At 65.2% G+C, this 230,686-nt stretch carries 176 protein-coding genes and 6 pseudogenes (2 of these 182 only partly in view); 71 read left to right on the forward strand and 111 right to left on the reverse strand.

The window, feature by feature from the left end; all coding sequences use genetic code 11:
* The 3 genes from L5014_RS03605 to L5014_RS03615 all read left to right on the forward strand — a co-directional run.
* Positions 1-714 carry the 3' portion of an aminotransferase-like domain-containing protein gene (locus L5014_RS03605; RefSeq protein ID WP_238462211.1) on the forward strand. Its footprint begins 750 nt before the window's first position, so 714 of the gene's 1,464 nt are visible here — the last part of the coding sequence; its start codon lies beyond the left edge, outside the window; it ends in the stop codon at positions 712-714.
* A gap of 242 nt (positions 715-956) precedes the next feature.
* The gene (locus L5014_RS03610) at positions 957-1,853 is read left to right on the forward strand and encodes a fructose bisphosphate aldolase (RefSeq protein ID WP_238462212.1); all 897 of its coding nucleotides are present in this window, start codon (positions 957-959) and stop codon (positions 1,851-1,853) included.
* A 149-nt stretch (positions 1,854-2,002) separates the two neighbouring features.
* Positions 2,003-2,770: a transglycosylase SLT domain-containing protein gene (locus tag L5014_RS03615; RefSeq protein WP_238462213.1), complete on the forward strand. Its 768-nt coding sequence runs from the start codon at positions 2,003-2,005 to the stop codon at positions 2,768-2,770.
* A gap of 301 nt (positions 2,771-3,071) precedes the next feature.
* On the opposite strand, the gene L5014_RS38760 is transcribed toward L5014_RS03615, so the two are convergent.
* The gene (locus tag L5014_RS38760) at positions 3,072-4,142 is read right to left on the reverse strand and encodes a ProQ/FINO family protein (protein ID WP_238462214.1); all 1,071 of its coding nucleotides are present in this window, start codon (positions 4,140-4,142) and stop codon (positions 3,072-3,074) included.
* Between the two features lie 181 nt (positions 4,143-4,323).
* On the opposite strand from L5014_RS38760, the gene L5014_RS03625 reads away from it, so the two are divergent.
* Positions 4,324-5,088 (forward strand): SDR family oxidoreductase, encoded by a 765-nt coding sequence (locus L5014_RS03625; RefSeq protein WP_420800007.1) that lies wholly within the window; start codon positions 4,324-4,326, stop codon positions 5,086-5,088.
* 179 nt (positions 5,089-5,267) lie between these two features.
* Here the strand turns inward: L5014_RS03625 and opgC are convergent, their stop codons facing one another.
* Positions 5,268-6,356 carry an OpgC domain-containing protein gene (gene opgC / locus L5014_RS03630; RefSeq protein ID WP_238462216.1) on the reverse strand — a complete coding sequence of 363 codons (1,089 nt, stop codon included), beginning with the start codon at positions 6,354-6,356 and terminating at the stop codon, positions 5,268-5,270.
* A 261-nt stretch (positions 6,357-6,617) separates the two neighbouring features.
* Here opgC and L5014_RS03635 point away from each other — a divergent pair, with 261 nt between their 5' ends.
* The 7 genes from L5014_RS03635 (at position 6,618) to L5014_RS03665 (ending at position 14,680) form a co-directional block, all read left to right on the forward strand.
* On the forward strand, positions 6,618-9,002 hold the full coding sequence (locus L5014_RS03635; RefSeq protein ID WP_238462217.1) for a bifunctional salicylyl-CoA 5-hydroxylase/oxidoreductase: 2,385 nt from the start codon (positions 6,618-6,620) through the stop codon (positions 9,000-9,002).
* A gap of 2 nt (positions 9,003-9,004) precedes the next feature.
* The gene (locus L5014_RS03640; protein ID WP_274389230.1) at positions 9,005-9,796 is read left to right on the forward strand and encodes an SDR family NAD(P)-dependent oxidoreductase; all 792 of its coding nucleotides are present in this window, start codon (positions 9,005-9,007) and stop codon (positions 9,794-9,796) included.
* On the forward strand, positions 9,793-10,353 hold the full coding sequence (locus tag L5014_RS03645; RefSeq protein ID WP_238462219.1) for a MarR family winged helix-turn-helix transcriptional regulator: 561 nt from the start codon (positions 9,793-9,795) through the stop codon (positions 10,351-10,353). Before L5014_RS03640 ends, L5014_RS03645 begins: the two co-directional genes overlap by 4 nt.
* A gap of 56 nt (positions 10,354-10,409) precedes the next feature.
* Positions 10,410-11,267, forward strand: coding sequence for an enoyl-CoA hydratase family protein (locus L5014_RS03650; RefSeq protein ID WP_238462220.1), 858 nt, complete (start codon positions 10,410-10,412; stop codon positions 11,265-11,267).
* A 4-nt stretch (positions 11,268-11,271) separates the two neighbouring features.
* A complete protein-coding gene (locus L5014_RS03655; RefSeq protein WP_238462221.1) occupies positions 11,272-12,483 on the forward strand; it encodes an acyl-CoA dehydrogenase family protein in 1,212 nt (403 codons plus the stop codon).
* A 52-nt stretch (positions 12,484-12,535) separates the two neighbouring features.
* Positions 12,536-12,952, forward strand: coding sequence for a RidA family protein (locus L5014_RS03660; RefSeq protein WP_238462222.1), 417 nt, complete (start codon positions 12,536-12,538; stop codon positions 12,950-12,952).
* Between the two features lie 90 nt (positions 12,953-13,042).
* Positions 13,043-14,680: an AMP-binding protein gene (locus tag L5014_RS03665; protein ID WP_238462223.1), complete on the forward strand. Its 1,638-nt coding sequence runs from the start codon at positions 13,043-13,045 to the stop codon at positions 14,678-14,680.
* 207 nt (positions 14,681-14,887) lie between these two features.
* On the opposite strand, the gene L5014_RS03670 is transcribed toward L5014_RS03665, so the two are convergent.
* From L5014_RS03670 to L5014_RS39200, 3 genes and pseudogenes are all read right to left on the reverse strand, one after another.
* Positions 14,888-15,652, reverse strand: a complete 765-nt coding sequence (locus L5014_RS03670) for a ParA family protein (protein ID WP_238462495.1) — start codon at positions 15,650-15,652, stop codon at positions 14,888-14,890.
* Positions 15,653-15,836: 184 nt separating this feature from the next.
* Positions 15,837-22,484, reverse strand: a complete 6,648-nt coding sequence (locus tag L5014_RS39195; RefSeq protein ID WP_476638956.1) for a YadA-like family protein — start codon at positions 22,482-22,484, stop codon at positions 15,837-15,839.
* A gap of 477 nt (positions 22,485-22,961) precedes the next feature.
* A pseudogene (locus tag L5014_RS39200) lies at positions 22,962-23,096 on the reverse strand (ESPR domain-containing protein); the annotation flags it as partial.
* A 478-nt stretch (positions 23,097-23,574) separates the two neighbouring features.
* Here L5014_RS39200 and L5014_RS03690 point away from each other — a divergent pair.
* Genes L5014_RS03690 through L5014_RS03700 form a run of 3 tightly spaced genes read left to right on the forward strand, consistent with a single transcriptional unit; the run spans position 23,575 to position 27,109 of the window.
* Positions 23,575-24,732 carry a DUF2827 domain-containing protein gene (locus tag L5014_RS03690; RefSeq protein WP_238462224.1) on the forward strand — a complete coding sequence of 386 codons (1,158 nt, stop codon included), beginning with the start codon at positions 23,575-23,577 and terminating at the stop codon, positions 24,730-24,732.
* Positions 24,729-25,943 (forward strand): DUF2827 domain-containing protein, encoded by a 1,215-nt coding sequence (locus tag L5014_RS03695; protein ID WP_238462225.1) that lies wholly within the window; start codon positions 24,729-24,731, stop codon positions 25,941-25,943. Before L5014_RS03690 ends, L5014_RS03695 begins: the two co-directional genes overlap by 4 nt.
* On the forward strand, positions 25,940-27,109 hold the full coding sequence (locus L5014_RS03700) for a DUF2827 domain-containing protein (RefSeq protein WP_238462226.1): 1,170 nt from the start codon (positions 25,940-25,942) through the stop codon (positions 27,107-27,109). Before L5014_RS03695 ends, L5014_RS03700 begins: the two co-directional genes overlap by 4 nt.
* Before the next feature lie 66 nt (positions 27,110-27,175).
* Here L5014_RS03700 and ydiK read toward each other — a convergent pair whose 3' ends face one another.
* The gene (ydiK, locus tag L5014_RS03705) at positions 27,176-28,240 is read right to left on the reverse strand and encodes an AI-2E family transporter YdiK (protein ID WP_238462227.1); all 1,065 of its coding nucleotides are present in this window, start codon (positions 28,238-28,240) and stop codon (positions 27,176-27,178) included.
* Between the two features lie 266 nt (positions 28,241-28,506).
* Between ydiK and surE the strand changes: the two genes are divergently transcribed.
* Entirely contained in the window at positions 28,507-29,295 is a 789-nt protein-coding gene (gene surE / locus L5014_RS03710; protein WP_238462228.1) for a 5'/3'-nucleotidase SurE, read from the forward strand.
* Between the two features lies 1 nt (position 29,296).
* Here the strand turns inward: surE and L5014_RS03715 are convergent, their stop codons facing one another.
* On the reverse strand, positions 29,297-30,076 hold the full coding sequence (locus L5014_RS03715) for a cyclase family protein (RefSeq protein ID WP_238462229.1): 780 nt from the start codon (positions 30,074-30,076) through the stop codon (positions 29,297-29,299).
* Positions 30,077-30,354: 278 nt separating this feature from the next.
* On the opposite strand from L5014_RS03715, the gene L5014_RS03720 reads away from it, so the two are divergent.
* On the forward strand, positions 30,355-30,804 hold the full coding sequence (locus tag L5014_RS03720; RefSeq protein ID WP_238462230.1) for a MarR family winged helix-turn-helix transcriptional regulator: 450 nt from the start codon (positions 30,355-30,357) through the stop codon (positions 30,802-30,804).
* Between the two features lie 67 nt (positions 30,805-30,871).
* Here the strand turns inward: L5014_RS03720 and L5014_RS03725 are convergent, their stop codons facing one another.
* The 4 genes from L5014_RS03725 to L5014_RS03740 form a co-directional block, all read right to left on the reverse strand.
* The gene (locus L5014_RS03725; protein ID WP_238462231.1) at positions 30,872-31,318 is read right to left on the reverse strand and encodes an acyl-CoA thioesterase; all 447 of its coding nucleotides are present in this window, start codon (positions 31,316-31,318) and stop codon (positions 30,872-30,874) included.
* 41 nt (positions 31,319-31,359) lie between these two features.
* Positions 31,360-32,898 carry an indolepyruvate oxidoreductase subunit beta family protein gene (locus tag L5014_RS03730; RefSeq protein WP_238462232.1) on the reverse strand — a complete coding sequence of 513 codons (1,539 nt, stop codon included), beginning with the start codon at positions 32,896-32,898 and terminating at the stop codon, positions 31,360-31,362.
* Positions 32,899-32,926: 28 nt separating this feature from the next.
* Positions 32,927-35,065, reverse strand: a complete 2,139-nt coding sequence (locus tag L5014_RS03735; RefSeq protein WP_238462233.1) for a thiamine pyrophosphate-dependent enzyme — start codon at positions 35,063-35,065, stop codon at positions 32,927-32,929.
* Positions 35,066-35,251: 186 nt separating this feature from the next.
* A complete protein-coding gene (locus L5014_RS03740; RefSeq protein ID WP_238462234.1) occupies positions 35,252-35,842 on the reverse strand; it encodes a BPSL1445 family SYLF domain-containing lipoprotein in 591 nt (196 codons plus the stop codon).
* 428 nt (positions 35,843-36,270) lie between these two features.
* Between L5014_RS03740 and L5014_RS03745 the strand changes: the two genes are divergently transcribed.
* The 3 genes from L5014_RS03745 to L5014_RS03755 all read left to right on the forward strand — a co-directional run bounded on the left by L5014_RS03745 (position 36,271) and on the right by L5014_RS03755 (position 41,061).
* Positions 36,271-36,747 carry a hypothetical protein gene (locus L5014_RS03745; protein WP_238462235.1) on the forward strand — a complete coding sequence of 159 codons (477 nt, stop codon included), beginning with the start codon at positions 36,271-36,273 and terminating at the stop codon, positions 36,745-36,747.
* A gap of 208 nt (positions 36,748-36,955) precedes the next feature.
* The gene (locus L5014_RS03750; RefSeq protein WP_238462236.1) at positions 36,956-37,618 is read left to right on the forward strand and encodes a response regulator; all 663 of its coding nucleotides are present in this window, start codon (positions 36,956-36,958) and stop codon (positions 37,616-37,618) included.
* Entirely contained in the window at positions 37,618-41,061 is a 3,444-nt protein-coding gene (locus tag L5014_RS03755; protein WP_238462237.1) for an ATP-binding protein, read from the forward strand. Before L5014_RS03750 ends, L5014_RS03755 begins: the two co-directional genes overlap by 1 nt.
* 59 nt (positions 41,062-41,120) lie before the next feature.
* Here L5014_RS03755 and L5014_RS03760 read toward each other — a convergent pair whose 3' ends face one another.
* Positions 41,121-41,420: a hypothetical protein gene (locus L5014_RS03760; RefSeq protein WP_238462238.1), complete on the reverse strand. Its 300-nt coding sequence runs from the start codon at positions 41,418-41,420 to the stop codon at positions 41,121-41,123.
* A 287-nt stretch (positions 41,421-41,707) separates the two neighbouring features.
* On the opposite strand from L5014_RS03760, the gene L5014_RS03765 reads away from it, so the two are divergent.
* The 4 genes from L5014_RS03765 (at position 41,708) to L5014_RS03780 (ending at position 47,266) form a co-directional block, all read left to right on the forward strand.
* A complete protein-coding gene (locus L5014_RS03765; RefSeq protein ID WP_238462239.1) occupies positions 41,708-42,073 on the forward strand; it encodes a DUF2946 domain-containing protein in 366 nt (121 codons plus the stop codon).
* A gap of 409 nt (positions 42,074-42,482) precedes the next feature.
* Positions 42,483-44,879, forward strand: coding sequence for a TonB-dependent receptor (locus tag L5014_RS03770; RefSeq protein ID WP_420800013.1), 2,397 nt, complete (start codon positions 42,483-42,485; stop codon positions 44,877-44,879).
* A gap of 134 nt (positions 44,880-45,013) precedes the next feature.
* Positions 45,014-46,699, forward strand: a complete 1,686-nt coding sequence (locus L5014_RS03775) for a PepSY-associated TM helix domain-containing protein (RefSeq protein WP_238462497.1) — start codon at positions 45,014-45,016, stop codon at positions 46,697-46,699.
* Between the two features lie 222 nt (positions 46,700-46,921).
* Complete coding sequence (locus L5014_RS03780; RefSeq protein WP_238462241.1) at positions 46,922-47,266, forward strand: hypothetical protein; 345 nt, start codon at positions 46,922-46,924, stop codon at positions 47,264-47,266.
* 711 nt (positions 47,267-47,977) lie between these two features.
* Here the strand turns inward: L5014_RS03780 and L5014_RS03785 are convergent.
* Both L5014_RS03785 and L5014_RS03790 read right to left on the reverse strand, forming a co-directional pair.
* The gene (locus tag L5014_RS03785; protein ID WP_238462242.1) at positions 47,978-48,688 is read right to left on the reverse strand and encodes an SDR family NAD(P)-dependent oxidoreductase; all 711 of its coding nucleotides are present in this window, start codon (positions 48,686-48,688) and stop codon (positions 47,978-47,980) included.
* A gap of 141 nt (positions 48,689-48,829) precedes the next feature.
* Positions 48,830-49,750, reverse strand: coding sequence for a sterol desaturase family protein (locus tag L5014_RS03790; RefSeq protein ID WP_238462243.1), 921 nt, complete (start codon positions 49,748-49,750; stop codon positions 48,830-48,832).
* Positions 49,751-50,042: 292 nt separating this feature from the next.
* On the opposite strand from L5014_RS03790, the gene L5014_RS03795 reads away from it, so the two are divergent.
* The 4 genes from L5014_RS03795 to L5014_RS03810 all read left to right on the forward strand — a co-directional run bounded on the left by L5014_RS03795 (position 50,043) and on the right by L5014_RS03810 (position 54,416).
* Positions 50,043-51,077 carry a hypothetical protein gene (locus L5014_RS03795; RefSeq protein ID WP_238462244.1) on the forward strand — a complete coding sequence of 345 codons (1,035 nt, stop codon included), beginning with the start codon at positions 50,043-50,045 and terminating at the stop codon, positions 51,075-51,077.
* A 275-nt stretch (positions 51,078-51,352) separates the two neighbouring features.
* Entirely contained in the window at positions 51,353-52,066 is a 714-nt protein-coding gene (locus tag L5014_RS03800; RefSeq protein WP_238462245.1) for a response regulator, read from the forward strand.
* Positions 52,067-52,108: 42 nt separating this feature from the next.
* Entirely contained in the window at positions 52,109-53,443 is a 1,335-nt protein-coding gene (locus L5014_RS03805; RefSeq protein ID WP_238462246.1) for an ATP-binding protein, read from the forward strand.
* Positions 53,444-53,654: 211 nt separating this feature from the next.
* Positions 53,655-54,416 (forward strand): DUF4410 domain-containing protein, encoded by a 762-nt coding sequence (locus L5014_RS03810; protein ID WP_238462247.1) that lies wholly within the window; start codon positions 53,655-53,657, stop codon positions 54,414-54,416.
* A gap of 70 nt (positions 54,417-54,486) precedes the next feature.
* Here the strand turns inward: L5014_RS03810 and L5014_RS03815 are convergent.
* Positions 54,487-55,101: pseudogene (locus L5014_RS03815) on the reverse strand (D-lactate dehydrogenase); the annotation flags it as partial.
* Positions 55,102-55,177: 76 nt separating this feature from the next.
* Positions 55,178-56,722: a hopanoid C-3 methylase HpnR gene (hpnR, locus tag L5014_RS03820; protein WP_238462248.1), complete on the reverse strand. Its 1,545-nt coding sequence runs from the start codon at positions 56,720-56,722 to the stop codon at positions 55,178-55,180.
* A 502-nt stretch (positions 56,723-57,224) separates the two neighbouring features.
* Here hpnR and L5014_RS03825 point away from each other — a divergent pair.
* Positions 57,225-57,800: pseudogene (locus L5014_RS03825) on the forward strand (uracil-DNA glycosylase family protein); the annotation flags it as partial.
* 60 nt (positions 57,801-57,860) lie between these two features.
* The gene (locus L5014_RS03830; protein ID WP_238462498.1) at positions 57,861-58,226 is read left to right on the forward strand and encodes a DUF488 domain-containing protein; all 366 of its coding nucleotides are present in this window, start codon (positions 57,861-57,863) and stop codon (positions 58,224-58,226) included.
* 22 nt (positions 58,227-58,248) lie between these two features.
* Here L5014_RS03830 and L5014_RS03835 read toward each other — a convergent pair whose 3' ends face one another.
* From L5014_RS03835 to L5014_RS38980, 5 genes are all read right to left on the reverse strand, one after another.
* Entirely contained in the window at positions 58,249-58,473 is a 225-nt protein-coding gene (locus tag L5014_RS03835) for a hypothetical protein (RefSeq protein ID WP_238462249.1), read from the reverse strand.
* A 131-nt stretch (positions 58,474-58,604) separates the two neighbouring features.
* The gene (locus L5014_RS03840) at positions 58,605-59,006 is read right to left on the reverse strand and encodes a hypothetical protein (protein WP_238462250.1); all 402 of its coding nucleotides are present in this window, start codon (positions 59,004-59,006) and stop codon (positions 58,605-58,607) included.
* Between the two features lie 329 nt (positions 59,007-59,335).
* Positions 59,336-59,821 (reverse strand): universal stress protein, encoded by a 486-nt coding sequence (locus L5014_RS03845; protein WP_238462251.1) that lies wholly within the window; start codon positions 59,819-59,821, stop codon positions 59,336-59,338.
* Positions 59,822-60,225: 404 nt separating this feature from the next.
* Entirely contained in the window at positions 60,226-61,197 is a 972-nt protein-coding gene (locus tag L5014_RS03850; RefSeq protein WP_238462252.1) for an acetyltransferase, read from the reverse strand.
* A 264-nt stretch (positions 61,198-61,461) separates the two neighbouring features.
* Positions 61,462-61,857 (reverse strand): transposase, encoded by a 396-nt coding sequence (locus L5014_RS38980; protein ID WP_420800008.1) that lies wholly within the window; start codon positions 61,855-61,857, stop codon positions 61,462-61,464.
* A 249-nt stretch (positions 61,858-62,106) separates the two neighbouring features.
* Here L5014_RS38980 and L5014_RS03860 point away from each other — a divergent pair, with 249 nt between their 5' ends.
* The gene (locus L5014_RS03860; protein WP_238462253.1) at positions 62,107-62,943 is read left to right on the forward strand and encodes a DUF72 domain-containing protein; all 837 of its coding nucleotides are present in this window, start codon (positions 62,107-62,109) and stop codon (positions 62,941-62,943) included.
* A 24-nt stretch (positions 62,944-62,967) separates the two neighbouring features.
* Here L5014_RS03860 and L5014_RS03865 read toward each other — a convergent pair whose 3' ends face one another.
* Positions 62,968-64,536, reverse strand: coding sequence for an RNA polymerase factor sigma-54 (locus L5014_RS03865; protein WP_238462254.1), 1,569 nt, complete (start codon positions 64,534-64,536; stop codon positions 62,968-62,970).
* Between the two features lie 348 nt (positions 64,537-64,884).
* Between L5014_RS03865 and L5014_RS03870 the strand changes: the two genes are divergently transcribed.
* Positions 64,885-65,235, forward strand: a complete 351-nt coding sequence (locus tag L5014_RS03870; RefSeq protein WP_238462255.1) for a BON domain-containing protein — start codon at positions 64,885-64,887, stop codon at positions 65,233-65,235.
* An 84-nt stretch (positions 65,236-65,319) separates the two neighbouring features.
* On the opposite strand, the gene L5014_RS03875 is transcribed toward L5014_RS03870, so the two are convergent.
* Positions 65,320-66,360 (reverse strand): aldo/keto reductase, encoded by a 1,041-nt coding sequence (locus L5014_RS03875; protein ID WP_238462256.1) that lies wholly within the window; start codon positions 66,358-66,360, stop codon positions 65,320-65,322.
* 366 nt (positions 66,361-66,726) lie between these two features.
* Between L5014_RS03875 and L5014_RS03880 the strand changes: the two genes are divergently transcribed.
* Positions 66,727-71,388, forward strand: coding sequence for a DEAD/DEAH box helicase (locus tag L5014_RS03880; protein ID WP_238462257.1), 4,662 nt, complete (start codon positions 66,727-66,729; stop codon positions 71,386-71,388).
* 170 nt (positions 71,389-71,558) lie between these two features.
* On the opposite strand, the gene L5014_RS03885 is transcribed toward L5014_RS03880, so the two are convergent.
* Positions 71,559-74,306: a heavy metal translocating P-type ATPase gene (locus L5014_RS03885; protein ID WP_238462258.1), complete on the reverse strand. Its 2,748-nt coding sequence runs from the start codon at positions 74,304-74,306 to the stop codon at positions 71,559-71,561.
* A gap of 82 nt (positions 74,307-74,388) precedes the next feature.
* Between L5014_RS03885 and L5014_RS03890 the strand changes: the two genes are divergently transcribed.
* Entirely contained in the window at positions 74,389-74,850 is a 462-nt protein-coding gene (locus L5014_RS03890; protein ID WP_238462259.1) for a Cd(II)/Pb(II)-responsive transcriptional regulator, read from the forward strand.
* A gap of 177 nt (positions 74,851-75,027) precedes the next feature.
* On the opposite strand, the gene L5014_RS03895 is transcribed toward L5014_RS03890, so the two are convergent.
* Complete coding sequence (locus L5014_RS03895; protein ID WP_238462260.1) at positions 75,028-76,488, reverse strand: M20 family metallopeptidase; 1,461 nt, start codon at positions 76,486-76,488, stop codon at positions 75,028-75,030.
* Positions 76,489-76,665: 177 nt separating this feature from the next.
* Here L5014_RS03895 and L5014_RS03900 point away from each other — a divergent pair, with 177 nt between their 5' ends.
* Positions 76,666-77,016 (forward strand): superinfection immunity protein, encoded by a 351-nt coding sequence (locus tag L5014_RS03900; RefSeq protein ID WP_238462261.1) that lies wholly within the window; start codon positions 76,666-76,668, stop codon positions 77,014-77,016.
* Positions 77,017-77,172: 156 nt separating this feature from the next.
* Positions 77,173-77,805: a LysE family translocator gene (locus L5014_RS03905; protein ID WP_238462262.1), complete on the forward strand. Its 633-nt coding sequence runs from the start codon at positions 77,173-77,175 to the stop codon at positions 77,803-77,805.
* Positions 77,806-77,889: 84 nt separating this feature from the next.
* On the opposite strand, the gene L5014_RS03910 is transcribed toward L5014_RS03905, so the two are convergent.
* From L5014_RS03910 to L5014_RS03975, 14 genes and pseudogenes are all read right to left on the reverse strand, one after another.
* Entirely contained in the window at positions 77,890-78,138 is a 249-nt protein-coding gene (locus L5014_RS03910) for a YodC family protein (protein WP_238462499.1), read from the reverse strand.
* A 765-nt stretch (positions 78,139-78,903) separates the two neighbouring features.
* Positions 78,904-79,470: a carboxymuconolactone decarboxylase family protein gene (locus L5014_RS03915; RefSeq protein ID WP_238462263.1), complete on the reverse strand. Its 567-nt coding sequence runs from the start codon at positions 79,468-79,470 to the stop codon at positions 78,904-78,906.
* Between the two features lie 19 nt (positions 79,471-79,489).
* Positions 79,490-80,839, reverse strand: coding sequence for an aspartate aminotransferase family protein (locus tag L5014_RS03920; protein ID WP_238462264.1), 1,350 nt, complete (start codon positions 80,837-80,839; stop codon positions 79,490-79,492).
* Positions 80,840-80,908: 69 nt separating this feature from the next.
* Positions 80,909-81,979: a C45 family autoproteolytic acyltransferase/hydrolase gene (locus L5014_RS03925; protein ID WP_238462265.1), complete on the reverse strand. Its 1,071-nt coding sequence runs from the start codon at positions 81,977-81,979 to the stop codon at positions 80,909-80,911.
* Positions 81,980-82,182: 203 nt separating this feature from the next.
* Entirely contained in the window at positions 82,183-83,043 is an 861-nt protein-coding gene (locus L5014_RS03930; protein ID WP_238462266.1) for a MurR/RpiR family transcriptional regulator, read from the reverse strand.
* A gap of 156 nt (positions 83,044-83,199) precedes the next feature.
* Complete coding sequence (locus tag L5014_RS03935; RefSeq protein ID WP_274389240.1) at positions 83,200-84,654, reverse strand: NAD-dependent succinate-semialdehyde dehydrogenase; 1,455 nt, start codon at positions 84,652-84,654, stop codon at positions 83,200-83,202.
* Positions 84,655-85,340: 686 nt separating this feature from the next.
* Positions 85,341-86,048, reverse strand: coding sequence for a GntR family transcriptional regulator (locus tag L5014_RS03940; protein WP_238462268.1), 708 nt, complete (start codon positions 86,046-86,048; stop codon positions 85,341-85,343).
* Positions 86,049-86,059: 11 nt separating this feature from the next.
* The gene (locus L5014_RS03945) at positions 86,060-87,166 is read right to left on the reverse strand and encodes an ABC transporter ATP-binding protein (RefSeq protein ID WP_238462269.1); all 1,107 of its coding nucleotides are present in this window, start codon (positions 87,164-87,166) and stop codon (positions 86,060-86,062) included.
* Between the two features lie 12 nt (positions 87,167-87,178).
* Complete coding sequence (locus L5014_RS03950) at positions 87,179-87,979, reverse strand: ABC transporter permease (protein WP_238462270.1); 801 nt, start codon at positions 87,977-87,979, stop codon at positions 87,179-87,181.
* A 1-nt stretch (position 87,980) separates the two neighbouring features.
* Positions 87,981-88,865 (reverse strand): ABC transporter permease, encoded by an 885-nt coding sequence (locus tag L5014_RS03955; protein WP_238462271.1) that lies wholly within the window; start codon positions 88,863-88,865, stop codon positions 87,981-87,983.
* A 103-nt stretch (positions 88,866-88,968) separates the two neighbouring features.
* Positions 88,969-90,000: an ABC transporter substrate-binding protein gene (locus tag L5014_RS03960; RefSeq protein WP_238462272.1), complete on the reverse strand. Its 1,032-nt coding sequence runs from the start codon at positions 89,998-90,000 to the stop codon at positions 88,969-88,971.
* Between the two features lie 37 nt (positions 90,001-90,037).
* Positions 90,038-90,502, reverse strand: a pseudogene (locus L5014_RS03965) (NUDIX hydrolase); the annotation flags it as partial.
* A gap of 265 nt (positions 90,503-90,767) precedes the next feature.
* A complete protein-coding gene (locus tag L5014_RS03970) occupies positions 90,768-91,454 on the reverse strand; it encodes a GntR family transcriptional regulator (RefSeq protein ID WP_238462273.1) in 687 nt (228 codons plus the stop codon).
* An 80-nt stretch (positions 91,455-91,534) separates the two neighbouring features.
* A complete protein-coding gene (locus L5014_RS03975; protein ID WP_238462274.1) occupies positions 91,535-91,825 on the reverse strand; it encodes a DUF1330 domain-containing protein in 291 nt (96 codons plus the stop codon).
* Between the two features lie 110 nt (positions 91,826-91,935).
* On the opposite strand from L5014_RS03975, the gene L5014_RS03980 reads away from it, so the two are divergent.
* From L5014_RS03980 to L5014_RS04015, 8 genes are all read left to right on the forward strand, one after another.
* Positions 91,936-92,538 carry an amino acid synthesis family protein gene (locus L5014_RS03980; RefSeq protein WP_238462275.1) on the forward strand — a complete coding sequence of 201 codons (603 nt, stop codon included), beginning with the start codon at positions 91,936-91,938 and terminating at the stop codon, positions 92,536-92,538.
* Positions 92,507-93,331, forward strand: coding sequence for an alpha/beta fold hydrolase (locus L5014_RS03985; RefSeq protein WP_238462276.1), 825 nt, complete (start codon positions 92,507-92,509; stop codon positions 93,329-93,331). The genes L5014_RS03980 and L5014_RS03985 overlap by 32 nt, the downstream gene beginning before the upstream one ends.
* Complete coding sequence (locus L5014_RS03990) at positions 93,328-94,260, forward strand: flavin reductase (protein WP_238462277.1); 933 nt, start codon at positions 93,328-93,330, stop codon at positions 94,258-94,260. Before L5014_RS03985 ends, L5014_RS03990 begins: the two co-directional genes overlap by 4 nt.
* Positions 94,261-94,271: 11 nt before the next feature.
* Entirely contained in the window at positions 94,272-95,309 is a 1,038-nt protein-coding gene (locus tag L5014_RS03995; protein WP_238462278.1) for an LLM class flavin-dependent oxidoreductase, read from the forward strand.
* A gap of 12 nt (positions 95,310-95,321) precedes the next feature.
* Positions 95,322-96,791 (forward strand): aldehyde dehydrogenase, encoded by a 1,470-nt coding sequence (locus tag L5014_RS04000; RefSeq protein WP_238462279.1) that lies wholly within the window; start codon positions 95,322-95,324, stop codon positions 96,789-96,791.
* A gap of 137 nt (positions 96,792-96,928) precedes the next feature.
* A complete protein-coding gene (locus tag L5014_RS04005; protein ID WP_238462280.1) occupies positions 96,929-98,371 on the forward strand; it encodes a purine-cytosine permease family protein in 1,443 nt (480 codons plus the stop codon).
* Positions 98,372-98,404: 33 nt separating this feature from the next.
* Positions 98,405-98,794 (forward strand): carboxymuconolactone decarboxylase family protein, encoded by a 390-nt coding sequence (locus L5014_RS04010; protein WP_238462281.1) that lies wholly within the window; start codon positions 98,405-98,407, stop codon positions 98,792-98,794.
* 283 nt (positions 98,795-99,077) lie between these two features.
* Positions 99,078-99,419, forward strand: a complete 342-nt coding sequence (locus L5014_RS04015) for an H-NS family nucleoid-associated regulatory protein (RefSeq protein ID WP_238462282.1) — start codon at positions 99,078-99,080, stop codon at positions 99,417-99,419.
* A 282-nt stretch (positions 99,420-99,701) separates the two neighbouring features.
* Here L5014_RS04015 and L5014_RS04020 read toward each other — a convergent pair whose 3' ends face one another.
* Complete coding sequence (locus L5014_RS04020; RefSeq protein ID WP_238462283.1) at positions 99,702-101,972, reverse strand: amylo-alpha-1,6-glucosidase; 2,271 nt, start codon at positions 101,970-101,972, stop codon at positions 99,702-99,704.
* A gap of 178 nt (positions 101,973-102,150) precedes the next feature.
* Positions 102,151-103,452: a citrate synthase gene (gene gltA, locus L5014_RS04025; protein ID WP_238462284.1), complete on the reverse strand. Its 1,302-nt coding sequence runs from the start codon at positions 103,450-103,452 to the stop codon at positions 102,151-102,153.
* Positions 103,453-103,826: 374 nt separating this feature from the next.
* Here gltA and L5014_RS04030 point away from each other — a divergent pair, with 374 nt between their 5' ends.
* The gene (locus L5014_RS04030) at positions 103,827-104,228 is read left to right on the forward strand and encodes a hypothetical protein (RefSeq protein WP_238462285.1); all 402 of its coding nucleotides are present in this window, start codon (positions 103,827-103,829) and stop codon (positions 104,226-104,228) included.
* A gap of 138 nt (positions 104,229-104,366) precedes the next feature.
* On the opposite strand, the gene mreB is transcribed toward L5014_RS04030, so the two are convergent.
* The 4 genes and pseudogenes from mreB to L5014_RS04050 all read right to left on the reverse strand — a co-directional run.
* On the reverse strand, positions 104,367-105,473 hold the full coding sequence (mreB, locus tag L5014_RS04035) for a rod shape-determining protein (RefSeq protein ID WP_238462286.1): 1,107 nt from the start codon (positions 105,471-105,473) through the stop codon (positions 104,367-104,369).
* A 269-nt stretch (positions 105,474-105,742) separates the two neighbouring features.
* Complete coding sequence (locus L5014_RS04040; protein ID WP_238462287.1) at positions 105,743-106,387, reverse strand: alpha/beta hydrolase; 645 nt, start codon at positions 106,385-106,387, stop codon at positions 105,743-105,745.
* A 162-nt stretch (positions 106,388-106,549) separates the two neighbouring features.
* The gene (locus L5014_RS04045) at positions 106,550-108,895 is read right to left on the reverse strand and encodes a tetratricopeptide repeat protein (protein WP_238462288.1); all 2,346 of its coding nucleotides are present in this window, start codon (positions 108,893-108,895) and stop codon (positions 106,550-106,552) included.
* 32 nt (positions 108,896-108,927) lie between these two features.
* Positions 108,928-109,110, reverse strand: a pseudogene (locus L5014_RS04050) (hypothetical protein); the annotation flags it as partial.
* A 226-nt stretch (positions 109,111-109,336) separates the two neighbouring features.
* Here L5014_RS04050 and L5014_RS04055 point away from each other — a divergent pair.
* Complete coding sequence (locus L5014_RS04055; protein ID WP_338019260.1) at positions 109,337-110,887, forward strand: DHA2 family efflux MFS transporter permease subunit; 1,551 nt, start codon at positions 109,337-109,339, stop codon at positions 110,885-110,887.
* A 165-nt stretch (positions 110,888-111,052) separates the two neighbouring features.
* On the opposite strand, the gene L5014_RS04060 is transcribed toward L5014_RS04055, so the two are convergent.
* Both L5014_RS04060 and L5014_RS04065 read right to left on the reverse strand, forming a co-directional pair.
* The gene (locus L5014_RS04060) at positions 111,053-112,345 is read right to left on the reverse strand and encodes an NAD(P)/FAD-dependent oxidoreductase (protein ID WP_238462289.1); all 1,293 of its coding nucleotides are present in this window, start codon (positions 112,343-112,345) and stop codon (positions 111,053-111,055) included.
* Positions 112,346-112,385: 40 nt separating this feature from the next.
* Positions 112,386-113,126, reverse strand: a complete 741-nt coding sequence (locus tag L5014_RS04065; protein ID WP_238462501.1) for an ABC transporter substrate-binding protein — start codon at positions 113,124-113,126, stop codon at positions 112,386-112,388.
* 317 nt (positions 113,127-113,443) lie between these two features.
* Between L5014_RS04065 and L5014_RS04070 the strand changes: the two genes are divergently transcribed.
* The 4 genes from L5014_RS04070 to L5014_RS04085 all read left to right on the forward strand — a co-directional run bounded on the left by L5014_RS04070 (position 113,444) and on the right by L5014_RS04085 (position 116,951).
* Positions 113,444-114,526, forward strand: coding sequence for an ornithine cyclodeaminase family protein (locus L5014_RS04070; protein WP_238462290.1), 1,083 nt, complete (start codon positions 113,444-113,446; stop codon positions 114,524-114,526).
* Between the two features lie 105 nt (positions 114,527-114,631).
* On the forward strand, positions 114,632-115,342 hold the full coding sequence (locus tag L5014_RS04075; protein WP_238462291.1) for a helix-turn-helix transcriptional regulator: 711 nt from the start codon (positions 114,632-114,634) through the stop codon (positions 115,340-115,342).
* A gap of 123 nt (positions 115,343-115,465) precedes the next feature.
* Positions 115,466-116,389 (forward strand): glutaminase, encoded by a 924-nt coding sequence (locus tag L5014_RS04080; protein ID WP_238462292.1) that lies wholly within the window; start codon positions 115,466-115,468, stop codon positions 116,387-116,389.
* A 304-nt stretch (positions 116,390-116,693) separates the two neighbouring features.
* Positions 116,694-116,951: a hypothetical protein gene (locus L5014_RS04085; RefSeq protein ID WP_238462293.1), complete on the forward strand. Its 258-nt coding sequence runs from the start codon at positions 116,694-116,696 to the stop codon at positions 116,949-116,951.
* A 57-nt stretch (positions 116,952-117,008) separates the two neighbouring features.
* On the opposite strand, the gene L5014_RS04090 is transcribed toward L5014_RS04085, so the two are convergent.
* The 9 genes and pseudogenes from L5014_RS04090 to L5014_RS04130 all read right to left on the reverse strand — a co-directional run bounded on the left by L5014_RS04090 (position 117,009) and on the right by L5014_RS04130 (position 125,783).
* On the reverse strand, positions 117,009-117,341 hold the full coding sequence (locus L5014_RS04090) for a non-heme iron oxygenase ferredoxin subunit (protein WP_238462294.1): 333 nt from the start codon (positions 117,339-117,341) through the stop codon (positions 117,009-117,011).
* A 1-nt stretch (position 117,342) separates the two neighbouring features.
* The gene (locus L5014_RS04095; RefSeq protein WP_238462295.1) at positions 117,343-117,696 is read right to left on the reverse strand and encodes an SUF system Fe-S cluster assembly protein; all 354 of its coding nucleotides are present in this window, start codon (positions 117,694-117,696) and stop codon (positions 117,343-117,345) included.
* A gap of 83 nt (positions 117,697-117,779) precedes the next feature.
* A complete protein-coding gene (gene sufU / locus L5014_RS04100) occupies positions 117,780-118,235 on the reverse strand; it encodes a Fe-S cluster assembly sulfur transfer protein SufU (protein ID WP_238462296.1) in 456 nt (151 codons plus the stop codon).
* A complete protein-coding gene (locus L5014_RS04105; RefSeq protein WP_238462297.1) occupies positions 118,232-119,485 on the reverse strand; it encodes a cysteine desulfurase in 1,254 nt (417 codons plus the stop codon). Before L5014_RS04105 ends, sufU begins: the two co-directional genes overlap by 4 nt.
* On the reverse strand, positions 119,482-120,816 hold the full coding sequence (gene sufD, locus L5014_RS04110) for a Fe-S cluster assembly protein SufD (protein ID WP_238462298.1): 1,335 nt from the start codon (positions 120,814-120,816) through the stop codon (positions 119,482-119,484). The genes L5014_RS04105 and sufD overlap by 4 nt, the downstream gene beginning before the upstream one ends.
* A gap of 41 nt (positions 120,817-120,857) precedes the next feature.
* A complete protein-coding gene (sufC, locus tag L5014_RS04115) occupies positions 120,858-121,661 on the reverse strand; it encodes a Fe-S cluster assembly ATPase SufC (protein ID WP_238462299.1) in 804 nt (267 codons plus the stop codon).
* Positions 121,662-121,689: 28 nt separating this feature from the next.
* Positions 121,690-123,225 (reverse strand): annotated as a pseudogene (gene sufB, locus L5014_RS04120) (Fe-S cluster assembly protein SufB); the annotation flags it as partial.
* A gap of 175 nt (positions 123,226-123,400) precedes the next feature.
* On the reverse strand, positions 123,401-124,657 hold the full coding sequence (locus L5014_RS04125; RefSeq protein WP_238462301.1) for an MFS transporter: 1,257 nt from the start codon (positions 124,655-124,657) through the stop codon (positions 123,401-123,403).
* 43 nt (positions 124,658-124,700) lie between these two features.
* A complete protein-coding gene (locus L5014_RS04130) occupies positions 124,701-125,783 on the reverse strand; it encodes a porin (RefSeq protein WP_420800014.1) in 1,083 nt (360 codons plus the stop codon).
* Between the two features lie 312 nt (positions 125,784-126,095).
* On the opposite strand from L5014_RS04130, the gene L5014_RS04135 reads away from it, so the two are divergent.
* On the forward strand, positions 126,096-126,755 hold the full coding sequence (locus tag L5014_RS04135) for a PadR family transcriptional regulator (protein WP_420800009.1): 660 nt from the start codon (positions 126,096-126,098) through the stop codon (positions 126,753-126,755).
* The gene (locus L5014_RS04140) at positions 126,733-127,542 is read left to right on the forward strand and encodes a siderophore-interacting protein (RefSeq protein ID WP_238462303.1); all 810 of its coding nucleotides are present in this window, start codon (positions 126,733-126,735) and stop codon (positions 127,540-127,542) included. The genes L5014_RS04135 and L5014_RS04140 overlap by 23 nt, the downstream gene beginning before the upstream one ends.
* 96 nt (positions 127,543-127,638) lie before the next feature.
* On the opposite strand, the gene L5014_RS04145 is transcribed toward L5014_RS04140, so the two are convergent.
* The 3 genes from L5014_RS04145 to L5014_RS04155 all read right to left on the reverse strand — a co-directional run bounded on the left by L5014_RS04145 (position 127,639) and on the right by L5014_RS04155 (position 131,483).
* On the reverse strand, positions 127,639-128,766 hold the full coding sequence (locus L5014_RS04145) for a 3-deoxy-7-phosphoheptulonate synthase (protein WP_274389231.1): 1,128 nt from the start codon (positions 128,764-128,766) through the stop codon (positions 127,639-127,641).
* A 655-nt stretch (positions 128,767-129,421) separates the two neighbouring features.
* Positions 129,422-130,429: a sterol desaturase family protein gene (locus L5014_RS04150; RefSeq protein WP_238462304.1), complete on the reverse strand. Its 1,008-nt coding sequence runs from the start codon at positions 130,427-130,429 to the stop codon at positions 129,422-129,424.
* Positions 130,430-130,445: 16 nt separating this feature from the next.
* On the reverse strand, positions 130,446-131,483 hold the full coding sequence (locus L5014_RS04155) for a YncE family protein (protein ID WP_238462305.1): 1,038 nt from the start codon (positions 131,481-131,483) through the stop codon (positions 130,446-130,448).
* 395 nt (positions 131,484-131,878) lie between these two features.
* On the opposite strand from L5014_RS04155, the gene L5014_RS04160 reads away from it, so the two are divergent.
* Positions 131,879-133,195, forward strand: coding sequence for an Nramp family divalent metal transporter (locus tag L5014_RS04160; protein ID WP_238462306.1), 1,317 nt, complete (start codon positions 131,879-131,881; stop codon positions 133,193-133,195).
* 223 nt (positions 133,196-133,418) lie between these two features.
* Positions 133,419-134,894 carry a glucose-6-phosphate dehydrogenase gene (gene zwf, locus L5014_RS04165; protein WP_238462307.1) on the forward strand — a complete coding sequence of 492 codons (1,476 nt, stop codon included), beginning with the start codon at positions 133,419-133,421 and terminating at the stop codon, positions 134,892-134,894.
* A gap of 73 nt (positions 134,895-134,967) precedes the next feature.
* Here the strand turns inward: zwf and L5014_RS04170 are convergent, their stop codons facing one another.
* Both L5014_RS04170 and L5014_RS04175 read right to left on the reverse strand, forming a co-directional pair.
* Positions 134,968-135,162: a hypothetical protein gene (locus L5014_RS04170; RefSeq protein WP_238462519.1), complete on the reverse strand. Its 195-nt coding sequence runs from the start codon at positions 135,160-135,162 to the stop codon at positions 134,968-134,970.
* Between the two features lie 198 nt (positions 135,163-135,360).
* On the reverse strand, positions 135,361-135,777 hold the full coding sequence (locus L5014_RS04175; protein WP_238462504.1) for a MarR family winged helix-turn-helix transcriptional regulator: 417 nt from the start codon (positions 135,775-135,777) through the stop codon (positions 135,361-135,363).
* A 259-nt stretch (positions 135,778-136,036) separates the two neighbouring features.
* On the opposite strand from L5014_RS04175, the gene L5014_RS04180 reads away from it, so the two are divergent.
* Entirely contained in the window at positions 136,037-137,101 is a 1,065-nt protein-coding gene (locus L5014_RS04180) for an alcohol dehydrogenase (protein WP_238462505.1), read from the forward strand.
* Positions 137,102-137,210: 109 nt separating this feature from the next.
* Here the strand turns inward: L5014_RS04180 and L5014_RS04185 are convergent, their stop codons facing one another.
* On the reverse strand, positions 137,211-138,206 hold the full coding sequence (locus L5014_RS04185; protein ID WP_238462308.1) for an aldo/keto reductase: 996 nt from the start codon (positions 138,204-138,206) through the stop codon (positions 137,211-137,213).
* 277 nt (positions 138,207-138,483) lie between these two features.
* Here L5014_RS04185 and L5014_RS04190 point away from each other — a divergent pair, with 277 nt between their 5' ends.
* Positions 138,484-140,679, forward strand: a complete 2,196-nt coding sequence (locus L5014_RS04190) for a tetratricopeptide repeat protein (protein ID WP_238462309.1) — start codon at positions 138,484-138,486, stop codon at positions 140,677-140,679.
* Positions 140,680-140,739: 60 nt separating this feature from the next.
* Here the strand turns inward: L5014_RS04190 and L5014_RS04195 are convergent, their stop codons facing one another.
* Together L5014_RS04195 and L5014_RS04200 are read right to left on the reverse strand one after the other, a co-directional pair.
* Positions 140,740-140,973, reverse strand: coding sequence for a hypothetical protein (locus L5014_RS04195; RefSeq protein WP_238462310.1), 234 nt, complete (start codon positions 140,971-140,973; stop codon positions 140,740-140,742).
* A 326-nt stretch (positions 140,974-141,299) separates the two neighbouring features.
* Positions 141,300-142,799 (reverse strand): SulP family inorganic anion transporter, encoded by a 1,500-nt coding sequence (locus tag L5014_RS04200; RefSeq protein ID WP_238462311.1) that lies wholly within the window; start codon positions 142,797-142,799, stop codon positions 141,300-141,302.
* 526 nt (positions 142,800-143,325) lie between these two features.
* Between L5014_RS04200 and L5014_RS04205 the strand changes: the two genes are divergently transcribed.
* From L5014_RS04205 to L5014_RS04215, 3 genes are all read left to right on the forward strand, one after another.
* Complete coding sequence (locus L5014_RS04205) at positions 143,326-144,768, forward strand: NAD-dependent succinate-semialdehyde dehydrogenase (RefSeq protein ID WP_238462312.1); 1,443 nt, start codon at positions 143,326-143,328, stop codon at positions 144,766-144,768.
* A 399-nt stretch (positions 144,769-145,167) separates the two neighbouring features.
* Positions 145,168-146,256 (forward strand): catalase family peroxidase, encoded by a 1,089-nt coding sequence (locus tag L5014_RS04210; RefSeq protein ID WP_238462313.1) that lies wholly within the window; start codon positions 145,168-145,170, stop codon positions 146,254-146,256.
* On the forward strand, positions 146,253-146,786 hold the full coding sequence (locus L5014_RS04215) for a cytochrome b (RefSeq protein ID WP_238462314.1): 534 nt from the start codon (positions 146,253-146,255) through the stop codon (positions 146,784-146,786). The genes L5014_RS04210 and L5014_RS04215 overlap by 4 nt, the downstream gene beginning before the upstream one ends.
* Positions 146,787-146,816: 30 nt before the next feature.
* On the opposite strand, the gene L5014_RS04220 is transcribed toward L5014_RS04215, so the two are convergent.
* Genes L5014_RS04220 through L5014_RS04230 form a run of 3 tightly spaced genes read right to left on the reverse strand, consistent with a single transcriptional unit; the run spans position 146,817 to position 151,035 of the window.
* Complete coding sequence (locus L5014_RS04220) at positions 146,817-148,292, reverse strand: efflux transporter outer membrane subunit (RefSeq protein ID WP_238462315.1); 1,476 nt, start codon at positions 148,290-148,292, stop codon at positions 146,817-146,819.
* A gap of 18 nt (positions 148,293-148,310) precedes the next feature.
* Positions 148,311-149,906, reverse strand: a complete 1,596-nt coding sequence (locus tag L5014_RS04225) for an MDR family MFS transporter (protein ID WP_238462316.1) — start codon at positions 149,904-149,906, stop codon at positions 148,311-148,313.
* Positions 149,899-151,035, reverse strand: coding sequence for an HlyD family secretion protein (locus L5014_RS04230; protein WP_238462317.1), 1,137 nt, complete (start codon positions 151,033-151,035; stop codon positions 149,899-149,901). Before L5014_RS04230 ends, L5014_RS04225 begins: the two co-directional genes overlap by 8 nt.
* A 111-nt stretch (positions 151,036-151,146) precedes the next feature.
* On the opposite strand from L5014_RS04230, the gene L5014_RS04235 reads away from it, so the two are divergent.
* From L5014_RS04235 to L5014_RS04250, 4 genes are all read left to right on the forward strand, one after another.
* Positions 151,147-151,881 carry a CerR family C-terminal domain-containing protein gene (locus tag L5014_RS04235; protein ID WP_238462318.1) on the forward strand — a complete coding sequence of 245 codons (735 nt, stop codon included), beginning with the start codon at positions 151,147-151,149 and terminating at the stop codon, positions 151,879-151,881.
* Between the two features lie 223 nt (positions 151,882-152,104).
* Positions 152,105-152,740: a LysE family translocator gene (locus L5014_RS04240; RefSeq protein WP_238462319.1), complete on the forward strand. Its 636-nt coding sequence runs from the start codon at positions 152,105-152,107 to the stop codon at positions 152,738-152,740.
* A gap of 160 nt (positions 152,741-152,900) precedes the next feature.
* Positions 152,901-153,467 carry a TetR/AcrR family transcriptional regulator gene (locus L5014_RS04245; protein ID WP_238462320.1) on the forward strand — a complete coding sequence of 189 codons (567 nt, stop codon included), beginning with the start codon at positions 152,901-152,903 and terminating at the stop codon, positions 153,465-153,467.
* 153 nt (positions 153,468-153,620) lie between these two features.
* A complete protein-coding gene (locus L5014_RS04250) occupies positions 153,621-154,046 on the forward strand; it encodes an organic hydroperoxide resistance protein (protein ID WP_238462321.1) in 426 nt (141 codons plus the stop codon).
* 122 nt (positions 154,047-154,168) lie between these two features.
* Here the strand turns inward: L5014_RS04250 and recD are convergent, their stop codons facing one another.
* The 8 genes from recD to L5014_RS04290 all read right to left on the reverse strand — a co-directional run bounded on the left by recD (position 154,169) and on the right by L5014_RS04290 (position 169,536).
* Positions 154,169-156,469 carry an exodeoxyribonuclease V subunit alpha gene (gene recD / locus L5014_RS04255; protein WP_238462322.1) on the reverse strand — a complete coding sequence of 767 codons (2,301 nt, stop codon included), beginning with the start codon at positions 156,467-156,469 and terminating at the stop codon, positions 154,169-154,171.
* On the reverse strand, positions 156,466-160,329 hold the full coding sequence (gene recB / locus L5014_RS04260; protein WP_238462323.1) for an exodeoxyribonuclease V subunit beta: 3,864 nt from the start codon (positions 160,327-160,329) through the stop codon (positions 156,466-156,468). The genes recD and recB overlap by 4 nt, the downstream gene beginning before the upstream one ends.
* Complete coding sequence (recC, locus tag L5014_RS04265) at positions 160,326-163,928, reverse strand: exodeoxyribonuclease V subunit gamma (RefSeq protein WP_238462324.1); 3,603 nt, start codon at positions 163,926-163,928, stop codon at positions 160,326-160,328. Before recC ends, recB begins: the two co-directional genes overlap by 4 nt.
* Before the next feature lie 238 nt (positions 163,929-164,166).
* Positions 164,167-165,276, reverse strand: a complete 1,110-nt coding sequence (locus L5014_RS04270) for a sn-glycerol-3-phosphate import ATP-binding protein UgpC (protein WP_238462325.1) — start codon at positions 165,274-165,276, stop codon at positions 164,167-164,169.
* 97 nt (positions 165,277-165,373) lie between these two features.
* On the reverse strand, positions 165,374-166,219 hold the full coding sequence (ugpE, locus tag L5014_RS04275; RefSeq protein WP_238462326.1) for a sn-glycerol-3-phosphate ABC transporter permease UgpE: 846 nt from the start codon (positions 166,217-166,219) through the stop codon (positions 165,374-165,376).
* A gap of 13 nt (positions 166,220-166,232) precedes the next feature.
* On the reverse strand, positions 166,233-167,114 hold the full coding sequence (gene ugpA / locus L5014_RS04280) for a sn-glycerol-3-phosphate ABC transporter permease UgpA (protein WP_238462327.1): 882 nt from the start codon (positions 167,112-167,114) through the stop codon (positions 166,233-166,235).
* 114 nt (positions 167,115-167,228) lie between these two features.
* Positions 167,229-168,470, reverse strand: coding sequence for an NAD(P)/FAD-dependent oxidoreductase (locus tag L5014_RS04285; RefSeq protein WP_238462328.1), 1,242 nt, complete (start codon positions 168,468-168,470; stop codon positions 167,229-167,231).
* 193 nt (positions 168,471-168,663) lie between these two features.
* The gene (locus tag L5014_RS04290; protein WP_238462506.1) at positions 168,664-169,536 is read right to left on the reverse strand and encodes a transporter substrate-binding domain-containing protein; all 873 of its coding nucleotides are present in this window, start codon (positions 169,534-169,536) and stop codon (positions 168,664-168,666) included.
* 500 nt (positions 169,537-170,036) lie between these two features.
* Here L5014_RS04290 and L5014_RS04295 point away from each other — a divergent pair, with 500 nt between their 5' ends.
* Complete coding sequence (locus L5014_RS04295) at positions 170,037-170,561, forward strand: nucleoside 2-deoxyribosyltransferase (protein ID WP_238462329.1); 525 nt, start codon at positions 170,037-170,039, stop codon at positions 170,559-170,561.
* 92 nt (positions 170,562-170,653) lie between these two features.
* Here the strand turns inward: L5014_RS04295 and L5014_RS04300 are convergent, their stop codons facing one another.
* From L5014_RS04300 to L5014_RS04320, 5 genes are all read right to left on the reverse strand, one after another.
* Positions 170,654-172,312 carry a S10 family peptidase gene (locus L5014_RS04300; RefSeq protein WP_238462330.1) on the reverse strand — a complete coding sequence of 553 codons (1,659 nt, stop codon included), beginning with the start codon at positions 172,310-172,312 and terminating at the stop codon, positions 170,654-170,656.
* Between the two features lie 41 nt (positions 172,313-172,353).
* Complete coding sequence (locus L5014_RS04305) at positions 172,354-174,072, reverse strand: S53 family peptidase (RefSeq protein WP_238462331.1); 1,719 nt, start codon at positions 174,070-174,072, stop codon at positions 172,354-172,356.
* A gap of 239 nt (positions 174,073-174,311) precedes the next feature.
* Complete coding sequence (locus L5014_RS04310) at positions 174,312-175,508, reverse strand: NnrS family protein (RefSeq protein WP_238462332.1); 1,197 nt, start codon at positions 175,506-175,508, stop codon at positions 174,312-174,314.
* 222 nt (positions 175,509-175,730) lie between these two features.
* Complete coding sequence (galU, locus tag L5014_RS04315) at positions 175,731-176,621, reverse strand: UTP--glucose-1-phosphate uridylyltransferase GalU (protein ID WP_238462333.1); 891 nt, start codon at positions 176,619-176,621, stop codon at positions 175,731-175,733.
* Positions 176,622-176,932: 311 nt separating this feature from the next.
* Complete coding sequence (locus L5014_RS04320) at positions 176,933-177,076, reverse strand: hypothetical protein (protein WP_238462334.1); 144 nt, start codon at positions 177,074-177,076, stop codon at positions 176,933-176,935.
* Between the two features lie 241 nt (positions 177,077-177,317).
* Here L5014_RS04320 and L5014_RS04325 point away from each other — a divergent pair, with 241 nt between their 5' ends.
* Positions 177,318-178,478 carry an acyltransferase family protein gene (locus tag L5014_RS04325; RefSeq protein WP_420800010.1) on the forward strand — a complete coding sequence of 387 codons (1,161 nt, stop codon included), beginning with the start codon at positions 177,318-177,320 and terminating at the stop codon, positions 178,476-178,478.
* 144 nt (positions 178,479-178,622) lie between these two features.
* Here the strand turns inward: L5014_RS04325 and L5014_RS04330 are convergent, their stop codons facing one another.
* The 3 genes from L5014_RS04330 to L5014_RS04340 all read right to left on the reverse strand — a co-directional run bounded on the left by L5014_RS04330 (position 178,623) and on the right by L5014_RS04340 (position 184,973).
* Positions 178,623-181,229 (reverse strand): glycosyltransferase family 4 protein, encoded by a 2,607-nt coding sequence (locus L5014_RS04330; RefSeq protein WP_238462335.1) that lies wholly within the window; start codon positions 181,227-181,229, stop codon positions 178,623-178,625.
* Complete coding sequence (locus L5014_RS04335) at positions 181,226-182,692, reverse strand: flippase (RefSeq protein WP_238462336.1); 1,467 nt, start codon at positions 182,690-182,692, stop codon at positions 181,226-181,228. Before L5014_RS04335 ends, L5014_RS04330 begins: the two co-directional genes overlap by 4 nt.
* Before the next feature lie 70 nt (positions 182,693-182,762).
* Positions 182,763-184,973 carry an NHL repeat-containing protein gene (locus L5014_RS04340; protein ID WP_238462508.1) on the reverse strand — a complete coding sequence of 737 codons (2,211 nt, stop codon included), beginning with the start codon at positions 184,971-184,973 and terminating at the stop codon, positions 182,763-182,765.
* Between the two features lie 407 nt (positions 184,974-185,380).
* On the opposite strand from L5014_RS04340, the gene L5014_RS04345 reads away from it, so the two are divergent.
* The 3 genes from L5014_RS04345 (at position 185,381) to L5014_RS04355 (ending at position 188,546) form a co-directional block, all read left to right on the forward strand.
* Positions 185,381-186,466, forward strand: coding sequence for an acyltransferase family protein (locus tag L5014_RS04345; protein ID WP_238462337.1), 1,086 nt, complete (start codon positions 185,381-185,383; stop codon positions 186,464-186,466).
* 87 nt (positions 186,467-186,553) lie between these two features.
* Positions 186,554-187,597 carry a GDP-mannose 4,6-dehydratase gene (gmd, locus tag L5014_RS04350; protein WP_238462338.1) on the forward strand — a complete coding sequence of 348 codons (1,044 nt, stop codon included), beginning with the start codon at positions 186,554-186,556 and terminating at the stop codon, positions 187,595-187,597.
* A complete protein-coding gene (locus L5014_RS04355) occupies positions 187,584-188,546 on the forward strand; it encodes an NAD-dependent epimerase/dehydratase family protein (protein WP_238462339.1) in 963 nt (320 codons plus the stop codon). Before gmd ends, L5014_RS04355 begins: the two co-directional genes overlap by 14 nt.
* A gap of 150 nt (positions 188,547-188,696) precedes the next feature.
* On the opposite strand, the gene L5014_RS04360 is transcribed toward L5014_RS04355, so the two are convergent.
* The 10 genes from L5014_RS04360 to L5014_RS04405 all read right to left on the reverse strand — a co-directional run bounded on the left by L5014_RS04360 (position 188,697) and on the right by L5014_RS04405 (position 201,776).
* Positions 188,697-189,866, reverse strand: coding sequence for a glycosyltransferase family 4 protein (locus tag L5014_RS04360; protein ID WP_238462340.1), 1,170 nt, complete (start codon positions 189,864-189,866; stop codon positions 188,697-188,699).
* Positions 189,867-189,878: 12 nt separating this feature from the next.
* Positions 189,879-191,087: a glycosyltransferase family 4 protein gene (locus tag L5014_RS04365; protein ID WP_238462341.1), complete on the reverse strand. Its 1,209-nt coding sequence runs from the start codon at positions 191,085-191,087 to the stop codon at positions 189,879-189,881.
* The gene (locus tag L5014_RS04370) at positions 191,084-192,619 is read right to left on the reverse strand and encodes a glucose-6-phosphate isomerase (RefSeq protein ID WP_420800015.1); all 1,536 of its coding nucleotides are present in this window, start codon (positions 192,617-192,619) and stop codon (positions 191,084-191,086) included. The genes L5014_RS04365 and L5014_RS04370 overlap by 4 nt, the downstream gene beginning before the upstream one ends.
* On the reverse strand, positions 192,619-193,806 hold the full coding sequence (locus tag L5014_RS04375) for a glycosyltransferase (protein WP_238462343.1): 1,188 nt from the start codon (positions 193,804-193,806) through the stop codon (positions 192,619-192,621). The genes L5014_RS04370 and L5014_RS04375 overlap by 1 nt, the downstream gene beginning before the upstream one ends.
* Positions 193,807-193,851: 45 nt before the next feature.
* The gene (locus tag L5014_RS04380; RefSeq protein ID WP_238462344.1) at positions 193,852-194,778 is read right to left on the reverse strand and encodes a glycosyltransferase family 2 protein; all 927 of its coding nucleotides are present in this window, start codon (positions 194,776-194,778) and stop codon (positions 193,852-193,854) included.
* 87 nt (positions 194,779-194,865) lie between these two features.
* Positions 194,866-197,100, reverse strand: coding sequence for a polysaccharide biosynthesis tyrosine autokinase (locus tag L5014_RS04385; RefSeq protein ID WP_420800016.1), 2,235 nt, complete (start codon positions 197,098-197,100; stop codon positions 194,866-194,868).
* Positions 197,101-197,150: 50 nt separating this feature from the next.
* The gene (locus L5014_RS04390) at positions 197,151-198,332 is read right to left on the reverse strand and encodes a polysaccharide biosynthesis/export family protein (protein ID WP_420800011.1); all 1,182 of its coding nucleotides are present in this window, start codon (positions 198,330-198,332) and stop codon (positions 197,151-197,153) included.
* Positions 198,323-198,784 carry an arsenate reductase/protein-tyrosine-phosphatase family protein gene (locus L5014_RS04395; protein WP_238462347.1) on the reverse strand — a complete coding sequence of 154 codons (462 nt, stop codon included), beginning with the start codon at positions 198,782-198,784 and terminating at the stop codon, positions 198,323-198,325. The genes L5014_RS04390 and L5014_RS04395 overlap by 10 nt, the downstream gene beginning before the upstream one ends.
* 73 nt (positions 198,785-198,857) lie before the next feature.
* Positions 198,858-200,294, reverse strand: coding sequence for a UDP-glucose dehydrogenase family protein (locus L5014_RS04400; RefSeq protein WP_238462348.1), 1,437 nt, complete (start codon positions 200,292-200,294; stop codon positions 198,858-198,860).
* A gap of 102 nt (positions 200,295-200,396) precedes the next feature.
* Entirely contained in the window at positions 200,397-201,776 is a 1,380-nt protein-coding gene (locus L5014_RS04405) for an undecaprenyl-phosphate glucose phosphotransferase (RefSeq protein ID WP_238462349.1), read from the reverse strand.
* 513 nt (positions 201,777-202,289) lie between these two features.
* Between L5014_RS04405 and L5014_RS04410 the strand changes: the two genes are divergently transcribed.
* Entirely contained in the window at positions 202,290-203,822 is a 1,533-nt protein-coding gene (locus L5014_RS04410) for a mannose-1-phosphate guanylyltransferase/mannose-6-phosphate isomerase (RefSeq protein ID WP_238462350.1), read from the forward strand.
* 282 nt (positions 203,823-204,104) lie between these two features.
* On the opposite strand, the gene L5014_RS04415 is transcribed toward L5014_RS04410, so the two are convergent.
* Both L5014_RS04415 and L5014_RS04420 read right to left on the reverse strand, forming a co-directional pair.
* Positions 204,105-205,382, reverse strand: a complete 1,278-nt coding sequence (locus tag L5014_RS04415; protein ID WP_238462351.1) for a transposase — start codon at positions 205,380-205,382, stop codon at positions 204,105-204,107.
* A gap of 147 nt (positions 205,383-205,529) precedes the next feature.
* Positions 205,530-206,039, reverse strand: coding sequence for a hypothetical protein (locus L5014_RS04420; protein WP_238462352.1), 510 nt, complete (start codon positions 206,037-206,039; stop codon positions 205,530-205,532).
* A 113-nt stretch (positions 206,040-206,152) separates the two neighbouring features.
* Here L5014_RS04420 and L5014_RS04425 point away from each other — a divergent pair, with 113 nt between their 5' ends.
* Both L5014_RS04425 and L5014_RS04430 read left to right on the forward strand, forming a co-directional pair.
* Positions 206,153-206,632, forward strand: coding sequence for a DUF2501 domain-containing protein (locus tag L5014_RS04425; RefSeq protein ID WP_238462353.1), 480 nt, complete (start codon positions 206,153-206,155; stop codon positions 206,630-206,632).
* A 205-nt stretch (positions 206,633-206,837) separates the two neighbouring features.
* On the forward strand, positions 206,838-207,281 hold the full coding sequence (locus tag L5014_RS04430) for a hypothetical protein (protein WP_238462354.1): 444 nt from the start codon (positions 206,838-206,840) through the stop codon (positions 207,279-207,281).
* A gap of 63 nt (positions 207,282-207,344) precedes the next feature.
* Here L5014_RS04430 and L5014_RS04435 read toward each other — a convergent pair whose 3' ends face one another.
* The 7 genes from L5014_RS04435 to L5014_RS04465 all read right to left on the reverse strand — a co-directional run bounded on the left by L5014_RS04435 (position 207,345) and on the right by L5014_RS04465 (position 214,908).
* Positions 207,345-207,950: a DUF4337 domain-containing protein gene (locus L5014_RS04435; protein WP_238462355.1), complete on the reverse strand. Its 606-nt coding sequence runs from the start codon at positions 207,948-207,950 to the stop codon at positions 207,345-207,347.
* A gap of 400 nt (positions 207,951-208,350) precedes the next feature.
* Entirely contained in the window at positions 208,351-209,052 is a 702-nt protein-coding gene (locus L5014_RS04440; RefSeq protein WP_238462356.1) for an ABC transporter ATP-binding protein, read from the reverse strand.
* Positions 209,052-209,822 carry a high-affinity branched-chain amino acid ABC transporter ATP-binding protein LivG gene (gene livG, locus L5014_RS04445; protein WP_238462357.1) on the reverse strand — a complete coding sequence of 257 codons (771 nt, stop codon included), beginning with the start codon at positions 209,820-209,822 and terminating at the stop codon, positions 209,052-209,054. The genes L5014_RS04440 and livG overlap by 1 nt, the downstream gene beginning before the upstream one ends.
* A complete protein-coding gene (locus L5014_RS04450; RefSeq protein ID WP_238462358.1) occupies positions 209,819-211,099 on the reverse strand; it encodes a high-affinity branched-chain amino acid ABC transporter permease LivM in 1,281 nt (426 codons plus the stop codon). The genes livG and L5014_RS04450 overlap by 4 nt, the downstream gene beginning before the upstream one ends.
* A gap of 11 nt (positions 211,100-211,110) precedes the next feature.
* Complete coding sequence (gene livH / locus L5014_RS04455; RefSeq protein WP_238462359.1) at positions 211,111-212,037, reverse strand: high-affinity branched-chain amino acid ABC transporter permease LivH; 927 nt, start codon at positions 212,035-212,037, stop codon at positions 211,111-211,113.
* Between the two features lie 200 nt (positions 212,038-212,237).
* Positions 212,238-213,365 carry a branched-chain amino acid ABC transporter substrate-binding protein gene (locus L5014_RS04460; RefSeq protein ID WP_238462360.1) on the reverse strand — a complete coding sequence of 376 codons (1,128 nt, stop codon included), beginning with the start codon at positions 213,363-213,365 and terminating at the stop codon, positions 212,238-212,240.
* Positions 213,366-214,512: 1,147 nt separating this feature from the next.
* Complete coding sequence (locus tag L5014_RS04465; RefSeq protein WP_238462361.1) at positions 214,513-214,908, reverse strand: PaaI family thioesterase; 396 nt, start codon at positions 214,906-214,908, stop codon at positions 214,513-214,515.
* Between the two features lie 313 nt (positions 214,909-215,221).
* Between L5014_RS04465 and L5014_RS04470 the strand changes: the two genes are divergently transcribed.
* Positions 215,222-216,481, forward strand: coding sequence for a pyridoxal-phosphate-dependent aminotransferase family protein (locus L5014_RS04470; protein ID WP_338019261.1), 1,260 nt, complete (start codon positions 215,222-215,224; stop codon positions 216,479-216,481).
* Between the two features lie 611 nt (positions 216,482-217,092).
* Here the strand turns inward: L5014_RS04470 and L5014_RS04475 are convergent.
* The 9 genes from L5014_RS04475 to L5014_RS04515 form a co-directional block, all read right to left on the reverse strand.
* Positions 217,093-217,896, reverse strand: coding sequence for a class I SAM-dependent methyltransferase (locus tag L5014_RS04475; RefSeq protein WP_238462362.1), 804 nt, complete (start codon positions 217,894-217,896; stop codon positions 217,093-217,095).
* 72 nt (positions 217,897-217,968) lie between these two features.
* Complete coding sequence (locus L5014_RS04480) at positions 217,969-218,838, reverse strand: hypothetical protein (protein WP_238462363.1); 870 nt, start codon at positions 218,836-218,838, stop codon at positions 217,969-217,971.
* A gap of 206 nt (positions 218,839-219,044) precedes the next feature.
* Complete coding sequence (locus L5014_RS04485) at positions 219,045-219,647, reverse strand: OmpA family protein (protein ID WP_238462364.1); 603 nt, start codon at positions 219,645-219,647, stop codon at positions 219,045-219,047.
* 123 nt (positions 219,648-219,770) lie between these two features.
* Positions 219,771-220,451, reverse strand: coding sequence for a type VI secretion system-associated protein TagF (gene tagF, locus L5014_RS04490; RefSeq protein ID WP_238462365.1), 681 nt, complete (start codon positions 220,449-220,451; stop codon positions 219,771-219,773).
* Positions 220,448-224,053: a type VI secretion system membrane subunit TssM gene (gene tssM / locus L5014_RS04495; RefSeq protein WP_238462366.1), complete on the reverse strand. Its 3,606-nt coding sequence runs from the start codon at positions 224,051-224,053 to the stop codon at positions 220,448-220,450. The genes tagF and tssM overlap by 4 nt, the downstream gene beginning before the upstream one ends.
* Positions 224,050-225,315, reverse strand: coding sequence for a DotU family type VI secretion system protein (locus tag L5014_RS04500; protein WP_238462367.1), 1,266 nt, complete (start codon positions 225,313-225,315; stop codon positions 224,050-224,052). The genes tssM and L5014_RS04500 overlap by 4 nt, the downstream gene beginning before the upstream one ends.
* Positions 225,316-225,388: 73 nt before the next feature.
* On the reverse strand, positions 225,389-226,723 hold the full coding sequence (gene tssK / locus L5014_RS04505; RefSeq protein ID WP_238462368.1) for a type VI secretion system baseplate subunit TssK: 1,335 nt from the start codon (positions 226,721-226,723) through the stop codon (positions 225,389-225,391).
* Positions 226,724-226,791: 68 nt separating this feature from the next.
* Positions 226,792-228,819, reverse strand: coding sequence for a type VI secretion system-associated FHA domain protein TagH (gene tagH, locus L5014_RS04510; RefSeq protein ID WP_238462369.1), 2,028 nt, complete (start codon positions 228,817-228,819; stop codon positions 226,792-226,794).
* 57 nt (positions 228,820-228,876) lie between these two features.
* Positions 228,877-230,686, reverse strand: the 3' portion of a protein-coding gene (locus L5014_RS04515) for a type VI secretion system Vgr family protein (RefSeq protein WP_238462370.1). It continues 200 nt past the right edge of the window; the window shows 1,810 of its 2,010 coding nt (coding positions 201-2,010); the start codon falls outside the window, past its right edge — the gene reads right to left on this strand; its stop codon occupies positions 228,877-228,879.

Here is a 230,686-nt window from a genome sequence, read left to right on the forward strand (position 1 = left end):
CGCCTCCTGTACCTGAACCCCACGCTGCAGAACCCCACCGCCACGACCATGCCGGAGGCGCGCCGCCGCGCGATCCTGAAGGTGGCGGCGCGCTGCGGCCTGCGCATTGTCGAAGACGATCCCTACTGGCGCTTCGCGCCCGAGGCGCCGCCGCCGCTCGCGCGTCTTGCGCCGGCGCAGGTCTGCTATCTCTCCACGCTTTCGAAAACGCTCTCGCCCGGCCTGCGCACGGCGTTTCTGGCGCTCCCCGACGCGGCATCGCACGCGCGCGTGCTGGCCGCGCTGCGCACGTTTTCGCTCATGGCCGCGCCGCTCACGAACGCGCTGGCGCTGCAATGGATCGAGGACGGCACGGCCGCGCACATCTTCGAAGGCGTGCGCGCCGAGGCGCAGGCACGTCAGCGCATGGCGGCGCAGACGCTCGGTCCGGCGACGGGTGAGAACGCGGGCATTCATCTCTGGTACGCGCTGCCGAGCTACTGGCAGGCGCGCGAACTGGCGGCGGCCGCGAGTACCGAAGGCCTGGCCGTGGCGCCGTCCACGGCCTTCGAGCCAGGCGCGACCGGTAACACGGCCAACGCGGCCCGCGCGGCCAACGCAATCCGCATCTCGCTGGGCGCCACCGCCGAGCGCACGCGCTTGCAGGCCGCGCTGCGGCGGCTATCGACGCTGCTCGCGAGCGACCGGTCGGCGCCCGCGCAGGTGCTGGTCTAATGCTGGCATTGCGCTTGCTCCTCTAGCAGCCGGACGCGCTGGCCGCACGACCGGCGGTTGCCGCACATATCGGCCGAGACGTTGCCGCGTTGCCCCAGTACACTCACCGGATCGCATGCGCCCGAATCTGGCTCCAGCAACGGGGTCCACCGGTTGGTCCCAGCAGCCGGCCCTGGCCGTTGGTCCAGCAGCGGGCCCACATCACCGCGCCGCGCGCCGGCGCTTTTTTCGAGAGGTTTGACATGGCCAACGACACGATGCTGCGGCAGATGCGCGACAAGCCTGGATTCATTGCCGCGCTCGATCAGAGCGGCGGCTCGACGCCTGGCGCGCTGCGGCAATACGGGATCCCCGAGAGCGAATACAGCGGCGAGGCCGAGATGTTCCGGCTCATGCACGAGATGCGCGTGCGCATCGTCAGCGCGCCGGCTTTCACGGGCGCGAAGGTGATCGGCGCGATTCTCTTCGAGCAGACCATGGACGGCCAGGCGAACGGCAAGCCGGTGCCCGCGTTTCTTTGGGAGGAGCGCGGCGTGGTGCCCTTCCTCAAGGTCGACAAGGGCCTCGAGGCTGAAGCCGACGGCGTGCGCCTCATGAAGCCGATGCCGGCCCTCGACGCGCTGCTGGAGCGGGCACTGAAAGCGGGCATCTTCGGCACCAAGATGCGCTCGGTGATCGAGCACGCGTCGCCTTCGGGCATCGCGGCCATCGCGAAACAGCAGTTCGAGGTGGGCGAGCAGATTGGCGCGCGCGGCCTCGTGCCGATTCTCGAACCCGAGGTGTCGATCAAGTCGCCGGACAAGGCGCAGGCCGAAGCGCTGCTGCGCGACGAACTGCTCAAGGGGCTCGACGCCCTGCCCGCTTCGCGCAACGTCATGATCAAGCTGACGATTCCCGACACGCCCGACTTCTACAAGCCGCTCATCGACCACCCGCGCGTCGTGCGCGTGGTCGCGCTCTCGGGCGGCTATACGCGCAGCGACGCATGCCGGCGGCTGGCGGCCAATCACGGCATGATCGCGAGCTTCTCGCGCGCGCTCATCAACGACCTCACCCGGCAAATGAGCGATGCCGAATTCGACGCCGCGCTCGCCGCGAGCATCGACGAAATCTACAAGGCTTCCGTCGAGAAAGTCTGAGCGCAATCAGGCGAAGGGTATTGAGATCGGCAGCCGGGGCACGCCCCGGCTGCCTTTTTTCGTGGTTGGTTATACTGTGCGCCTTTCATCCGCTCAACCGTTGTTTGCTCACTTGTTTGCTCACGAAAGTGCTCAAGAAAGGACCGGCCATGAGGCGGTTACTCTGCCTGATCGTCATGCTGCCGGGCCTCGTCCAATACGCGGCGGCCCAGCAGCCTCCGGGAGACGACAAGAAGCTCCCCAGCTACCTGAGCCAGAAGTTCGGCCTGGCAAAGGAAAAAGCGGTCAAGATTTCGCAGGCCGTGACCACGGCCGCCGAGAAATACTCGCTGCCGCCCGCCGTGCTCCTCGCCATCATCTCGATCGAATCGCGCTTTCGCGAGAAGGCGCACGGCTCGAATAACGCGACCGGGCTCATGCAGGTCGTGCCCTCGGCACACCGTAATTTGTTGCGCAACGGAAAGGATCTCACGAACCCCGAAGTGAATATCGATGTGGGGTCATCGATTCTCTATGGCTACAAGCGCGCTGCCGGCGGCGATCTCGACGCGGCGATGAAGAATTACGGCGGGTCGAAGGCCTACGCGGAAAAAATCCGCACGCGCGCCGCGGAATTCAGCCGCGTGCTGGACGCGGCGAGCGCGCCGCAAGCCGGGGGTGCTTCAACGGATGCGCCGGGCGCTTTTAGTGGGGCTTTCTCGGCCAACGTCGACGGCGCCGCCGCGGACGACGGTGCAGCAAGCGGCTCGTCCACGGGTGCCGCGGCGGCGTTGCCAGCCAGCGCGGCGCCGGCGGCGCAAACTTCCGCGTCATCCCTTCGGTCTGCGCAGTCCCTTTCGCCCGCTCAGGGCGCCGAGGCGTCGGCCATGCGCGGCGTGCTCGAGGCCCGCAGCAACATCCGCTCGCGCGAACGCTGAAGCCGCGCTCCAGATTCGACCGCGCTGCAACTCCATATTCCCAGGTGGTAATGCAATCAGGCGATCGGGCGATCAGGCGTCCAGCGGCGGCAAAGCCGGGGGCTGGACGCTGGACCGGCTCGGCGCTGTCTCGATCTGGCTCGTCCACTTGCTGGCCAAGGTGCAAGCGCCACGCTAGATGGACCGTGGTGCCGCATTGCCGCTGCGGCAGCGAGCGCGCCGGTAGCCGGTTAAGAGCGCGCCCCGCAGCGCAGCCCGCCGCCGGGTTGGCGGCCAGGCCGGCCACATGCCGATGCGCCGCTCAGCCGTTTGCGGCGGGTGCTGCGTCGTCGTTGCTGGCCTTGACGGAGGCTTCGGGGGCCTGCCCCTGTGCCGGCTCGGCCGTTTGCTGCGGCGCGGCTGCGGCGTGCTCCGTCGCTTGTGCAGCCGCAGCCGGATCGTGCGCTGCCGGTGCCGAATCAGCAGCAACGGCAGGCGCACCAGCCGAATCGGCAGCCTGCTCGGCCGGCACCGCAGCCTTACCCGTTTCCTGCTCCTTGGCGCGCGCCTCGGCCTTTGCCTTCTGGTGCGCGAGCGCCGCTTTGGCACGGCCGACGTGCGACGGGTCGATGCCCGGGCCTTCCGAGACGCCGCCGTCCAGCTCGTAGCGCGAGCCGCCTTCGGCAACGCGCTCGTGATAGCGCGGATGATTCACGTGGCGCTTGAGCACGGCGACGATCAGCGTGCGCTCGTAATCGGGATGGCGCGCGACGAGGTCCTCGACCACGCCGATCTTCAGCGGCAGGCGATCGCGGAATGCCGGATAGTGCTTGGCGAAAACATTCCAGACCGTATTGAGCTGGCGATTGCGCTCGATGCGCGCCTTTTCGGCCTCGCTCAGATTGGCCATCGACTGCTGCTGGCGTGCCGGACGCTGGCGCTGGCCGCCGCGCTCGCCATCGTGCGGACCGCGCGGGCCGCGCGCCGGGCGAGACTGCTGGCCCCTGGCGTCCTGGCGCGCGCCGGCCGCTTTGCCGGTCTCGCCAGCCTCGCCGGCATCGCCAGCGGGCTTGCCTTGTGCCTGACTGCGCTGCCGGGACCGCGCGCGCGCGTCGTCCGCACCGCCGCCGGGACGGGGACCTTTGGGCCCCTTGTGGCTGGGCGCACCCTGCGCGCGCCGCTGACCCTGCCCCGCCTTCTGCTGCCCGGTCTTTGCGCCCGCGCCGGGGCCCGCCTTGGAGCCCGTCCTGGGGCTGTTCGGCGCGTGCCGGCCTTGCGGCGACTGTGTCTGTTCTTCGGGAGGCTGCTCGGTACCCAGGCCCATGCTCTTCTTGATTTCCCGAAGGCCTTCCTTGAAGCTCAGGGTACGGCGTTGTTGCGATGCGGCTTTCACGTCCAGATCTCTTCCTTATTGGATCGGACGCTATGATACAGAATTCGCGCAGCGTGTTTTGTTCCGGCACGCGAAGCCCTTGCTTCGGGGCGGGTCGTGCGAGCGTCGAGCTTCATCCGCCGATGCCTGCGCCACCCCATGCGCAGCGCGCTTTTTCCTGCAAATCATGATAGTTTCCACCATGAATCCTCCTTCGATCCGCGCCATCGTGACCGGCCATTCCCGTGGACTCGGCGCCGCCCTCGCAGAATTGCTGATCGAGCGCCAAATCGACGTTCTCGGCCTCGGCCGCAGCGCGCACCCCACGCTGGCTGCGCGCGAGCGGGCGCCCTCTGCCGCGCAATTCCAGCAAGTCACGCTCGATCTCGCCGATCCCGCCGCGCTTGAGCACTGGCTCGCGAGCGGCGCGCTGCGCCAGTTCGCGCAGGGTGCGCAGTGCGTGCTGCTGTTCAACAATGCCGGCACCGTCGACCCGATCGCGCTGCTCGGCGCTCAGGATGCCAGCACGATCGCTCGCGCGATCACGCTCAATGTCGCGGCGCCGCTGATGCTCGCCAACGCCTTTGCTTCGGGCGATGCGGCGGGCCAGGCGCAGGATCGCCGCATCGTGCACCTATCGAGCGGCGCCGCGCGCAACGCCTACGCGGGCTGGAGCGTCTATTGCGCGACCAAGGCCGCGCTCGATCATCACGCCCGCGCCGTGGCGCTCGACGCGCCGCCTGCGGTGCGCATCTGCAGCGTTGCGCCGGGCGTCGTGGACACCGGCATGCAAGCGACCATACGCGCCACCGGCGCCGACAAGTTCCCTTTGCGCGAACGCTTCGAACAACTAAAGGAAGCCGGCCAACTCGCTTCGCCGGAGCACGCGGCACGGCAACTGATCGACTACGCGTTGAGCGACGCGTTTGGCACAACGCCGACGGCCGACGTGCGCGAACTCGCCTAAGAGCTAACGGTAATTGCCGTAGCCTCCCGCAAATGCTCACCTTCGAGGGTGAGCGTCCTGCCGGGGTACTGACGTCAAGTCGTTGTTTCCCTTGTATTTCAGGTGTATCTGGCGTGCCCCGTGCCGCCAGATTCGTCGGCGCTCCCGCAAATCCTCACCTGTGCAAGCACACTGGCCCTTCACGTGAGGGCGACGTGCGGCCGTATCTCTTTCAATCGCTTCGCACCGCCGGCGAGCATCAGCAACGCGCCGATAGCGAGCAGATCACCCGCGAGCCGCGCGGGCAAGAAGGCGCTCACATGCGTTGCGCGCAGCAGCGTATCGATCGTATTCGATGCGAGCGCGCCGCCCACGAAACACACGAGCCCCTGCTGCCCCACCGTGACGACGCCCGGCAGGCGCCGTGCCAGCCAGCCGATCCAGCCCAGCCGCACCGCCTGCACGGCGAGCCAGGCCACCGCGCCAAAGCTCACGATGCGCAGGCTCGCGAGGTTCTGCTTCATATAGCCCGGCTGCGGCTCGATCTCCACGAAAAGACGCATGAATGCGAACATGATGACGAGCGCGCACGCGAGCAGCGTCAGCGTGCGGCCGAGCCGCGAAACCTGGAATGCCTCCGACACGGGGTAGAGCCGGCACAGCAGGCCGAGCATGAACATCGCCTGCCACGCAAACGGATTGAACGGCCAGTTCGATCCCGGCACGGCGGGCAGATAGCGCACGAGCCAGCAGCCCCCGAGCCAGATGCCGAAGCTGCCCAGCAACGCGACGTCGGGCGCGCGCCACGCGAGCGGCATGACGACGGGTAGCGCGAGCACGAGAATCACATAGAGCGGCAGGACGCCGGCCAGATACGGCTGATCGCGAAAGACGGCGATATTGCCGAGCATCGCGAACGGATGCGTCATGAAGCGCAGAAAGCCCGAATTCGCGACGAGCGGCGAATCCACGCGCAGCGCCACGGCGGCTGCACCGGAAAGCAGCATCAGCGCCGCCGCGCACAGATAGGCCGCATAGATTTCGCGCCCGCGCCGCCAGAAGCGCCGGTTGGCGGCATCGGCGCCCTTCTTCGCGGCGATCGCAAGCCAACTCGCCGCCGCCACGTAGCCGCTCACGAACACGAATACCTCAGCCGAATCGCAATACGCGAAGGTGTGCAGCATGCCGTGAGAAAGCACACTGGAAGGAATGTGATCGAGAGCGATCGCAATCAGCGCGAAACCGCGAAAGAAGTCGATTTCGATCGATCGCTTCGGTATCTGATTCATCAATCGATACTCCCGTTGCACCCGCGCCATTGGCATCGCTCGCAGCATCGCACATGTCGCTGCACGCGCGCAGTTTTCACACGAGGCGGAAAGATGCACGTAAGGATTGCGTGCTCGACCGCGCTGGGTCGACGCTCCCTCGACGCCAGGTTCTTTTCTTCTGCCGCGCGCGCCAGGGCTTTCCCGGCTCCTCGGGAATTTACTTGACACCTAAAGTAAATCGACCTACTCTGCCCTTGCAGATTGATCAAGGGAGCGAGCATGCGCATTGTTTGCATCGGTGGCGGGCCAGCCGGGCTGTACTTCGGCCTGTTGATGAAGCGGCGTCACCCGGACTACGAAATCACGGTGATCGAACGAAACCGCCCATACGACACGTTCGGCTGGGGCGTGGTGTTCTCGGACCAGACGCTCGGCAATCTGCGCGCGGCCGATCCGGAAAGCGCGTCGGAGATCCTCGACGCGTTCAATCACTGGGACGACATCGAGATCCATTTCCGCGGGCGCTCGGTGCGCTCGTCGGGCCACGGCTTTTGCGGCATCGGCCGCAAGCGTCTGTTGAATATCCTGCAGGCGCGCTGCGAGCAGCTCGGCGTGAAGCTCGTGTTCGAGACCCAGATGAGCGACGAAGATGTGCAGAACGCCGACCTCATCATCGCCAGCGACGGCCTGAACAGCGCGATACGCCAGAAGTATGCGGCGACTTATCAGCCGGACATCGACATGCGCGATTGCCGCTTCGTGTGGCTCGGCACCTCGAAGCTGTTCGACGCCTTCACGTTCGCGTTCGAAGAAACCGAATTCGGCTGGTTCCAGGCGCACGCCTACCGCTTCGACGACAACACTTCGACGTTCATCGTCGAAACGCCCGAGCACGTCTGGCGTGCCGCAGGCCTCGAAGACATGAGCAAGGAAGACAGCATCGCGTTCTGCGAGAAGCTGTTCGCACGCTATCTCGACGGCCACGCGCTGCGCTCGAACGCGTCGCATCTGCGCGGCTCGTCGCAGTGGATCCGCTTCCCGCGCGTCGTGAACCGCGAGTGGGTGCACTGGAAAACCAGCGCGGACGGCAAGCAGACGCCGGTCGTGCTGATGGGCGACGCGGCGCATACCGCGCACTTCTCGATCGGCTCGGGCACGAAGCTCGCGCTCGAAGATGCCATCGAGCTTGCCAACAGCATGGACACGCATCCGGGCGATCTGCGCGCCGCGCTCCATCACTACACGAGCGTGCGCAGCGTGGACGTGCTGCGCATCCAGAATGCCGCGCGCAATTCCACGGAATGGTTCGAGCACGTGGACCGCTATGCACAGTTCGAGCCCGAGCAGTTCGCCTACTCGCTGCTCACGCGCTCGCAGCGCATCTCGCACGAGAACCTGCGCGAGCGCGACGCGCACTACCTGGGCGGCTTCGAGTCGTGGCTCGCCGAACGTGCGGGTGCAGGTGCGCATGCGGCCACGGATGCCGGCAAGCGCGCTGCGCCGCCGATGTTCACCCCGTACACGGTGCGCGGCGTCACGCTCAAGAACCGCGTGGTGGTCTCGCCGATGGCGCAGTATTCCGCTCATGACGGCGTGGCCGGCGACTACCATCTGATGCATCTGGGCGCGCGTGCGATGGGCGGCGCGGCGCTCGTGATGACCGAGATGACCTGCGTGTCGCCCGAAGCGCGCATCACGCCCGCCTGCCCCGGCATGTACGCGCCCGAGCATTTGCAGGCGTGGAAGCGCATCGTCGATTTCGTGCATACGGGCTCGGACGCGAAGATCGGCATCCAGCTCGGTCACTCGGGTGCGAAGGGTTCGACGCGCGTGGCATGGGAAGGCATCGACCAGCCGCTCGACGACGGCAACTGGCCGCTCGTTTCCGCTTCGCCGCAGCAATATCTGCGCGGCGTGAGCCAGTGGTCGCACGCGGCGAGCGCCGACGAGCTGCGCGAAATCGAAGCGCAATTCGTGCGCTCCACGCAGATGGCTAACGAAGCCGGCTTCGACTGGCTCGAACTGCACTGCGCGCACGGCTATCTGCTTTCGAGCTTCCTCTCGCCGCTCACGAACCAGCGCACCGACGAATATGGCGGCTCGCTCGACAATCGCCTGCGCTTTCCGTTGCAGGTATTCAATGCGATCCGCGCCGTGTGGCCCGAGCACAAGCCCATTTCGGTGCGTATTTCCGCACACGACTGGGTCGAAGGCGGCATCACCCCCGACGACGCCGTGGCGATCGCTCGCGCCTTCAAGGCGGCGGGCGCTGACATGATCGACGTTTCGTCGGGCCAGGTGAGCAAGGACGAAAAGCCCGTGTATGGCCGCATGTTCCAGACGCCGTTCGCGGACCGCATCCGCAACGAAGCCGGCATCGCGACGATTGCGGTGGGCGCGATCTCCGAGGCCGATCACGTGAACGGCATTATCGCGGCGGGCCGCGCCGACCTCTGCGCCGTGGCGCGTCCGCACCTCGCGAATCCGGCGTGGACGCTCAACGAAGCCGCGAAGATCGGTTACTTCGACGTGAAGTGGCCGAACCAGTACACGGCCGCGAAGACCCAACTCGAACGCAACATCGAGCGCGAACGCGCGGCGGCCGCGGCTGCTGCGGGCCTCTCCCCGCTCGAACGCGCACAGCGCGCCGAAGGAACGGTGTGAGCATGAGCAACGATACGCTGAAGGATCGCCATGCTGTCGTCACGGGCGGCGGCAGCGGCATCGGCGCGGCGACGGCTGCCGCGCTGCTGCGCGCCGGCGCACGCGTCACGCTGATGGGCCGCGACGCGGCGAAGCTCGACGCGCAGCGTGACGCACTAAGCGCGGCGCTCGGCGGCGGCGCGCAGATCGCCTGCGTGAGCGTCGACGTAACCGACGAAGACGCCGTGAGCGCCGCGTTTGCCCGCGCCGCCGATGGTCTTGGCGCCATCGACATCCTCGTGAACAACGCGGGTCAGGCCACCGCGTCGCCGTTCGCGCAGACCGATCTCGCGCTCTGGAAGCGCATGCTCGACGTGAATCTCACCGGCGTGTTCCTCTGCACGCGCGCCGTGCTGCCGGCCATGCTCGCACGCAAGAGCGGACGCATCGTCAACGTGGCGAGCACGGCGGGCCAGGTGGGCTATCCCTATGTGGCCGCGTATTGCGCCTCGAAACATGGCGTGATCGGCATGACGCGCGCGCTTGCGCTCGAAGTGGCCACGCAGGGCATCACGGTGAACGCGGTGTGCCCCGGTTATACGGAAACGGAGCTGTTGCAGGCCTCGCTCGACCAGATCACGCGCAAGACCTCGCGCAGCGAAGCCGAGGCGCGTAGCATCCTCGTGCGCCACAACCCGCAGCAGCGCTTCGTGCAGCCGGACGAAGTCGCCAACGCGGTGCTGTGGCTGTGCGCGCCCGGCTCGTCCTCGATCACCGGGCAATCGATATCCGTTTCTGGTGGAGAAATCACATGACCTCGCCCGTGCTGAAAGACAAGGCGCGCAAGGCGCCTGCGGCAAAGACGACGCGCAAGGGCGTCGCCCAGCCCGCGGAAAATGTCGTCGACATGGAGATGAGCACCGGCGCCGATAGCCATATGGGCCTGCGCCTCTGGCTACGCCTGCTCACCACGACGAACCTCGTGCAAGCCGAACTGCGCCGGCGCCTGCGCACCGAGTTCGACACCACGCTGCCGCGCTTCGACTTGATGGCGCAGCTCGAACGTCATCCCGAAGGACTCCGGATGACCGAGCTTTCGCGTCGCCTGATGGTCACGGGCGGCAACGTCACCGGCATCACCGATCAGCTCGAAAAAGAAGGCCTCGTCGTGCGCGATGCCGACCCCGAGGACCGCCGCTCGATCGCCGTGCGCCTCACGCCCGAAGGCCGCGCCGCGTTCGACCGCATGGCGGCCGCGCACGAGCAATGGGTGGTGGAGATGTTCGGCGGCCTCTCGCTCGACGAGAAGTCGAAGATGCACGAGCGCCTCGGCAAGCTCAAGCAACATCTGCGCGACAGCCTGGAAGGCTGAAGCGCGCGGCCCTGAAGACAAGCAGTACGAAGCAGATACCAGGAAGGAGAGATACCTTGACGACAGAACGCTCCAGCGCAGATGCGCTCTTCGCGGGCAACCGCGTGACGCTGGCCGGTTACGAGGCAAAGCACTTCGGCTGGTCGGTCGAGGGCCGCGTGGCCACGATCACGCTCAATCGCCCCGAGCGCAAGAATCCGCTCACGTTCGAATCGTATGCGGAGTTGCGCGACCTGTTCCGTCAACTCGCCTACGCGACCGACGTGAAGACCGTTGTGCTGCATGGCGCGGGCGAGAACTTCTGCTCGGGCGGCGACGTGCACGACATCATCGCGCCGCTCATCGACCTGCCGATGCCCGAGCTGCTGATGTTCACGCGCATGACCGGCGACCTCGTGAAAGCAATGCGCCATTGTCCGCAGCCGATCATCGCGGCCGTGGACGGCGTTTGCGCGGGCGCGGGCGCGATTCTCGCCATGGCGTCCGACATGCGCTACGCCACCGCGCGCAGCAAGCTCGCGTTTCTCTTCACGCGAGTGGGCCTCGCGGGCTGCGATATGGGCGCTTGCGCGATCCTGCCGCGCATCATCGGCCAGGGCCGCGCGGCCGAGCTGCTCTACACGGGCCGCTCCGCAAGCGGCGAGGAAGGCCATGCATGGGGCTTCTATAACCGTCTGTGCGAACCGCAAGCGCTGCTGCCCGAGGCACGGAAGCTCGCGGCCGAACTCGCGGCGGGCCCGACCTTCGCGCATGGCATCACGAAGACGATGCTGCATCAGGAATGGACCATGAGCATCGACGAAGCGATCGAATCGGAAGCGCAGGCCCAGGCGATCTGCATGGCGACGCGCGACTTTGGCCGCGCCTACGAAGCGTTCGCGGCGAAGACGCGTCCGGTTTTCAAGGGAGATTAAGCAAGTGAATACGCAATCGAGCGCAACGGCTGACAACACGCTGCACGGCGCACTCGCGTGGCCGTTCTTCGAAGACCGGCACCGCACGCTTGCCACGGACGTGCAAGCGTGGGCGTGCGAGCATCTCGCGCACGTGTCGCACGATGACGTCGACGAAACTTGCCGTGCGCTCGTGCGCAAGCTGGGCGCGGCGGGCTGGCTGCGCTACGGCGTGGGCGGCACTGCTTACGGCGGCCATGGCGACACCATCGACACGCGCGCCGTGTGCCTGCTGCGCGAGACGCTCGCGAAGCACTCCGGTCTCGCCGACTTCGCACTCGCGATGCAGGGCTTGGGCTCGGGCGCGATCTCGCTTGCCGGCGACGACGCGCAGAAGTCGCGCTACCTGCCGCGCGTCGCGAAGGGCGAGGCGATTGCCGCGTTCGCGCTCTCCGAGCCGAACGCGGGCTCCGACGTCGCCGCGATGGTGCTGGCCGCGCGCGCCGAGGGCGACGACTACGTGCTCGACGGCGAGAAGACGTGGATCTCGAACGGCGGCATCGCCGACTTCTATGTGGTCTTCGCACGCACCGGCGAAGCGCCGGGCGCGCGCGGCATCAGCGCGTTCATCGTGGATGCCGACACGCCGGGGCTCGAAATTGCCGAGCGCATCGACGTGATCGCGCCGCATCCGCTCGCGCGCCTGCGCTTCAGCGGCGCGCGCGTGAAGAAGAGCCAGATGCTGGGCACGCCGGGCGAAGGCTTCAAGATCGCCATGCGCACGCTCGACATCTTCCGCACCTCGGTGGCCGCCGCGTCGCTGGGCTTTGCGCGCCGCGCCATGGCCGAAGGCCTCGCGCGTGCCGCGTCGCGCACGATGTTCAACCAGACGCTCGGCGATTTTCAACTGACGCAGGCGAAGCTCGCGCAGATGGCGCTCACCATCGACAGCAGCGCCCTGCTCGTCTATCGCGCGGCCTGGCTGCGCGACCAGGGCGTGAGCGTCACGCGCGAAGCCGCCATGGCGAAGTGGCATGCGAGCGAAGGCGCGCAACAGGTGATCGACGCGGCCGTGCAGCTCTGGGGCGGCATGGGCGTGCAAAGCGGCAACATCGTGGAATCGCTTTATCGCGAGATTCGCTCGCTGCGTATTTACGAAGGCGCGACCGAAGTCCAGCAGTTGATCGTCGGACGCGACCTGCTCAAGGAATATCACGCGGAACATCCCGCGGCATAACCCGCGGCATATCCCCCTCGTTTGCCGCTCACTCAACGAACGCGAAACATCCATGAAAAAAGCCATTCTTCCCGCAGGCTGGATCAAGCCGCGCGGTTATGCCAACGGCGTCGCCGCCGTGGGCACCCAGGTCTACATCGCCGGCCAGATCGGCTGGGACGAGAACGCGCGCTTCACGAGCCGCGAGTTCGGCGCGCAGGCCGTGCAGGCGCTGCGCAATATCGTGGCCGTGCTCGAAGCGGCGGGCGGCAAGCCCGAGCATCTGGTGCGCCTCACCTGGTACGTCGTCGACAAAAAGGAGTACCTGGCATCGCTCAAGGAGATCGGCGCGGCGTTTCGCGAGTTGATCGGCGATTACGACATCGCCATGAGCGCCGTTCAGGTGGTCGCGCTCGTGGAGGACGACGCGAAAGTGGAAATCGAGGCAACGGCCGTGATTCCCGACGACGTGCGCTTGTCGAGCCAGTAATCCACGCCAGGCTGCACACGAGGCTGCACACCAGGCCGTAGCACTCACGAGAGCACTGTTCGAAAACAGCAAGCTGGAGACGGAGACACCATGCAACCGACCGCTCACGTCGATACATTCGCACGCGATCATCTGCCGCCCGAAGCGCAGTGGCCCGTGCTGCTTCTCGACAATCCCGATGTCGCCTACCCGGCGCGTCTGAACTGCGCGGCCGAATTGCTGGACCGCGCCATCGAGGCCGGGCATGGCGAACGCCCGGCCATCTGGTCCGAGGTCGACGACAAGCCGCAGGCGACCACGTATGCGCAGTTGCGCGAGCTCGTGGACCGCAGCGCCCATGTGCTGGTGGAGGACATGGGCCTGAAGCCGGGCAATCGCGTGCTGCTGCGCGGCCCCAATACGCTGCAGATGGCCGTCGCGCTGCTCGCCTCGCTGAAGGCCGGCCTCGTGGTCGTGCCGACCATGCCGCTCCTGCGCGCGAAGGAACTCAAGCAGATCATCGACAAGGCGTGCGTGAGCGCGGCGCTCTGCGACGTGCGGCTTGCCGACGAACTCGCGCGCTGCATGAATCCCGCAGACGAATTCTTCTGCGCGGATCTCAAACAGGTACGCCATTTTCACGACGACGCGCCCGAGAGCCTCGAAGGTCTCGCCGCGAAGAAGCCCGCCACGTTCGCCGCGTGCGACACGGCGAGCGACGACGTCTGCCTGATCGCGTTCACGAGCGGCACGACCGGCACGCCGAAGGGCTGCATGCAGTTCCATCGCGACGTGATCGCGATGTGCGACCTGTTCCCACGCTACGTGCTCAAACCCACAGCCGACGACGTGTTTTGCGGCACGCCGCCGCTGGCCTTCACGTTCGGGCTGGGTGGCCTGCTTTGCTTCCCGTTGCGCGTGGGCGCCTCGACGGTGTTGATCGAAAAGCTCACGCCCGCGCTGCTCTTGCAGACCATCGAGCGTTTTCGCGCGACGACCGTATTCACGGCGCCCACCTTCTACCGGCAGATGGCGCCGCTCGTGAAGGACGTCGACATTTCCAGCCTGCGCAGCACGGTATCGGCCGGCGAAGCGCTGCCGCAGACCACGCGCGACGTGTGGCGCGAGGCAACGGGCATCGAGATGATCGACGGCATCGGCGGCACGGAGATGATCCACATTTTCATTTCCTCGGCTGGCAGCGACGTGCGCGCCGGGTCGATCGGCCGTGCGGTGCCGGGCTATGTCGTGCAGGCGCTCGACGACGCGATGCAACCGGTGCCGCACGGCGTTACCGGCAATCTCGCCGTGCGCGGGCCAACGGGCTGCCGCTATCTGGCCGACGAGCGGCAGATGAAGTTCGTGCGCGACGGCTGGAACCTGCCCGGCGACGCCGTCACCATCGACGCCGACGGCTACGTGTTCTATCAGGCGCGCTCCGACGACATGATCGTCTCGTCCGGCTACAACATCGCGGGCCCGGAGATCGAGACCGTGCTGATGCAGCACCCTGCCGTGGCGGAATGCGGCGTGACGGGCGTGCCCGACGAATTGCGCGGACAGGTGGTGAAGGCATTTGTCGTGTTGCGCCCGGGTTTCGAGGGCAACGACGCCATGGTGGCCGAGCTACAGGGTTTCGTGAAGAACGCGGTGGCGGCGTACAAGTATCCGCGCCTGATCGCGTTCATCGATGCGCTGCCGAGAACCGAGACCGGCAAGCTCAAACGCTCGGCACTGAAGACGATGTGACCCAGGCTGGAATGAGACAAAGGGCGATGCGCTTACCTGGCGCATCGCCCTTTTTGTTTTGCTGGTTTCCGATCGTCAACGCCAACTAATTCAAGTAATACAACGTAAAACGTTAAATTTATAACGGATCAGGCCTTAGTGTTTGACATTATTAATATAATGTTGATTGTTTCGGCGCCGGCACACGCCGGATCTCTAGCTGCGCAGTTACTGCGTCAGTTCTCGATGCAAGGCGCGATACTCAAGCGAGAGCTTGTGTCCTGGATCGAGGTGAATAACGGGCTTCGCCTGCTGATGCGATTCGCGGATCTTCACAGACGACGACAGCCGCGAAGCCAGCACCGGCAAGCCCTCGCCAATGAGTTCATCGACCAGCTTTTGAGGCAGGCTCGCACGAGGCTGAAACTGGTTGATGACGATACCCTCCACTTCTAGCGCGGCGTTGTGATCCTGGTGGATCTCCTTCACGTTCTCGAGCAAGGTGTAAAGCGCGCGCCGGGAAAAGTCGTCGCAATCGAACGGAATGAGGCAACGCTCGACCGCGATCAGCGCGGCCCGGGTGTAGAAGTTCAATGCCGGCGGTGTATCGATATAAACCGCGTCATACATGTCGAGTTCATTGAGCGCGTCGCGCAGCTTGTAGATCTTGTAGCGAGATTCCAGTTTGCTGTGCAGCGTATCCAGGTCGGGATGACCGGGCATGATGTCCAGATTCTCAAACGGTGTCGGATGAATAAAGGACGTCGCTTCCACGGGTTTGAAGCTGAACGTCAACGCGGTTTCAAAAAAGCTCGCGGCGGTGGGGTGCGCCTCGCTTGCGCGCGTGCCGAGCAGGTATTGCGTTGAATTCGCCTGCGCATCCAGATCGATAACCAGCGTCCGCAACCCTTCGCTGGCGCTAATGGCCGCGAGGTTGCAAACAATCGTCGATTTCCCTACGCCACCTTTCTGATTGAATACGACGCGCCGCATGCTCTCCCCTCGAATGGAAGCTTTAAAAGAGCTGCCAGCATACCCGAACGTTACTGCATTGCAGCACACCAACAATAATATCGGGACCTGGCGGCCCCATGGATTCGATTTGTGCAATGCGGTCGTGGAAATGACGACGGGCGGCCATTGCAGGCCGCCCGTCGTTCCCTCCTCTACTGCTTGATTACCACTTCCAGCCCACCCCGGCGTTCACGCCAACGTCATGGCCCGTGGTCGAGACACCGGCGCCGTAGCCCCAGCGGCCGTTGCCCGACAAGCCCTTGAAGTTCACCGCGACCGCGCTGTAGCCCTGGTACGAGCCGAAGCCCACACCCACGGTCTTCTCGCCCGCGTTGAGCGACGGCAGATACGTGCCGCTCATGGCCATCGCGAGTGCAGTGCCGGCGTATGCCGTGCGTGCCACGTTGTTCACGTTGGACTGCACGCTGCCGAGTTGCGAGACCGTTGCCGCATCGGTCGGCGCAATGCCCGCCGCGATGTTGGTGAGGCGTCGCTCGGCGCGGGCCGTGCCGAACGAGACGGTGTTGTCTTCCGTCGCAACCGAGCCTTGGCCGATGGCCACCGAGTTGGCGCCCGGCGCCGACGCGCCATAGCCCACGGCGACCGAGCCCTGACCGGAAGCGCGCGAGTTCACGCCGACTGCCGTTCCGTTCGAACCTGCGGCGATCGAGCCTGCGCCGACCGCGACCGTGTTCGCGTTCTGCGTCGTTGCACGGTAGCCCATGGCCGTCGAGTTGTTGCCGGTTGCGTTCGCGTTCGAACCATACGCCGTTGCACCCTCGCCATTGGCCGTCGCGCACAGACCCGAGCCTGTGGCGTCGACACCGTTCACCGAGGCGCAATCTTGTGCGCTGACGTTGTGGATCGCGCCGCCCGTCGCACCGCGCGTCTGCACGGAGCCGTCGTTGTTCATACCGCCGGCCAGCGTGCCCATGAAGGCATTACCCGCTGCATTCGCGGCGTCGATCATCTGCACCACCGGCGCAACCGTGGTCGACAGCGAGCTGACTTCCGAAGAGACCGTCGAGAGACCGGTCGACAGCGAGGAAATGCCTGTCGAGGTCGACGCGGACAGATCGGTCACCATCGTCGACAGCGAGTTGACGCCGCCGGTGCTGCTTGCGGCCGCAGTCGAGAGGCTTTGCAAGCTGCTGTTGGTCGTGTCGATGCTCGTGGACAGCGCATCCATGCCCGTCGACAGCGAAACGAAGCCGGCCGAGGTGGTCGTCGACAGCGAATTCAGATTGCTGTTGGTCGTGTCGATGCCGGTCGAGAGCGAGGCGACGCTAGACGACGTCGACGTCGACAGCGAGTTCAGATTGCTGTTGGTCGTGTCGATGCCGGTCGAGAGCGAGGCGACGCTCGACGAGGTGGACGACGAGAGCGAATTCAGATTGCTGTTCGTGGTATCGAGGCCGGTCGAGAGCGATGCAACGCTCGACGAAGTCGACGTCGAGAGTGAATTCAGATTGCTGTTCGTCGTGTCGAGTCCGGTCGAGAGCGACGCGACGCTCGACGAAGTCGATGCCGACAGCGATTGCACGCCGGTCGACACCGAGGCGATGCCTGTCGAAGTCGACGTCGACAGCGAATTCAGATTGCTGTTCGTGGTGTCGAGACCGGTCGAGAGCGAGGCAACGCTAGACGAAGTCGACGACGACAGCGAATTCAGATTGCTGTTGGTCGTGTCGAGGCCGGTCGAGAGCGACGCGATGCCCGTGGAGGCCGAAGTCGACAGCGAGACCACCACGGTCGACAGCGAAACCATACCGGTCGAGAGCGACACGACGCCCGTGGACAGCGAGCTCACGCTGGTCGAGGTTAGCGTGGACAGTGACGAGAGGCCCGTGGACAGTTCCAGGTAGCCCGTGGACGTTGAAGTCGAGAGCGAGTCGAGCATGCTGTCGGTGGTCGACAGTCCGGTCGAGAGCGAGCTGAGGCCGGTCGAGGCGGAAGTCGACAGCGAATCGACGCCGGTCGAGAGGCTCGAGAGGTTGCTGTCGGTGGTCGACAGACCGGTCGAGAGCGACGAGAGACCCGTGGACGTCACCGTCGAAAGCGAGCTGAGGCCGGTCGAGGCGGAAGTGGACAGCGAATCGAGGCTCGTCGAGAGCGAGCTTGCGCTCGTCGAAGCCGAAGTGGACAGCGAATCGACGCCGGTCGAAAGGCTCGAGAGGTTGCTGTCGGTGGTCGACAGACCGGTCGAAAGCGACGAGAGACCCGTGGACGTGACCGTCGAGAGCGAGCTCAAGCCCGTCGAAGCCGAAGTGGACAGCGAATCGACGCCGGTCGAAAGGCTCGAGAGGTTGCTGTCGGTGGTCGACAGACCGGTCGAGAGCGATGAGAGACCCGTGGACGTGACCGTCGAGAGCGAGCTGAGGCCGGTCGAGGCGGAAGTCGACAGCGTGTCGAGGCTCGTCGAGAGCGAGCTTGCGCTCGTGGAGGCCGAAGTGGACAGCGAATCGACGCCGGTCGAGAGGCTCGAGAGGTTGCTGTCCGTGGTCGACAGACCGGTCGAGAGCGACGAGAGACCCGTGGACGTGACCGTCGAGAGCGAGCTCAGGCCGGTCGAGGCCGACGTCGACAGCGTATCGAGGCTCGTCGAGAGCGAGCTGGCGCTCGTGGAAGCCGAAGTCGACAGCGAATCAACGCCGGTCGAGAGGCTCGAGAGGTTGCTGTCGGTGGTCGACAGACCGGTCGAGAGCGACGAGAGACCCGTGGACGTGACCGTCGAGAGCGAGCTCAGGCCGGTCGAGGCCGACGTCGACAGCGTATCGAGGCTCGTCGAGAGCGAGCTGGCGCTCGTGGAAGCCGAAGTCGACAGCGAATCAACGCCGGTCGAGAGGCTCGAGAGGTTGCTGTCGGTGGTCGACAGACCGGTCGAGAGCGACGAGAGACCCGTAGACGTCACCGTCGAAAGCGAGCTCAGGCCGGTCGAGGTCGAGGTCGAGAGCGTATCGAGGCTCGTCGACAGCGAGCTTGCGCTCGTCGAAGCCGAAGTGGAGAGCGAATCGACGCCGGTCGAGAGGCTCGAGAGGTTGCTGTCCGTGGTCGACAGACCGGTCGAAAGCGAGGACAGGCCCGTGGACGTGACCGTCGAAAGCGAGCTGAGGCCGGTCGAGGCGGAAGTCGACAGCGTATCGAGGCTCGTCGACAGCGAGCTGGCGCTCGTGGAAGCCGAAGTGGACAGCGAATCGACGCCGGTCGAGAGGCTCGAGAGGTTGCTGTCGGTGGTCGACAGACCGGTCGAGAGCGACGAGAGACCCGTGGACGTCACCGTCGAAAGCGAGCTCAGGCCGGTCGAGGTCGACGTCGAGAGCGTATCGAGGCTCGTCGAGAGCGAGCTTGCGCTCGTGGAGGCCGAAGTGGACAGCGAATCGACGCCGGTCGAGAGGCTAGAGAGGTTGCTGTCGGTGGTCGACAGACCCGTCGACAGCGACGAGAGACCCGTGGACGTCACCGTCGAAAGCGAGCTCAGGCCGGTCGAGGTCGAGGTCGAGAGCGTATCGAGGCTCGTCGACAGCGAGCTTGCGCTCGTGGAAGCCGAAGTGGACAGCGAATCGACGCCGGTCGAGAGGCTCGAGAGGTTGCTGTCCGTGGTCGACAGACCGGTCGAGAGCGACGAGAGACCCGTGGACGTGACCGTCGAGAGCGAGCTCAGGCCGGTCGAGGCCGACGTCGACAGCGTATCGAGGCTCGTCGAGAGCGAGCTGGCGCTCGTGGAAGCCGAAGTCGACAGCGAATCGACGCCGGTCGAGAGGCTCGAGAGGTTGCTGTCGGTGGTCGACAGACCGGTCGAGAGCGACGAGAGACCCGTGGACGTCACCGTCGAAAGCGAGCTCAGGCCGGTCGAGGTCGACGTCGAGAGCGTATCGAGGCTCGTCGAGAGCGAGGACAGACCCGTGGACGTAACCGTCGAGAGCGAGCTCAGGCCGGTCGAGGCCGACGTCGAGAGCGTATCGAGGCTCGTCGACAGGGAGCTTGCGCTTGTGGAAGCTGAAGTGGACAGCGAATCGACGCCAGTCGAGAGGCTCGAGAGGTTGCTGTCGGTGGTCGACAGACCGGTCGAGAGCGAGGACAGGCCCGTGGACGTGACCGTCGAGAGCGAGCTGAGGCCGGTCGAGGCGGAAGTCGAGAGCGTATCGAGGCTTGTCGACAGGGAGCTGGCGCTCGTGGAAGCCGAAGTGGACAGCGAATCGACGCCAGTCGAGAGGCTCGAGAGGTTGCTGTCGGTGGTCGACAGACCGGTCGAGAGCGAAGACAAGCCCGTGGACGTGACCGTCGAGAGCGAGCTGAGGCCGGTCGAGGCCGAAGTCGAGAGCGTATCGATGCTTGTCGACAGGGAGCTGGCGCTCGTGGAAGCCGAAGTGGACAGCGAATCGACGCCGGTTGAGAGGCTCGAGAGGTTGCTGTCCGTGGTCGACAGACCGGTCGAGAGCGAGGACAGGCCCGTGGACGTGACCGTCGAGAGCGAGCTGAGGCCGGTCGAGGCGGAAGTCGAGAGCGTATCGATGCTCGTCGACAGCGAGCTTGCGCTCGTGGAGGCCGAAGTGGACAGCGAATCAACGCCGGTTGAGAGGCTCGAGAGGTTGCTGTCCGTGGTCGACAGACCGGTCGAGAGCGAGGACAGGCCCGTGGACGTGACCGTCGAGAGCGAGCTGAGGCCGGTCGAAGCTGAGGTCGAGAGATTGTCGATGGCGGTCGACAGCGAGCTGACGCCCGTCGAGGTCGAGGTCGACAACGTGTCGATGCTCGTCGACAGGGAGCTGGCGCTCGTGGAAGCCGAAGTGGAGAGCGAATCGACGCCGGTCGAAAGGCTCGAGAGGTTGCTGTCGGTGGTCGACAGGCCAGTCGAAAGCGAGCTTAGACCCGTCGAGGCCGAAATCGAGAGCGTGTCGATGCTCGTCGACAGGGAGCTGGCGCTCGTGGAAGCCGAAGTGGACAGCGAATCGACGCCGGTCGAAAGGCTCGAGAGGTTGCTGTCGGTGGTCGACAGACCAGTCGAAAGCGAGCTCAGACCCGTCGAGGCCGAAGTCGACAGCGTATCGATGCTCGTCGAGAGCGAGCTGACGCTCGTCGAAGCCGAAGTGGACAGCGTATCGACGCCGGTCGAAAGGCTCGAGAGGTTGCTGTCGGTGGTCGACAGACCAGTCGAAAGCGAGCTCAGACCCGTCGAGGCCGAAGTCGACAGCGTATCGATGCTCGTCGACAGGGAACTGGCGCTCGTGGAAGCCGAGGTGGACAGCGAATCAACGCCGGTCGAGAGGCTCGAGAGGTTGCTGTCGGTGGTCGACAGACCGGTCGAGAGCGATGAGAGACCCGTGGACGTCACCGTCGAAAGCGAGCTCAGACCCGTCGAGGCGGAAGTCGACAGCGTATCGATGCTCGTCGACAACGAGCTTGCGCTCGTGGAAGCCGAAGTGGACAGCGAATCAACGCCGGTCGAAAGGCTCAAGAGCTTGCTGTCGGTGGTCGACAGACCAGTCGAAAGCGAGCTCAGACCCGTCGAGGCCGAAGTCGACAGCGTATCGATGCTCGTCGAGAGCGAGCTCGCGCTCGTGGAAGCCGAGGTGGACAGCGAATCAACGCCAGTCGAGAGGCTCGAGAGGTTGCTGTCGGTGGTCGACAGACCAGTCGACAGCGAGCTCAGACCCGTGGACGTCACCGTCGAAAGCGAACTCAAGCCGGTCGAAGCGGAAGTCGACAGCGTATCGATGCTCGTCGAGGTCGACGTCGAGAGCGCGTTCAGACCCGTCGCTGTCGACGTGGACAGCGAGCTGATGCTGGTCGAAGACGACGAGGACAAATCCGCCAGTGCCGTCGACAGCGAATTGACGTTACCGCCGCTGTTGGCGGTCGCCGTCGAAAGGCTTTCGAGGCTGCTGTTGGTCGTCGAAAGGCCCGTGGACAGCGAATCGATGCCGGTCGAGAGCGATGACAAGCCCGTGGACGTCACTGTCGAAAGCGAGGAGAGCCCCGTCGAAGACGAAATCGACAGGCTGTCGAGGTTGCTGTTGGTCGTCGAGAGACCGGTCGAGAGCGAAGACAGGCCCGTGGAGGCCGAGGTCGAGAGCGAACTGACGCTCGTCGACAGGCTCGAGTCGCTCGTGCTCAACTGGGCGACCGTCACGGCGTCCTGCGGTGCCGAACCGTCCGCGACGTTGGTGATGCGGCGCAGCTCGGTCGCGTTGCCGACCGAGACTTCGGCCACAGGCGCTGCCGTGCCGGTGGCATAGCCGGTACCCGTCGGGGCGGCCGCGCCGGTCGTGCTGTTGGCGCCGATCGCCACGCTGTCCGCGTAGGCGGCGGTCGCGTTGGGGCCGATCGCCACAGCATTGGTCGCGCTGGCCGTCGTGGTGCTGCCAAGCGCCACCGCGCCGACGCCGCTGGCGGTCGTCGTGAGACCGAGCGAGATAGCGCCGCTGCCCAAGGCCTTGTTGGCGCTGCCGAGCGCAACCGCGCCGTCGCCGGTCGCGGTCTGCGCACGGCCAATAGCCACGGCGCCGCCCGCATCGGTCGTGCTGTTCGCATTCGTGGCGGCCGAACCGATCGCGACGTTCTGGCCGATCGCGCCTGCTACCGAGCTGTCACCCTGAGCGATGCCATAGTTGCCTTGCGCAACGGCAAGATGGCCGAGCGCCACGCCCGAAGCGCCGGTTGCCGTCGACTGCGCGCCAAGCGCGATCGAGCTCGTGCCGTTTGCTTTTGAAAGCGAGCCGATGGCGATCGTGTCGGTGTTCGACGCAGTCGCGCCGATACCCGATGCGAACGAGCCTTGTCCGCTCGCCACGGAATAGATGCCGAATGCCACCGCGCCCGCGCCGTTCGCTTGTGCGCCGTAACCGCCTGCATAGGCTCCAAAGCCGTTTGCCTGCGTATCGCAACCCATTGCGATGGTGTTCAAGCCCCACGACTGGGTCTGCGTGATCCCGTTGCCGGTTTCCGTGACGTAGCCGCGAGTGACGCTCGTATAGCCCGGTATGCCGGCGGTCTGGCCCGGCCCCACGTTGTAGGCGTCGTCGTAATTCAACACACTCTTCTGTACGCCGAAGCCATAGATGCCGCCGGTGAATTTGGAGTCGCCGCTACCATAGATGCCGGCGTAGCTGATATTCGTCAGGCGGTTGCAGTCGCCGTCGCCTACCATCGCTATCGAGTTCGCCGAGGCGCTCGCGCCCAGACCGCCGGAGCTAGCAGCTCTTACACTGGTGCCGGCACCGTTACTGGTCATGCCGGTATCGGTAATGGCGAATGACGCGAACGCGGGAGCTGGCGCGAGCATGGCCGCCAAGGAAGCGCCCGCCGCAACCGCGGCAAGCACCAATTTCGACTTGCAACGCTTGCCACGCGCCTTGTCCAGTTCGGATACAGCAACCCAGGCGCCTAGCGCCTCGTTCCATACACAACGATATGCCTTGTTCATACCACCCTCGGGATCAGACTCATGAGCCTTAACCAGCTCTTTGAATTCGGTTTTTAACCGGCCAGACGCGTTTCCGCTTTTTCATTTGGAAATCGAATACGCCAAGCATTCCATCCGGCACTGCCCCGCTCTATAGAATTCCTTCTATTCCCGCTGGCTAAACCCCCGATCTCGGATTTTTCCTAGCCGCATGCGGCGTCGTCGAGCCGGAAAGCGCGCGTTTCCACGGCCCGATCCACCGAACCTTTAAATTCGTATAAATCGTCGTTTCAGTTCTTTACGCCGATAACGAATTGCCCGGCCTTTCGAATTTTTACTGTGTTCATTCCGGCGAATAAACCCCGGTGCACCCGCCACGCGGATTAATTCGAGATATTCGAATTAATCCGATATCGCCACTTCCGTCGCGCGCGCACACTGCTTCACATAGCAGGTCCCAGCAATCAACAGCGCCGGTACACGGCACGGAAAACACATCATGAGAATCGGCATTTCGGTGCTCAGCCATGAAGGCCAGAACATCTGGCAAAACGGGCTCGGCCAAAACGTCATCTTCATCGCACAGGCTTTCCAGCGGCTCCCGTTCGTGGAGTCCGTCGTACTCATCGACGTCGGCAGCGAACAGCGTTTGCCGCAACAGGTCGACGCAATCGCACCGGGTCTGGCCGTTCTCACGCAGCGCGAAGCCACGGACGCCGTCGACGTGGTCATCGAGATGGCCGGCGCGCTCGACAACGCGTGGCTCGATCTGATGCGTGCGCGCGGCCGCAAGGTGGTCTATTACTGCTGCGGACAACCCTATGTGGGGCTCGTGGAGCCGGCAGTGTTCAACAAGCCCGTGCACACCTCGCGCCCCGACCGCTGCGACGAGATCTGGGTCGTATCGAAAGACCGTCTGCACGTTCCGATGCTGCGCACGCTGCACCGCTGCCCCGCGCACGTGGTGCCTTATGTCTGGCATGCGGGCTTTCTGCAGGCGCGCATCGCCGAGGTCGCCCGCCACGGCCTGGAGTATGGCTACGCAACGGAGCGCAACCGCAGCATCCGCGCAGCCGCCGGCGGCGCGCTGCGCGTGGCGATCTTCGAGCCGAATATCTCGGTGGTGAAATGCTCGAGCATCCCGATGCTCGCCTGCGACGAGGCATATCGGGCCGACCGCGCGAGCGTGGCCGCCCTGCACGTGCTCAACACGCTGCACATGAAAGATCATCTGACGATGCTGCATCTCGCCAACTCGCTCGATCTCGTGCGCGAGCATCGCGCCACCTTCCATGGCCGGCACGACATCGTCGGCTTCATGGGGCAGCACGCAGACGCCGTCGTCGCGCACCAATGGGACAACGACCAGAACTACAGCTATCTCGACGCGCTGTACGGCGACTACCCGCTGGTTCACAACTCGCCGTGGCTCGCCGGCTTTGGCGCGGGCTACTACTACACGGGTTTCGACGCTCACGAAGGCGGCCAGCAACTGATTGCCGCCGCACGGACTCACGACGCGGGGCTCGATGCATATCGCATCCGCACGCGCGCCGTTTTCGACGCGGTCGATCCTTATAACGAAGACAATCTGCAAGCCTATGCCGAGCGCCTGCAGGCGCTCGCTGAAAGCACCCCGATCCGGAGGTCTGTATGAACACGCCCGAAACCGCCCAGCCGCCCGTGCAACGCCGCGTGCCCCGGACCTCCGCCAAGCGCAGCCGTGCTGCGTCGAAGCCGCAAGGCCTCAAGGTCGGCGTCTCGCTCTACGTGCGCAAGGGCGAGCAATCGCTCTGGGAAAACGGCATCTTCCAGAACTGCCTGTTTCTCGTGATGCTCCTGCGCAAGGTGCCATCGGTAGCGGAGGTCTATCTCGTGATCGGTGGCGGCGATGGCGACATCGACGACGCGCAGCGCTTCGTCAAGGACGCGCCCGCGCCGCTCATCGACATGGCCGACGCGGCCACACGGCTCGATTTGATGATCGAGATGAGTGCGCAGCTCGATCGCGCATGGATCGCAAACTTTCGCGAGCGCGGCGGCAAGGTCGTCTCGATGCGCGTGGGCAACGACTATGTAATCGACATCGAGCGCATGACCTTCAACCTGCCGCACGCGCTGCTCATCAGCGGCGCGCGCTACGACGAGATCTGGACGCTCCCCGAGTACGAGACCACCTGCATGCCGTACTACCGCAGCGCCATGCGCGCACCGGTGCGCATCATGCCCCACCTCTGGAGCCCGCTCGTGCTCGAAAAGGCCGCCGCCGCGCTGCCCGAAGGCCAGCGCTTCGGCTATGAGCCGGGACGCCGCCGCTGGCGCGCGGGCATCTTCGAGCCGAACATCTGCATGGTCAAGACCAGCCAGATTCCCATGCTGTGCTGCGAGAGCGCACACCGCGCGAATCCCGATGCGCTGGAGCATGTCTGGGTCTACAACACGTTCAAGTCGAAAGAGCACGCGGGCTTTCGCAGCTTCGCCAATAGTCTCGACATTGCGCGCCACGGGCTTGCATCGTTCGAAGGGCGCTTCCCGTTCTACCAGGTCATGGCCCAGCACGTGGATGCGATCGTTACGCATCAATGGGAGAACCCGCAGAATTACCTGTACTACGAAGCATTGCACGGTGGCTATCCACTCGTGCACAACTCGCACCTGATTGGCAACTGCGGCTATCGCTACCACGATTTCGACTGCGAGGAAGGCGGGCGTGCCCTGCTGCACGCGCTCGCCACACATGACACGGATCTGGCCTCGTACCGGCGCGATGCGCAAGCGTTCCTCGCGACGCTGCACCCCGAGTACGCCGACAACGTCTACGCCTACGGCGCAGCCATCGCTGCGCTGTTCGAAAAGGAAACAGTATGAGCACCGCCACGCAAAACGGCTCGAGCAAAGCCAGGGGCCTCAGGATCGGCATCACGATCGGGCTTCACCAGCCCAACGAGACACTCTGGAACAACGGCATCAAGCAGAACGCCGTGTTCCTCGCCGACACGCTGCGGCACTGTCCGGGCGTCGCAAGCGTCATGCTCGTCAACACGACGGCCGTGCCGGTGACGCGCGAGCTGCCATGGAATCTCGACCGATGGCCCACGCGTGGGTTCGACGAGGCGAAGGACAAGATCGACGTCATGATCGAACTGGGCGGCCAGTTGGACGGCGAGCGCACCGCGTGGCTGAAGGCTCGCGGCGTGCGGCTGGTCTCGTACTGCTGCGGGTTCGAGTACATCCACGCCACGGAAGGGATCCTCTTCAACAAGCCGATGTGGAACGGCAATCTGTTCGTCAATCAGCGCTACGACGACATCTGGGTCATTCCTCAGGTGGCCGGCAACAGCCAGTCCTATCTAGAGGTGCTGCGTCGCACGACGGGGCGCGTCGTGCCGTTCGTATGGAGTCCGACGTTTCTCGAGGAGCGCACCCGCGCACTGCCGGGAGGCGGCGTATACGCGCCGCGCGACGAAGGCCGCGCGCCGGCACGGCTCACGGTGATGGAGCCCAACATCAACATCGTGAAGTTCTGCCTCTACCCCGCGCTGATCGCGGAGCTCGCCTACCGCGCCCGTCCCGAAGCCATCGAACTGCTTCAGGTGACCAATGCACTGAAGCTCGCGCAGGAGAATCGCGATTTCATCGCGCTGATGAACCAGCTGGATATCGTGCGCGAGCACAAGGCGCTGTTTCTCGGCCGCTACGACACGCCGACCTTCCTGGCGCAGAACACCGACGTCGTGGTCTCACACCAGCTGGAAAACCCGCTGAACTACTTCTATCTGGAGGTGTGCTGGCAAGGCTACCCGCTCGTGCACAACGCCACGCTGTGCCGCGGGCTCGGCTACTACTACGAGGCCAACGATGCCCATGACGGCGCGCGGCGGCTCATCGAGGCAATCGATGCGCGCGGGCACGATGCCGCCGCCTGGCGCATGAGCCAGCGCCGGGCGATCGCGCGCTTCCTGCCGTTCAACGAGCAGGTCGTGAAAACGTATCAGGCACTGCTCGACGATTTGATGGCGCGGCCGCTGCGCTAGGGCTTATTAGCGTGAACAGGCCCTGGGCACTCGAGCCGCGCTTGAGGGGGAAGTTCCGGCGCGGCTTCAGGCGGGGGTGGTCGGCGCCTTGCTCATCCAGGCAGTGAGCAGCGCCGACGACACCGCCAGGATCACCGGGCCGATGAAGAGGCCCACGATGCCGAACGCGAACATGCCGCCCAGCACGCCGGAGAGGATCAGCAGCATCGAGAGGTTCACGCCGCGCCGGATCAGCGCCGGCCGCACCACGTTGTCGAGCATGACGACCATCACCGACCAGACCGCGAGCAGGATTGCCGCGACGCGCGCGTCGTGCATGAACAGCCAGGCAATGCCGCCGATCAACGGCAGGCCCGGACCGATTTGCGCGAGGCAGAGCAAGAGCATCAAGGCGGTGAGCACGCCCGCGCCCGGCACCCCGGCCACCGCGAGGCCAATGCCGCCCAGCGCCGATTGCAGCACCGCCGTGACGACGATGCCGAGCGCGACCGCGCGAATCGAGGCCCCTGCGAGCTGCACGGCCTCCGGGCCGTGGTTCGGGGAAACGCGCGCGGAGAAGCGCGTGATGAAGGACGCCGCTTGCTCGCCCTGCATATACAGCACGCCCGTGATAACCACGGTGACGAACATGTGCATCACGAACACGCCCACCGATGCCGCGTGGCCGATGAGCCAGTGCGCCGCGATCGACACGTAGGGTTCGAGCTGCGCGAGCAGCCCGCCGGGGCCCGCATCCGAGAGCGACTGCCATTCGTTGGCCACGCGCGAGCCCACCACGGGCACATCGTGAATCCAGCCGGGCGGCGGCGGCAAGGTGTACTGGGGCAACTGGCGGATCAGATCCATGATCTCGCCGCCGTGCGCCGCGAGCGTCGAGATCGCTTCATAGAGCGGCAGGACGATCACGACCAGCAGGATCAGCAGCATGACGAGGGTGGCGAGCCCGCGCCGCTTGCCCACGCGCCGCTCGACGGCGAGCATCGCGGGCCAGGTTGCGACCACGATGGTCGTTGCCCAGATCAGCCCTGGAAGGAACGGGCGCATGACGTACAGGGAGCCGACCGTCAATGCGCAGAGAATCGCAACGACAAACAGTACGCGAGCAATATCTGGCAGGTCTTGCGACTTCACGGGCTCTCCTCGCGGCAGGCAGGCCGCCGCATTAATCACATTAACCACATTAATCAATAACGCATCGGACTCGAACCTGAGCGGCGGCAGCGTGCTCCAGAGCCCGGCCGCGCGGCCCGCAAGCACGACGCCGCCGACCCGCTAGTCTATCCCGGATAGGCTCTGATCCGTCGCGAAATAGCGCTGATTCGGCCCGATCGACGATAATGGCCGCTCCCCCCTTCCGCCCGCGCGCCCACCTTCCCCACCTCCGAAAGAGACCCGCCATGTCCGCTTCCGACTCCACACTGCCCTGCGTGCTCCTCACCAACGACGACGGCATCGACGCGCCCGGCCTCGCCGTGCTAGAAGCCGTTGCGGCCGAGCTTGCGCACGAAGTGTGGGTCGTCGCTCCCGAGCACGACCAGAGCGGCACGTCCCATTCGATCAGCCTGCACTCGCCGTTGCGCGTGAGCCGCCGCGGCGAGCGCCGCTTCGGCGTGCTCGGCACGCCTGGCGACTGCGTGGTGATGGCCGTGCGCCACCTGATGGGCGACGTGACGCCCACGCTGGTGCTCTCGGGCATCAACCGTGGCGCCAATCTGGGTGTGGAGACGATGTTTTCCGGCACGGTGGGCGCAGCCATGACTGGCCTGCTGCTCGGCCTGCCGTCGATCGCGCTCAGCCAGACCTTCCGCGACCGCGAGCACGTGCGCTGGGATACGGCCCGCGCGCTCGCGCCGGACGTGATCCGGCGCCTCGCGGCGATTTCGCACGAGGCGCCGGTGTGTTTGAACGTGAATTTCCCGGATGTGGATGCGAGCGCGGCAGGACCGCTCACCGTCACGCGCCAGGGCGTGGGACTCGTGCAGGGCATCGACGTGGTCCCGCAGATCGATCCGCGCGGCATCGAGTATCACTGGCTGCGCTTCACGCGTGGCCCGCGCGAGAACGGGCCGGATTCGGAAACGGCCGTGGTCAACTCGGGGCGGGTTGCGGTCACGCCGCTTTATTTCGACCGCACCGACGAGCGCACTTTCTCGGTGCTCGCGCAGGCGTTGAGCACGGGCCGCTGACTCAGTCCTGCACCAGCGCGAGCACGCGCAAGGGGCTGCCCGACCCCGCCTGGATCTTCAGCGGTGCCGACATGATCACCGCGCCGGTGGGCGGCAACTGATCGAGGTTCTTCAGGCACTGGAGGCCATAGCGGTTCGATCCGTGCATGAGCGTGTGGCACGGATACGGCACGGGCCAGGCGTAGGCCTGCCCCGCGTCGGTGTTGATGGTCTCGACGCCGAAGCCGTGAACCTTGCGCTCGTGAATGAGCCATTCGACGGCCTCCTGCGTCGGCCCCGGCGTATGCGCACCGTCTTCGCGCAGGTTCAGGAACTCGGCCGGATCCGTGCGCCTGGACCAGTCCGAGCGCAGCAAGACCCACGCACCTGCGGGAATGCGGCCATGCCGGGCCTCCCACGCCTGCAGAAAATCCACCGTCAAAAGCCAGTCGGGATTCGCGGCGACTTCGGCGCTTGCGTCCACCACCACGGCCGGCGCGATGAAGTTTTTCACGTCGATGGTGTCCACGGCGTTCTGCGCATGGTCCTTGCCCGAAATCCAGTGCACCGGAGCATCGAAGTGCGTGCCGGTATGCTCGCCGCACGAGAAGTTGTTCCAGTACCAGCCGGGGCCTTGCTCGTCGTACTGGCTGATCTTCTCCATCTTGAACGCCCATACCTGGCCGAACTGCGGCGGCAATTGCAAAGCCGGAAACTCGGGCGAAAGCGTTTGGGTGAGATCCACCACGCGCACACGGCCGCTCGCCAGATCGGTGGTCAGTTGCTGCAGACTGCTCGTCATCTTGCACTCCTCTCCTCGTTCAACCGCGTACTTGCCCTTGCCCGGCGCCATCGCCACGCGTGCCCATGTGGCGCGCCAAACACGCTAAAATTATCTTTAGGTGTAAATCAATTCAAAATCATGGTTAACCCCTTTTTTTCCTTTCGGCAACAGGGGCGGGATTCATGTCTGCGACCTGCGTTCGCGCCAGAGGAGCTAGAGGGTCGTGGTATGTTTGCATTCCGGCGGAAGCAGCTCACGCTCCGCAGCCAGTGGCCGTATTTACGCAATTTCCCCGTATGAGCTCGTCTTCCTCCAACAGCTTTGTCGACAGTTACACTCCGGCGCTTCTTGCCCAGGTCAGCCAGTTGATCTCCGGTGAATTCCACGTGATCGTGCAGGCCGCTGGCTTCGAGATCTCGGACTGGCGCGTGCTCTCCACACTTTCCGATGGGAAAGCCATGAGCATCGGCCGCCTCGCGCAGATTTCCGTTACGAAACAGCCGACCGTGACGCGTCTGCTCGACCGCATGGAAGCGCAAGGCTATGTCAAGCGCATTCCCAGCGAGACGGACCGGCGCGTCACGTTCGTGCGCATCACGCCGCAAGGTCAGAAGCTCGTTTCCGAATTGATCGTGCAGGCGAAGCGACACGAAGATCAGGTGCTCGCGCCGCTCGGCGCGCAAAAGGCCGAGGAACTGAAGGCCACGCTGCGCATGCTGATCGATCTGCACCTCCCGCCTGCCTGACGCCGCTGACACCGCCGACGCCCCTGACACTCGATACGCGCCGTCCGCCACGGCGCGCACCTGCGGCTCAGCCTTGGCGTGCCTCGGCTTCTTTTACAGCGCCTTCGATTGCGCGGCGCAAATCGTCTGGAATGGGAATGGCCTTGTGCGTGTCGAGCGAGGTCGTCACGATGGTTTGCTGGGCGCTCATGCGCACGACGCCGTCCGTACCCGTGCACGCCCACGCCAGCGTGAGCGACGCCTGGCCGATGCGCTCCACGGCGAGCGAGAGCCACACCTCGTCGCCCATCTTGCTGACCGCCTTGAAATCGACCTCCAGATGCACCGTGGGCATGCCCACGCGACGCGCGCCGATCACGCCGTGATAGCCCTCGGGCAAGAGCGCGTCGGTCCATGACTCGACGAGGTCGTTGAACAGCACGAAGTACTGCGGATAGAACACGATGCCGGCCGGATCGCATTCGGAAAAGTGAATCTTGTGCCGCTGGCTGAAGGTGGGCGCGTTCGTTTTCATGACAATGTCTCCCTGGGTCTCCCTCTGGTTACGCGCCGCGATTATGCCAGCGCGTGCCGCGCAAGCGCGGCACGCAGCTTGTGGCCGTGCTCGTCGGCGAGCGCCGCGTCGCGCAGCTCGCACAGGGTCGCGGGCGCGAGGCGTGCGCCCGCGCGCCCGACCACGCCCATGAGCGTCTGGTAGTTCGCGAGTCCACGGGCATGGGTGTCGCTGTAGCCCTTCACGAGACGCTGGCATTGCGCGACTTCGACGCCCAGTGCCGGATTGTGCTGCGCGGACTGCACGATCTGCTGCAGCCAGGCTTCGATGCGCGCGCTCTCCAGTTCGTAGCGCAGTGTGCGGCGGCGCATGCCGCGCAGGCGCGCGAGCGCGTAGAGCATCAGGTAGCCGCGCAGCGAGCTCGTCCTGACCACGCGCCCCGCTTTCGTATGGCGCTTGACGAGTCGATGAATGGCATGCGGCTTCGCGAGCCAGCGGCCGATTCCGGCGGGCAGCGTCTCGCAGATTTCCTCGATGCGCGGGTGCATGAACTCGTTGATCGCGAGCACCTGATCCGGCTGCGCGCGCACCTCGCCGCGCACGCGCTCGAAACGCGAGGCGCGCGTCTTGAGGTCGGCCACGCGAATCGTGTCTTCATACGACATCCACAGCGCGAGATGGCGCGCCGTCTCGCGTAGCAAAGCGCCCTGGGCATCGGGCAGCATACGGCGCAGGTTCGCGAGCCGGTCGAGATAGAGCCCCGCATATTCGGGGTCCTGATAATCGATCAGCCTGCGCACGCCCTCGATGGCGAACGAGTGCGCCTCGGCGGGCAGTTCGGCGCGCACGCGCTGGAGCAACCGTGCCACGGCCGGATCGCGAGGCGCGGGCACAGCTTGCTGGCCTGAAGGCTGGGCGCCGCCTTGTGGGGCCGCGTCAGCGTCAGAGTCAGCGTCAAAGTCGGCTGCGGCGTTGTCGGCGCCCGCGCGCGCATGGCCCAGATCGAACGCACGCAGGCTGGGCTTCACGCCCACGCCGCCGCGCTCGATGGTTTCCTCGAACTGGCGGCGGCTGAACGGCAACACGCCGGTGCCGGCAAGCGCGCCGAACAGCACCGCGCTGATCACGCTGCCGCTCGCTTCGGCCGCCTGCGCCATGTCGAAACGCACGAAGCGCTTCGCGGCCTGGCCCGCATGAGCGATGAGCGCGCCGTCGTCCACGCGACCGTCGCCCATCGCGGTCTTTTCGGCGATCGAATAGACCCGATGCGTCGAAGCCACGAGTGTCGTGCGCTCCGGCGTCACGAGCCCGCGCTGCACGGCGCGGCCCGCCTCCATCAACTCGGACGCCAGCACCACGTCGACGTCGCCGGGCAGCGGCATCAAGGCGAGAATCGGCGTGCGCGGCTCGGTCTCGTCGCGTGCGAAAAGCTCGACGTAATAGATCGTCGCGCCGGTGCGCTGCGCGACACCCGGCACCGAGGTGGTCTGCGCGTAATAGCCGTTGTGCTCGCCCAGGTCGACGACCCAGTCGGCCAGCACGCCGCCGCCTTCGCCGCCCATGGCGAGAATCGCAATCTTGATCGGTTGTGCTTTGTTCATGGTCTTGCCCAGAAGTCGGAAGGCGCGCTCAAAAAGCGTAACGTTCGCGGCGGCGCGCTTCGCGGCGCTGCAGCCAGCCGATTGCCGCATTGCGCACGCGCTGGCGCAGCTTGTCCATTTTCGAAGGATTACTGATGATCTGCGCGCGATAGAACGACGGGCACAGCACCGCCGCATGCGAAACTTCGCCGCACAGGCCGCAACCCACGCAACTGTCGAGCACGCTTGCCACCGGGTCGGTGCGCAGCGGATCGGGATTGGGCTTGATCGAGAGCGACGGACATCCCGAGAGGCGAATGCACGAATGGTCGCCCGTGCAGGTGTCCGGGTCCACGCCGAAGCGCTCGCGCACCACGCGCTCGCCCGCGGCGATCGCCTTGCGCTGCTTCGGCTTCTCGCGACGCTGCTTGTTCAGCATGCACTCGCTCTGCGCGATCAGCACCTTCGGGCCCTCCTCGCCAGTGGTGAGCGCTTCCCTGAGCGTCGCCATCATCGTCTTGAGGTCGTAAGTGCGGCGTACCGCTTTCACCCACTTCACGCCCACGCCGCGCACCGCCTGCTCGATTTCGTGGCCCGTGCTGCGCGTGGGATTGAGCGCCGTCGACGAAAGAATGTCCTGGCCGCCCGTGGCCGACGTATAGCTGTTGTCGACGACGATGGTGAGGTTGTCGCTCTTGTTGAAGACTGCGTTGGCAATGCCGCTCGTGAGGCCGTTGTGCCAGAAGCCGCCGTCGCCCATCACCGAAATGGCGCGCTTGTCCGCGCCCGCATTGAGCGCCGATGCGCTCGCGCTGCCAAGACCGTAGCCCATGGTCGTCGCGCCCAGATTGAACGGCGGCAGGATCGAAAACAGGTGGCAGCCGATGTCGGCGCTCACGTGGTGCGGGCCCAGTTCGCGTTCGACGAGCTTCATCGCCGTGAAGATCGGGCGCTCCGGGCACCCCGTGCAAAAGCCGGGGGGGCGCGCGTGCACGCTGTCGTCGAGCGCGGGCAGCGCCTCCACCGGAATCACCTTGCGCGGCGCCGGTTGCGGTTCGAGCACGCCATAGCGCTCGAAAAACGTGCGCAGCCCCTTCATCACCGTGGCGGCGTTGTATTCGCCGGCGAGCGGCAACACGTCCTTGCCGTGCAGCGCGGCACCCACGCCGCGTTGGCGCAGGATCGCGCTCGCGTTCTGCTCGACGAAGTTCGGCTGCCCTTCTTCGATCACGAGCACAGCGCGCTTGCCCGCGCAGAATCGTTCCCACTCCGAATCAATGAGCGGATACGCCACGTTCATCACATACAGCGGAATATCCGATTCGCCGTAGACATCGGCGAGACCGAGCCGCTCCAATGCGCGCAGCACGGTGTTGTAGCTGCCGCCCTGCACCGCGATACCGATATCGCGCGCGTCGGCCGAAAAAAACTCGTTGAGCTGGCGCTCTTCGATGAATTTCACTGCGGCCGGCCAGCGCTCGTGAATCTTCTCGCGCTCGTGCAGGAAGCTCGCGGGCGGCAGCACGATGCGCCCGACGTCGCGTGACGGATGCTCGAGCGCGTCCTTGATGGTGAAAGCGGAGCGGCGATTGTCGGACGCCACGAACTGGCCATGCACGTGGCACGCGCGAATGCGCAGTTGCAGCATGACGGGCGTGTTGCTCGCCTCGGAAAGGTCGAAGCCGTCCTTCACTGCCTGCACGATCGCGGGCAGATTGGGGCGCGGGTCGAGCAGCCAGATCTGCGACTTCATGGCGAACGCGTGGCTGCGCTCCTGCATGATCGAGGAGCCTTCGCCGTAGTCCTCGCCGACGATGATCAGCGCGCCGCCCATCACGCCGCCCGAAGCGAGATTCGCGAGCGCGTCGGACGCGACGTTGGTGCCCACCGTGGCCTTGAACGTGACCGCGCCGCGCAACGGATAGTTGACCGAGGCGGCCAGCGACGCCGCGGCGGTGGCCTCGCTCGCGCTGTTCTCGAAACGGATGCCGTGGTCGCCGAGGATGTCCTGCGCGTCCGCTAGCACGTCCATCAGATGCGAGATCGGCGCCCCCTGGTAGCCGGCCACATAGGCCACCCCGGATTCGAGTAGCGCCTTCGTCACGGCGAGAATGCCTTCGCCGCTGAATACCTCGCCCGCGCCAAGACGCAGCTTCTTGACTTCCTCGACAAACGACCGCTCTGCCATGACCGTCCCCTTCGATGATCTTCCTCTGGCGCCGGCCCATTCATGCCGTGCGCCGGGTCAGTATAATTTAGATATAAATATTTCCAAAATCATAGTTAACCCGGCAAAACGGCACCCTGCGGAGGGTGCCGGAACGAATGCGGCTGCGCGACGAGGGACTAAAAGGGGTAAGACCGCAGCCGGCGCTCAGATCACCAGCCGCGAAACTTTCACGCCTTCGAGCGAGACGCCGGCCATCAGACCGGCGTTGGTCATCACGAACGCCTCGACGGGGCTGGTCGCCGTCGAGGTGTCGACATTGCCGTTCGCCCCCACGGTGACGAGCGCAACCGTTGCATCGGCGCCCGCGGACCACCCCTGGCTGTTCGTGAAATCGTTGAGCGCGCCCTGGTTCATGAACGCGAAGATGATGGCCTTGGACTGCGCGCCGATCTGCAGGCCGAACGAGCCCCCCAGCGTGCTGTAGTAGCCGTCGGTGCGCCCGTTCACGCGCAGCGCGCCGGTGCCGTATTGCGCGCCGATCCAGAATCCCGCCGCAATCACTCGCGGGAAGACGAGCACGCCGCTCGCCTTCGAGATCAGCTCGCGCGACCCGGTCACGGTGCTGTAGAGACGCGTGAGCGTGGCGTCCACGCTCGCATCGATGGCGTTGCGCCTGGCCGCGTTATCGGCGGCGCTGTTTCCCGAACCCAGCGGGGTCGTCGTGCAGCCGGCGAGCGCAAGGCCGCTTGCCGCAACTGCGGCGCTGGAGCTGAGGAGAAATTGACGTCGGCGCATTGAGTTGTTCCTGTCTAGACGAGTCAGCGAAGAAGAAGCCCGCGCGCAGATGCTGCGCGAAGCGCCACAGGATAGCGTGGGCGGTCGCCGGCCGCTGCCCGGACGCGCCTTGCATGCCCCTTGCACGCCCCAGCGCGGGCTGGCCGCACCATGCCCTCCCATGCCGGTATAGGACAATGCGCCGCAGATCGAGTTCGCGGCACCCCGTCGAATCAAGACGCCTGCGCCCGTCGCCGCGCCATATCGCAGCGCAGCATATCCATCCCCCGCCCCCTTCCCCGCGCCCATCCAGGGCGTTCGGCTCCGCCCACGTCCATCGGATGGTTTCTCGAAATCGTCCGATTTTGTCTGTCAGCCCGAATCGATAAAGTCAGGACATGACGCGAACAACGCTCGCGGCTCCCAGCCATCTTGAATCAGGTGCCATCATGTCCCTAGCCACTCCTCTTTGTCGGAACCGATCCGCTGCGTCGTGGATCCTGAGCGCTTGCGAATGGGCGAGCAGCATCGGCATCTACCTCCTGCCGGTCTTTTACGTTGCCTTCTTCGCCACGCTGTTCCTGCTCTGGCGCGAGCCCCGCGCCACGTTCTGGCTGATCGCGGCAGGCGGCGCCCTCGGTTGGGCCATGACGGCGTGGGCGATCGTGTTCTGCCTCGCCAGCACGAGGCCGGTCCGCGCCACCGTGCATGGCCGCGTGGAATCCGCCCACCCAGGCCAGCCGCGCGTGCGCCCCGTGCCGCTGCGTTTCGCGCAAATGCCCACGCGCTCGTGCCGTCAGGCCTGCTCCACGCCGTCGGGCAGCGAAGCTCGCTTCTCGGTGGCCTGCTTCCACGCGCGTTGTGCCGCCGCGAATAACGTCGACGCATCTGGCATCGACGGTGATTACACGCAAGCCAGCCACTAACAAACCAATCGCTAACGCGTTCACGCACCGCCCCATTCAAACGCGCTGCGAGACCGCCCTCCTGCGTGAAAACGTTGTGGCACCCTACAACAAACCAAACAGGGCGCTGGCCTATAATGAGATAGCCATTATGGGTCGCTGTGGAGCATACGGCCCGGCTCCACACGTCCTCCTACAGACTGCGAATCCAGGCAATAGGCTCACGCTCATGACGAACGCAACCCAAGACCTGCGGATCGTGGTGGCCGACGACCATCCGGTCGTGCTCACCGCCGTCACCGACTACCTGGACCAGATACCCGGACACAAGGTCGTGGCGACCGCCGGGTCAGGCGCCGATCTTCTCGATACATTGCGCAGTACCCCTTGCGATCTCATCGTCACGGACTTCTCGATGCAGGGCGAGCTCGAGGACGAAGACGGGTTGCGCCTCATCAGCCGCCTGCGCCGGCTCTATCCGGACATCCCGCTCGTGGTGTTCACGATGCTCACCAACGGCGGCATCCTGCACGAGCTTGCCGAACTGGGCGTGGCCGGCCTCGTCGGCAAGGACGAGCCCATCCCGACGCTCGCGCAAGTCTGTCAGCGCGCGCTCGTCGAGCCGGGCACGACGCTGTCCGCGCGCATTGCCGAGCGGCTTGCCACGGAAGGCTCGACCGCTGACGAATTCCGCCGCACCAACCCGCTCTCGCCGCGCGAACTCGAAGTCGTGCGTCTGTTCGCGCTCGGCCTGAGCGTCACGGAAATCTCGAAGCGTCTGAGCCGCTCGGTGACGACCGTCGCCACCCAGAAGCGGGCGGCCATGCGCAAGCTCCACCTCGAATCCAATGCCGATTTGATCCGCTACGCGAGCGAACACGGATTCGCATAATGGAACGGCGCATCGCTTCGCCAGCTTCGCCGCTCGGCGCGCTCCAGGCGCTCGAGCGCAATCTGAAACGCGAACGCCGTGTCTTCGCCATGCTGATCGCGCTGCTCGCTTTCGCGGGGCTCGTTGCGGCGTGCGTTGCGGCGTTCAGCATCGGCGCGGCGTCGCTCTCGAGCCAGGCCGCGAAAATGCGCACGGTCACGGCGCAAACGAACGAGTTGCTGTCGCGACGCTATACCCTCCTCTCGAGCTTGCGCCTGCTGTTCTCGCTCTCGGAGGCGGGCATGTTCACGCCGCAGCCCGTTGCCGCGACGACGCAACGCTGTGCGCCAGCCTTCACGGGCCTTGCCGACTCGCCCGCGCTGCATGCGCTTTGTGAGCGCTCGGCGCAGATGGCTTCGAGCATCGGCCCGGACTCGCCCATGCTCTTCGTGCTGCTCGATGGCAGCGCCGCATGGGCATACCAGCTCGTGCCCGACCCGCACGGCGCAAACCACGAACCGCTGCGCGAAGGCGCCGATGACGCCCGCATGCTCGCGGACGCCGCGCTCCTGCGCATGAGTGCGCGCGGTATCGACCCGCTGGGCTCGGGCCGCTGGCGCGACGTGACCTGGTTCCGCCCGCCGCCCGGGCTCGGCTTTTCTCCCGGGCTCGTGCTGGGCGCGGCGACGGTTCTTAAGGATGGCAAACCTTATGCGCTGGCGATCACGAGCATCGATCTGGCCACGCTGCCGCAAGCCCCGGACGCATCGGACGTCGAGCCGACGCTGTTCGACAGCGACGGCTCGATGCTGGCCGGCACGTTGTCCGCGCCCGCCGCGCAGTATGTCGACCGTGCGGTCGCCGCCCTGCCCGTCGAGCGCTTTCACCTGCTGCCGCGCTTCGGCTGGGCGCTGCGCGAGCAGCCGCTCGAATACCAGTTCGGTTATTACACGCTCGCGCTGCCCTGGGACGCCGAACTCGCGCTGATCCGCGCGCCGCTCGCCCTCATCCTGCTGATGACGGCGGCGCTCGTCGCGCTGCTCGTGGCGCTGGCGCGCTACTGGAACCGGCACGTGCTCGCGCGCACTTATGCCGAAGCCACGCGCGCGCTCGAAGGCGAGCTGCTCAACCATCTGCTCGTGCATGCGACGCCGGTCGGCCTGTGCATCGTGCGGCAGCGCGACTTCGAAATCGTGATCGCCAACCAGATCGTGCGCAACGTGCTCGGCCTCGACGCACACGCCACCCGGCTGCCCGGCGCGCTGTGCGTCGAGTTCGAGAAGCATATGCCCTATGCGCCATCGACGGACGGCGACACACCGATCTACGCCCTGCCGTTCTCGCTCGTGCGCGAAGACGGCGAAAGCGTGCATCTGGAGATCACTTACGCACCCGCGTCCATGAACCGCGAGGACGTCATGTTCTGCGCCTTCGCCGACATGTCGAAGCACCACGAAGCCGAGCGCCTGTTGCGCGAAGCGAAGCGCACGAGCGACGAAGCCGCGCGCAGCAAGGTGAGCTTCTTCGCGGCGATGAGCCACGAAATCCGCACGCCGCTCGCCTCGCTCGTCGGCAACATCGAGCTGGTGGCGCGCGGGCCGCTCGCGCCCGAGCAGGAAGCGCGCGTGCAGGCCATGCAGGTTTCTTCCTCGGAACTGCTGCAGATCGTGAGCGACGTGCTCGACTTCTCGAAGATCGACGTTGGCGCCATGACGCTTTCTGAGGAACCCGAATCGATTGCCGCGCTGCTTGTGCGCATCGCGCTTTCGCATGCGCCGCTCGCCGCGCGTGCGCAACTGCCGTTCTATCTCGTGGTGGACCGCGCGATTCCCGCACGGCTCTATTTCGATTCCGTGCGGCTCGCGCAAATCATCAATAACCTCTTGAGCAACGCGTTCAAGTTCACGCATTCGGGCAAGGTCGTGCTGCGGGCGAACTGGCTCGGCGAGGCCGAGGCGCTCGAAATCAGCGTGGCCGACTCGGGCGTGGGCATGCCCGACTCCCTCAAGGCGCGCCTGTTCCAGCCGTTCACGCAAGGCGACGAACACCGGCTCACCGAGGCGCGCGGCACCGGCCTCGGCCTGTCGATCTGCGGGCGCCTCGCGAAACTCATGCATGGCCGCTGCGAAGTGGAAAGCACGCTTGGCGTGGGCACGCGCGTGATCGTCACGCTGCCGCTGCGCGTGGACGGCCAGTCCACTTCAGGTGAGGAATGGACGCTGCCCGAGGTGCATCCGGTCATGCTGTGCCGTGCGCCCGAAAACCACGAATGGCTCACGAATCTCTTCGACCCCAAGGTCAGCACGCCGACCTGGCTGAGCGCGAACGAGGCGCCGCCGCGCGAAGGGACATGGGACTATCTGCTGGTCACGGGCGAATATTCGGTCGAGGACGTGATGCGCCTGTGGGGCGGCACAGCCAACGTCGTCTGGCTGCGCCAGGACGGGCCGCTCGTGCCGCTTGCGCGCGAAGACGGCAGCGTGGAAGTGAGCCTCTACAGTCTCGCGGGCATTCGCGCCGCCACGCACATGCTGCGCGCCCGGCCCGATGCGGCGGCGAACGCGCCCGAGGCCGCCGTTCTGCCCGGCGTCGGGTCTCGCGTTGCATCTGCTGCCGGATCTGCTGGACCTGCTGGGGCGGACCCGTTGCAAGAGCGCGATTTCCGGCGGCTGAACGTGCTGATTGCGGAAGATAACCTGCTCAACCGCAGCCTCCTGCGCGATCAGTTGCGCACGCTGGGCGCGAACGTGATCGAAGCCAAGGATGGCGAAGAAGCGCTCGCGCGGCTCGACGACGGACACGTCGACGTCGTGCTCACCGACCTCAACATGCCGAAGATGAACGGCTACGAGTTGCTGCAAGCCGCACGCGCGACGCGCGCGGCGCTGCCCGTCTACGCGGTGAGCGGCAATGCACTGCCCGAACAGATCGCACAGGGCCGCTTGTCCGGCTTCACCGACTATCTGAGCAAGCCGGTGCCGCTCGCGGCGCTCGCGCGCGCCCTCGCCGACGTGGCGGAGAATCTGCGCAGCGCGGCGCAGAACACCATCGCTCAGCCCGCGTCTGGCCCGACTGAACCAGGCCAGCTCGAAGTGAGCGAGAATCCTGCTGCTCGCGCCGGCGACGAGTCCAACGAAGGGGAAGATGACACCGACTTGCCGCGCTTTCCCCCATTGTCGCCGGCACTCGCACCGCTCTTCGTCGAGCAGGCCGACCACGATATCGCCGACTATGCGCGGATTGCGGCCGTGCGCGACTTCCAGCGCCTGCGCGACTGGGCGCATCGCGTCTCGGGCGGTCTCGCCGTGCTGGGTCCTTCGATGCTGAACGAGGCCTGCCTGGAGTTGCGTGCGACGCTGCGCGAAGCCGGCGAGTGGACCGATGAAGTGGGTGCGCTCTCGGAGGCGGTGGTGGCGGAACTGGAGACGCTGCGCGAGCAGGCCGCGATGCGCGATTCGGCGTGACCAGGTCCGGGCGAGGCGCGGCACGGCACGGCACGGCGCAAACCCGCCGCGCTCCAGGCTCAAGTGTGTTTCTGAAGAAACGCGGGGGTGACAGGCTGTGCCTGCTCGGGGCACATGCCGGCTTGGTTGCGTACGCACCACTGGCGCAGCACGCTTTCGGCGAGCGGGCAGCCGACTGGATTGCGCGGTGTCGCATGGGTACGCGCTTCGAGCCGCAGCGCATACGCGTCGGGCAACTCGATGCCACAGCGGGTCGCTCGCACGCCACCTTCGCGCGCGGCCGGCGCCGGGTTCAGCGCAGCGGCTTCGCCGTCACGACGCAGCGCTCGCACGCCGCAAGGCTCGGCAGTGCGGGCCATCCATTTCAGACTGGGTGCTTGACGTACTGAAAACACGGGCATGATCGTTCGCCGCGCAAAAGGCGGCGCCATAATCGTTGCAGACATCGACAATGGTGGCCCACCGCACAAGTGCAAGCCATAGAACGCCTTCGAAAACGTCGGCGCAGTTCGATTGCCGGGCCGTGCCGCAAAGCCCATTGCGCACCTGATACGCCACGGCTTATGACCGTATTCAGCATGCGGGCTCGCAGCCGCAAGCCGCGCGCTGCATGGTAGACTGCGCCGCGCAATCGCTCATTTCCCTCATGAACTTACGCAAGCACACTCTGTTGACCGCATGGCTTGGCCTCGTCGCCATGTGGCTCGTCGTGCTTGCGCCGCTCGTGAGTCAACTGGTGGCCGCGCACTACGCGCACGTGCCCACTGCCGCGCTCTGCTCGTCGATTCAGCCGGACTCCACCGCGACGCATCTTTCGCACGACAATGCATTCGGCGCGTGCGGTTACTGCGATCTGCTCGAACATCATGTCGCGATGCCGGGCGTTCCCATGCCCGAACCCACGCGCGCCCTCGTGGCGACGCTCGATCGCGTCGCGCCGCTCTCCACCCGCCACACGCCGTTCGGCGCCTTCCCATCGGGCAGGCCACGCGCACCACCGCTCGTTTCCTGACCGCAGCCGTCATCGGCCGCACGTTCGCGTTTTTCCTGCACCCACGCCCGAGATTCAGGCTGCCCGCGCTCACGCATGAGCGTGCGGGGGCTACTGCGTCGTCGCCCGCTTCGGCGATGACCGTCGCCGTGTGTGCTTCGAAACGCGCGCCATAGCACCCGCAAATTCGCCTGGAGCGATTGCGTGGCGCTCACGTCCGGCCGCACGTTCATCGCTTTCGGGAAACTTCATCATGTCCACGCCCGCCCCGCGCGGTGCGCGCATTCGCTCGCACCTGCATGCGAGCCTTGGCGCGCCATTCAACGCGTCCTTCAACGCGTCTTTTAAAGCACCGCTTAAAGCGTCCCTTAAAGCACCATCCAAAGCGCGCTTCAAGCCGGGCCTCGTGTCGTGCTTCGTATCCTGCTGCATGCCGCATTTCGGCCCGCACAAAAGTGCACGATCCGGCCTCGTGCCGCTGTCCTTGCTCGCCTCGTTTGCCACGCTCACCCCTGCTGCCGCCTTTGCGGCCAGCGCGGCGCTCACCGCGGCCACCCCTGCGTCCACCCCCACGGCGCCCTCCGTCCACGCAGCGGACGCCGCAGCCGAAGCCACGCTGCCCACCGTCACCGTGAGCGCCGCGAGCGGCGGCACAGGCGGGGCCGCGATGCCCGCCGTCGATCCGAATCTGCCCGCCACCGTCGAGACCGTCACGCCGGAGCAGTTCGAAAACTGGAACGTCGTCAACACCGAGGACGTGCTCAAGTACATGCCGAATCTGGCGGTGCGCAAGCGCTTCGTCGGCGACCTCAATTCGATCATCGCCGTGCGCGGCACGAGCAATACGCAAAGCGCGCGCGGCCTCGTCTACGCCGATGGCCTGCTGGTTTCGAATCTGCTCGGCAACGGCTACGCGTTTCCGCCGCGCTGGTCGATGGTGTTTCCCGACCAGATCCAGCAAGTGGACGTGATCTACGGGCCGTATTCGGCGCTCTATCCGGGCAATTCGCTTGGCGCCACCGTGCTGATCACGACGCGCATGCCAAAGAAGTTCGAAGCCAACGCCGACGTGAAGGCATTCACGCAGCACTTCAGCCTCTACGGCGTGAACCAGAATTTCAACGGCAGCGAGATGAGCGCCTCGATAGGCGATTCGATCGGCAAGTTCTCGTACCTGCTCGGTGTCAATCACCTCGAGAACACGAGCCAGCCACTGCAGTTCGCGACGCTCGCGCAGTCGAACACGCCCGCCAAGCCCGGCGACGTTCCCGTGCACGGCGCGTACTTCTACAACAATCAGACCAACGCGCCCACGGCCGTGCTGGGCGTGAACGCGGAAGGCATCGAGCATACGGTTCAGGACCAGTTCAAGCTGCGCATGCAATACGACTTCACGCCCACGGTGCAAGGCGGCGTGACGCTCGGCTACTGGCATCGCACTTACGACAGCCAGACCTCGACCTTCCTCTACGACGCCAACGGCAACCCTGTGTATAGCGGCAAGGTGTCGATGGGGGGCTACGAGTACAACATTCCGGCGGCGGCGCTCGCGCCCAGCCGCGGCTGGAGCGAGAACTGGCTCTATGGCGTCTCGCTGCGCACGCATCAGGCAAGCGGCTGGAACGCCGAGGCCATTGCTTCGTACTACGACGTGAGCAACAGCGTCGCACGCAACGCCAATGCGGGCGGCCCAGGCAACGGCCCCGGCACGATGACGCTCGGCGACGGCACTGGCTGGAAGACACTCGACCTCAAGGCGACGTGGACCCCCGAGCGGCCCGACGCAGGCCTCGGCGCGCACTGGCTCACCTTCGGCTACCACTACGACAACTATTTCGTCGACAACCAGACCTGGAACACGCTGGCCTGGCGCGACGGCGGCGCGGGCAGCTTTGCCAACGCCTTCGCCGGCAAGACCGAGACGCAGGCGTTCTACGCGCAGGATGCGTGGCGCTTCCTGCCGCGCTGGAAGCTCGTCTACGGCGTGCGTTACGAAGACTGGCGCGCTTACGACGGCTATCAGGCACTCGGCGCTTCGAGCGTGCCCTATGCGAACGCGGGCGACCACCATTTCTCGCCGAAGGCCTCGCTCTCGTTCGATGTCACCGACGACCTCACGCTGCGCGCTTCCGTGGCGCGCGCGTATCGCTTCCCCACGGTGGGCGAATTGTTTCAGGGGCAGGTGAACGGCTCGTCGATCGTGAACAACAATCCGAATCTTCGCCCCGAAGACGATCTCTCGAAAGAGCTCAGCGCCGAATGGGCGCACTGGAACGGGTTGTTTCGCTTCACACTCTTTCAGGACGACGTAAAGAATACGATCTTCAGCCAGACCGACACCACGGTCATCCCGAACGTGACGAACTTCCAGAACATCGGCAAAGTGCGCTCGCGCGGCGTGGAGACGAGCTACCAGGGACAAGACGTGATGCTGCGCGGCCTCGATCTTGCGGCGAACGTGGCTTATACGCAGTCGAAGATTCTCGCCAATGCGCAAAACCCGGCGAGCGTCGGCAAGTACTTCTACCGGATTCCGCTGTGGCGCGCGAATCTCGTCGCGACGTATCGCTTCGACGCGCGCAGCGCGCTCACACTCGCGGCGCGCTATTCGGGGCGCCAGTACAACACGCTCACCAACACCGACACCAACCCGAACGTGTTCGGCGGCACGAGTACGTACACGGTCGCCGACATCAAATACACGTTCCGGCCCACGAAGAAGAGCGAGATTGGCGTGGGGATCGATAACCTGTTCGACGCACGCTACTTCGTCTATCACCCGTATCCGGGCCGCACGTATTACGTCGAGGCGAAGCTCGGGCTATGAACGACCGCCTGCCTTCGTCGCTGCCGCAAACGCAGCAGCACCCGCAGCAGCACCCGTACCCCCAACCTCATCAGCCACCACTACCGGTCCGGCGCGCAGCTTATGGCGACGCGCCGGCCCACGAGGAGCATCCGATGTCCGCTACGCTGCCCGCCTCCGCCGCGCGCGCCTCGCGCACTGCCGGCGCCGTCCATCCCGGCTACCGCACGCTTTGGCGCTGGCACTTCTACGCCGGCCTGTTCGTCATGCCGTTTCTGATCGTGCTCGCGATCACCGGCACGATCTATTGCTTCCAGCCGCAGATCGAGCCGCTGCTGTATCCGCACCGGCTCGTGGTCGCGCCCGCCGCCACGCCACGCTTGCCGGCCGACGCCCTGCTCGCGCGAGCGCGGGCCGCGCTGCCGCCAGGCGCGCGGCCCGTGCGGGCGCATATCGAAGCGAATCCCGCACGCAGCGCGGAATTCGTGTTCGCGCTCGAAGGCGGCGCCAAAGAGAGCGTCTACGTGAACCCGTACAGCGGCGAAGTGCTTGGCACGCTCGATGTCGAGCGCCGCTTCATGCAGGTGGACCGCATGCTGCACCGCAAGCTGCTGCTCGGCAAGCCTGGCGAGTTGCTGATGGAGCTGGCCGCGTGCTGGACGCTCGTGATGATCGCGACCGGCGTCGCGCTATGGTGGCCGCGCCAGGCCGGCGAGCGGGGTTTGGCGGGCGGTTCGTCGCGGGGCCCGGCAATACGCGCGGCGCTGTGGCCGCGCTTCGGCGCCGGGGGCCGGTCGTTCTGGAAGAGCCTGCATAGCGCGGTCGGCATCTGGCTTGCGGTGGGCGCGCTCGCGTTCGTCGTGAGCGGCTTGCCGTGGACGGGCTCGTGGGGCAAACAGTTCAAGGCGCTCGCGACGCGTGCGAGTCTTGGCGCGCCGCGCGGCGCATGGGGCGGCGGCTTGCCGTTGCGTTCGACGCTGCCTGGTATGCAAAACACGGCACAAAACGTGGCACAGAACGTGGCACAGAACGCCGCGCAAAACACGCCGCATGCGGCTTCCGGCGGCCACGCCGATCACGCCAATCGCAGCGACCACGGCAACCACGACAACCACAGCGATCACGCAGATCAGTCGGAGCACACGGGCCACGACATGGCGTCGATGCCCGGCATGGTGATGGACGATCTTCCGCTGCCCAGCGTGCCGTGGGCCGTGGGGGCGGTGCCAGTGCCGCAGTCGCCCGAAGCGCACACGCAGCCCGTCTCGCGCTGGACGCTCGATCAGGTGGTCGCGCAAATGCGCACGCTCGGCGTGCAAAGCGGCTACGACGTCGCGCTGCCCGCTACGGCGACGGGCATCTATGTCGTTTCGTACTTTCCGGCGGACCCGAAAGCGGAGCGCACGGTCTATATCGACCAGTACAGCGGCAAAGTGCTCAAGGACATCCGCTACGGCGATTACGGCGCAGTCTCGCAGGCCATTGCGTATGGCACGTCGCTGCATATGGGCCGCTACTTCGGCCTCGCGAACCAGTTGATCTGCGCGGCGATCTCGCTCGGCCTCGCGGCGCTTGCCGTCACCGGCTTCGTCATGTGGTGGCTGCGCCGCCCCGCTCGCACCAACCGTGCTGATCGCGCCGACCGCGTTGACCGCGCCGGCCCCGTAGCGGGCGGACTCGGCGCACCTTCGCGCGAGCGCGCCGCGCCGCCCATGCGCGCCTGGAAGGCAGGACTCGCCGTGCTCGGTGTGATCTTCCCCCTGATGGGCGCGACGATCCTGGCCGTGTGGGTGCTCGACCGCCTCGTTTTTGGCCGCTCACGCAATCTTTCGTCTTCCTGACAATTCGACGGCCGCGCCCTCGCGCGGCACTCAAAATCGTGCTTGAGCAGTGTGAGGCGCGCTGCGGTAATCTGAGGACACAATTGCTCTTGAACCCCACCCCGCAATCCGGCTTCAAAGCAATATCGAGGTTTTGCATGGGATCAGGGCACGGAGCATCGCTTCATCCCCGATCATCAGGAGACCACTGTGTTCCGGCTCATTTCAGCATTGGCGATGGCCATGGCGCTTGCAGGCTGCGCCGTCGCGCCTTACCCCGGCTATCCAGGCTATTACGACGCCACGTACGGCTATGGGTACCCCTATTCCTATGCTTACGATTATCCGTATGGGTACGGCTACCCCGCCTACTATTACGGACCGAGCGTCGGCTTCTCGTACTGGGGCGGTGGCGGATGCTGCTACCACTATCGCGGCTGGCGTGGTGGTGGTTGGCATGGTGGAGGGGGCTGGCGTGGGGGTGGTTGGCACGGCGGCGGTTGGCACGGCGGCGGGGGTGGTTGGCGCGGCGGTGGCGGCAGCACCTGGCAAGGCGGTGGCGGCTGGCACGGCGGTGGGCGACACTAGGGTCCGTTCGCGGTAGAAGCACGTTTGTGCTGTGGTTTTTTTTGTATTTCGTGGGGACTGGGTTGTCGCGTTTCCTTGTTTTCATGTCGGTATGCCAGCGTTGCCCCTGTGCGGGGCGGCACCTACTTTTCTTTGCAGCGGCAAAGAAAAGTAGGCAAAAGAAAGCCGCTCAAACCGCCAGTGTGACGCCGTACACCACTTGCCGTTAATCGGAGCGGTTCCGGAGCGTCTGTCACCACGCGCCGTACAACGGAGTGACTAAGGACTCATACCTCCGGCGGCGCTACGCGCGCCGTGGGGCATAACCCAAAACCAGTGGGGCGCGTGTGCATTCGCTTACCCAAGGAGTACTCATGGTTTCCCATGCATACCCGACCGCTGCACGCGTAGCGAGCTGCGGGATGAATGACTCCTTTGTCACTAACGTTGAATGTGCGAGGTGACGGATGCCCCGGAACCACTTCGATATAAGGCAAGAGGTGTACGGCGTCACACTGGCGGTTTGAGCCGCTTTCTTTTGCCTACTTTTCTTTGCGGCTGCAAAGAAAAGTAGGTGCCGCCCCGCACAGGGGCAACGCTGGCATACCGACACGAGAGCAAGGAAACGCGAAAAAACCAGGCTCCGCAACCCAGCAAATGCGCCAGAAAATATAGGGCTCCGAAAGCGCCGCCTCACGAAGCAACCCGCACCAACCGTCAGAACCCAACACTTTACACGCGCCCGTTCACTGCAATCTCAGCGCCCGTGACCGCGCGCGCGTCCGAGGAAATCAGAAACGCGATCACCGCGGCGATTTCATCGGGCTGCACCCAGCGCGTGAAATCGGCGTCGGGCATGTCGGCGCGGTTCTGCGGCGTGTCGATAATGCTCGGCAAGATCGCGTTGACGCTCACCTGCTTGTCCTTGAGCTCCTCGGCCAGCGCCTCGGTAAGCCGCGCCACGCCCGCCTTGGAAGCCGCATAGGCGCCCATGCCGAGCCCGGCCTTCTGCCCCGCGCCCGCCCCAATGTTCACGATGCGGCCAGCGCCTCGCGCGAGCAGATGCGGCAGCGCCGCCCTCGACGCATTGAGCGCCGTTTTCACGTTCAGATCGAACATCAGGTCCCATGTGCGCGCGTCGCCGTCGGCAATCGTTTCCCAGCGGAACGCGCCCGCGATATTGACGAGCGCGTCGAGGCCGCCGAGCGCCTGGCTCGCCGTCTCCAGCGCTTGGTGCGCCGCGCTGGCGTCGACGAGGTCGATGCCGCCGATGCGCACCGCCTGGGCGAGCGTCGCAGGCCATGCTTCGTCGCCAGGCGCGGCGCCCCGGCCGATCAGCGCCACGCGCGCGCCGCGCGCCGCGAGAAACTGCGCGCTCGCCATACCGAGACTGCCGAAGCCGCCGGTGATCGCCACCGCTTTGCCATTCACTGAGTTATCCATCTTGAGCGCCTGCGCGTTGTTCGTTTGGTGATTCGTTCGGGTCGTTTCGAACGATGGGTTGAAAAATGCCGCGGCGGCTCGTGGCCGCCGCGTACTGCAACTGCGTGCTGCAACTGCGTGCTGCAACTGCGTGTCGCAACGTTAACCGAGAGCGCCTGGTCCATCAACTGCTGCATCCATCGTGCGCCGGCGCAGTGCCTCCGTGGTCTTGCCCTTGCCGTCCGCGGTCCAGCCCGGCGGCAGGATCACGTGGCGCACGGCGGTCCACAGGTCGGGCGCGGCGGCGATATCGCGTGCAAGCGTCGCCCAGTGCTCGAACTCGATCACAAGCGGATTGCGCGAAAGTGTGGGCGTGACGAGTCCGTAGCGGCACGGCTCGTCGGCGCGCTCTTCCACATAGGTGCCGAACAAGCGGTCGAACACGATCAGCACGCCGCCATAGTTCGCGTCGAGGTAATCGACATTGGACGCATGATGCACGCGATGCGCCGAAGGCGTATTGAACACGTATTCGAGCCAGCCGAGCTTCGGCATCCAGGTGTTGTGCAGCCAGAACTGATAGAGCAGGTTGAACGAAAGAATCCCAATCGCGATTTCCGGGCGCACGCCGAGCCAGACCAGCGGCGCGAAGAAGACGACCGGGCCGGCGAGCTTGCTGGTCCACCCCAGACGATACGCGGAAGACAGCGTGAGCTGGTTGGGCGAATGGTGCACTGCGTGCGAGGCCCAGAAAAGGCGCATGCGGTGCGAGGCGCGGTGATAGCAGTAGTAGCAGAACTCCTGGCCGATAAAGACCAGCAGCACGAGCACGACGTTATCTATCGTGAACGTGAAAAGCCGATGCGCCCAGGCGAAGTGAAAAACCGGCGTGGCGAGCGAAATGGGCAGGATAGCGAACAGTTTTCGTCCGACGAGATCGGCCAGCGAAAGCCAGACCTCGGACCAGTCGAATGGCACTTGTCCGTCGCAATGTTTGCGAAGCGAGAGTACTGCGGCCTCGATCAGCGAGGCCGCAACGATGAACAGTGTGACGTAAGACGCGAGTTTTCCAGTGGAGAGCATGGTAAGCGGTGTGCGAATAGAAGCGCCTGGCGCTTTGTTGAAAGGGACGCGTCGTGCGCTGCTGAATCAATCGTGGCGTCGCGTCGGATGAACCGCACTGTAGTGGCGCGGGACGCGCAGAGCCACTCACAAAGTATGTCGCCGCATGTCGTGCGCGCACGGTGTAACACCGCGACATGGTTTTGCACGAGACTCGCGCCGGGAAGCTCCCTATAGTTCGTTCCGCTGACACGCCGAATGCGTGCCCCGAAATGAACCACAGAACCGAACCGCAGAACCGCAAGGATCCCCGATGAAATCGATTACCCGCTCCGCCCTCGCCGCCGCCATCGTCGCGCCCCTTTTCGCATTCGCCAGCGCGCCCGCTTTCGCAGGCTGGTCCGGCCACGGTACCGCCTACACGCCGCACGGCACCTATAACGGCGCGCACTACGGCTCGTGCGGCGGCGGCAGCTGCTCGCATGCAGGCGGCGTGGTCGGCCCGTGGGGCGGCGTCGCGACCAACACCGGCAGCGTCACGCGCACGGCACCGGGACAGTTCTCGAATAGCGGCACGGCGGTCGGCCCGAACGGGCGCTCGGTCCAGCACGCCGGCGACACGAGCTGCGCCGGCGGCACCTGCTCGCACACCGGCACGATGACGGGCGAAGACGGCCGCAGTGCGTCGAGCTCGGGCAGCGTGACGCGCACGGCGCCGGGCCAGTATGCGTCGACGGGCACGGTCACGGCCGCGAACGGCAATAGCGTGAGCCACAACGCCTCGACGAATTGCGCGGGCTCGACCTGCTATCGCTCGGGCACGGACACAGGCAGCAATGGCGGAACCGTCACGCACTCGGGCAGCGCCACGCAAGTCGCGCCGGGCGTGGTGACGACGTCGGGCGGTTCGACCGTCGTGCGTGGCGGCACGGTTGCGACGGGCGGCACCACGGTGGTCCAGGGCGGATCCACGGTGGCCGTGGGCGCGACGGTTGCAGTCGCTCCGGCAGCCGCTCCGGTGGTCGTCACGCCGCCGCCTGCTGCGCCCGCGACCAGCACGGTCTATGTGGCCCCGCCGCCCGCCCCGAACACCGTGGTCGTCGCCCAGGCGCCCAAGACGGTGTACGTTGCGCCCCCGCAGCCGAAGCCCGTTTATGTCGCGCCGCCGGCACCGAAGGTTGTGTATGTCGCGCCGCCCGCGCCCAAGGTCGTGTATGCGGCACGCCCGCTGCCGCGCGCCGTCTATGTCGCACCACGTCCTGTCTACGTTGCGCCCGCGCCGCATGCAGCGGTCTGGGTGCCGGCTCACTGGGTTGGCCGCGTCTGGGTGCCCGCGCATTGGGCGTGATTGGCACGCCGTGATTTGCAGCCCGATCGAATCCGCGAAAAAGCCCGAGAAACACGCGCAACGTGCGCCACGTGACGTTCGGGCCGCTCTATCTCACCTAATATTCGTAGGATCAGTCGCAAGCCTGTAGCATCCCTGAACAATACAATGCGTCTCCGCCTCGGCCGCGCACCGGTTCGACGGCGCCTGGCATGTCGACCCCATCGACACAGCAGCACATCGACATAGCGATACAGCGGCAAGCGACCCGTAGCGACCATCGCCGGAGGCGGCCCATGGAGCAGGCAAACCGGATCATCGTGCTCGACGACGAAGCCGAGCTGCGCAACTTGCTGCAGCGCTTCCTGAGCGGGCACGGCTTCGAAGTCCGCGCCGTCGCCGATGGCAAGCGCCTCGAGCGCATGCTGCAACGCGAGCCCTACGATCTGTTGGTGCTCGATCTCATGATGGAGCCCGAAGATGGCCTGAGCGTATGCCGCCGCCTGCGCGCGGAAGGCCACACGCTGCCGATCCTCATGCTCACGGCCAAGGGCGATGCCGCCGACAAGGTGATCGGTCTCGAAACCGGCGCCGACGACTATCTCGCCAAGCCCTTCCTGCCAGACGAACTCGTCGCGCGCGTGAAGGCGCTGCTGCGTCGCCAGAAGATGGCCGCGGGCGACCCCACCGTTACGACGCAGCGGCTGCGCTTCGGCGACTTCGTCTTCGACGTCGGCCAGCAAACGCTCCTGCGCGACGGCGCGCCCATCGACATTCATTCGGCGCAGATGCTTCTGCTGCACGCGCTCGGCTCCTCGCCGAACCGCGCCGTGAGCCGCGAGAACCTGCTCGCGCGCGCCCGTGGGCGCGATCACGCCGCCCTCGACCGCAGCGTCGACGTGCAGATCCTGCGGCTGCGCCAGATCGTCGAAGAAGATCCCGCCAAGCCGCGCTTCATCAAGACCGTCTGGGGCGTCGGCTACATGCTGGTGGCCGGAGTCGAGTCTTGAGCCGTTCCTGAACGCTTCCCGAACCTCGAAACGTCCTCGCTCATGCGTACGCTCTCGCGCTGGCTGCCGCGCTCGCTTCTCTCGCGCAATATCGCGCTGCTGGTGGCGCTCGTCGCGCTGACCCAGGTGTGCTCGTTTGGCGCGCTGCTGCATTTCGTCCAGCGCCCGCGCATCGAGCGCGCGTCGATCATTTTCGCGGACTACGTCAAGATGCTCGACGGCACGCTCGCCGCGATGCCGCCCGACGAAGGCCGCGCTGCCGCCGCGCGCCTGAATGGCACTCGCGCCACACCCACCGCGAGCGTCGCGAGTGCCGGCTCCCCCGGCACGAATCCGCTGCATGTTTTCCAGACCTGGCAGCGCGACGTTTTCATCGAAGCGCTCCAACGCCATCTGCCCGCCGACATGCCCGTGCGCTGGGAATCGTCAGACGAAGAGCGCCTGTGGATACGCATGCACGCAGCGGGCGAGCCGCTCTGGGTGGCGCTGCCGATGACCGCCGACGTGCACGCGAGCGGCATCGCCACCGCCATCGTGTTGTCGATCGGTCTCGCGCTGCTTGCGGCATTCACGGGCTGGCTGATTCAATTGCACCTGAACCGTCCCCTCGACGACCTCGCTCATGCGGCGCGCCGCGTGAGCGCCGGTGAGGCGCCGCCGCCGCTGCCCACCGACGGCCCGACCGAAATTGCACAAGTGAGCCAGGCCTTCAATCAGATGACCGCCGCGCTGCAACAAGCCGAAGCCACGCGCGCGCTGATGCTCGCGGGCGTTTCCCACGATATCCGCACGCCGCTCACGAAGCTGCGTCTTGCCATTGCGATGGCGCTGCCGCGCGGCACCAACGACAAGCTGGTCGATTCAGCGGAGGGTTATCTAGACCACATCGACACTATCCTTCAGCAGTTCATGGATTACGCGGGCAGCGGCGAGCGCGAAGCGCCGCAGCCGGGCGACCTCAACGCGCTCGCGGCCCAGCTCGTGGCCGACTTCGCGGGGCTGGGGCACGAATTCGATTTCGAAGAAGGCGAGTTGCCCCACTTCGCGTTCCGGCCCGTGGCCGTCATGCGGCTCCTGATGAACCTGATGCAGAACGCCGTCGTCTATGGCCGAGCGGGCCTGTGCGTGCGCACATGGCAGGCGGACGGCCACGCTTGCGTGGCCATTGGCGACCGCGGCAACGGCATGCGCGCCGAAGAGCTGGAGCGGCTCAAAGCGCCGTTCAGCCGTGGGACCAATGCGCGTAGCCACTCGGGCGGCACCGGTCTTGGGCTCGCAATCGTCGAACGAATCGCGCGGCTGCACGGCGGCTCGCTCACCTTCACCGACCGCGCGGGCGGCGGACTCGAGGCAGTCGTGAGGCTGCCGCTGCATTAACGGCCGAGCGACATACAACGACATAATTGGCGCGTGGCGCTGCCACGCGCTTCCCCCCATACTTGCGCCTGTGCCGAGTGACATGCGCAACGACCTGAAAAAGCAGGCGAATACAGGCAAGCCGCTCAGCCAGACCTCACGAACTCTTTTCTATATTTCGATATCCTGAGTAAATATCGGGACATCGAACCCAGCGCCCAGGCGATCCGACATGAACACGTTTCTCCACTCCCTCGTCAACAAGACCCGTCGTTTTGCAGGCGCCGCGCTGCTCGCGGGCTCGCTCCTCGCGTCGGGCTGCGCCTCGGCGGCTAGCGCATTGCAAGCAGCCGGCCCGCTGCCGCAAGTGCACGCCGATGTGATCTACGTGTCCGCGTTCGACATCTCGCCCGATCTCGTGAAGCTCGACAGCGGCATGGCGCAGAAGCTCAAGATGATGGCGAGCGGCGAGTCGTCGGCGCAACAGCAGCAACAGGTGGCGCTCGCGGCGCGCGAGAAGCTGGCCGACAACATCGTCGCCCAGTTGCAGAAAATGGGTCTGCCCGCGATGCGCGTGGACGGCCCCGTGCCCGCCGGACGCAACGCCATCGTGGTCGAAGGCCGCATCGATACGGTCGATGCGGGCAGCCGTCGACGCCGCACCCTGATCGGGCTAGGCGCGGGCAAGAGCGAAGTGGACGCGACGATCGCCGTATCGTTCCTGCCGGCCAACGGCGCGCCGCAATCGCTCGTCACCTTCGAGACGAGCGCCAACAGCGGCCATATGCCCGGCATGGCGGAAACGGCGGGCGTGGGCGCAGCGGCGGGTCATCTCGCAGCATCCGCGGCCGTGGGCGGTGGGCTGCACGGCGCGTCCGAAGCAAAGCGCGGCACGATTTCCGCCGACGCCGGCAAGCTGGCCAACTCGATCGCCAGGCAGATTGCGCAGGCGGCCACGCAATACGGCTGGGTGCCGGTCAGCAAGGCCGGCTGATTCCGGCGGGAAAGATCCGCGCGAACCTGCGGACGAGAACGGCGGCGCTTCTGCGCTGCCGTTCTCATTTCTACTGGGCGCTCTCGCGGTAATGCGCGAACTTCGAGGTTTGTCTGATGCCCGGATTGAAGCAGTTGCACGGATCGAGGCTTTCGTAAAACGCCTTGAGTGCAGGGTTCGCCTGATAGAGATGGCCGACGTTGTGCTCGGCGGGGTACTCTGCACCGCGCGCGTCCAGCAGCTCCCACATCTCGTGTTCGAGCGCGAGGCAGTTGTTGCCCTTGCGTACGATGTAGTCCTGATGAAACACGTGGCACAGGAAGTGCCCGTAATAGAGCTTGATCGCAATGGGTCGCTCGACGGCTTCGGGCAGCTTCTCGAACCACTCGCGGTCGTTGCGCCGCAAGGCGATATCGAGCGCGACGATCTCTTCCACGTCGTTGCCGTGTACCGCGCGATAGCGCACGGCCGCGCCCGCCGCCCCCTTGAGCATCAGATGATGCTCGTAGCGGTCGCGATAGTCCTTCAGGCGGGCGGGCAGATGGCGTGGGAAGAGCCGGCTCGCGGCCTGCGCCACGCGATCGGTGAGATGCGTGGGCAAGAAACCGAAGCGTCCGAAAAACGCGTCGCAGCGGCTCTTTAGTGCGAACAATGCGGGCAGCCGCCCGGTGCCCAGATACTGGATTCGACTCGCGCAGGATGGACCGCGCAGTGTGCCGCGAAACCGCGCCTGCGTCCACCGGGAGCACGAGCCAACGCGCTCAGCCCAAACCCATGCGAGTCTCGTCGACGAACTTCTCGGTGGCGTCGTCGATCTTGCGGCCACGGCGCCCAGTCGGGCCGTGAATATAGATGGTCTTCATGTCGACCTGGCGCTCGCCCGTCATGGCGGGTGGCGGCGTCATCTCGTAGCGCACTTCGCGCGCATGATCGGCGAGTTGCAGGCGCGGATCGAACACCGAGTTGAACTTCCACAGCATGCGCACGAAATTGGTCTGGCCGCGCAGCAGCAGATGCATCGCCTGTCCCGCCGCGCCGCGAAATGCGGTCCAGCCCATATGCTTGCGATTCAAAACCTGTTGTGTGCGCACCAGTTCCGCGTAGAACTCGGGCAGCGGCAGCTTTGTCGGGACCACGGCGTGTTGAATGTCGTAGAGCCGATAGTCGAGGCTCGTCAGGCGCCGCGACTCGTTCTGCCAATTCTCGGTGCCCGGATACGGCGTATTCACGCTGATATTCACGATCTCCGGAATGTCCATGCACCACTGGCGAATCGTCTCGAAGCGGGCGTGATCCCAGTCCGGGTCGGCGATCAGGTTGATCGCGACCGTGATGCCCAGCGAGCGCGCGAACTCCAGCGCCTCGAAATTGCGGTCCAGACTGATGCGCTTGCGAAACGCCTTGAGGCCCTCGTCGTCGATCGCTTCGAGACCGAGGAACATGTACTTCAGGCCGAGCGTCTGCCACGCGCGGAACACCTCCTTGTTGCGCAGGAGCACGTCGCCGCGCGTCTCGAGGTAATAGCGCTTCTGGATGCCGCGTTGACGGATCGCGTCGGCGATCGCCATGCCGTGCTCGGCGTGCACGAAGGCCACGTCATCGACGATAAAGACGCCTGGCTCGCGCAGCGACGCCAGCTCCTCCACCACGACCTCGGGGCTGCGCGTGCGGTAGCTGCGCCCGTAGAACGTCCACGCGCTGCAGAACGTGCAGTCCCACGGACAGCCGCGCGCGAACTCGATCGACGCGCACGGATCGAGCGTGCCGATGAAATATTTGCGCCGATGCCGCAACAGATCGCGCGCCGGACGCACGGGATCGAGCTGCTCGACGAAGCGCGGCGGCGGCCCCGATCCTTCGCGCGTTACCACACCCGGCACCGCGAGCAGATCGCCGCGCTGTGCAACCGCTCCGAGCAGTTCGTTGACCGATGCCTCGCCCTCGCCGCGCAGGATGCAGTCGATGGCGCCTTCGGCGTGGCGGAGCAAATCCTGTGCCGTGAACGACACGCTATGGCCGCCCACGAACACGAAGCACGCCGGCAGCGCGGTCTTCACGGCCTTGGAGAGATCGATGATCTCGGGAATGTTCGCTAGATAGTTGCCCGAAAAGCAGAGCGCCTCGGGCTGCCAGTCGCGCACCATGCGCATCAGGTCGCGATGGGTTTCCACCTGCAAGTCGATCAGGCGAACGTCGTGGCCCGCGTCGCGCGCCGTGCCGGCAACCGATTCGAGGCCCAGCGGCTCGAGTCGCAGGAACACGCGCGTGTACATCAGCCCGCTCGGGTGGACAGCAAGCAATCTCATGAAGCCTCCTTGCGAGGCGTCTGCCCGACGCGATTGCCATTCGTGCAATCCGGCCGGCCACGGGAGCGAACGTCCGGCGCCTCGCCGGTGTGTCGTTCCCGGGCGGACCGGCGCGGTGGGCCGGACGCTCGCGGTGTCGTTCACGGTTGTCTTCCGGGATGCGCGCCGGGCGCCACGCATGGCGTGCGCCCGGCGCAGCAGATCCGGAAATTGCCTGACGCCCCGAAGTCGAGCGTAAAGCGTCCAGTTCACGCGGCGCGCGCATGGCGGCGCGCCTCTGACACTGCTGCTTCGTGCGAGTCTACGCGCCTTCGCGCAGCGGCGCTCGCGGCGCCGCCATCGCCTGCCCGTGCCAGCCACGCGGGCCGACACGGCGCGCGTGGCTCCGAGGTCGTTCCGATGCGGCTCCGCAGCGTGTCTTTGGTAGACTGGGACACCCGCTCCGCCGGCTTAACCACTCACTCACCGCCCGCTTAACCGCTCACCCAATCGCCATCCCGCCGTGTCGAATATCCGCTCGCTCCCGCGCCTCCTGACCGAAATCCGCGCTTGCCGCACCTGCGCCGACACCCTGCCGCTCGGCCCGCGCCCGGTGCTCCAGGCGAGCGCGAGCGCGCGGCTCCTGATCGTCGGCCAGGCGCCCGGCGCGAAGGTCCACGCCTCGGGTGTCCCATGGGACGATGCGAGCGGCGAGCGCCTGCGCGAATGGATGGGCATCGATGCCCAGACGTTCTACGACGCCGCGCGCATCGCCATCGTGCCGATGGGCTTTTGCTATCCCGGACGCGGCGGCGGCGGCGATAACCCGCCGCGCCCCGAGTGCGCGCCGCTCTGGCACCAACGCCTGCTCGCGCTGATGCCCGACGTGCGTCTCACGCTGCTGGTCGGGCAATATGCGCAACGCTATTTCCTCGGCAACCGGCGCAAGGCCTCGCTCACCGAAACCGTGCAGGCCTGGCGCGACTACGCGCCCGACTACGTGCCGCTGCCCCACCCCTCGCCACGCAATACGCCGTGGCTCCAGCGGCATCCATGGTTTGCGCACGACGTGCTGCCCGCACTGCGCGAGCGTGTCGCCGGTGCGTTATCGCCCGCGCAGCCGCCGGATACCGATGTGCACCTCAAGGAGAAGCGCAAGATGACCCAACCCGCGATCACCGTCCAGCGTGTCTACGAACCGCTGCCCGAGGACGGACAGGCGTGCTTTCTGGTCGACCGGCTGTGGCCGCGCGGCATGAGCAAGGAGAAGCTCGCGCACGTGACCTGGGCGAAGGACGTCGCACCGAGCACGGAGCTGCGCGAGTGGTTCCACAAGGACCCCGAGCAGTGGGACGAATTCAGGCGCCGCTATCTCGCCGAACTCGATGCAAACCATGCCGCGTGGGAGCCGATTGTCGAGGCCAGCAAGGCGCACCCGGTGGTGCTGCTCTTCAGCTCGCACGACACTGAGCACAACAACGCTGCCGTGCTGCGAGACTATTTGATGAAGAAGCGGCGCAAATAACGCCGCGTGCCTGGCTGCATGACTACGCGTGCTTCACCGCATCGCTATCACGCTCGCCGCCCCGCGTCAGCCGATGCAGCAATTCCTTGCCACGCATCGTGAGGCGCGGCGCGTAGCCGTCCTCGTCTTCATCCATTTCGACGAGGCGGTAGCGCGCAAGCGCCAGAAAATCGGAATCGAGCGTCTGAAGCGGCGCATCGGCGTCGCGGATCAGCAGCAGCGCTGCCAGTTCGTGATGGCTGAGCATCGAATTTCTCCTGTCCAGAACGCGTCGTGGACACCAGTCGTTGGAGCCTCTCGCAGTCGTCCGCCAATTAAATCGGATTCCTGATTACATGGCAGAAAGCACTGCGCTCATATCGCGCGAGTTCGGGTGCGCTATAGCGCGCGCACGGGCATCGCCGAGTCGCTCTGCGTTCCCGGCACACCCTGCAACAACCCAGCCGATGCATCCTGCCATTGCTGCGCCATATCGCGCATCAGGCCGGCCCATGCGCCCGCGCCCTGCAACGCAGCCACCGCCGCTTCCTGCCAGAGTGCCGCGCTCGCACCCAGATAATTGCGCCAGACCGACTGGCTCGCGATGGCGAATTCGTTCCAGTCACGCGCATCGCGCAGTGTTTCGAGCGTGCCTTCCAGCGCTGCGCGGTCGCGCTCCAAACGGCGATACAGGAGCTTGAGCGCGTGCTCGCGCCATTGCTGCTGATAAGCGAGCCATTGCAGCGCGGCAGTAGCACCGGTGCGGTACGCATTGAACGAGGGATGAGAAACATTGGCCATGATCGATTCCTCACGAGACTACGGGGCCCGGCCCGCGGCCGGATACACGATGACGTGACCGCAAAGGACCATGACGCAAGACGCTGGCAAGAGCGCGTATGACGAGGACGCGCGGTTATTACGCGATCTAATTCACATGATAAGCAAGATGCTCACGCGCCGCGTGACGAACACTGCCGGAAGGTTTGATCGAAATCGCATTTCAGGATAGTTGCACCGGAGATGTGCGCCATGAATCGTGGCTTTGCGACTATTTTCCGATACGAATGCGGCTGGCGGGGGGCGGCGGCGGGCGGCGCCGCACCCGCGCGCCGCTTGTGAGGCCGGCGTCAAGCCGCCTTCGGTTCCTCATTGCGCACGAGCATGACCGGACGGTCCGCCATGCGCAGAAACGACTCCGCCACGCTGCCGAGCAGCAGCCGCTTCATGCCCGACAAGCCGCGCGTGCCCATCACGACGAGGTCAGCGTCCTCTTCTGCCGCGATGCGGCAAATCACTGCGGCAACTTCCTCGCCCATTGCATCGGCGGCGCGCGTCGCGCCCGGTACGCCGGCCTGCACGAGCACCGTCTTCGCTTCCTCGAGCGCGGCCGTGGCGACATCGGCCTCGGCCGACTGGCGCGTCTGCTCTTCAGCGAATCCCGTACTGATATCGACGAGGCGCGCCGGATGCTGGACCACGCAGAGTGCCTGGACCGTGGCGCCCGTCGCCTTGGCGATCTTCACGGCTTCGTCGAGCGCGCGGCGTCCGCTGCGGCTGCCGTCGACGGCCACCAGAATCAGCTTGTACATCGTCACCTCCGGGGCAAGGCCCATGATGCGCGGCATCCGCCTTTTGCGCGGCCCCGGTCGCCCGGGCCGCGCACGACGGCCTGCCGGCCGTTGCGTTCCACACGAGCGGCATTGCAGGCTCGCGCTTCACGTCCTCAACTCACGTCCCGGATTCACGTGCAAGCAAGCTTCAGGAAGAACTCGAATCCATCCACCGCGCGCAAGGGACGCATCGTCCATGTTACGCGGTCGGCGCAGCCACGGCGACGAGCGCGCACGCGTACACCCATGCCCGAGATCCGCAACCGGCACTGGTCGCGCATCAGCCCGCCCCGGCAGGGCGGCTGCGACTGAAGGAAGGCGTGTGCGGCGGAGCGAAAGCGCACGCGGCGGGACTGAGGATGCACGCGGCGGGACAGAAAACGCGCTCTGCGGGACAGAAAACGCGCTTAGTGCGGCGCCGAGCGCCCGAACACGCGCACGAACGCGGTGACGAACAGGTCGAGCCGCTCCGAATCGAGACAATCGATACCCGCCGCACCCACCCGGCCGCTGCCGCCCGGGAACGCACGGCACAGCTCGTCGGCGCCGCTCGGACGCACGAGCGGCGCGCGCACGCTCACGGCGTAATTGCCGTCGGGATTGACGCTCAGCACGGCATGGGCGCACGACGGCTCCTCGAGCGCGAGCGCATTGGCGAACACGCCGCGCACACGGCGCGCCCAAGGTTCGTCGGGGAGCACGCACACGCTGCCGTACTGCACCATGAATAGCGGCGTGATCTGCTGCGCGCGTTCGAGATCTTCGTGACGGCACGCCGAAAGACGCGCGACGACCGGCTCCGATGCAATGAACTCGAACGGATCGGTGTAGGGCTTGAGCGTCTCGTAGAGCGTGGCCGGCGCGATGAACAGGTCGTCGACGCTATCGCCGTAGGCGTTGTAGTTGATCGACTCGCCCAGCGCGCATAGCTGTGCGACTTCCGCCTCGTTGAGCCCGGCTTCGCGCGCGAGCTCGTGCGCGGTGGCCGGCAGGTTGTCGCCGAATGCCGCCGCGATTGCCCACGGGCGGTATTGTCCATGCAGATGACGGTCGACCAGCACGCTCGTGCAGACCTGCGCCGTGGTGTCGATATGCGCGGCGAGATTGACGTTCATCGGCAAGTCGCCCGCGTGGTGATGATCGAAGTACTCGACGTGAACGCCCTGGTCGAGCAACGCGCAAAGCGCTTCGCGGTTGGAGTCGAACGAGATGTCGAGCACCGTGAGCGAGTCGCCGGGCTGCGCCTGCACGCGCTTGACGAGCGCGATATCGCGCTTCGCGCCGGTGACGAGCGTGGCCTCGCGCGGCCGGGCGAGGCGAAGCTGGTGCAGCGCGCAGATGCCGTCCGCGTCGCCGTTGAATACATCGAAATGCGCCATGTGCTGTGGGTTCCGTTGCGTTGAGCCTCACAGTATCGCGCACCAGAGGCGAATCCCACAAAGGGCGGATTTGACCGATCACAGCGAAGGCGAATTCGTTCACCGAATCACCCGACTTCGCGCCCCGCGATTCACAACTGGCGAGAACGTACCGCCACGTATCGCCGCGATCAAGTGTGCAATACACAAGCGGCCGGCGGACTCATAATCCGCCGGCCGCTTGTGTAGCCAGACCTGCTGGCTAATGCTCAGTCGCTCAGGTACTCAGGTGCGGGCCAGGGGCCAGCGCAGCGAGAAGGCAACCGGGAAACGCGGCGCCTTGCGGCCTGCCGGCGCGCGCCACGGCTGCATGCGCGCGCTCATGGCCGCGCACATGGCCACGCCTTCTTCGCCATAGAGACGCTCCATGGCCTGCTGCACGAGACCAGCGTCGAACCACATCTTGAAGCGACGGTGGCAGGTGCGGAAGTCGGGGTAGCGCTCGGGCAGCTTCGCCCAGACGGAGCCCGTTGACAGCACCCACAAAATGGCTTCGAATACGGCGCGCGAACTATGCGCCGGGCGGCCACGGCGCGGGCCGCTGGAACGGATTTCACGGAAAAGCGGCTCGACGCTGCGCCACTGCGCGTCGTTTAGCTCCATAGAGGGACGAGGCTGCATTCTGATATTCCAAGTGAGGTTGTCTGACACACAACGCCTAAATTAGCCTCACGTCCCCAAGGAAAATATCGGACTATGCCTAAAACGGTCTGAAAATGAGCGTGGCGATACAGGCAGTACCACCTCGCACGCGTATCACCATGCTTTCGAAACCTTGCTATTGCAGCCGTGGCGGCCGTGCCGTTTCGGCTCGCCGCGCGCCAAAGCCGCGCTAAACTGCGGCATTCCAGACTCGACGGTGCAATTTCAATGGCTCGCTCCCCTGCTTTGCCCGAGAAAACCGGCCGTATTCGCGTCGGTATCGGCGGGTGGATCTACCCGTCGTGGCGCGGCACGTTTTATCCCGACGGGCTCGCTCAGCGCCTCGAACTCGATTATGCGAGCCGGCATCTGACCTCGCTGGAAATCAACAGCACCTACTACGGCTCGCAGCGCCCCGAGAGCTTCACGCGCTGGCACGACGAGACGCCCGACGATTTTGTGTTCTCGCTGAAGGGGCCGCGCTTCGCGATGAACCGCCGCGTACTGGCCGAGGCCGGAGCAACGATCGAGCGCTTTCTCGCGAGCGGCGTGCTGAACCTGCGCGACAAGCTCGGCCCGATCAACTGGCAAATCATGCCGGGCAAGCGATTCGATCCAGAGGACTACGCACGTTTTCTCGAACTGCTGCCCACCGAGGTTGACGGACAGCCGCTCAGGCACGCGCTGGAGGTTCGGCACGAAAGCTTTTGCACGCCGGAGTTCGTCGCGCTCGCGCGGCGGCACGGGGCCGCAATCGTGGTGTCTGGCGATTCGGACTACCCACAAATCGCCGATGTTTCCGCCCCCTTCGTTTACGCGCGCATCATGGGCACGACCGATGGCGAGCCCCTCGGCTACTCGCCCGCGGATCTCGATCGCTGGGCCGAGCGCGCGCTCGCGTGGGCGCAGGGCGACAGCCCACGCGATCTCGCCACCTTCGGCGCGCCGCTCGCAGCCCAGGCCGCCGGTCGCGACGTGTATCTCTATGTGATCAGCGGCTACAAGGAGCGCAATCCCGCCGCCGCGATGGCGCTGATCGAGCGCTTGCGCGAGCGCGGTCTTTAAGGCGCGGTCTATAAAGCCCGATCGTTAAAGCTCGCGCCGCATCTCCGCCGCAGGCAGCTTCATCATCTGCCGATACTTCGTGACAGTGCGGCGCGCCACGCGCACGCCCTGCTTTTCCAGCTCCTGCGTCAGCACGACGTCCGAAAGCGGATCGCGCGGATTCTCCGCATCGATCATCTCCTTGATGAGCGCGCGCACGGCGGCGGCGGAACAGGTGCCGCCCGTGCGCGTCTCCAGTTCGCGCGGGAAGAAGCGCTTGAACTCGAAGATGCCGCGCGGCGTGGCCATGTACTTGTTGCCGGTCGCACGCGACACGGTCGACTCGTGCAGGCCGAGCTCGTCGGCGACATCGCGCAGCAGCATCGGGCGCAGCGCGATTTCGCCGTACTGGAAAAAGGCCTTCTGGCGCGCGACGATGCATTCGCCCACGCGCAGGATCGTCTCGCAGCGCTTGTGCGCGTTGCGAATCAGCCAGCGCGCTTCCTGCAACTGCTGCGCGAGCGGCGAGCGGCTCGTCTGCTCCGAGCGCGCGAACAGCTCCGCATAAAGCTTGTGGATGCGCGCGCGCGGCTCGATGGCCGGATTCACGCTCACCACCCAGCGGCCACGCACCTGGCGCACGATCACGTCCGGCACCACATAGCCGCCGTCCGCGCGGCCATAGTGATTGCCCGGCTTCGGATCGAGGCGGCGCACGAGCGCGGTCGCCGCTTGCAGCGACTGCGCGTCGCAGCCCAACTGGCGTTGCAGCTCGCCATGCTCGCGGCGTGCGAGACGTTCCAGATGTTCGGTGACGATCCGGTGCGCAAGCTCGCGGTGCGGCGTGTCCTCGGGCATCGCTTCGAGTTGCAGCGCGAGACACTCCGCAAGCGAGCGCGCGCCAATGCCGGGCCGGTCGAGCGTCTGCACGACGCGCAGCGCGATGCGCAAGCGGGCCTCGTCGAGCGAGCCATCAGCGCCATCCGTGCCTTCGGCGTCGGCGAACTCGGCGAGGTCCTGACGCAGATAACCGTCGTCGTCGAGCGCCTCGATCACGATCTGGACCGCCGCGCGATCGAGATCGTCGAGCGGCGAAAGCCGCAGCGCCTCATGCAGTTGCTCGCGCAGCGAAATGGGCACGCGCACCCAGTCGGCGGCCTCGGCCTCGCCGTCTTCCGAGCCGCGATAGCTCGATGACGCGCGCATCGCGCCCGGCAGCGGCAGATCGGCGGTGTACGACGCGCCTTCGTCGCCGTAGCCCGCGGCTTCGTCGCTGTACGCAGTCGGCTCGCCGCTGTAGGTCGCGCCGTCCGGCGTCATGCCGACGTCCGCGGCGCTCTCCAGGCCGCCATCGAGGTCGCCTTCGGGCACATCGGCGGCGGCCACGGGCGCCGTGGGCGCTGCCGAGCCAATGCCCGCCGCGCCTTCGGCGGCTTCGGCTGCCTCGCCGGTTTCCTGGGCGGGCGGCACATATTCGAGAAACGGATTGGTATCGAGCGCTTCGCGCAGTTCTTGCTGGAATTCAAGCGACGATAGCTGCAACAGGCGCACGGCCTGCTGCAGGCGCGGCGTCAGCGCCAGATGCTGGCGTGCGTGTAACGCGATGGAAGCCATGGCTGTCGTGTTCTCTTGAGATTGACTAAGTGGCCAAGGCAACGCAACACCCATGCCAGCTTTTACAAGAGCTTGTTTTATAACGGGATCGCGGCTTGCGATGACGCAATTGCAGCACCCGCTCCAGGCTGTGCTGCGGACGTTTTTACAATTGCCGAGAAAAATTGCGTGCCTGATTGAGCGCTGATTGAGTGCTCCTACCCCCAATCCGCTCCGCGCGGCCAAGCCGATATCCCAGATAGTGTGCGCGTTGGACGCCGTCGCGATGCCGTTGGGGCCACACCTGGCGCAGCGCGGCATGGGCCTTGCGGTACCGTCTGACGAACACCAACGGAACAGGAGAAACGCATGAAGCGCATTCCGATGCTCAAGACCGTTGCGGGTGTGGCCTGCATGACTTTCGCGCTCGCTGCCGGGGCACAGACGACCACGACAGCGCCTTCAGCGACGCCCTCGGGCAGCTCCGAGAGCGTTGGTCAGCACGTTGACGACACAACCATCACGACCAAGGTGAAGGCCGAATTGCTGACCGCGAAGAACGTGAAGTCCCAGCACATTCACGTGAAGACGCGCAAGGGCGTCGTGTCGCTGACAGGCACGGTGCCGAGCGCCGAGGATCGCGACAACGCCAAACAGGTAGTGGAAAGCGTGGCGGGCGTGAGCGAGGTGAAAAACCATCTGAAGGTGGAAGCGCAGTAGTGCTCCCCTCCCCGTAGTACGGCGGGCACGGCGCGGCGGCCATGCCGTGCGCCGCGCCGCTCGAATCCCCGTCCGCGCGTACTTTCAGCGCGTCTCGCCCAGTTGCGCCAGGCGCGCGTCGCCTTGGCGCGCGAGCATCCAGCCTGGATATTCGGCGGGCAAACGGCTCACGTCGTCGAGAACCGCGAGTTCTTCGGTGGAGAGCTTCACTTTCGTTGCCGCCACGTTGTCGTCGAGTTGATCGGTGCGCTTCGCGCCGACGATCACCGACGCCACCGCGCGCTGATGCAAGAGCCACGCGAGCGCAATCTGCGCCACCGAGACGCCCTTGCTGTCGGCAATCGGGCGCATCGCGTCGATGCAATCCCATGCGCGTTCGCGCTCCACGGGCGGAAAATCGAATGTCGTGCGGCGGCTGCCCGCCTCGCCCTGGCGGTCGCGCCCATACTTGCCGCTCAGGAGGCCGCCCGCGAGCGGGCTCCATACCATCAGCCCGAGCCCTTCGCTCGCGAGCATCGGCACGATCTCGCGCTCGAGGTCGCGGCCCGCGATCGTGTAATACGCCTGTAGCGACTCGAAGCGCGCGAGCCCATGATGATGCGCGATGCCCAGCGCCTTCACGATCTGCCAGGCGGCCCAGTTCGAGACGCCCACATAGCGCACGTAGCCCTGCTGCACGAGCGTATCGAACGCGCGCACGGTCTCTTCGATGGGCGTGACCGGATCGAAGCCGTGGATCTGGTACAGGTCGATGTGATCGAGCTGGAGGCGGCGCAGGCTCGCCTTCACGCCCTCCATGATGTGATAGCGCGTCGCGCCGCGCTGGTTCGGCGACGGGCCCATCTCGCCGAGCACCTTGGTCGCCACCACGACCTGGTCGCGCACCACCTTGAGGTTCTTCAGCGCCTGGCCGGTGATCTGCTCGGAAACACCTTGCGAGTAGACATCGGCGGTATCGATGAAGTTGATGCCCGCGTCGAGCGCGCGGCCGATGAGGCGATCGGCTTCGGTCTGTTGCAGGTCGCCGATCTGGTTCCAGATGCCGGCGCCGCCACCGAAGGTCATGGTGCCGAGGCAAAGTTCGGAAACAAGGAGGCCGGTACGGCCAAGAGGACGCATTTGCATGGGGGGAAACTCCGACGAGGGCCGAGGGAACATCCAACGGGCCAGAGGATACTGCGATCGGGGGAGATGTGCCCGAGGTGCGCTCGCGGCGCACGGCGCCTGGCGCGTGACTCGCGGGCGCGCAAGCGCCACGCTGCTTACGCGCCGCCGCGCTCCCGAAGCGCCGCCTGGCAGCCGTGCGCGAAACCTGCCAGACTGTTTTTTTGTGCTGTTTTTTGCGCTGCCTTTTCGTCCCTTTTCACCCAACCCGCGCAACCGCCACCCGATGAACCGCGCAAACCCCACGAGCCGCCTGTGCCGCAGCCACCACCCATACCGCATTCCGGCACTTGAAACCCGTGCGGCGCGCCCTGGAACCCCGTGCGCATGAGCCTGCTTACATCCTCCTCCGTCCAGCCCGAGTCTGCCGCGCTTTCGCCCGCGCACAGTGCGACCAGCGCGGCCAACCCGGACGATCCGCTCACCCTCTTCCATCCGGCCGTGGCCGCGTGGTTCAAAAGCAGCTTCGCGGCCCCCACCCCTGCGCAGCGCGCCGCGTGGCCGTACATCGCGAGCGGCCGCGCCACGCTGGTCGCCGCGCCCACCGGCTCGGGCAAGACGCTCACGGGATTTCTCGCCGCACTCGACGCGCTCGTATGCGCAGGCCTCGCGAACGGCGGCGCGCTGCCCGACGCCACGCTCGTGGTCTACGTCTCGCCGCTCAAGGCGCTCTCGAACGACATCCACCTGAACCTGGAGCGCCCGCTCGAAGGCATCCGCGCGGAGCTTGCGCGCCGGAATCTGCCGCCGGTCGAGATCCGCACCGCCGTGCGCACCGGCGACACGCCGCAGCCCGAGCGCGCCGCGCAACGCAAACGCGCGCCGCACATTCTCGTGACCACGCCCGAGTCGCTCTACGTGCTGCTCGGCTCCGAGTCGGGCCGCCGCATGCTCGCCAGCGCGCGCAGCGTGATCGTCGACGAAATTCACGCACTCGCGGGCAACAAGCGCGGCGTGCATCTCGCGCTCAGTCTCGAACGCCTCGACGCGCTGTGCGGCCAGCGCCTCCTGCGCATCGGGCTTTCGGCGACGCAAAAACCCATTGAAACAGTCGCGCGCTTTCTGGTCGGCATGGGCGGGGACGCCAACGCGCCGCCTGCCTGCGCAATCGTCGATGCGGGCCACGTGCGGGCTCGCGACCTTGCGCTCGAAGTGCCGCCGGTGCCGCTCGAAGCGGTCATGGCCAACGACGTGTGGGAGCGCGTGTACGACCGCATGGCCGAGCTCGTCGCGCAGCACCGCACGACGCTCGTGTTCGTGAACACGCGGCGCATGGCCGAGCGCGTCGCGCGCCATCTCACCGACCGCCTCGGCGCCGAGGCCGTGGCCGCGCATCACGGCAGCCTCGCGCGCGAGCAGCGCTTCGAGGCCGAGCAGCGCCTGAAGCGCGGCGAGTTGCGCGTGCTGGTGGCCACGGCCTCGCTCGAACTGGGCATCGATATCGGCGATGTCGACCTCGTTTGCCAGATCGGCTCGCCGCGCTCGATCGCGGCCTTGTTGCAGCGCGTCGGGCGCTCCGGCCACCAGGTTGGCGGCATGCCGAAGGGACGGCTCTTTCCGACCTCGCGCGACGACCTCATCGAATGCGCGGCGCTGCTCGACTGCGTGCGGCGCGGCGAGCTTGACCGCCTCGCGCTGCCGCACGCGCCGCTCGACGTGCTGGCGCAGCAGATCGTCGCCGAGGTGGCGTGCGAGGAATGGAACGAAGATGCCCTCTTCGCGCTCGTGCGCCGCAGCGTGCCGTTCGCCCAGTTCGAGCGCGCGCGCTTCGACGCGGTGCTGCACATGCTCGCCGAGGGCTATACGAGCCGCCATGGGCCGCGCGCCGCGTATCTGCACCGCGACGTGGTGAGCCATACGCTACGCGCCCGGCGTGGCGCGCGCCTCGTCGCGCTGACCTCTGGCGGCACGATCCCGGATAACGCCGACTACGCCGTGCTGCTCGAACCGCAGGGGGTGCAGATCGGCACCGTGAACGAGGACTTCGCCGTCGAGAGCCTCGCGGGCGACGTGTTCCAGCTCGGCAACGCCTCGTACCGCATCCTGCGCATCGAGGCAGGACGCGTGCGCGTGGAGGATGCGCAAGGTCAGCCGCCGAACATTCCGTTCTGGCTTGGCGAGGCGCCGGGCCGCAGCGACGAGCTGTCGTTCGCGATCTCGCGCTTGCGCGGGCAGATCGAAACGGCGCTCGGCGCGGATGCTGCGGCAAACGCCGCCGCCATCGAGCGCGCCACATCATGGCTCGCCGACACGCTGGGCCTCGACGACGCCCCCGCGCGCCAGATCGTCGAGTACCTCGCGCGCGCCCGCGCCGCGCTCACCGTCCTGCCGACCCAGGACACGCTCGTGATGGAGCGCTTCTTCGACGAGGCGGGCGGCACGCAGCTTGTGATCCACGCACCGTTCGGCAGCCGCGTGAACCGCGCGTGGGGCCTCACGCTGCGCAAGCGCTTTTGCCGCCAGTTCAATTTCGAGCTGCAAGCGGCCGCTACCGAGGATGCGATCATCCTCTCGCTCACGCACGCGCACAGCTTCGCGCTCGACGAAGTGTGGCGCTATCTGCATTCGAACAGTGCCGAGCATCTGCTCGTGCAGGCGTTGCTCGACGCGCCGCTCTTCGGCGTGCGCTGGCGCTGGAACGCCACCACGGCGCTCGCGCTGCCGCGCCAGAGCGGCGGGCGCAAGACGCCGCCGCAAATCCAGCGCATGCGTAGCGAGGATCTGCTCGCGGCGGTGTTTCCCGACCAGGTCGCGTGCGTCGAAAACCTCGCGGGCGAGCGCGAGATTCCGCACCATCCGCTCGTCGATCAAACCCTCGACGACTGTCTGCACGATGCGATGGACACCGAAGCATGGCTCGCGCTGCTGCGCCGCATCGAGTCGCGCGACGTGCGGCTCGTGACGCGCGAGCTGCCGGCGCCCTCGCCGCTCGCGGCGGAGATACTGAGCGCGCGCCCCTATGCATTCCTCGACGATGCACCGCTCGAAGAGCGACGCACCCAGGCGGTGCTGTCACGGCGCTGGAGCGACCCGGAGTCCACGGACGATATGGGAGCGCTCGATCCCGAGGCAATCGCGAGCGTGCGCGAGGAAGCCTGGCCGCAAGTCCGCGATACAGATGCACGCTACGACGAACTGCACGACGCGCTCAACACGCTCGGCGCGCTTGCGCAAAGCGAGGCGCATGCGCATGGCTGGACCGCGTGGCTCGCCGGGCTGGCCGCCGCCGGACGCGCGACGCGCATGCCGGTCGCGGAACACGACGCGCTGTGGGTGAGCATCGAGCGTCTCGCCTGCGTGCGCGCGATCTATCCGCAGGCGCAATGCGAGCCGCCGCTGGCGCCGCTTGCCACCATCGAGGCGTCGCGCGACGAAGCATGGAACGAGGACACAGCGCTCGTCGAGATCGTGCGCGCGCGGCTGTCCGGATTCGGACCGCTGACGGTCGCACAAATCGCGCGGCCGCTCGCGCTGGAGGCGAGCGTGGCCGCGCTTGCGCTCACGCGGCTCGAAGCCGAAGGCACGGTCATGCGCGGCCGCTTCACGCCGGGCGCGCCCGAGGAGGAATGGTGCGAGCGCCATCTGCTCGCGCGCATCCACCGCTACACGGTGCGCAAGTTGCGCCGCGAAATCGAGCCAGTCGAGCGGCAGGATTTCATGCGCTTTCTGTTCGAGTGGCAGCACGTGGCCAACGACTCACGCGGCTCGGGCCGCGAGGCGCTTGCCGCGATGCTTGATCAGCTCGAAGGCTGGGAGGCTTCGGCGCTCGCGTGGGAGGACGAGATCCTGCCCGCGCGCATCGACGATTACACGCCCATGCTGCTCGACGAACTGTGCCGCTCCGGATGGCTCGCCTGGGCGAGGCTGCCGGCGCGGGCCGCCGCGTCGACGGTGCGCAGCACGCCCGTGGTGCTGTTGCCGCGCCGCGAACTGGCGCGCTGGACGGCGCTGGTCGACGCCCCCGAGCCGGGCGAACTCTCGGCGCGTGCGCGGCGCGTCCATGAAGCGCTGCTGCGCCACGGCGCGATGTTCTTCGACGAACTGGCCGCCGACGCTCATCTGCTCGGCGTGGAACTGGAGAGCGCGCTGGGCGAGCTGGTGGCCGCGGGCCTCGTGAGCGCCGACAGCTTCGCGGGGCTACGCGCGCTGGTCCGCCCGGCAGCGAAGCGCCAGGCGCATCAAGGGCACTACGGCCGACGGCGCCCGCGCGGCTTCGGGCCGCTCGCGGGCGGCATGGCCGATGCCGGGCGCTGGGCGGTGCTGCGGCGCACTGCGTCGCCCGCCGCGCCACCCAACGCTCAGCCCACCGAGCAGCCCACCGCTCAGACAGCGCCTGCGGAAGATCGCGCGACCGGGGCCATCGCGGTGGGTTCATCGGCGCCGGGAGATGTCGTGACGACGGCCGCCGCGAACGAGATGCGAGCGGTACGGGCGGTGCGGGCGACGAACCCGGTGCCGGCGCGCCGACCGCCAGTCGATGCCGACCTGCTGGAGCACGTCGCGAACGTGCTGCTGCGCCGCTACGGCGTCGTGTGCTGGCAATTGCTGGCGCGCGAAGCACCCTGGCTGCCGCCGTGGCGTGATTTGCTGCGCGTGCTACACCGCATGGAGGCGCGTGGCGACGTGCGCGGCGGGCGCTTCGTCACGGGCCTCTCGGGCGAGCAGTTCGCCCTGCCCGAAGCCGTCGCGCTGCTGCGCGAGGTGCGGCGGCGCGGCAGCGCAGAGGGTCTTGCGAATGGTCTCGCAGGCGATCAAGCAAGCGGAGCCCGGAACGGAGCGGGTGCGCTGGTCTGCATCGCCGCTTCCGATCCGCTGAATCTGGTCGGCACCGTGCTGCCCGGGGAGAAAGTGCCGGCGGTCGCGGGCAATCGCATCGTGTTTCGGGACGGCGTGCCCGTTGCCACATTGATTGCGGCGCGATGCGAGTTTCTCAGCGAGTTTGATGAGGCCACGCGTGGCGTTCTCCGCTCGGCCCTTGGTCGCGTTTGAGGGCCGAGCGTCGGGTGTTTGGCGGGTATTTAAGCGAAGTGCGTTTTCTGTGCCGCAGCGGAGGGAATGGGTTGGCGGGGCGCGAGATTGGCTGTTAGTTGCGTAACTTGCAGGTACGTCAAAAAAGCGCGCGCGTCCTTGGTCACTGCCTGCCCGCTAGCGGCGCCCCACTAACCCCGCCCCGCGAAATGCCGCCGCACCCGCAACCCGTTGGCGACGACCAGCAGGCTCGCGCCCACGTCCGCGAACACGGCCATCCAGAGCGTTGCCTCGCCCGCCAGCGCCAGCACGAGAAAAACCGCCTTGATCCCCAGCGCGAGCGCGATGTTCTGCGTCAGCACCGCAGCCACCTTGCGGCTCAGCCCGATGAACGCGGCGATCTTGCGCGGGTCGTCGTCCATGATCGCGACGTCGGCGGTTTCGAGCGCCGTCGCCGTGCCGGCCGCCCCCATCGCAAAGCCGATGTCGGCGCGCGCCAGCGCGGGCGCATCGTTCACGCCGTCGCCGACCATCGCCGCCATGCCGTGCTGCGCCGAGAGTGCCGCGACCGCGTCCTGCTTGTCCTGCGGCAACAGGTTGCCGCGCGCATCGTCGATGCCGAGCTGCGCCGCAATCGCCTTCGCCGTGATCGAGTTGTCGCCGGTCAGCATCACCGGCGTCACGCCCAGCTCCTTGAGCGCGCGCACGGCCGGCACGCTCTCGGGCCGAACCGCGTCGGCGACCGCGAACAGCGCCACCGGCTCGCGCGGCGAGCACAGCACGATGGCGGTCTTGCCCGCCGCTTCGAGCTGCGCCAGCCGTGCTTCGAGGTCCGCCGAGCACAGGCCCAGCGACTCGACGAGCCGATGGTTGCCCAGATGCCAGACCTCGCCGTCGATGCGCCCCGTCACGCCGAGACCATTGAGCACCGCGAAGTTGTCGATCGGCGCGAGTGTTGCAAGCGGTGCATGCGCTTCAAGCGACGCGGACGCCGTCTGCGCGCCGCGTTCGCGCCAGCCCGCGACGATCGCGCGCGCGACCGGGTGCGTGCTTGCATCGTCGAGGCTCGCAGCGAGGCGCAGGGCCTCGTCCGCGGGCAGCGCCGCCAGCGCGAGCGTGTCGGTGAGCACCGGCGCGCCGCGCGTGAGCGTGCCGGTCTTGTCGAGCGCGACGGCCTTGAGCAGGCGTCCGCGTTCGAGCCACACGCCGCCCTTTACGAGCATGCCGTTGCGTGCGGCCGCCGCGAGGCCGCTCACGACCGTCACCGGCGTCGAGACGACGAGCGCGCACGGGCACGCGATCACGAGCAGCACGAGCGATTTGTAGAGCCACGCGCTCCACGCGCCGCCGAACGCGAGCGGACCCGCAACGGCGATCAGCACCGCGAGCGCGACGACGGCGGGCGTGTAGTAGCGCGCGAACTGATCGACGAAACGCTGGGTCGGCGCGCGCTGCGCCTGGGCTTCCTGGACCGCCGCCGCGATGCGCGCGAGCGTGCTGTCACGCGCGGCGGCGCTGACGATCGCCTCCACGACGCCGTCGACGACGATGCTGCCCGCGTAGAGCGCATCGCCCTCGGCCTTGTCGACGGGCAGGCTCTCGCCGGTGATGGGCGCCTGATCGAGCGCCGCGCGGCCCGCGACCACGCGCGCATCGACCGGCACGCGCTCGCCCGTGCGCACGCGGACGCGCTCGCCGACGGCCACTTCGGCAACGGCGCGGGTGCGCCATTCGCCGGGCTGCTGTGCAGTCTGTTGCGCGATCTGCTGTGCCGGTTGCGGGGTCGACTGCGGGGTCGACTGCGGGATCAACTGCCGGGTCGGCTGAGCGCTTGCGGCGCAAGCGGCCATCCACACCTCGGCGGTTTCCGGCGCGAGCGCGGTGAGCGAGCGGATTGCCTGACGCGCACGTTCGAGCGAAAGCGCTTCGATCTCTTCGGCCAACGCGAACAGGAACACGACCATGGCCGCCTCGGGCCACTTGCCGATGACGACAGCGCCCGCGACCGCCAGCGACATCAGGAAATAGATGTTGATCGTGAAATTCTTGAGCGCGACCCAGCCTTTGCGCAGCGTCGGCACACCCGCGCACAACAGCGAGACAACCGTGCAGACGAGCACCGGCACGCCGGTTTCATGGCCCGTGCGCCACGCAAGCACTTCGGCGCCGGCCGCTGCGATGCCGCTCGCGGCGAGCAGCAGCTTCTGGCGCAGCGCGAGGCCGGGGCCGTGCGCCGACGGCTCCGCGCTCGCACTGGCTGGCGCCGCGTCGTCGAGCGGACGCGGCGCCATGTCGAGTGCGCGCAGTGCGGCTTCAAACGGCTTCGCATCGGACAGCCGATGGTAGACCGTCAGCTCGCGCGCGAGCAGATCGAAGTCGAGACGCACGACGCCCTGCATCGGATCGAGGCGCTTGCGGATGAGCCGCTCCTCGGTCGGGCAATCCATGTTGTCGATGCGGTAGCGCGCGCGCTGCGCGCCCACCGGTGCGCTCGCCTGCACGCCGCTGCGAGTGGATTGCAGCGCGGCGGCGCCGCTACAACAGGAGGCGGCTTCGTGTGCGGAGTGGTCGTGGCCCGCGTGATCGTGGGAATGATCGTGGCCGGCGGCGTGATCGTGGCTGCAAGCCTGGCCGTGTTCATGGTCATGACTGTGCGCATGATCGTGGTCATGGCTGCATGCGTGCCCATGGCCGTGATCGTCGTGGTCGTGCCGATGCCCGTGGTCATGATCGTCGGCAGCGGCATCCGCATGGGTGTGCCCGCGATCCGCGTCGGCGTGTGCGTGTGCGCAGCCGCACGCGTGCTTATCCCCCGCCTTGTCGAGCGAGACTGCCGACTCCGTCGAGCCCGTCGAGCCCGACACCGCCGCATCCCGCCCGTTTTCGCGCGCCCGAAACCGTTGCGCGAGCACAAACCGCGACCAGAAATCCTGGACCATGGCCCATTTCTCCCAAAAGTGACAGAATCATTGAACAGCCTGTAGCCGCTACAGGGTCAAGCCATTTGGGAGAACTGCGACCATGAGAATCGGTGAACTGGCGCGCCAGGCCCATTGCGACGTCGAAACGGTGCGCTTCTACGAACGCGAGGGCCTGCTCGACGAGCCGGCGCGCGAAACCAACGGTTACCGCAGCTACACGGGCGCGCACGCCGCGCAGCTGAACTTCATCCGCCATTGCCGCTCGCTCGGCATCGGCCTCGCCGACATCCGCATGCTGCGGCGCTACCAGGCCGACCCGAGCCAGCCCTGCGACGAAGTAAACCAGTTGATCGATTGCCAGATTGTGCGCATTCACGAGCAGATCGAATCGATGCGCGTGCTCGAGCAGCAATTGCGCACGCTGCGCGAGAGCTGTCATGCCCACCACAACAGCAGCAGCGCCGAATGCGGAATCATGAAGAACCTGGAGCAGCCCATCGACGAGGAAAGCTGTTCCTGCCACGCGGAAGCCGCGCACGACGAAACGGCAGCCAAGGGATAAAGCCCGCAAGCGTGGCGAACGATGCGCGCGGGGCATGTGCATCGCAGAGCTAAACGGCAGCGCGAGCGGCCGCCCGGGACGCCGCCGAAACCCGGACGCGGTCCCGGATTTCGGCCCATTGAATCGAACCTGTTCGATTCCTTCTTCAGCCCGGAATTCAGCCCGGCATTCAGCCCATCAAGGCGCTGAAGCGATCACCTCGGCCACCGCGGCGGTGAGCTTCTTCGCATACGGCACGTGCAGGAACTCGTTCGGCCCATGCGCATTCGACTTCGGGCCGAGCACGCCGCACACCATGAACTGCGACTTCGGAAAACCGGCCTTCAGCACGTTCATCAGCGGAATCGTGCCGCCCTGACCGAGATACGCGCAGTCCGCGCCGAAATGGGTGCGCGAAGCCGCATCGAGCGCCTGTGAGAGCCACGGCGCCAGCTCCGGCGCGCTCCAGCCGTTGGCCGCGCCCGTGTCCGGCTTGAACGTGACTTTCGCGTTATAGGGCGGGTCGAGTTCGAGCAGGGCCTTTAGCTCGGCGACGGCCTTCGACGCCTCCACCAGCGGCGGCAGGCGCAGCGAGAGCTTGAATGCCGTGCGCGGACGCAGCACGTTGCCTGCGTCGGCGAGTGCGGGCAGGCCCGCCGCGCCGGTCACGGAAAGCGATGGGCGCCACGTCGAATCGAGCAGCGCCTGCTGCGGGTCCGTGGTCTTGGGCAGCACGGGCCGGCCGTCCTGGCCGCATGCCCAGGGCAGGCCCTTCCAGACGCTATCGCCGAGAATCTTTGCCGTGGCCTCGGCCTCGGCAAGACGCGTGGACGGAATCGCGCAATGGAAGCCCTTGGGCAGGAGCGTCCCGCTCGCGGCGTCTTCGAGACGCTCGAACAGTTGGCGCATCACCCGGAAGCTCGACGGCGCAATGCCGCCATAAGAGCCGGAATGGATGCCCTCTTCGAGCACCTCGACTTCCAGATCGCCCGCTACGAGACCGCGCAGCGAAGTAGTGAGCCAGAGCTGATCGTAGTTGCCCGCGCCCGAATCCAGACAGACGACGAGCCCGACCGTGCCCAGACGCTCGCGCAACGCGTCGACATACGGCAGCAGGTCGTAGCTGCCCGACTCCTCGCAAGTCTCGATAAGGCCCACGCAACGCGGACGCTCGATGCCCTGGGCGTCGAGCGCGGCCAGCGCGGTGACGCTCGCGTAGATGGCGTAGCCGTCGTCCGCGCCGCCGCGCCCATAGAGGCGGCCGTCTTCGAGCTTGGGCGTCCAGGGCCCGAGGTCGTTGCGCCAGCCGGCGAACTCCGGCTGCTTGTCGAGGTGGCCATACAGCACGACGGTCTCGTGACTACCCGAGCGCGTGGCCGGCACCTCGAAGAAGATCACCGGCGTGCGGCCCGGCAACCGCACGATTTCGAGCTTCAGGCCGCGCACGGGCTGCGTTTCGGCCCACTTCGCGGCCTCCTGCACGACGCGCTCGAGATAGCCGTGCTTCGCCCAGTCGGCATCGAACGCCGGGCTCTTTGCGGGCACCGCGATGTAGTCGGTAAGCGCCGGAACGATTTCGTCATTCCATTTGCGCTCCACGAACGCGCGCAATGCGTCGTGATCCAGTTGCCGGAGGTCCTCTGTCGTGTCTGAGCTCATGGTGCGAATACCGTGCGGAAAAACGTAAATCATAGACCCGAACCCCTTATGCCGACAGGGCTTCGACACAAACTCGCCACGGCGTTGGCCATCCGGCCAGGCGCGTCATGCGCGCGAGGCCGAACCGCGCGACAATAAACAATCGGGTCAGTGACATCCTGCTGGGGAGGACAGGCCATGGTGAGCCATTCCGTCTTCGAGATCATCGTTCTGCTGGCTGCGGTCGCGCTCTATTTCCTGCCCGCGCTGATTGCGGAGCGCCGCGTGCGCGACGATCTGCTGACGATCGCCCTCTTCAACGCGGTGCTCGGCTGGACGGTGCTCGGCTGGCTGCTTGCGCTCTCGTGGGCACTGCAGCCGAATCCGCCGAAAAATATCGGCGGCAACGTGAAGGAAAGGCAGCGGCGTCTGGGCATGCTGCTGTTCTCGCGTCAACTCGACGACCGCGTCCAGGCGCGCGAGGCCCGCGAGGCACGCGAGGCACGCGAAGCCGAGCGCGGACGTTCGTCGGGACGTTCGTCACATTGAGAGACCTGGCCGAACGGCCAAAGCGCCCGCCGCGCCGGGCACGCACGCCGTTTGCATGAAATAATTACGCACCTAGCCGCCGCGCACGCCGGTCCACCACCATGCGTGCCACAACTTTCCCCAAGCCGCTTTACCCGCATGCCCCTGGAGCCCGCCATGCCCCATGTCGCCCCGCTGCTCGCCTTTGCCGCCGTCGCCCTCGGCATGGCGCTCACGCCCGGACCCAACATGATCTATCTGATCTCGCGCTCGATCTGCCAGGGTCGCAAGGCGGGCCTCATTTCGCTCGGCGGGGTCGCGCTCGGGTTCATTTTCTACATGCTGTGCGCCGCGTTCGGCATTACGGCGCTGCTGCTGGCCGTGCCCTTTGCGTACGACGCGCTGCGCCTCGGCGGCGCGCTCTATCTGGCCTGGCTCGCCTGGCAGACGCTCAAGCCGGGCGGACGCTCGCCGTTCCAGGTGCGGGAACTGACGCCCGACCCGCCGCGCAAGCTCTTTCTCATGGGCTTCGTCACGAACTTGCTGAACCCGAAAGTGGCGATCCTCTATCTCTCGCTGCTGCCGCAGTTCATCGACCCGGCCAAGGGCAGCGTGCTCGCGCAATCGATCGAGCTAGGCGCGGTGCAGATCGTGCTCTCGGTCAGCGTGAACGCCACTGCGGCAATCACGGCGGGCACGATTGCGTCGTTCCTGTCCGGCCGCCCGAAGTGGCTGGCGTTTCAGCGGTATCTGATGGGGACGGTACTGGCCGGCCTGGCCGTGCGGATCGCGGCGGAAGGGCAACGCTGAGGCGTTGCCCGAGGGCGCGCCTGCGGGATTGCCCGCGCTAGCGGGCGGCCCTGCACGCTACGACCGGCTCATTTCGCCACGGTGTCAAGCGCGCCTGTTGGCTCGGGCTACTGGCATGCGCAGCTTGACCGAAGCCGCCGAAATCAGACGCGGCTCGATTTGGACCATGTCTTGCGCAAACATGTCCTGACGCAATTCACCCTGGTCGTCGAACCACTGGCAGATCAGCCAATGGCCGTTCGCAAAGCCAACAGGCCCTGCGTGCATGACGGTCATGCGCGGCCCACCCGATCTCAGGGTAACCACGTCGCCAACGCCGGCCGTGGCGGCCATGGCGGCGCGTTCGTTTTCTGCAAGCTCAATGTGCGTATTCAGCATGGCGCTGCCTCGCTAATCAGGTCGCTCATCGAATAATTCCCGATGCGGACTCCCTCTTCCGCATGCAGGCCCCTTTTGTTGATAATATATTCGGGCGACCGTTAATAAGTCCGGCAAGACTAGCAATGCGAATTAAATCGCGCAAGTGGGTTTGCCCGAAAATACGGGAAAACCGCCATTAATCCCATGAAAATCAACTCGCGCAATCACGCTACGCGTGACGCCGCCACCTGTACGCCTGCGGGGCTTTTCGGACACCTGCGCCGCACAAACAGTCATATTATTTGCCCATGCAAGGCTAATTAAGCAATACGCAAGCAAGCCTTAAGCGTCGATATTTCAAGCATTAACTGGATGGTTCAAAATCGCACGTCACTGCGGGGAAACCCCAAAATGCTTATCGAAAATCGCTCGTTCGTTTTATTTTCGGCCCGTGGATCGCTCAAATATTTTGGCTACAGGGTGGGAAAACTAACGGTACGGCGGAGAAAATCCCGACCATGAAATATGGCCGTCACGATTATGGGGAAGCGTGAAAGAAGCGAAAGAGAACAAGCGGAAATGAAAAGGCCGCCCGGCGAAGACGGGTGGCCAATCGGGACATGTCCAGATCCGCTGCATGACAACATTCTGGTAAAAATCAGGGCCGGAGCTCATGCGCCCCGGATCTCCGCACCGACAGCCGGCAGCCGGCGCTGCAAGCCGGCTCGCCCTTTCCCCTTACTCCGGAAACGGCAGCGAGGTCTGGCCTTCGGCGCGCATGCCGAACACGTTGAGCGTCATCGCCACGAGCGCGTAATAGCCCAACAGGCCAACGAGGTTGATCGTGGTCTCGTGCCCGAAGCGCTCCACCGCGCGCGCATAGGTCGCGTCGGAGACGCGCTTCGTGTCGTAGAGCTCCGTCGCGAATGCGTAAATAAGCGCGTCGTCGGGCTCGTCGAAAAGCGGTTCCGCGCCGATGCGGATCTGCTCGGCCAGCGCCTCGGGCACGCCCGCCTTCAGCGCGATCGGATAATGGATATACCACTCCGCCTGTGCCTGCCAGCGCACCGCCGTCACGAGAATCGCCAGTTCCGAAAGGCGCAGCGAGAGTCCCGTGTTGTAGCGGCAGAACGCGCCCAGACGCTGCGCGTGCTGCGCCAACTCCGGGCTATGGATCCAGCCGAGGAACGGCCCGTTCAGATTGCCGCGCGGGCCGGAGAGGATTTCGGCGAGCACCGCTTTCTGCTCGGACGTCGCGCCGGCCGCGTCGAATGCGGGCAGGCGCGGGTTCTGGGATTGCGTCATCGATAAAGCTCCGGAAAGATCAGGCGGCGTTGGCTACGCCCGTCGCGCTCAGCGCGGCGCCGATCGCGGCGGCCAGGCGCTCCTCGATCGTATCGATGTTCTGCGCCGTGCAGATGAACGGCGGCGCGAGCAACACGTGATCGCCGTTCCTGCCGTCGACGGTGCCGCCCATCGGGTAGACCATCAGGCCGCGCGCGAACGCTTCGCGCTTGATGGCCGCATGCAGCTTGAGCGCCGGGTCGAAAGTAACCTTGCTCTCACGGTCCTTCACAAGCTCCACGCCCACGAACAGGCCGCGCCCGCGCACGTCGCCCACATACGGATGCTCGACATAGCGCTCGCGCAGGCGCGCACGCAGTTGCTCGCCGCGCGCGAGCACGTTCTCGAGCAGCTTTTCGTCGGCGATCACGCGCTGCACTTCCAGCGCCGCCGCGCAGGCCGTGGCGTGGCCGATATAGGTGTGGCCGTGCTGGAAGTAGCCGCTGCCGCCCACGATGGTCTCGTAGATGCGCTGGCTCACGAGCGTCGCGCCGATCGGCTGATAACCCGCGCCCAGCCCCTTCGCGATCGTGAGCAGGTCGGGCGCGACGCCGTCTTCCTCGCACGCGAACAGATAGCCGGTGCGGCCCATGCCCGACATGATTTCATCGAGGATCAGCAGCACGCCGTAGCGGTCGCACACCGCGCGGATCTTGCGGAAATATTCGCGCACCGGCGGCACCGCGCCAGCCGTTGCGCCCACAACCGTTTCCGCGACGAATGCGGCCACGTTCTCAGCGCCGAGTTCGAGGATCTTCTGTTCGAGCTCGTCGGCGAGGCGCTGCGCATAGGCCTCGTCGGTCTCGCCTTCGTGACGCTCGCGATACGCATAGCACGGGCTCACGTGATGCGATTCGATCAGGATCGGCAGGAATGGCTCGCGGCGCCACGCGTTGCCGCCGATCGCCAGCGCGCCGAGCGTGTTGCCGTGATAGCTCTGGCGGCGCGCGATGAAGTGGCGGCGCGTGAGCTCGCCCTTCTCCACGAAATACTGGCGCGCGAGCTTGAGTGCAGCCTCGATCGCCTCAGAACCGCCTGAGACGAAATAGACATGGTCGAGCCCGGCGGGCGCGGCGGCGATCAGGTGATCGGCGAGTTGCTCCGATGCCTCGGTCGTGAAGAACGAGGTATGCGCGTACGGCAGTTGCTGCGCCTGACGCTTGATCGCCTCGATCACGCGCGCGTTGCTATGGCCGAGGCACGAGACGGCGGCGCCGCCGCTCGCGTCGATGTAGCGCTTGCCGGTGGAGTCGATGATCTCGATCCCCTCGCCCGCCACCGCGACGGGCAAGGTTTGCTTCGGCATCCGATGGAAGACTTTCGTGGACATGGGCTCTCTCGCTGAAATCACTGCAATGGGGTTAATTCGTTGAATCTCGTGGTGTGGACGATGCTGCGCTCAGGCACCGCGCCCGACCTGCAGGCCCAGCCTGCGCACGCCGTCCTGCCAGACGTCGAGCGTCACGCCATGCGGCTCCACGCGCATGCAAGCCGTGGCGAGTGTGTTTTCGTCGTCGGGGTCGTGGGGGTCGTCGCGGTAGATCGGCAGGCCCGCGCCCGCGCGGTCTTGCAACGTGCGCACGAACGCCTCGCCGTCAGGCTGCGCGCCAAGCGCGGGGAGCAATTCAGCGAGCCGCGCCTGGCGGTCGCGCGACGAATCCGTGACGATCTGCGCCTCGCGCTCGCAGCCCGCATGGATCAGATGATTGGCGTGTCCCGAGGGCGCGCCCAATTCCACGATCGAGGCGCGCCGCGCCGTGGCCTCCACGCTATGGATGCGCACCACGCCTGCCGCATCCGTGCCGCCGATCGTATGGTGAAAGCCGCTCGCGCGGGGGGTGTCGCGCAGCAGCGCCAGGGCGTCGGCGAGCGTTGCCGCGTCGAGCACGGCGCGCCCGAGGATCATGCGCGGCACGCCCGCGCGCGGCTCGCGAATGCGCAGGTTGTTGATCGCCTGCGCGATGCCCGCGCGCGACGCCCCGAACGTATGACCTGGCAGCGACCCAGGGTAATAGAAGCTCACGAAGCCAGGCTTGCCCTCCGGCTCGACTTCGACCACGGCGCAGCGCCCGCGCAGATACGGATCGCCGTCTTCGTTATGGGCGATCAGGCCGGCCTCGGGCGTGCGCACCGCAAGCGTCGTGCAGCCGTCCGGCGCGTTGTGGATCAGCTCGCCGCGGCAATTCCACAAGAACAGATCGTGCGCCGGCCAGCCGAGCGCCGCGGCCATGGCGTCCAGTTCCGCCACATAGGCCGGGAAATACCGCTCCGCGGCTGCGCGTAGTTCTTGCGCGAAGGCGCTGCCGCGCCAGCGGCTCACGGCCGCCCAGGCGCTGCTCTGCGCCATATAGGCCGCGAAGACGGGCTTCGCGAGGTCACCGAGCCGCCGCCCGATCGCCTCGGGCGAGCCGCCCATCCGGACGGCCGCCCCCCGGAAGGCCGGCCCCCGGTAAATTTTCAGTTCCTGCATCGAAATTCTCGTTTGAATGCCTGCAACGGCCAATGCCGGATTTATACGCCACACAACATATGTTGTCAAATTAAATAACGCTTACAACAAATGGACTGCGTGGAGGCGTAAAAAAGCCGCCTCGCGGGCGGCTTCATGAATATGTCGAACGTGTCGGGTCGAAACACCGGGAGAGCCCGTACCTTGCCTCCTGCCCGGCAGCGTCAGGGAACATAGGCGCCGCGCGAGTTGAGCGTGCGCTCCGACTGCTCGAGCTGCGCCACGGCGCCTGTTCCCTCCAGCGCCAGCAGGTGCGCGACGAGCGATTCGGCGAGCGCCGTCGCCGCCACCAGCGAGGGGAAAAACGACGGGCTTTCGTGCGTGAAGATCAGCACTTTTTCGGCGTTCAGCGCGATGGGCGAGACGGCGCTATCGGTGATGGCGATCAGCCGGCTGCCTTTTTCGAGCGCCGCCTCGGCCACGCGCACCGCTTCGACTGAATACGGCGCAAAGCTCACGACGATGGTCGCGCTGTCGCGCTCGATGCCGAGCAACTGCATTTCGAGCGTGCCAGCCTCACCGCCGAGCAGCGAGACCGAGGGACGAAAGAGCCGGTAGCCGTACACGAGGCCGAACGCCACCGCATAGCACGAGCGAAAGCCCGCCACGTGCACATGCTTCGCCTTCTTCAGGATGCGCGCGGCCTCGACCATGGTGCGCGTGTTGTGGGCGGCGCTCACATCGAGATTGTGCTGCTGGGCCAGCAGCAGATCGCGCGCGAGCGCGTCCTTCGCGCTGCCCGCCACGAGCGAGCGGGCGCGGCTCGAAAGCGGCTCGGGGCGCGTGCGCACGCGCGCGACGAACAGATCGCGCAACTCGTTCCAGCCCGGAAAGCCGAGCTGCTGCGAAAGCCGCACGAGCGACGCAGGCTGAACCTGGGCGCGCTCCGCGACCTTGCGCATCGACGAAACGGCCACTTCGTCGGGATGATCGAGCAGGAACGCTGCGCCGGTCTGGAATTGCGGGCTCAGATCGGAGAAGCGCGCGCGAATGAGCGCGGCGAGCTGGTCGAAGCTTTCTGGCATGCGGTTGGCTGACGGGCAGTGGACGACAACAAATGTTACCACCGGTGTTGCAGGATGTTGCTGAAACGGGCTCTCCCTCCCCGTGACGAGTAGCAAAAGATTGCTGGCCGGTCGCGATCGATGTTGCCCTCGCCAACTTCCTGCAAACAATACTGATCAAACCGCCATGCACAGGTACTTGATGACCAGATAATCATCAATTCCGTAGTGCGAACCTTCCCGACCAAGACCCGACTGCTTCACGCCGCCAAACGGTGCGACCTCGTTCGAAATGAGGCCGGTATTGATGCCCACCATGCCGTATTCGAGCTGCTCCGCCACACGCCACACACGCCCGATGTCGCGGCTGTAGAAGTACGCGGCGAGTCCGAACTCCGTATCGTTGGCGAGCTTCACCACCTCCTCGTCGCTCGAGAAGCGAAACAGCGGGGCAAGCGGGCCAAATGTCTCTTCGCTCGCAACCGCCATTTGCGCAGTGGTATTCGTGAGCACGGTCGGTTCAAAGAAGCCCTGCCCGAGGGCGTGCCGCTTTCCGCCCGTGACGAGCGTCGCGCCCTTGTCGAGTGCATCCGAGATATGCGCTTCGACCTTCCTCACCGCCGCCTCGTTGATGAGCGGCCCCAGGGTCACGCCGCCCTCGGTTCCGTGTCCGACCTTCAGGCCCTGCACCGCCGTCGCCAGCTTCGCGGCGAATGCGTCATAAACCCGGTCATGCACGTAGAAGCGATTGGTGCAGACACAGGTCTGCCCGTTATTGCGGTACTTCGAAGCAATCGCCCCTTCCACCGCGGCGTCGAGATCGGCATCGTCGAATACGATGAAGGGCGCATTGCCGCCGAGTTCGAGCGTCACCTTCTTCACCGTGGGCGCGCTTTGCGCCATCAGCAAGCGGCCCACCGCCGTCGAGCCCGTGAACGAGAGCTTGCGCACCACGGGGCTGCTCGTCATGGCCTGCCCGATTGCCTTCGGGTCGCCGGTCACGACATTGAACACGCCCTTCGGGATGCCCGCGCGCTCGGCGAGCACGGCCAGCGCGAGCGCGGAGAACGGCGTGGCTTCGGCGGGCTTGACAACGATTGGACAGCCTGCCGCGAGCGCCGGCCCCGCCTTGCGGGTGATCATCGCGTTGGGGAAGTTCCAGGGCGTGATTGCGGCGCACACCCCCACGGGCTCCTTGATCACCACGAGGCGCTTGTCCGACGCCGGCGTGGCGAGCGTATCGCCTGCCACGCGTTTGCCCTCTTCGGCGAACCATTCGATGAACGACGCACCATAGATGACTTCGCCTTTCGCCTCTGCAAGCGGCTTGCCTTGCTCCGCGGTCAGGATCAGCGCGAGGTCGTCGGCGTTTTCGATCACGAGTTCATACCAGCGGCGCAGCAACTGCGCGCGCGCCTTCGCGGTGCGGGCTCGCCATGCGGGCCACGCTGCATTGGCCGCGTCGATTGCGCGCGTTGTTTCGGCCTCGCTCATCAAAGGGACACTGCCAAGGGTTGCGCCCGTCGCGGGGTCGAGCACGTCGAAACTTGCGCCCGAGTCGGCCGGACACCATTGTCCATCGATATAAGCGTGATGGCGCAGCAGCGCCGCGTCCTTCAATAGCGTTTTCAAATCCACGGTTGTTCCTTGAGGAATGAGATTTAGTGGGCGGTTCTTTTTTTGTAGCAGTTTGTAGCGGTTTGTGCGTTTACTTGCTTTCGTGTCGGTCTGCTAGCGTTGCCCCTGTGCGGGGCGGCACCTACTTTTCTTTGCAGCCGCAAAGAAAAGTAGGCAAAAGAAAGCGGCTCAAACCGCCAGTGTGACGCCGTCCACCTCTTGCCGTTAATCCAAGTGGTTCCGGGGCATCCGTCACCCCGCACCTTCAAACTCAGTGACAAAGGACTCATTCATCCCGCTGCTCGCTGCGCGCGCAGCGGTCGGGTCTGCAAGGGAAACCATGAGTACTGCCTGGGTAAGCGAATGCGAATGCGCACGCGCATGCGCGCCACTGGTTTTGGGTTATGCCCCACGGCGCGCGTAGCGCCGCCGGAGGAATGAGTCCTTTGTCACTCCGTTGTATGGCGCGTGGTGTCAGACGCTCCGGAACCGCTCCGATAATGGGCAAGTGGTCCACTGCGTCACACTGGCGGTGTGAGCGGCTTTCTTTTGCCTACTTTTCTTTGCCGCTGCAAAGAAAAGTAGGTGCCGCCCCGCACAGGGGCAACGCTAATAGACCGACACGAAAACAAGGAAACGCGAAAACAAGAAAACAAGAAAACGCGAACGACACGATCCAACACCACCCAAACTGCACCGCATCACCCTGCCTGCCGCCAAAAGGCATTCTCATGCCCATGCGCCAGCATCTTCCTTGCGATCTCGGCCACGCGGTCGACGTGCGCAATGGCGGCCTCGCGCGCTGCGACCCCGTTCCCTGCCTCAATACCAGAGAGAATCTGGCGCATCTCGGAGACCGCCTGGCGGCCACGATCATCGGAAGCGATCGTCAACGCTCTCAAGCGATTAATGCGCGCCGTCAGCGACTGCACGATCTCCCACGCCACATGCTTTTTCCCACCGATAAACATACGCTCATAAAAAGCGGTGGTGAGTGCCCGCACGGCAACATAATCCTGCGCTTCGAAAGCCCGCTGGATCTCATCGATATAGGCAGCCAGCTCCGCAACGATCTGCTCATCGACATGCTGTGCGCAGGCCATGGCGGCTTCGCCCTCCAGCAACGCGCGTATTTCGTAGATCTCGGCCGCGGTCTCGAAGGCGAGCACCGCAACAATCGGCCCCTGGTTCGGAATCGATGCAACCAGTCCTTCCGTTTCCAGATGCCGCAAGACCTCGCGCACCACGGTGCGGCTCACGCCAAGAATCTCGCAGAGAGAACGTTCGACCAGCCGCTCGCCCGGCTGAAAATGCGCCTCCAGGATGGCCGTGCGCATTTTCTCGAGCGCGAGTTCCCGCAGCGTGGCCGTGGGCCGTTGGACCTTCAGCGATGGGTGCATGGCAGTCATGGCGGCCGTCATCAAACTTGAGCGAACAGACGCACGTCGCGCGCATCCCAGTCGACCAGCGCCTGCGCGCCAATCGCAATGCCGCTGTCGTGGCGATGCGCCGCCGGCATGCGAATCGAGATCTCCTGCTGCCAGGGCGTCGCCACTGCGTAGTGCATCGCGTCGCCAAGATAGGTGACGTCGCGCACGGTCACGGGCAGGCCTGCAGTCCCGCTCGCACCGCTTGCACCGCTTGCACTTTGCAGCGAGCTGATGCGCATCTGCTCCGGGCGAATCATCAGCGTGCTGTCGTCGCCAGCGGCGAGCGTCGGATGAAACGCGTCCGTGGCGATTTCAAGCCCGTTGGGGAACACGCCATTCATGCGGCCGTCGCTGTTCTTCGTCACTTTCACCGGCAGGAAATTGGAATTGCCGATGAAGCTCGCGACAAAGCGCGACGCCGGGTTCGCATAGAGCTCCTCGCCGGTACCCACCTGCTCGATGCAGCCTTTGTTGAACACGGCGATACGATCGGAAAGACGCAGCGCTTCCTCCTGATCGTGGGTGACATAGAGGATCGTGACACCGGTTTCCTGATGAATGCGGCGCAATTCGAGCTGGATTTCCTCGCGCAGTTTCTTGTCGAGTGCGGAGAGCGGCTCGTCCATCAGCAGCACGGGCGGGTCGTAGGCCAACGCACGCGCAATGGCCACGCGCTGCTGCTGCCCGCCCGAGAGTTGCGCGGGCATGCGGTCGCGGCACTCGGAGAGATGCACGAGCTTGAGCATCTTTTCCACTTTCGCCTTGATTTCGGCTTCGGGACGGCGGCGCACGCGCAGCGGGAATGCCACGTTCTCGCCCACGGTGAGATGCGGAAACAGCGTGTAGCGCTGAAACACCATGCCGATGTTGCGCTTGTTCGGCGTAACCGCCAGCAGCGGTTTGCCGTCGAGCAGCACGCGGCCCTCGGTCGGTTCCTGAAAGCCCGCGACGATATAGAGCGTCGTGCTCTTGCCCGACCCCGAGGGTCCGAGGAAGGTCATGAATTCGCCTTTGCGCACGTCGAGCGAAACATGGTCGATGGCGACGACGTCGTCGTAGGTCTTGCGCAGGCGCTGGATTTGCAGGAATGCAGTCATGGCGTGTTTACCTCAGTTAGCGCGTGCGCGGCGCAGCAAGGCGCCCGCCAGCATCAGGATGGTCGTCAAGCCGACGAGCAGCGAAGACGCCGCTGCCACGACAGGCGTCAGGTCCTGCCGCAGCGTCGCCCAGATACGCACGGGCAGCGTTTGCAGCGTCGGGCTCGACATGAAGATCGACACCACCACTTCGTCCCATGACGCGAGGAACGCGAATATCGCGGCAGCAAAAAGGCCCAGCCGGATCGCCGGCAGCGTGACGCGCAGCTTCACCGTGAGCGGCGACGCGCCACAGATGAGCGCTGCGTCCTCGAGCGCCGTATCGAAGCTCAAGAGCGAGTTGCTGATCGAAATAATCGAGAACGGCAGCGCGATAATCAGATGGCCGATCACGAACCCGGTCATCGTGCCGTTCAGGCCGATGCGCAGAAAGAACGCGTAGAGCGCGACGGCCAGCACGACCACCGGCAGCACCATCGGCGTGAGAAAGAAACCGCGCACCGCCTCGCGGCCGCGAAACTTGCCGCGCACGAGTGCAAGCGAAGCCAGAAAGCCGATCGCGACGGAAAGCACCGTGACGATCACCGCGAGCTTCGCGCTCGTGAGCAGCGAATCGATCCAGCCCGGGTCCGTGAAAAGCTGCTGGTACCACTGGAGCGTCCAGCCCGGCGGCGGAAAGATGAGCCACTGCGAGTCGCCGAACGAGAGCGCGACGATGAAGAAGATCGGCAGCAGGAGAAAGAGCGAGACAGCCGCGCCCACGGCCACCAGCATCCAGCGCAATGCGCCAAGGCGATCGAAATCGAGCAGCATGTCAGCGGCCTCCCTGAGTTGCACGCGCACTGCCCGTGAAGCGCAGTTGCAATGCATAGAGCGCGAGCGTCACGCTTAGCAGTACGAATGCCGCGGCGCCGGCGAGACCCCAGTTCAGCAGTTCTTGCACGAGCTGCGCGATGAGCTCCGCGAGCATCATGTAAGACGGGCCGCCGAGCAGCGCGGGCGTGACGAAGTAGCCCAGCGCCATCACGAACACCATCAGCGCGCCAGAGGCCACGCCCGGCATCGCCAGCGGAAGGAGGATGCGCCAGAACGCCTGCCAGCGGCTCGCGCCACACACGGCAGCGGCACGCAGCGTCGAGGGGTCGATGCTGCGCAGCGTGGCGTGCAGCGGCATCACGAGAAATGGCAGCATGATGTACGTCATGCCGATCGTGACGCCGGTGAGGTTGTTCACGAGCGACAGCGGCTCATGAATCACGCCCATCGCCATCAATGCGCGGTTGATCGGCCCCGTCTCCTGCAACAGCACCATCCAGGCGAAGGTCCGTGCCAGCAGGTTGGTCCACATCGAGAGCAGCAGGATCGCGAACAGCACCGAGCTGAGCTTGCGTGGCGCGATGGCGAGCAGCCACGCCATCGGAAAGCCCACCAGCAGCGTGACGAGCGTCACGACCGTCGCCACAAGAAAGGTGTTGCCGAACACGCGCAGATACGTGGTCGAGCCGAGCAGTTGCTGGTAGTTGTGCAGGCCCGGCGTCGGCTCCAGCACGCTGCGCAGCAGCAGCGAGAGCACCGGCAGCAGGAAGAAGATCACAAGCAGCAGCATGGCCGGCGTCAGCAGCCGGATGCTGCGCCAGTCGCGCCGCTTGCGCGCGGCCGTCGCGGGCGGATGCGCGACGGTACTCAATACATTGGGCATGGTGTCTCCGGGTGTCTCGTGGTGTCGCCGCATCGGCTCGATTTGATTCGGGTTCCTTAGCGGCGCTCACGTCTGGCCTCTGTCCGGGCTTCTATTATTTCCGTTACTTCGATTGCCACGCGTACCAGCGCTTCGCAATCGCGTCGCGATTCTCGGCCCAGTACTTCATGTCGAGATTGATCTGCGAGGCCTTGTACTGGTCGGGCAGCGTCTTGGCCATGGCGGGCGGCATGAGCGCGGCCGACTTCACGTTGATCGGCGCATAGCCCGTGTCGGCCGCGAATTTCGCCTGGGCCTGCGGGCTCGTTGCAGCGGCGAGATACTTCATGGCTTCCGCGCGATGCTTGGCGCCCTTGGGAATCACGAGCATGTCGGCGGCGGTCAGGTTCTGGTTCCACGACATGCCCACCGGCACGCCGGTCTGCGCGAGCGCGTGCAAACGGCCATTCCAGAACATGCCGATGGGCGCCTCGCCCGAAGCGAGCAGTTGCTGCGACTGCGCACCGCCGCTCCACCAGACGATGTCGCTCTTGATCGTATCGAGCTTCTTGAACGCGCGGTCGAGGTCGAGCGGATAGAGCTTGTTGGGCGGCACGCCATCGGCGAGCAGCGCGATTTCCAGCACGCCCGGCGCCGACCACTTGTAAAACGTGCGCTTGCCCGGGAAGCGCTTTGTATCGAAGAGATCCGCCCAGGTTTGCGGCTGCGCGCCCGTGTACTTCGCCTTGTTGTAGCCGAGCACGAACGAGTAATAGAAGCTGCCCACTGCATCCGGCGTTGCGAAGCGCGGGTCCAGCTCGTCCTTCTTCACCACGGAATAGTCGATCGGCTCGATCAGCCCGGCCTTTTGCGCGGCATAGGCAAAGTCGCCCTCCACGTCCACGACGTCCCAGCTCACGTTGCCGCTATCCACCATCGCCTTGAGCTTGCCGTAGTCGGTCGGGCCATCCATCAGCACGTTGATGCCGCTCGTCTGCGTGAACGGCTGCGCCCAATTTTTCTGTTGCGACGATTGCGTCGTGCCGCCCCAGCTCGTGAACACGATCGGATCGGCGGCCAGTGCCGGTGCTGCCGCGAGCGTCGTCGCGCAAACGGCGATCAACGGCGCGAAAAACGGAATGCCTCTGCTGCTCATGTCTCTCTCCAAGGGGAAACGGTTACGTTCAATGCCTTCAGTGTGTGAGGGCGAGCGATTGCACGGTGCCCGCCTGCGTATCGCCGACATAGATGCCGAACGCGTCCTGCCGGCGTTCGCGCACATAGCGCTCGAGCATCGAGCGCACGGCGGCGTCGCTCACCTCGTCCCAGGGAATCTGCGAAAGCGGCACGATGCGGATGCTGCTGTCGAGCCAGGGCGAACCGCTTTGAGTCACGCGCCCCCGGTAATAGACGTGCACACCCGAATGTCCATCCGGCGCACGCTCGCCGCTCGCCTCGAACACGGCGAAAAGGAAGTCGAGATGCGCCTTGAGACCGAGCTTCGCGAGTACGCCGCGCAGGCTCGCGGCGTCGCTTGCCGGTTCGAGCTTGCTGCCCGTCGGCAGTTGCACGCCCTGGGCCGTGTCGACGAGCACGAGTCCATCGCGATGCTCCAGGATCGCGCCCACCCGAGCGTCCGCCCCTGCCCCCGCTGCGGCCAGCGCGCGGCGAAAGCGCCCCGTATCGAATGTCTGTTCCGTGGTTTGTCCGCTCGTTGACTCAGCCATGACGTGCTCCAGTGGTCGCTGCGTGGTTCGATGAGATTATGGTATGCCATCTTATGGTCCACAGCAACGGTCTTCGTATTATGGAATACCATGAGGCAGAATCAGCAGACAAAACAAAGGGCCGCCGGCGAAAAACGCCAGCGGCCCCTTTTGTTACGTTACGAGTTACTTGACGAAGCGCGCGTCGAGAAACGCCTCAGCTATCTCCCACTTCCTCGTTCTGCTGCGCAAGCGCCGACAACGCCAATTCCGCAGTCTGCTGAATGTGAGCGAACGATGCCGCGGCTGCCGCGTCGCCGTCGCGCCGCTCGATTGCATCTAGCAAGCGGTTCATCTCGCGGTTGGAGTCGCCGCTGCGCCCCGGCGTGGCAATGGTCAGTGCGCGCAAACGGTTGATGCGCGCATTGAGCGTCTTGACGACCGTTAGCGACACATGCTTTCCGGCAGCTTCGAACAGCGCTTCGTAGAAACGCTCGGTGTACTCGAGCACGCGCGGCAGTTCCCGCTTCTCGAACGCCTCTTCGATGACAGCACGAATATCGCGCAGTTGCTTCACGACTTCAGGCGTCGATTCCTCTGCGCAGGCGCGCGCGGCATTGGCTTCGAGCAAGCCGCGCAGTTCGTAGATCTCACCCACTTGCTCCGGATCGAGCCGCGCCACGATCGGCCCTTGCCGCGCCACGATTTCGACCAGCCCTTCGGTCTCCAGATGCCGCAGCACCTCGCGCACCACCGTGCGGCTCACGCCAAGCTCGTCGCATAGCGTGCGTTCGACTAGCCGCGTGCCGGGCCGGAAATACCCCTGGACTATTGCAGTGCGCAGTTTGTCGAGCGTCAGTTCGCGCAGAGTCTTGGCATTACGGTCGATTTTGAGGTCTTGCATAGTCCGGGGCGCAGTCATGGAATGCCATATTATGACCTAACTGACATCCAGCTTTCCATACCGTTGGCGTGATAGCGCCATCACCCGCCCAGGCCTTCGACAATCGCCACTTGCGCGATGCAATGCCCATCCCGTTTCTGCTTCGCCGCCTGGTATTCGGGCGAGTGGTAGCAGGCGAGCGCCGTTTGCATATCGGCAAACTGGATCACCACGTGACGCTCGAACGATTCCCCTTCCAGCACTTGCGACACGCCTCCGCGCGCGAGAAAAACGGCGCCGAACTTCTTGAACGCTTGCGGCGCAATGTCCGTGTAGTCCTTGTATTTCGCGGCATCGAGGACCTTCACGTGGGCAATCCAGAACGCAGTCATTTTTCCACCTTCCGTTTCGAAAGTTATTGGTTGAGGGTTAACACTCATGGCATGCCGTAACATGGTATACCAAAATGCAGCTCACAATCAACGCACAAAAGGAAGGTGCCATGAGCCTGATTCGCAAAACCATCCTCCATGTCGAGACCGTCTATGTGGATGGCGACAAGGCCGCCGCCAGGCCGCTGAAGATGATCGGCGCGGCGGCTGTGATCAAGAACCCGTGGGCAGGCCGCGGCTATGTGGAAGATCTCTCGCCGGAGATTCGCGCCCTCGGGCCGCAACTCAGCGAGCACCTGACGAAGCTGATCCTCGATGAAGCCGGTTCGGGCGAAGCGGTCGAGGCGTTCGGCAAGAGCGCCATTGTCGGTCTCGCCGGTGAGCTCGAGCACGCGTCCGCGCTGATCCACACCCTGCACTTCGGCAACATCTATCGCTCGGCCGTGGGCGCCAAGTCGTACCTCGCCTTCAACAACACGCGCGGCCCGGCCAATGCCCCCCTGCTCATCCCGATGATGGACAAGAACGACGAAGGCCGCCGCTCGCACTACCTCACGCTCCAGTTTGCAATTCCCGACGCCCCGGCGGCCGATGAACTCGTCATCGCCATTGGCGCCTCGACCGCTGGCCGTCCGCATCACCGCATTGGCGATCGCTACAAAGATCTCGCAGAGCTCGGAAATGACGTCAAGAACCCTGCAGCTGTCCAATAACCGCGTCGCCCACTTTCTCGAACAAGGCGTCGGCGAACCGCTGGTCCTGATCCATGGCGTGGGCATGCAAGCGAGCGCGTGGTATCCGCAGATGGACGACCTGTCGCGCGAATTCCGGGTGATCTCGGTCGACATGCCGGGCCACGGCACGAGCGACGCACTCGACGCGAACGCCGACCTGCAACAGTTCGTGCAGTGGGCAGCCGAGTTCATCGAAGCGCTTCAGGTTGGCCCCGTCAATCTGGCCGGCCACTCGATGGGTTCGCTGATCGCCGCTGGCGTGGCCGTGACGCGGCCCGATCTGGTCAAGCGCGTGGCAGTCCTGAACGGTGTGTATCGCCGCACGGAAGAAGCGCGCGAAGCCGTTTTGCAACGCGCCGCCGAGCTGCGCTCGGGAACCATCGACGTGGAAACGCCGCTGCAGCGCTGGTTCAATGCCGAGGAAGCGCAACGCATTGCCGCGCAAAAGGTCGAGTCGTGGCTGAAATCGGTGAACCTCGCTGGCTACGCCACGGCGTACACGGCTTTCGCTAAGGGCGACGAAGTGTATGCGGACGGCTGGCACACGATTGCGTGCCCGGCTCTCGTGCTCACCGGTTCGGACGACCCGAATTCGACGCCGGCGATGGCCATGCAGATGGCGCAGGCCGCCCATGACGGGACGGCCGTCGTGATCGAAAACGAGCGCCATATGGTGAACCTGACCGCGCCCGACGAAGTCAATCGCGCCCTGCGTGCCTGGTTGCAGACCGGGCCGCAAGCGCCAAATCATGCAGTGGGAAATGTGCTATGAGCGCTACGAGCCAACAGACCGCCCCGATCAACACCCGTGAGCTTCGCGATGCATTCGGGGCCTTTATGACGGGCGTCACGATCGTGACCACCGCTCGCGAGGATGGCCAGCCGCTCGGCTTCACCGCGAATTCGTTCTCGTCCGTTTCGCTGGACCCTGCGTTGCTGCTGGTGAGCATCGCGAAGACGTCGAGCAATTACCAGACGTTTGCCACCACGGGCCACTTTGCGATCAATATTCTCGCGGAAGGGCAAAAGGAGCTGTCGAACACCTTCGCGCGCCCCAGCGACGACCGCTTCGCCAAAGTGGACTGGCAGTTGAGCGCCCACCGCAATCCGCTCATCAACGACGTCAGCGCATGGTTCGACTGCACGACGCACGCGGTGATCGATGCGGGCGATCATGCGCTCATCGTCGGCAAGGTCGAGGCGTTCCACTCCGCGGGGTACGCAGGCCTGGGCTATTACCGTGGGGGCTATTTCACGCCGGCGAAGCTCTCGGCCGAGGTCATCGCCGGTCCGAAGGTCATCGTGAGCGCGATCATCACCCGCGACGACAAAGTGCTCATGGTCAAGACGGCCGGCAACAAATGGGCGCTGCCGGCGAAGGAGATCGGCAACGAAGGCGCGGATAAAGCGCTCGCTGAAATCTTCAGGCAATACCAGCCGGACGCATCGGCAAGCTTTATTTATTCGGTCTACAACAATACCGAAACGTTCTACCAGTACATCTCGTTCCTCTGCAGCGCACCGGACGAGCTCGCCGTCGCGGGCGAATTCGTGAGCCTCGACAACATCGAGCCCGAAGCGTTCCAGGACAGCGCATTGGCCAGCATGCTCGAACGCTATCGCAAGGAGAGCCAGTTGAAGAGCTACGGCTTGTACTTCGGCGACCACAGCACCGGCACCGTCCGCCCGCTTCTTTCCTGAAAGGTCACATCATGCGTTTTTCCCTTTTCGTACACATGGAGCGCGTCTCCGACCAGACCAGCCAAAAGCAGCTGTATGACGAAATGGTCGAGCTGTGCCAGATCGCCGATCGCGGCGGCATGCACGCCGTCTGGACCGGCGAGCACCACGGCATGGACTTCACCATCGCGCCCAATCCGTTCATCAATCTCGTCGATCTCGCCAACAAGACGAAACGCGTGAGGCTCGGCACGGGCACGGTCATCGCACCGTTCTGGCACCCGATCAAGCTCGCTGGCGAAGCCGCGATGACCGACATCGTCACGGATGGGCGTCTTGAACTCGGCATTGCGCGCGGCGCATACTCGTTCGAGTACGAGCGCCTGATGCCGGGGCTCGACGCCTGGGGTGCCGGGCAACGCATGCGCGAGCTCATTCCAGCCGTGAAAAAACTCTGGGAAGGCGATTACGCGCACGAAGGCGAGTTCTGGAAATTCCCCTCGACGACTTCGTCGCCGCTGCCGCTGCAACAGCCGCATCCGCCGATCTGGGTGGCCGCGCGCGACCCGAACAGCCACGAATTCGCCGTGTCCAATGGCTGCAACGTCCAGGTCACGCCGTTGCACCTGGGCGATGAAGAAGTCGAAAAGCTCGTGGGCCACTTCAACGCTGCGTGCGAGAAGTTCAGCAACGTGCCGCGTCCGCAGATCATGCTGCTGCGCCACACCTATGTGGCGAGCAGCGAGGACGACGCACAGGTCGCCGCCGAGGAAGTGAACGTGTTCTACAACTACTTCGGCGCGTGGTTCAAGAACGAGCGGCCGGTCAGCCGCGGCATGATCAAACCATTGAGCCAGGAAGAAATGGCCGCGCATCCATTCTATTCGCCTGAGGCCATGCGCAAGAACAACGTGATCGGCACGCCCGCGGAAGTGATCGCGCGTCTTAAGGCCTACGAAGCACTCGGCTTCGACGAGTACTCGTTCTGGATCGACACCGGTATGAGTTTCGAGCGCAAGAAGGCTTCACTCGAGCGCATGATCCGCGATGTGATGCCCGCGTTCCAATGAGGTCCTGATGCCATGAATGTTCATTTTCAGCTCTATATCGACGGCCAGTTCGAAGCGGGCGCCGCCACGTTCGGCAGCGTCAATCCCGCCACGGGCACCGTGTGGGCGCAGATGCCCGAAGCCCGCACCGACGAGGTCAACCGGGCCGTGGCGGCCGCGGGCCGCGCGCTGACCGATCCCAGCTGGGCGGATCTTTCGGCGTCCGCACGAGGGAAACTGCTGTACAGGCTCGCCGATCTCGTCGAAAAAGCTGCGCCGCGACTGGCTGAAATTGAAACGAACGACACCGGCAAGATCATCAGGGAAACGTCGAGCCAGATCGCCTATGTTGCGGAGTACTACCGGTATTACGCAGGTATTGCCGACAAGATCGAGGGGAGCAACATCCCCGTCGACAAGCCGGACATGCAGGTCTGGCTCCAACGGCAGCCCGTTGGCGTGGTGGCCGCCATCGTTCCCTGGAACAGCCAGTTGTTTCTCTCCGCGGTCAAGGTCGGGCCGGCGCTGGCCGCCGGCTGCACCGTGGTGCTCAAGGCATCCGAGGAAGCGCCCGGCCCCTTGCTAGAATTCGCGCGCCTCGTGCATGAAGCGGGATTTCCCGCCGGCGTCGTCAACGTCATTACCGGCTTCGGCCCGGAATGCGGCGCGGTGCTGAGCAGCCACCCGGGCGTGGACAAGGTCGCCTTCACCGGCGGCCCCGAGACCGCGCGCCACATCGTCAGGAACACGGCCAATAATCTCGCCAAGGTCTCGCTGGAACTCGGCGGCAAGTCGCCGTTCATCGTCTTCGCCGATACCGATATCCAGAGCGCGGTGAATGCACAGGTCGCGGCCATCTTCGCCGCGAGCGGCCAAAGCTGCGTCGCGGGTTCGCGCCTGCTGATCGAGGCGTCGGTCAAGGAGCAGTTCCTCGCGCTGCTGGTCGAGCGCGTTGCGCGCATTCGTGTGGGCTCGCCCAACGAGATGGAGACGGAATACGGGCCGCTGTGCACCGAACGGCAACTGCGCAATATCGAGTCGGTGGTGGCGAGTTCCGTGCGTCAAGGTGCGAAGGTGCTCGCAGGCGGGAAGAAGCTGGAGCGCGACGGCTACTACTACGCGCCCACGATTCTGGACTGCACTGGCGTCGAGAATGCCGACAGCATCACGACGGAACTGTTCGGCCCGGTGCTGTCCGTGGACACGTTCACGACGGAACAGGAAGCCATCGACAAAGCCAACAGCACGGTCTATGGTCTCGCCGCCGGCATTTTCACGACCAGTCTCACGCGGGCTCACCGCGTTTCGAAGCGCGTGCGCTCCGGCATCGTCTGGATCAACACCTATCGCGCGGTGTCCCCGCTCGTGCCGTTCGGCGGCTTCGGACTTTCCGGGCACGGCCGCGAAGGTGGCTTTAGCGCCGCGCTCGAATACACGACGACGAAGTCCGTGTGGCTGCGCACCTCGGACGAACCGATCAGCGATCCGTTCGTAATGCGCTAGGCACCGGGCGCATCACGCTCACCTGCAGTATCGACGTATCGATTCAACGTATCGATTCAAAGCCCGTAGAGGCCACGTTTTGCCGCGCCGCTATCGCGCGCGGTCCGACGTGGCCCGGCAATAAAGATGGAGACAGCATGAAACAACCGGAGAACGACAACAGCGTTCTGGCGATCGAAAGCAACTCGATCGAGTATGTTGCCCCGGAGGCCCGGCACGGAAAGCCGGCCGACCTGTTCACCTTGTGGTTCTGCACCAACGTCGCGCCGCTAGCTGTGATTTCCGGTGCCACCTCGGTGCTGGTTTTCCACCTCGACCTGATGAGCGCGATTTTCGCCATCGTGGCCGGGCAATGCTTCGGCGCCCTTTTTCACGCCCTCACCTCTGCGCAAGGACCGCTCGTTGGCGTGCCGCAGATGATTCAAAGCCGGGCGCAATTCGGTCGATATGGATCGTTACTGGTGGTGGGATTCACCACGCTGATTTATCTCGGCTTCTTCGTCTCGAACATCATCCTCGCGGGCAAGACGCTCCACACGGCGGCGCCCTCGGTGCCCGCGCCGGTTGCGACCGTCGTCGGCGCGGTCCTCGCGACGCTGGTCGGCGTGATCGGCTGCCACTTCATCCATCGTTTCAACAAGGTGGGCGCCTGGTTCATGGGCGGCGCGCTTCTGGTCGGCATCGCGCTGATGGCGCCTCGCCTCGATGCCCAGATCTTCCAGCAAGGCCATTTCGATCTGGCGAACTGGTTTGCGATGTTCGGACTGTGCGCCGTATGGCAAATCAGCTTTGCGCCCTATACGTCCGATTATTCCCGCTACCTGCCAACTTCCCACGGGTTCGCGAAGACCTTTGCTTATACGTATTTCGGCACGTCGCTGGGCACGATCTTCGCGTTCCTGTTCGGCGTACTCGCGGTCAGCACCGGGCACGCCACGGACGCGATGCTGGCCATCCGGGAACAGACGGGCATGTTCGGCTACGTGCTGATCTTCCTCTTTCTGGTCAATATCATCGGCCACAACGGGATGAATCTGTATGGCGCGGTGCTGTCCTTCATCACCGCCGCGCAGACATTCCGTCCGCACTGGGTTCCTGGCCGCAGCGTTCGGGTCGTCGTATCGACGATCCTGCTGGTTGCGTCGACCGCGACGGCGCTGTGGGCCTCGAGCAACTTCATCGCTATTTTCCTGAATGCGATCTTCGCCTTGCGCATCGTTCTGGCGCCCTGGGTCGCAATCAATCTGATCGACTTTTATCTGATCAACAACCGGCATTACCGGGTCGCGGACATCATCGGCAGCAACGGCGGCGCGTATGGATCGTTCAATTTCAGGGCCATTGCGATTTACCTCTTCGGCATTGCGATCCAGGTGCCGTTCATGGAAGAGAGCTTTTTCCACGGGCCTTGGGCCTCGATTCTGGGCGACGCGGACGTCTCCTGGATGATTGGCCTGATTGCCACCGCACTCGCCTGCTATCTGTTTGCATCGAAGGGCGGTTCGCGTTCCCGCCGCAACGGTCCGGCGACCGCACAGGTTTTGGCTAGCGCCGGCGTTTCGTCAAAGCAGGAAATTTAAATACGCACGTGCGTCAACAGAGGAGTTTTAATCATGAAAGAAGATGATGCGCTGTTCCAGAAAGGATTGCCGATTCGCCGCGAAGTGCTCGGCGCGGAATATGTCGATGCCTCAATGGAAAAGGCCGACGCCTTCATGATGTCGTTCCAGCGCGCGACCACCGCGTGGGCCTGGGGATGGGCATGGGGTGACGAGACGCTCGACCGCAAGACGCGCAGCCTGCTCAACCTCGCCATGCTGACCGCTGCGGGTCACACCAACGAACTAAAACTGCACGTCAAGGGCGCACTCAACAACGGTGTGAGCGTTGATGAAATCAAAGCGGTACTGTTGCACGCAACCGCTTATTCGGGCATCCCGCACGGCCTCAGCGCGTTCAAGGCGGCGCACGAAGTGCTGGTGGCCGAAGGGGCGCTGAAATAAGCGCCGAAATAAGCGCATTTACAAACCCCATCCGGATCAATGTGTTAGGCAACCTCATGGGTCACTTTTCGTTTGCTGGCTACCCAGTTGGTGACGAGCCGCAAAAGCCTTCGAGCCTGTAACAAACCAAGGTTGGCCCGTAAGCGAAAGCACGAGCGAAAGCACGAAAGGTTGCGCTACCGCCCGCAGCCACTACGGACGCTCCTTCAAGCTGTGTTATCGTGGCGTTATGCATCTTGCAGTTATCTGCCCAAGCGCTGTATTCAGAACGAAACACACCTAGATGGACGAACGAAAACGCGACAGCATGGTCGCCTACCTGCGTCGCAGGATGGCTGAATTTGGAATCGAACCGGACGATGTGGCCGCGTCCATAGCAGCGGACCAGGAGCGGTTGCAGGCCGCCCGCTATCGGGACGCCGCGGGCCACACGTGGGATGGAAAGGGCGCCCCGCCCCAATGGGTGGTGCAAGTCACGAGCGCCGGCCAATCGCTGGAGCATTTTGCAATCAGCAAAACTACCGAAGCGAAATCGGCCAGCAGCGGCGCAGTGAACTGGCGTAACGACCCATTTGCGGGCACACGCCTGGCTACCAAGCCGCAGGAATTCGCGGCTGGCGCCTGAGTTCAAATATCCATACCGGAATTAAATCGCTCACGACTCGCGAAGCCGATTAATCTGCCTGCGATTAACTCCGGGCAGCGAATCCGCTTTAAAGCGTTCAAAGCGTTCAAAGCGTTCAAAGCGCCCGAAGCTTCCGGCGCGCGCGGTCAACACCGCGCGCGGCACGATCCATCGAAACGCTCCGGCTTCGCTCAGAACGTGTGGCGCACGCCCACCGTGACGACCACCCGCGTCGGCGACGGCGAGAGCGCATTGATCCGCAGCGGGCAAACGTGCGGGACTTCAGAGCACGGCAACCACCTTCACATCGCTGCGATCCGCCGATGCAACGACCTTGCCGTCGACGCGCCGGAACGTGAGCGTCACCGTTGCGTTACCCACGCGCAGATCGCCCACTTCGAGCCAATCGATGCCCTCCGGCAGCATCGGCTGCTCAACGCGCACTTCGTGACGCGCGGCATCGATGCTCACACCGAGACACGCTTCGAGCATCATGAATGGCGAGCCGGCGGCCCAGGCCTGCGGCAGGCACGCCACCGGATACGCGGTGGGCGGCTCGCCACGGCGGCGCGGGAAGCCGCAGAACAGCTCGGGCAGGCGCATATCGAACGTCACAGCCGCTTCGAACAGCGCCTGCAACAGCCGCACGGCGACTTCCTTGCGCCCGTAGCGCGCGAGCCCGCGCGCGCACAGCGCGTTGTCGTGCGGCCAGACCGAGCCGTTGTGATAAGCCATCGGATTGAAGCGCGCCTGGCCCGCCGCCAGCGTACGCACGCCCCACCCCGTATGGAACAGCGCCGATTCGAGCACGCCGGCCACCGCACGCCCGCGCTCGTACTCGGGCAGACCGAATGCAAGCAGATGCCCCGCGTTCGACGCGAGCACGCGGCACAACTCGCCATGGCCGTCCAGTGCAATGCCGTAGAACTCCGACTCCGCCATCCAGTATTTGTCTTCCACGCAGCGGCGGATCTTCGTGGCGCGGCTCGCGTAGTGCGCGGATTCTTCGGCAAGGCCGCGATGCGTGGCGAACTTCGCCATCGTCTCGAAGGCCGCGCTCGCGTAGGCCTGCACTTCGACTAGCGCGATCGGGCCGTCGGGGAAGTGCCCATCCGCATGAAACACCGAGTCGTGGCTGTCCTTCCAGCCTTGGTTCGCGAGCCCGCCTTCCGACTCGCGCCGGTAATCGAGCAGGCCGAGCGGGTTGCGGTCGCATACGCCCGCCACCCAGGCCGCGGCACGCTCGAGCGCGGGCCAGAGTTCGTCGATGAGCGCCATGTCGCCGGTGCGCTCCGCATAGGCGCCCGCCAGCACGACGAACAGCGGCGTGGAATCCACGCCGCCGTAGTAGAGCGCGAACGGCACTTCGCCGGTGGCCGCCATCTCGCTCTTGCGCATTTCGTGCATGATCTTGCCGACCGCCGCGTCGCGAAACGCCGAGTCTTCGCGCGCCTGATGGGCCGCGAGAAAGCGCAGCACGCCGTTCGCGAGCGCGGGCGTGAGCCACAGTGTCTGCAACGAGGTGATGATGGCGTCGCGGCCGAACGGCGTGGAGAACCACGGAATGCCCGCATAGGGATACGGGCCCGTGGGCAGGTCCGTGGTCAAGAGGCCGAGGTCGGCGATCGAGCGGTTGATCCACGCGTTGAAGAGCGGATTGCTCGAGCGCACGTGCGCCGCCGCGCGGCGGCGCTCGCGCATCACGATGTGCGCATCGACCAGCGCGGCGCGCACGGCCGCGCGGCCCACGCGCTGCTCTTTTGTATCGGCGAGGCAATGCGGGGCCTGGATGATGCCCGCGCTCGGCGCGTCGGGCGCGGCGCCGGCGAGCGGCTCCACTTCGATCGCCACCGTGAGGTAGAGCGAAACGCAGGCCTGCGCGGGCAGCGCGACGGTGAAGTCGGCGCGGTCGGCGAAGAGCTTGTCCGGCGGGGGCGAGAACTCGATACGCACGCGCCGCGCGACTTTGTCGAGACCGATGTATTCGAGCCGCACCTCGCCGTTTTCCACGCGCGGCGGCACGATCGTGCCCTGCCGCTCGCGCTTCAGGCCGCGCACTTCGAACATGTCGCGGAAGTCGCTCGCGAACGAGATCGACAGCGGCACGACGGCTTCTTCGGTGCCGTAGTTCGTGAGTTCGATGGCTTCGGTCAACATCGTGCCCGAGAGCACGCGTTCGCGCTGCACGTGAATCACGCCCTCGGGCGTGGTCGCGCCGCCGAGCGGCGGCAGCGGGCGATTGGTCAGATGCGCGGTGAATGCGGTGTTGTCGCTGCTCACGCTGCCCGAGAGCAGCGACGGCACGCGGCCGCCGAAGGTGAGGCGCAGCGAGGAGAGCACGCGCGTGTCGTTGACGAAGAGGCCGTCGTCGACGCCGGTGATGTCGCCAAGCGGGTCGTTGACGATAAAGGTGTCGCCCGACTTGAGCACGTGCTGGTCGGCGCTTGCGACTTCCGGCGTTTCGGGCGCGATAAATGCGCCATCGGCCTCCTGGACGGGATGGTCCACGCCGCCTGTGCGGGTAACGCCGCCGAGTGATTCAGGATCCTGCATCGTGTGCCTCCTCTTCGGTTCGCATTCGCTCGATTGTAGTGGCTCGAGCGGCAATCTTACGAGAGGTTTGTCCGCGCGAGATGCGGCAGGTTCACAGCGACGTGGGATAAAAAAACGGGCGGGCGCACGATCGAACGTGCACCCGCCCCGCCTCCCGTCCGATACGGCGGCTACATCATCAGCGTGCGGAGACCGGCTTTGCCTCGCGCGGCGTCTCGCCAACAAAGAGCTGACGCGGACGGCCGATCTTCTGCTCGGGGTCGGCGATCATTTCGTTCCACTGCGCAATCCAGCCCACCGTGCGCGCCATCGCGAAGATGCAGGTGAACATGGAGGTGGGAATGCCCAGCGCGCGCTGCACGATACCCGAGTAGAAGTCGACGTTCGGGTACAGCTTGCGCGACACGAAGTATTCGTCTTCCAGCGCGATCTTTTCGAGCGCCATCGCGAGCTTGAAGAGCGGATCGTCGTGCAGGCCGAGTTCGTTGAGCACTTCGTAGCAAGTCTCGCGCATGAGCTTCGCGCGCGGGTCGTAGTTCTTGTAGACGCGGTGGCCGAAGCCCATCAGCTTCACGCCCGAGTTCTTGTCCTTCACCTTCTCGATGAACTCGGGGATGTTGTCGACCGAGCCGATCTCTTCGAGCATGTTCAGCGCGGCTTCGTTCGCACCGCCGTGCGCCGGGCCCCACAGACACGCGATGCCGGCCGCGATACACGCGAACGGGTTCGCGCCCGACGAACCGGCGAGACGCACCGTCGAGGTCGACGCATTCTGCTCGTGGTCGGCGTGCAGGATCAGGATGCGGTCGAGCGCGCGCACCAGCACGTCGTTGACCTTGTACTCCTCGCTCGGCGTGGAGAACATCATCTGCATGAAATTTGCGCTGTACGAGAGGTCGTTGCGCGGGTACACGAACGGCTGGCCGATGCTGTACTTGTACGCCATCGCCACCAGCGTCGGCAGCTTGGCGATCATGCGGATCGCGGACACTTCACGATGCGTCGGCTCGTTGATGTCGAGCGAGTCGTGATAGAACGCGGACAGTGCGCCGACCGCCGCCACCAGAATCGCCATCGGATGCGCGTCACGGCGGAATCCCCGGAAAAAGAAGTGCATCTGCTCATGAACCATCGTGTGGTTCGTGACCATCGCGACGAATTCGTCCTTTTGCTGCTGCGTGGGCAGCTCGCCCTTCAGGAGCAGGTAGCAGGTTTCGAGGAAGTCGGCGTTCTGCGCGAGGTTGTCGATCGGGTAGCCGCGATAGAGCAGTTCGCCCTTGTCGCCATCGATATAGGTGATCGCCGAGTTGCACGCTGCCGTCGACATGAAGCCGGGGTCGTAGGTGAACATGCCGGTCTGGCCGTACAGCTTGCGAATGTCGATCACGTCCGGGCCCGTCGTGCCCTTGTAGACCGGCAGCTGGACGCCTTCAGCGTGGCCGGGGATCGTGAGTGTGGCGTGTGTCTTCGAATCGGTCATGTCTTGTCCTTGCATTGAACGGCCTTCGCCTCGCAAGAGGCAGAAGACGCGGCGGCGCCCGTCGCCCGGTTTTCCGGGCCGGCTTCACTGCGACCGCCTGCCGCATTTTACGGCGCAGTGCAGCATCGATTGATAGCGAAGCTGGCAACAATGCCTCCTCCAGCCAGCAACATTGAATGCTTGCAGCTCCCTTAACACCGATTTCTGCAACAATATTTTGCCTGTGCAGCGCAACATGGAACCGTTTCGCTCTGACATACTGCATCGCATGCAGCGACTTCCCCTGTCTTGCATAGCTGTACCTGGCCCGCCTTCTTCGGCGGGCCTTTTTCTCACGCTGCACGCGCTGTACGAAAAACGTAAGGAATGAACAGATGAACATCTCGATCGACACCCTGTTCGCAGAAGACGAGCTTGCCCAGGACGCCATCGTCACCGCGCTCAATCACCAGGACATCGTGGTCGCGCTCTCGGCAGCACTCGCGTCCGAACGCGTGGCGGTCCTCCACATGCTCTACCCGCGCACCGACGCGCGCACGCACACCAGCCTCGACGCGCTCGTCGACGCCCTGCACGGCCACGGCCTGCACGAGGTCGCGCGCCTCGTCTCGCAGGAAGCGCACTACCTCGTGTTCAAGGATCCGGTGAAGGCATGGAAGGCTTTCCACGAGATCCGCAACGACTCGCTCGCCATCGGCGTGCATCTCTACTACACGGGCCTCGTGGGCGAAGCCGCCGAGCACAAGCTCGATGCGCACGCGCACGGCCGCGAGTAAATTCGGACTGCCATGCTTCTGGAATCCTGTTAAATCGGCCGTCCGGCGTGGCTGCCTGGCATGACTGCCCGGCATGACTACCTCGTGCAGCCGGTTTACATCGACTCGCGGATCGGGAGGGCATCCGCCCCCCGCGGCTCAATCGCAGACGCAGAAGTCCCGCTGGCCCAAGGGCACGGCGCCCGCCGCTGCCGCGCCCGCGCCGCGCACGGCGCAGGTTAGCGGCGCGTCGGCCACGCGCACCGGCACACCCAGTTCGGCGGCGAGGCACTGGTCGAGGCGGCCGAGCAGCGCGCCACCGCCCGCCAGCACGATGCCGGTGTCGGCGATATCGCTGGCGAGCTCGGGCGGCGCCTGCTCGAATACCTGGCGCGCCACGCCCATCACCTGGCGCAGCGGCAAGGCGAGCGCGTCGGCGATATCTTCGCTCGTGATCTCGATGGTGCGCGGCAGACCGTCTTCGAGGCTGCGGCCCGTCACGCGCAGGCGCCCGATGGGCTCGCCGCGCAACGCGCTGCCGATGGTCTTCTTGACATGCTCGGCGCTCTGCTCGCCGAGGATCACCCCATAGAGGCCGCGCACGTGCTCGATGATGGCGCGGTCGAACTGCTCGCCGCCCACGCGCACCGAGCCGCTGCACACCACGCCACCCAGCGCGATCACGCCCACCTCGGTCGTGCCGCCACCGATATCGACGACCATCGAGCCCGTTGCCGAGGCGACCGGAAGGCCCGCGCCCAGCGCCGAGGCGAGCGACTCGCCGATCAGGTTCACGCTCGCCGCGCCGGCCGCGAGCGCCGCATCACGAATCGCGCGGCGCTCCACGCGCGTCGCCGCTCCCGGCACGCACACCGTGAACGCCGAGCGCCGCCCGAATGCGCGGCGCGGGTGCGCCATGGCCACGAAGCGGCGCATCATCTGCTCGGCGGCGGCGAAGTCGGCAATCACGCCATTCACGAGCGGTTTCACGGTTTCGAGGTACTGCGGCGCGCGCCCTAGCAGCGCCTTCGCCTCCGCGCCCACTGCGGCGACGGCGATTTCGCTCCCCTTCCCAATCTTGCCGACCTTGCCAACCTTGCCGCCGCCCACGCCGCGCTCGCGACATACGATCGAAGGTTGATCGAGCAAGATGCCCCCATCCTCCGTATAGATCAGCGTATTGGCGGTGCCGGGATCGATCGCCACATCGTGGCGGGGGCGGGAAAACCGGTGGAGAAGCGAAGCGTGCCGCGCGGCTCGGGCCATGTCGTTGTTGTTCGTCGTCGTTGTTCGTCGTAGTAGGGTCGGCGGCCCGCCTGCCGGCGGGGCGCCCCGGAAATCGACCCCGGCGGCAAACGTTTGACCAGCCAGCCAGCGACCAACCAGCGGCAGGAGCAGCTGAACGTTGCGTATGGTGCGGCACTGCGAGCTGTGCGCAATGCCGCGCGCCGGGCGCAAGGGGCCTTGACGGCCCCCCATGCTCCGTTTACGGCAACATCGCGCAAGACTTTAGTCGCGCCCGCCCTGCTCCAGCGCTATCCCAGCGCCCGCACCAGCGCGTCGCGTCCGAGCATCGCGCCTTGCGCGGTGATCGTGTGACCGACGCCCGGCAGCGCAAACGCCGCCACGGCGAAACCCGCGTCGCTGAACGCAGCGGCGGCGCGCTCCAGTTCTGGCGCGGGGATCACCTCGTCGTCCTCGCCGTGCACGAGCGTGATCGGCGTGCGGCTCTTCGCGACGACCGGCGTGGTGAGGCGCCCGGCGTAGGCGACCACGGCCGCAGCCCCCTCCGGCTGCGTTGCCACGTGATAGAGCGACATGATCGAACCCTGCGAGAAACCGACCAGCGCGAGGCGGTCGTAGCCGAGCCCCCAGTGCGCGAGCTCGTCGGCGAGGCGCTTTTCCAGCACCGGCGCGGCCGCCGCCACGCGCGCCGCACGGTTCGTCTCGTTCACGTCGCGCAGCGTGAACCACTGGCGGCCGCCAAAGCCGCCGTCGAACGGCTCGTTGCCGTCGAGCGACGCGAAGGCGACGCCGGGCAGCGCGTCGCGCCAGGCATCGGCGAGCGGCATCAGATCGCGCGCATTGCTCCCGACCCCGTGCAGCAGCACGACAAGCGAGCGCGCCGCGCCTTCGGCGGGCGCGAGGCGCCAGCCGCCATCGAATTGTTTCCAGCTCATTATCGCGTTCCCCTCTGGCCCCTTCGTTGGCACGTTGGCGAGTCGACGAATCGGCCAGCCCGGCATTGCCCTGCGGCCGACGTGACTGCCGCCAGCATACGCCGCCCTTGCGACACACGTATGCACACCCGCCAAATTCCAGAAGGACGATCGCCGCTGGCATCAATATGCGCCATGCCGATGACTGGCGCAGTATTCACGCCACATCCCCCGATATGCCTGCTCGATATCGGCAGCGAATCGTGGCGCGTCCATGAGCGCCGACGCCTCCATACGCTCTCGTAACGTCCCACGCAAAGCCGCGAGACGGGGCAGATCGCATGCGAATGCACGTGCCGCGCGCACGAAGTCGTCGTCGGAATGTGCAACGAGTTCGGGCAGCGCCAGGTTCCGGGCGATGCTTTTCCCGCCTCGACTTATCGCGGAGCATCCCGCGCGTGTGACGACTGGAACGCCCATCCAGAACGCATCCAGACTGGTTGTATGACCATTGCACGGAAACGAGTCGAGGGCGAGGTCGATACGACGCCAGGTTTCCAGATAAGCGCGGCGGGACTGTCGCCCGATGAACGACACGCGTGAAGAATCAATGCCTTGTGCAACATACCTTGCCATCAAACTGGCGCGCGGCACACCCTGTGGCTCAAGGACAAGCAATCGGGATTCGGGCACGGCGGCGAGCGCACCGGCCCACAGACCCAGAGCGTGATCGCTTGCCTTGGCCGGATTGTTAAGGCAACCGAACGTGAATGGTGCACCGTTCGCGGCAGGCAGGCTGTTCACGGCCAGATCTTCCAGCAGCGGGTCATAGCACCAGAACGTTCGAGGCAAGCGAATCGTTCGTTCGGAGTACCATGCTTCCCGACCCGGCTCGTCGAGCGGGTCCAGCCAACAGTCCGATAAACGATAGTCCATGGCGGGACTGCCTGTTGTCCCTGGATAAGCAAGCCACGCGACCTGAACAGGAGCAGGACGCCGCGCAAACAAAAGACGCCGGCACCCCTCCATGTGCATGGTCAAATCAACGAGGATATCGACGCGATCGGCGCGAATTTGCTGTGCGAGCGCTTCGTCGTCCAACAGGCGCACGTCACGCCATACGTCGGCCAGGCCACGGATTGATGCCGTTACGTGATCGGGCGCCTCAACACTCGAGTAGCAAATGATCTCAAAGTCCGTGTGATTGTGATTGGACAACAGCGGTATCGTAAAGAACGACTGGCAATGCGAGTCGAAATCGGGAGAAACATAGCCGACGCGCAGCCGCCGATCGGGAGTTGAGTCGTTGAGGTGCCCTCGAGCGCACTCAACGACTGGCGCTTCATGCCGCGCAGCGAAGCGGGTGCACTCGTGCATTACCACCTCTGGGCAATCGCTCACACAAGGGAGTACGAAAATCAGGTTTGCGTGAGCGACGATATTGCCTGGATCGCACTCGAGCGAGCGGCGCAAGGCAGCGACCGATTCTTCCGCGGATCCCATCGCAAGGAAGACATTTCCAAGAACGGCATGGGCGTTCGCCATGCCCGGATTGAGATCTATCGCTTTACGCAGTGCCACCAACGCTTCGGCAGGGTCGTCGAACGATAACAAATGTCCAAGCTGATACCACGCATTCGCATGATCCGGCTTTAGCGCCACCGCATGCCGGAGCACTCGAATGGCTTCATCGCTGCACGCCCGGCCAAGCAAAACACCGAGGTTATAGTACGCACTGACGAGATTCGGGTTAAGTGCGATGGCTCTGCGCGCCGCGCCTTCAGCTTCGGCGCGGTTCGTCCTTGAGAGTCTGTGCGCGAGATTCGACCAGGCCACCGCGAAACACGGATCGATTTCCACAGCCCGCATGAGTGCATCCCGTGCTTCTCGCCAACGCGAATCTGGCAACAGGCATGCCAGTGCATTCCATGCAGGTGCGAAGCCGGGGTTCAGGTCGACCGCGCGACGCAATGCGTTTTCAGCGGCTTTCGGCTCAGTGTTTTCCAGCAGAATCCCCAAGTTGAACCATGCCTGTGCGAATCCGGGACGCAATGCAATTGCTTGCTCGTATGACGCTTGCGCCTCCCCAGGCCGGGACGCGCGCAGCAGATTTCCAAGATTGTTGTGCGCTTCCGCCAGTGAAGGCTCAAGATGGATTGCCTGACGCAGATGCGCTTCCGCCTGTTCAGCATCTTGCGGTCCAAAGGTGTTGGACAAATAGAAGTGGGCGGCAGCGAGCGCTGGATCGAGTTTTAGCGCATGACGAAGCGTTGCCCGCCCATCTTCGGTGCGTCCTTGCACGAGTAGCGCGCTTGCGAATTCCAGTGCTTCCGACGCGCTGGTACTGCGTGCAAGCGCATCACATAAAGACGTTTTCGCCTGGCTGGCTCGCTTCAAGGAAAACTCAATGAGACTAAGCAGATAATGCGCCGAGGAACTGTCTGGCGAAGCCAGAATCGCCGCCCTGCACAACTTTTCGGCATCCAAAATACGGTCTGCACGCCATGCGGAAAGTGCGGCGTTATACATGGCTCATATTTCTCTTTGACGCAGAAGTTTGCGGTGAGCGCCTGGCCGGTCAGGAAGTTGCGGACGTTCTCCAGTTCTCGCACACGCGCCACCGTGCCTCCCACGCGGCGCCCCCCCCCAACAAGGTGGCGAAACAGGCGCGCACCCAACTCGACGTCGATGCGGTTGGTGGTATGCGCGAATACATAGTTGCGCAGCCCCGTGAGCAAGACCTTCCGGGCTACGCCAGACGGGAAAGATAATATTATCTTCGACTTATAGCATTGCGCCTGATCAATCCGGACAGTCTCAGCGCCTCAGTGTCGACCTTCCGCTTGTCGCCTCTCGGGCTCATGCCGGCAGCCAGAGCTGCTATCTGCCCGACCAACATGTTTCATCTAGTCGGGGTATGCTACGCGCTGACCTCCGGCATTTCCCGCAGCGCAACATAGGGGGAAAATCGTGCAAACCCAAGCTGCACCGCCCCCGCTCGAAGGCGCCAGGCTGATCGTCGCGACCATCGCCGTCGCGCTCGCGACCTTCATGAACGTGCTGGACACCTCGATCGCCAACGTGGCCATCCCGACCATCTCGGGCGACCTCGGCGTCTCGGTGGACGAAGGCACCTGGGTCATCACAGTGTTCGCGGCGGCCAACGCGGTTTCCATTCCGCTCACCGGCTGGCTCACGCAGCGCTTCGGCCAGGTACGCCTGTTCGTGGCGTCGATCCTCTCGTTCGTGCTCGCTTCATGGCTGTGCGGCGTCGCGCCCACGCTGCCGATCCTGCTCGTCGCGCGCGTGCTGCAAGGCGCCGTGGCAGGCCCGCTGATTCCGCTCTCGCAAGCCATCCTGCTCGGCTCCTGGCCACGCGACAAATCGGCCACCGCGCTCGCCTTCTGGGCGATGACCACCACGGTCGGCCCGATCGCGGGCCCGGCGCTGGGCGGCTGGATCACCGACAGCTACAACTGGTCGTGGATCTTCTACATCAACATTCCGGTGGGCCTCATCGCCGCGTCGATCACGTGGTCGATCTATCGGCATCGCGAGTCGGCCACGCGCAAACCGCCCATCGACGTGGTGGGCCTCGGTCTTCTGATCGCGTGGGTGGCCTCGCTGCAGATCCTGCTCGACAAGGGCAAGGACCTCGACTGGTTCGCCTCGCCCGTGATCGTGACGCTCGGCGTCATCGCGCTCGTGAGCTTTGCATTCTTTCTGGTGTGGGAACTCACCGAGGCGCATCCGATTGTCGACCTGCGGCTCTTTTCGCAGCGCAATTTTCTTGGCGGAACGATTGCAATCTCGGTGGCTTACGGCGTGTTCTTCGGCAACCTGGTGCTATTGCCGCAATGGATGCAGGAGTACCTGAACTACCGCTCGGTGGACGCGGGGCTCGTGACGGCGCCGCTCGGCGTGTTCGCGCTGCTGCTGTCGCCCGTGGTCGGGCGCGTGCTGCCGCGCTCGGACGCGCGCGTGATCGCGACGGCAGCGTTCGTGCTGTTCGCTTTGGTGTTTTTCATGCGCGCGCAGTATGTGATCGAGATCGACACCTGGCATCTCGTGCTGCCCACGCTGCTGCAAGGCGTGCCGATGGCGCTCTTCTTCGTGCCGCTCACGGCGATCATCCTCGCTGGGCAGCCCGCGCAGCGCATTCCGGCCGCCGCGGGGCTCTCGAATTTCGTGCGAGTGTTCTGCGGCGCTGTGGGCACGTCGATTTCCACCAACGCCTGGAACAACCGCACGATTCTTCATCACGCGCGGCTCGCCGAGCAGGCTTCCATCAATAACCCGATCTTCATGCAATCGATCGCGCAGACGCAGGACGTGCTGCATATCAGCGAGCCCTCGGCGCATGCGCTGTTCGATTTTCAGCTCACGGCGCAGGCCGCGATGATGGGTATCAACGATATTTTCTATATCTCGGCGATTATTTTTCTCGCGATTATTCCGCTTATCTGGATTACGAAGTCGACGAGAGGTTCGGGAGGGGGTGGCGCGGCAGGCGTGCATTGAGTTTGTGGTGAGTTGTTTTTATGGTTTTTTTTCGTGGTCCTTAAGGTGTTGGCATTTCCTTGTTTTCGTGTCGGTCTATTAGCGTTGCCCCGCACAGGGGCAACGCTAATAGACCGACACGAACACAAGGAAACGCGACAAACAAAACGCGCAACGCGCAATCCCCTACCCAAAACGATGCGCCAAATAAGGCCTGGGATCAGTAAAAGGCGTCTCCCCCATGATCTGCTCCGCGACGAGCCGCCCCGACACCGGCCCCAGCGTGAGCCCATGATGGTTGTGTCCGAACGCGAACCACAGCCCCGCGTGACGCGGCGCGGGCCCGAGCACCGGACGCATATCCGGCGTGCACGGGCGCATCCCCATCCACGGTTTTTCGTCGAGCCGCTTGCCGAGCCCGAACACGGGCCGCGCCGCGCGCTCGGCCGCATCGAGCTGTGCGTAGTTGGGCGGCCGCCCGCGCGAGGCAAGCTCCACGCCGGTGGTGAGCCGCAGGCCTCGGTTCATGGGCGCGACCACGTAGCCGCCCTCGATATCCACCACGGGACGCGTGAGCGGCGCACCCGCCGCGCTCGCGTAATGCATGTGATAGCCGCGTTTGACCATCAGCGGCACGCGGTAACCGAGCGGCGCCGTCACGAGATCCGACCACGGTCCGAGCGCCACAACAGCCAGTTCCGCCGATACCGGCCCATCGTCCGTTTGCACCTGCCAGCCGCTGCCCTGCGCACGCAGGGTGAGCGCGTCGCCCTTCACGAAGGTGCCGCCCTCGCGCAGGAACAGTTGCGCGTAGCCCTTCACGAGCGCGCCAGGGTCGGCCACGCTGGCCGGATCCATCCAGTGAATCGCGCCGGCATAGCCCTCGGCCAGCGACGGCTCCACCGCGCGCAGGCCCGCGGTGTCGAAGGCTGCCATGCGCAGGCGATGCTCCCCGGCCACGCGCTGCGCATCCTCGCGCTCGCGCTCGAACTGCGCGGGCGAGCGGTACGCCTCCAGCCAGCCGACCGGACGCACGAGCGCGCGCAGGTCGTTGCCCGCTTCATTGCCCACTCCGTTGCCCGTGTCCGTACGCATGTCCGTACGCACCAGCAGCGCCTCGTGCTCGGCAACGCAGCGCGCGATGAGCGGCAGCATATCGCGCGCCGCGCCCGCCAGCCGTTCTGGCGCCGACTCGCGCCAGAACGACGCGAGCCAGCGTGCGTACGCGGGCAGCGAGCGCACGTCGTAGCGCAGCATCGTCGAGTCGTTGCGCATGAGCCGCAGCAGCATGCGCCAGTCGCGCGGGAAGCCATACGGCACCACCGACGACGCCTCGATCAACCCCGCGTTGCCATAGCTCGTTTCCTCGCCGGGCGCGCGCCGGTCGACGAGCGTGACGCGCACGCCGCGCGCCTGCAAATGCAGCGCGACGCTCACGCCGACGATACCCGCGCCGAGCACGATCGCGTCCTTGCTCATGCCATTCCTCTGGAGTCCATAGGTGCGGTTCTGGCGCGCATCACTTCGCAACGATGTCGCGGCCGAAATACTTCATCGAAAGCTTCGTAAGCGTGCCGTCGTGGCGCAGCGAGTCGAGCGCCGCGACCACCTTCGCCTGGAGCGCCGCGTCGTTCTTGCGCATGCCGAAGCCCGTGCCCTCGCCGAGCGTGGCCGGATCCTTGAGCGGCGCGCCCGCGAAATCGAAGTCCTTGCCTTGCGGCTTCGAAAGAAAGCCGTCGGTGGCAGTCTGCACTTCCTGGACCGCGCCGTCCAGACGGCCCGCAGCCAGATCCGCGAAAATCTGGTCCTGATTCTCATACGTGACGATCGACACGCCCTGCTGCCCCCAGTGCTTGCGCACGTAGTCTTCCTGCGTCGACCCTTGCAGCACGCCGATCTGCTTGCCCTTGAGGCTCGCCGGCGTGGGCTGCAGCCCCGAGCCGCGCTTCGCCACCATCTGGATCGGCATCACATAGACGGCGGGCGTGAAATCGATCTGCTGACGCCGCTTGTCCGTGATGTTCATCGCCGAGTTGATGACGTCGAACTTGCGCGCCTCGAGCGCCGCGATCAGGCCGTCGAAACTGTTCTCCACCCACACGCACTTCACCTGCATGCGCTGGCACACGGCATTGCCGATATCGATGTCGAAGCCCTGCAACTGGCCCGATGGCGTCTTGCTCTCGAACGGCGGGTAGGACGCCTCCACGCCGAAGCGCAAGGTCTGTGCGCTCTGCGCGTGCGCCGCGCCCGCCGTCATGCCGAGCCCCGCGCCAAGCAAGCCGGCCAGGCCCACCACGCCCGCAAGGCGGGCCGCTCGCGAGGAGCGAATCATCTTCGTATTCATCGTCGTCACCATAGTCGTTATGAGGTCGGGCGGCGCCGTTCGTGAAGTCCCGCGCCACCTGCACAAATATAGACGAAAAATAAAAATAAAGTCTAGAATGGACAAAAATGTCTACATCAGGGATCGCCGGGCTTTGCCAGCGGGCTCGCCGCGATCGCCGGCTCATACGCGATGCGCGATGCGCGGCATGCCCGCCCCGCGCGGTTCCCGAATCAATCATGGAGCACAGCATGTCCGAAACAACACTCCCCCGTGCAAACGCCGCAGGACCGTTCGTGGCGCCGTTCATCGCCGATGCCGCGCAAGTGCGCGCCGCGCTGCCCGCCCTCGACGTGCGCGGCGTGCTCGCGGACATGTTCGCCGCGCTCGGCCGCGGCCAGGCCGTGCAGCCGCCGCAGACTCTCGCCCTGTTTCCGCAGCAGGCCGGCGACTTCATTACCTACCTGGGCGTGCTCGCCGAGGCGGGCGTGTTCGGCGCGAAGCTCTCGCCGTACATTGCGGGTGCCGCGGGTGCCGCGGGTGCCAGTCCCATCGTCACGGCCTGGACCGCACTGATGTCGATGCACACCGGCCAGCCCTTGATGTGGTGCGATTCGGCGCTGCTCACGACCGAGCGCACGGCGGGCACGACCGCGCTCGCCGTCGACCAGCTCGCGCCGCGCGACGCGCGCCGCCTTGCGGTGATCGGCGCGGGCGCGGTGGCGCTCGCGCACATCCGTCATGTCGCGCCACTGCGCGCGTGGGACAGCATCCGCGTCTATTCGCCGGGCCTCGCCAATGACACCCACGACACCCACGACACCCACGACACCCACGACACCAGCGACGCTAACCACGCCAACGACGCCGCTCGCAGCGCCAGCGTGCGCGCCGCCGACGCGCGCGTGAGCCTCGCGGCAACGGCGCAGGCATGCGTCGAAGATGCCGACGTCGTCATGCTCTGCACCTCGTCGGGCAAGCCGGTGCTCGCGCTCGACGCGCTCACGAAGCCCGCGCTCATTACCTCGATCAGCACGAACGTCGCGCAGGCGCACGAGATCGATCCGGCCACGCTGCCCACGCTCGACGTCTATTGCGATTACCGCAGCACCACGCCATCGAGCGCCGGCGAGATGGTGCTGGCCGCGCGCGAGCACGGCTGGTCGCCGGACGCGATCGTCGGTGATCTCGCTGAATTGGCGAACGACGCCTGCCCGCGCCCCGGCTACATGCGTCACGTTTTCTTCCGCTCGATCGGGCTCGGTCTCGAAGATATCGCGGTTGCTCATGCGCTCTATTCACATCTGCGTGATGCGTCGCCGCCCGGACAGTAAGCACAGTAAGCGCAATGAGCGCGAAGTGAGCAAGATGAGCCACGCGCGCAGTATCATCGACGTCCTCCTTGACGAACCTTCCAACGCCTCACAGCGCCTGGTCCGATGCAGAAAAAAGACTCCGCGAAGCAGCCCGTAAAGCAGCCCATCAAGCACACCAGCCAGTCCACGCAGCGGCCCGCTTCCCCGAAGACGTCGCGCGAGCGGCTGCTCGAACGCTACGCGCATGTGGCGGACAGCGTCACGACGCTGTTCTTCCCGTTTGCCGAAGTGGTGATCCACGATCTCGCGGACCAGACCGTGGCGTACCTCTCGAACAATCTCTCGAAGCGCGAGATCGGCGACGATTCCGCACTGGAGGAGATCGAGGAAACCACGCGCAACAAGCTGCTGGGCCCTTACGAAAAGGTGAACTGGGACGGGCGGCGCATGCGCTGCGTGAGCACGGCGCTATTCGACGATGAAGGTCACGCGGCGGGCGTCATGTGCATCAACTTCAACATTGCGGCGTTCGACGACATGCAGGCGACGCTCGATCTGTTCCTGCGCGGCGCAGGCGTGATCGCGCAACCCGAGGAGCTTTTCAAGGACGACTGGCAGGAGCGCATCAACACCTTCCTGCACGGCTGGCTGCGCGAGCGCCAGGTGGCGCTCAACTCGCTCACGCGCGAGCACCGGCGCGAGCTGGTGGAGGCGCTGCATGCCGAGGGCGCGTTCAAGGGCAAAAGCTCGGCGAACTATGTGGCAAAGGTGCTGGGGATGGGACGCGCGACGGTGTATAAGCACTTGCGCGAAATGAAGGGCGATGGGTCGTAGCGACGCGGAGTGGAGTGGCGTGGAGTTCAAACGCAATTCGGGCCGAAGGCGTGCGGACACACAGTATGCTCACGCGCTGCGGTATCATCGCGATCCCCGCACCCAGGCGTTCATCATCGGCCAATGGACAACCCGAACTATCAAGCGATCCTTGAACAGATTCATCGCGACATCGCTCCGTGGCGCACAGCCGGACGTGTAGCCGACTATATTCCCGAACTCGCCAAGGTCAGCGCCGAGCGCTTCGGCATAGCCATCGTCACGCTCGATGGCCGCGTATTTTCGGTCGGCGACGCGCAAGAGCGCTTTTCGATCCAGAGCATCTCCAAGCTTTTTGCCTGCACGCTCGCGTTCCAGCTGCTCGGCGACGCGCTCTGGGAACGCGTCGGCCGCGAGCCCTCGGGCAACGCGTTCAACTCGCTGGTCCAGCTCGAAACCGAGCGCGGCAAGCCGCGCAATCCGTTCATCAACGCGGGCGCGCTCGTCGTCACCGACGTGCTGTGCCGCCGCTTCGTCGGCGCTGAAACGGCGCTGGTGCAATTCGTGCGCCGGCTGACGGGCGCCGCCGATCTCGACTACGATCTTCGCGTCGCGAGTTCCGAACTCCAGCACGCCGCGCGCAACCGCGCGATGGCGCACTTCATGGCGAGCTTCGGCAACTTGCAGATGCCGCCGGAGACGGTGATCGAAGCCTATTGCCGCCAGTGCGCGATCGAGATGAATTGCGTCGAGCTCGCCACTGCGGCCCTCTTTCTCGCCAATGGCGGCGTCGCGCCGGTCTCGGGCGAGCACGTCCTCGATGCGAGTTCCGCCAAGCGTCTGTCCGCGCTGATGCTGACCTGCGGCACTTATGATGCCGCGGGCGACTTCGTCTATCGCGTGGGGCTGCCGGCAAAAAGCGGCGTGGGCGGCGGCATCGTCGCCGTGCTGCCGGGGGAAATGGCGGTGTGCGTCTGGTCGCCGGGGCTCGACGCGAACGGCAACTCGCTGGCCGGTGTCAAATCGCTGGAATGGCTGACCACGCGCACGGGGCGGTCGATTTTTTGAGGGTACTCGTGCGGCTCGCGGAACGCGGCCAGCCGCGGCCGCGCAGCCGCGCAGCCGCTTGCCTGAGGGCCGGTGATCCCTGGCCGTCACGGCAGCAGGACCGAACGCTTGTTGCCGAGCGCCTTCGAGATGATTTCGCCCTCCTCGTTACCCATCGGCGCGACAAAGGCGGAGATTCTTGTGATCATCAGTCAAGAAGGCTGACTGCACAGCCGTCGACATCCGCCCCCGCCGACATATGCGTCCGGGCATGAGCTTTGCGCATCACGGTAATAGAAACGATCTGGAGAATCTGGAGAAGCCGATGGTCCGTCATCATGCTCGCATCTGGACCCGAGTGGCCTTGGGGTTCGCGATCCCGGCGGCTGTCGCGACTTCGGCGCTGGCCCAAAGCAGCGCTCCCCATCCGCCGCCGCCGCCGATGGTGGTATCGCCGCCCGCGGCAGCGTCCGGCACGGCCAGCGCGACCAATCCCGACAACATGCCCGTGAAGAAGCCGCGCAAGCCCACCAACGACAATATCGTGCGCCCGCCGCCCGCCAGCGCGGCCAAGGCGAAGTAAGGAATCCGCGAAGCGGTCAGCAAAGCGGGCCAGCCAAGCTGGGGACAGCAAAGCGGCTCAAAAGCCGCTTTCGTCCCAGCGCGCGTCCCGCACCTGCACGATGCCAGCCTCCACGCGCACTGCAAATATGGCGACATCTTCGTAGGCCGGCGGCGCGAGGACTTTTCCCGTCCTGATGCAAAAGCGCGCGCCATGTCGCGGGCAGACCACCTCGTCGCCTTCCACGGCGCCGCCGGTCAGTCTGCCGCCGTCGTGCGTGCACAGGTCTTCCATCGCGTAGCAGGTTCCGTCGAGATTGAACACCGCGACCTGCGCGCCGTCGACATTCACGCTGCGCACGGCGCCCGGCGGGAATTCGGCATAGGGCGCCACGTCCACCCAGTCGGCCATGTCAAAACATCCCCAATTCCAGACGGGCCGCGTCGGACATCCGCGCTCTCGTCCACGGCGGATCCCATACCAGTTCGACCCGCACCGCGCTCACGCCCGCCGCGTCCAGGACGCTCTCTTCCACGACCGACGGAAACGTCTGCGCAACGGGACACCCTGGCGCGGTCAGCGTCATGCGAATCGCCACCTGCCCGGTTTCGTCGTCGACATCCAGCCCGTAGACGAGCCCCAGGTCGTAGATATTGACCGGTATCTCGGGGTCGTACACCGTGCGCAGCGCGTCGATCACGCGCGCACGAAGATCGCCGCCGCTACCCTGCGCATCGTCGCGTTCGGGCAAGTCATCTGTGTTCATCGTCGTTCGCCTCGCTGTTTGTCTGGCCGGTCGCCAGGCCGGTCGTCAGGCTGTTCGTCGCGACCTTCATCATGTCGCCCGCATCACTCCGTGGATACCGTATCGCCCTCGTCGCGCATGGCCGCGTGCAGCGTGTGCCAGGCAAGCGTCGCGCACTTGATGCGCGCCGGAAACTCGCGCACGCCGGCCAGCACCGCGAGCTTGCCGAGCCCGGCGACGTCGGCGAGCGGCCGGTCCGCCGGCGCTGTCGCCATCGCGTGAAAGCGCTCGAACAGCGCTTCGATCTCGGCCTCGGTGCGGCCCTTGAGCGCCTCGGTCATCAGCGACGCCGAAGCCGTCGCGATCGCGCAGCCCGCACCTTCGAAGCCGACATCCTTGACGATGCCGTCCTCGATGCGCAGATATAGCGTGATGCGGTCGCCGCACAGCGGGTTGTACCCTTCGGCGCGGCGGTTCGCGCCCGGCAGCGCATGGCAGTTCCGCGGCCGCCGGTAGTGGTCGAAAATCGTTTCCTGGTACAACTCGCGAAGGTCGGTCATAGCGCAAACATCTCCTGCACGCGCGCGAGCCCCTCGACCAGCGCATCCACCTCGGCACGCGTGTTGTAGAGCGCGAACGACGCGCGCACCGTGGCCGGCACGCCATAGCGCGCCATGACCGGCATCGCGCAGTGATGGCCGGTGCGCACCGCCACGCCGCACTGGTCGAGGATCGTGCCGATATCGTGGGCGTGCGCGTGCTCCATCACGAACGACACGATGCCCACTTTCTCCTTCGCAGTGCCGATCATTCGCAGATGAGGGATCGCGTGCAGCGCATCGGTCGCATAGGCGAGCAAGTCGGCCTCATGCGCGCCCGCCACTTCCAGGCCAATCGCGCTCGCATAGTCGAGCGCCGCCGCCAGCGCGACGGCGCCCGCGATGTTCGGCGTGCCGGCCTCGAAGCGCCACGGAATCGCGTTGTACTCGGTCTTTTCGAAGGTTACGGAGCGGATCATGTCGCCGCCCCCTTGCCACGGCGGCATCGCCTCGAGCAGTCCGGCCTTCGCGTAGAGTACGCCAATGCCGGTCGGCCCGTAGACCTTGTGCCCCGAGAACGCATAGAAGTCGCAATCGAGCGCGGCCACGTCGACGGGCAAATGCGCGATCGCCTGCGCGCCGTCGACCAGCACCGGCACGCCCCGCGCGTGCGCAATTTCGATCAGCCGCGCAATGGGGTTGAGGGTCCCGAGCGCGTTCGATGCGTGCGTGATGGCGACGATGCGGGTGTGCGGTCCCAGCATCCATTCATATGCGTCGATGTCGAGCGCGCCGTCGTCGTCGATCGGCACCACTTTGAGCACGGCACCGGTCTGTTCGCAAACCATCTGCCACGGCACGATGTTCGAGTGGTGCTCCATCGCGCTGACGAGAATCTCGTCGCCAGGCTGAATGCGAGGCCGGACATAGCTCTGCGCCACGAGGTTGATCGCCTCGGTGGTGCCGCGCACGTACACGATCTCTTCGGCGCGCGCCGCATGCACGAACCGCGCGATACACGCGCGAGCGCCTTCGTAGGCATCGGTGGCGCGCTGCGACAGCAGATGCACGCCGCGATGCACGTTCGCGTTTGTCTGTTCGTAATACGCACGCTCCGCGGCAATCACGGCGGCGGGTTTCTGCGTGGTCGCGCCGTTGTCCAGATACACGAGCGGCACGCCGTGCACGCGCTCGCGGAGAATCGGAAAGTCTCGCCGCCAGCGCGCCACCGTCTCTTCGTCTGGAATCCTTACCGGTTCAACGGGTTTCATGCGAGCCCCCGCAGATATTCGCCGCCAGGCAAGCGCGCGAGCAGCAATTGCGTGAGCCGCGTGCGCAGCGCGGCGCTTTCCACGCGATCCACGCACACGCGCGCGAACGCCCACACCAGCAACGCCCGCGCCGTGCGCTCTTCGATGCCGCGCGAGCGCAGGTAGAACAACGGGTTCTCGTCGAGCTGGCCGACGGTCGCGCCGTGGGTGCATTTCACGTCGTCGGCGTGAATCTCCAGTTGCGGCTTCGTGTCGATCTGCGCATCGCGCGAAAGCAGCAGGTTGTCGTTGCCCTGATGCGCATCAGTCTGCTGCGCGTCCGGATGCACGATCACGCGCGCGTCGAACACACCATGCGATGCGCCGTCGAGCACGCCGCGATAGTATTCTCGGCTCGTGCCGCGCGGCTGCTCATGATCGATGCGCGTATGGTGGTCGACGTGCTGTCTCGCGCCCACCAGATAGAGGCCGTTCAGATCGGCGCGAGCGTCGAGCGCATCGAGCCGCGTAGCGATCTGCGTGCGCGACAGCGCGCTGCCGAACGCAAACGAGTGCGACGTGAGGTGGCTCGCACGCTGCTGCGCGACGTCCACGCGAGCAATATGGAACGCGCTGCGCGCCTCCTGCTGAATGCGGCAATGCTGGACGTCGGTCTCGCTCTCCGCGACGATCTCGGTGACGGCGTTGACAAAATAGGGCTCGTCGGCAATCCCGGCGAACTGCTCGACAATCGAGCACCGCGCGCCGCGCTGCGCGAGCACCGCATTGAACGGATGCATCGCCAGACCGGCTTCGTCGGCGAAGAACAGCATGTGCAACGGCGCGTCGATCGCGCAATCTTCCGGCAACACGACCACGTATCCATCGCTCAGAAACGCGCCGTTCAGCGCCGCGAAGCCATCCTGGTGCTCGCGCCGGGCCATGACCGCCTCTAGCCGCTCGGGGATTTCGCGCATTGCCTGGCGCAGGCTGCCCGCCCAGGCGCCCTCGGGCAAACCGGCGAGCCGCGAAAGCTTCGGCACGCAGCGGCCGTTCACGAACACGAGGCGGGCCGCCACGTCGTCCGGCACGAGACTATCGACGATACCGGCCAGGCCCGCGAGATCCGCAGGCGCGGGATGCGCGGGCACGAAATGCCAGTGCGGCTGCGCGATGGGCGCCACGTTGGTGTACTTCCACGCTTCGAGCTGTGTGCCCGGGAAGCCCAGCGTCTCGAACCGCTCGAACGCGCGGCGCCGTGCGCTGCGCAACCACGGCAACTCGACGCCCGGCAGCGTCTTTACCGTCGTGCGGAAAGCGTCGCGGTAATAATCGCGCATCGTTTCGCTCATTGCTGCTCCTCGCCGGATAGTGTGTGCCGCCGCTCGCGCCACTAATGCGCGGCGCGCGCTCCGGGCCCTTCGTTTTCACTGTGTTCACTGCGCTCGTCGTGTGCCTCGGCGCCGAGCCAGCCGTACCCCTTGCGTTCGAGTTCGAGCGCAAGCTCGTGCGTACCCGAGCGCACGATGCGCCCCTGAGAAAGCACGTGGACATGATCCGGCACCACATAATCGAGCAGGCGCTGATAATGCGTCACCAGCACGATCGCCCGGTTCGCATCGCGCATCTGGTTGATGCCGCGCGCGACCACCTGCAACGCGTCGATGTCGAGGCCCGAGTCGGTTTCGTCGAGAATCGCCAGGCGTGGCGCCAGCACGGACATCTGCAACACCTCGTTGCGTTTTTTCTCGCCGCCCGAGAATCCCTCGTTGACGCCGCGCGACAACAGACCTTCGTCCATTTGCATATCCGCGAGCTTCTCTTTGATGAGCGCGAGAAATTCCATGGCGTCCAGTTCGGGCTCGCCGCGCGCTTTACGCTGCGCATTGAGCGCGGCCTTCAGTAAATAGACGTTGCTCACACCGGGAATTTCCACCGGATACTGAAAAGCGAGAAAGACGCCCCTGCGCGCGCGTTCGTCGGGCGCGAGTGCAAGCAGATCGCTACCTTCATAGAGCACGCTACCGCCTGTCACGACATACGATTCGCGCCCGGTCAACACGTGCGCGAGCGTGCTCTTGCCCGAGCCGTTCGGGCCCATGATCGCGTGAACCTCGCCGGCATTCACGTGCAGATCGACGCCGCGCAGAATCGGCTTGCCTTCCACGTCGACACTTAAATTGCGGATATCGAGCATCCCGATTACCTCTCTTAGCCCACGCCACTTAACCGACACTGCCTTCGAGGCTCACGCCCAGCAGCTTCTGTGCCTCCACGGCGAATTCCATGGGCAATTCCTTGAATACATCCTTGCAAAAACCGTTGACGATCATCGACACCGCGTCTTCTTCCGAAAGCCCGCGCTGCATGCAATAGAACAACTGGTCTTCGCCGATGCGCGACGTCGATGCCTCGTGCTCGACCTTCGCGCTCGCATTCTTCACCTCGATATACGGAAACGTGAAAGCACTGCAGCGGTCGCCGAGCAGCAGCGAATCGCACTGGCTGTAATTGCGCGCGTCCTGCGCCGAGCGGCCCATCTTCACGAGCCCGCGATAAGCATTCCTGCCGCGCCCCGCGGAAATCCCTTTCGAAAGAATCGTGCTGCGCGTATTGCGACCGAGGTGAATCATCTTCGTGCCGGTATCGGCCTGCTGGTAATGATTCGTGAGCGCCACCGAATAGAACTCGCCGACCGAGTTGTCGCCGCGCAGAATCACGCTCGGATATTTCCACGTGATGGCGGAGCCGGTCTCGACCTGCGTCCACGAAATCCTCGCGTTGGCCTCGCGGCAGTCGCCGCGCTTCGTCACGAAGTTGTAGATGCCGCCGCGCCCCTGCTCGTCGCCCGGATACCAGTTCTGCACGGTCGAATAGCGGATCTGCGCGCCTTCGAGCGCCACCAGCTCCACCACCGCCGCATGCAACTGGTTCTCGTCGCGCATCGGCGCCGTGCAGCCTTCCAGATAACTCACATAAGCGCCCTTGTCGGCGATGATCAGCGTGCGCTCGAATTGGCCGGTGTTTTGCGCATTGATGCGGAAATACGTGGACAATTCCACAGGGCAGCGCACGCCCGGCGGGATATAGCAAAACGAGCCGTCGCTGAATACCGCGGAATTCAGCGTGGCGAAGAAGTTGTCGGTATACGGCACCACCGAGCCGAGATATTGCCGCACGAGTTCCGGATGCTCCTGCACCGCTTCCGAGAACGAGCAGAACACGATGCCCAGCTCGCCGAGCTGTTTGCGAAACGTCGTGGCGACCGACACGCTATCGAATACCGCATCCACGGCCACGCCGGCCAGCACTTCGCGCTCGCGCAGCGGCACGCCGAGTTTTTCGTAGGTGCGCAGCAATTCCGGATCGACCTCGTCCAGGCTCTTCGGCCGGTTTGCCTGCGCATGCGGCGCCGAGTAGTACGCGATGGCCTGCCAGTCGATGGGCGGATGCTCGACCGTGGCCCAATGGGGCTCGCTCATCGTGAGCCAGTGCCGGTAAGCGGCAAGGCGCCATTCGAGCATGAATTCCGGCTCCTGCTTGCGGGCCGAAATCAGCCGGATCACGTCTTCGGACAGCCCGCGCGGCAAGGTGTCGGACTGCACGTCGGAGACGAAACCATGCTGGTATTTACGCCGAACCCATTCCTCCATGCCGGTCGCATTCGTACTCATCTGGACCTCCGCTTTCTGCGGCGACGCCGAAACATTCGGCGCCGCACGAGCGCGGAAACCGCTCGCGAAGCCGCGCGGCCGACTCGACCGGCGGCATCGATATTATTACGGTCTCCTTTTCACTCTCATAACCATTGTAGAGCCGCCCCCAAAACCCTGGCGCACCCAGGGTCTCCAAGCAGGCGGCGCGGCGATTGCGCGTTTCGTCTATATCGGGTTCGACTCCATTTCGTGCGCCGCACAAAATCACGGAACCCGGCTATCAAGGCGCCACGGGCGCCGTCTCCGGTTGTCCAATCCGGGTGGGCGCGGTTTCCTTCAGCGATAGCGCGACGAGAAGACCGACGACGAGTGCCCCCATCCCGAGTTGCATGATGTACTGAATGCCGAAATGCTTCGCGACATACCCGGCGACCGAAGGCGCGACGCCCCCGCCAAACACCTCGCCGACACCAATCACCAGCCCGGACGCCGTGGTCATCAGCTTCGCAGGAACGGCCTCGGCGCTAATGGGGCCGACAGTCAGCGTAATCATGGCGAACACAAAGAAGATGGTTGCCAGCAGACCTGCAAACAAGGGGACAGGCTCCGCGCCTGTACGCGAGAACACCCACAACGAAACAAACGCACCAACGACCGAGATGATCATCACCGGCTTGCGTCCGATCCTGTCCGACAATGACGGCATCACGAGTCCACCCAAGGTCCCTCCCACGCCCGTTGCCGAAAGGACGAAGCCCATTTGCTGAAGCGACAAGTGCAGATAGTCGGTCAGGTAATTCGGCAGCAACGCACTCAGCACGATCAAGCACGTCAGCCAGCACAGCATTCCAACGAAACACAACAGCACGTTCCGGTAGCGCAGCACATCAAACCACCGATGATTGCTGGCGTCGTGCGTCTGAGTATGGATCGCCGCTTGCGCGCCGCTCGTATTGCGCAGCACCTTCCATGTGAGAAAGCTGACAATGATTCCGGGAACCGCCACCATCGCAAAGATCCAGTGCCACGGCATGAATCGCAGTAGCTGGGTCACCACGATTGGCGCAATGCCCAGCCCAAACAGTGGCAACGCCGCTTGCTGAATGCCCACGTTTCGTCCATGCCTGTGCCGCTCGGATGCATCGAGCGTCGCGGTGATGCTCGACGGCGTATATGCGCCTTCCGCCAAACCCATCAGCGCGCGGATCAACATCAGGCTGCCAACGCTCCATGCAAGCCCGCTCGCGCACGCAAGCAGCGAAAAAATCAGCATGGCCGGAATGATGACCTTGCGGTGACCAAACCGATCGGACAAATTACCCGTGAACAGCGCGGACAGCCCCCAGGCAACGGAAAGCGCCGCCGTGATGTGGCCAAGATCCTGATAATCCAGCTTCAGGTCGCGCATCATGACTGGAAAAAGCGGCATGATCATGAACCGGTCGACGCCTACCAGCCCGAACCCGAGCGACAGCAGCACCACGATCTTCCATTCATACGACGTGTCCCAATCGGACGATTTTTTCCCGCATTCCATATTTTCTCTCCACCGTTAAAACCTGACGTTTTCGCCGATATGCTTAGAAGACCGTATGAATACCGATGCGCGCTATCGCTTGATTCGCGCCGGACGAGGCACCATCGGGATCCAGTACACCGTTGATCTGCGCGTTTGCGCCGCTGCTCGCACGCTGCCACGCGGCACTTGCATACACCATCGTTCGCTTCGACAGCGCGTACTGAACCGTGCCGGTAACCTGATGCGCGTGGTGGTTGTCGAGTGTCGCGTTCCCCTTCATGTACATATAGTCCGCACCGACAGTCGTCGCGCTGGTCAACTGCCACGTGCCGCCGAACTCGCTCATCCACACCGCGCCGCCATTGGCCGAGTTGCGCACCGTCGTAAACAGCGCGCTCAGATTGACCTCGCCGATGTGATAGTGGGCGCCCGCGCCCCAGTTGCGCACGCTGGTCTGGGGTGCGCCCGTCTGAAACCCGTACTTCTCGTTCGTATAGGCCGCCGCGATGCCGAAGCTCCCGACTTCATAGTCGAGACCCGCGCTCACCGTATTGTTTGCGCCAACGGACCCGGGCACCCCACCGAATCCGTAAAGCGCGCCGATCTTCAGTCCATCGACGACGGGGCTCACGTACTTCACGGAATTCGCGACGCGCTGGCTGCCCGCCGCGCGGTCCCAGTCGAAAGCGCCGGTTGGATTCCCAGGCAAACCGAGCTTCTGAAAGGGACCGTTGCGCAGGTTATAGAGCCCGCCGACATCCCGCGCCGCGTCGACACCGCTGAAAAACAGCGTATCCGCCATGAACTCGTACTGATTGCCGAGCGTTACCGTGCCGAACCGGTCGTTCTGCATCCCGACGTATGCGGTACGTGCGAAGAGCCCATTTCCGATGATCGCGCCCGAGCCGAGCGAGATCTGGCTGACCAGTTGAAAGATCACATGAGTACCACCGCCGATGTCCTCGCTGCCGCGCAAGCCGATCAGGCTCGGCGTAAAAATGCCATCGTCGAACTTCACGTTGCCGTGGCCGCCTTCGTTGCTGACATAACTCACGCCCGCGTCAAGCAAGCCGAACAACGTGACGCTGCTTTGTGCAAAAGCGGCAGATGCATGCACACAAGCCAGTGCGCCCAGAATGCACATCCTCCGACTCACCATGAAAGGCCTCCATTTGATTTGGTATGCTGATTAATCCGGCACGGCGCCCGGAATCCGTTCAAACACGCGCCGCAGCGCACCGACGCCCGGCGCCAACAGATATAAAATTACAAAATATATATTTTTTAGTCTTTAGTAGTTAACACCTATTTCTGCATACATTCTCGCCGGCATTACCAGGACAGCACTGACAACCCCGCCCCCGCGCCAAAAGGGAGCCATCAGATTCTCTTTGACAAACACTCTTAAGATATATATCTTAAGACATGTTTTAAGATACTTAGAGAAGGAGGCCTCATGCGCCATCCAATGCAGGCGCTGCGCTACGCCATGGGCCGCCGCCGCAGTGGCGAAGGCCCGGGCGATTTTGGAGATCGCTTCGGTGAAGGCTTTGGCCGCGGTTTCGGCGGCTTCGGTGGAAATGGGGACGGCTTCGGCCGCGCCCGCAAGTTCACGTCGGAAGATTTGCAGTTGATGCTGCTCGTGCTGCTCGCCGAGCGCCCGAGCCACGGCTACGAACTCATCAAGGCGCTCGATGCGCGCTCGAACGGCTTCTACAGCCCGAGCCCCGGCATGGTCTATCCCGCGCTGACCTACCTCGAAGAACTCGGCTATGTGAGTGTCGCGCTCGAAGGCAATCGTAAGCGCTACGAACTATCGGAAGAAGGCCGCGCTTATCTGGAAGCCAATCGCGAACGTGCCGACCTGATCCTCGCGAAGCTCACGCATTTCGGCCGCAAGATGGAAGTCATGCGCCGCGCGCTCGCGGGTGAAGATCTCGCTGAAGGCACCGGCTGGGTGCGCGAGCTGATCGACGCGCGCCGCGCGCTCAAACGCGCCCTGCTGGTCCGTACGGACGTCTCGCCCGACGAGCAGCGGCGCATCGCGGCCATCCTCGCGCGCGCCACTCGCGAAATCGAAACCGGAGCCACAGATGCAAAACCAGAATCACCTTGAAGTCGTCCGCGTGCGACATCCGTTGAAGTTTCGCCTGCTGCGCGTCGCGCGCGTCGAGGCACTGTCGCCCGCGCTGGTGCGCGTGACACTCACCGGCGACCTGAGCGACTTCGTGTCAGCGTCGTTCGACGATCACCTGAAAGTATTCTTCCCGGCCGAGGGCGCCGAGAAACCCGTGCTGCCGAGCCTCGGCCCCGACGGCATCGCCTTTCCCGAAGGCGCCCGGCGCCCTGCCGCGCGCGATTACACGCCGCGCCGCTTCGACCCCGTTGCCAACGAGCTCGACCTCGAATTCGCGCTGCACGAAGCCGGCCCCGCTACGGCGTGGGCGGCGCAGGCGCAGCCCGGCCAGTACCTGGGCGTGGGCGGCCCGCGCGGCTCGATGGTGATCCCCACGGGCTACGACTGGCATCTGCTGATCGGCGACGAAACGGCGCTGCCCGCGATTCAGCGCCGCCTGAGCGAGCTGCCCGCCGACGCGCGCGTCGCCGTGGTCGTGGAAGTGGCGAACCGTGCCGCGCGCATCGCGTTGCCCACGGAGGCCGATCTCTACGCCATCTGGCGCTATCGTGAGGAATCCGAACTGGAGCAATCGCTCGTCGACGCGGTGCGCGAAGTCTGGCTGCCGCCGGGCGACGGCTACGTATGGGCGGCTGGCGAAGCCTCGGCGATTCGCGCCGTGCGCGCGTACCTGTGCAACGAACGCGGGGTCGACAAGAAGCGGATTCGCGCGTCGGCGTACTGGCGGCGCGGCGCGCAGGCGACGCATGAAGCGATCGACGATTGAAGGATGGGCGATGCCCAAAATGACAACGCGCGGAGGACCGGGACGCCCACCGCACGTGGTTGTTTCTATTCAATGAGGGCAGACGCCAACGAGCCCTTACCCCGCCCGCTTCTCCCTGCGCGCCCTCACCGCTTCCGCCAGCGACTCCAGCACCGGCTGCGTCTGCGCCCAGTTGATGCACGCATCGGTGATCGACACGCCGCGCTTGAGCGGCACGCCAGGCGTCAGGTCCTGACGCCCCTCTTCCAGATGGCTCTCGATCATCACGCCCACGATGCGTTCTTCACCGCCCGCAAGCTGCGCGCCGATATCGTGCGCCACATCGATCTGGCGCCGGTGCTGCTTGCTCGAATTCGCGTGCGAGCAGTCGATCATGACATGCTCGCGCAGCCCCGCCTTCGCGAGCGCCGCGGAGCTTGCCGCCACCGACGCCGCATCGTAATTCGGTCCGCTCTTGCCGCCGCGCAGAATCACATGACAGTCGTTGTTGCCGCGCGTCTCGAAGATCGCGGCCATGCCCATTTTCGTCATGCCCATGAAGGCGTGGCTCGCGCGCGCCGCGACAATGGCGTCGGCGGCGATCTGCACGCCGCCGTCCGTGCCGTTCTTGAAGCCGATCGGGCACGACAGCCCCGAAGCCAGTTGCCGATGGCTCTGGCTTTCCGTCGTGCGCGCGCCAATCGCGCCCCACGCCACGAGGTCGGCGATGTACTGCGGGCTCAGCAGATCGAGGAACTCGGTGCCGGTGGGCAGCCCGAGCGCATTGATGTCGAGGAGCAGTTGACGCGCGGCGCGCAGCCCTTCGTTGATGCGGAAACTGCCGTCGAGGCGCGGGTCGTTGATATAGCCCTTCCAGCCCACCGTCGTGCGCGGCTTCTCGAAGTACACGCGCATGACCACGAGCAGATCGTCCTTGAGCCGATCGGCCTCTTCCTTGAGCAGCTTTGCGTATTCGATGGCCTGATCGTGATCGTGGATCGAGCACGGCCCGACCACCACCACCACGCGGTCATCGCGATGCGCGAGCACCTCGCCGATCTGCGCGCGGCTCGTTTCCACGAGCGTCTGCGTGGCCTGCGGCACCGGCAGTTCATCGAGCAGCAGCGCAGGCGAGATGAGCGGACGCACCGCGCCGATACGCGTGTCGTCGATACGGGTGGAGTCTTCGGTGGCGTCGGCGACACCGACTTCCTGGTCGTGATGCGGATTGTCGATACGGCTCAAGATGTTCTCCAGTCGGTTTGGGTGCGGTTTTTTTTGTTTGGTTTTTTTTCGCGTTTTCTTGTGATCGTGGTGGTCTATTAGCGTTGCCCCTGTGCGGGGCAGCACCTACTTTTCTTTGCAGCCGCAAAGAAAAGTAGGCAAAGGAAAGCGGCTCAAACCGCCAGTGTTACGCAGTGGACCACTTGCCGTTAATCGAAGTGGTTCCGGGGCATCCGTCACCTCGCACCTTGAAACTGAGTGACAAAGGACTCATTCATCCCGCTGCTCGCTACGCGCGCAGCGGTCGGGTCTGCATGGGAAACCATGAGTACTGCCTGGGTAAGCGAGTGCGAATGCGCACGCGCCCCACTGGTTTGGGGTTATGCCCCACGGGGCGCGCAGCGCCGCCGGAGGAATGAGCCCTTTGTCACTCCGAAAAACGGCGCGTGGCGACAGACGCTCCGGAACCGCTCCGATTAACGGCAAGAGGTGGACGGCGTAACACTAGCGGTGTGAGCGGCTTTCTTTTGCCTACTTTTCTTTGCCGCTGCAAAGAAAAGTAGGTGCCGCCCCGCACAGGGGCAACGCTAATAGACCGACACGATCACAAGGAAACGCGAAAAAAACCAACCAACAAACCGCGATTATCGCACTAGCAAAGCGCCCCAGCGTAATCTCAATTCACCGGCCCGCCCACCGGATACCCCTTTCCAGCAAGCCGCCGCGCGACGCGCACGAGCGCGAGCCACTGCTGTGCGATCAGCCCCTCACCGTAATTCACGTCCCGCCCGTGCGGCGCGGGCAATTGGTCGCGGATTCCGGTAGGCTCCGGCGCCTTGCTCCAGGAAGCCGTGCGAAACATCACATCCCACCACGAAAACAGCACACCGAAGTTACAACCATAACGCGTACCTTCGTGCCCATAGCCGATCGCATGATGACGCCGATGAAACGCCGGGCTCACGAGCACGCGCTCGAGCAGCCGCCCGTATTCGAGCCGCGCATTCACGTGCTGCACGCTCTGCAGAAAGTTGCCCACTGCGATAAGCACGACAAACTGCGCGGGCGGCACGCCGATAAAGAGCGATATGCCCGCAAAAAACGCGGCCTGAATGATGTCGTCGATGAAATGATTGCGATCGTCGCACCAGAGCGACATCTGCTGCTGGCTGTGGTGCACCGCGTGCAGCTCCCACCACACACCAAAGCGATGCTGCCAGCGGTGATACCAGTAGCCCGCGAAATCGAGCACGATCAGATAGATCAGGAACGAGACGAACGGCTTGTCGGTCACGCCGGGCCAGAGACTCTCCACTTCGATGTTCGGGACGTTGTGGATCGCCATCAAGCTTTGCCAGTGATTGAACAGCGGCGTAAGCATGAAGAAGAACGCGATGTTCAGAATGCCGAGCTTGGCGATCCACGTGTACCAGACGTCGGCGCGCAGCGCCTTGCGGTCGCGCCATGGCTCGGCCGGGCGCAGCGCCTCGAGCGGACGCAGCAGCAGATACGACGCGCAGATCTGGAGCACGCCCACGATCACCCAGTAGAGCGCGTCGTAGGTGTCCTCGTCGTAGCCCATCAGGCCGATCTTGTAGAAAACCGGCTGCACCACGTCCACGTAAACGAGCGTCTGCAACCACGAAACGAGGTTGTCGGCTTGTGCAAGCAGCGTATCGAGCATCAAGTGTCCTCGCTCGTCAATCCGGGTTCGGCGCGTACACCGGCGCGCTGTTCGCGAAGTAGATGCCGTGCGGCGAGCGGCCCACGGCAATCGTATCCACCAACTGGCGCGTCGTGAGATCGATAATACCCACGTGCCGCGCGAAGCGGAATGTGACCCACAAATAACGCTTGTCTGCGGAAAGCTGCATGTCGTCGGGGCCAGGACGCAGGCCCGTGATGTCGGCGACCTTGGTGAGCGTGGTGTAGTCGAGAATGCTGATGGTGCTTTCCACGCGGTTCGAGACGGCTACGTGCTTGCCGTCGTCGAGATTGCGGAAGTTATGCGCGCCGCGGCCCGTCTGGATCCGCTTCACGACCGTGCGGTTGCGCCAGTCCACCACGGCCACGTCGTCCTCGCCCGTCATGCCGACCAGCAGGTATTTGTCGCCGGGCGTCATCCACAGGCCGGCGGGCGTTTTGCCCACGGGCAGCTTCCAGAGCACGCTCTGCGTGGCGAGGTCGATCGCGGCCACTTCGCCGGTGTCCTGCAGCGTCACGAACGCGAGTTTGCTGTCCGAGGTGAAGTTGATGTGGCTTGGCGTCTTTGCAACCGGAATACGCTTTACGAGCGTGACGTCGCGGCCGTTGTAGCCGTAGATGTCCACGCGGTCCAGACGCAGGCCCGCCGTGACGAACCACTTGTGATCGGGCGAGAAGCCGAGCTGGTACGGGTCTTCGATGCCCTCCACGCGACGCTGCACCTTGCCGGTGTGCGGGTCGAGAAACATCAGGTCGTTCGAGACCGAATCGGCCACGATGAGCGACTGGCCATCGGGCGTGATCATCAGGTGATGCGGCTCCTTGCCGGTGGGCTCGGTGCCGACCACGCTGCGGCTCGCCTGGTCGATGAGCGAGAGCTGCGCTTCGCCGGAGTCGAGCACGATGACTTTGTCGTTGCTGCCAGCGTTTGCATCGCCGCCAGCGTGGGCGACTGCGCTAAAGGCGAGCGAGCCAAGGAACACCGCCGCTGCAACGCGGTTCCTGGTATGGGTAAGAATGGGGAAGTCAGGCATTTCGTAAGGAACCAGGCTAGCCAAATAAACTGGCCAAATAAGCGGAGAAAGCACGCAGGGAGCCGGTTTGTGCTGAGATAGATCCGGGCGCGCCGCAAAGCGGACGAAAGCCAGACGAAATCTCGGTGAATTTGCAAAAACCGGCGGGCAGCGGTACCCCGCGCGCGGGACATTAACTTAACGCGCGACGAGCGTTTCCCGATGACGCGCAAACGCCCCGCATGCGCTTTTTTAAGCGCTTTACAAGGCCTGCGCCGCTTCGGTCTTGTGCTTTGGTCCTGTGCTTCGGCCTTGTGCTCTGGCCCGCTTTGATCTGCTCTGGCCCGCTCTGGCCCGTTTAGGCGCTTTGCTTTGGCCCTTGAACAAACGGGTCCATCAACCTCGACGAGGTGTCCATGCACCACCGCACCCGCGAAGACAACCTGCATGAGCCGCCGGGCGGACTCTCCGAGCGCACGGCGCACGAAGTGCGCGAGGCGCTCGAAGGGCGCCGCCGCGGCGCGGCGCTCATGCTGCCGCTCGCGGGGCCGGCCGTGATCGTCTCCGTGGCCTACATGGATCCCGGCAACTTCGCGACCAATATCCAGGCGGGCGCGCGCTACGGCTATACGCTGCTGTGGGTCGTGCTGCTCGCGAATTTCGTCGCCATGCTGTTCCAGGCGCTCTCCGCGAAGCTCGGCATCGTCACCGGCTGCAATCTCGCGCAACTGTGCCGCGCGCACCTGCCCGCGCCACTCGTCTGGCTCATGTGGATCGTGAGCGAAATCGCGGCGATGGCCACCGATCTCGCCGAATTCCTCGGCGGCGCAATTGGGCTTGCGCTCCTGTTTCATCTGCCGCTGCTCGCGGGCATGGCCATCACCGCGCTCGTCACCTACGGGCTGCTGTTCTTCGAGCGCGCGGGCTTTCGCCCGCTCGAACTCATGATCGGCGCGCTCGTGGGCCTGATCGGCCTGTGCTATCTGCTGGAGCTATTCATAACGCCCGTCGATTGGGGCGGCGTGCTTGGACATCTGGCCGCGCCGAGCCTGCCCGACGCGCAGGCCGTGATGATCGCCGTGGGCATCGTGGGCGCGACGGTCATGCCGCACGCGCTCTTTCTGCATTCCGGGCTCACCCAGGCGCGCGTGCAGCCGCGCAACGAAAGCGAGCGCAAGCGGCTCTTGCGCTTCTCCAATATCGAGGTGGCGCTCGCGCTGTCGTTCGCGGGGCTCATCAACATGGCGATGGTCATTATGGCGGCGGCGGCATTCCATCTGGGCCACGCCGATGTCGCCGAAATCGGCAGCGCCTGGCATACGCTCACGCCGCTGTTCGGCGTGGCGGCAGCCAGCATCTTTCTGGTTTCGCTGATTGCCTCGGGCGTGTCGAGCTCGGTGGTGGGCACGCTCGCGGGCCAGATGATCATGCAGGGTTTCGTGGGCTTCCAGATTCCGCTGTGGCTGCGCCGCCTCGTGACGATGGCGCCGAGCTTCGCGGTGGTGGGCCTCGGCGTGAACGCCACCGAGGCGCTGGTGGCGAGCCAGGTCGTGCTGAGTCTCGCGCTGCCGTTCCCGATGGCCGCGCTCGTCTGGTTCACGAGCCGGCGCAACGTCATGGGGGCCTACCGGAGCAGCCCGGCGCTCGCGTGGCTCGCAGTGCTGGGTGCGTTGGGCGTGCTCGCGCTCAATGCGCTGCTGTTGTTGCAGACGTTTGGCGTGAGTTTGGTGTGAGTTTGGCGTGAGTTGGGTGTGAACGTGGCATGAGCGGGCAAGCCGTGCACAAAGCAAGCAACGCACCAGGCCCAATTCGATCGATTCGCGCAATTCGCCGGATATGCGTGCTCGAACCGTTCACCGACCGCGCGGTCGGCGTGCCGGTACCCGCTTCAGACGTGCAAACTCGCGCAAAACCATGCAACATAAGCCTTTTTCACCGCGCCACAACCGACCTGCCATGACGAATCAGCCTGCCCAAGCCGCGCCCGAACTGCCCGTCGATATGATCATCTTCGGCGGCGGAGGCGACCTGGCCGCGCGCAAACTGCTCCCCGCGCTCTACATGGCGCACCTGCACGGCAACCTGCCGCACGACACGCGCATCATCGCCGTGGGCCGCAAGAACTGGACCATCGACGACTATCGCGCGTTCATGGAAGAGCAGTCGCGTCCGTTCATCGACGCCAAGGCCTTCGACTCAGAGGCATGGAGCCGCTATCTGGACCTGTTCCAGTACGTGATCATCGACGTGAATGCGCCCGCCGATTACGAGCGTCTCGCCGAAGCCTCGCGCAAGCACGCTTTGCGCGTGTTCTATCTCTCGACTTCGCCCGAGCTTTTCACGGCGATCTGCGACAACCTCTCGGCTGCTCATCTGCTCGACAAGCATTCGCGCGTCGTGCTCGAAAAGCCGCTCGGCCACGATCTGGCTTCGGCCAAGGAGATCAACGCGTCGGTGGGCCGCCACTTCGCGGAATCGCAGATCTACCGGATCGACCACTATCTGGGCAAGGAGACGGTGCAGAACCTGATGGTGCTGCGCTTCGGCAATCCGATTTTCGGGCCGCTGTGGCAGGCGCCGTATATCCGCAGCGTGCAGATCACGGTGGCGGAAGCCGTGGGCGTGGGCAGCCGCGCGGGCTTCTACGACCATACCGGCGCGCTGCGCGACATGGTGCAGAACCACTTGCTGCAACTGCTGTGCATCGTGGCAATGGAGCCGCCCGTCTCGCTCGATCCGGACGCCGTGCGCGACGAAAAGCTCAAGGTGCTGCGCTCGCTGCGGCCGATGTCGGTCGCCGATATCGCGCGCGACACGGTGCGCGGCCAGTACGCGGCGGGCGCCGTGGACGGCCAGCCGGTGAAGGGCTACCTCGAAGAAGACAACGTGCCGGCGAACAGCCGCGCGGAAACCTTCGTGGCGCTGCGCGCGCACATCAATAACTGGCGCTGGGCCAACGTGCCGTTCTTCCTGCGCACGGGCAAGCGCATGCAAAAGCGCCAGTCGGAGATCGTGATCGAATTCGCGGATCTGCCCTTCTCGATCTTCCCGAGCGGGCCGCGCAACTACGGCAACCGTCTCGTGATCCAGCTCCAGCCCGAAGAGTCGATCCAGTTGCAGATGCTCGCAAAGGAGCCGGGCAGCGGCATGAACATGCTGCCGGTGAGCCTGAATCTCGACCTGCAGCAAGCGATTCCGGAGCGCCGCGCGGAAGCCTACGAACGCCTGCTCGTCGACGTGATTCGCGGGCGCCTCACGCACTTCATGCGCCGCGACGAACTGGAAGCCGCCTGGAGCTGGGTGGAGCCGATTCTCAACGGCTGGAAGGAGCTCAACGACCGTCCGCGCATCTATACGGCGGGCACGTTCGGGCCGGCCGCTTCTTCGGCGCTGCTCGCGCGCGAGGGTATGTCGTGGGCCGAGGAGGCTTGAGCCGGGCTTTGAACCGGGCTTGAGCGAGCTTTGAACCGGCGCGCGCCAGGGTTGACTGGCGCGCGCCGCGGCTTCAGGAGCGCCCGCTCCGCTTGCCGCCATCGCGTGCGGACGCGCCCTCGGCGCCCGCGCGATCGGGGCGGAACAGATCGAGCCCCGCGAACACCACCACGCCGCTCAGCGCCATCATCGGCACCGAATGCCGGCCAAGATAGAGAATCGCGGCAGCAAGCCACGTCGAAATAAAGAAAGCAGCCATGCGCCGCATGATGAAACTCCAGAACCCATAATGCACGCCGCCATGCCACGACGGCGCGACGGCGCGCCTGTCCCGCGTGCTTCCCGTGCGCCTGTAGAAGCGCGGCCGTGGCGCAAGCGGACTTGCGTGCCAGTGCCTGTTCCCGCCTATAAGCCCTAGCTGCAAACCCTAACCGCGCACCCTGACGGCGAACCCCAACCGCGAGCGCTAACCGAGCGTCGCGCGCACGGTGCGCAGCCGGCTCACGGTATCCACGAACGCCTCGCCGCCCAGCGAGCGCTTGATGCGGCCCGTGACCTGCGCGCTTGCGTGATTGAGCGCCTCGCGTATTGACGTGGCCTGTACGGTGGGCACGATCGCCACCTCGCGCTGGTCGCCGACGGTGCGCTGGCGCGCCACGTAGCCGCGCGCCTCGAGCCCGTCGAGCACGCGCGTGGCCGTGGGCCGCGCAATGGAGAGCAGGTCCGCCAGCTCGCGCTGCAGCGATCCGGGCCGCTCGAGCACCGCGCGCAGCATGAAACCCTGCGGCGGCGTGAGGCCAAAAGGCACGAACGCCTCGGACCACTCGCGTTCGAGCCGGCGCGCGAGCGCCGACGTGTTGAAGTAGAGGCACTGATCGAACATGGCTACAGGATAAGCGATCATCGTTAGCTATGCAACCAACCGGACACAACAAGTCCCTGGTTTCAGGCCTTTTTCGAGCTTCCTGGATGCGATAATTCATCCGTTGTGCGAATTTTCTCGCCCCACATCTGCACGATGCCCGCAATCCTGAACCAAAAAAGAACGAGCGGACGAATTTCGCGCGTATCCGTTATGATGTGAGCGACTCGACATCGCCTCACCGCTGCTACACCCCACTCCAACGGAGACATCGATGCAGATGCGTTGTTACTGCGTGACCCACCACGGTCAGCCGCTCGAACTCGTCCAGCGCGAAACACCGCAACCCAAGGGCACCGAGGTGCTCGTGCGCGTGAAGGCCGCGGGACTCTGCCATTCCGACCTGCATATCTGGGAGGGTTATTACGACCTGGGCGGCGGCAAGAAGCTCTCGCTCGCCGACCGCGGCATCAAGCTGCCGCTCACGCTGAGTCATGAAATCTGCGGCGAAGTGGTTGCCGTGGGTCCAGAAGCGGGTCCTGAAGCGGGCGACGTGAAAGCCGGCACGATGGCGGTGGTGCATCCGTGGATCGGCTGCGGCGAATGCACGGCGTGCCTGCGCGGCGAGGAAAACATCTGCACCAAGCCGCAATCGCTCGGCGTGATGCGCGACGGCGGCTTCGCCGACTATGTGATCGTGCCGCATCCGCGCTACCTGGTCGATCTCGGCAGCCTCGATCCGGTGCAGGCCGCGCCGCTCGCGTGCGCGGGCGTCACCACGTATTCGGCGATCAAAAAATTCGGCTCGCGCATTCATGAGGATCCGGTCGTGATCATCGGCGCGGGCGGCCTCGGCATGATGGCCATCGAGGTGCTGAAAGCGCTGGGCGCAAAAGGCGCCATCGTGGTGGACGTGGACGCCGCCAAGCGCGAGGCCGCGCTCAAGGAAGGCGCGCTGGCCGCCATCGACGCGCGCGCGCCCGACGCCGTCGAGCAGGTCGTCAAGGCCACCGGCGGCGGCGCCCGCGCCGTGCTCGACCTCGTGGGCGCGACGCCCACGGTAAAGCTCGCGCTCGATGCGTGCACGCGCGGCGGGCATGTGGTGATCGTCGGCTTGATGGGCGGCGACATCACGCTCTCGCTGCCGATCATTCCCATGCGCCCGTTGCGGATCGAGGGCAGCTATGTGGGCACGCTGCCCGAATTGCGCGAGCTGGTCGCGCTGATGCGCGAGGGCAAGATGCAGCCCTCGCCGGTGTCGAGCCGGCCGCTAGGCGAAATCAACGCGGCGCTCGAAGCGCTGGCGCAAGGCAAGGTGGTGGGGCGTCAAATCATGGTGCCTTGAAGGCGGCCCAAGCGTTTGAACAAGTTGATGTAATCAAGAGGGGCGCACGCATGGGCGGCGCCCCTGCTCTTTTCCAAAGATTTACTTTGGATGTCAAATCAATTCACGATCAGCGCGCGGCATCGCCCAGTCGATACGCCGCGCTCGCTTCGTCCAGTTGCGTCTTCAGCGCGGGATCGAGCGCGAGATCGGCGGCGGCAATCGACGCATCGAGCTGCTCGGGCCGGCTCGCGCCAATCAGCGCCGAAGTCACGAGCGGATTGGCCAGCACCCACGCAATCGACGCGGTCGTGAGCGAATGCCCCGCCTGCCCGACGATGCCGCGCAGCGTCTCGATGGTCTCGAACTCGCGCGCGTGCCAGTAGCGGTCGTGATACATCTTCCCGGCCACGCCCACGCTTTGCGTGAAGCGGCCTTCGGCGGGCGCGCTGTCCTGCTGGTACTTGCCGGTGAGGAGGCCGCCCGCGAGCGGGTTGTACGGAATCACGGCGAGCCCCTCTTCGCCCGCGAGCGGCAGCAACTCGCGCTCGATCTGGCGAAACAGCAGGTTGTAGCGCGGCTGCACCGAAACGAAGCGCGCGCAGCGCAAAACATCGGCACGGCCGAGCGCGCGTGCGAGCCGGTAAGCCAGGAAATTCGACACGCCGATATAGCGCGCCTTGCCCGCGCGCACGATCGTGTCGAGCGCTTCGAGCGTTTCGTCGATTGGGGTGTTCTGGTCGTCGGAGTGGAGCTGGTAGAGATCGACGTAGTCGGTGTGGAGGCGGCGCAGCGAGGCGTCGATGGCATCGAGCAAGTGCTTGCGCGACGCGCCCTGATCCCACGGCGACGGCCCGACCTTGCCCACGGCCTTGGTCGCCACGATGAAGCGCTCGCGCCGGCCCTTGAGCCAGCGCCCGACGATCTCCTCCGTGCGCCCAGCGTGCGTTTCGCCGCCGCCGAGCGGGTAGACGTCGGCGGTGTCGATGAAGTTGATGCCGGCGTCGGCGGCCTTGTCGAGGATGAGACGGGACGCGTCCTCTTCGGTCTGCAAGCCGAAGGTCATCGTACCGAGACACAGACGCGAAACGGAAAGGCCAGTGTGGCCAAAACGGCGATATTGCATCGGATGCTCCTCTCTCTCTGGCAATGCGGTGCGGTGCTGTGCTGTGTGATACGCACGATACGCACAATGCTGCGAAGCATAGCGCGAGCGCGCCGAGCCTGCCGGGCGCGGGTGCTGCGCCTTACGATATTGAAATGCCGGTTGCGATGGCGGGTCGCGGTGGATTGAGATGGATTCCGATTGCTCGAACAGGCGGCCCTGGCACGCTCTAATCGCGCCGTTACCCACGCGCGGCCTGACGTAAGCTCGGAGCATCCCTTCCCTTCGCCCGCTCCACGTGACCTCGACGCCCGCCGACGCGCCCCTGCACCCCGACCGCCAGCAAGAAGCGAGCGCGCTCAGCGCACAAGGCCGCTACGCCGAGGCGTTCGACGTGCTCGCAGCGCTCGTCGGCACGCACGCGCGCGCGGACGACGCGGATCTCGCCGAAACGCTCCATCTCGCGGCGCTCTGCGCCCTGGGTGCGGGCAAGACCGACGCGGCCCATGCGCTGTGGCAGCGCTGCATCGACGCGAAGCCCGCGTTCGTGGATGCCTGGCACGGCCTCGCCGCGATGCTCACGGCGCTCGGCCAGTGGCCCGCCGCCGAAACGCTCTGGCGGCGCCTGCTCGCCGTGGCCCCCGCGCATGCGGATGCGCACAGCAATCTCGGCATCGTGCTGCATCGCCTCGGGCGCGCGCAGGAAGCGGAGCTCGCGTATCGCATGGCGCTCGCACAGCAGCCCGGGCACGTGGACGCCCATTACAACCTCGGCATCGTCCTGCAGGAAGCCGGCCGCGGCGACGAAGCCGAAGCGGCTTACCGCGCGGCGCTCGCGGCCAATCCGCACCATGCTCGCGCGCACAACAATCTCGGCACGCTGCTGCGCGCGCGCGGACGCCTCGACGAAGCCGAGGAGGCCTGGCGCCAGGCGCTGCTCGCCGAGCCGCAATATCCCGAGGCGCTGAACAATTACGGGGCATTGCTCAAGTCGCTCGGCAGGCTGATGGAAGCGGAGCTGGCGTGTCGTCTCGCCATCAAAATCCGGCCGGATTATGTCGAGGCGCTCAACAACCTCGGCTGCGTGCTCACGGAGCTCAAGCGCCAGCCCGAAGCCGAATTGCTCTACCGGCAAGCGCTCGCGCTGCGCCCCGGCCATGTCGAAGCGCATTACAACCTGGGCGTCGCGCTGCAACAGCTCGAACGCTACCCCGAAGCCGAGACGGCCTGGCGCACGGCGCTGCGGCTCGCCCCGGCGCATGCGCAGACGCTCAACAACCTCGGCGGCATGCTGGGCATGCTCGGCCGTCTGCCGGAAGCGCGCGCGATGCTGGAACAGGCGCTCGAATGCGACGCCCATATCGCGCAGACCCATTTCAATCTGGGCGGCGTACTGAAGGAGCTGGGCGCGCTCGACGAAGCCGAAGCCGCGTACCGTCGCGCCATTGCGCTCGCGCCCGATTACGGCGACGCCCTGTTTCGACTCGCCACGCTGCTCATCACCATGGGCCGCTACGAGGAAGGCTGGCGCCTCTACGAACGGCGCTACGAAAACGCGGGCTTCGTGCATTTCGCCTCGCGCGAAATGCTGGGCTGCGCGCAATGGCAAGGCGAGCCGCTGGCCGGGAAATCGCTGCTGCTATGGCAAGAGGATGGCCTTGGCGACATGCTCCAGTTCGCCCGCTACGCGCGCCTCCTCAAAGACCTCGGCGCGGCGCACGTAGCGTTCGGCTGCGTCGACGCCCTGCACCGCGTGCTCGCGGGCGTTGAAGGCATCGATGCCGTGCTCAGCCACGCCGAAGCCGCCGCGCGCACTACACAACTCAACTCGCAACTCAACTCGCAATTCAACTCGCCAGTCGACCCGCGGTTCGACTACTGGGCGAGCCCGCTGAGCCTGCCGCTGCACCTGGCCACCACCGTCGACACGACGCCGCCGCCGATTCGCATCGACCCGGACCCCGCGCTCGTACACAAGTGGGCCGCGCGCCTCGAAACGCTGGGCGCCGGTCCGCGCATCGGGCTCGTCTGGAAAGGCAACCCGAAGCACCACAACGACCCCCATCGCTCGATTCCCTCGCTCGCGGCGCTCGCCCCGCTCTGGAGCGTGCCTGGACTGAAATTCGTGAGCCTGCAAAAGGGCGCGGGAGAAGACGAAGCGAACGCGGCGCAGCACGCGGGCGCCGGTGCGCGGCAGCCGATCCTGCACCTGGGCGCCGAGATTGCCGATTTCGTGGATACGGCGGCCATCGTCGCGCAGCTCGACCTGCTGATCTGCGTGGATACTTCGACGGCTCACCTGGCCGCCTCGCTCGGCACGCCCTGCTGGGTGATGCTGCCAGGCCGCGACGTGGACTGGCGCTGGCTTCATGCGCGCGAGGATTCGCCGTGGTATCCGCAAACGGTGCGGCTGTTCCGGCAGAGCGCCGACGAAACGTGGAGCGCGCCCATCGAGCGCGTGCGGCAGGCGTGTGTGGAGCGGTTCAGCCGATAAGGCACTCTTGGACGGCCCGGAATTCGCACCCGAGCGGACGTGGATGCGCCGGCCCCGGCTTCAGTCCCAGATATTGCGAAACGCCACCGCAGCGATCACCGGCACGCAAAGCACGAGCGGGATCGCGAAATAAGGCATCTCCCGGTCGACGACCCAGCTGCGGATCAGCCAACCCACGCCTAGCGCGAGCGTGAGCACGCCCACGAGGGCGGTCAGCGTGTTGAGCAGCCAGGTGGGCGGCTGCTTGCGCTTCTTCTGGTCTTCCTTCTGGTCTTCCGTGGGAGACGGTTTCATCGGGCGTTGAGCGTTGTGCGCTTCAGAGCGTCCCGGCCGGGGCGCTGATCAGGCAATTTTACTCTCGATGCCCGGCGGCAAGCAGATAGGGACAGGTCCAGCCGCGGCCGCGCGCCATAGCATTTTGCGGCGCCGGAAAAGAAAAAAGCCCGCCTGGAGGGGCGGGCTGAATCCATATCGGAGGAGACATGGAGGAGACAAATCAATTCTAGGGTTTTCCCCTAGCATTTGCAAGCGTTTTTTTGTGGCGATTGGCTAATTTTCTGAAATCAGGCCTTTTCTCGACCTTGGTGACCTTGGTGACCTTGCGGCCCGGCTTTACCCGACTACACGCGCACCTCGCCGAGCCGCACCTCAACCTGCGCGCGCGCCAGCAATCCCTTGCAACGCGGCGAGAGATTCGCCAACACGAGATGTTTTCCGGTGCGTTCATAGCGCGCCTGCACCGCCTCCAGCGCGGCAATCGCGGAGTGGTCGGCCACCTGCAGATGCGCGCAGTCGAGCCGCACCTGTGCCGGGTCGCGTGCCGGATCGAAGAGCATCTGGAAATGCGCCGCCGAGGCGAAGAACAGCGTGCCGCGCGGAACATAGACGCGCTCGCCCGAGGCTTCGTCGCGCGTCTCGCAACGGAACTCGCGCGCGTGCTGCCACGCGAAATTCAGCGAAGCGATGACGATGCCGCAAAGCACGGCCGTCGCCAGATCGGTGCAGACGGTAATGACCGTCACGGCGACGATCACCACCGCGTCGTTGCGCGGCACCTTGTGCAGCACGCGCAGCGAGCCCCACGCGAAGGTCTGCCCCGCGACGATGAACATCACGCCCACCAGCGCCGCGAGCGGAATGCGCTCGATCAGCGGCGAGAGGCACAGGATGAACAGCAGGATCATGACGCCGCTCGTCACGCCCGAAACGCGCGAGCGCCCGCCCGAGCCCAGATTGATGACGGTCTGGCCGATCATCGCGCAGCCGCCCATCGCGCCGAACATTCCCGCCGCCACGTTAGCCGCGCCCAGCGCCACGCATTCGCGGTTGGGCTGGCCGCGCGTGCCGGTCACGTCGTCGGTGAGATTGAGCGTGAGCAGCGTCTCCAGCAGGCCCACGAGCGACATCAGCACGGCATACGGAAGCACGATGCGCAGCGTGTCCATGTTCATCGGCACGGACGGCATGCTGAAGACGGGCAGGCCGCCCGCGATGTGCGCCATGTCGCCGAGCGTGCGCGCGGGCAAATGCAGAAGCGCCGCCGCCGCGCCCACGCCCACGATGGCGACCAGCGCGGGCGGCACGGACCGGGTGAGACGCGGCACGACGAACACGATCGCCATCGTGAGCGCGACGAGCCCACCCATCAGCCACAATGCCGCGCCGTGCATCCATTCCATGCCATGCGCGCCGGGCGCCTTGAAATGCTCGAGCTGCGCACGCGCGATGATGATCGCGAGGCCGTTCACGAAGCCGAGCATCACCGGGTGCGGCACCATGCGAATCAGCTTGCCGAGCTTGAGCGCGCCGAACAGCAACATCAGCACACCGCCGAGTATGACGGTGGCGAACAGGTATTGCGGACCGTGCTGCACCACGAGCGCCACGATCACGACGGCCATGGAGCCCGCCGCGCCGCTGATCATGCCGGGCCGGCCGCCGAACAGCGCCGTGATCGTGCAGATGAAGAATGCGCCATAGAGGCCCATCAACGGATTCAGATGCGCGACGAGCGCGAAGGCGATGCACTCGGGCACGAGCGCGAACGATGAAGTGAGGCCGGCGAGCAATTCGCTGCGCAACGAGGAAAGCCGGCTGGGGCCGGAACGGGCGGTTTCCATGGGACGGTACGGTTGACTGCCGCTTCAGACGAGAGCGGCATCGGCAAAACGCCGGGGGCGGGACGAACGAGACCGCGCATCCTAACAGAATTGGGGCAGACGCACCGGCCAGCAAGACGCTCGCCTGAGCGCCATCCACGAGTGCCGAGGTCGATCGGCAAGCGCAAGCCTTGCGCCGGCTTCGGTCATGGGCCATAGCGACATCCGTTGTGCTGGCAACTATCTCGCTTGCTGCGTGCTGCCATGGCGACAGCGTGTCGGCGCCAGGCGCGCACCGCAAACGTGCCGATCCATTCCGATGAAGCCGCGCAAGCACCGGATTGCGCCACACCCGTACCGTGCGCCTCATGGCGACGGACAACGCCTGTGGCTCGTCTGCAAAACGCGCGAAGCGGTGGCAAAATAGGCAGCTTTCGCGCTTTCAGGCAGCGCTTTCAGGCAGCTCTCCGACCGCGGCGCCTCCCGCGTTGCCGCGCGCGGCGCCCCGCTTCCCCACCGTTGCACCGTTGAAGAGGATCGTCCCATCATGAGTTCCAGCGTGAAGCCTTATCCGGATACCCAGATTTACGTCGATGGCGCCTGGCGCGCCGGCGCGAAGACGATTGCCGTGATCGATCCCGCCACCGAAGCCGAGATCGGGCGCCTGAGCCTCGCCAGCGAGCAGGACCTCTCGGACGCCGCCGTGGCCGCTGCGCGTGCCTTCAGCGCATGGCGCAAGGTCTCGCCGCTCGAGCGCAGCAAGCTGATGCGCCGCGCCGCGGACATCTTGCGCGAGCGCGCCGGCGAGATCGCCGCGATCATGACGCGCGAGCAAGGCAAGCCGCTTGGCGAAGCGAAGGCCGAAACGCTTGCGGGCGCCGACGTCATCGACTGGTTCGCCGAAGAAGGCCGCCGTACCTATGGCCGCGTGGTGCCCTCGCGCACGGACGCGGTCCGCCAGATCGTCACGCGCGAGCCGGTGGGCCCGGTCGCCTGCTTCACGCCCTGGAACTTCCCGCTCAATCAGGCCGTGCGCAAGGTTTCCGCCGCGCTCGCGTCGGGCTGCACCGTGGTGCTCAAGGGCCCCGAGGAAACGCCCGCGAGCTGCGCGGCGCTCGTTCAAGTGTTTATCGACGCGGGCCTGCCCCAAGGTGCGCTCAACCTCGTGTTCGGCGTGCCTTCGGAAGTGTCGTCGTATCTGATCGCGCATCCGGCCATCCGCAAGATCTCGTTCACGGGCTCGACGCCAGTGGGCAAGCTGCTGGCCTCGAAGGCCGGCGAACACATGAAGCGTGCGACGATGGAGCTCGGCGGTCACGCGCCCGCCATCGTGTTCGCTGACGCGGATATCGCGCGCGCCGCCAGGCTGCTCGCCGGCGCGAAGTTCCGCAACGCGGGCCAGGTGTGCATTTCGCCCACGCGCTTCATGGTTGAAGACGCCGCCTACGACGAGTTCGTCGAACACTTCGTTGCGGCCACCCAGGCGATCAAGGTGGGCAACGGCCTGACCGAAGGCGTGCAGATGGGCCCGCTCGCGAACGACCGCCGCCTCGCTGCGATGGAGCGCCTCGTGGCCGACGCGCGCGAGCACGGCGCGAAGGTGCTGACCGGCGGCGAGCGCGTGGGCCGCGAAGGCTACTTCTTCGCGCCCACCGTGTTGACCGATGTGCCGCTCACCGCGCGCATCATGAACGAAGAGCCGTTCGGCCCGCTCGCGCCCATTACGCGCTTCTCGCGCTACGAAGACGCGGTGGCCGAAGCGAACCGTCTGCCTTATGGCCTCGCCGCGTATGCCTATACGCGCTCGGCCGCGACTTCGGCGGCGCTTTCGGAAGACATCGAAACGGGCATGCTGTCCATCAACCACCACGGCCTCGCCCTGCCCGAGGTGCCGTTCGGCGGCGTGAAGGATTCGGGCTATGGCTCCGAAGGTGGCACCGAGGCGATGGAAGCGTATCTCGTGACAAAGTTCGTCACCGAGCATCGTTGATCGGAAAACGCGCCGCGCGTGGAGTTTTTCGCGCGCGGCGCGCTTGTTCCGCGCCCTGCGTACTCGACGCATGAATTTTCGGTGCGCCCGCAACGAACCTGAACGCCGCGCGGGCCACGCTCACCCAGCCGGCGAACGGCGCCCCGGACGCGCGGCATCCATCCATTCCTGACAGCTTTCCACCGCCTTACACCCGCCCAATCGCACGCACGCAATTTGCGCACGGAATAGATCGCCTGCTCGCCTGTTGGCTTTTATAACAGCCCCCAACGGCTTTATACAGGAAGAACCGATCATGCCCCTTCGCACACCTATACGCTCATTGCGTTCGCCTCAACGCGCGGCGTTTTCGATTGCTCGTCCCAATCCGCACGAACGCGTGCAATTGGGAGGCGAGCCATGAGTCGCACTGCCATCTGCGTTCCATGCCGTCTTGCGGCCATTGCGGCAGTCGTCGCCTGCGCCGGCGCCGCCTTTGTGTGGACCGCCGGCTGGATTACGCCCCGGCGCTTGAACGCCCCGTATATCGTTAACACATTCGAATCGAACTATGGCGTGCATACCGGCTACCGGCGCAATCACGCCAAGGGACTTTGCGTGGAAGGCGAGTTCGAGAGCAATGGCAACGGAGCACACGTCTCACGTGCCGCCGTATTCGCGCCGGGCAATACACCCGTGATCGGTCGCTTTGCGATTCCCGGCAGTAAGCCAGCCGCGCCCGACGCCGGCGCGCCCGTGCGCAGCATGGCGCTGCTGTTTCAACTGAAAGACGGCGAGCAGTGGCGCACCGGCATGAATTCCACGCCCATATTTGCGGTTCGCACCCCAAGGCAGTTCTACCAGCAGCTCGTTGCGTCGAAACCCGAACCCGCAACCGGCAAGCCCGATCCCGCAAAGCTCGACGCGTTCTACCGCGCCAATCCGGAAACCGCACCATTCCGTCAATGGACCAAGGCGCATCCCCCTACTTCCAGTTTCGCGAGCACGGCGTTTTACAGCATCAACGCCTTCATGGCCACCGATGCGGACGGCAACATGCATGCGGTGCGCTGGCAGATGGATCCACGAGCGGACCCACAAGCGGATCCACAAGCGGCCCCGCAAACGCCGCCCGAGCCACCAACGGCTGCGCAGAAGGCCGACCCGAATTTCCTCGCCGACGACCTCGATGCGCGGCTCGCGCAAGGTCCGTTGCGCTGGCGCCTCGTGCTGACGGTGGCCGCACCCGGCGACCCCACAAACGATGCCACGCGGCAATGGCCGGCCGGTCGCGAGCAGATCGACGCGGGCACGCTCGTGCTTCGGCGGGCGACGCCGCAACGCGAAGGCGCGTGCCGCGACGTCAACTACGATCCGACCATCCTGCCCAATGGCCTGAAGCCCTCCGACGACCCGCTGCTCGCCGCGCGCTCCGCTGCCTATTCGGTCTCGTTCAACCGCCGCACGCGCGAAGAAGCCGCACCTTCACTGGGAAAGGCGCAACCATGACATCTCCTCGCTCTCACTTCAGCATCCTCGCCCGGCTATTGCACTGGTCCATGGCAGTCCTGATCATCACCATGCTGTTCGTGGGCGTGGGCATGGTTTCGACCGTCTCATGGCTGCACAACACCCTGCTCGCCTTGCATCGGCCGCTCGGCATTACGCTGCTCGCGCTCGTGATCGTGCGCGTCACGGTACGCCTCCTGAACGGCGCGCCGCCGCTGCCCGCCGATATGCCGGGCTGGCAGCGCGTCGCCGCGCACGGCTCGCACCTCATGCTCTATCTGCTCATGATTGCCATGCCGTTGATTGGCTGGTCGATGCTCTCGGCGGGCGGCTACCCCATCGTATTGGCCGGCGGCGTGCACTTGCCACCGATCGCACCGCACAACGTCGTGCTCTATGCGTGGCTGCGTGCAGCGCATACGTGGCTAGGGGTGACGCTGTTCGCCACCATCCTGGTGCATCTGGCGGCGGCGCTCTTTCACGCGCTCATTCGCCGCGACGGCGTGTTCGCCAGCATGGCGCGCGGTTAGCCATCCGATGGCGCGCAGGCGCCGCCGCGCTCAACTTGCGGCGCTGCGCCAGCCGAGCCCCAGGCTTTTCTGAAGCGAAACAAAGTCCTTGAGCAGTTGCGCCTGCCCCGCCACCACGTCTTGCTGCGCGAGGGATTCGGCGCGCTGCGTATCTAGCAGGTCGACGAGACTCGACGCCCCCGCGCGATAACGCTGGCGCATCAGCGTCGCCGAACGTTGCGCCGAATCCTGTACCTTTTCCAGCGTCACCAGATGCTCGCGCTGGTAGCCATAGCGCGACAGCGCGCCGTTCGCATCCTGCAGCGCCGCGAGCACCGCCTTTTCGTAGCGCGCCCCGGCCTCGTCGCGCGCGGCCTCGGCGCCATGCACGGCGCCAAGCGTACGGCCGAAGTCGAACACGTTCCACTGCAAATACGGCACCCCGACCCAACTGAAATTGTTCTTGCGCATCAGATGGCCCGGGTTCGCCGCCGTGAAGCCCAGGTCGCCGAACAGCGTGAGCTTGGGCAAAAAGTCGGCCACGTGTTCGCCGATCTGCGCATTGCTCGACGCAAACCGGCGCTCGGCCGCGCGGATGTCGGGCCGCTGCGCGAGCATCGTTGCGGGATCGCTCAGCGGCACCGAAGCAGGCAACGAAGGCAGCGCGCGGGGCGCGGCCAGTTCGGCATCGAGCGCACCGGGCGCCTTGCCGGTGAGCACCGCCAGTTGATCGAGCGACATGTCCACCTGTGCCGCGAGCGGCGCGAGCGTCGAGCGCGTGGTCTCGACCTGCGTCGTCAAGCGCTCGACATCCACGTCCGCCGCAGTCCCGCCCGCGCGCCGCTGCTCGGTCAAGGTCAGCATCTGCTGCTGCAACCCGGCATTGCGTTGCGCAATCGCGAAACGTTGCTGCTCGTCGCGCAGATCGATGTAGGCCTGGGCCACTTCGGCGGCGAGCGACACCTGTGCATCGGCGAGATCGGCCTCAACGGCATCGGCTTCATCGCTCGCTGCCTCGACTGCGCGGCGCGTGCCGCCGAACAGGTCGATCTCCCACGATGCGTCGAAACCCGCCGTATAGAACTGTAGCGGGCCGCGCCCCGCCCCGGAACTGCCCGGCTGCTGCGAGAACGCGGCGAGATTGGGCTCGCGCATGCGCGGCGCGGCGGCGCTGGCCGAAACCTTGGGCATCTCGGCGGCGCGCTGCTGCTGCAACTGCGCGCGCGATTGGCGCAGCCGCGCCTGGGCGGCCCGCAGATCGGGGTTGTGCGCGAAGGCGGCGGTAATCAGCGCATTCAACTGCGGGTCGCCGAACGAAAGCCACCATTCGCTCGGCGCACGCCCGGGCGTCACGCCTTGCGCAGGTGTACGAACGAAGGTTGCGGCGCTGGCCGCCTCCGGCGCGACCGCCGGTGCGCCGCGATAGTCGGGGCCCACGGTGCAGGCCGCGAGCGTGCAGGCGGCGGCAAGCGCCGTGAGCACGGTGAGCGGTGCGATTGCGGATCGCGAAGAACGAGTTGCCATCATGAGTCAGAAGTCGAAGCGTCAGTGGCCGGCGGACGGCGTATTCACGCCGGGCTGCGGTTTCTTGAGCAGGAGTGCAAGCGGCACGCATGCCGCCAGCGCGATGCCGAGCACCCAGAATGTTTCGGAGAACGTGATAACCAGCGCTTGCTGCTGGATCTGCATGGCAATCTGACCAAGCGAGCGCATCTGCGAGTAAGCCATGTCGCCCGTTTGCGAGAACCAGCCTGCCGCGCCCGCCGCCACGCGCTCCTGCCCGATCAGCGAGTTGGCGCTGATCGACTCGCGCAGCACCGCCGTGTGGAAGGTCTCGCGGCGGTCGATGAGCGTGCCGATGATCGCGAGCCCCACCGACCCGCCCAGATTGCGCGCCATGTTATAGAGCCCGGCTGCGTCGCCGGAATCCTCGCGTGCCACCGCGGCCATCGAAGCCTGATTGAGCGGCATCATCGCCAGCATCTGGGCCGTGCCGCGCACGAGTTGCGACCAGACGAAATCGTGGCCCACGCTCTGAGCCGTGAGCGAAATATCGAGCATGCAACTTAGCGTGAACAGCAACAGCCCGCTCACCACGAGCACGCGAAAATCCACCCGGCCGAGCAGGCGCGGCAGCACCGGCATCATGGCGAACGCGGGCAGCCCCGAAAGCAGCATGATCGCGCCCGACTGCTCCGCGTTATAGCCCGCGACCAGGCTCAGGAACTGCGGCAACAAATATGAAATGCCGTAGAGCCCCGCCCCCACCGCGAACACAATCACGATCACGCTTGCATAACGCGGATTGCGCATGAGCGAAAGACGCAGGATCGGTTTTTTCGCCGTGAACTGCGACAGCGCGATGAGCGCCATGCCCGCGATCGTCACCCACGTGAGCGTGACGATCATGTTCGACTCGAACCAGCGCTCGCGCTGGCCCTCTTCGAGCACGACGGTAAGCGAGCTCAGGCCAACGGCCAGCCCGACGATGCCCAGCCAGTCGGCCTTGAAAAAAGCTTCCCAATGCGGACGATCGGGCTCGAGGCCGACGATCAGCAGCGTGATGAGCGCAACACACACGGGCAGGTTGATAAAGAAGCACCAGCTCCAGCTGATGTTCTCCGCGAGCCATCCGCCCACGACCGGACCGAGCAGCGGACCGAGCAGCACGATGAGGCCGAACACCGTCATGCCGATTGGCAACTGCGAGAGCGGCAGGCGCGTGCGGATGATGGTCTGGCCGATGGGAATCATTGCGCCGCCCGTGAAGCCTTGGCCGATGCGCCCGGCGATCATCAGACCCAGCGAGTTCGACCAGCCGCACATCATCGAAAAGCCGATAAAAAGCGCGGCGTTGACGAGCAGAAAATTTCGTAGTCCGAAGACGCGCGTGAGCCATGCAGCAAGCGGAATCATCACAATCTCGGACATCAGATAGCCCGTGGAGATCCACGTGCCCTCGGTGCCGGTCGCGCCAATCTCGCCTTGAATCTGCGGCAGCGCCGAGTTCGTGATGGAGATGTCGAGCGTCGCCATCAGCGCGCCCAGCGCGCCGGCCGCCACCGCGATCCAGTCGGCTACGCTCGCGCGCTCGCCGTGCGCATGCGCGGCACCCGTTTGTGCATGGGCGTTTTCACCCACGATGGTTCTCGGCGTCGATGCGGCGGTCGTCCTCGCGAGCGGAACGCGTATCGACGTCCACGGTCACCGACATGCCCGGCAGCAGCACGCCACGCGTTTCGGGACCGGTATCGATGCGGATGCGCACCGGCACACGCTGCACGATCTTCGTGAAGTTGCCGGTGGCGTTCTCGGGCGGCAGCAGCGCGAATTGCGCACCCGTGCCCGGCGAAAAGCTGTCCACCACGCCGTGCAGCGTATGGCCCGGCAGCGCGTCGACATGCATCTCGACGGGTTGGCCCACGCGCATGCGGCCAATTTGCGTTTCCTTGAAATTCGCCGTGAGGTAGGTTTTCTGCACGGGCACCACGGTCAGCATGCGCGTACCGGGCTGCACGTACTGGCCCACCCGCACCGTGCGGTCGCCCACGCGGCCCGGCAGCGCGCTCCTCACCACGGTGTTGTCCAGATCGAGTTGCGACTTCGCAGCGTTGGCGCGCGCCGCCTCGAGTTGCGCGCGCGCCTGCGCGAGCTGGGCGGTGAGCGCGGCAATCTGCGAGCGCGCCGCTTCCACGGCGGCGGTGTCGGCGGCCAGTGTGGCCTGGGCCTGATCGCGCTGGCTCTTGAGTCCCGCGAGACGTTCGGCGGTTTCCGCGCCCGTCGCCGTGAGCGGCGCATAACGCGCGACTTCATCCTGCGCGTGGCGCAGGCTCACGCGAGCCACTTCCTGCTGCGCCTGCGTCTGGGCGATGTTGGCATGCTGCTGCACGAGCTGCGCCTCGGCGTGCTGGATGTCCGCGTTGCGCGCGTCGACAGTCGCGTTCGCCTGATCGAGCGCGACCTGATACTGGCGTGCATCGAGTTTCACGAGCGGATCGCCGGCCATGACCGTCTGGTTATCGGCCACGTAGACGTCCGTGATATAGCCGCTCACCTTCGGCGCGATCGTCACGCTGTCGGCTTTCAGATAAGCGTCGTCGGTACTCTCGATGAAGCGGCCGACCAGCCACCAGTGCCCGCCCCATACCGCCGCGGCGGCGAACGCCACGAGTCCGAGACCCGCCAGCACGATGCGCTTCGTGCCGCGCTTTTCAGCCGAAACGGCACCGCCCGACGCTTCGCGCCCGGATGCCCCCGCAGTCGTAGACATGTTTGCCCAACTCCAAATGATCGAAATTATTCCAGGTGGCAAAATTATTCCATTCGGAAAAAATGTGTCAAGTGATATATTTTCGAAAATCACGAGGCAAACCGGATGCTCATGAACGAACCGAAACGACTGCGCCGCCCAACGGCGGGCGGCTATGCGCGCGGCGACGAAACGCGCCGCAAGATCATCGAAGCCGCCATCAGTCTGTTCGGACAGCATGGCTTCGAGGGCGCCTCGACGCGCGACATCGCCGCGCGAGCCGGCGTCAACGCGCCTGCGTTGCAGTACTACTTCGAGAACAAGGAAGGGCTCTACCGCGCGTGCGCCGAATCGCTCGCCGACGCATCGTGGCAAGCCTTCGAGCCCGCCGTACTGCGCGCCCGCGCAGCGCTCGCGCAAGACGCCGACACCGCCGTGCTGATCGAAGCGTTTCTCGACATTCAGCGCACGGTGGCCGACCGCACGTTCGTGAAGCACTGCGAGCCGGACCAGCGGCTCTTTTTCGCGCGCGAGCAAGGCGGCGGCGAGCCCGAAATCGGCACCGAGGTATTGCGTGAGCGCGTGCGCATGCCATTGAATGAAGTGAACTCGGCGCTGCTGGCCCGCATTACCGGCCTGAGCGCCGACGATCCGCTCACCATCGTGCGCATGTTCAGCCTCTATGGGCAGTTTCTGCTCTTCTATGTCGCGCGCCGTTCGACGCTCACGATGCTCGACTGGAAGGATATCGACGCGGCAAAAGCCGAATTCCTCAAGACCAACATTGGCGAGCAAACGCGGGTGCTGCTCGAGCACTGGAGCCGGGAGCGCGACGCCAAGCGGGATCGCCAGGCACGTGGCGCCTGAAGAGCGGCACGAACTTTCGCGCGCTTTCTTCCACATGTTTCCGATCCGAGACCAAACCGGCATTTCGACCTGTTTCGGAAACTCCGGGCCGCTATAACTCCGCTATAACCCCTTCGCGCGCTTTTGCACACTTTTTGCGCTCCAGCCCTTCCAACTGGCCCGTGCGGGCTGCCTGTGCGCATGCTAGTGTTGAAAACTTGTTCCTCGCGCAACCGGTCCCGCCATGTCACCCACCACCGCCGTCCTCAGTATTCTCGCCGCCGTGCTGCTCGGGGCCATGAGCCCCGGACCCAGTTTCGTGATGGTCGCGCGCAACGCGATCGGCCTGTCGCGCCGCGACGGCGTCGCCACGGCTTTCGGCATGGGCATCGGCGCGATCTGCTTTGCGGGCATTGCGCTCGCGGGGCTTTATACGCTCCTCTCCACCGTCGCGTGGCTCTATGCCGGACTCAAGATCGCGGGCGGCCTTTATCTCCTCTACATCGCCTCGCGCATCTGGTGCGGCGCCGGTCAGCCGGTGACGATGAGCAAGAGCGAGGTGCACGGCGCTCGTCCGGGCAAGTCGTTCTGGACCGGCCTGACGACCCAGTTGAGCAACCCAAAGACGGCGGTGGCTTACGGCAGCATCTTCGTGGCACTGCTCCCGCAGCATCCGCCGCTCTGGTGCTATTTCGCGCTGCCGCCGCTCGTGTTCGCGATCGAAACCGGCTGGTACACCGTGGTCGCGCTCTGCTTTTCGAGCCAGCGCCCGCGCGACCTCTACCTGCGCGCGAAGCGCTGGATCGACCGCATTGCCGCGGGAGCGATCGCGGCGCTCGGATTGCGGCTGATTCTCAGCGCGGGCCGGCGGGGACTCTGAAACACGCCTGGCGCTCGGGGCGGCGCAATGCACCGCCCCTGCCTGAAGGATCGACGACTCGATGCACTTGCTCGATGCATGGCTCGCGGCGTTGAGCAAAGGAAACTAATTTTCGTTTCCGCACTTGACAATCTACCTACCAGTAGATAAATTGCAATCCATGGAAACGAAGTTGACAGTACGCGAGCAGGTGCTAGACCACGCCATCACGTTGATGATGCTGCGCGGCTACAACGGTTTCAGCTATCGCGACCTTTCGGAACTCGTGGGCGTGAAAACGTCGAGCATCCACTATTACTTCCCGTCGAAAGACGACCTCGTGCTCGAAGCCGTGAATCAGTACAGCGGCGAAGTCATGCACGCCCTGCAGGCGGTGGACCCGGCGCTGCCCGCGAGCGAAAAGCTCGCGAGGTACACGCGGTTGTTCGGCAAGACACTCGGCGACGGCAACCAGATCTGCCTGTGCGGCATGCTGGCCGCCGACATCGGGACGCTGCCCGAGGCGGTGCGTGAGGCGGTGCAAGCGTTCTTCCGTGCCAACGAATCGTGGCTAGCGAAAGTGCTGGCCCAAGGTGTCAAGGAAGGCACACTGGTGGCACGAGGCAAGCCCGAAAGCGCGGCGCGCACATTGTTCGCGGCGTTACAGGGCAGCGTGCTGGCGAGCCGGCTGTTTCATACCAAGGCGCGGCTCGAAGACGTTGAAGCCATGTGGAAAGCCGTTCCCTGACAGGAATCGATGAGGCGATCGGAAAGATTTGAACGAAGGCGGCTTGCCGCCTTTTTACGGCATCATTTATCTACCTCTTAATAGATAGAATTTGCTGACCAGATTCACACCCGCAGTTCAACTTGCTGCATAGCTCACACTGGAGAGTCAGTCATGTCGATCGAAAAAGTGCTCTATACCGCCGACGCAACCGCAACCGGCGGCCGCGACGGCCGCGCCGTGGTGCCCGAAAGCAACCTCGATTTCAAGCTCACCACGCCGCGCGAACTGGGCGGCGCGGGCGGCGACGGCGCCAACCCGGAACAACTGTTCGCGGCCGGTTATAGCGCCTGCTTCATCGGCGCGATGAAGTTCGTTGCCGCGCGCGACAAGATCGCCATTCCGGCCGACGTTTCCATCAATGGCCGCGTGGGCATCGGCGCGATCCCCAATGGTTTCGGCATCGAAGTCGAACTGCGCATCTCCCTGCCCGGCATGGACCGCGCGGCGGCTCAGGCACTCGTCGACAAGGCCCATATCGTGTGCCCGTACTCGAACGCCACGCGCAACAACATCGACGTCACGCTGACGATCGTTTAACGGCGCGTCGGTTATTTTCTCGATTTCCGATTGGAACGGCCGGGCTACGCGGACTATCTCGTCTGCGTGGCCCGACTTGTTTTCTCTTTATCGGATATGAAACTCGCGCCCGGCCGCTGGCCTCATGCAGCCGCAGCGTCGTGCGCAAGACCTGCCATCAAGCCACTCGCACGCTGGACCTTCGCCTGAACCGCGCGGTCGAGCACCGAACGTCCTTCGGGAAGCGCTAGCGTGAGAAACGCGCTTGCCCGCGTGATGCCGGTATAGACGAGCTCTCGCGTAAGGATCGGACTGTAGGTATCGGGCAGCACGAGTGCAGCGTGCGTGAACTCCGAGCCCTGGGACTTGTGGACGGTGAGCGCAAATACCGTCTCGACACCCTGTAGACGGCTCGGCGACACCCATTTCACGCCACCCGTACCATCGCCGGCCGGAAATGCCACGCGCAGCACCGGAGGAGCGCCCGCCTCCACCGGCAAATCGAGCGCGATACCAATATCGCCGTTCATCAAGCCAAGTTCGTAGTCGTTATGCGTGACGAGCACCGGCCGGCCTGCATACCAGTCGCCAAGCGGCTCGATCAGCCCCTCTTCCTGCAGAATCCGCGCAACGCGCCGGTTGAGCCCGTCCACGCCCCATGCCCCGCGCCGCAATGCGCACAGTAGCTGGAACTCGGTATGCGCCTTCAACACCGCGGCCGCCCATTCGGACAGCGCCTCGGGCGACGCCCCCGGCGTGGGACGCAACGCGCGCATCGTGACCAGATAGTGCCGATAGCCGCGCCGCTGTGCGGCACCTTCAGGCACATCGTGCCCGTCGTGCCCGTCGTGCCCGCCGTGCACTTCGCGCACGTCACGTTCATCAAGCGCTTCGCTCACCACGCCGTCGACGATCAGCGCGCGCAGCGGTGCATCGTCCTGCGCGGGGCAGATAAGCCGGGCAAGATCCGCGTAGCCGTGTCGCCAGATTTTCGCCACGCCCGTGGCATCGCCCACATTGACGAGATCGGCGAGCGCGCCGATCCCGCTTTCCGATGCGAAACGATGGCTCTCGCGCAGCATGGCCACGGCCTGATCGAGCGCCGTACCGCGCGCATCGAGCATCGCGGCGTCGATCCGCTCGCCCGTCGCGGCTTCGAGCCAGGTGCGCGACGCTTCCGTGTAGTGGCCTTCGCGCGCGCGGTTGCAGAGTTCGCCCAGCACCGCGCCGGCCTCGACGGAGGCCAATTGATCCTTGTCGCCGAGCAGGACGAGACGCGCCGTGGGCGGCAAGGCATCGAGCACGGCCGCCATCATCTCGAGATCGACCATGGAGGCCTCGTCGATCACGAGCACGTCGACGGGCAGCGGATTGTCCGCATCGTGGCGAAAGCGCCGGCTGCCCGGCCGCGTGCCCAGCACACGGTGCAAGGTGGACACCACGGTGGGGATCGCGTTACGCAGCACGGCGGCGTCCACTTGCTGCGCGAGCGCGTCGAACGGCAGCCGCGCGACGGCGCCGGCGATCGACTCGTTCAGGCGCGCCGCCGCCTTGCCCGTGGGCGCCGCGAGGCGGATCCGCAGCGGCCGCCCGCCCGCTGCCGCCCGGCCGAGCGCAAGCGTCTGCAGTAGCGCGAGCAGCTTCACGACCGTGGTCGTTTTGCCGGTGCCGGGGCCGCCCGTGATGATGCTAAAGGCGCTGCGCGCCGCGAGCGCACAAGCGAGCTTCTGCCAGTCCGCGCCTTTCGCATCGGAAAGGCGCGGCGCAAACAGCGCGTCGAGCGCCGCGCGCGCGTGCGCCGCCGGCAAATCGACTTCGAGTCGTGCGCCCTGCGCGAGCCGCGCCTCGATGCCCGCGCGCACGTCCTGCTCGTATTGCCAGTAGCGCCGCAGATAGAGGCGCGTACCCACCAGCACGAGCGGCGTGTTGCCTTGCTCGCGCCCGATCAGGTCGGGAACGTCGAGCGCGCGCAGCCACTGCGTGAGCGTCACGCCAGCCAGCACTTCGGCGGGCGGCAAAGGCGGCTCGTCGGTGGGCAACTGCGGGCCGTCCGGCGGCAAGGAGAGCGCGAACGCCGGATCGTCGAGCGTCGCCTGCAGATCGAGACACACGTGCCCCCGTCCCAATTGATGGCTCGCGAGCGCCGCGGCCAGCAACAGAAGCGGTGGCGCTTCGGGCGCCTCGTCCAGCAAAAAGCGGGCAAAGGCGCCGTCGAGCGTGCGCAGCCAGCCGCGCTCGACCCAACGGCCAAGCGTGCCGAGCATCTGGGTGGACGATTCGCATGACGTTGTACACGCAACAATATCGGGTTGCTGCAGGCTCAGGCCCTGCGCAGGCTCATTCGCTGCCTCGTCCCGCGCGGCATCGAGCTGCTCGAACAGATCCCCCGTCACGCCGATGCCGTCCTTCGGCCCGCGTGCCGCCGTGGTACGTCGCTTCGTCATGCTGCATCCTCCAGCACGCCGTGATGCGAAAACAACGCGTCGAGTTGCTCGATCAGCTCGCGCGGCGGGCGCTCGCAATGCAAACCCTGGCTCGGCGAGTGGCCGCCGCGCAGGAACATATAGACCGCGCCGCCCACGTGGCGGTCGTAGTCGTAGTCGGGCAAGCGCGACTTGAGCAGGCGGTGAAGCGCGAACAAATAAAGCACGTATTGCAATTCATAGCGCGAATGGAGGATTTGCGAGCGCATCTTTGCCGCCGTATACGAAGCGTCGTCGGGTCCGAGCCAGTTCGACTTGTAGTCGGCCACGTAATAGCGGCCTTCGTGGATAAACACGAGGTCAATGAAGCCTTTGAGCATGCCGTTCAGCCGCGCCGCGTCCAGCGGCGGGCGCGCCGCGCCGTCGAGCGTCAGCCCCGTGACGAGCGCATCGAGCTCCTGCGTGTCCACCTTGTGCACCGCGACCCAGAACTCCATTTCGGCCATATAGGAAGGCTTGTCGAGCGATGAGAGCTTGACGGGCGGCACCGCCTCGCCATCGAATGCGGGCAAATGCAATGGCATCTGGATGAACGCCAGCATCCACTGCGTGAGCGTATCGATCCAGCGATCCCAGCCGCGCACGCTGCAGCGGCGCGCGATCATGTCGCGCAAACGCGCCGTGTCCTTGTCTTGCGCGATCTCCGCAAAACCCTCATTCGCTACCCACTCCATCAACTCGTGCAGGAAGCTGCCCGCATCGGCGCCACGCTCGAAACCGTGCATCGGCGCATCCGCCGGCGCGATAACGTTGGCCGCGTTGGCCTCGGCCATGGCGAGCACATCGTCTTCGTCGATGGGCGCGCTGGCACCCAGCAGTTCGAGAAACACGTCTTCGCCGCGCGTATCGGGGGCCGTGCGCGCCTCTTCCGCCGCGTGCGCGGCGTAGGCGTCCTGTGCGCCCTCCACCGTCTTCAGGCTCGAATAGCTCGCGATCCACCAGGGCACGCGCGCACGGCGCGGGAACGTGCGGGCACGCCCGCGTGCCACGCCCGGCCCCTGCAAGACGAATACTTCATGGCCAGGCTCCGGCGCTGGCGCCACGGCAATGTCCATGCACGAACCACGCAACGTTTCGAGCAGCGTCGCACTCTGGTCCGCCGGCAATGCCGCGCCGCCGCCCACGAGATAGCCGAACGCGCTCGCCTCCACGCTTTGCACGGGCGCATAGCCGATCCATGTCGCGTAACGCGCGCGCGTGAGCGCGACATACAGCTTGCGCAGGTCCTCGCCAAGCCGCTCGCGGTCGGCCTGTTCGAGCACGCGCGAGTCCGCTTCGAGCGTGACATGCAGATCGCCGTTTTCGTCGTGCCATTTGAATGGCACATCGTCGGCCTTCACGGCACGATGCGCGCAGGCGAACGGCAAGAACACGAGCGGATATTCAAGGCCCTTCGACTTGTGAATCGTCACGACCTGCACGAGCCCCGCGTCGCTTTCGAGGCGCAGTTGGCGCGCATCGCCTCCGCCGCCAGCGCTTTCGTCTTCGCGCTGCTCGTCGAGATAGCGGATCAGCGCGTGCTCGCCGTCGAGCTGCGTGCTCGCTTGCTGAAGCAATTCAGCCAGATGCAGCAGATTCGTGAGCGCGCGTTCGCCGTTGAGCCCCGAGGCCGCGCTCTGCCCGAGCAGACGCTGCGATACGTGGAAGTCGTTGAGCAAACGCCGCAACATCGGCAGCACGCCCTTCTTGCGCCACACCTCGCGATAGCCGCGAAATTGCAGCACGCGCGCCTCCCATGCGATCTCATCGTGGCCGAGCGCATCGAGCTCGCTCCACTCGAGGCCGAGCGAAGCCGTTGCAAGCGCGCTGCGCACGAGGCGGCCATCGTCGGGTTCCGCACAGGCGCCCAGCCAGTAGCGCAACTCCTCGGCCTGCGGCGTCTGATACACGGAATCGCGATCGGACAGATAGACGCTGCGCACGCCACGCTGCGCGAGCGCTTCGCGAATCGCACGCGCCTCGTCGCGATTGTTTACGAGCACGGCCATGTCCGAGGGCCGCACGGGCTTCAATCCGTGCTCGCCTTCGAAGCCCGCCGCCTGGGTCTGACCCAGATTGAGCAGGCGGACCATTTCGCTCGCGCAGCTTGCAGCCATGCTCGCGAAATACGCGGACTTGCTCAACGGTTTGCCGTCTTCCGCGGCGGGCAACCACCATACATTGAGCGCCGCGAGCGCACTGTCGCCCGCGATCAGTTCGTCGGCACGGCCATGCGCATCGGCGGCAACGAACGGCAATGCGTTCGTCTCGCCTTGCGCGCCGCGAAACAAAAACGCACCGCTGCCTTCCGGACGCGACTCCGCTGCCTCGAAGCAACGGTTTACCGCGTCGACCATCGCACGCGTGGAGCGGAAATTTTTCTTCAGCGTATAGAGACGCCCCGCGCAGGCACGCCGCGCGCGCAGGTAGGTATAGATATCGGCGCCCCGAAACGCATAAATCGCTTGCTTAGGATCGCCGATCAAAACGATGGCCGTCTCGCTGCGATTCGCTTCGATGTCGTAGACGGAATCGAAGATCTGATACTGGACCGGATCGGTGTCCTGGAACTCGTCGATCAGCGCAACCGGATACTGCTTGCGGATGATCTCGGCAAGACGCGGACCGTTCGGCTTCTTCAACGCGGCTAGCAAACGCGTGAGCAAGTCGTCGAAGCCCATTTGCGAGCGGCGGGCCTCTTCCTGCTCGAAACGCTGCGCAACCCAACGGGCCGCATGGCACAGAATGGGCAGCTTCGCCTCGGGACGCGCGGCGAGCGCCTCACGCAATGTCTCCATCGCGGTGAAGCAGGCGTGGGCCGGCGGCGCGCCGTCCTTCCAGATTTCAGCGAGCCCGGCTGGCGTGAGGCGCGTCCAGACCGCGGCATCGTCCTTGAAGCCGGGATGCGTGCTCAGCGGATCGTTCGCCCATTCGCGCAACTTCGCGAACCAGTTGTCGCAGTTCCGCGTGTTCAGCTTCTTCGCGTCGAATTGTTTCTTTTCGCGCGCCGCGGCGATCAGCGCCTGGGCTTCGTCGATGCCGGCACACCACGGCGTCTTGAGCACTTCGAGGGCTTCCTGCGCCCGACAGCGGGCGTCGAGCAAGGCCGCCTCGGGTGCCGGCGCCTCGGGCAGCAGATCCGCGTGCGCGAGCAAGCCGCGAATCGCGCCATGCAAGTCATCGGGGCTGGTGAACCAGGCGCGCACTTCTCCCGCGCTTTGCGCATCGAGCGGCGCCATGAAGGTGCGCCAATAGTCACGCACGACCTCGGCGCGCAATTCGGTCTGGTCGGTCTCCAGCGTCTGCGAAAAGAGGCTGTCGCTATCGAACGCGTGCTCGCTGAGCATGCGGTTGCACCAGCCGTGGATCGTCGAAACGGCGGCCTCGTCCATCCACTCGGCGGCGAGTTGCAGGCGTCGCGCACAAGCGGGCCACTGTTCGGGCGCGTACTCTTCCCGCAGGTCGTGCAGCAGATCGGTGCCGGGCGAGCGCAGCGCAATATCGTCGGGCTGTGCGCGGAAATACTCGGACGCTTCGATCAGGCGCGCGCGAATGCGCTCGCGCAGCTCTTTCGTGGCGGCGTCCGTGAAGGTCACCACGAGAATCTCTGGTGGCGTCAGCGGGCGCATGCCTTCATGCGCAACAACGGCTTCGTCATGCCCGCCGCCATGTTCACCCTGCCCGCCATGGCCAAGCACGAGCCGCACATACAGCATCGCAATCGTGAACGTCTTGCCGGTGCCTGCGCTCGCTTCGATCAGGCGGCTGCCGTAAAGCGGGAAGCGCAACGGCTCCAGCACGTCGGCGATCATGTCGTCCGGCGGGGTCATGCGCGAGGTCATGCAGTTTCTCCAGCGGTATCGGCAACGTTCGAGGCAGCACGTTCGGGCTTCGAAGACGCAAGCGGCGCGCGCTGCACCGGCAGCAGCAATGACGTTGCTAGCGCAACAAATTCATCGCTCTCCACGAGCGCATCGAAATCGGGAAACGCCCTGCGCAGATAGGGATTGGTATCGCGCTCGCCGGGCATGCGCGCGGCGCCCTCATACACCGTGCGTGCGGCGTCCCACGCCTCGGCCGGCACCGTTGCGCTGGCACGATCGAAATCGGCGGGCAGCTTGCGCAGCCATGCGAAGGCGGTCTTCACCGCAAGCGGCAACGGCCTGCGCCCGCCTTCGTCACAGGCCGAGAGCAGCGCGAGCAGCCACGTGCGCGCGACCTCGGGCGCGACGGGTGCGAATTCCGCCACGCCCACCTTGCTCACGATCACCGTCGTCACCGCGCCCGCCGCGAGTTGCGCGGCGATATGCGCGACCCAATACGCGACGAGACGCTCGCCCCGATATTTGTTGTCCTTAACAAGCGTGCCGGCATCGAGAATCACGCGCCCCAGCGCGCCGCCCTCGCCTTCGCGCACGTCGTCGATCCAGTCCTCAATCGCCAGTGCGCGGCCATCGAACTGCGCATCGAGGCGAATTTCGTATTGGCGTGCGAGCAGCGTGGGCCAGCGCGCGAGCGCCTTGCGATATGCGCCGAACAGGTCCTGCATCGGCGCGAGCAGTTCTTCGCCGATGACTTCGCCAAAGCCCCCCGCCGCCAGATCGCCGCTACGGTGCATGCGATCGAGCCGTGCGCGCGCCACCGTATCGAGGTCGGCGTCGCCGCGCTCCATCGCCGTCATCTGCGCGCGGATCAATTCGCCCTGCAACTGCCACGCCTGCAATGCATCCACTTCGAAGGGCTCGTGATTCTCGCTCGCCTCGTCCTGCATTTCGAGCCCCACGCGCAAGCGCAAGCGAAAGAAGCTGCGCACCGGGTCGCGCAGGAACTCGCCCAGTTCGCGCACGGAAAGCGGCTCGTCGCGCTCGGCAGCAGGCAATCGCGCACCCGCTCGCGCAGCATCGGCCAGCGGCGCGGGACGGCTCCATTCATGCGCGTAGGTATAGAGCGTCGCGTGATGCGGATCGGCGGGAAAATAGTCGGGGCTGAAGGGCTGCAGACGATGTTCGATCGTCAGCGCATCGAGCAGCGTGTGCGAGGCGCGAGGCGCTTCGTCTTCATCGTGCTCGAGCCGCCAGCCGTCCTTCAGATGGTCGCGCAACTGGCCCACGAGCACCGAAGGCGGACGCGGCGTATTGTCGGTCACGCTGCGGCCCACCCACGAAATATGCAGATGATCGCGCGCGGAAAGCAGCGCTTCGAGAAACAGATAGCGGTCGTCTTCGCGCCGCGAGCGGTCGCCTGGCCGATAGTCGCGCCGCATGAGGTCGAAATCGAGCGGCGTGCGGCTGCGCGGGTAGTCGCCATCGTTCATGCCGAGCAGGCAGACGTAGCGAAACGGAATCGCCCGCATCGGCATGAGCGTCGCGAACGTCACCGCGCCCGCGAAAAAGCGCTGCGCCAGGCCGCCGCCGTCGAGCTGCCCGAGCCAGTTTTCCGCGACGATCGCGAGCGGCAGCGCATCCGTGAGCGCGGCCTCGCCACATGCTTCGCGCCACGTGTCCAGTGCGTTCGCGAGGCGTTCGAGCGTATAGGCATCCTCGCCTTCGTCAGCGGCAAAGAATGTGGTCATCAACGTGCGCAAACGCTCGCACCAGACGTCCACGCTGGCCGGCTCGCGCAGCGTGCGCCATGCATGGTCGAGCGCATCGACAAGACGCGTGAGCGGCCCGAGCAACGCGGCGTCGAGCCCGCCGATTTCCGCATATGGCTCGATGCCGCGCCACGTGCCCGAGCGATCGCCCGCCGCGTAGCCGAGCAGCATGCGCCGCAGCCCGAAAGCCCAGCTATTCGGGGCATTTTCTTCGCCTTGCGGCAGCCCCAGGCTCGCGCGCTGCCCGCCGTGCAGGCCCCAGCGGATGTTCGCGCCGTCGATCCAGTTGCGCAGCGTGGGCACGTCCTCGGCGTCGATGTCAAAGCGCGCGCGCACGGCAGGCACTTCGAGCAGGTCGAGCACGTCGCTCACTGTCACGCGGGCGTGCGGCAGCGAAAGCAGCATTTCCAGCGCGCCAATCAGCGGATCGAACGCGCGTTGCGCGCGGTCCGCGATACTGAACGGGATATAGCGCGGGTCGTCGCTCTCGACGAGGCCGAACACGGCCTGAATGTGCGGCGTGTAGACCTCGATATCGGGCACCATGACGATCACATCGCGCGGCCGCAAAGCCGGGTCCGCCGCGAACGCCGCAAGCAGCCGGTCGTACAGAATCTCCACCTCGCGCTGGGCGCTGTGCGCCACATGGAAGCGGATCGACTCGTCCACCTGCGGATCGACGGCAGGCCAATGCTCGCGCGTCTCGGGCAAGGGCCGCAGATCGCGAATGTCGTCCTGCAATTGCTGAAGCAGCGTGTCGGCGTCGCCACCGTCGAAGAGATCGATGCGCTGACCAATACGCGTGAAATGCGGCGTATAGGTCTCGCGCGCCTCATCGCTATCGTATTCGTCGAGCAAGCCGATGAAGTCGCGCCCCTGCTTGCCCCATGCCGCCAGCAAGGGCTGCGCGTGCAGATGCAGTTGCGACTCGTCGAGCACGGCGGGCGCGCCCGCACGGCGGCGCTGGCGCGCGTGCCGCGCGCGCAGCAGATCCTGGTCGGCGACGATGTCGGCCCAGTAATGCATGCACGGGTTGTGCACGCATAGCAGCACCTGGCTCCAGCGCGCGAGCGCCGCGAGCACTTCGAGCGACTGGCGCGGCAGGCTCGAAATGCCGAACACGACGAGGCGGCGCGGCAACCCGCGCGGGCGCGCATCGCCCTCCTGCCACGCCTGCGCACGCGCCATGAAAAGCTCGTGCACGGCGGCGCGGCCCGTGAGCGCCGCCGCGCTACCTTGCGGCGCGCCGGCGCTCACGTCGGCAAGCAGCGCCCGCCAGAGCGCGGCCTGCCAGCGGGCGTCGTCGGCGAGCGGCACGCGGTTGTTGCGCGCGTCGATCACCACGTCGTCGTGCGCGGCCCATGCGGCGAGCCAGTCGGCGCGATAGACCTGGTATTGGTCGAACAGATCGGCCACGCGCTGTGCAAGCTGGAAGCACTTGCGCTGCTCCTCGTCGTTCGCCATGAAGCGCTTGAGTGGCTCGTAGCCGGGCGTATCGAGCAACGCGGGCAACATGCGCATGAGACGCCAGACGAGGCGCGACTTGTCGAACGGCGAAACGGGCGGCACCGCGTCCTCGCCCAGCACGGCACGGTAGACCGCCCAAAGGAAGCGCGACGGCAGCGACATTTCGAGCGCGGCTGCAATGCCGCAGCCGCCGTCCTCGGGGTCGGCGGCGAATGCGAGCTTGAGCCATTGCGCGATGCCGTTGCTCTGCACGAGCAACATTTCCTTTTCGAGCGGTGCAATGGGGTGCTGGTTGATCCATTGGACAATCAGGTCGCGCAGGCGCTCGGGTTCGTTGCCGTGGACGAGCATCAGCCCCGCGGGCAATTCGCGCGCGCTCAAACGCGGCCTCCGTGCGGCACACGGACGGCATGAGCACAGTGGTCGCCATGAGCGATTGCGGAGCGCGGTGAGCGCGGACGATGCGTGAGGAATGCGGCCATGTCGCCTGGTGGTGTCTGTTGCCGATAGGAAACTGATGCACCGCGTGCGCTTTCCGATACGAAACCGGCGCGTAACCCCAGCGGTGCGGGCCGGCTCTACAAGCCAGCCCGAAGCGACATGTTACGACATTGGCGGCTCAGCCGAGGCGCGTTCCCTCGGCGGGATCGAAGAAATGGAGGCGCGCCGGCGGCAGGCGCACGGCAATGCGCTCGCCGCGCGCGGGGCGCATCTCGTGCGGCAGGCGCACGACCACATCGTTGCCGCCCCAGCGGCCATGGGCAAGATTGTCCGCGCCAAGCAGCTCGCAGGTTTCGACCTCGAGCGTGGCGGTCTCGCCCGCGTCGGGCTGCGCGCCGCCATTGCCGTGCATGTGCTCGGGACGCACGCCCAGCACGCATTCGCGTCCCGGCTCCAGCACCGCGCGCAAGCCAGCGGGAAGCTGCACCAGCGGCAAGGGCAATTGCGGGCCCATGCCCGCCGTTTCGAAGCGCCGGCCGTCCGCGCTCACGCGGCCGCGCAGCAGGTTCATGGCCGGCGAGCCGATAAAGCTCGCCACGAACATCGAAGCGGGCCGGTCATAGACCTCGCTGGGCGTGCCGATCTGCTCGGCGCGCCCGCCGTTGAGCACCATCACGCGTTGCGCGAGCGTCATCGCCTCGATCTGGTCGTGCGTGACGTACAGGCTCGTCGTGCGCAGACGCGCATGCAGCCGCTGAATCTCCAGACGCATCTGCACGCGCAGCTTCGCGTCGAGATTCGAAAGCGGTTCGTCGAAGAGGAACACCGAGGGCTCGCGCACGATGGCCCGCCCCATCGCCACGCGCTGGCGCTGCCCGCCCGAAAGCTCGCGCGGCTTGCGCTCGAGCAGCGCGCCAAGCTCCAGGATCCCGGCGGCGGCCGCCACGCGCGCGTCGATCTCGCGCCGATCGAGCCCCTGCAACTTGAGGCTGTAGCCCATGTTGCGCGCCACCGTCATATGCGGATAGAGCGCGTAGTTCTGAAACACCATCGCGATGTCGCGGTCCTTCGGCTCGATGCGGTTGACCACTTTGCCGGCGATCGAAATCTCGCCCGAGGTCACGCTTTCGAGCCCCGCCACCATGCGCAGCAGCGTGGACTTTCCGCACCCGGACGGCCCCACCAGCACCATGAATTCGCCGTCCGCCACCTCCACGTCGATGCCGTGCAGCACCCGCTGCGCCCCATCGTACGATTTCATCACGCCCCGCATGCTCAATGCCGCCATGCCGTCTCCCGCTGTTTTGTCCGTTGCTTCATTTGCAGCCTCTTTTACCGCTTCGTTCGTCGTTTCGCATTCCGCACGCTACGCTCGCTGTCACGCGTCACTTCTCCACGTCCACGAGCCCGCGCACGAACCAGCGCTGCATCGCGAGCACCACCACCAGCGGCGGCAGCATCGCGATCATCGTCGCGCACATCACGAGATGCCATTGCGTGGCCGCATCGCCGCTCGCAATCATGCTTTTGATGCCGACGACCGAAGTGGTCATGGACGCCGTGCTCGACATGAGGATCGGCCACAGATACTGATTCCAGCCGTAAATAAACGTGATGACGAAAAGCGATGCGATATTCGTCTTCGAAAGCGGCAGGACCACGTCCCAGAAGAAGCGCAGCGGTCCCGCGCCGTCGATGCGCGCCGCCTCGATCAATTCGTTGGGCAGCGTGAGGAAGAACTGGCGAAAGAGAAACGTCGCGGTGGCCGAGGCAATCAGCGGCAACGTGAGGCCCGCATAGGTGTTGGTGAGATGGAGCGTGGCCGCGACCTGCACCGTGGGGAAGATGCGCACTTCCACGGGCAGCATGAGCGTCACGAAGATCAGCCAGAACGACAGGCGCCTGAATGGAAAGCGGAAAAACACGATCGCATAGGCGGAAATAATGGAGATGGCGATCTTGCCCACCGAGATCACCAGCGCCGTGATGACGCTGTTGAGCAGCATCTTGCCAAAGGGGCTCGCGGCATTGCCCGTGCCCACGTTCCAGATCGTTGCCACGTTCGCGAGCAGATGCGTGCTGGGCACGAGCGAAAGCGGCACCGAGAATACCTGCTGCGCGTTCATCGTCGCCGCGCAGAACGCGACATAGACGGGAAACGCCACGACAGCCACGCCGAGCAGCAGCATCGCGTGACAGAAGAGGTTGAAGTATTTGCGGTTCTCGATCATTGGTGAGCAACCCTTAATACTGGACCCGCCGTTCGATGAAGCGGAACTGGAAGATCGTGAGCGCCGTGACGAGCAGCATCAGCACCACGGACTGCGCGCCCGAACTGCCGATATCGAGCCCGCGAAAACCTTCGTCGAAAATCTTGTAGACGAGCGTGCGCGTCGCCTGTCCCGGGCCGCCGCCAGTTGCCGCATCGATCACCGGGAAGGTGTCGAACAGCGCATAGACCACGTTCACGACGAGCAGAAAGAAACTGGTGGGCGAAAGCAGCGGCAAGGCAATGCCGAAGAAGCGCCGCACCGGCCCCGCTCCGTCGATGGCCGCGGCCTCGAAGAGCGACTGCGGAATGGCCTGTAGCCCCGCATAAAAGAACAGAAAGTTGTAGCTGATCTGCTGCCACACGGACGCAATCACCACGAGCGTCATGGCCTGGCCCGGATTGAGCGCGTGATTCCATACCACGTGCACGCGCGCGAGCGCGTAAGTCACGAGGCCGATACTCGGATTGAAGAGAAAGCCCCAGAGCACCGCCGCGATGACCGGCGCCACCGCATACGGCCAGATCAGGAAGGTCTGGTAAAAGCGCTTGCCGCGCGTGACATGATGCGCCATGGCGGCGAGCGCAAGCGAGAGCACCAGCCCGCACACGGTCACGAGCGCGGCGAACACCACCGTCGTCTTGATGGAGTCCAGATACAGCGGGTCTTTGAAGAGATGCGCGAAATTCGCGAGACCGACGAATTCGGAGGAGGTGCCGAAGGCGTCCTCGGCCTGCGTGGATTGCAGAAGCGCGACGCCCGCAGGCCAGAGAAAGAAGACGGCCGTGACCGCGAGTTGTGGGCCGACCAGCAGATAAGGCAGCAGGCTCGCGCCGAAACGGGAGCGTTGTTCCATCGCGTCGATCTCCTCGATATGCATCGCTACATAGGCGCGCCTGCATTTTATCCGAGAGTCACGACGCGCCTCCTCATGCTGCTCGCGAGCACGAACGGCCCGCGCGCTCGCGCGTTACGCCAGCGCCGCGGCCGCGAATTTGCCGAGGTCCGTGCCCGGATCGCGCAGTGCGGCCGTATCGAGCCGCTTGCCCGAGCCCACGAGCTTCTTGCCGAACAGGAAATCGGGCATCGAGCTCACCGCGTCGACCGCCAGCAGCGCACCGTCTTTCAGGTAGTAAACGGCAAAGCGGCGCGCGGCCGGGTCGCCGCGCACGACCGTCTCGTCGTAGCCCTGGTGCAGGCCCACCGTTTGCAGTTTGAGATCGTATTGATCGGACCAGAACCACGGCGCGTCGCACGCGGGCCGCGCCTTGCCGACGATGGCCGAAGCGGAGAGCTTCGCCTGCTCGACCGCGTTGTGCACGCTCTCGAGACGCCCCGTGCGGCTGTAGTGCGCAAGCGGCCGGCTCGCGCAGTCGCCAATGGCGAATACGTCGGGGTCGGACGTGCGAGCGTCCTCATCGACCTGAATGCCGTTGGCGCAGGCGATGCCCGCGTCCTGCGCGAGCGCGACATTCGGCGTGATGCCGATGCCGATCAGCGCGAGCGTGGCCGGCACGATCTCTCCGTCCGCGAGTTTTACGCCCGTGAGCTTGCCGTGCTCGCCCACGAACGCCTCGATCTTCGCGTTCAGACGCAGATCGACGCCTTGCGCGCGATGTTCGTTCTCGTAGAACGAGGAAACCGTCTCGCCGGTCACGCGCCCCAGCACGCGCGGCGCGGCCTCCAGCACCGTCACCTCGTGTCCCAACTGGCGGGCGGCGGCGGCGGCCTCCAGGCCGATATAACCGGCGCCGATCACCACGATCCGCTCGCCGGGCTTCACGCGCTCGCGCAGCACGTCGGCGTCGGCGAGCGAGCGCAGCGCCATGATGCCCGTGAGCTCGTGCCCCGGCAGGGTCAGCGCGCGCGGCGTCGAGCCGGTCGCAAGAATGAGTTTGCTGTAGTGCAGCGTGGTCCCGTCGCTGAGCGCGAGCGTGTGGCTCGCGCAGTCGAGCGACTGGGCACTCGCGCCGAGCTTCAGCTCGATGCGCTGATCGTCGTAAAACTGGCGCGGCTTGAGCCAGAGCCGCTCGAGTTCCTGCTCGCCCTTCAGGTAGGTCTTGCTCAGCGGCGGCCGATGATACGGCGGCACCGGCTCTTCGCCCACCAGCACGACGCGCCCCTCGTAACCATACTGCCGCAGCAGCGCCGCCGCGTTGCCGCCCGCGTGCCCTGCCCCGACGATCACTACCGTATTGCCTGCTTCCTGCATGTCCGCTCCCGTTTATTGATTCGCCGCGCGCATGGGCCATGGTCATTGAGCACGGCGCCTTGCCAATCTGGGCCGGCGCGCACGGCCTGCGCGCCGGGACCGAAATCATCTCACGTCCGCGCGGCGAACGGCAAAGCCCTGTTTGCGTGTACAGCACCGGCACGCAGCACAGCCACGCGACCCAGCCACGCAATCAATCGAGCGCGTGGTCGTTCGGCGCCGCGTAAAGCGCGCGCAGCGTCTCGCTCATCGGAAAGCTGAAATTCACGCCTCTCGGCGGCACCGGCTGGTTGAACCACTTCGTATAGAGCGCATCGATCTCGCCGCTTTTCATGAGTGCGCTCATCGTATCGTTCACGAGCTGCCGGAAAGCCGGATCGCCGTTGCGCAACATGAATGCATAGGCCTCCCAGGATTGCGGCGTGCCGACGACCACCCAGTCCGATGGATGCGCAGTCAACGAACGCGTGCCCGAGAGCAGCACATCGTCCATCATGTACGCGACCGCGCGGCCCGATTCGAGTATCGCGCGCCCCTGCCGATAATCCTTCGCGCTGATCACCTGCATGTTCATCTGCTTCTCGAGATTCATGCGGCGCAGGATGCGCTCGGACGTGGTGCCCTGATTGGTGAGCACGGTCTTGCCCACGAGATCCTTGAAATCGTGGATGCCCGAATCCTTGCGCGTGAGAAGCCGCGTGCTGGCGACAAAGAACGTATCGGAAAACGTCACCTGGCTGTGGCGCGCCTGGAGATTGGTGGTGACGCCGCATTCGAGATCGACGGTGCCGTTCTGCACGAGCGGAATGCGGTTTTGTGAAGTCACGGGAATGAAGCGCACCTGCAGATTCGCGCGTTGCGTTTTCGCCTTTACGGCATCGATGACACGATTGCAGATGTCCTGCGAAAAGCCGATCACGTTGCCGTTCGCATCCACATACGAAAACGGCACGGAAGTCTCGCGATAGCCGATTGCAATCATGTTCGCGGCCCGGACCTTTTCGAGCGTGGGTTGTGCCACCTGTGCGCACGCCGGTTGCGCCAGCAACAACGGCAGCGCGAGCATTGCCGCTCCGCCCAGACCGGTGTACGACGCCGAACACCGCAACTTCGCCATACGCTTGAGCCGGTTCATGACTCGCTCCCCCATCCCCGATATTCGTTTCGATTCGTAAAGTGACGCATGATGTGCAACGCGCCCGTTCAGCCTGACTCACAGCGCGCGCCACCCAATAAAATGCTAACTCGCGATGTTAGCTCGCGAATGCCGCCACGCGAAATCCGAGCAAAAAAAAGCAGCGGACAAATCCGCTGCTTTCGCATAGCGGGTGCCTCGCACGCATGCTCAGCGCCACGCATGTTGGGCAGATAGAACAGCGTGATCACGCCGAGCACGAACGAAGGCAGCAAACCCGCGCCAGGCATGCAAGGCGCATAATCGTAGCGGCGCGCAATCGGCACTGTCAACCTTATGTAAGCATGGGCAATCTGCAGTCGCGCCCGGCACCGGACTAGAATCATCAGTCGAGTTTCGTATCGGACACATCGCATGGAGGAGCGCACGCCATGACTCATGCCGCCCCGCCTCGTCGCCCGCGCGTCTATCTCGCCGGCTTCGACGTATTTCGCCCCGACGCGCTGGCATACGGCACACACCTCGTCGCCCTGTGCAGCGAATTCGGCTTCGAAGGGCTTTATCCGCTGGACGTACACGTGCCCCCGGACCTCGACGGTCCGCGCCAGGCGGCGTGGATTTACCGCGCCAATATCGACACCCTCCGCGGCGCGGACATGGTGATGGCAAACGTCAACGATTTTCGCGGCCCGGGCGAGCCCGACTCGGGCACGGCATTCGAGATCGGCTTTGCCGTCGCGCTCGGCAAGGAAGTCTGGGCTTATACGGCCGACACCGGCACGCTGATCGAGCGCGTGCCGTCGCAACCCGGCGCGCAGGGCCGGCTATGCGAGCGCGGCTTTCTCGTGGAGGATTTCGGCCTGTCGAAAAACCTCATGATCGCGTGTGCCGCGCGCATCGTGCAGGGCGATGCGCGCGCGTGCCTCGCCGCCATGGCGCGGGGGAGCCGGGACTAGCCGCGCCGCCCGTCGCCCGTCGCCCGCCGCCCGTCGCACTACACACTGCGCCGCGCCGCGGCACACACGGCACGGCCGGAGGCACGGCGCCCTCAGTGGTGCATCGCGCTCATCGTGCTCATGCGCTGCAGCGCGCGGATGCGCGCGACCGCCGGCTGGTCCGCCACCACGTTCTGGTAGAGCTTCGCGAGATCGGCCTTGAGCGCCGTGCGCGAAGCGCCGTCGAGATACACCATGTGTCCCGACGGGTAAAAGCGCGCGCTCAGGTTATTGCGCACCTTCTGGTCGACGAGCGGCATCTTTTGCAGATCGATCACGGTCTGGTAGAACGGCGTGACGAAATCGTAGTAGCCGTTCGCGGAGAGCACGCGCAAATCCGGATTCAGCGCCATCACCGCAGCGAGGTCGCCGGCCGTATAGAGCACGATGTTGCCCTGCGCATCGACGCCCTTTTGCGCGCCCGTCGGGTCGATGTGACCAAAGTTCCAGTTCTTGAACGCCTGGTCGTTGAGGTCCGTGAACGACGAGTTGCTGCGGAACTTGAGCTGCTCGTTCAGGTAGCTGTTCCACATGGCCGTGTACACCCCGCTCACCGCCGTCATGGTGGGGTCGTTGCCGCCCGAATTCGGGTCGATGTTGCCCGCAATGCCCGTGTCGATCGCGGTTACGCGGCCGTCGTACGCCCCAAGCGCCACGCCCTTGTCCTTGAGCAGCGTCGTGAGAAACAGCGAGTTGCCGCGGCTGTCATAGGCGGCGATGTCGAGATTCCAGGACTCGAGCGTTTGTGTGTCGATGCCCGTGAATTGCGAAAGTTTCTTGAGCGTAGCGGGAATCGCCGGATTTTTCGGATCGGGGAATTTTTCCAGCGCCACCCGGTAGTCCGTGCGCGCGAACTGCGCCACCTGGGCCACGAACGTCTGCAGGTCCCTGGGCGCCGCGCCCAGGCGCTTGTGATACCACGCGTCGGCCGCCGCCGTGGGCAGCGCGCCAACCGGATTGCCGCTTTGCGTGTAGTCGAGAATCGAAGACTGCAAGGTGATGCCGTTCAGGTCCACGCCGTCTTCGTGAAGGCGATACGCGAGCACGCAACTGCGCGCCGTGCCATACGATTCTCCGAAAAGAAACTTGGGGGAATTCCAGCGGTCGTTGGCGCTCAGGTAGCGCTTGATGAACTGCTTGAGCGAGTCCGCGTCCTGGTCCACGCCCCAGAAGTCGCGATTGTGATGCGGCGCGATGGCCGCCGAATAGCCCGTCCCCACCGGATTGACGAAAACCAGGTCGCTCTTGTCGAGCAGGCTGTCCGGGTTGTCTTCGAGCGTATACGGCGCGGGCGGCGTGAAGCCCGGCATGGAGGTCTTGATGCGCTTGGGGGCGAACGAACCGAGCAGCACGAACACCGAGGAAGAACCCGGGCCGCCGTTGTAGAAGAACGTGACGGGACGCTCCTGAGCCTGCACGCCGTCCTTCGTGAACGCCACGTAGAAGATCTTGGCATTCGGCTGCGAGCTGCTCGGATCCACCGTGACGAGATGGCCCGCGGTCGCGGTATAGGTAATCGCCTCGCCGCCGATCTGGATTGCATGGTGCGTGATCGCGGCATTCTCGGTCATGTCGGTCACGAAATCGTCGGGACCGTTGCCGTAGGCGGTGGGATCGAAGCACGGCTGGTCGTTCGGGCTGAGGTGCTTGCCGTTGCCGCCGCCGCTTTTACCACCGCTTTTACCGCCGTTGGATTGAGCCTCGTCGTTCATATCGTCTCCTTGCTCAAGGTGCCGTGCGCTGGCTCCCGATGCTACGCCGAGCCGAGCGCGGCTGCCACCTTGCTGCCCACGGGCGTGCCGAGCCCCGTGCATGCGTCCCAGCCGGGCCTCGCCGAGTAGTCGCCATTGCTGCCGCTCGTGATGTCGTTGAACGCGCCGGGCTGCGCGTAGAGCTTCGCGTTGACGAAGCCCGCCGCCTTGCCGCTGCCCGCGTTGATGCGCGCGACGAGCGCGGCCCATAGCGGCGCGACGGCGCTCGTGCCGCCCACCACGGTATCCATCCCGCCGATATGCACCTCGTAGCCCGTGGCGGGATCCGCGTCGGCGGCCACGTCGGGCACGCCGCGCCGCCCGAGCGCGAGCGCCGCGCCGCTGCCGCGCGCGACCTTCAAGCCCTTCTGCCACGCCGGCAACGCGAACGTCGCGCTCACGCCGCCGCCGGTCGCGCCGTTTTCATCCATCGCTGCGTTCCCGCCGCCGCCCCACACCGTCTCGCGCGCGATCCGGCCGTTCGCAGCGGCGAGCTGCGTGCCGCCGCAGCCGAGCGCGTAAGGACTGGAGGCGGGAAAATCGACATGATCGGCGCCATCGCCCACACCGTCCGACGAGCCGCTGTCGCCCGACGCGCAGCACACCGTCACGCCCAGCGCCACGGCGGTCTGCAGCGCGTCGTTGAGCGCGCCCAGCGTCTGCTGCGACCACACCGATTCGGGCGCGCCCCAACTGATCGAAATGACCGATGCCTTGCGCTGGCTGTCGTGCAGGGCCGCGCTCACCGCGTCGACGAAACCGGCTTCGCTGTTCGGCGCGAAGTAGACGGCAAGCAGCGCCCCGGGCGCGAGCGCGCCGGCGATCTCCACGTCGAGCGTGACTTCGCCATCGGGGCCACTGGGGTCGCCGCTCGGCGCGTTGGTCGCCTGATCCACCGACACGGCCTCCACGCGCGGCGGCGTCACGCCCAGGGCGCTGAAATAGGCATCGAGGTCCGACTGCGCATAGCCGCCGCCCATTTCGATCAGCGCGATGCATTGGCCCTTGCCGTCGCCAGCCGGAAAGTCGTAGAGCTCCGCGAGTTGCAGCGGCGTGAATGAACGGCTCACCGCGCGCGCGGGGCGGATCGGCGCATGCACGGGACCGCCAGACCCGCTGCCCGTGTCGAGCGGTTGCCCGGCTTTCGCCGCGGTGGTGTCGGGGGGTGTCGCCGGGTTTGTAGCCGGGTTTGGCGCTGGGTTTGGCAACTCGATTCGGAAGTGCGGCTGCACCTTGGCGCGACTGTCGAGGCCGACGACCGCCGTGACGATCTCATGCAGGTCAACGGGAAGACGCACGGGGCCGGTGGGCTGGCGAAAGTGCTGCTTGAGCTTGCCGACCTGATGTTCGAAGCGCTGCAAATCCACGCCGAACGCGGCGTTGTACTGTTGCACCGACCCGGAAAGCACGACGCGACGCGCGCCGGAATCGATCTTCACGACCGCCAGGCCATGCGCCTTCGCGAACGCCTCCACGCGCGCGACATCGGCGGCGGCCGCACTGAAGCGCTGCTCGTATTGCTCGCGCGAGATCGGCTGTGCGCCGGGCGCATCCGAGGCGATCCGCTCGACCAGCTCGCGAAACGCGTGCTCGTCCTGGCGGCGCAAAATCATGACGACATTGAAATGTTCCGCGGGATCGCACGCACCGACGCATTGCGCGCCGGCTGGCACCGGATGTTCACTGCCTGCGCCGGGATCTGATACAGGATGCCTGGTCATGGCCGGATCTCCTCGATGAGCACGTAGCCGTTCGCGTTCGGACACGCAATTGATGATGCGAGTTCCACGCGCCGCGCGAAGCGCAAATGCCCATGGCCGATGTACCGATGCATCGCGCATCGTTCCACGGCGGGCCGAATATACACGCGCGACGCGCATTCGAAATGCGGTTGAGTCGAGCATGCCGCGTGCCCATCGTTACGGGTTAGCGCATCATTGCCCTCGAGTTCGATATTTCCTTAGCCTTCCTTACCGTCCAGTCGCGGGCTCCAGAGCCATCCCGCATAGCGCCCGCAGTACACGGCAAACGCCAGGATCCAGCAAGCTCCAGAAATATCGATAGCCATGAGCGTCTGCTGCGGCCAGAGCGCCGGCACCAGCACACGCACGATCGCGGCGAGCACGAGCAAGCCGTAGCAGGCGATTTCGGCGCGCCCCGCGACCAGCGGCCGGCCCGTATGGCCACGCGCCGTGCGCGTGATCATCGCCACGATGGCGCAACCGACCGCGCCCACGGTGAACGCATGGATCGCGAGCGAATGCCCGACGACGCCCATCGCCGCGAGCGCGAGCAGCATGAAGCCGAGCGGGATCCACGCATAGGCGATGTGCAGGATCGTGAGAATCGGCCGGTTGCCGACGCGCCACGAGCGCCAGCCGAACAGCCGCAGGCCTTGCGCACAGGCAGCGAGCGCGGCGGCAACGGCAATCGCGGGGCCAGGCGCGCCGAAGCCGTCGAGCACGAACGCGAGCGCGGTCAACGGCACCACCACCGCTTCGACGAAGCGCCAGCGCCGGAATGCGAAACCTGGAACGGCGTTGACGGTAAAGGACGGAATGATGCGCCCGCCGATGACGGTGACGAACATCACCAGCAATCCGACCGCAACGTATGCGCTATGCAAGGCCCAGTTGGGGTGCTCCGTGATGGCGGCCAGATGAAAGACCAGGTTGGTCAGCGCGAGCAGTCCCAACGCGACGGGCAGAAAGACATTGTGGCGGTTCTTCGCGTGCACGAGCACGCGCAGCAGCACGAGCGCGCAAACGGGCAGAAATGCCACGTCGACGACCATGGCGACGGCCGGCGGCGCGTACCCCACGGCCACCCGCCCGGCAAGCCACAACAGCCACAACGCCGCGAGCGACTTGCCCTGCGCCGGCGTAACGGAGGTCCACGCCCGCACCGCGGTCAACAGAAAACCCGCCACGATGGCCGCGGCGAACCCGAAAATCATTTCATGGACATGCCACAGCATGCCCGGCAGATACGGATGCAGATTCGGCAGAGGATGTCCGTCGAGTTCGGCCACCCACGCCAGCATGGCTGCGGTGCCAAAGAGCGCGCCGCCCAGATAGAACGGACGAAAGCCGAGCGCCCATAGCGCAAAGCCGCGCCGCGCGCGCGCGGGCGGCTCACCGGTCTGGTACAGATTCATGTTTGCTCTCCGGCCATAAGATGTATTTTTATTGCATCTTATACGCGTCAGGGCTTCAGTGCTTATGTGGCATTTGCCCGCAGCCCGCCGGAAAGCGTGCTTGCATGCGAAATCCGCGAAAAATCCGCGCGAAGTCCGCTCAAACGCACGCAAAAAAAGCACGCTGCGCATCAACGCGCGCAGCGTGCTTCACGTGCTTCACTTCAATAAGGATCGCTAACGTCAGGCCGCTGCGGCCAGTGCCTGCGGCAGATGATTCTGCAAATAGGCCTCGAACTCGTCCTTCACTTCGGGGTGGCGCAGTGCGAATTCAACGGTCGCCTTCAGATAGCCAATCTTGCTCCCGCAATCGAAACGCGTACCCATGTAGCGATACGCGAGCACCTGCTCTTCCGTGAGGAGCGATTGCAGCGCATCGGTGAGCTGCAACTCGCCGCCCGCGCCCGGCTTGAGTGCGCGCAGATGATTGAAGATCGTCGGCATCAGCACGTAGCGGCCGACCACGCCGAGATTCGACGGCGCGAGTTCCGGCGCGGGCTTTTCCACGATGCCCGATAGCTTGAACACATCCTCTTCCCACTCGCGGCCGTCCACGATGCCATACGAAGCGCTGTTTTCGCGCGCGATGGCTTCCACGCCCACCACCGAGCTGTGATAGTGGTTGAAGGTGTCCACGAGCTGACGCATGACCGGCTTGGGGCTATAGAGCAGGTCGTCGGCGAGAATCACGGCGAACGGCTGGCCGCCCACGAGCTTTTCGGCGCACATGACCGCGTGGCCAAGGCCCAGCGCTTCAGCCTGGCGCACGTAGAAGCAGTCCACATTGCTCGGCTTGATGCTGCGCACCAGATCGAGCAGCTTCTGCTTGTTGCGCGCTTCGAGCTCGGCTTCGATCTCGTAGGACTTGTCGAAATGATCTTCAATCGCGCGCTTGCTGCGGCCGGTCACGAAAATCATTTCGGTGATCCCCGCAGCAATCGCCTCTTCCACCGCGTATTGAATGAGCGGCTTGTCGACGATCGGCAGCATTTCCTTGGGGCTAGCCTTGGTGGCGGGCAAAAAGCGCGTACCGAGGCCCGCAACAGGAAATACCGCTTTGGTAACTTTGAGCATGATGTTCATTCCCACTTCGATCGTTTGAGTAACGGTCTCGCAGCAAGGCAAGCCGGCGTCCCCGAGGGGTCCATTGGGCAGTTTTTATTTTCAAAAGGGTCGGGTCCGTCTGATATTGAAAAAAGACGGAATTCCGATTGCGACGGCATTGCGACAGCCAAGCAGACCAGCGGAAATTATTGCCTGATTGATTACCTTGCGCCCCGGATAATCGGCATGAATTTCCTGATCCGGTTTCGATCGGCAAGCAAGCAGATTTTCAATCTGGCTTGCCATCGCGGCGCAATGCAGATAGTGCATTTCCGCGCAGCTTACTCGACTTCGTCAGCGGGCGGCAAGCCGCCCGATTGCGTGCGCGAACGCCGGATAGGCTCATTGCGCAGCGCCTCGCGATACGCCGACACCGCGACGAGAATCAACAGCACGGCAATGCCGGCCAGCAAATGCAGGTTCATCGAAATCTCCATCGACCTAAGGCGATCCCCATTAAATTAGCATTTCAAATCACACAAATAAATCGCTTTCTCGTTACAAGGTTTTATTTCTCCATTTCGGCGTGATTACGAATTTTTTGCGTCGCTCAAGTGATTGCCCTGAATAATTTTTGAAAAACTTTCGCATAATTTCCCTGTGCAACGCTCCTATGATCGCCGGATAACCTCCCACCTCTCCCATCACCACGCACGCCACGCCCCAATGAGCGATCCCGCACTACAAACCGTTCAGCCGCCAGCAACCGCCATGCCTGCTGCGCGGCCCGCCGCAGCCGCAGCCGTCCCGGGGGATCACCTGATCGACGCGCTGCGCGGCTTCGCCGCCCTGCTGGTGGCGTATTTTCATTGCCGCCAGGTCACCTGGATCGGCATGGGCGCCTTCCATCAGACCCACGCGAGCCTCGCGAGTCCCGGCACGATCGCCGCGTGGCTCACGTTGCCCATTGCATGGGGGTCGGCCGGTGTGCCGATCTTTTTCGTCATCAGCGGCTATTGCATTCATCGCAGCGGCGCGGCGCGATTGCTGAAGAACCCCGGTTTCCGGCTCGACGCCGGGCAATTCTGGCTGCGCCGCTTCGTGCGGATCTATCCGGTACTGCTCGCGGCGCTCGTGCTCACCTTCGTGGCCGATTCGTTCAGCCTCACGATGACGCCCGTGAGCCACAAGATTCTCGACATCGGGCCGCGCGCGTTCCTCGTCAACCTGTTCTCGCTCCAGGGCGTGGCGGGCCCGACCTACGGCTCGAACGGCGCACTGTGGACGCTCTCGCTCGAAGTGCAGTTCTACCTGCTCTATCCGCTGCTTTTCGCCGTGCGCCGCCGCGTCGGACTCAATGCGGTGCTGGTCGGCATCGCCGCCATCAACGTGGTTTCCGCGCTCACGCTCGCACCGCACGACATCGTTTTCTTCACGTCGTACTGGTTCTCGTGGATCCTCGGCGCGTGGATTGCCGAAGCGCGTCTGCGCGGCTCGGCAGGCTTTCGCTTCGCCTATGTGGCTGCGGCCGTCCTCGCCGTGGCGGGCTGCGTGGCGTTCCACTTCGGCCAGTACGGCGCGTTCCAGCTCTGGGCCTGCGCATTCGCCTGCTATCTCGTGAAGGCGCTCGCACGGCCCGCCGCAAAGGGCGGCGTGCTCATGCAGGCATTCTCGAAGCTCGGCGCCTTCAGCTATTCGCTCTACCTGATCCATCTGCCGCTTTTCGTGCTGCTCGGCTCACTGTTGTTCCGCTCGGCCTTGCAGACCTCGATCTGGGCTTCGTTCGGCTTCACGCTCGCCGTGCTGCCCGTCGCGTGGGTTTTCTATCGTCTCTTCGAACTGCCCGCGCTCAACGTCGCGGCACGCCTGCGCAAGCGGGCTGCATAGGCGGGCTGCATAGGCGGGCTGCATAAGTGGGCGACATAAGCGGGCTGTCCCCGGACATTCAGACTCGAAAAAAATAGCGGGGCCACCTGCGTGGCCCCGCTTTCGCCGTCCCGATGCAACGGCTCCTCGCTTATTCCGAAGGTTTTATCGCGCGCGCGTCACGACGCCATCGAGCACGCGCCCGACCGCTTCCACATATTGCTCCTTGCCGAAGCGCTCGCGCGCCACGGCAAGACCGTTCTGCGCGAGCCTCTCGCGCAGCGTCTCGTCATCGCACAGCGCGGCAATCGTCTTCGCAAGCTCCCTGGCGTCGCCCGGCGTGCAGAGCAGCCCGCTCTTGCCGTGCTCGACGATCTCCTTCACGCCGCCGTCGCGCGAGGCCACCACGGGCCGCTGCGCGAGCATGCCTTCCACCACGACGCGGCCAAACGGCTCCGGCGTGATGGACGTATGCGCGATCACGTCCATCGCGCGCATGCAGGCCGCGATGTCGTGCCGGAAGCCGAGGAAATGGACACGGTCGGCGAGGCCGCGCGCGGCCACGAATTCGCGCAGTTCCTGTGCGTAGGCATCCTCTCCAAACAGCGGCGCACCGACTAACACGGCGTGCGCACGCGGTTCGAGCAGGAGCGCTTCGAGCAACACGTGCTGCCCCTTCCAGCGGGCGAGCCGGCTGAATGCGCCGACCAGAAATGCGTCCTGCGGCAAGCCGATCTGCGCGCGCAACTGCGCCTGCGGCACGCGCGCGAGCGCGCGGAACGGCGATTCGTCGACACCGTTATGCACGACGTCGATGCGCCGCGCGTCGAACTTCGTAAGTTCCGCGAAGACCTGCGCGGAAGCGTGCGAGTTTGCGATCACGTGCGCGAGGCCGAGCTTCGCGCAGCCCTTGATGACGGCGCGCTGCACGCGGCCGAAGTGCTCGTCGCTCACGATATCGCGCAGATGCCAGACCACCGGCTTGCGCGCGAGCTTGCCCGCCAGCACGCCAATCACCATCGCGCGCTGCGTGTTGGCATAGAGCACGTCGGCGCCACGCGCGCGGCGGCGCGTCTCGCGCACGAGCGCGGCAATGCCCGCGAGCACCCCGAGCTTGGGCACGGCTGCGCCATCGCGGCGCACGTTGCGCAATGCGCCGGAATCGAGCACATCGACGCGCGCGCCCGCGGCGTCGAGCGCCTCGCGAAACGGACCATCGTTGAACAGCAGCACTTCGATGCGTGCGCGCAAGCCCTTCACCACTTCCAGCAGCGAAAGCTCCGCGCCACCGAGCACGCCGCTCTGGTCGATCGCCAGCACACGAGGCGCGTTTGGCTGCGCTTGCTGTGCCGCATCTTGCGCGGCGCGCCCGCCTTCGTCGTCGTCGCCCTCGCGCGTGCTGGGCGCGTTGCGTCCATCAGGCGCGCCAGCACGCGGCAGCCCGGCTTGGGCGATGGCCGGCACGGCCCGCGCCACGCGCGCAAAGAATTGCTCGCGGAAATGCGTCGCGGAAAAACGCTCGGCATTCGCGCGGCAATCCTCCGCGCGAAAACGCGCTGGATCGAGTTCGAACGATTCGACCGCCGCGATGATGGACTCGGCACGCTGCTCGTCGAAGAACAGCCCCGTGGGCTGCGAGCCCGAATCGCGCACGGTTTCGAGCGCACCGCCCTTGCCGTAGGCGATCACGGGCGTGCCGCACGCCTGCGCTTCCACGACCGAAATGCCGAAGTCCTCCTCGGCCGCGAACACGAATGCCTTCGCACGACGCATGCGGTCATGCAGCACCGAAAACGGCTGATACCCCATCACCTCGACGTTCGGGCCAGCCTTCGCGCGCACCTTCTGCATGTCGGGACCATCGCCGATCACGACGAGGCGCTTCTCCGGCATGCGCGAGAACGCCTCGACGATGAGGTCGATCTTCTTGTACGGCACGAGCCGCGACGCGGTCAGATAAAAATCATCCTTGCGCGTCTCGAGCGCGAACGCATCGACGTCGACGGGCGGATACACCACCTCGGCCTCGCGCTGATACACCTTGTGAATGCGTCGCGCGATGAACGACGAGTTCGCCACGAACTGATCGACCGAATTCGCCGTGCGCACGTCCCAGTTGCGGATGTAGTGAAGAATCAGGCGCGCGAGCATCGACTTCGGCCCGCGCGTGAGATGCGACTCCTGCAAATACTGGTGCTGGAGATCCCACGCATAGCGGATCGGCGAATGCACATAGCTGATGTGGAACTGGTCGGGACCGGTCAGCACGCCCTTGGCCACCGCGTGCGAGCTGGAAATGACCACGTCGTAGTCCGAAACATCGAGCTGCTCGATGGCGAGCGGCATGAGCGGCAGCCAGGCGCGGTACTTCGTGCGCGCCTTGGGCAGGCGCTGGATGAATGAAGTCGTCGCGCGCTTGCCGCGCAGGAACTTGCGGTCCTTCTCCTCGACGAAATCGACCACCGAGAAGAGGTCCGCGTCGGGAAAGCAGTCGATGATCTGCTCGAGCACGCGCTCGGCGCCCGCGTAGGTGACGAGCCAGTCGTGCACGATCGCCACGCGCGGCTTGCGCTTCGCGGCGCTGGTGGGACGTGCGGGGTGCGCGAGGTGTACGTCGGGCAGCGGACGCAGCGCGCTCACTGCGCTCACCGTGGATGCGCCACGGGCATCAGTGTGGGTATCGAGGCGAACATCGGTGTAAACATCGCGCCGTTGAACGGGCGCGGCGGCGCTTTCGGACGGCGCCACGTCGTCGATCAGTTCATGACTCATGCGCTTTTCCGTAGATTCAGACGAAACAAAAGGGAACGGGCGTAGCCGCGCAGCAGCGGTGTGGTCGCTACCGACCACACGCAGTTGGCCAGCGCCAGCACGACGCCCGCGCCGATCGCGTAGATCGCATCGGGCAGCCACCACGCAAGAGCGAGCGCGGCGGCAAGAAAGCTCAGGTGTGCAAACATGTCGACCACGATCGTGCGGCTGTGAATGCGCGAGAGCCACAGCAGCACGACATAGTCAAAGAGTGCGCGGAACAGCACTGCCGCTGCGGCGCCGGGCAGGCCGAAGCGCGCAATGCCGAGCCACAGCAGCGCCGCGTAGAGCGGCAGTTCGACGAGGCCCACGCGCGCCGCGGCGGCGGGATTGTTCTGCGACTGGATCAGGATGCGCGTGACGCCCGCCTGCCCGATCAGCCAGACCGCGATGATCAGGAAGCGGCCAACCGGCGCGCCATGCCCGGCGATCACGGGGCCCACCCACACACGCAGGAAAGGCTCGAGCACCACGATCGCGCCAATCGCGATGGGCGTGAAAACCGCGTTGAGAAATTGCAGCGATTGCGCCGCGATTTCATCGGCATGCTCGCGGTGCAGCGCGGACAGGCGCGGGAACAGCGTGCGCACGAGCGCGTTGGGCACCATGTTCAGGCGCGTGACGAGGTTCTGCGGCACCGTGTAATAGGTAACGAAGCGCGCGCCCAGGCCCGCGCCCAGCATCATGCGGTCGAGCGAATCGGCCACCATCGTCGTGACGCTCGCGACCAGCATCCAGCCGCCGAAATTGAACAGCGCCTTCGAGGTGTCGAAGCGCGGCCCGCGCAGATGCTTGATGCCGAGCACGCGCAGCGCCGAGTGGCCGAGCAGCAAGCCCGCGAAAAGGCGCGCCAGCACGGCGGCGGCCAGCACGGTCTGCAGGTTCGGCCCGATGAGCCACGCGGCGCCCAGCGGCAGCAACTGGAACAGGAACGTGCCCAGCGTCTGGTTCGTGTTGTAAATGCCGAAGCGCTCCGCACCGTTGATGGCGCCCGCGAACACCCACGAGACGTTCGCGATGGGAATCGCAACCGCGAGCCATGGCAGCGCGAGATAGACCTCGTGACGCAGCTCGGGCGTCACGTGCGTGAAGTACGCGGTATAGAGCGCGCCGCCCGAGTAGATCAGCAGCCCGCCAATCGCACCGGTGATGAAGTTGAGCCAGAACGCGCTCCAGAATACGCGCTCGCACGCTTCGGCGTCCTTCGATGCATAGGCCTTCGAAATATGATTCTGCGCGGCCATGCTCATGCCCAGATCGAGCACGCTGAAATAGCCGATCAGCGTCCACACGAGCGCGATCACGCCGTAACGGTCGACGCCCAGCAGCTTGATATAAGTGGGCACCGTGACCAGCGACACGAAGGTCGGCAGCACGAGGCCAAACAGATTGATCGCGACGTTGCGCAGTATGCCTTTATCCATATGTGTTCCGGTAGCGTGCGGCGCGGCGTGAGAATGCGGGCCCTCACATGGAGGGCTCCGGAGCGGACCCTCAGGCCGGCTTCCAGCGGTACATCATCACTTTGCCGCGCGCATCTTCTTCAACGAAGATCAGGTATTCGCCGTTGGGCTGACGGTTTGCGGTAATGCCGAAGGGCACGTCCACCCAGCCCGAGGTATTGCCGACTTCCGCGCCTGGACCGAACGTGCCGATCTCCTTCGCGCTGTCTTTGTCGTACACGTGGACGTTGCCCGCGGGCTCGACCACGAACACGTACTGCCCTTCCACGGTGACGCCCGCAGGGGTGACGGGCGGCTTCGCCTTGGGATCCCAGGGCAGATGCAGCAGATAGCGTTGCTGCGGGTTGCCGCTCGACCACTTGTCGTAGCGCACGAGCACGCGGCCCGCCTCCTTCACGAAGCCCGGGTCATGCGGCGAGTCGGCGGTGTAGCCCGCGACGTAAAGCGTGTCGGTCTTCGGCTCGTAGATCGCGCGATGCACCTCGGTAAAAGGCGCGGGCATCTCGTACTGATCGATCTTGTCGTAGGAGTAGATCGGGTTGCCCTTCGCATCAATGCCGCCGAAGCGAAAACGCGTAATGCCCTTGTTGTCGCGCGCGCGCCAGATATCGCCGCGCGTATCGATCCACCAGCCCCAGCCGCCGGCCAGGTGGCCACGGCCCGAATACCGGGTGAACTCGTCGGCGTCGAACGCGCCGTTGCCGTTCGTATCGCGCCAGATCCAGTCGCCGCCCGGCGGCGCGTTCGAAATGTGCTGCACCGGCCGCGCCCGCCCGGCGATGAAGCCCGAGGGAATCGCGGTCTCGCCGTCGCGCTGCGGATCGAAGCGATAGATCTTCAGGTGATCCGCATACATGTCGGTGAGATAAAGGAACGTGCGACCGTTCAACTGGCGCGCGGTGGGCAGGCCCGGCCACATGTCGCCGGTAAATACCGGGTCTTGCGGATACCTGAATCGATTGGAGAGGAACCCTACGTATTTCCAGTCCTGCCCAGGCGGCTTCGACAGATCGAGCTCGAAGCGCTTGTTGCCGGTATAGACGCTATTGGGCCGCGACGGGTCCACCCACGCGCCGTCCACGAACAGCAGCCCTTCCAGGTTCCAGAGACGCTTGCCGGCCGGCGTATAGCTTTCGAGGGTTGCGCCCAGCCCCGCGCCAATAGTGCCGTGGCGCGGACCGATGCCGTTGGTCGACACGTAGATGTTGCCCTTCGCGTCTGTGCCCACGCCGGTCAGGCCGTTGAAGCGGCCCGGCCCCGGCCGGCCCGCAGCGCTCGGCGGGCCGGAGAAAATGCCGCCGCGCTCGCCGAGCGTGCCGCTCTGCTTGTAGCCATTGCCTTCGCGCGAGTAAATGAGGATCTGCTGGCGCGGGCCATTGTCCGCGACCAGCACGCGCTGCTGCGGATCCACGTTCAGGTCCACGGGCACCGAGTCGGCGGGCAACTCGATCGTGCTGGAAAGCGGCTTGCCTTCCGCGGAATAGTGCGCGATGCGCGGCGTCTGGCCGGTCACGCTGTCCGTGATCACCCATAGCGAACCATCGCCCGCAACCGCGATCTTGCCCGGCTCGTGCACGTCGAATTGCGACTTGCGCTGCATCGAGTTCGCGTCGTACACCTCGATGCGGTTGGCCGTGGTGTGGCTCACGTAGAGCAATGAATCGGTGGCCGCGAGTCCGCCCACGTCGGCCGGCGCGTCCAGGTCAGGATGCGAGACGGCCGGCATGTCGGCGATCTTGAGGAACGCGCCCGCTAGCTGCGCGTGCGGATTGACCGGATCGGGCGAGGCCTGGAAGGCCGCCGCGCGCTTCGGCTCATCGATCGGCCGGCGCGTGACGCCGTACCACTGGCGCCCCTTCTCGGGCCAGACGCCAGGCCCGACCAGACGCCCACGCTCATTGCCCACGGCCACGGCCGCATACAGAAAGCGGTGGTTCACAGCCACGGCGTTGCCGCCGTATCCGCCCCAGCCATGCGTGCCGCCCGCAAAGCCGAGCGCCTTGCCATCCTGATACGCGCTGATTTCAGCGCCGCTCTCGTCCCATGGCGCGTCCGTGTAGACCTTGCCCTCCGGCGTCACGGCGATGGCGGTGATGTTGATCTGGGTCCACGTACCCTGGCCGTTGCCGTACGTGTTGCCGATCCACGATGTCGTCACATTGAGTTGCGGCGCGGCGAGGGTCTGTACCGAAGAGGTGCAGACGAACGCACTGAGTGCTGCGAGCGCCAGCGTCCTGCGCATACGGCGGTCGGGAATCGGAAACGGCAAGGCAATTCCTCCGGTCGGGTGAATCCGTCTGGATCATGCCGTACATTCACGAAGAAAAATCGCCCCACAAAAAGCGAAAATAATTCAAAAAAATTCAGTATTCGCCCCGCCTGACGGCGCACAGGCGAAATAAATCGCCGCGCGGAGCGCCAAGCCCCGTGCGGCGGGCACGGCACGATCTTGTCCCGATTTCGGAAAGGAAACAGAAACGAAACTGCAACGAAATCTTCGCAATGGCGAATTCGCAGTGAGACGCATATTCAGCCAATCAAATCGCTTTCATTTTAAAAATCGCAAATCAATATATTTCGGCTTTTTGACCATTTAATTCTTTCTAGAATGAACCCGGACTATGCATGCATGAAACAACCGGATAGCCGATGACCGTAAACAGCCTCGCCAGCCCACCGCAACACGCCCACCGTATCGTCCAGCTCGACGGCTTGCGCGCCTTCGCGGTACTCGCCGTGTTCGCGCAGCACGCACTGCGCGCGCCGCTCTGGATGGGTGTCGATCTGTTCTTCGTGCTGAGCGGCTTTCTGATCACCGGCATCCTGCTCGAACGCAAGTCGCGCGGGCAGTCGTATTTCAGCTACTTCTATGCGCGCCGCGTGCGCCGCATCCTGCCGCCGTACATCCTGCTGATGATCGTCTCGTCGCTGCTGTTCGGCTTCGGCTGGGCGCACTACTGGCCGTGGTACGCGTTCTTCGCGACCAATATCGGCGACGCGCTGGGCCAGAGCGGCCACGACAGCCTCAACATTCTCTGGTCGCTCGCGGTCGAGGAGCAGTTCTATATCTTCTGGCCCTTCGTGGTGCTGTTGCTGCCGCAACGCATGCTCGCCGTGGTGGCCGCAGCGCTCGTGCTCATCGTGCCCGTGCTGCGCGCGGTCGCGACGCCGTGGTTCGATTCGTTCTGGCCCATTTATTACCTCACGCCGTTCCGCATGGACCTGCTCGCGATGGGCGCGCTGCTCGCCGTGCTCGTGCGGCGCGACCGTAACGCGCTCGAACCCTTCAAGGTGCCGGCGGCCATCCTGTTCTTTGCCGCGCTCGCCGTGCTCGCGTGGCTGCACCTGCATTACCCGCGCTTTCGCGCCGCCAACACGCCGCTCTCGAACGCCATGCTCTACAGCGTATCGCTCGTGCTGTGCACTTCCACGGTGGTGTTCGCGCTGCAATCGAAGGGCTTCATCAAACGTATGCTCTGCAATCCGGTGCTGGTCTATATCGGCACCATCAGCTACACGATCTATCTGATTCACCTCACGATTCTCTATGCGGTGTGGCCGCTCCATTACAGCCGCCCCGTGAGCGCCGCCATCGCGCTCGCCATCACGCTCGCCTATGCGAGCGCAAGCTGGTTTCTCTTCGAAAAGCGTCTCACGCGCGGCCCGAACCGCCGCCCCCTGCCTGCGCACGCCGCCGTGCGCGAGCATGTGAGCGCCCCCACCTCGCAGTCCTGAATCTCGACCCGATTTTCGACTGACGAAACTGGCAAAACTGACAAGCAGATTCCGAATCCACGTTCGCTATTTCAAAGGTACTGACACATGAACGAACGACGCAAAGCGATCATCACCGGCGTATCCGGCCAGGACGGCGCGTATCTGACCAAACTGCTGCTCGACAAGGGCTATCAGGTGGTCGGCACCTACCGGCGTACCAGCTCGGTCAACTTCTGGCGCATGAACGAACTCGGCGTCACGGATCATCCCTCGCTCGAACTCGTCGAGCACGATCTCACCGATGCCGGCTCGACGCTGCGCCTGCTCGAACGCGCCCAGGCAAGCGAGATCTACAACCTCGCGGCGCAAAGTTTCGTGGGCGTATCGTTCGACCAGCCCGTGACCACGGCCGAAGTGACCGGTGTTGGCGCGCTGAACCTGCTCGAAGGCATTCGCGTGGTCAACCCGAAAATGCGTTTCTATCAGGCTTCGACCTCCGAAATGTTCGGCAAGGTCCAGGCCGTGCCGCAGCGCGAAGATACGCCGTTCTACCCGCGCAGCCCGTATGGCATCGCCAAGCTGTTCGCGCACTGGTCCACGGTCAACTACCGCGAGTCCTATGACATCTTCGCGACCAGCGGCATTCTGTTCAATCACGAATCGCCGCTGCGCGGCCGCGAGTTCGTGACGCGCAAGATCACCGACGCCGTGGCGAAGATCAAGCTCGGCAAGCAAAGCGTGCTCGAACTCGGCAACATGGACGCCAAGCGCGACTGGGGCTACGCCTCCGAATACGTGGAAGGCATGTGGCGCATGCTGCAAGCCGACGATCCGGACACCTATGTACTCGCCACGGGCCGCACCGAAACCGTGCGCGACTTCGTGACGATGGCATTCGCCGCGGCCGGCTTCCAGCTCGAATGGTCGGGCCGCGCCGAGCGCGAGACCGCCGTCGACATTGCCACGGGCCGCACGCTGGTACGCGTGAGCCCGCGCTTTTACCGCCCTGCCGAAGTCGATCTGCTGATCGGCGACGCGAGCAAAGCGCGCAGCAAGCTCGGCTGGGAGCCGCAAACCTCGCTCGAGCAACTCTGCCAGATGATGGTCACGGCCGACCTCACGCGCAACGAGCGACATGACACGTTCTGAGCGTTCTAACGACGCGCGCGCGCCACGCGCGCTCATCACCGGCGTGGGCGGCTTCACGGGCCGCTACATGGCCGCACGCCTGGCCGCGGACGGCTACCGCATCTGGGGCACCGTGCGCGCCGGCGAACCCGTTGACGATGCGGGCGTGCCGGGCGGCATCACAGCGCTCGCCGCCGACCTGCTCGACCCCGAAGCGCTCGCCCACGCCGTGGAGGCAGTGCGGCCCGAAGTGGTCGTGCACCTCGCGGCGATGGCGAACGTCGCCAACGGCGACGTCGCCCGCACCTATGTCGTCAACGTGGTCGGCACGCGCAACCTGCTCGACGTGCTGGCGCACCAGCGTCATCTGCCGCGCGCCGTGCTGCTCGCGAGCAGCGCGAACGTCTATGGCAACGCGACATCCGGCGTCATCGACGAATGCGTGGCGCCGCAGCCGGCGAACGATTACGCGGTGAGCAAGCTCGCGATGGAATACGTCGCGAAGCGCTGGAACGCGCAGTTGCCGTTGATGATCGCGCGGCCGTTCAACTACACAGGCGTGGGCCAGAGCACCGATTTTCTGCTGCCCAAGATCGTCGAGCATTATGCGCGCGGCGACCGCTCGATCTCGCTTGGCAATACTGAGGTGAGTCGCGACTTCTCCGATGTGCGCGATGTGGTGGATGCCTATGCGAGGCTCATTGCGGCGGCGCCGCGCGGCGAGACGGTCAATGTCTGTTCCGGGACCGGCTGGACGCTCGGTGAAGTGCTTGCCATGCTCTCGCGTATCGCGGGTTATGAAATTGAAGTCAACGTCGATTCGCGTTTTGTGCGTGCCAATGAAGTGAGGCATCTGGTGGGCTCGAATGCGAAGTTGCGATCGATTGTGGGTGAATTTGCGTGTACGCCTATCGAAGGGACGCTTCGGTGGATGTTTGAGGAAGCGTGCCGGCGCTTGCGGGCCGGTTGAATTAGGTGGGCTGCTTGTCGCGGTTCCTGCGGTTGTCGCGTTTCCTTGTGTTCGTGTCGGTCTATTAGCGTTGCCCCTGTGCGGGGCAACGCTAATAGACCACCACGAAAGCAAGGAAACGCGACAACCACCCCAAACAACCAAAGCTACTTAATGCACCCCACCAGCGGCAGAAATAGCTTCAGCATAAACATCAGCGACACGCTTAGCGATCACAGCATTATCGAAATTCTCCCGCGCATAAGTCTTGCACGCGTCTTCATCAGGCAACTTGATACGCCCAGAAAAAGCGGCATCGATACCTTCAGCAATCGCGGCAGCACCCGTTTCCGGCAACACGAGATCCTGCGAGAGCCCAGCCACGGCTTCAGGCAACCCACCCACCGGTGTAACCAGCACCGGCGTACCCGCCGAAAGCGACTCCACCGTGATAAGCCCAAAGCCTTCAAGCGCCACTGTAGGCACGACACTCAGCGTCGCCGCGCGATAAAGCGATGGCAACTGCGCATCAGGCACAAAACCCAGCAGCTTGACGTTATCAGTCAATCCCGCTTCATCAATGCGCTGTTGCAGTTCGGCTTCCAGACGTCCGCGCCCGGCAATCAGCAGCAGCACGTCAGGGTGACGCTGCTTCACCACCTTGATCGCATCGATCAGATCTTCCAGCCCCATGCGGCGCACGAGTCGGCGCACGGCCAGCACGATCGGACGATTCTGCGGCAATTGCAGACGCAAACGCGCCTCGGCGCGCGTACAAGCCGGATCGAAATGCGCGGTATCCACGCAACCCGGCACGATACGCACACGCTCGGGCGAGATCGCATAGCGCTTCGTAAGAATGTCACCAAACGCTTTCGACAACACAATAAGCCGCGACGATCGTTCGTACACCGACTGTTCAAGCGAATGCTTGATACGCTGACTCAGCGAGGCCGCGCCTTCGACGAAACTCTCATCGGCCCAAGGCCCCTGAAAATGCGAGACCTGCGGAATACCGCGTGTCACATCGAGCCCCGGAAAGGTATAAAGCGCGAAGTGCGAGGAAATCACATCAGGCCGATGGCTCTGAATCTCGCGACGCAGCGCGCGGCGCGCGTCCATCAAGCGAAACGGCAGCGAGCGAGCGGCCGAGCCGAAGCCCTGGATCGCACCGCCGCTGTCTTCGGCCACTTTGGGGGAGCCGGCCACGACGCCGCGCACGTGCACACCTGCACCCGGCAGCGCCCCCACGAGCGAGTAATACATGCGGTCGAGCCCGCCCGCACGCTCCGGAAACCAGTGCATGCCGATCTGTAGCGAACGGATGGAATGTTTTGTCATTTCGTATCCTTGTTATGCCCGAATACTGGCGTGTTCTGTCTGATATACACGTGCTTCGTCGTTTGCTTCGTTGCGCACGGTGGCGCCCGCGTCGCCAGCCAACTGGCGATAGAGCGCGATGTATTGCGAGGCCATGCGCGCCCAGCCGAATTCGCCGGCCAGCTTCGCGGCGGCCTCACCCATGGCAAGGCGGCGCGGGGTATCATCGGCGAGTTGCAGGATCGCGCCCGCGAGCGCGGGTGCGTCGTCCGGGTCGTCCAGCACGATGCCGCAATCGGGCGTGATGATTTCCGCCCCGCCCGCCGTCTGCGCGGTGACCACGGGCAGCCCCGCCGCCATCGCCTCCAGCAGGGAGAGGCTCATTGCTTCGTAGCGCGAAGGAAATACGTAAGCATCCACGCTGCGCATCAGCACCGGCATTTCCCGCACCAGACCGAGGAAATGCACGCGCGAGGCAATTCCCAGTTCGCGCGCCATCTCCGGGTACGGGCTGCCGGGCAGGTAGCCCGCCACCGCCAGATGCACGCGCTCGGGCAGTTGCTTGAGTGCATGCAGCACGGTGCCGAGATTCTTGCGCGGCGTGCGCAGGTCGCCCACGAAGAGCAGGAAGAACTTGTCTTCCGGCAGTTCGAACTTCGTGCGGTCGGCGCTGGCCGAGGCGAAGCCGCGCGTATCCACGCCGTTGTAGATCACGTCGAGCCGCTCGACGGGGTTGCCGCCCGAGGCGACGATCTCGTCGGCCACTTTGCGCGAGACGGCCGCGATCACGCGCGAACGCCGGTAGGCCCAGCGCTCCAGCACCGCGTTGGCGCGCGTGTAGATGGTCTGGTACGCCGACCATACGCCGCCCGTAAGCGCGAACGGGTAATACTTGCTGCGCCCCCAGCCGCCGTGCACGAAGTGCGCGGTGTTGACGTCGGCATGCGCCCACGTGATGAAGCCGTTCACATGCAGCACGTCGTATTCGCGGCGATGGCGGCGCAGCCACAGCGCGCTCTTGAGCGCGAACACCTGCTGGCGCAGCAGATTGGTCGGCCACGCGCGCGAAGGCTGCACCGGCACCCACTTCACTTTCGGATGCGCCAGCAGTTCCGGCGCGACATGCGAAGCCACCAGCGTGACCTCGAATCCTTCGTCGAGGGCCGCGCGCGCGATTTCGTGATTGACACGCCCCTGGCCGTCGTTGTGGCGCACCACGTGCGTGACGATTGCGACTCTCAATTGGAGACCTCCATGTTGCGGGCCTGGAGACGAGTCAGCTTGCTCCAGTGGCCCGCGCCAAGAATGGAAAACACACTCGAAAACAGCAGCAGACCGCCCGTGCCGACCAGCGAGTTGGTGAACACGAGCATCGCGAAGATCGACACCATGAGGCTCATGCACGCGCAGACGTAGCGGTCCTCGGGCATGCGCAGCGCGATGCGCAGCGCGCGCACGATGAGCCACAGCACGCCCGACATATACATCAGCGTGCCGGGCCAGCCGAGCACGAACGGGATGTTCATCACGCCGCTGTCGAAGCTGCCGTACTGGCCGAGTTGGCCGTTATTGCTGGAAAGCTTGGTCGATGCGCCGGTGGCGCCCAGGCCTTCGCCCGTCACATCGGTGAAGGCCTTTTTCGCGAAGTCGGCGTAGAACTGGTTACGCGCTGCATAGCTCTGGTCGTCCTTCAGGTTCACGAGCGTATCCAGGCGCTGCTGCATGCGCTCGGCCACGGGGCCGAAAGTCAGCAGCGGCACGCACACGCCCGCGAGCACGAGCGCGCTCACGATGATGCGAATACGCACCTTGTTGCTCGACTTCATCAACTGGATCACCATGGCGATCGCCCAGCCGCCCCAGGTCGAGCGCACCAGCGATAGCGCGAACGCGAAGAAGCCGAACGCCGCCGCAACCCAGCGCACGCGATGCTTCGCGGCCATCACGAGCACCATCGCGCCCATCATCGCGAACGCGAACGGGCCCGAGGAGTTCATCGTGCTGAACACGCGCACGCCCAGCGGCACCGGATCGCCCTGCGAGTTCATGTCGGAGCCGATCATCCACATGGCGTCCCACGGCGGCATGATGAAGAACTGCACGAGGCCGTAGGCGCCCATCACGAGCATGCCGTAGATGAACGTGTTGACGATGGTGTCGCGGCACTCGGGATACTGGCGCGTGAGCACCATGATGTGAAAGCCGATCAGGAACGGATAGATCCAGTTCGCCAGGTCGTAGACCGCGGCGGCGGGGCCGCTGCCCACCACGCCCACCACGAACCCGTAGCCGATGCCGAGCATCGCGAGCAGGATCGGCAGCCCGCGACGCTGCGCGAGCAGCGGGTAGTAGCGCAGCAGCGAAATCCCGCTGATCATCGTGACTGCGAGCGGCGCAACCTGAATCAGGCTCGTGGGCGTGAAGCCGCCCTTGCCGAAGTCGGCGAGGCGCCGCACCTCGGGGCTCAGGAACCATAGCCACCACATGTAGCCGATATAGCGAACCGGATTCACGAAGTAGAGCCAAAAGCCCACGCCGATGGCGAGCACCGGAAACGCGAGCGTGAGCACCGTACCCTGGTGCGCGAGAATCAGCAGCGTCGTGAGGGTCCACAGCGCGATCACCGGCAGCGTATCGCGGCCGAGCGCGCGGCGCAGGCCTGAGCGCTTGCGTGCGGCCGATGCTGCGGGTGCTGCCGGCGCGGCGGCACGCACCGTGATGGGCCGCGAAGGCGGCGGTGGCGGAGAAGGAACAGCAGACGGAATACGCATGATTACATCCCGCCCGGCAACTGACCTGAAGCCTGGCCCGAAGGCTGATTCGCGGCCTGATTCGCGGCCTGATTCGCAGCGCGAGCACCCGCGCTCTGCGCCACGCGCGGATCGCGCTCGCGCATCATTTCACGCGTCAATTGCGCGTGCTGGCGAGCAAAGTTCTCGGTCGTGAGATCGCGCGTGGTCAATTGCTCGCAGGCCGCGCGCGCCTGGGCGAGCGCACGCGCGGGATCGTCGACGAGCGCATTCACGGCGGCCTGCAATTGCTGGGTATTGAAGGGCTCGACGTAGAACGCGGCCTTTTCGTCGAAGTAATCTTCGAGTGCGCCCACCTTCGTGACGATCATCGGCTTGCCGAGCGCCGCCGCCTCGAGCATCACGGTAATACCCGATGCGTGCGTGTTGGGGCGCAGCGGCACGACGATGATATCGGCCCAATCATAGAGCGCGTGCTGCTGCTGGATGCCGGACACGCGCACGATCTCCACGTTCGACGCGCGTGCCGAAGCGGGCATGCGCCTACGCGTGGCGATGCGCACCTGATAGCGCGCGTCGTTGCCGAGCGCGCCCACGAGCGTGGTCCAGTCGCGGTCGCGGTCGTTGCCGATGCCGGCCACGCGCACGGGCGTGTTCGGCTTCCAGTGCGAAGGCGGACGCAGCGGAAAATCGTTGGTGTTCAAACCGTAAAGCACGTGACGCGCATCGCGGCCGAAATAGTCGCCGCATAGCGCCGCGTTCTCGCTCGCGAGCGTGGTCAGCAGGTCGGCGCGCTTGAGCAGGCGTTGGTAGAACGCGCGGCGCAGCGCGCCGTAGCCGGGCCAGCGGTCGAGCAGCCACACGCTTTGCGCGAGCAGCAGCGGACGCGCGCCGCCCTTCTTCGCGTTCATGAGCAGAACCAGCGCCACGGCCAGATGCTCCTGTTCCGTATGCGTCCAGATCACGTCCGAATCGAGAATCGCACGGCGATTGCGCCATGCGTGAATGAAATCGAAGCCCAGCGCGGCCTTCAGTGCGCGGCGCGCGAAGCGTACCGGCGTGCTCTCGCTCGTATCCTGCGCGTAGTTGAGCGCGAACTCCGCGGACTCCGCGTGATGGTAGCCGTAAAGGGAGCCGATGTTCTCACCCTTGCGGTAACGGCGCGGGTCGGCGCCATAGAAGAGGTGGACGTGGACTTGCGTACCGCTCATTCGAGGTCCTCCGTTGAATCGATTACAAAATGCGCGTGAGGTGCCTCAGGCGATGGCGCGGCGCGCCTCGTGTGCGCCGCCGCGCACGGCGCGCCAGCGCGCGAACGCCACGGCAGGCGAGCCCGCGCGTACTGCGCTCAGGCCCGTATGCAGCAGGCCCGGATAAACACGGGTGCCGATGAGCGCCCACCACCACCAGGCCGTCTCGCGATGCAGCGGCGAAAGATTGCCGCGCAGGATCAGGTGGAAGTTGTAGGCGGCGTTGCGGATCGAGGCGAGCGTCTGCGCATTGCGCGGATCTTCGCCGGGACGCGGCGCGGGAAAATGGTCGACGGCCACGCGCGGGTCGTACACGAGTTTCCAGCCCGAACGCTTCACGCTCATGCTGAACGCCATGTCGTTATGCGTCTGCGCGCCGCTGCCGCGCAGGCGGCGGTCGAAGCGCAGCTCGCCGATGGCGGCGCGCCGGTAGCTCATGTTCGCGCCCTTGAGCAGATCGACTTCGCGCGCTTCGCCCACCCCCAGGTGGTGATTGCCGACGATGCGCCCCGAGCGCTGCACGCGCCCCACGAGCACGCACTCGCCATCGAGCACGCGGCCTTCCTCGTGAACCCAGTCGCGCCCGCCGAGCGCGCCCAGCTTGTCGTCGGCCTCGAAGTGCGCCGCGATGCGCGCGACCCAGTCGGCGTGCGGCGCGGCGTCGTCGTCGGTAATGGCGATCACGTCGCCCGTCGCGGCTTCCAGACCGCGATTGAGCGCGGCCACCTGCCCCGGCTCCTCCACGGTCGCCACCTCCACGTTGAGCACCTGAGGCGTCGCGTGCCCGGCGAGGCAGGCATGCGTGGCTTGGTCGTCGGCACGCGCCACCACGACGATCTGATCCGGCGTGCGCTGCTGGCGCAGCAGCGCCGAGAGGCAGCGCGCCAGATCGTCAGGACGACGATACGTCGGCACGAGCACGGTCACTTTCATCGCGCTTTTCTCCGTTGTTTCAACTCGCGTTTTCGGCTGCATTTCGTCTGCAATGACATGGTCCGGCCGCTGTAGCTCCATTGCGCATCAGGCGCTCAGGTATTCCTGCACGTTGGCATAGCCATACGCGTACTTGCCGTGCGCGCGCGCCGACACCCCGTTGAAGACCCCGCCGGTCACGTGCACGCCCGCATTGCGCAGACGCTTGAGCGTATCGGCGATTTCGGCCTCCGTATGCACGCCCGAGCGCAGCACGAGGAAGGTCGATCCCGCATGACCGCTCAGGATGGCGGCATCGGTCACGGCGAGCACCGGCGGCGTATCCACGAGCAGGATGTCGTAGCGCTTCGCGAGCCCTTCGAGGTACTGGTTCAGGCGCGGCGACATCAGCAGCTCGGACGGGTTCGGCGGACGGCGGCCGCACGAGATGAAGTGCAGGTTGTCCACTTCGGTCGCGCGAATGGCCTCGTCCAGCGCGATCTGGCCGGAGAGCAGTTCCGAAAAACCATTGGCCTGCGGGCCGCCCAGGTAGCGCTCGAGCGCGCCGCGGCGCATGTCGCCGTCGATCATCAGCACGCGCTTGCCCGAGTGGGCCAGCAGCACGGCAAGGTTCGCCGTGAGGAAGCTCTTGCCCACGCCGGGCACCGAGCCGGTCATGACGACAACGTGATTGCGCGCATCCATGACGCTGAATTGCAGCGAGGTGCGCAGCGAGCGCAGGCTCTCGACCGTGAGGTCCTTGGGCGCCACGTTCGCGAGCACTTCACGCATACGCGTGCCGCCGCGCGTCGGGGCGCGCTTCTCCAGCGCGGCCTGCTCCGCCGAGAGCGGCACGAGGCCGTACACGGGCAGATCGAAGGTGCGCTCGATCTGGTCCGGATCGACGATGCCCTTGAACATGTTCCGGCGCATCAGCACGAAGCCGGTGCCGAGGATGAGGCCGAGCATCGAGGCCGCCGAGATGATGAGCAGCTTCTTCGGCTTCGAAGGGTTGCCCGGGCGCATCGCGGCGTCGACGATATGGACGTTGCCGCCCGTGCCCACGCGCTGCACCGAAAGCTCCTGAATACGATTGAGCAGCAGCACGTAGATGTCTTCCGCCACCTTCGCGTCGCGCTGCAACTGCACGGCCTTCACTTCAGTGGCCGGCAGGTCGCGGAACTTGGTGTCGTACTTCGCACGCTCGCCCTGCAATTGCGCGAGCTGCTGGCGCGCGGCGATCAGCAACGGGTGCTGCTCGCCAAAGCGTTGCTGGAGCGAAGCGATCTGCAATTGCATCGCCGAAATTTGCTGCTCGTACTGCACGCTGCCGTCCAGGTAGATCTTGGCTTCGTCGCTCGCGTTGATCGAACCCGACTTGCTCTGATACGCGGTGAGCGCGGCTTCGGCGTGTTCGAGATCGGCCTTCAGGCGCGGCTGCTCGCTGCGCAGGAAGTCGAGCATCTTGCTCGCGTCGGCCTGCTTGGTCGCCACGTGCTCGCGCAGATACGACTGCGCGACGGCGTTGGCGATATCGGCGGCCGCTTGCGGGTCGCTGCCTTCGAGCGCGATGTCGATCACACCCGTCTGCTTGCCCTGCTCCTGCACCTTGAGGGCGTTCTGGAACGCCGAGACCGCATCGAGGTCGTTCAGGCGCACGACCTTGAAGCGCTCGCCCGGGCGTGCCTTGAGCTCGTTCACGAGCAGCGTGACGCCGCCGCCCTGCACGCGCTGACCAACCGCGCCTTCGAGCAGGCGGCCGCCATCGGGCCCGGAAATCACGTAGCGGTTGTCGTCGAGCGCGGTGAGCGTGAGCTTCTTGCCTTCGAGCTCGGGCGCCACCTGGATCGAATCGATGTTGAGGACTTCGCCGCCCCATGCATAGTCCTTGAGGCCGAACCACGGATGCGAGGGCGTGCCCGGCGTCGCGAGACGCGCGGCGAGGCTGCCGATGACGGGCAGCGAGACCGGCGCGGCCGTGAAGTTCAGCTTGAACTGTTTGACGACCGGTTCGAGCACGCTGCGGCTCTGGATCATCTGGATTTCGGCGTCGGTTGGCAGGCTGCCCTGCTGTCCGCTGGTGACGTTCGCGCCGGACTGCGTCTGCGTGAGCGCCTGGGACGTGTAGTCCTGCTGCTCGACGCGGACCTGCGTGTCGGCCGTATAGATCGGCTTGGCCACGAAGCAATAGAACACGGCTGCACCGATCACCACTGCGGCGATCGCGATGAGCCAGCCGATGTCGTCAAAGATGACGCGCAGCAACTGGCCGAGGACGACGTCCTCTTCCTCTGTGCGGGCCGCCGGGGCCGGTTGACTGATGGCTTGTTGCGTACTCACGATTCGATCCCGTTTTTTAACTCGTGTTGCGAGAAAAGAATGCCCGCGCGCTTTTAGCGCGTGAGCTGCTTCAGGTAGAAGACCGTCTGGACAGTCGGCAACACCTGCTGCAACACACGGTTGAAGGTGGTCGAGGCGGCCGTTCCGACGTACACGACATCCAGCGGCTTGAGCTGGAATTGCGACGACAGCATGATCGCGTCGGGCTTGGTCATATCGAGTCGGTAGATCTCCGGCTGGGTTGGGTTGTCCTTCATGCCGCGCATCACGAAGATCTGGCGCGGGTTCGCGTCGGTGTCGAGAATGCCGCCGGCCGTCGTGAGCGCGTCGGCAATGGTGAGCTTGCCGCGGATCAGACTGGTCTGGGTCGGCGTCTTCACCTCGCCCATCACGAATATTCTGCTATCCGAACGATCCGGAATATTGACGATGTCGCCGTCCTGCAGCACCACGTTCTGGCTCTGGTCGCCGCCGTCGAGCATGGCGTTGGCGTCGAGTGTGTAGAGCTTGCCGTTGCGGGTGAGGCGCACGCGGTTGATGTCGGCGCCGTCGGTGGTGCCGCCCGAGCGCGTGATGGCGTCCACGAGCGTGAGCGGCACATCGCTCATGGCGAGCGGGCCAGGCGTCTTCACGTCGCCGGTCACCTGCACCTTCTGGCTGCGATAGGCGAGCACGCGCACGTCCACCTGCGGGTTCTTGATGTACGGCCCGAGGCCCGACGCGATCTGGTCGCGCAGCTGGCCCGGCGTCTTGCCCACTGCCCGCACGCGGCCCACGAACGGGAAGTAGATCGTGCCGTCCTTCGCCACGGTCTGCCCGTAGGGGTCGGCCTCGCCCGGCAGCGCGGTGGTATATGGCTGCTTGAGCGCCTGCCCCACGGTCTGCGTGGTGTTGCCGCCCGACGAGAACGTCGAGCCTTGCGGCGTCGAAAGCTCGGGGTGGTCGTACACCGTCACGCCCAGAATGTCCTGCGGCGCGATGTGGTACGTGTAATCCGAGGTATTCGCAAACTTGCCCGGGGGCACCTCGGCCTTCTGGGCCGACGCGGCGGACTGCGCCTGCTGCATCACGAGTTGCGACGTGATCAGATGCACGTCGTACTGCTTCTGCGGCTCGTCGTTCTTCTGCTCTTTGAGGCTCGACGTGTCGAGGTAATTGCCGGGCGCCGTGGAGCACGCCGCAACGAAGGCGCTCAACGCCAGAGCAGTCATCAGATTGAGTTTTTTCATTGGCATATTCGGCTCAGCCATCCCTTAACCAGTCGATCCATCAACTCCAGACTCTCGCGATACGCGACCTCATCGAGGCCATGCGGATCGGCGACATCCGAGTTTTCCCAATTGCCTAGCGCGTACACCTTGCCGCGCGCGGTCGGTTCAATACGCTCGACGGCACTCACCTGGTGGCGCTCCGTCACGAGCACGAGGTCGGCGCGGCGCACGAGGCGTGGCGTGAGGCGGCGCGAGCGATGCTCGCCGACCTCCACGCCGCGCTCAGCGAGCAGGCGCTGCATCACCGGGTCCATGTCCTCGCCGTCCAGCGCGCGCAGGCCCGCCGAATGAAACGCGCCCGCGTGCTTGCCAGCCCGATCGCGCGTCTGCTCGATAAAGCGCGCGCGAAATAGCTGCTCCGCCGCGGGCGAGCGGCAGACATTTGCATGGCAGACGATCAATACGTCCTTGAACATGGCCCGATGGCTCCTCAGTTTTCCTTATTGCTTCTTCAAGCACGGCGCTTGATGGCGCTTATGCCGGGCGTCGCTACGCGGAAACCCGCGTCTGCGTAGTCTGCGTAGTCTGGGTAGCGGCTTCGGCGCGCGCGCGGCTCGATTGCGCAGCGCTCGCGCGGCCCACCGCGTGATATTCGACGCCGAGTTCCTGCATCGCGGGCGGGTCGTAGAGATTGCGCCCGTCGAACACGATCGGCGTCTTCAGTTGTTCCTTGAGCGTCTCGAAGTCCGGCGCCTTGAACACCTTCCACTCGGTGGCGACCACGAGCGCGTCCGCGCCGCTGGCCGCTTCCATCGCGTCCTGTACGTAGGTGAGGCGTTCGAGCTGCTCGGGCGTCGTGGCCAGATCGAGTGCGAGCACGCGCCGCGCTTCGGGCATGGCGACCGGGTCATAGGCCACCACGCGCGCGCCGCGCGCGAGCAGCTCGGCGATCAGTGTGCGGCTCGGTGCTTCGCGCATGTCGTCCGTGTTCGGCTTGAACGCGAGGCCCCAGAGGCCAAAGGTGCGGCCCGTGAGATCGGAGCCGAAGCGCGTGACGATTTTCTGCGCGAGCACCTGCTTCTGGGCGTCGTTCACGGCTTCCACCGCGCGCAGGATTTGCAGCGGCTCGCCGAATTCCTCGGAAGTGCGCACCAGCGCCTTCACATCCTTCGGGAAGCACGAGCCGCCATAGCCGCAGCCCGCGTAGAGAAAGTCGTAGCCGATGCGCGGGTCGGAGCCGATGCCGCGACGCACCGCCTCGATGTCGGCACCCACGCGGTCGGCGAGATTCGCAAGCTCGTTCATGAACGAGATGCGCGTGGCGAGCATGGCATTGGCCGCGTACTTCGTGAACTCGGCCGAATGCACGTCCATGTAGAGCGTGCGTTCGCGATTGCGATTGAACGGTGCGTAGAGGCGCTTCATCAGCTCGCGCGCGCGCTCGCCGGGCACGTCGTCGTCGCAGCCCAGCACGATGCGGTCGGGGCGCGCGAAGTCTTCCACGGCAGCGCCTTCCTTCAGGAACTCGGGGTTCGAGACCACCGAGAACATCTGGCTCTCGCCGCGCTTGCGCAGCTCGGAAGCAATGGCGTCACGCACGAGCGCGGCCGTGCCCACGGGCACCGTCGACTTGTCGACGATCACCTTGAAGCCCTTCATGTGGCGGCCGATATTGCGCGCGGCTGCCAGCACGTATTGCAGATCGGCGGAGCCGTCCTCGTCGGGCGGCGTGCCCACCGCGATGAACTGCACGTCGCCGTGCGCGACGGCCGCCTCGACATCGGTCGAGAACGTGAGCCGGCGCGCGCGCCGGTTGCGCTCGATGATCTCTTGCAGGCCCGGCTCGTGAATCGGCACGACGCCTTGATTGAGCAGGTCGATCTTGTGCTGGTCGACGTCGAGACAGAACACGTCGTTGCCGATGTCGGCCAGACACGCGCCCGTTACGAGACCCACATAACCGCTGCCAATGATCGTCAGATTCATGCCCACCTCAAAAGTAATTGCCTGTTGGTGTCTATCCGGCCCGCGCCGTCATGCGCAGTGCATCCGCACCGCAAGAGCACGACTCGGGCCCGGCCCGCTCACTCAATATGCGTTGTGGCCGGCGAAGCCTTTCCACATGGTCATCGCCACGATGCGCAGATCGAGACCGAAGCTCCAGTGCTGCATGTAATGCAGGTCGAAACGCACACGGTCGCGCATTTTCTCCACGCGGTCGGTTTCGCCGCGATAGCCGTTGACCTGCGCCCAGCCGGTGATGCCGGGCTTGATGCGATAGCGCGCCATGTAACCGCGCACGAGGTCCTTGTAAATGTCGTCGTGCGCCAGCGCGTGCGGGCGCGGCCCCACCACCGACATCTCGCCCTTGAGCACGTTGATGAATTGCGGCAGCTCGTCGAGGCTCGTGCGACGCAGGAAAGCGCCCACGCGCGTGACGCGCGGATCGTTGCGGCGCGCCTGCGTGATCTGCCCCGCCACTTCCGCATGGACCTTCATCGAGCGGAACTTGTAGATCTCGAACTCGTTGCCGTCGAGACCTTTACGACGCTGCTTGAAGAAGACCGGCCCCTTCGAGGTCAGCTTGACCGCCAGCGAAATCACGCCCAGCAACGGCGCGAGCGCCACCAGCACGGCGCCGGCAAACACGATGTCGAACACGCGCTTGGGCAGCACGCGCAGATCCGTGACCGGCGAAGCCGCCAGATTGATGGCCGGCACGCCGAGCAGATCGACCACGGGCTGGCTGAAGAACGACAGGCTGCGCACGTCCGGAATGAAGCGGATGTTCACGAAATCGTTGCGCAACGCCATGACGGTGCGATGAATCGTGCGCTCCTTCGTGATCGGCAGCGCGAGCCACAGTTCGCGCACATCATGCTCGCGCACGTATTCCAGCGTGGCCCGCAGGTCGCGCTCGACTTTCACGCCATCGAGCTGCGCATCGCCATCGGCGTCGCTGTCCTCGTCGAACACGAGCGCGGGATGAAAGCCCGCCTCGGGGTGGCTCTTCATCTGCTCGATCAGGAAGCGCGAGCAGCGATGATCGCCCACCACGGCCACCGCCTTCTGGTTGTAGCCTTCGCGACGCAGGCCGCGCAGCACCATGTGCACGACCGTCTTCGAGACGATCAGGAACGCAACCGATGCGACCACCCAGTAGCCGAGCCAGATACGCGAAAGCGAATCGGCGCGGTGCACGCTGAACGACAGCAGAATGCCCGTGCACTCCACCGCGACCCACGCGGCGCACACGCGGGCCGCGAGCACGTAGAGCGACTTGCCGCGCCACGACTGGTAGATGCCGAACGCCGGAAACATCCAGATCGCGAGCACGCAATTGAACGCAAGCGCCACGCTCTCCGCATCGGAGAGCGCCGCGAATTTACCCTGGTGCAAGGCAGCCGCCACCAGGGCACCGGCGGCGATGGCGGCAACATCGATAATTCTGGCTAGAACGCTCAGCATGTCCGGCACCTCGGGTTAGAAAAAAAGAATTGCAGCCACGCGCTACGCATCATGGCCGCCGCTACAAAGACTTCAGGAATCAGGGAAATTGCACCAGGCTCGCCTGGCGCCGATAAAGCGCATCCGAATAAACCCTAATAAAGCACGATAAAAATTGAATGCGCAACGCCCAAAAGTATCTCCAAATGTTTCGTGGCTAACTGTCTATTTTTTGTGTGATTTTTTCGGCAACGTTTGCCGCAAATTGCAGATGCAAGTTGCTGGGCTGGCTCTCCGGAGCGGCAAAATTTTCCGCACTCATTGCACCGGACCCCGATTAATTTCAGGGCCGCCCGATCGGGTTCGGATCGGCTCCGCCATTTTTATTCGATTTTTTATCGTCGCCGCATTGTGACGGATTGATTATTTTCTATTTGATCCGAATATTTTCCGTTTTCTTCTTTACGAATCTATTTATATCGATTTTAAGCATGCTACAAATCGCAGAACCGAAACCCCTTTCAGGAGAATGAGATGACGGATACGGGTTCCGCAACGACATCGGCGCGCGCAACCGATGCGCGCGCCGAATCGCGCAACGCGCTGCAAGTCTGCCCTGTGGTGCTTGCGGGCGGCGCGGGTTCGCGGCTGTGGCCACTGTCGCGCGAACAGTACCCGAAGCAGATGATCAACCTCGTCGGCGAGCGCTCGCTGCTCGCGGATACGGCAGGCCGTCTCGACGCGCTAGCCGAGCGCGTCACCCTCGCCGACAAGCTGATGATCGTGTGCAATGAAGAGCATCGCTTCACCACCGCCGACCAGGTACGCGCGGCAGGCAAGGAAGCGCGCCTCATTCTCGAGCCGCTCGCGCGCGACACCGCGCCCGCGCTCACCATCGCCGCGCTGGCCGTGGTCGCCGAGCAGCAGGACGGCATTCTCGTAGTGATGCCCGCGGACCACGCGCTCGCGGACCTCGAAGCCTTCCAGGCCGCGGTTGCCGATGGTGTGCGTCACGCGGCCAACGGCCAGATCGTGACGATGGGCATCGTGCCCACGCGCCCCGAAACGGGCTATGGCTACATTCACGTGGGCGAGCCGATCGCGGCCGACGCTCAGGCAAACGGCGAGGCCGGTGCACGACGCCTGAGCGGCTTCGTCGAAAAGCCCTATTTCGAGCTCGCGCAGCAATACGTCGCCTCGCAGCGCTACTGGTGGAACAGCGGCATCTTCATCATGCGCGCCAGCACGTGGCTCAAGGCCATTCGCCATTTCGAGCCCGAGATTTACGAAGCCTGCGCAGCCGCCGTCAAGGACGGCAAGGAAGACGGCGACTTCTTCCGCGTGGACCGCGAAGCGTTCGCGCGCTCGCCGTCCAACTCGATCGACTATGCGGTGATGGAGCCGCTTTCCAGCGACACGAGCGTGGCCGGCGGCGTGGTTGTGCCGCTCGCCGCGGGCTGGACCGATCTCGGCTCGTGGGACACCGTGTGGCAAGTCGCATCGAAGGACGAAGCCGGCAACGTGGCGCAAGGCGAAGTGATGTTCGAAGGCGCGAACGATACCTTCGCGCACTCGGACGGACGCCTGATCGCCTGCCTCGGCACCGAGAATCTGGTGGTGGTCGAAACCGCCGACGCCGTGCTCGTGGCCGACCGCTCGCGCGCCCAGGACGTGAAGAAGATCGTTCAGCGCCTGAAGAAGCAACACCGCAGCGAAGCCGTCGCGCATCGTCTCGTGCATCGCCCGTGGGGCCACTACGACAGCGTCGACAGCGGCGAACGCTTCCAGGTCAAGCGCATCGTGGTCGAGCCGGGCGCGCGCCTGTCGCTGCAGATGCATCATCATCGCGCCGAGCACTGGGTCGTGGTACGCGGCACGGCACTCGTCACGCGGGGTGAAGAGCGCTTTATCGTTTCGGAAAACGAATCGGCGTACATTCCGCTGGGCGTGTCGCACCGTCTCGAGAACCCCGGCAAGATGCCGCTCGAGATCATCGAGGTGCAGTCGGGCTCGTACCTCGGCGAAGACGATATCGTGCGTCTGGACGATCAGTACGGCCGGCAGTAACGCCACGCTGAATATAGCTTGATGGGGCGCTGCGTAGCGCCCCGCAACGAATGCAGAAAGCAGACAAGCAATGGACGGAGACAACATAAGCGGCTGTAGCGGCTGGATCGTTCGACATAGTCGACGATTCAACCGCTACAGCCGTTTGTGCAAGCAGGAATGCAAGAAGCGATGCGCAATGTGATTACAGCGCTGATTACAACGGCGCGCTCGACGAGCGATGCAACCGATGCCACGACTGCGGCAACGAATGTGCAAGCAGGCGCGGACGTGCGCCCGCTCCTAGCCCAGATGCGTTCTGTAACGCGCGATGTGGTGGTGGCGGTCGGCGCCCGCACCGTTTGCGGAGGAAGTATCGTGCGCCTCGCCACCGTTGCGCAGCACGGCGGTCGATGCGTAGCGCTGCAACGGCGCAATGCGCACGTTGCCGGCGGCACCGTTGGCGCCGTTGGAACCGGCAACCCCGTTCGCCGCCACGACCGCGTTCACCGCGCTGGAAGCCACTGCGGGCATGGTGCGCGTGACCACGGCGGCCGATGCGCTGTTCGACGCGCTATTCGATACGTTGCTGGACACATACGGCAGCGCCAGGGCCGAGCCGTTGGCAGACGCGCTAACGCCGCCAGCGGAAGAAGCCCCTGCGGACGCAGGCAACTCGCGCTCGATCCATTGACGCGCCCACTCGAACGCGTAGTGCCGCGCCGCCTCGCAATCCTCGAACGGCGGCCCGATCAGGCCCGAGCGCTCCATGCGCTTGCCGTCCTTGATGATCTCCACGGCCGCGCGATACATGTCGTTGCGCGCGAACTCCACGCTCAGCTGGATCTCGCAGCCGCGCCACTCCACGGTCTGCACGGCGGGCGGCGTGGCGCTCGTCCACGGCATATCGCCTGCGGGCTCGATGTCCGCTTCGTTCTCTTCGGGCACGACGGTGCGGCTCGCAACGGGCGCGCTCACGCTCGCGTCGGCCTGACGCGGCACGGAACCCGACGCATGCGTGGGCTGCGAACGATGGGGCACCTGCTGCTGCGCATGAGCGGGCGTCCCGGACGGCGCTTGCCCATTGTCCAGGCTCACGAGTTGCCGGGTCATGCTCTCGATGGGGTTGGCAAGCGGTGCGTCGGCAACCGCCGCGGGCGCCTGCCATGCCTCGGGGCTCTTCCAGTAGACCGCAGGCAAGCCGTCGTCTTCGACGACTTCCTCGGCCACCGCTGCCACGGACTGTGCGGCCTGTGCACTCTGCACAGGCGCCTGGGGCTGCACGGGCTCGGGCACGTAGACGAAGCTACGGCCGCGCTGCACGAGCAGCTTGACCAGCTCGCCGAGCGTGCCGCTCACGTGCCACTCCTCGAAACGACGTCGGCAGGTCGGGCCGGACGGATAGCGCGCAGGCAGACGCGACCAGGATTCACCGGTCGTGAGGATCCACAGCACAGCATTTGCTACGACACGTGGTTCCGCGCGCGGGCGACCGCGGCGGTTCAGGCGTATGGGTGGTTCATCGGATACGAGCGCGGACACCAACACCCACTCGTCATCGCTCAGTTCTTCGAAATTCATGCTGTTCTCCACGCAGCCGGACCGGGGCTGCAGTGACGGAGCGTTCGCCCACGGATCTTGCTGTCCGCGTTGGCGTGCTCGGTTGCACCATATGCTTATATGACATGCTCATTTGCGTCCCCGGCTGCACATTAGCAGTGCGCGTATTCACGGAATTGACGCAAAGAACGTGGTCTCACTCGTGCAAGGGAGAATTTGTGCAGGAAGCATACCATCTGAAACCAGCCAATGAGGAGGGCCGTAATAAGTGTTACGGTTAGAAACAAAGTAACGCTTTTCGTGGCCCGCTTTATGCACAATAGCACTTGCAAATTGGCCTTCAAGCCCGCTTCGTGGCCGAGAAAAGCCCTTGCAGCAAGGCCTTTTTTCATCCTTTCGCAAGCCCTTCGCTTTTCCCGCCCCCTCGACATTCGATGCTCGCGCACTCGCATCTCGTGCCAGACCCCGCGTCGATTCCGAGGCCCCTTTCCTCTTCATCGATTCATCGCGGCGCAGGTTCCAGCCATACTTCGTTGTGCCAACAACAAATGACGTGGCGATGAAATCGGCACCCTGCGCGTGTTGGGCCCTGCATTTCATGCCCCGCGCATGCCTAGCCGTCGCGACGAACACGCCCGCGAACACGCGTTCGATTATGCGTACCGATGCAAAGCTCATTATGAAGACGCATATCGCTGATCACGCGGCCACTCAGCAAAGGCCGCGCGGCGAATGCGTCTATAGTACGAGAGGTTCAGTCATCAATTCGCAGTTATCCAGGAGATTCGTGTATGCACACTTCAGCATTGCGCAGCGCCCGCGCCCTGATTGCCGTGGCAGGTGTCGCCGCCGCTCTGCTCGCGCCGTGGAACACCGCCCAGGCCCAGCTCGGCAACCTGCTCAACCAGGCAGGCGGCAGCGGCGCGACTTCGGGCGCGGCCGGCAGTCTGGGAAGTCTCGGCAGCCTCGGCAGCGCGCTCTCGGGCTCCTCGCTCAGCTCGAACAGCCTCGGCAACGTCACCGGCTTGCTCCAGTACTGCCTCAAGAACAACTACCTCAACGCCGATACCGCCAGCGGCGTGAAAGACTCGCTGCTCAGCAAGTTGCCCGGCGGCGCCTCCACCACGGATAGCGGCTACACGCAGGGCAGCAATGGCATCCTCACGGCCGGCAACGGTCAGCAACTCGACCTCTCCAGCAACGGCCTCAAGCAAACCGCCACGCGGCAGGTGTGCGACACGATCCTGTCGCAGGCGAAATCGATGCTCTAACAGCAATCGCATGACGGCCACGCCCGCGTGCACGCGCGAGATGGCCGTTTTTTGCATGGCGCAAGCCCGGCTGAATGTGCGGCGCGGCGCAAAACTGCGCAATTTGCGTGCCGCACCACTTGAACACTGGCGGGGTTTGGGTGTCGAATAGATTCAAATGGAACGCAAGTGGTTTTTGTCACTCATGTACCCGCGCCGAAACACCGTGTTGCCTTTATTCGTCGTGCTTTGCGCGCTTTGCGCGGGGCTCGCCGCCCTCCTCACGCCGCACGTCGCGCAGGCGCAACCCGAGGACGAGCGGTTCGACTGCACGTCGAACCCGCATGAATTCATTTCGGCACTGATTGAAGAAAAGTCCATCGACCCTAAGCCGAGCCGGGTGGAAGCGAACTCGGTCAATGCGTTTCGCCCCGTGCACGGCAACCGCCTGAGTGCATTCGGCTTTCCCATTTACGTCGTGCTCGGCTACGCGCACGATGACACCCTCTTCCATCGCGGCGCGGGCAAGGAAATCGATGCGCCGGTTTATGGCGTCGTGGTCTCCGCGCCTGCGGAATCGGTCCGCACGCGCGTGCGCGAGGCCAACAGCGACGCCACCGTGCACTCAGTCGTGCCGCTGCTGCTCACGGCCATCGTATGCGGCGGCTGAGCCACCCGCGCGAATGTTCGGCACGAGCGCTCACGTGAACCGCCTCGGCCCGCCACACGCGGGCTAGGCGAAGAACGCCAACGCGCCCAGCACCACGCCCGCCGCGCCCACGCCCAGCGAAGCCCACATCAGCCATTTTCTGCGCGTAAGCAGCGTAATGGCGGTGAGCGCGATCGAAATCTGAATCAGCGTGGTCGCCTGCGCCCAGCGATGGTGGCCGTGCAGCAGCTCCTCCGCGTGAGCGTCGTTCTGCGCCACCTGCTTCTCCAGCAACTCCGCCTGCGCACGAATCGGCTCTTTCTCCTTGCTATAGCGGTCGGCGTCGGCGGCGAAGCGGCGCTGGGCTGCGGCTGAATTCGGCGTGAGCGCGGCGAGCCCGGCGCCCAATTCGGCGAGGTGCTGCTTCTCACCCTTGGCCTGATACCAGGCCCATTGATTCGCCGCTTCGGTTTTGCGAATGGCCGCTTCGTTCTTGTAATAGAGCGCGAGATTCTCGCTGTTGCCGCTCTGGTAAGCGAGGATCGCGCCGATCGAGGCGAGAATCGCGGTCATCACCGCCATGCGGCCCGGAAACGGGTCGCGCTCGCCATCGCCATGGCCCCCATGGGCGGCCGCCGCATGTTCGACTGCGTGATCGTGTGGACCATGCACTTCATAGTCTTCAGACATCCAACCACTCCCCGGTGTGACTTGAAACCCCCGCGCATCGCGCATGCCCCGCGGGCCGCGCTCGCGGAATGCTCAATTATCGTGAGCGCGGCCCGCTTGTCCAGCCCTGGTTACGCATGTCACAACCAGAAAGAAAATTGCATCCAATCGAAATTGAATTGAAAGTTAATTCGTCTTTAACTGGAAGGTTATGTCCGGCGCGCCGCACGCCCTGTCTTGCGGGAGACAGAATGAAAAAGGCCCGCACAACCGCCGCACGAGTGCGGTGGATTGCGCGGGCCGGTGCCCGGTGCGCGAGAAGCAGGCGCGTAAAACAGACGCGTAAAACAGACGCGAGAAGCAGACGCGAGAAGCAGGCGCGAAAGGGAGCGACGAATAAACGACAAATAAGCGCGAACGCTCAACCGCCCAGATAGGCGCGCTTGATGTTGTCGTTCGCGAGCAGATTGTCGGCGCTGTCGGCGAGCACGACGCGCCCCGTTTCGAGCACGTAGCCGCGATCGGCCACGTGCAGCGCCTTGTTCGCGTTCTGCTCGACGAGGAACACCGTCACGCCTTCCTCGCGGATCGCGCGGATGATGTCGAAGATCTGTGCGATCACGAGCGGCGCGAGGCCGAGCGTGGGCTCGTCGAGCAGCAGCAAGCGCGGCTTGCTCATCAGCGCGCGGCCGATCGCGAGCATTTGCTGCTCGCCGCCCGACATCGTGCCGGCACGCTGCTTCGCGCGCTGGTTCAGGCGCGGAAACAGCTTGAACACATGCTCGATGCCCGCTTCGATCTCCTGCTCAGAGGCGAAGAAGCCGCCCATTTGCAGGTTCTCTAGCACGGTGAGGCTCGGGAACACGCGGCGGCCTTCCGGCGAGATCGCCATGCCCATGCGCATGATCTCGTGCGTAGCCTTGCGCGTGATGTCCTCGCCCTCGAACGTCACGCGCCCCGACGAGGCGCGCGGCGTGCCGCACACCGTCATCATGAGCGTGGTCTTGCCGGCGCCGTTGCTGCCGATCAGCGTGACGATCTCACCCTTGTTCACTTCGATCGACACGCCCGCCAGCGCTTGAACCGCGCCATAGTGGGTATGGACATTTTCCAGCTTCAGCATCAGTCCTCTCCGAGATAGGCCTTGATCACGCGCGCGTCGTTGCGCACTTCGTCGGGCAGGCCGATCATGATCGGCTTGCCGTGCTCCATCACGAGGATGCGGTCCGATACGCCCATCACGAGACTCATGTCGTGCTCGATCAGGAGTACGGAGATTCCGAACTCGTTGCGCAACCCGTCCACCATCTGCTGCAGCTCGATCTTCTCCTGCGGGTTCAGGCCCGCAGCGGGTTCGTCGAGCATCAAGAGACGCGGATCGGTAATCATGCAGCGCGCGATTTCGAGGCGGCGCTGGTGACCATACGAAAGCGTGCCTGCCTCGCGGTTGGCCACCTGCTTCAGGCCCACGCGCTCGAGCCAGTACGCGGCGCGTTCGAGCGCCGCGCGCTCGGCGCGGCGGTACGCGGGCGTCGCAAAGAGGCCGCTCAGCATGTTGCGGTTCACCTTCAGGTGCTGCGCGACCATCAAGTTTTCCAGCACCGTGAGCTGCTTGAACAAACGAATATTCTGGAACGTGCGCACGAGGCCGCGACGCGCGACCTGGTGGCTCGGCTGCCCGGTAATAGCGTGGCCTTCCAGCACGATGTCGCCCGCGCTCGGCTTGTAGAAACCGCCCACGCAGTTGAACACCGTGGTCTTGCCCGCGCCGTTCGGCCCGATGATCGCGAACACCTCATTAGGACGCACGTCGAAGTCGATGCCGTCCACGGCAAGCAGACCGCCGAAGCGCATTTGCAGGCCTGCTACTTTCAACAACGCTTGTGCGCTCATTGCGGCAACTCCACGTGCGGACGGCTCGCGGGCAACAGGCCCTGCGGACGCCACATCATCATCAGCACCATCACCAGACCGAAAATCAGCATGCGATATTCGGCAAAGCCGCGCGCCACTTCGGGCAGCACCGTGAGCAGGATCGCCGCGAGCACCACGCCCAGTTGCGAGCCCATGCCGCCCAGCACCACCACGGCGAGAATCAGCGCCGACTCGATAAAGGTGAACGACTCGGGCGTGACGAGCCCCTGGCGCGCCGCGAAGAACGCGCCCGCGAGACCCGCGAACGAAGCGCCCAGCGTGAACGCCGAGAGCTTGATGCGCGTGGGATTGAGGCCGAGCGAGCGGCACGCGATCTCGTCTTCGCGCAGCGCCTCCCATGCGCGGCCCATCGGCATGCGCAACAGGCGGCTCGTCACGAACAGCGTGAACGCCACCAGCACCAGCGCAAGCAGGTACAGGAAGATCACCATGTGCTCGCCGCTGTATTCGATGCCGATCAGGTCGTTGAACGTCTTCGCACCTTCCACGCTTGCGCGGCGGGCCATCTCGAAGCCGAACACCGTCGGCTTGGGAATGCTGGAGATGCCATCCGGGCCGCCCGTGATGCTCGTGAGGTTATTGAGCAGCAAGCGGATGATCTCGCCGAAGCCCAGCGTCACGATCGCGAGATAGTCGCCGCGCAGGCGCAGCACCGGAAAGCCGAGCACGAAGCCGAACGTGGCCGAAGCAAGCGCCGCCAGCGGCAGGCATTCCCAGAACGTGAAACCGAAGTACTGGTTGAGCAGCGCATACGTATAGCCGCCCACCGCATAGAAGCCCACATAGCCGAGATCGAGCAGCCCCGCGAAGCCCACCACGATATTCAGGCCGAGGCCGAGAATCACGTAGATGAGTGCGAGCGTCGCCACGTCCACCGCACCGCGCGAGCCCATGAACGGAAACACGGCGCCGAACGCGAGCAGCACCCAGATCGCCACGCGCTGCTGGCGCGCACCGAGCGCGGGCGCCTTGGGAATACGCACCGAACTGGTTGCGCGCGCAAACATCGGCTTGACGAGCTGGAACACGAACACCACGGCGGCGGCGATCCACACGGGACGCCAGTGCTGGTGCAGCACGACCTGATAGCCGTCGAGCGTGAGCTGCAGGCCGAGGATCGGTGCGGTGAGAATGATCGTCGCAATGGCCGCGGCGAACGCGCCCTTCAAGGTCTGCGACGACGACGGAGCTTGTGTGACCCTGGCGGCCACGCGAACCGGAACAGTCTGACTCATGGCAATGGCCCTCACACCTTTTCGACGTCCGGCTTGCCGAGCAGGCCGGTGGGACGGAACAGCAGCACGAGCACGAGCAGGCCGAACGCCACGACGTCCTTGTACTCGGCCGGCATGTAGCCCGATGCGAGCGTTTCGGCAAGACCGAGCAGCACGCCGCCGAGCATCGCGCCCGGAATGCTGCCGATGCCGCCTAGCACCGCAGCCGTAAACGCCTTGATACCCGCGATGAAGCCGATATACGGATTGAGCTTGCCGATCGTGAGGCCGATCAGCACGCCGCCCACCGCCGCGAGCATCGCGCCGAGCACGAACGTGAACGAGATCACGCGGTTCGTGTCGATGCCGAGCAGGTTGGCCATCTTCATGTCCTCGGCGCAGGCGCGGCAGGCGCGACCCATGCGCGAGCGCGAGATGAAGAGCGTGAGCGCGATCATCAGCACGACCGTCACGCCGACGATCAGCATGCGCGCATACGGAATCGTCACGTCGAAGTTGCCGCCCATGTTGAAGTCAAGCGCGCCGGAGATGAGCATCGGCACCGACACATCGCGCGCGCCCTGCCCGATCTGCACGTAGTTCTGCAGAAAGATGGACATGCCGATGGCGGAAATGAGCGGCACGAGGCGCGGCCCGCCGCGCAGCGGCCGATACGCGACGCGCTCGACCGCGAAACCGTAGAGCCCGGTGACCAGCACCGAGACGATGAGCGCCGCGCCCAGCACGAGCGGCAGCGGATAGCCCGCCGAGACGCCGATTGCCGTGAGCGTGACGAGGCCCACATAGGCGCCGATCATGTAGATCTCGCCGTGAGCGAAGTTGATCATGCCGATGATGCCGTAGACCATCGTGTAGCCGATGGCGATCAGCGCATAGATCGCACCCAGCGTGAGCCCGTTGACGAGCTGCTGGGTGAACTGCGGAAGAAAATCATTCATGCGTAAGCCCCGCGGCGCAAAGCCGATTGAAGCCGATTGAAGCCGATAAGAGATCTTTGATGCGATCTTTGAAGCGGCCTTTGAAGCGGTGTCGACCCGAGTTTTTTGTATTTCGTTGCGCACGCAAGCACTGCAAAAACGCCCCACCCGCCGAGGCGGGAAGCGGGGCGTTCGCGGCCGCGCCGGCTGCGCAGCCGGGATCAGTTCGCGGCGGTCTTCGTGGCGTCCTTGTGCCACGTATAGACGACGAAGCGGAACGACTTCAGGTCGCCCTGCGGGTCGTACTCGACCTTGCCGATCGGCGTGCTGACGGCGTTCTTGTGCAGCCAGGCCGCGACCTTGGTCGGGTCGGTGCTCCTGGCGCCCGCGATGCCGCTGGCGATCACTTCGACGGCGGCGTAAGCCGGCATCTGGAACGGACCGTTCGCGTCGCGCTTGGCGTCGGCGAAAGCCTTCACCAGCTTCGCGTTGGCCGGGTCCGAAGCGAAGTCGGCCGGCAGCGTGACGAGCATGCCTTCCGAGGCCGGGCCGGCGATCGCCGTCACGTCCTTGTTGCCCACGCCCTCCGGTCCCATGAAGGTGGCCTTCACGCCCTGCTCACGCGACTGGCGCAGCAGCAAGCCCATTTCCGGGTGATAGCCGCCGAAGTAGACGAAGTCCACGCCCTGCGACTTGAGCTTGGTGACCACTGCCGAGTAGTCCGAATCGCCTGCATTGATGCCTTCGAACACGACGACGGGAATGTGCGCCTTGTCGAGCGCGGCCTTGACCGACGTGGCGATGCCCTGACCATACGACTGCTTGTCGTGCAGGATCGCGACCTTCTTCGGCTTGACCTTGTTGATGATGTAGGCGGCAGCAGCCGGACCTTGCTGGTCGTCGCGGCCGATCGTGCGGAAGACGTACTGGCGCTTCTTGCCTTGGGTGAGTTGCGGCGCGGTAGCCGACGGCGTGACCATCACCACGCCTTCATTCTCGTAGATGTCCGAAGCGGGAATCGTCGAGCCCGAGCAGACGTGGCCGACCACGTACTGGATGTGCTGCGAGACGATCTTGTTCGCGACCGCGACGGCCTGCTTCGGCTCGCATGCGTCGTCCATCAGGACCGCTTCGAGCTTGTTGCCGTTCGCGCCGCCAGCGGCGTTGATCTGCTCGATCGCGGTCAGGGCGCCCGCCTTGACCATGTCGCCGTACTGGGCGACCGCGCCGCTGAACGGGCCGGCAATGGCGATCTTCACGGTGTCGGCGTTCGCGGCTGTACCAAAAGCGAGCAGCGCGGCGGCCACGGAAATGGAAGTAAGGCGGTTAAGGCAGGACAACGGCGTCATCAGGAGCTCCTCGATTGTTTTCGGGTCAACCGGGCAGACGGCGTGACCTGCGCAAACGAACAGCACCCCAAGGACTCACCAGGGGGGACAACCAGGACGGGCCAAAAGACAAAAGACGCAACGGGGCCCGGCATGTTTCGGCCGCCTGGTAGCGGCTTCAGTTCGGAGAGACCGTGGATACAGCCTCTATTGCGCAAGCGATCCGCCTGCCCCGTTCGCTGCATTTAAAACCGGAAAGGTGGTCCGGCTTCAATCAGCGACCGGCGGATGCTATCAATAAAACCATCCCCTCCGCAACCGAGGGTTTTTTCGGATATCGATAGGGATATTGGCATATGTCAATTGATAAAAATCGCCCGTCGAGAGGCGAAAACCCTTGAAAAATCGGCGTGCAAAGGGGTTCGAAGACGTTGCGGAGCCGCTGGAGGCCCGTCTGGCGGAGGCTCGCAGAAATTAATTTCCCATCGGAAATTTTGATTTTCGATCTCCTTCTCCGGAAAATCACGGGAACGCGTCATCGATTATATTTATCCACCCGATCCATTATTTTAACGAGGCACCGAATTTTCGAGAAAACCATACACCAATGATAGTGAAAACCCTAAATGCAAATCACGCCAACTCATTGATTCCATTAACAAAAATTACATTTGCATTTCAATGAAATTTTGCGCCACCGGCGCAACCAACCCATAATCTCGCCGCGCACGCCGATCCATTATTTCCAATCAGAAACCAGGAAAACTTCCGGCTTCTCGCCGATTTTTCCTGAAAATCGCGGACGGGATTTACTGCCCGCCGCCGCAACACCGTCGCATCCGAGCACCATCCGCCCGGAACGCGTTCAGGACACGCGAGGGGCCGTGGTATGCTCGCAGCCTCGCCGCCGGTCCATGCACCATGGCGGCGCACGGCATGCGGGGCTCATGCCGGGCTGCGCCACGCGCACGCCCCGCGGACGCGATTCGCGATGGCGTGCGCGACGAGCTGAAGGCGGGCTAGACGCTGCGCGTGCGATACGCGCAAAAAGCCCGCCTCTTCACGGTTGGCGGGTTTTTCTGTTTACAGGAATCTCCCAGGGAATCCGAACAAAATCCCGGCGGGATGTAGTGATACACAGCGATACACTGCGGTACACACAAGCGATTCAGGCCGTCTTCGAATACTTGAACGTGCCCTGCGCGCTCGCGATCAGCAAGCGGTCGTCCACCCAGGCTTCCGCGCGCGCGAAGAAGATCGAACGGCCGCCGCGCTCGAGAAAGCCCTTGGCCCGCACGAACTGCCCGAGCCCCTTGTCGAGATAGTTGGTGGTGAGCGAAAGTGTGAAGCCGTGCCTCGGCGGTTGCCCGTGGTCCGCGAACAGACCCGCATAGCCCGCCGCCGCATCGAGCAGCGTGGCAATCGCCCCGCCTTGCAGCACGCCCTGGCGGTTGAGCTTCGAAGCGTCGATGGGCATGAGCAGTTCCGCGTAGCCCTCGCGCCACTGCGCGACGCTCACGCCGAGGGTTTCGAGAAACGGATTGTCGACGGCGAATTGCGGCATGCTGTTGTCCCCTTGATGATGTCGATAAGCGGTGTCGATGCGGCCCGGCGCCATGTGTGTGCCCCGCGTGTGCCATGCGTGCGCCTTGCCTGCGCCATGCATGCGCCATGCCTGCGCCGATAGCGCCGTGCCTGTTCGCTGCCGATTATAGGACTCCGCAACCGGCGCCGCAGCGGGCCCGGAGACACGGCCTACTGTTCAGAGAAAATCCGCGCAACTGTATATGGTTTAATGGACGCCCCCGGAGAACACTGTGCCTTTCCCCGCCGCCCACGTGCGAGCATCTCTCACCAGCCTTGCAAAGGACCTCATCATGACCGACAACACGCGCCCCACCGACTCCCTGACCCAGCAACGGGCGGCGGCGGCCGCCGCGGCATTGCCGGTCCCCTGCCCGAGCGTCGACGCGCTCGACCACATCCTGCCCGAGGAGCCGCTCCTCATGATGGGCGCCGGTCCCGTGCCCATCCCGGACGCCGTGGCGAAGGCCAACTCGGTCGTCATCAATCACCTCGGCGACACCATGGCGCGCGTCATCGACCAGGTGAAGTCCATGGCGCGTTATGTATTCCAGACGCGCTCGAACTGGGTGCTCGGCGTGGCCGGCCCCGGCTCGGCGGCCATGGAAATGGCGGTGTCGAATCTCGCGTGGCCGGGCACGCGCGTGCTCTCCATCGCGAACGGCTTTTTCAGCGGGCGGATGGCGGAGATGGCGCGCCGCGTCGGCGCCGAGGTCGCGACGCTCGACGTGGCCGACCGCGAGATCGTCTCGCTCGACGCGCTCGCGCAGGCCATCGAGCGCACGCGCCCCGAGGTCGTCACCGTGGTGCACGGCGAGACTTCCAACACGGTCTGGAACCGCCAGTTGAGGGACATCGTGCGCATCGCGAAGGCTTCGGGCGCGCTAGTCGTCGTGGACGCCGTCTGCACGCTGAGCACGATGCCGCTGGAAATGGACGCATGGGGCATCGACGTGGTCATCACTGGCGGCCAGAAAGGGCTTTCGTCGATACCCGGCGTTTCGCTGATCGCGTTTTCCGACGCGGCCTGGGAGCGCGTGCGCACGCGCACCACGCCCAACACGCATTGGTGCCTCGATGCCACGCTCGCCGAGAACTTCTGGCACAACGCGGGCTATCACTACACCGCGCCCGTCTCGGGTGTGCTCGCGCTGCACGAGGCGCTACGACTCGTCTGCACGGAGACGCTCGAAAAGCGCTTCGCGCGGCATCAGCGGTGCTCGTTTGCGCTGCAAAGCGGCGTGACGGCGCTTGGGCTCGAGCTCTATACGCCTGAAGCTTGTCGATTGAACTCCGTGGTCGGTATCGCGCTGCCCGCAGGCGTTACGCCGCGCGATGTGTGCGGGCATATCTCGCAGCAATATCAGGTGGAGATTGCTGGATCGTTCGGACTCCCCATCGTGCGCATCGGGCAGATGGGCGAGCAATGCCGCGAGCACCATCTGTTTCGGACCGTGCATGCGCTCGGGCGCACGATGTGCGATCTGGGTGTGAAGGTGGATCTGCCTGCTGGTGTAGCTGCGCTTGAAGAGTCTCTTTCGGCGGCACGTTGAAGGGTGGGCGGCTTTTTTTTTCGCGTTTCCTTGTTTTCGTGGTGGTCTATTAGCGTTGCCCCTGTGCGGGGCGGCACCTACTTTTCTTTGCAGCCGCAAAGAAAAGTAGGCAAAAGAAAGCGGCTCAAACCGCCAGTGTGACGCCGTACACCACTTGCCGTTAATCGAAGTGGTTCCGGGGCATCCGTCACCTCGCACATTCAACGTTAGTGACAAAGGACTCATTCATCCCGCTGCTCGCTACGCGCGCAGCGGTCGGGTCTGCAAGGGAAACCAGGCGTGCTGCCTGGGTACTCGAATACGCATGCGCTGCATCGATTCGTATGCATTCCTCTGGTTTTGGATTATGCCCCACGGCGCGCGCAGCGCCGCCGGAGGAATGAGCCCTTTGTCACTCCGAAAGACGCCGCGTGGTGACAGACGCTCCGGAACCGCTCCGATTAACGGCAAGAGGTGCACTGCGTAACACTAGCGGTTTGAGCGGCTTTCTTTTGCCTACTTTTCTTTGCCGCTGCAAAGAAAAGTAGGTGCCGCCCCGCACAGGGGCAACGCTAATAGACCGACACGAAAACAAGGAAACGCGACAGAAAACACCACCAAAAAAACCCCACTCACAAAGAACACCGCGCCCGCACACAAACAAACGCTGGCGCCTGCGCAAGTTCCGCATGAAGCTTGGGCGCCACGGCCTTCATCTCCGGCTGCGGCAGCGGCTCAACGAGTTGCTCGATCACCCAGCCACTCTCGACAAGCGCATTAACGATATCGGCCAGCGGCCTGCGATAAGCCTCCACATAGGGCTTGGGCTCCCCAAACCCACCCCAATGCAATCCAAACCGCGTGGTCTCGAAGTACGAGCGCCCGCCGCGCGTGCGCGTATCGATCCAGTCGCGCATGGGATGCGCCATCGAGAACACCAGCAGTGCACCGGGCCGCGCCACGCGCCGGAACTCCGCGAACGTGGGCGCAAGCTGCTCCACATAATCGAGCGCGAGCGAACAAACGATACGATCGAACTGCCCATCGGCGAGCCACGTGAGCGGCTGGCCCAGATCGCCTTGCGCCACCTCCACGGGCAAGCCCGCGCAATGCGACTTCGCGAGTTCGACCATCGCGGGCGTCACGTCGAATGCGTGCACCTTCGCACCTGCACGCGCCAGTTCGACGCTGACGATGCCCGGGCCGCAGCCCGCGTCGAGCACGCAAAGGCCCGCCACTTCGCCCAGCAGCGCGGCCGTGGCTGGACGCTCGTAAAGTGCGTTGTGCGGCTTTTCCGGCGCCATTTGCGCATAGCGCTGCGCGAACTGCGTGTAGTTCGCGCGGCCCGGCAGTTCGGGCGCGGCGTTCGTGGTGGAAGCGGCGTCGGTGTGGGAGTCGGGTGCGGAAGAGGCGTTGGCGTGGGGATCGTTCTGCATGCTGGCGTGACGGCGGTAAGCGACGGTAAGCGGTGGCAAGAGGCTGTAAAGCGGCTGTAAAGCGCGAAAGCGCTATTGTCCCGCGTTTTGCCGAACGCTGCGCACGCTCAGTTCCAGCCCCCGCTTCACGCGCGCGATGTCCACGCCCCCCGCGCCCGGCAAATCGGCGAGCGGCATGTAGCGCGCAGGCGTGTGCAGCAAGTAGGCCTGCAATTCGTCGATCACGATGCGGTCCGACGGGTCGTAGCCCATGCTCGTGAGTTCTTCGGTCAGCGCTTCGCGTTCGGTGAACGTCAGTTGATGCCACCAGTATGTGCGGCATGCGTGGGCATAGTCGGGGTCGGAGAAAAAGCGCCAATGCCCGAGTTCGTGGCTCAGGATCGCCGCGCGCACTTCGGTGTCGATCGCTTCGCCCGCGGGTCCCTTGCCCGTGCCCGGAATCGTGATGAGGAAATCGCGCGGCGAGGCGGCGCGCCACGTCATGCCGCCCTCGCCCGCCTCTTGCCGGATGAGCCCCCATTGCGCGAGCAGCGTCTGCAACGCACGCTCGCCTTCGGTCAGGCTCACATGCTGCCGCTGCGCCAGCTCGAAGAACTGCGCGATCTGCGCCGCGCTGAAGTTGTTGCCCGCCGTGAGCCCCGCCGGATCCTCGCCGAAACGGCGCGCGTTCGCGGCCACGGCGTTCATCGTTACCACGTGGTCGCGCGGCATGTCGCGCCGCTCGATCAGCGCCACGACGCGCGAGAACATCGCGCCCTGCGCCGCCAGGCTCGGCGCATGCAGCACGTAGAGGCCGGGCTGGTCCGTGACCGCGTAGAGCCGCAGCGTCGGGCCAGGCGGCAATGCGCCTGCGAGCTGCGCGAGCGGCAGGCGCATGACTTCGGGGTGCGGCTCGAACGCTCCGGCGAGCTGGGCGCTTAGCGTGGCCGTCGCCTGTGGCATGCCAGTTTCACCACGAAGCGCACCAAGTGCACCAAGTACACCAGGCGTACCGGATGTGCCAGAAGCACCAGCAGCACCAACGCCCGGCGCAGCGAAACCGGCAAGCACGCACACTATCGTTGCGCGCGCAACGTTAGCGATACCTGTGCACGCGCGCGAGCCGGCACCCGGCAGTCCGCTGGACATGCGCGAGAGCGCCACGTCGTTCAGTCGGTGACAGTCACGATCGTCACGCGGCGGTTTTCAGGTGCGGCCGGATTGCGCGTATTGAGCGGCTCGCTCGAGCCCTTGCCCACGGCGCTCAAGCGCTCCGCTGCAATGCCGTCCTGCTGCGTGAGGTAATCCACCACGGCCTGGGCGCGTCCCTGCGAGAGCGTCATATTCGTATCGGCGTTGCCGCGAGGGTCGGCGTGGCCTTCCACGCGGAACCGGTATGCGGAGAGCTTGTCGGACTGCAACGCGCGTGCGACCCTGTCGAGCGCGCCACGCGCCGTGCTCGTGAGGTCCGTGGAATTCGTGGCGAAAGTAATCAGCATTTGCGCCGATGGCGCTTTTTCCGGCCGCTTCGCCTTCGGCGACAACGCGCCCGGCTGCTGGTTCGAGAGCACAAAGCCGCGCGTGAGCACGTCGCCGGTAGTCTCGTTCGGCATGAGCGCCTTGGTGACCGACTGCTCGGTGATGTCCCTCTCTTTCATCACCTGGGCGTGGGCCGGAGTCTGCATCGCGATCGCAAGGGCGCAGCACGCAAGCGCGGCGGGCCACGCACGCCTGAGTCCCGCTTGCGAAACGTTCTTCATGAAAACCAGCATGTTATCTCTCCGTTGAATGCAATCTTGCGCATTGGCGCGCATCGGGCATTTTTAGCGGCGTTTCGAGGCCTTTCGCGGCTTATCGGCTTCCCGATCTCGCCGCGTCCCGACACGCGTTGCGCCTCATGCACGGCGCAGCGCGATTGCAGCTTGCCACGGCGCCTGCGCCGCGTCGAGCAGATCCGCGAAACACGGCCCGTCGAGCAGGCCGGCGCAAACGCGCAGCGTCGCCGCGACCGCGTCCGATCCTTCGCTCCACCATATGCTCGCGCCTGCCGCCGCGTGTGTGGCAAGGCACTCGCCCAGCGCAACGCCAGGGTTTTCGCCCTCCTGCACGCAAGCGTAACGCCACGGCGCATCACCTTCCCGCTCGAATTCCCCCACTCCATCCAGCGCACGTACCTGTTCGTCGAAACGTTCGAGGTCGAACGACGGTGCAAGCGTCGAAAGCGCGAGTTCGACCGCCGCATCGAACCATGCCTGCGCGCCGCGCAGCCAGTTCGCGAGCGACGCAGGCGCCATCGGCCGCGCGAGCGTGAACGGGAAATAGCGCCCCACGCGGTCCACGCCCGGCATCAGCACGCCCGCCCAAGCCTCATCGCCGCATAGCGTCCCGCCCAGCGCGAAACACCATACCGGCGCGTTCAAATAGAGCGGCAGCCACTGCGCGCCGTAGCGCGAGCGCGCCTCCAGCATGCCCGCCTGGACGCTGCGGTCCCACGGCTCGATAAACACCGCTGGCAAGCGCCGCGCGACAAAGTCGCCGTGCGTGCGCACCTTGCCGAAGAATCCCGTCTCGCTCATAGACGATCAGGACACCGGAACTGATCGATCATGCCGCGCCGGAACGGATTCGTCACGCTGCTCGCATCTAGCTCCAGTTGGACGTGCCGGCCATCCGAGACGAAATCGATCTTGAAGCGGTCGGGCTGGCCCATCTGCTGCAATTGTGCTTTATCCATCAGATGCAGAAGCGCCCACGGACCGTCGGCGCGCGGTGCGTCGCCAGCGCCGGGCGGCGCGAATTCCACGTGCGCCTGCCCCGTGCCCTTGCCGCTCGGCCACTGGAAGCCCATGCCCTCGTTCGCGCCCGGCTTGACGACCCATTGCTGGCCGTCCACGTCGAGCGTGAATTGCGTGATCGACGGATCGATCGCGATCGGCTTCACCGTGAAGCGCACCGACACATCGCGTCCGCCCGCGCGGAACAGCGCATCGCGAATCTGCGCGGCGCGCTGGAACTGCACCAGCACATCCGCAGGAATGCCAGGCGATTCCGTGCCCGGCCTCCAGCGCCACACCGGCCCCGACATATCGACGAAGTTCTGCAGATTCTTCTGGAAGAAGTCGTCTATCAAGCCGCCCGGCGCGAGCAGGCGGCCGAAGTCGTCGGGCGCGGCATCGCGTGTGGAGCTACGCACCAGCGGGTAGCGCCCATCGAGCGCCTGCTTGCACAACTGCCCGACGTTCGCGAGCCACAGCGCATTCAGACGCGCGCGCTCGCCGCCCGCCATGAGCGCTGTCGCGCCGGCCGCCACGTCGTTGGCGACTGCCGCGAGCGGCGCGGGCGCGCCCTGCGAGGCGAGCTTGAGCTTGGCGATGGCGTCGCCGGGCGGCGGCGCCAGGCCCTGGCGGCGCGCGGCATCGGCGGCCTGGAGGTAGGTGGCCGCGTCCTTGAGCGCCGCGAGTTGTGTGTCGAGCGGCGACGGTCCTTGCGCCCCTTGCGCCCCCGGCTTGCCCACGAGGTCGTGCAGTGCCTGAAAATGCGCATCGACCGGATTGACCTGCGCGGGCGCGCCGTTCGCGTTGTCTTCGGGGGCACTGCCGAGCGCGCTCTCCAGCTTCTTCTTCATCGCCTCGATCTTGCCGTTGATGAGCGCCCCCGCCTGCGCGCCGATCGATCCGCCACGGTTGAGATTGCCGAGCGTGGTCTCCTGGGCCGCCGCCGCCACCATCACCGCGCGCAGCGGCGAATCGGTGTTGCCGAGCGCATAGGCCACGCGCGCGCCCTTGTCCACGCCATCGAACGCAATCACGTCGATATCGCCGAGCAGCGCATCCCATTGACGGATGTATTCATCGTAGTAGAGCTGGGTCATTGCGGTCTTGAGGTCGTTGGCCGCCTGGGGCGTGAGCACCTGCTCCTCGCGCCCGAGCACCCAGTTGTCGCGCGCCACGTCGAGCACCGCCGTATCGCGCAACGTGAGGAACTTCGCATAGCCCGTGCGCGTAAACGCGCCGGGCACGCCGCGCGTGAGCGGCGCGCCACTCTTGCGCACCAGCACGAGCGCGGCGTTCTGGCCGCCCACGCTGGCCACGCTGAAATCGGGCAGACGCTGGGCGTCGAGATCGCGCCGCACGCTGTCGAACATGCGTCGCGCGAGCGGCATCTTCGCAAGGTTCGTGCGCGCCTGCTCAATCAGGTTCTTGTCGAGCGGCAGCGAGGGATCGAAAAACGCGGGCTCGAACAGCGCCGCAAGATGACCGTCGATGTCGTTGCGCTGGGCGTCGCTCGCATCGCGCAACGGGCCGCGCTGCCAGTCGATATCGGCCCACAGGCGCACCGCGTCGGCGTCGTAGTGCGATGGGTCGCCGAGCATCAGGTAGGCGCGCAGCACTTCGTACTGGAACTCGCCGTTGTTCGCATCGCCGCGCCGCAACTCTTCTTCCATGCGCCGCACCACGAGCGGCAGCAGCGTTTGGCCCAGCAGCCGGCGGTAGCTCGCCTGCGCTTCGAGCCCGAGCTTGTCGCCCTGGTAGAGCCCGAGCCGCGAGAGCCACGGCGCGCTCGCGTTGCGTTGCGCGTAGCCGCCCGGCAAGTCGCGCGCGGCGTTCAGGAGCGGCAGCAGCGCGAGCGGATTGTCGGTGGGCGGCGTGGCCTGCGCGAGTTGCTTGAGCGCCTGAACCTGTTGCGCCGCGTGCGCCACATAGGCTTCGTTGCGTTGATAGCTGATGAAGAACGCACCGAGCGCGAGCAGCGTGACGAGCGCGATCGCGCCAAGCGCAATGCGCTGGAGCCACGCACGCCGCCGCTCCAGCCTGCGGTTGGTGCCCGCGATCCCGGCCTCGTGAAAGATCACATCGCGTAGCAGCCGCGTGATGAAATACGCGCGGCCCGCCGATGCATCGGGCAACAAGACCTGCTGCTGGAGGCCCAGCGCCGCCGCCACGGCGCTCATGACCCGGTCGATCGGGCGCCCTTCCTGCGTGCCGCTCGTGAAATAGACGCCGCGCAACAGCACCGGCTTCTCGTAGCGCGACGCACTGAACGCATCGTTGAGGAAGGCCTGCAATACGCCTTCGAGCCCCGCGAACTGCTGCGGGAAACCGTAAACCAGCGCGCGCCGGCGCGTGTCCGTCTCCTGCTGCATGCGGTGCAGCACGCGCGCCTGCAAGCGCTGCGCCAGCGCTTCGAACTGCGCGGGGAATTGTGCTGAGATCTGCGCTGAGATCTGTGCAGACGCATCGTTCGGATTGCCTGGTTTTTCCGGGCTGCTGCCATCGTCGAATGCGAACGTCATGCCCCAGACCTGCTCGCGTTCGTCGCGGCCGAGGTCGTCGAAGAACTCGGCGAAGCCGGCCAGCAAATCGCATTTCGTCACCAGCACATAGACCGGGAAGCGCGTACCGAGCCGCTCATCGAGTTCCTTCAGGCGCTCGTGCACAGCCGAGGCTTGCAGCGCGCGCTGCGTGTCCGAGAGTTGCAGCAGGTCCTGCGCCGATACCGCCACGATCACGCCATTGAGCGGACGGCGCGGACGGTACTTGCGCAGCAGTTGCAGGAAGCCGCCCCATGCGGCCTGATCGGCGGCGGCGAAGCTGTCCTGGGTGGTGAAGCGGCCCGCCGTGTCGAGCAGCACTGCGTCGTCGGTGAACCACCAGTCGCAGTTGCGCGTGCCGCCCACGCCGCCCACGGCCTGATCGCCCAGTTGCGTCGAGAGCGGGAATTTCAGGCCCGAATGCGTGAGCGTCGTGGTCTTGCCGGTGCCAGGCGCGCCCACGAACATGTACCACGGCAGTTGATACACATACTGGCTGCCGAAGCGCCCTTTCACACGCGACTTGCGCAGAATGGCCATGGCCTCTTCGAAGCGCTTGCGCAGCGCGTTCACGTCGGCGTCCGATTGCTCCTTGCCGGGCGCCGCTTGCTCCGCGCCCTCGGCCACTACGCGCGTGAACTTCACGTTGGCGAGGCGCACGCGCAGCCAGCGCACGAACCAATAGAGCGCCCACAGCAGGAAGAGGATCGCGATCACGATCCAGCGGCTCGCGCTCGATTCGAGCGGCGCGCTGCCCGCCCACGCGAACAGCGGCCCTTCGATCCAGACGATCAGCGCAAGCGCGAGCACGCCCAGAAACGAGAGCACGATCTTGCGTCGCACCCAGTCCAGCAGTTTTTTGATCATGGCGTGGCTCCCGGTGCGAGCACGGCAATGTCCACGCGGCGGTTACGCGCGCGGTTGGCCGCGGAGTCGTTCGGCGCGATGGGCTCGGTGTCGCCGCGCCCTTCGGCGGTGAAGCGCGCGGGCGTGCCGGTGCGGGCGGCCAGCAGGCTCTTCACGGTCTCCGCGCGGGCCTGCGAGAGATGCCAGTTCGACGGGAAGCGCGCGGAAATGAGGCGCTGATTGTCGGTGTGGCCCGTGACCACGACGTTGCCGCGCACGTCCTTCAAGGCGTCGCCGATGCGCTCAACGATGGGCAGATACGTGGACGTCAGCTCCGCACTACCCGAGGCGAAGAGGCCATCGCCATTCACCTCGACGACCGTGCGGTCGGGTTGCTCGGTCACACGCACGAGGCCCTGCGCGATCTCGGGCGCGAGGAACTTCGAGAGCTTCGGCGCAGGCTTGGGCGCGGCCTCCATCTTCGCGACCATCACTGGCGGCGGCGCGACGCGGATCGCGTGCAGCGCCTGAAACACGCCATCCGAAGCGTCGTTGAGCCGGAAGCTCAGCACCAGATGCGCGACCACCAGCACGACGCAGGCCACGGCCGCCGCCACCCACAGCGGCACCAGTTGCAACAGCGGCTTGCGCTCGGCGTTCACGGGCTGCCATTGCGGCGAAAGCTCGCGCTCGATGGCGCCGCGCTGGCCACGGATCATCTGTTCGAGCCGTTCGCGCACGGCGTCGAGCTGCGTGCGCCCGCCGTCGATGAGGCGATAGCGTCCTTCGAATCCCAGGCCGAGTATCACGTACATCAGTTCGAGCACGTCGACGTTGGCGCCGGGGTTCTGTGCGAGGCGCTGGAGAATCAGGAAGAAGCGCTCGCCGCCCGAGGCCTCGTTATGGAAGGTCACGAGCAGGCTGCGGCTCGCCCATGCGCCCGCGCCCCAAGGCGTGCTGGAAATCGCCTCGTCGAGGAAGGTGCAGAGGCAGTAGCGCGAGGCGCCCAGCTTTTCGTCGTCGTAGCCGCTCGCGCGCCCCTGCGTCTCGAACGCGCGCATCATCTGGATAAGTTGTGTGCGCAACTGTTCCAGGTCGGGGTGCGTGGGTAGCTCCCGCAGCGGCAGCGCGAGGTCGATGAGCGGATTGGCCGCGCGCAGCAGCGGATTCAGACCGCCCGCGCCGGCCGGAATCGGCGCGACGCTCGCAGCTGCCGCCACGAACGGCGCGCGCGTGCCGCCCGGCGTCGGGATCAGGATCGTGGCGCCGGGGTCGGCGCTCATGCGTGGGTCTTCGGGTGACACGGTGCACGTCCTCCTCAATCGATGGCGCGCCTGCGCAAAGGTGTCGATGCCTTTAGCGGCGGATCGCCCAGAACTCCATCGCGAGGCCGGGGAATTCGCCCGCGACGTGCAATGCCATACCCGCCGAGGCCGCGAACTGCTTCCACAGTTCATTGCCGCGATCGAGCTCGAAGTATGTGAATCCCGCATGGAACGGCAATTGGCGCGGCGCCACGGGCAGCGCGCGCAAGCCGATACCGGGCAGTTGCAGATTCACGAGATCGCGGATGCGCTCGATCGGCCCGATCTTCACTTGCGGCGCGAAGCCGGTGAGGATGGCTTCGGCGGGCATCTGCGCGCGCACCGCGAGCACGAAGGTGGCCGAGGCGAACAGGTTCTTGTCGGGCACCAGTGCAACGCGCAGGCCGAACTTGCGCTCTTCCAGCGGAATCGGCACCGCATGCGGGTCCATGACCATGCTGAGCGCCGCGCGCAAATCGTCGATCACGGGCGCGAAGGTCTCGCGCAAACGGTCGTGACGATAGACGGGGTACGCATTGGGGCGCTTGTTCTTCTGGCTGAATGTGGCCAGTTCGCCCGCGAGTTGCACCACCATGCGATAGAGCGACTCGGGATGCAAAGCCGTCATCGTGGCGAAATGCGCCGCAAGCGGCTCCGCGCGGTTGATGAGTTCGAGCAGCAGGAAGTCGGAGACTTCGGCCACGCCCGTCACGCCGGGCTGCACGAGGCGCGCGGCCAACGCCTCGCCGCGCTGGTGCAAGAGACCCACGAGGTCGTCGGCGAAGGCGCGCAGGCGCGGCGCCACGCGGTACTCCAGACACGACGGGCTGTAGTCGGCTTCGAGCACGACGCGATTGTCGGGCTGCCGCTCGATCACGCGCGCGACGCCAAGCGTGGCGTAGGCGTTCGCCACGTCGGGCTCCAGCGCGAGGCGCACGCGCAGCTTGCCGATCTCCACCAGTGCCGCGCTCGCGTTCGGATCGTTGCTGTCCGCCACTTCGGCTTCCGCGCGGCGATGGCGCGCGAAATTTTCTTCGCTATCCTCATTGCCTGTTTCCGGCACGCCGGGCCGGCGCACCGGCAAGGCGAGCGTGACGAGCATGCCGCGCGTGCCCTCGGGGATGTCGAGCGGCTCGGGCAGATCGTCGTCGGCGGGCAGGTTGAAGGCCGTGCCGTCGGGGAAGACACCCGAGCATGCAAGCAGCGCGAGCTTGCCGAGCTTGAGCAGTTGCTCGTCGATCTCGAGCGACGCGAAGCCCCACGCATAGGGCCGCAAGCCGCCCGCGCGCGTCTCTAGCTGCGCCTGCAAATAGCGGTCATGCTGCTGCAAATGATGCGGCTGCAGAAACATGCCTTCCGACCAGATGACTTTGCTGTTCCAGGACACGTTGTTCTCGTCGTCGTGTGTTCGTCGTATGTATGAAAGGTGGCTGCTTGCGCCGATTTACGCGCGCTTCAGGCGGGCCCCGTTTTCGGTTCGGGCGGTTTGGGCGGTTCACCCTCGCCCGCCGTTCGTCCCGCCGTGCGGTCCGCTGCGCGCTCCGCTTCGCGGGCGCGTTGCAGGGCGTCCACCTGCGCCTCGTAAGCGTCGTTGAATGCCTTGCCGAAGAGCTTCTGGAAGTCGTCCTCCGCTTCGCGCGCGATGCCGGCGCGCAACTCCACGAAACGGTCCCAGAGCTTCGCCTTGCGGTTCGAGAGCACGCGGTCGAGCACGCCCTGCTCGCTCAACTGCGCTTCGAGCGTGGCCGGATCGAAGCGCGCGAGCACCTGCGCAAGCGCCGCGCGCATGCCCACGAGCACGGCCAGTTCGTGCGATTCGATATCGACGAACGCGCGCGCGACCGCTTCGTCCGGCGGCAGGTAGCCTTGCGCGCGGCCGGTGAGCATTTGCGCGAGCGCGCTGTCCACATCGGGGAAAAATTTGAGCGGGTTGTTGTCGCGCGCGACGATGAGCGTGGTGTCGAGCCGCGCCTCGCGCTTGGTCATCGAGCGCGCACGCAACACCGCCATGGTCCCGCGCAGCGCGTCGCGCAGCATCGCGCCGGCGAGCCGCGCGAGATCCGCAGCGGGCAGGTTCGGCGCGCGCCCAGGTTCGAGGCCCAGGCCTTCGAGCAGCGCCGCGAGCACGGCTTCGTTTTGCGCGGAGGCGGATGCGGGTGTGGGCGTGCCGTCTGCCTGCGCTGGTGATGGCGCGGGTGCCGGCGTGAAGTCCTGCGCGGCGGCGGGCGCAGCGGGTTGCTGCGGCGGCATCGGGTCTTCAGCCTCCGCCTGTTCGGCAAGCGATAGTTCAGGCTGTGGCTGTGGCTGTGGCTGCGGCGCATGTGACGCGGGCGCAAAGATTTGCGTCACGGAGGGCAGCATCTGGTGCGGCTGCGCTTGTGGTACGGCAGCAGGCTGTGAAGGCGGCGCGAAGACGGGCGGCGCGGAAGGCGTGGCCGGAGCAAAGAGATCGTCGAAGGGCGACGCGCCATGCGGTGCCGCGTCGCCAAGCAGACTCGCGGGCAGGCCCGTCGGCCCTCCCGCGCCAAGGCCGAGCGGATCGGCAACGCCAGGCATGGCGCCAAAAGTTTGCGACGACGCCGGCATCGGCGGCTGCACGAGCGGCGGCGCTGGCGTCATTTCCGGCGTCATCGCTGGCGTCATGACAGGCACCACATGCGGGGAAAAAGCGCCGGGCGTCGCTACGCCGGGCGTCGCAACACCAGGCGTCGACACCCCTGCATGCCCCGCCGCGCCGCCCGACTCCCACTGCGCGAGCGCAGCGGCGCCCGGCGCACCAACGCCCGGCGCATCGGCCAACGGATCGTAATCAGCCGGAATACCGCCCCCGGCAGAAAAAGCCGCAGCCGGCACGGCGGGCGCAAGCGAAGGCGGCGTGAGCGCCTGCCACTCGGGCGAGATGTGATCGCTCTCCGAACCGGCATAGCCGGGCCGCGCCACAACGCGCTCACCTGCTCCCAGACACGCCTCACCAAGCGCATCGAGCCCGCCCGAACCACCCAGGCCACCCACCCCAGCCGCATTGCCGAATCCGCCCGGCGCGAACGGGTTCTCGGGCAACGCCGCATCGTCGGCCTGCGGTGCGCCACGCAACACCTGCACGCCCGCGAGCGGATCGTGCCCGAAGGGTTTCGCCTCGTCCTGTGCGGCGGCCTCGGCCAGCGCCACCTCCAGCAAATACGCGCCGATCATCACCTGATCGCCGTGCGCGAGCCGCGCCTCGCGCGTGCCGCCCAGCGCGCGCTGGTTCAGCACGCTCGGGTTGGCGCCGAGATCGCATAGCAGATACTCGCCGCCCCGGCACTCCACGCGCGCATGCACGCGCGAGATCGCGCGCTGCTGGTCGGGCAGCACGAGCGTACAGGTGGTCGCGCGGCCGATCGTGCCGCCGTCCGGGCCGAAGCGCACCGCGATCGGTTCGGCGAGCGGCTCGTCGTTGTACTTCGCCACGCGCAGCGTGAGGATCGGATTGGTCAGTTGCATCGCATTACCCTGTTCTCCCCGTCGTTTCATCAGGATTGCAGATCACCTGATGAAACCTCAAGACTCGACTTTCTTCGTGCCATCGTCAGCGTCCGTGGGGTCGGTGGGCGCCGTGGGCGACGCGCCCTCGCCCGACCCCGCCGATCCGCCCGAATTCAGCAGGATCGGCGTGCCCGACACTGCAACCGAGCTCGGCCCGATCACCACGAACGCGCCGCCCGCCTTCAAGGTGATGCTCATGCCGGCCTCGATCACCACGTTCATGCCCGCCTTGATATGAATGTTCTGGCCCGCGTCGATGGCGTAGTTCGTCCCCACCTTCTCCTGAAGCTTCTCGCCGACGGTGAGCGAGGCCGTGCCGTCCACCTTGGCGTTCTGCGCACCCGTTACGTGGTCGTGCCGCTCGCCGCTCACCTTCACATACTCGTTCGCCTTGACCGTCAGGTGACGGTCGTTGCCGACGTTCATCAGCGCGTCGTTGATCACCCAGGTCTCATGGTCCTTCTGCGCATGAAAGAACAACTGCTCGGCGCCGGCCTTGTCGATGAAGCGCACCTCGTTATTACCCGACGCATTGGGCGTGGAGTTGCTCTTGATCGTGGCGACGGCCGAATTCGCGGGCAGCTTGTACGGCGGCATCAGGCTCGCGTTGTAGACGCTGCCCGTGACGAGCGGATGGTCGGGGTCGCCTTCGATGAATTCGACGATCACCTCCTGCCCCACGCGCGGCAGGAAGAACATGCCCCAGGTCTTGCCCGCCCAGCCCTGCGATACGCGCGCCCAGCAGCGGTCCGTGACCGTGCTGCTTTCGTTTTCGTAAAGCTGCTCCCAGTGGAACTGCACCTTGATGCGGCCGTAATCGTCGGTGAAGATTTCCGAGCCACTGTCGCCCACCACCACCGCCGTCTGCAAACCGCCCACCACCGCGCGCGGCGTCAGCCGCTCGGCGCGGAACTGGTTGTCCTTGCGCAGCGCCGTGAATGCACAGTCGAAGAACGGCAGCTGGCTCTGCCCCGGTGCCGCGCGGTTGGATACGCGGTTGGACACATAGGCATCCGAATTGACTTCATAGACCGCGCTCACGACCAGATACCCATCGTTCCAGCCATCCACGGGATGATCGCTCATTTGCAGCAACCCGCCCGGCCAGATGCCGCGCATCGTGGAGCGGCCTTCGATGCTGTCGTTGCGTGCCTGGCGGATCTCCACGCCCACGCGCGCGTAGCGGTCGCCGTCGGCGGGCGCGGTATGGCCGCTGAGATGCTCCTGCATCGTGTAGCTCGGCGCGTCGTAAGTCTGCGTGCGCGTGGCGCGCGAGCGCAGGCCGCCTTGCAGGCTCGACGAGGGCTTTTCGAAGTCGTAGTCGTTCGTCTCGTAGTGGCCCGTCTGCAACTCGCCGCCCGCAAACCACTCGTAGACGCATTCCATGTCCTCGCGTGCAGCCGCATCGCGGTCGCGGTACGGCATGCTGCGATAGTTCGGGATGGGGCCGTGCACGTCGCCCGCATCGGCCAGCACCATGGTCTGGCGGCCGCGCGCGTGCTCGAAATAGTAGTAGATGCCCTCGTGCTCCATGAGCCGGCTCACGAAGTCGAAATCGGTCTCGCGGTATTGCGCGCAATGCTCGCGCTTCGGATAGGTTGCCGTGCAGCGGTTCGTCACGTCCACGTTGTAGTCGTTGAGCACGCTCATCACGATCTCGGGCACCGTCTTCTCGTAGAAGAAGCGGCAATGCGAGCCGCGCGTGAGCAGCCACAGGCGCGGGCGCACGACGGCCTGGTAGCCGGCCATGCTGCCGTACTGCTGATTGCCCGGCGAGATCATGCGGAACACCGTGACGATGCCGTTGAACTGGCGCTCGCCGCCC

Source organism: Paraburkholderia tagetis (assembly GCF_022213065.1).
Taxonomy (GTDB): Bacteria; Pseudomonadota; Gammaproteobacteria; order Burkholderiales; family Burkholderiaceae; genus Paraburkholderia; species Paraburkholderia tagetis.

What these genes read in the sequence shown, in the direction of transcription:
- L5014_RS03770 (WP_420800013.1), top strand. Translation starts at nt 42,483, where the DNA reads ATGCCGCATTTCGGCCCGCACAAAAGTGCACGATCCGGCCTCGTGCCG.
- ugpA (WP_238462327.1), bottom strand. Translation starts at nt 167,114, where the DNA reads ATGGAACAACGCTCCCGTTTCGGCGCGAGCCTGCTGCCTTATCTGCTG.
- recB (WP_238462323.1), bottom strand. Translation starts at nt 160,329, where the DNA reads ATGACCTCGCGCATGACCCCGCCGGACGACATGATCGCCGACGTGCTG.
- L5014_RS04000 (WP_238462279.1), top strand. Translation starts at nt 95,322, where the DNA reads ATGAATGTTCATTTTCAGCTCTATATCGACGGCCAGTTCGAAGCGGGC.
- L5014_RS04125 (WP_238462301.1), bottom strand. Translation starts at nt 124,657, where the DNA reads ATGGAATGCGGGAAAAAATCGTCCGATTGGGACACGTCGTATGAATGG.
- L5014_RS03985 (WP_238462276.1), top strand. Translation starts at nt 92,507, where the DNA reads ATGACGTCAAGAACCCTGCAGCTGTCCAATAACCGCGTCGCCCACTTT.
- tagH (WP_238462369.1), bottom strand. Translation starts at nt 228,819, where the DNA reads ATGCAACTGACCAATCCGATCCTCACGCTGCGCGTGGCGAAGTACAAC.
- L5014_RS03860 (WP_238462253.1), top strand. Translation starts at nt 62,107, where the DNA reads ATGGCTCGCTCCCCTGCTTTGCCCGAGAAAACCGGCCGTATTCGCGTC.
- L5014_RS04085 (WP_238462293.1), top strand. Translation starts at nt 116,694, where the DNA reads ATGGTCCGTCATCATGCTCGCATCTGGACCCGAGTGGCCTTGGGGTTC.
- L5014_RS04150 (WP_238462304.1), bottom strand. Translation starts at nt 130,429, where the DNA reads ATGCTCGATACGCTGCTTGCACAAGCCGACAACCTCGTTTCGTGGTTG.
- L5014_RS04230 (WP_238462317.1), bottom strand. Translation starts at nt 151,035, where the DNA reads ATGTCTACGACTGCGGGGGCATCCGGGCGCGAAGCGTCGGGCGGTGCC.
- L5014_RS03735 (WP_238462233.1), bottom strand. Translation starts at nt 35,065, where the DNA reads ATGGCAGAGCGGTCGTTTGTCGAGGAAGTCAAGAAGCTGCGTCTTGGC.
- L5014_RS03795 (WP_238462244.1), top strand. Translation starts at nt 50,043, where the DNA reads ATGAAATCGATTACCCGCTCCGCCCTCGCCGCCGCCATCGTCGCGCCC.
- L5014_RS03810 (WP_238462247.1), top strand. Translation starts at nt 53,655, where the DNA reads ATGAACACGTTTCTCCACTCCCTCGTCAACAAGACCCGTCGTTTTGCA.
- L5014_RS04135 (WP_420800009.1), top strand. Translation starts at nt 126,096, where the DNA reads ATGCGCCATCCAATGCAGGCGCTGCGCTACGCCATGGGCCGCCGCCGC.
- L5014_RS04270 (WP_238462325.1), bottom strand. Translation starts at nt 165,276, where the DNA reads ATGGCGGCATTGAGCATGCGGGGCGTGATGAAATCGTACGATGGGGCG.
- L5014_RS03780 (WP_238462241.1), top strand. Translation starts at nt 46,922, where the DNA reads ATGGCGCTTGCAGGCTGCGCCGTCGCGCCTTACCCCGGCTATCCAGGC.
- livG (WP_238462357.1), bottom strand. Translation starts at nt 209,822, where the DNA reads ATGAGCGCACAAGCGTTGTTGAAAGTAGCAGGCCTGCAAATGCGCTTC.
- L5014_RS04090 (WP_238462294.1), bottom strand. Translation starts at nt 117,341, where the DNA reads ATGGCCGACTGGGTGGACGTGGCGCCCTATGCCGAATTCCCGCCGGGC.
- L5014_RS04320 (WP_238462334.1), bottom strand. Translation starts at nt 177,076, where the DNA reads ATGAACCTGCATTTGCTGGCCGGCATTGCCGTGCTGTTGATTCTCGTC.
- L5014_RS03930 (WP_238462266.1), bottom strand. Translation starts at nt 83,043, where the DNA reads ATGCCAGAAAGCTTCGACCAGCTCGCCGCGCTCATTCGCGCGCGCTTC.
- L5014_RS04450 (WP_238462358.1), bottom strand. Translation starts at nt 211,099, where the DNA reads ATGAGTCAGACTGTTCCGGTTCGCGTGGCCGCCAGGGTCACACAAGCT.
- L5014_RS03610 (WP_238462212.1), top strand. Translation starts at nt 957, where the DNA reads ATGGCCAACGACACGATGCTGCGGCAGATGCGCGACAAGCCTGGATTC.
- L5014_RS03745 (WP_238462235.1), top strand. Translation starts at nt 36,271, where the DNA reads ATGTCCCTAGCCACTCCTCTTTGTCGGAACCGATCCGCTGCGTCGTGG.
- L5014_RS03640 (WP_274389230.1), top strand. Translation starts at nt 9,005, where the DNA reads ATGAGCAACGATACGCTGAAGGATCGCCATGCTGTCGTCACGGGCGGC.
- sufD (WP_238462298.1), bottom strand. Translation starts at nt 120,816, where the DNA reads ATGAGCGAAACGATGCGCGATTATTACCGCGACGCTTTCCGCACGACG.
- L5014_RS03805 (WP_238462246.1), top strand. Translation starts at nt 52,109, where the DNA reads ATGCGTACGCTCTCGCGCTGGCTGCCGCGCTCGCTTCTCTCGCGCAAT.
- L5014_RS03760 (WP_238462238.1), bottom strand. Translation starts at nt 41,420, where the DNA reads ATGGCCCGCACTGCCGAGCCTTGCGGCGTGCGAGCGCTGCGTCGTGAC.
- L5014_RS03695 (WP_238462225.1), top strand. Translation starts at nt 24,729, where the DNA reads ATGAACACGCCCGAAACCGCCCAGCCGCCCGTGCAACGCCGCGTGCCC.
- L5014_RS03960 (WP_238462272.1), bottom strand. Translation starts at nt 90,000, where the DNA reads ATGAGCAGCAGAGGCATTCCGTTTTTCGCGCCGTTGATCGCCGTTTGC.
- L5014_RS04095 (WP_238462295.1), bottom strand. Translation starts at nt 117,696, where the DNA reads ATGAACACAGATGACTTGCCCGAACGCGACGATGCGCAGGGTAGCGGC.
- L5014_RS03880 (WP_238462257.1), top strand. Translation starts at nt 66,727, where the DNA reads ATGAGCCTGCTTACATCCTCCTCCGTCCAGCCCGAGTCTGCCGCGCTT.
- L5014_RS04045 (WP_238462288.1), bottom strand. Translation starts at nt 108,895, where the DNA reads ATGTATAACGCCGCACTTTCCGCATGGCGTGCAGACCGTATTTTGGAT.
- L5014_RS04080 (WP_238462292.1), top strand. Translation starts at nt 115,466, where the DNA reads ATGGACAACCCGAACTATCAAGCGATCCTTGAACAGATTCATCGCGAC.
- L5014_RS04175 (WP_238462504.1), bottom strand. Translation starts at nt 135,777, where the DNA reads ATGTTCGATCAGTGCCTCTACTTCAACACGTCGGCGCTCGCGCGCCGG.
- L5014_RS04485 (WP_238462364.1), bottom strand. Translation starts at nt 219,647, where the DNA reads ATGCTGGTTTTCATGAAGAACGTTTCGCAAGCGGGACTCAGGCGTGCG.
- L5014_RS04170 (WP_238462519.1), bottom strand. Translation starts at nt 135,162, where the DNA reads ATGCGGCGCATGGCTGCTTTCTTTATTTCGACGTGGCTTGCTGCCGCG.
- L5014_RS04005 (WP_238462280.1), top strand. Translation starts at nt 96,929, where the DNA reads ATGAAACAACCGGAGAACGACAACAGCGTTCTGGCGATCGAAAGCAAC.
- L5014_RS04220 (WP_238462315.1), bottom strand. Translation starts at nt 148,292, where the DNA reads ATGATGGCAACTCGTTCTTCGCGATCCGCAATCGCACCGCTCACCGTG.
- ugpE (WP_238462326.1), bottom strand. Translation starts at nt 166,219, where the DNA reads ATGATCGAGAACCGCAAATACTTCAACCTCTTCTGTCACGCGATGCTG.
- L5014_RS03970 (WP_238462273.1), bottom strand. Translation starts at nt 91,454, where the DNA reads ATGCAAGACCTCAAAATCGACCGTAATGCCAAGACTCTGCGCGAACTG.
- gmd (WP_238462338.1), top strand. Translation starts at nt 186,554, where the DNA reads ATGAACGAACGACGCAAAGCGATCATCACCGGCGTATCCGGCCAGGAC.
- L5014_RS03785 (WP_238462242.1), bottom strand. Translation starts at nt 48,688, where the DNA reads ATGGATAACTCAGTGAATGGCAAAGCGGTGGCGATCACCGGCGGCTTC.
- L5014_RS03890 (WP_238462259.1), top strand. Translation starts at nt 74,389, where the DNA reads ATGAGAATCGGTGAACTGGCGCGCCAGGCCCATTGCGACGTCGAAACG.
- L5014_RS04460 (WP_238462360.1), bottom strand. Translation starts at nt 213,365, where the DNA reads ATGACGCCGTTGTCCTGCCTTAACCGCCTTACTTCCATTTCCGTGGCC.
- L5014_RS03645 (WP_238462219.1), top strand. Translation starts at nt 9,793, where the DNA reads ATGACCTCGCCCGTGCTGAAAGACAAGGCGCGCAAGGCGCCTGCGGCA.
- L5014_RS03870 (WP_238462255.1), top strand. Translation starts at nt 64,885, where the DNA reads ATGAAGCGCATTCCGATGCTCAAGACCGTTGCGGGTGTGGCCTGCATG.
- L5014_RS03830 (WP_238462498.1), top strand. Translation starts at nt 57,861, where the DNA reads ATGACCCAACCCGCGATCACCGTCCAGCGTGTCTACGAACCGCTGCCC.
- L5014_RS03670 (WP_238462495.1), bottom strand. Translation starts at nt 15,652, where the DNA reads ATGCGGCGCGTCGTATTCAATCAGAAAGGTGGCGTAGGGAAATCGACG.
- L5014_RS04180 (WP_238462505.1), top strand. Translation starts at nt 136,037, where the DNA reads ATGCGTTGTTACTGCGTGACCCACCACGGTCAGCCGCTCGAACTCGTC.
- L5014_RS04185 (WP_238462308.1), bottom strand. Translation starts at nt 138,206, where the DNA reads ATGCAATATCGCCGTTTTGGCCACACTGGCCTTTCCGTTTCGCGTCTG.
- L5014_RS03900 (WP_238462261.1), top strand. Translation starts at nt 76,666, where the DNA reads ATGGTGAGCCATTCCGTCTTCGAGATCATCGTTCTGCTGGCTGCGGTC.
- L5014_RS04470 (WP_338019261.1), top strand. Translation starts at nt 215,222, where the DNA reads ATGACCGACAACACGCGCCCCACCGACTCCCTGACCCAGCAACGGGCG.
- L5014_RS03920 (WP_238462264.1), bottom strand. Translation starts at nt 80,839, where the DNA reads ATGTCCACGAAAGTCTTCCATCGGATGCCGAAGCAAACCTTGCCCGTC.
- L5014_RS03715 (WP_238462229.1), bottom strand. Translation starts at nt 30,076, where the DNA reads ATGACGAGCAGTCTGCAGCAACTGACCACCGATCTGGCGAGCGGCCGT.
- L5014_RS04130 (WP_420800014.1), bottom strand. Translation starts at nt 125,783, where the DNA reads ATGTGCATTCTGGGCGCACTGGCTTGTGTGCATGCATCTGCCGCTTTT.
- L5014_RS04235 (WP_238462318.1), top strand. Translation starts at nt 151,147, where the DNA reads ATGAACGAACCGAAACGACTGCGCCGCCCAACGGCGGGCGGCTATGCG.
- L5014_RS04405 (WP_238462349.1), bottom strand. Translation starts at nt 201,776, where the DNA reads ATGCTGAGCGTTCTAGCCAGAATTATCGATGTTGCCGCCATCGCCGCC.
- L5014_RS03955 (WP_238462271.1), bottom strand. Translation starts at nt 88,865, where the DNA reads ATGCCCAATGTATTGAGTACCGTCGCGCATCCGCCCGCGACGGCCGCG.
- L5014_RS03800 (WP_238462245.1), top strand. Translation starts at nt 51,353, where the DNA reads ATGGAGCAGGCAAACCGGATCATCGTGCTCGACGACGAAGCCGAGCTG.
- L5014_RS04240 (WP_238462319.1), top strand. Translation starts at nt 152,105, where the DNA reads ATGTCACCCACCACCGCCGTCCTCAGTATTCTCGCCGCCGTGCTGCTC.
- L5014_RS03990 (WP_238462277.1), top strand. Translation starts at nt 93,328, where the DNA reads ATGAGCGCTACGAGCCAACAGACCGCCCCGATCAACACCCGTGAGCTT.
- L5014_RS04410 (WP_238462350.1), top strand. Translation starts at nt 202,290, where the DNA reads ATGACGGATACGGGTTCCGCAACGACATCGGCGCGCGCAACCGATGCG.
- L5014_RS04210 (WP_238462313.1), top strand. Translation starts at nt 145,168, where the DNA reads ATGAGTCGCACTGCCATCTGCGTTCCATGCCGTCTTGCGGCCATTGCG.
- L5014_RS04010 (WP_238462281.1), top strand. Translation starts at nt 98,405, where the DNA reads ATGAAAGAAGATGATGCGCTGTTCCAGAAAGGATTGCCGATTCGCCGC.
- L5014_RS04440 (WP_238462356.1), bottom strand. Translation starts at nt 209,052, where the DNA reads ATGCTGAAGCTGGAAAATGTCCATACCCACTATGGCGCGGTTCAAGCG.
- surE (WP_238462228.1), top strand. Translation starts at nt 28,507, where the DNA reads ATGTCCGCTTCCGACTCCACACTGCCCTGCGTGCTCCTCACCAACGAC.
- L5014_RS03905 (WP_238462262.1), top strand. Translation starts at nt 77,173, where the DNA reads ATGCCCCATGTCGCCCCGCTGCTCGCCTTTGCCGCCGTCGCCCTCGGC.
- L5014_RS03665 (WP_238462223.1), top strand. Translation starts at nt 13,043, where the DNA reads ATGCAACCGACCGCTCACGTCGATACATTCGCACGCGATCATCTGCCG.
- L5014_RS04300 (WP_238462330.1), bottom strand. Translation starts at nt 172,312, where the DNA reads ATGAACGACGAGGCTCAATCCAACGGCGGTAAAAGCGGTGGTAAAAGC.
- L5014_RS04030 (WP_238462285.1), top strand. Translation starts at nt 103,827, where the DNA reads ATGAACATCTCGATCGACACCCTGTTCGCAGAAGACGAGCTTGCCCAG.
- L5014_RS04330 (WP_238462335.1), bottom strand. Translation starts at nt 181,229, where the DNA reads ATGAGTCATGAACTGATCGACGACGTGGCGCCGTCCGAAAGCGCCGCC.
- L5014_RS04500 (WP_238462367.1), bottom strand. Translation starts at nt 225,315, where the DNA reads ATGAGCGCCGACCCCGGCGCCACGATCCTGATCCCGACGCCGGGCGGC.
- gltA (WP_238462284.1), bottom strand. Translation starts at nt 103,452, where the DNA reads ATGACCGATTCGAAGACACACGCCACACTCACGATCCCCGGCCACGCT.
- L5014_RS03730 (WP_238462232.1), bottom strand. Translation starts at nt 32,898, where the DNA reads ATGAACAAAGCACAACCGATCAAGATTGCGATTCTCGCCATGGGCGGC.
- L5014_RS04015 (WP_238462282.1), top strand. Translation starts at nt 99,078, where the DNA reads ATGGACGAACGAAAACGCGACAGCATGGTCGCCTACCTGCGTCGCAGG.
- L5014_RS04310 (WP_238462332.1), bottom strand. Translation starts at nt 175,508, where the DNA reads ATGAATCTGTACCAGACCGGTGAGCCGCCCGCGCGCGCGCGGCGCGGC.
- L5014_RS03875 (WP_238462256.1), bottom strand. Translation starts at nt 66,360, where the DNA reads ATGCAAATGCGTCCTCTTGGCCGTACCGGCCTCCTTGTTTCCGAACTT.
- L5014_RS04105 (WP_238462297.1), bottom strand. Translation starts at nt 119,485, where the DNA reads ATGAAACCCGTTGAACCGGTAAGGATTCCAGACGAAGAGACGGTGGCG.
- L5014_RS04465 (WP_238462361.1), bottom strand. Translation starts at nt 214,908, where the DNA reads ATGCCGCAATTCGCCGTCGACAATCCGTTTCTCGAAACCCTCGGCGTG.
- L5014_RS04040 (WP_238462287.1), bottom strand. Translation starts at nt 106,387, where the DNA reads ATGAGCTGGAAACAATTCGATGGCGGCTGGCGCCTCGCGCCCGCCGAA.
- L5014_RS04480 (WP_238462363.1), bottom strand. Translation starts at nt 218,838, where the DNA reads ATGCCACAGGCGACGGCCACGCTAAGCGCCCAGCTCGCCGGAGCGTTC.
- zwf (WP_238462307.1), top strand. Translation starts at nt 133,419, where the DNA reads ATGACGAATCAGCCTGCCCAAGCCGCGCCCGAACTGCCCGTCGATATG.
- L5014_RS04380 (WP_238462344.1), bottom strand. Translation starts at nt 194,778, where the DNA reads ATGAAAGTGACCGTGCTCGTGCCGACGTATCGTCGTCCTGACGATCTG.
- L5014_RS03945 (WP_238462269.1), bottom strand. Translation starts at nt 87,166, where the DNA reads ATGACTGCATTCCTGCAAATCCAGCGCCTGCGCAAGACCTACGACGAC.
- sufC (WP_238462299.1), bottom strand. Translation starts at nt 121,661, where the DNA reads ATGCTCGATATCCGCAATTTAAGTGTCGACGTGGAAGGCAAGCCGATT.
- L5014_RS03840 (WP_238462250.1), bottom strand. Translation starts at nt 59,006, where the DNA reads ATGGCCAATGTTTCTCATCCCTCGTTCAATGCGTACCGCACCGGTGCT.
- L5014_RS04160 (WP_238462306.1), top strand. Translation starts at nt 131,879, where the DNA reads ATGCACCACCGCACCCGCGAAGACAACCTGCATGAGCCGCCGGGCGGA.
- L5014_RS03975 (WP_238462274.1), bottom strand. Translation starts at nt 91,825, where the DNA reads ATGACTGCGTTCTGGATTGCCCACGTGAAGGTCCTCGATGCCGCGAAA.
- tssM (WP_238462366.1), bottom strand. Translation starts at nt 224,053, where the DNA reads ATGATCAAAAAACTGCTGGACTGGGTGCGACGCAAGATCGTGCTCTCG.
- L5014_RS03915 (WP_238462263.1), bottom strand. Translation starts at nt 79,470, where the DNA reads ATGACGCAATCCCAGAACCCGCGCCTGCCCGCATTCGACGCGGCCGGC.
- L5014_RS03950 (WP_238462270.1), bottom strand. Translation starts at nt 87,979, where the DNA reads ATGCTGCTCGATTTCGATCGCCTTGGCGCATTGCGCTGGATGCTGGTG.
- L5014_RS03865 (WP_238462254.1), bottom strand. Translation starts at nt 64,536, where the DNA reads ATGGCTTCCATCGCGTTACACGCACGCCAGCATCTGGCGCTGACGCCG.
- L5014_RS03725 (WP_238462231.1), bottom strand. Translation starts at nt 31,318, where the DNA reads ATGAAAACGAACGCGCCCACCTTCAGCCAGCGGCACAAGATTCACTTT.
- L5014_RS03850 (WP_238462252.1), bottom strand. Translation starts at nt 61,197, where the DNA reads ATGGCGCATTTCGATGTATTCAACGGCGACGCGGACGGCATCTGCGCG.
- L5014_RS04140 (WP_238462303.1), top strand. Translation starts at nt 126,733, where the DNA reads ATGCAAAACCAGAATCACCTTGAAGTCGTCCGCGTGCGACATCCGTTG.
- L5014_RS03615 (WP_238462213.1), top strand. Translation starts at nt 2,003, where the DNA reads ATGAGGCGGTTACTCTGCCTGATCGTCATGCTGCCGGGCCTCGTCCAA.
- hpnR (WP_238462248.1), bottom strand. Translation starts at nt 56,722, where the DNA reads ATGAGATTGCTTGCTGTCCACCCGAGCGGGCTGATGTACACGCGCGTG.
- L5014_RS03775 (WP_238462497.1), top strand. Translation starts at nt 45,014, where the DNA reads ATGTCCGCTACGCTGCCCGCCTCCGCCGCGCGCGCCTCGCGCACTGCC.
- L5014_RS03625 (WP_420800007.1), top strand. Translation starts at nt 4,324, where the DNA reads ATGAATCCTCCTTCGATCCGCGCCATCGTGACCGGCCATTCCCGTGGA.
- L5014_RS04195 (WP_238462310.1), bottom strand. Translation starts at nt 140,973, where the DNA reads ATGAAACCGTCTCCCACGGAAGACCAGAAGGAAGACCAGAAGAAGCGC.
- sufU (WP_238462296.1), bottom strand. Translation starts at nt 118,235, where the DNA reads ATGACCGACCTTCGCGAGTTGTACCAGGAAACGATTTTCGACCACTAC.
- L5014_RS04355 (WP_238462339.1), top strand. Translation starts at nt 187,584, where the DNA reads ATGACACGTTCTGAGCGTTCTAACGACGCGCGCGCGCCACGCGCGCTC.
- recD (WP_238462322.1), bottom strand. Translation starts at nt 156,469, where the DNA reads ATGACGAAGCGACGTACCACGGCGGCACGCGGGCCGAAGGACGGCATC.
- L5014_RS04215 (WP_238462314.1), top strand. Translation starts at nt 146,253, where the DNA reads ATGACATCTCCTCGCTCTCACTTCAGCATCCTCGCCCGGCTATTGCAC.
- L5014_RS03980 (WP_238462275.1), top strand. Translation starts at nt 91,936, where the DNA reads ATGAGCCTGATTCGCAAAACCATCCTCCATGTCGAGACCGTCTATGTG.
- L5014_RS03995 (WP_238462278.1), top strand. Translation starts at nt 94,272, where the DNA reads ATGCGTTTTTCCCTTTTCGTACACATGGAGCGCGTCTCCGACCAGACC.
- L5014_RS04250 (WP_238462321.1), top strand. Translation starts at nt 153,621, where the DNA reads ATGTCGATCGAAAAAGTGCTCTATACCGCCGACGCAACCGCAACCGGC.
- L5014_RS04435 (WP_238462355.1), bottom strand. Translation starts at nt 207,950, where the DNA reads ATGTCTGAAGACTATGAAGTGCATGGTCCACACGATCACGCAGTCGAA.
- L5014_RS03750 (WP_238462236.1), top strand. Translation starts at nt 36,956, where the DNA reads ATGACGAACGCAACCCAAGACCTGCGGATCGTGGTGGCCGACGACCAT.
- L5014_RS04285 (WP_238462328.1), bottom strand. Translation starts at nt 168,470, where the DNA reads ATGCAGGAAGCAGGCAATACGGTAGTGATCGTCGGGGCAGGGCACGCG.
- L5014_RS03660 (WP_238462222.1), top strand. Translation starts at nt 12,536, where the DNA reads ATGAAAAAAGCCATTCTTCCCGCAGGCTGGATCAAGCCGCGCGGTTAT.
- L5014_RS03910 (WP_238462499.1), bottom strand. Translation starts at nt 78,138, where the DNA reads ATGGCCGCCACGGCCGGCGTTGGCGACGTGGTTACCCTGAGATCGGGT.
- L5014_RS03885 (WP_238462258.1), bottom strand. Translation starts at nt 74,306, where the DNA reads ATGGTCCAGGATTTCTGGTCGCGGTTTGTGCTCGCGCAACGGTTTCGG.
- L5014_RS03755 (WP_238462237.1), top strand. Translation starts at nt 37,618, where the DNA reads ATGGAACGGCGCATCGCTTCGCCAGCTTCGCCGCTCGGCGCGCTCCAG.
- L5014_RS04375 (WP_238462343.1), bottom strand. Translation starts at nt 193,806, where the DNA reads ATGAGCGGTACGCAAGTCCACGTCCACCTCTTCTATGGCGCCGACCCG.
- L5014_RS04295 (WP_238462329.1), top strand. Translation starts at nt 170,037, where the DNA reads ATGACTCATGCCGCCCCGCCTCGTCGCCCGCGCGTCTATCTCGCCGGC.
- L5014_RS03635 (WP_238462217.1), top strand. Translation starts at nt 6,618, where the DNA reads ATGCGCATTGTTTGCATCGGTGGCGGGCCAGCCGGGCTGTACTTCGGC.
- L5014_RS03740 (WP_238462234.1), bottom strand. Translation starts at nt 35,842, where the DNA reads ATGCGCCGACGTCAATTTCTCCTCAGCTCCAGCGCCGCAGTTGCGGCA.
- L5014_RS04200 (WP_238462311.1), bottom strand. Translation starts at nt 142,799, where the DNA reads ATGGAAACCGCCCGTTCCGGCCCCAGCCGGCTTTCCTCGTTGCGCAGC.
- L5014_RS04415 (WP_238462351.1), bottom strand. Translation starts at nt 205,382, where the DNA reads ATGAATTTCGAAGAACTGAGCGATGACGAGTGGGTGTTGGTGTCCGCG.
- L5014_RS03765 (WP_238462239.1), top strand. Translation starts at nt 41,708, where the DNA reads ATGAACTTACGCAAGCACACTCTGTTGACCGCATGGCTTGGCCTCGTC.
- L5014_RS03940 (WP_238462268.1), bottom strand. Translation starts at nt 86,048, where the DNA reads ATGACTGCCATGCACCCATCGCTGAAGGTCCAACGGCCCACGGCCACG.
- L5014_RS04360 (WP_238462340.1), bottom strand. Translation starts at nt 189,866, where the DNA reads ATGACAAAACATTCCATCCGTTCGCTACAGATCGGCATGCACTGGTTT.
- L5014_RS04390 (WP_420800011.1), bottom strand. Translation starts at nt 198,332, where the DNA reads ATGCCAATGAAAAAACTCAATCTGATGACTGCTCTGGCGTTGAGCGCC.
- L5014_RS03720 (WP_238462230.1), top strand. Translation starts at nt 30,355, where the DNA reads ATGAGCTCGTCTTCCTCCAACAGCTTTGTCGACAGTTACACTCCGGCG.
- L5014_RS04325 (WP_420800010.1), top strand. Translation starts at nt 177,318, where the DNA reads ATGAGCGATCCCGCACTACAAACCGTTCAGCCGCCAGCAACCGCCATG.
- L5014_RS03845 (WP_238462251.1), bottom strand. Translation starts at nt 59,821, where the DNA reads ATGGGCCTTGCCCCGGAGGTGACGATGTACAAGCTGATTCTGGTGGCC.
- L5014_RS04345 (WP_238462337.1), top strand. Translation starts at nt 185,381, where the DNA reads ATGACCGTAAACAGCCTCGCCAGCCCACCGCAACACGCCCACCGTATC.
- livH (WP_238462359.1), bottom strand. Translation starts at nt 212,037, where the DNA reads ATGAATGATTTTCTTCCGCAGTTCACCCAGCAGCTCGTCAACGGGCTC.
- L5014_RS04395 (WP_238462347.1), bottom strand. Translation starts at nt 198,784, where the DNA reads ATGTTCAAGGACGTATTGATCGTCTGCCATGCAAATGTCTGCCGCTCG.
- L5014_RS03690 (WP_238462224.1), top strand. Translation starts at nt 23,575, where the DNA reads ATGAGAATCGGCATTTCGGTGCTCAGCCATGAAGGCCAGAACATCTGG.
- L5014_RS04475 (WP_238462362.1), bottom strand. Translation starts at nt 217,896, where the DNA reads ATGCAGAACGATCCCCACGCCAACGCCTCTTCCGCACCCGACTCCCAC.
- L5014_RS04340 (WP_238462508.1), bottom strand. Translation starts at nt 184,973, where the DNA reads ATGCGCAGGACGCTGGCGCTCGCAGCACTCAGTGCGTTCGTCTGCACC.
- galU (WP_238462333.1), bottom strand. Translation starts at nt 176,621, where the DNA reads ATGCTCAAAGTTACCAAAGCGGTATTTCCTGTTGCGGGCCTCGGTACG.
- L5014_RS38980 (WP_420800008.1), bottom strand. Translation starts at nt 61,857, where the DNA reads ATGCAGCCTCGTCCCTCTATGGAGCTAAACGACGCGCAGTGGCGCAGC.
- L5014_RS03790 (WP_238462243.1), bottom strand. Translation starts at nt 49,750, where the DNA reads ATGCTCTCCACTGGAAAACTCGCGTCTTACGTCACACTGTTCATCGTT.
- L5014_RS04065 (WP_238462501.1), bottom strand. Translation starts at nt 113,126, where the DNA reads ATGACGGCGGGCGCGGCGCACGCGCAGAGCGCACAGACCTTGCGCTTC.
- L5014_RS04400 (WP_238462348.1), bottom strand. Translation starts at nt 200,294, where the DNA reads ATGAATCTGACGATCATTGGCAGCGGTTATGTGGGTCTCGTAACGGGC.
- L5014_RS04290 (WP_238462506.1), bottom strand. Translation starts at nt 169,536, where the DNA reads ATGCTCGCGCTGCCGTTGTTGCTGGCGCAACCGGCGTGCGCACAGGTG.
- L5014_RS03925 (WP_238462265.1), bottom strand. Translation starts at nt 81,979, where the DNA reads ATGCAGGAACTGAAAATTTACCGGGGGCCGGCCTTCCGGGGGGCGGCC.
- mreB (WP_238462286.1), bottom strand. Translation starts at nt 105,473, where the DNA reads ATGGCCCGAGCCGCGCGGCACGCTTCGCTTCTCCACCGGTTTTCCCGC.
- L5014_RS04060 (WP_238462289.1), bottom strand. Translation starts at nt 112,345, where the DNA reads ATGAGCAAGGACGCGATCGTGCTCGGCGCGGGTATCGTCGGCGTGAGC.
- L5014_RS04420 (WP_238462352.1), bottom strand. Translation starts at nt 206,039, where the DNA reads ATGAGCTTTGCATCGGTACGCATAATCGAACGCGTGTTCGCGGGCGTG.
- L5014_RS04155 (WP_238462305.1), bottom strand. Translation starts at nt 131,483, where the DNA reads ATGCCTGACTTCCCCATTCTTACCCATACCAGGAACCGCGTTGCAGCG.
- L5014_RS04245 (WP_238462320.1), top strand. Translation starts at nt 152,901, where the DNA reads ATGGAAACGAAGTTGACAGTACGCGAGCAGGTGCTAGACCACGCCATC.
- L5014_RS04425 (WP_238462353.1), top strand. Translation starts at nt 206,153, where the DNA reads ATGCACACTTCAGCATTGCGCAGCGCCCGCGCCCTGATTGCCGTGGCA.
- L5014_RS04205 (WP_238462312.1), top strand. Translation starts at nt 143,326, where the DNA reads ATGAGTTCCAGCGTGAAGCCTTATCCGGATACCCAGATTTACGTCGAT.
- L5014_RS04020 (WP_238462283.1), bottom strand. Translation starts at nt 101,972, where the DNA reads ATGCAGGATCCTGAATCACTCGGCGGCGTTACCCGCACAGGCGGCGTG.
- L5014_RS04335 (WP_238462336.1), bottom strand. Translation starts at nt 182,692, where the DNA reads ATGGATAAAGGCATACTGCGCAACGTCGCGATCAATCTGTTTGGCCTC.
- tagF (WP_238462365.1), bottom strand. Translation starts at nt 220,451, where the DNA reads ATGAGCGAGACGGGATTCTTCGGCAAGGTGCGCACGCACGGCGACTTT.
- L5014_RS03835 (WP_238462249.1), bottom strand. Translation starts at nt 58,473, where the DNA reads ATGCTCAGCCATCACGAACTGGCAGCGCTGCTGCTGATCCGCGACGCC.
- L5014_RS04305 (WP_238462331.1), bottom strand. Translation starts at nt 174,072, where the DNA reads ATGACCAGGCATCCTGTATCAGATCCCGGCGCAGGCAGTGAACATCCG.
- L5014_RS04075 (WP_238462291.1), top strand. Translation starts at nt 114,632, where the DNA reads ATGCAGAAAAAAGACTCCGCGAAGCAGCCCGTAAAGCAGCCCATCAAG.
- L5014_RS03895 (WP_238462260.1), bottom strand. Translation starts at nt 76,488, where the DNA reads ATGAGCTCAGACACGACAGAGGACCTCCGGCAACTGGATCACGACGCA.
- L5014_RS03700 (WP_238462226.1), top strand. Translation starts at nt 25,940, where the DNA reads ATGAGCACCGCCACGCAAAACGGCTCGAGCAAAGCCAGGGGCCTCAGG.
- opgC (WP_238462216.1), bottom strand. Translation starts at nt 6,356, where the DNA reads ATGAATCAGATACCGAAGCGATCGATCGAAATCGACTTCTTTCGCGGT.
- L5014_RS04070 (WP_238462290.1), top strand. Translation starts at nt 113,444, where the DNA reads ATGTCCGAAACAACACTCCCCCGTGCAAACGCCGCAGGACCGTTCGTG.